The sequence below is a fragment of the Caldicellulosiruptoraceae bacterium PP1 genome (genome assembly GCA_041320695.1).
GTDB lineage: Bacteria > Bacillota > Thermoanaerobacteria > Caldicellulosiruptorales > Caldicellulosiruptoraceae > JBGGOQ01.
Genome location: JBGGOQ010000003.1, coordinates 1 through 230,686, shown reverse-complemented (window position 1 = coordinate 230,686; position 230,686 = coordinate 1). Strand labels below are relative to the sequence as shown.

Below are 230,686 nucleotides of genomic sequence, written 5' to 3'. Positions count from 1 at the left end.
TTGAGGACGCAAGATACATTTTACCAAATGCGTGTGAAACAAAGATTGTAATGACAATGAACGCAAGGGAATTACTTCATTTTTTTGAGGAAAGATGTTGCAATAGGGCACAGTGGGAGATTAGAGATGTAGCTGATAAGATATTAAAAGAAGTTAGAAAAATAGCACCAACAGTTTTTAAGACAGCAGGGCCAAAATGTATAAGGCTTGGATACTGCCCAGAAGGAAAGTTTACATGTGGGAAATTCAAAGAAGTTCAAGAAAAATACAAATAAAGGGGAGATAAACAAAGTGAGATATATTGAAGGGAAAAATCCAGTCAAAGAGGCTATATTAAGTAGACAAAATATATCTGATATATATATTGCAAACAACCAAAAGGATAAGCAGACACTTGAGATAATAAACCTTTGTAAAGAAAGAGGAATAGTTTATAAATTTGTTGATAGAACAAAGATAGAAAAAATGCAAAAAACCAAGAATTCTCAAGGGATTATTGCAATAAGCCAGGATTTTGAATATGTAGAGGTTGAAGATATAATTAATGAAGCAAAAAAGAAAAATGAATCTCCATTTATTGTTTTACTTGATGGTATAACAGATCCGCAAAATTATGGAGCAATCATTCGTTCGGCATATTTGACAGGAGCCCATGGGATAGTTATTGAAAAGAGAAATTCCTGTCCTATTACTCCTATTGTTGAAAAATCTTCAGCAGGTGCTCTTGAATATGTAAAAATTGCAAGAGTTACAAACTTAAGAAGAACTATTGATGAATTGAAACAAAAAAATATCTGGATTTATGCTTCTGATATTAATGCTAAAAATACTATATACAAAACTGATTTTAAAGGCTCTGTTGGGATAATAATTGGTAGTGAAGGTAAGGGCATTTCAAGGCTTATAAAAGAAGGGGCAGATTTTTTAATTAAAATACCACAAAAAGGTACCTTGAATTCTTTTAATGCTTCTGTAGCTGCAGGGATAATCTTTTCTGAAATTCTAAGGCAAAGAAGTTTGTAGAGGGGTATAAAATTGCATCTTATTATTGATGGATATAACATATTAAATGCATGGGAAGATTTAAAAGAAATTGCTTTAGAGGACCTTGACAGTGCCCGTAAAAAGCTTATTGATATATTGGCTGATTATCAAGGCTTTAAAAAATATAAAATAACTGTTGTGTTTGATGCTCACCAAGTTAAAGGTGCTTTATTAAAATCTGAAATGATAAATGGAGTAGAGGTAATTTTTACAAAAGAAGGAGAAACAGCAGATAGCTTTATCGAAAGATATGTATATGAAAATGCAAAGAATGAGAATATTGTTGTTGTCACGTCAGACTACTTAGAACAGCTTATAATACTTGGAAGTGGTGCAACAAGAATGCCTGCAAGACAGTTTAAATTAGAGGTTGAAAAAGCCAGAAAAGAACTAAAGAGAATACAGGAAATGAAGATTTATTCTAACAAGGTAGAAGACCAGCTTGACGAAAGAATATTAAAAATCTTAGATAAATTAAGAGGAAAAGTAGACTCTGATTGATTATGTTAAGCTAATATTGTATAATTAGCATAAAGCTATCAATATGACAATTATATCCTTATTACACTTAAGGGGGCATTTGCCTTGTCTACTCAAAACAGCACTCAAAATATTATTAAACTTTCTGATGAAGAATTAGTAAAACTATCAAAAGAAGGTTGTAAAGAGGCTACTGATGAACTTATCTCAAGATATCAAAACTTTGTAAAAGCAAAATGTAGAATGTATTTCTTAATTGGTGCTGACAAAGAAGATATTTATCAGGAAGGTATGATTGGTTTATTTAAAGCAATTAGAGATTTTGACATTGATAAATATCCGCATTTTAGGCTGTTTGCTGAGATATGCATAACACGGCAAGTAATAACTGCAATTAAAACGGCAAGTCGCCAAAAGCATATTCCCCTTAATACATATATTTCACTAAATAAGCCTGTTTATGATGATAATGAAGAACGAACTATTTTGGATACACTTTCAAGCAATGTTATAACAGATCCTGAGGAACTTATGATAAATAGAGAGAAGATAGATATGATGATGAATATTATTACTAGAAGTTTAAGCCCTCTAGAATATGAAGTATTAAGGCTTTATCTGGAAGGGAAATCATACCAAGAAATTGCAGATGAGATGAATAAAGATATAAAATCTATTGACAATGCTCTTCAGAGGGTTAAAAGAAAAATAGAAAAATACATATAAGCTGTGATGTTTTTTCACAGCTTTTTTCAGTAATTTGCATTTATATTTTATATAATGTATATTATAATATGGTAAATATAATATAATGAAAATATTGTAATAAAAAATGATATAAATAATATATATCATACAAAAAGATTTTTTGGAGGTTTAGAATTTAATGAATAAATTGAATATAGCAGTACTATTTGGTGGAGTTTCTACAGAACATGAAGTTTCAATAATTTCTGCAAAATCAGTTATTGAAAATCTTGACAAAGAAAAATATGAAATAATACCGGTTGGTATTACAAAAGAAGGCAAATGGCTATTATATACCGGTAAAATAGAAGACCTAAATGATAAATGGTTTAATATGGGAGTAGAATGCATAATTACTCCTGATAAAACAAAGAAAGCTCTTTTAAAAATAAAAGATTCAGATATTACCTATATTGATATTGATTGTGTTTTCCCTGTTCTTCACGGTGTGAATGGCGAAGATGGAACAATACAGGGGTTATTAGAACTTGCAGGAGTACCGTATGTTGGTTGTGGAGTTTTGTCATCTGCAGTTTGCATGGATAAGGCCTTTACAAAAAAATTAGCCTTAATTGAAGGTATTCCACAAGGGCATTTTATGGTTTTGAATAGCTTTGAATATGAAAAAGAACAAGAACTTTGGATAAGAAGAATAGAAAGTGAGTTTTCTTATCCATGCTTCATAAAACCCTCAAATGGTGGTTCTTCTGTAGGAATTACAAAAGCTCATAATAGAATAGAACTAATTGAAGGTATTGCAATGGCCTTCATGTATGACACAAAGATTGTAATAGAAGAATTTATTGACTGTCGAGAGGTTGAGTGTTCAGTATTGGGATTAAATGATCCAATTGCATCAACAATTGGCGAAATAATTCCTTCTAGGGAATTTTATGATTATGAAGCAAAATATATAGATAATAACTCAATACTAGTAATTCCTGCAAAGGTTTCAGAACATATTGTTGATGAAATTCAAAAATTAGCAGTAAAGTTATTTAAAATGCTTGATTGTAGCGGTATGGCAAGGGTTGACTTTTTTATAGAAAAAAACACTGAAAAAATATATTTTAATGAGATAAACACAATCCCTGGATTTACAAGTATATCAATGTACCCCAAGCTTTGGGAAAATGTAGGACTTTCATATAGTGAACTATTAGATAGACTAATTGAAATAGCAATTGAAAGACACAACCAAAAGCAAAGGTTAAAATATAGTAAAGAGGGATAAATAAATGGACTTAAGACCTATTGGAATATTTGACTCAGGGCTTGGAGGACTTACTGTTTTTAAAGAAGTTGTTAATATTATGCCAAATGAGGATATTATATATTTTGGAGATACAGCAAGAATACCTTATGGTAGCAAATCAAAAGAAACTGTTACAAAATTCTCAATACAAAATACAAGATTTTTGTTATCTAAAAATGTGAAGATAGTAATAATTGCTTGTAATACAGCATCAGCATTTACTTATGAAACGCTTAAAAACGAATTTGACATACCATTAATTGGCGTTATTGAACCTGGTGCAAAAGCAGCTGCTGAGGCTACTAAGTCAAAAAGGATTGGTGTTATCGGTACTGAAGGAACAATTTCAAGTGGTTCTTTTGAAAGGAAGATAAAGGAATTTGATAGTTCTATTACAGTTTATTCAAAAGCTTGCCCATTATTTGTTCCTTTAGTGGAAGAAGGTTGGATAGATAATGAGATAACATATTTAGTTGCTAAAGAATATCTTAAGGAATTTTTTGATACAGGTATTGATACTTTGGTGTTAGGATGCACTCATTATCCATTTCTACAGGAAGTAATAAAAAGGGTATTGCCAAATGTTACATTAATAAATCCAGCTTATGAAACTGCAAAAAAAGCTTTTAAGCTTTTATCAGAAAGAGATATGCTTTCAGATAAAAAAGAACCTTATTATCACTTCTTTGCAAGTGATAATTTAAAGAAGTTTGAGTCAGTTGCTTCCATATTTTTGAATGAGAAAATAAAATGTGAGGAAAAGATTGACATAGAGAAATATTGATTTTGAGGTGAACCAATGAAACAGGACGCGTTAATTAAGGTGACAGGTACGCAAGAGTATCCTTTAATGGACTATCAAAATAAGATTGAATTTTTTACAGAAGGTAAATATTATAAAAAAGGAAAGACATATTATATAACGTATAAAGAAAGTGAACTTACAGGACTTAATGGCACAACAACAACATTTAAAATTCAAAATGATTTTGTTACATTGATAAGATTTGGAGATATTAGTTCAACACTTGTTTTTGAACCAGGTAAAAGACATGTTTCAATGTATTCAACCGATGAAGGTGTAATTACAGTAGGTGTTTATACAAAGAAGATGCAAGTTGATTTAAATGATAATGGTGGCATTGTTTTTGTCGAATACTCTATTGACTTTGATGCTAGTCAAATGTCAAATAATGATTTTTATCTTGAGATAAAGAAAGTAGGTGCAAAGAATTGAATTTATACAAATTAGCAAAGGATGAGATAATAAATAAAATAGAGGAATCTCTGAAAAAATGTATTGACAGTGGTGTATTTAATCTTGAAAATATACCTGAAATAATGATTGAAAAACCAAAAGAAAAATCTCATGGTGATTTTGCAACAAATATTGCAATGGAACTTACACGAATCTTAAAAAGAAATCCAAGAGAAATTGCAACAGAGATTGTAAATAATATAGATAAATCTAACTCATTGATTGAAACAATTGAAATTGCTGGGCCTGGTTTCATCAATTTCAAAATGAAGAAAGACTGGGCTTATAAAGTGATAAATGCTATTTTAGATAACCCAACAAACTATGGAAAGATTGATTATGGCAACAATAAAAGGGTTATGGTTGAATTTATATCAGCAAACCCAACAGGTCCTATGCATATGGGTAATGCTCGTGGTGGTGCTTTAGGGGATTGCCTTGCTAACTTACTAAAGTATGCAGGGTATGATGTTACTAAGGAATTTTATGTAAATGATGCAGGAAACCAAATAGAAAAGTTTGGTCTTTCTTTAGAATGTAGATATTTACAGCTTATTGGACAAGATATAGAGATGCCGGAAGATTCGTACCATGGTGAAGACATTATTGAAAGAGTAAAAGAATATCTTGATATATATGGCGATGATTTAAAAGACTTATCATCAGATCAAAGAAGACAGAAATTAGTTGATTATGCACTTAACAAAAATATTAGTATAATGAAAGAACATTTAAGAAGATATGGAATAGAGTATGATGTATGGTTCTATGAAAGTAGCCTGCATAGTAGCAACCAAGTTAAAGAAACAATTGACCTACTTTCAAAGAATGGTTACACATATGAAAAAGAAGGTGCTGTTTGGTTTGCAGCCTCAAAATTAGATCCACAGCTTAAAGATGAGGTATTAATTAGAAACAATGGTATACCAACATACTTTGCTGCAGATATTGCTTATCATAGGAATAAATTTGTTGAAAGAAACTTTGATATTGTCATAGATATCTGGGGTGCTGACCATCATGGACATATACCAAGAATGAAAGCAGCTATGAAGGCATTAGGAATTGACCCGGATAGGCTAATTATACTTATTATGCAGCTAGTTCGATTGGTTAGAGGGAAAGAAGTTGTTAGAATGTCAAAAAGAACTGGTAAGGCAATAACTTTAATTGATTTGATTGATGAGATAGGTAAAGATGCTGCAAGGTTTATGTTCAATACAAAGTCAGCAGATACCCATGTTGAAATAGATCTTGATTTGGTTGTGAAACAAACAACAGACAATCCCGTATTCTATGTTCAGTATGCTCATGCAAGGACAAATGGTATACTAAGAGCATTAAAAGAAGAGGGAATAGAGTTTAATAAAGACAAGATAAATCCACAGCTATTAACACAAGAAGAGGAGATTGATTTACTTAAAAAACTTATAGAACTTCCTGAAGAGGTTTTAATTGCTGCAAAAAATCTTGAGGTAAGTAGAATTACAAGATATCTTCTTGATTTAGCTTCTAACTTTCATTCATTCTATAATGCATGTAAAGTAAAGGTTGAAGATGAAGCACTTATGCAAACAAGGCTTTCACTTGTGGAGTGTGTGCGAATTGTAACAAAAAATCTACTTGACCTTCTTGGTGTTGAAGCTCCTGAGAGGATGTAAAAAGTATAAAAAAAGCTGCTCTAAAAAGGGGCAGCTTTTTTTATTGTAAAAATTATGATATAATTTATAAAGGGGGAGTATAATTTAAGGGGTGGTAAAATGGATTTAATAGCATTTGCGATAAGAAATCTTGTATTTCCATATATGGAAATTGTAAAAGGAAATACAATCCGAAAGAAAATGAAATTTTTAAAATCAATGGAAAAGAAAGATTATCAATTTATTAAGAAAAAACAGGAGGAAGAATTAAAAAAGCTACTGTTACATTGTATTGAGAATGTGCGTGCATATGAGCATTTAAAGTATCTTAAAGACAACATAGAAAAAAATCCTTATGAAGCCTTATCAAAGTTTCCAATTCTAACCAAAAAAGAATTCAACAAGAATAAAAATTTGTATATGGCAAAAAATATTGACCCAAAAAATGCAATTCCTAATAAAACAGGCGGTTCAACAGGAGAACCAGTAAATTTCTATATGGATAGAGAAACTGTTGAATGGTATGAAGCAGCAAGATGGCAAGGTCTAAGTCGTTTTGGTATAAAAATAGGCGATAGAAGTGTTATGATATGGGCATCACAAAATGATGTTAAAAATACACTAAACAACAAAAAAAAATTTTATAAGGAATTACTTCTTAAAAATAGAATTATTATACCTGCATGGGATATAAATAAAGAAACATTTAATATGTATTTTGAAAAGATTAATAGATTTAAGCCATTATATATCTATGGTTATCCTTCTTACATATATCAGTTTGCCAAACTAATGCTTGAAAATAATAAAAGATTTAGCTTCAAATTAAAAGGTGTTGTTACAACAGCTGAAAACCTTTATGGCCATCAAAGAGAGTTAATCGAAAAGGCATTTGATTGTCCAGTTATAAATGAATATGGAGCAAGAGATGCTGGTATTTTAGCTTTTCAGTGCAAAAATAATAAAATGCATCTTAATATCTTAAATGCTTTTTATGAAATAATTGATAAAGATACAAAAAAAGAAAAAAAAGATTTGGAACAAGGTTTAATTGTTGTTACAGATTTGCATAACTACATAATGCCTAGATTAAGATATGTATTAGGCGATGTTGTTACATTTTCAAACAGTAAATGCTCCTGCGGTATTGAAACCCCAATATTGAAAGAGATAGATGGTAGAGATGATGAATTCTTTTTGACTAAGACAGGTGAGCAGTTTGATAGCCATTTCTTTAATATTTATGCAAGAGAGATGAAAGGGGTTTATCAATATCAGATAATTCAACATTCACCAGAAAGTATGACATTAAAAATTGTGAAGGCGGAGAATTTTGATGAAAAAGAAGTAGAAGATTATGTTTCAATAATAAAGGAAAGATTTAAAGATATTGATATAAAAATAGAATATGTAGAAAATATACCTGTAACAAATTCTGGTAAAGTTAGGTATACTATAAGAGAGTATAGTTATGATATTTAAATTTTACAAAAATATCATTGAATTCTTATTAAATTTATTAAAGGTAAATAGTTATTTAGATAGAATTATTTAATTAATTTAAATTAGTTAAATAATTCAGGAGGTAAATAAAATGAATTTAAGGTGTCCAAATGCAAATGAGGCAACTGGAACTTTTAATAGGTCAAAGGACGTTGTTCCAATGTCAGGAATTTGTACAAGATGTGTTGATGGATGTCAAGGGAACTGTGAAATCTTCTTATCATCATTTAGAGGGCGTGAGGTTCTTTATCCAGGACCTTTTGGTGATGTAACGGCTGGTGCTGATAAGAACTATCCTGTTGACTATTCTCATCTAAACATTCAGGGATATGCAGTAGGAGCTAAAGGGTTTCCAGAAAGTGTTGAAGTAAATTCAGATAATGCAATATTCCCCAATGTAAATACAGAAACAGAATATGGTTGGGATAAAAAGGTAAAGATGAGAGTCCCAATTTTTACAGGTGCACTTGGTTCAACTGAAATTGCACGTAAAAATTGGGAACACTTTGCTGTTGGTGCTGCTATATCTGGTATTACTCTTGTATGCGGTGAAAATGTATGCGGTGTTGACCCAGAGCTTGAGCTTGATTCAAATGGAAAAGTCAAGAATTCTCCTGAAATGGATAGGAGAATAACAACATATAAGAGATATCATGAAGGATATGGCGAAATATTAGTTCAGATGAACGTTGAGGATACAAGGCTTGGAGTTGCTGAATATGTTCTTGAAAAGCATGGCCTTGATACAATAGAACTAAAATGGGGTCAAGGTGCTAAATGTATAGGTGGAGAGATAAAGGTAAAAAGTCTTGAAAGAGCACTTGAACTTAAGAAAAGAGGCTATATTGTATCACCAGACCCAACATTACCAGAGATTCAGGCTGCATTCAAAAGTGGTGCGATAAAGGAATTTGAAAGGCATTCAAGACTTGGTTTTGTTACAAAAGAAGGCTTTTTAAAAGAGATAGAAAGGCTAAGAAGCCTTGGATTTAAGAGAATAACATTAAAAACTGGAGCATATTCATCTGTTGAGCTTGCTATGGCACTAAGATATGGTGCTGAAGCTAAGCTTGATTTAATAACCATTGATGGAGCTCCAGGTGGTACTGGTATGAGTCCATGGCCAATGATGAATGAATGGGGTATACCTACATTTTATCTACAATCTCTTGCATATCAGTTCTGCCATAAATTATCAAAGCGTGGTATAAGAGTTCCTGATATAGCCATTGCAGGAGGATTTTCTACAGAGGATGGAGTATTTAAAGCAATTGCAATGGGTTCACCGTACGTAAAAGCAGTTTGTATGGGCAGAGCACTTATGATACCAGGCATGGTAGGTAAAAACATTGATAAATGGATAAAAGAAGGTAACTTGCCAAAGACAGTTTCAAAATATGGAACAACTGTTGAAGAAATATTTGTTAGCTATGAAGAATTAAAGGCTAAATTTGGAGATGAAATAAAGAACATTCCACTCGGAGCAGTTGGTATTTACACATATACACAAAAATTCAAAGTAGGTCTTCAACAGCTTTTGGCTGGGAGCAGAAACTTTAGCTTAAAAACAATATCAAGAAATGATTTAATTGCACTTACAAAAGAAGCAGCTAAAATTTCAGGAATTCCTTATGTTATGGAAAACTACTTAGAAGAAGCTGAGAAAATTCTTGATGAGTAAATAAGAACAACAAGAGGGTGTATTAAAAAAATTGAACACCCTCTTATATTTTAAAAATTATAAGAATTTAATGTTATGAAATTCTTATAGTATTGTAGTTAAAATACCTTTAGAATCATCATATTGCACTTATTCCCTTTATTAAGTTAATAGCTTGGTTTAAGTCTTGAGCTACCTGGAAGGAGGATATAGGCAATCCCATTTCAATTCTTCTTTTAGTTCAGAAGCTGCTATGTCGTCAAGCTCATTTTGTATTTAAATAACATATATATTAGCAATATCAAGAATTGGAATTGCCAACTTTAATTACCTCCATCCCAAGTATTGATAAAGCCAAATCAAAACCACTTTTCAATGATGCCATTGTTTTTATTGCACCAAAATCAACACCTAAATGAACAAGCGTCTGAGCTATTTTTGGTGAAATACCTGTGATTATCACCTTTGAACCCATTAGTTCTGCGGCTTTTGCTGTTTTAATAAGATGATTTGCAGTTTCGGTATCAACAACAGATACACCAGTAATATCGATAATAATCACTTTAGCATGAACTCTCATTATTTCTTCTAATAGATTCTCCATCATATTCTTAACTCTATATGAATCAAGTACGCCAATAATCGGAAGTGCAAGTATTCTATCCCACAGTTCAACAACAGGGGTTGAGAGTTCTTCAATAGCTATTTCTTGATTTTTTATCATTTCTGATAAGATGCTTGAATATTGCTTATAAAAATTAGTAAGCAAATTCTTAAAGTATCCATCAAAATCATCAATAAGGATATTAAGTTCAGAAAAAATCTTTTTAGCAGTGAAAACAATATCTATAAAGTATTCAACAGCTATGTCATCTGAAAGAAAAATATCTACTAATTTTGATACTTTATCTTCTGTTGGATTTTCAAGCATATCAAACAAAAAATATGAGTCAACAACTGAGATTTCTTTTGATAGAAGGTCAATAATTTTATCCTTATGGTGTTGTAAATCAAACATAATAATCCCTCCAAATTTTTATTTAAAAATTACTTTATTTTTACCTGATTTTTTTGCTTCATATAAAGCTAAATCAGCAGTTCTCATTAAATCATCTAATGTTATTAGTTCATAATGTTTTGTCATATTGAACTAAACAGACGATTTACAAAATCTATGATTGGATAAAATTTCTCATTGTGCTTTCTCACAATTAAAAACATAAAATTGATAACCAAAATTCATGTTGAATTAAGTTAGATATGCATAATATATACTTAAAAAAATTATACCAAACTATTGAAATTATTTTCAAAATATTTTATAATAAGTTTAACGAGGACAAAGGCGTTCTCTTATTATATAGGATGCCTTTGTCCTTTTTTTATTATTAAAAAGGAGGAGTATATTTATGAGGAGTTACACAAACGAGGATATTATTAGAATTTGTAAAGAACAAGATGTTAAGTTTATTAGGCTTCAATTTGTTGATATTTTTGGAACGCTAAAAAATGTTGCTATAACAGTTGACCAATTAGAGGCAGCTTTAAATAACGAGCTTATGTTTGATGGTTCATCAATTGAAGGATTTGTTAGAATTGAAGAATCAGATATGTATTTAAGACCAGATCCAAACACATTCACAATCTTCCCATGGAGACCATCCCCAAATAAAGTTGCAAGACTTATATGTGATGTATATACACCAGAAGGAAAACCTTTTGATGGTTGTCCAAGAGGTATATTAAAAAATACACTTAAGAAAGCAGAAGAAATGGGCTTTAAATTCTTTGTTGGACCTGAACTTGAATTTTTCTTATTCTTAACAGATGAAAATGGAAATCCAACATTAAAAACACATGATAATGCAGGTTATTTTGATTTAGGTCCAGTTGATTTAGGAGAAGATGCAAGAAGAGATATGGTTTTAACCCTTGAAGACATGGGATTCCAAATTGAAGCATCCCATCATGAAGTTGCACCAGGACAGCATGAAATTGACTTTAAGTATGATGATGCACTTTATACAGCAGATAATGTTGTAACATTTAAACTTGTTGTAAAAACAATCGCTCAAAGACATGGACTTCATGCAACATTTATGCCAAAGCCTGTATTTGGTATCAATGGTTCTGGTATGCATACAAATATGTCACTTGCAAATGCTAATGATGGGAAAAATGCATTCTTAGATCCAAATGGTAAATTACAACTTTCTGAAGTTGCGTATTACTTTATAGGTGGTCTTATGAAGCATGCAAGAGAATTTGCTCTTGTAACAAACCCAATAGTAAACTCATATAAAAGACTTGTACCTGGTTATGAAGCACCAGTTTATATAGCTTGGTCAGCAAGAAATAGAAGTCCACTTATAAGAATTCCTGCAAAAAGAGGTCAAGCAACAAGAGTTGAATTAAGATGTCCAGATCCATCATCAAATCCATATTTAGCATTTGCAGCAGTTTTAGCAGCTGGGCTTGATGGAATAAAGAACAAGATTACACCACCAGATTCAGTTGATAAGAACATATTTGAGATGAATGATGAAGAAAGACTAAAAGAAGGCATCAATTCACTACCAGGAAGCCTTGAAGAAGCTATAAAGGAATTTGAAGCAAGTGAACTTATGAGAGAAACATTTGGTGAACATATTTTCACAAAATATCTTGAAGCAAAGAAACTTGAATGGGATGAATACAGAACAAAAATTCATCAATGGGAGATTAATGAGTATCTTACAAAATATTAATAAAAAGTTTATTGACTAACTTTTTGAAAACTTATATAATTTATATTGTAAAGACTAATTAATAGGCGATGGAGTTCGCCTTAAAAATGCCATATTAATATTTGGCTGATAACTCCTGCCCAACAATAAATTAGGGCAGGAGTTTTTTGCTTTTTAATAGCTCTATTTAGCTGTGAAAGGGTGATGTGATTGGACATTTTGTACTATGAAATTGTTGAAAGTTTTGTACCTGATAAATGCATAATATGTATGCTAAAAAATAAGGCTATGAACAAATTCTTTGATGATTTCCTTTATGAGTCAGTAAATGATTATAAACTAAGAGACCGAATAAGAAAAGATTGGATATGTTCAAAACATGCAAAAGAATTAGAAAGTTTTTCTGATGTTCTTGCTCATGCAATTATTTATTCAGATTTATTGAAGAATTTTAATGATAAACAGTTAACTGATTATTATTATATAAAAAAGAAAAAAGAAAATAAAAGAGAAGAAAAAGGAAAATGTATATTTTGCGAACAGGAAGAAAAGTTTAAAGATACATATTCTAAAGCATTTGCAGAATATTTTCATGAAAGTTCAGAGTTTAGAAAAAGTTTTGCTGAAAGTGGATTTTTATGTATAAAACATTTTAGACAAATAATTAAAAACACCAACAGTTCTTCTTCACAAAAAGAACTCATATCAATATTGAAATTAAAAATTGAACAAATTGTAAAGCATCTTGAAAGTATAAAAGAAAAGAATGATTACAGAAATATTCACCTTAATTATACACCTGATGAGACAAAAGCATGGCATATGGCAGTTGAATTTGTTGCAGGTGAGTAAAGGCCACATCGTTAGAAACCAATAATTTTTAATATATTATAAAATTAAGGCACCCCAATATTTTAGGTGCCTTAAAATTTAGATTTTATCCTTAAGATAACTTCCAAGCTGTTTGTCAACATAGAGGATATGTGTTTTTAGCCAATCAACAACCAATCTATTAACCCTTGTTGTAATAAGCAATCCTGTTCCTTTTGTATCAATTTCCTCTCTTAAACTTTTAAATGTAGCAACAAAATTATCATGCTCTTTTTTATGAGTTAAATAAGCAGGATAATAATACTTTTTCATGAGGTTTTCTTCTGTTGAAAAGTGTTCAACAACATAGTTTTGTAAAAAGTCGAGAACCTCAGGCAAAACCTTTTTGCCCTCACCTTGAGAACAAGCATCAAGTAGCTTATTCACTCTATCAATAAGTTCTTTATGCTGTTCATCAATTGTTTCAATCCCTGTTTGAAAATTGCTAGCCCAAATAAGTGCCATTTTCTTACCTCCAAACAAAAATCTATCTGAATATTTATACCCCATGAAAAAGTAAAATAAACATATTATAATTCTGAAATATATCTATCAATTGATTGAGCTGCCTTTTTACCCATACCCATAGCTAATATTACTGTAGCAGCACCTGTAACTATATCACCACCTGCAAATATTCCATCTATATTTGTCATAAGGTTTTCATCAACCTTAACTATGCCATTTCTTGATATCTCAAGATTGGGTAGTGCTGATTTTATAAGAGGATTTGGGCTTGTTCCAATGGCTACAATAAAATTATCTGCTTCAAAAACAAACTCGGAATTTTCTATTTCTTTAACTTTTCTTCTTCCATTTTCATCAGAATCTAAAAGCTGCATTCTTGTAAGTTCAAGAGATACAACATTCCCATTTTGGTCTCCTATAAATCTTTTTGGGCTACAAAGCTCAATTATTTCAATACCTTCTTCTAAAGCATGATGTATTTCTTCTTTTCTTGCAGGCATATCATCAATAGTCCTTCGATAGAGAATAAATACATCACATCCAAGCCTCCTTGCAACCCTTGCCGCATCCATTGCAACATTACCACCACCAATAACGCCTACTTTTTTACCAAGTTTAATAGGTGTATCATACTGTGGAAAGCTGTTTGCCTTCATAAGATTTATTCTTGTTAAGAATTCATTTGCCGAATATATGCCATTTAAAAGCTCACCTTCTATATTCAAAAAGTTTGGAAGTCCAGCCCCTGAACTAATAAATAAGGCTTTGTAAGCATCTTTTTTAAGGTCTTCCCAATCGAATGATTTACCAAAAATCATATTTGTTTTAAATTCAACACCAAGTTTTTTTAGGTTCTCAATTTCCCATTTAACAATTTCTTTAGGCAGTCTAAATTCTGGTATTCCATAAAATAGAACACCTCCAAGTTCATGAAATGCCTCAAAAATAGTAACCTTATAACCCATTAGTGCAAGTTCAGAGGCACATGAAAGACCAGCAGGTCCTGAACCGATAACAGCTATTTTTATATCTTTTTTTGTTTTTGGATTTAATTCAAGTTTAGAATTATTTCTAAACCAATCAGCAGCAAATCGCTCAAGTTTACCAATTGCAATAGGTTCTCCTTTTATACCTAATACACAGTTTTTCTCGCATTGGCTTTCTTGTGGACACACCCTACCACAAATTGCTGGTAGTAAATTTGTTTCAAGTATTTTGTAATAAGCATCACTATATTTATTTTCTTTTATTAGTTTAATAAATTCAGGGATTTTAACCTCAACTGGACAGCCACTAACACAAGGTTTTGTTTTACACTGAAGGCATCTATGAGCTTCATTAAGTGCCTCATTTTCATCATATCCTAAACAAACCTCACTGAAGTTATTTATTCTTTCTTTGGGTTCTTGTTCTTTAATTGGAGTTCTTTTGCGTCTATCCACCTTTTTATTCCCCCAATCCAATCTTACATTTATGCTCTTCAAGTACTTTTTTTTCTTGATCTATATAATAAGAGTTTCTTTTCATAAGAAGATCAAAATCAACCAAAAAGCCATCAAAGATTGGTCCATCAACACAGGCAAACTTTATCTCATTTCCTATTTTCACTCTACATCCACCACACATGCCTGTACCATCAACCATAATAGGATTTAGACTAACGAGGGTTTTTATATTATACTCTCTTGTTAGATCAACAACAGCCTTCATCATTGGAATAGGACCTACTGCAAAAATTTCATCATACCTTTGTCCATTTTCTAGAATAGGTTTTAAGGCATCTGTTACAAATCCTTTTTGGCCATATGATCCATCATTTGTTGTTATATATAAATTATTTGATAAATTTCTTAGTTCTTCTTCAAAGAATATATTTTCTTTGGCCCTACCACCAATTATAATATCAATATATTTACCTTTTTCGTGAAGCAATTTTATTTTAGAATAAATGGCAGGGATTCCGAGACCGCCAGCAATAAACATGTAGTTTTTGTTGTTTGGATTATATTCATAAGGCATTCCTAGTGGTCCAATAAAATCAAGAATACTATCACCAACATTTAATGAAGATAAAGCCAAAGTAGTTTTTCCTACAACTTGGAATATTATTGTAACAGTTTCTTTACTTCTATCAAAATCAGCAATTGTAAGAGGTATTCTTTCACCATATTGGTCAATCCTTAAGAGAATAAACTGCCCAGGATTACACTTTTTTGATACAATAGGTGAATATATATCCATTAATATAACATTGGGTGCCAAAATTACTTTTTTCATTATTTCGTTCATATTTATTTCACCTTATTCTATTGGATTTTTTATTATAGTAGCAAAAAATATTTTTAAATTCAAATTAAATTGTGTTAAATTGTTGACAATTGAAATTAGTTTTTCTGACTTGTATACATACAAGTATTTAGTTAAAGGTTATTTTTTTGAATCTTTAACATATGCTATAATATAATTAAACTTGTATGCACAACTTTTTTATGAGGTGATATTATGGGAAAGAAGTATAGTATTGGTATTGATTATGGAACACAGTCTGGAAGAGCTGTTTTGGTTGATGTTAAAACAGGTGAGGAAATTGCAACAAGTGTTAAGGAATATACTCATGGGGTTATGGATGAGTATCTTCCTGATGGGACAAAACTTGGTTCAGATTGGGCTTTACAGCATCCATATGACTACATAGAGGTATTATTAGAAACTATTCCTAATGTTTTAAAAGAATCAGGTGTTTCAAAAGATGATGTTATAGGTATCGGAATTGATTTTACAGCTTGTACAATGCTTCCAATAAAGAAAGACGGAACTCCTCTTTGTTATTTGGATAGGTTTAAATCAAATCCTAATGCTTATGTTAAACTATGGAAACATCATGCAGCTCAAAAATATGCAAATAGATTAAATCAAATAGCTAGCGAAAGAAATGAAGGATTCTTAGAAAGATATGGTGGGAAGATTTCTTCTGAATGGTTATTTCCAAAGATTATGCAGATTCTCGAAGAAGCCCCTGAGGTGTATGATGAAGCAGACAGATTCATTGAGGCTGCTGACTGGGTTGTTATGATGCTGACAGGTATTGAAAAAAGGAATAACTGTACAGCAGGATATAAAGCAATTTGGAGCAAAAAAGATGGATACCCTTCAGATGAATTCTTTGCAGCATTAAATCCAAAGCTAAAAAATGTTATTGATGAGAAACTTTCAAGAGATATATATTATATTGGTCAAAAAGCTGGTAATTTAGACCCCAAAATGGCTGAAAAGCTAGGTCTTAATCCAGATACTGCTGTTGCAATAGCAAATGTTGATGCTCACGTTTCTGTTCCAGCAGTAGGTATAACTGATATTGGTAAGATGCTAATGATTATCGGAACATCAACGTGCCATATGCTCCTTTGGAATGAAGAAAAACTTGTTCCTGGCATATGTGGATATGTTGAAGATGGTATATTACCAGGATTTTATGGATATGAAGCAGGACAATCATGTGTTGGGGACCATTTTGAATGGTTAGTAGAAAACTGTGTTCCACAGAGCTACTATGATGAGGCAAAGCAGAAAGGGATTAATATATATAAGCTTTTAAAGGAAAAGGCTAAAGCTTTAAAACCAGGCTCAAGCGGTTTAGTTGCTTTAGATTGGTGGAATGGCAACAGGTCAATTCTTGTAGACGCTGATTTAACAGGACTTATGCTCGGTATGACTCTCACAACAAAGCCAGAAGAAATGTATAGAGCTTTGATTGAAGCAACTGCCTATGGAACAAAGATGATTATTGATAACTACAAACAACATGGTATAGATGTTAATGAGCTTTATGCATGTGGTGGTATTGCAGAGAAGGATGAACTTTTGATGCAAATTTATGCTGATGTTACAAACCTTGAGATTAAAATATCAGCATCAAGTCAAACTCCAGCACTTGGTTCTGCAATGTTTGGTGCGGTTGCAGCAGGAAAAGAAAATGGCGGATATGATAGCATTTTTGAGGCTTCAAAAAATATGGCAAGGTTAAAAGATAATTCATATAAACCCAATCCAGAAAATGTTGAGATTTATAAAAAGCTTTATAACGAATATAAAATATTGCATGACTATTTCGGAAGAGGTTCAAATGATGTAATGAAAAGACTTAAAGAAATTAAGAGGTTATCAAGATAAAACCCGCAACTTTTGCGGGTTTTTTGCTATAATATGTATAAAAAAAGGAGAAAAGCTTATGACAAACCAAAATATCGAAAGATTAAATAGTATTAAATGTTTTATTCTTGATATGGATGGAACAATTTATCTTGGTAATAGGTTGATTGATGGAGCTAAAGATTTTTTAGAGTTTTTGAAAATGAAAGGAATAAAATATCTATTTTTTACTAATAATTCTTCAAAGAATAAGAAAGACTATCTTAATAAGCTTAGAAATTTTGGAATATCTGTTACTGAAAATGATATTATATCATCTTCTGATGTAACAATAGATTTTATTAAAAAGAATTATCAAAACAATTCTATATATTTAGTAGGAACACCTTCACTTATAAATGAATTTGAAGAAAACAATCTTATGCTCTGCGATAAAAATCCGGACATAGTTATGGTTGGCTTTGATACTACACTAAATTATGAAAAACTAAGATTAGCATGTTCATTTATAAGGAATGGAAGCATTTTTATTGCTACAAATGAGGATGTTAATTGTCCAACAGAAGATGGCTTTATTCCAGATTGCGGCTCAATATGTGAATTAATAAAAAAATCAACTGGAAAAGAGCCTAGATTTATTGGAAAACCAAATAAAACAACGCATGAATTTATTTTAAGTTATACAGGATTTTCGCATAATGAAATAGCCTATGTTGGCGATAGGCTATATACCGATATTGCAATAGGAAATATAAATAATTCAATAAGCATACTTGTACTTTCTGGTGAAACAAAAAAAGAAGATTTGATAAATTCAAAATATAAGCCTGATTATATTTTTAATAATGTTGGAGATATTATTAACTTTTTATAATTTTGACTTCCTTTTTAGAAACTTCTTACTCCTATAAGCATATAATCCTACTAAGGATATGCTATTTAGGAGGAAAAGTTTTTGTGAAAGGTGATATCGAAAAGAGGGTTTTAGAGGCTGCTTTATATATTATTGATGAAAAGTCAACAGTAAGAGATGTTGCCAAAAAACTTGGTGTATCAAAATCCACTGTTCATAATGATCTTACCTATAGGCTTCACAAGATGAACAAAAAGCTATATACAGAGGTAAGACAAATCCTTGATAAAAATAAAGCAGAAAGACATTTAAGAGGTGGAGAAGCAACAAGAAAGAAATATATGCAAAAGAGTCTTTTAAATTAAAATATTAAAAATTATAATAATATTAATAAAAAACCAAAAACTAAAAGGAGAAGGGTCTTAAGTGCAAAAAAATAACTTTGAAGATTTAATAAACATAATGAAGATTCTTAGAAAAGAATGTCCTTGGGATAAGGTTCAAACACACCAAACACTTAAAAGATACCTTATCGAAGAAACATATGAAGTTTTGGAAGCGTTGGACCTTAATGATGATGATAAAATTAAAGAAGAATTAGGTGACCTGCTATTACAGATTGTTTTTCATTCTGAAATTGCCTCAGAAGAAAATAGATTTGATGTATATGATGTTATTACAACTGTGTGTGACAAGATGAAAAAAAGGCACACACATGTATTTGGAGAAGATGACCTAAATACACCACAAGAGGTCCTTAATAATTGGGATAAGATAAAGATGGAAGAGAAATCAGAAAAGACAGTTACTGATTCACTAAAAGGTATACCTAAAGAATTACCTGCATTACTAAGAAGCTATAAGGTACAGGAAAAAGCGGCACGTGTAGGATTTGATTGGGACAATGTCGAAGATTGTATTAAAAAGGTATATGAAGAGCTTAATGAATTTGAAGAAGCTCGAAAAATAGAAGATAACCAAAAAATTTCTGAAGAACTTGGTGACTTATTGTTTGCAGTAGTAAATGTATCCAGGTTTTATAATATAAATCCTGAAGAAGCGTTGACAAAAACAATAAACAAATTCATTACCAGATTTTCATATATAGAAGAAGAAACAACTAAAAATGGTAACAATTTGACTGATTTGACCTTAAAAGAGATGGACTTTTTATGGGAAAAAGCAAAAAAAATATAAAAAACCCTTGCAAAAAGAAGGATTTTTGATATAAATATAGAATAGAAATATTTAGAAAACTAATGTTTAAGGAGGATTCACATGAATAAGAATGAACTTATATCAGCAATGGCAGAAAAGAGTGGTTTAACAAAGAAAGATGCAGAAAAAGCATTAAATGCATTTGTTGACGCAGTTACAGAAGCACTTCAAAATAATGATAAGGTTCAATTAGTTGGATTTGGTTCATTTGAAGTTAGAGAAAGAGCAGAAAGAGTTGGTAGAAATCCACAAACTCAAGAAGAGATTAAAATACCTGCAACAAAAGTTCCAGTTTTCAAGGCTGGAAAAGTTCTTAAAGACGCAGTTGCAAAATAAATCTTGTGCATTATGGCTGCAGAGGCATCTGCAGCCATAATATTTTTACACGTGGGGTGAATTTTATGAGAATTGATAAGTATCTAAAGGTTTCAAGGATAATAAAAAGAAGAACAGTTGCCCAAGAAGCTTGTGATGCAGGAAGGGTGTCTATAAATGGAAAAGTTGCAAAGCCATCATCTGAGGTAAATGTAGGAGATATAATAGAAGTTAGGTTTTCAGAAAAGGTTTTTAAATGTAGGGTAACATCAATAAATGAAGCTGCAACAAAAAGTCAAGCAGGAGGTCTTTATGAAATAATAGAATAAATGCATAAATTATAGAATAATTAAATATAAATTAAATGAGAATATGTAAAGAGTTGAAATATTTATGGATGACAAAAAGAATATAAATAAAAAGGTTCATAGTCTTATCCTTGAAAATAGATATAAATTAACTGTTAATGGGATTGATGATGTAGAAAGTTTTGATGAAAATAATATTGTACTCATTGTTGACCAAGATATTTTAATAATTAAAGGCTCAAATCTTAAGATCAACAAAATAAATACTGACACTGGTGATGCTTTTATAGAGGGAGATATCTATTCACTTGAGTATGGCCAATTTCAAAAGAAGGGGCTATTTTCAAGATTTTTTAGGTAAGGGGAAAACAATATGTCCCAAATGCAAGAACAGCTTAATAATTTTATATTATCCTTTTTTTGTGCCTTTCCAGTAGGCATTTTATACGATATATTCTTCTTTAGGAAGATACACAAAATGATTATAAGAGATTTATACTTTTTTATTTTTTTAAGTAGTGGCAGTATAGTACTTTTTTATTTATTTTATAAAATTGATTATTTTAATATTACTTGGTATATGGTATTAGCATTGATTATTGGTTTTTATGTTTATTTTACTCTTTTTTCACATCATTTTAGAAATATTCTACTTAAAATTTTCAGATTTAATACTTTTAATAGAAAGTAAATTGTGTTAAAATAAAAATACATTTTGGGGTCCTTAAGAAAGAAGGTCGCCATATGAAAAAGTTGAGATTTTTTAAAAGACTTATTACAATAATTTGTATTTTATTAATTTTAGGCTATTTTTCAACTGCAATTGTTAAACAAAGGATTTTGCTAAATTCAATAAAAACACAGCAGGTTGAAGTTTTAAAACAGATTAATCAAGTAAAAAAAGAAAACGAAAGATTAAAAAGACTTGCTGAATATGTAAAAAGCGGTGATTACATACAAAAACTTGCAAGAGAAAAATTAAATCTTGCAAAAAAGAATGATGTTATTTTTATTGATAAAGAACGTAAAAGAAAAGATTAGGAGGATAATAGTGTCAATTCAAAAAGGAAGCATTGTTGAAGGTAAAGTTAGGAATATTACAAAATATGGAGCATTTGTTGAACTACCTGATGGGAATACTGGTCTTGTACACATTTCGGAGATCTCAGAAGATTATGTAGAAGATGTTAGAGAATTTTTAAAAGAAGATCAAATTGTTAAAGTTAAAATTTTGAGTGTTTCTGACCAAGGTGGTAGAATTAGCTTATCAATTAAAAAGGCCAAGGAAAGAAAAGAACCATTTAAGCAAAACAAAAATAAAGAACTTGATTTTGAAGATAAACTCATGAAGTTTTTAAAAGAGAGCGATGAGAAATTAAATGATTTTAAAAAAAGATATGATAGCAAAAGAAGATCATAAGAGGCCTGTTATTACAGGTCTTTAAAAAAAGCTTATATTGTCAAAAAAATATCAACCAAGCCCAACAAAAGATGGGAGGGAATTAATTTGGATAAAAAGAAAATTGTATCATCTGCTGTTATTAGAAGACTTCCAAGGTATTTAAGACACATTGAAGATTTAATTACTCATGATATTATGAAAATTTCCTCTACAGAACTTAGTGAACGCATGGGATATACGGCATCTCAAATACGACAAGATTTTAACAATTTCGGTGGATTTGGTCAACAAGGATATGGATACAATACAATGGTTTTGAAAGATAATCTTTACAAGATTTTAGGTCTTGATAGAAATTTTAAAATGGTTATTGCAGGGGCCGGGAATTTAGGACATGCTATTGCAAACTACAAAAATTTCTCAGCAAAAGGATTTCAGATTATTGGTATTTTTGACTCTGATATAGAAAAGGTTGGTAAAAAAATTGGTAGCGTAGAGGTTTTTCATATAGATATAATGAAAGACTTCATTAAAAATAACAATGTAGATATTGGTATACTTACTGTTCCAAGTGCGGCAGCACAAAAAGTAGCTGATATTATGATTGAAGGCGGAATAAAAGGGATATGGAATTTTACTGAAAAAGAGATAGATGTAAAAAATAATATAATTGTTGAGAATGTTCATCTTATTGATAGTCTTATGGTTCTGTCATATAAACTTAATGAAGAGTATGAGAAATAATTAAAGGCTATCCAAAATTCATTTGGGTAGCCTTTAATTTTTAAAACATCTTTGACAAATTATTATAACTTACAGCAATACTTTCGATTGGTGGGAGCGTGAAGCAAATATCCTGTTCAACAACAAATATTTCAACCTTGTCTTTCATGTAATCTACAATTGATTTATAATCTACAATTCCTGTTCCAACTTCAGTAAATTTCCTTGTTTCAGCATTCATATCTTTAACATGAATTATGCTTGTCCTATCTTGATATTTTTTAATAAATTCAAGTGCATCTTGTCCAGAATAAGTTACCCAGAAAAGATCAAATTCAAAATTAAGGTATTCTTTATCAGTGTTATTATAAAGAACTTCAAAAAATGTGGTATCTTCAACTTTCTTAAATTCAAAATCATGATTGTGATACAATAATTTTAAGCCATCATTTTTTAGCTTTTTACCTAATTCATTAATTCTTTGTGCAGATTTCAAACAAGCTTCTTTTGTACTTCTTTCTTCTTCAGCATAATATGGAATAATTATATTTTCAAAACCAACTGTTTTAGCAAAGTTTATAATATTATTGTATTCGTTCTCTATTTGGTCAATCGCTATATGAGCACCTGTTACAGTAAGGCCTACCAAATCTAAAAAGCTTTTAAAAGTTTGTGCATCAGTAGGAAAACCAGCAAGTTCAATCCCTTTGTAGCCAATTTCAGCTACCTTCTTTAATGTAGATTGCCAATCATTTGACATTAAGTCTCTTAAAGTGTATAATTGCAAACTAATAATGTTACTCATTATTTTTTCCTCCTTTTTGCTGTGAAAAATTGTATATTACTATTTTAACATAAAATGAGACATTTATATATCTTTTAATGTCTTTTTTTAGATTAAGAATAATTGTATAATATTTATATTTATAAATAGATTTAAGGAGAGAGTAAGCATGCTTTATGAAAGCACAAGAGGTATTAAAGGAATTACAAGTAAACAAGCTATACAAAACGGTATTGCAAGCGATGGAGGTTTATTTATACCTGAAAAATTTATAAATATTGATTTAAACAATATTATTCAATTTAACAATTATAAAGAATTTGCATATTATATTTTGAAGGATTATTTAGATGACTTTTCTGATACAGAACTTAATGAGTGTATAAACAATGCCTATAATGATAATAAGTTTGATAAAGATGTTGTTGAGTTGGTTAAATTAGATAATAATAAATTTGCTTTGGAGCTTTGGCATGGACCAACGTATGCGTTTAAGGATGTTGCACTTCAGATATTACCTCATTTACTAATAAAATCAATTGATAAGTTGGAAACAAAAAAAGCCTTAATTTTAGTTGCAACCTCTGGTGATACAGGTAAAGCAGCTTTAGAAGGTTTTAAAGATGTAGTAAACACAAAGATAATTGTATTCTATCCATCAGAAGGTGTTTCAGAGGTTCAAAAAAGGCAGATGACTACACAAGAGGGCAAAAACACATTTGTTGCTGGTATAAAAGGCAATTTTGATGATGCACAAAATGGCGTAAAAGAAATATTCACATCAGATGAGAACTGTAAAAGAATTAAGGATGAAGGATATTTCTTTACATCAGCTAATTCAATAAATTGGGGAAGATTAATACCACAGATAGTATATTATGCTTATTCATATATTAAACTTGTAAAAACAAATGAAATAGAATTAGGGCAAAAGGTTAATTTTGTTGTACCAACAGGCAACTTTGGTAATGTTTTGGCTGGGTATTTAGCCAAAGAAATGGGCTTACCTATAAATAAGCTTATTGTTGCATCAAATAAGAACAATGTATTGACTGATTTTATTAATAAAGGCGTTTATGATAGAAGACGCCAATTTTATAAAACAATTTCTCCCTCAATGGATATTTTAATTGCAAGCAATCTTGAAAGATTACTTTATCTTGTTTCAAATAGGGACTCAGAAAAAATCAAAATTCTTATGGATAAATTGAAAAGGGATGGATATTATAATATAGAAGAAGATTTGCTAAATAAGATAAAAGATAGTTTTTATGCTGATTATTCCACTGATGCAGAAACAAAGCAGGAAATAAAGAAGGTTTACAAAATTCATGATTATCTTATCGATACACATTCAGCTGTTGCGTTTAATGTTTACAATAAATATTTCGATAAAACAGGAGATTTAACCAAAACTATAATTCTCCAAACAGCAAATCCTTATAAATTTGCATATGATGTTTTAAATGCCTTAGAAGACAATAAATATATTGATATAAATCATTTTGATGCAATTGATATGTTAAATAAAATAACAAAAAAAGAAATACCACAAGGAATTAAAACAATAAGAGAAAAAAATATTTTACATCCAAATATTATTGAAAAGAATGAAATGATGATGTATATATTAGAGAAAATAAAAGAAAAATAAAGATATTATATAAAATATAATGAAAAACACGAAAAAAATGAATTTTACGCTTGAAAAATGTTATTTTTGTGCTAAAATAGTAGTTGAAAATTAACATAATTTCACACTCGGTAGGCGAGGTTCCTACAAGGATATAGGCTGCTGCCGCGAAAGGTTGGAGACAATCTTAGCTGGTCAGCAGGTTTTGCCGAATACAAGGCATAACCTAATGCAGCTTTTTAGGCCATGTAGTGCCAAAGCTTGAACGGGGTGAGAGAAGATGGGTACAATGCTTTCACCTCGCTTTGTTTTGGTGAAGGCATTTATTTTTTTGTCATTTTATTGGTTCTTATTAAAAATAAAGGAGATGAGATCTTAATGGATTCTGGCCCTGTGAGTAAATGTCTTAATAAAAGAATGCATCTGGAGAGGTGCTTATTTCTATAGATTAACAAGCACCTCTCTAAATAAAAAATTTTTTAGGAGGGGTGCGTAATGGTAAGAGTAACAAGCTTTTATTTAAGTAGGATATTGGGGAACAAAATACAAAATCCAAGTGGTGCTAATGCATCTTTACTTGATTTAATAGTTGATGTTTCAACAATTAGACCTAAGGTAATTGCAGCAAAAATTAAGCAAAGTAAGGACATAAAGATTGTTGATTTTTCTTTATTTGAAATATATAAAGAAAAAGGTCAGTATGTTTTGGAATGTTCAGAATTTAAAGAGATTGATATCTTAAATCAGGATGTTATCTATTTAGTAAAGCACATAATGGATAAGCAAATAGTTGATATGAATGGCCGTAAGGTTGTAAGGGTCAATGATGTAAGATTAGCACTTCTTTCAACAGGGGTTTTTGTAATTGCTGTTGATATTGGCATGGAAGGGCTATTAAGAAGGTTAGGCCTTGCAAAACCTATAAAAAATATATTAAAGCCATTTAAGAAAAGTATTCAAAGCAAGTTAATTTTATGGGACGATGTTGAACCTATATCATCGCCAAGGACTGATATAAAGCTTTCTACCTCTTATGTTAAGCTTTCGACATTACATCCATCTGATTTAGCAGACATTATTGAAGAACTTGATAAAAAGACACAGGCTCAGGTTTTTGCGTCATTAGATGATGAAAAAGCAGCAGATGTTTTAGAGGAACTTGAAGTAACTGCACAAATAAATGTCCTAGAAAGTTTACCAATAGAAAAGGCAGCAGATGTATTAGAGAGAATGCCAGCAGACGAGGTTGCAGACATTTTAGATGATTTGAAAGAAGAAAAGGCAGAAGAGCTTCTTAATGAGATGGAGAAAGAGGCATCTGATGAAATTAAAGAACTTATGGAATATCCTGAAAACGCAGTTGGAAGTATAATGGTTACTGATTTTATATCATTCAAAACACACTTTACAGTAGAACAGACAATATATGAGCTAAGAAAATTAAAACCTGAACCAGATGTTATATATTACTTATATGTAACAGATAATGATGATAAACTATCAGGTGTTGTCTCATTAAGGGATCTTGTTATTTCAGAGCCTGAGACACCACTTTATGAGATTATGAATAGAGAAGTAATTAGTGTAATGGATACTGATAATATAAATTCACTTGTTGATATTATCTCAAAATATAGCCTCTTAGCTGTTCCAGTTATTGACAACGATGAAAAATTAGTCGGAGTAGTTATAATTAATGATATTGTATACGAACTACTTAAAGCAAGGAAAAAGATTGTATAAGAGGTGTTTAATATGACAAAAGTAAAGAAAAGTAATTTTTTAACACAGTTAATGCTGATATTAGGCATTATTGGTCCTGGACTTGTTACAGCAAATGCCGATAATGATGCTGCAGGGATTGCAACATATGCTTCTGTTGGAGCTATGTTTGGATATAGAATGCTTTGGGGGCTTTTTATAATTACAATTTCACTTGCAGTAATTCAAGAGATGGCAGCAAGAATGGGGGTTGTTACAGGTAAAGGCTTATCAGACTTGATTAGGGAAAACTTTGGTGTCAAGATGACACTCTTTGCTATGGTAACATTGTTAATTGCTAATCTTACTACTACAATTGCTGAATTTGCTGGCATTGCAGCAAGCCTTGAAATTTTTGGTATACCTAAATATATATCTGTTCCTTTATTTGCTTTTATTGTGTGGATGGTAATAACAAAGGGTTCATATAAAAAAGCAGAAAAGTTTTTTCTCATAATATCACTTGTATATCTTACTTATATATTTTCAGGTTTTATGGCAAAACCAAATTGGAACGAGGTTTTTAAAAATACATTTGTTCCTTCTTTTAGTTTAAAATCTGACTTTGTTTTGATTTTTATTGCTATGATCGGGACAACAATAACTCCTTGGATGCAGTTTTACTTACAGTCATCGGTTGTTGATAAAGGCCTTGATACAAAACATCTTAAGTATGAAAGAATAGATGTTTTTTTAGGGGCATTTGTTACCGATTTTGTTGCCTTTTTCATAATTGTAACAACAGCAGCTACACTTCATAAACATGGTATATTGATTGATACTGCTGGTGATGCTGCAAGAGCATTAGAGCCTTTAGCTGGGAAATATGCTGCATATCTTTTTGCAATAGGGTTATTTGGTGCTTCACTTTTGGGAGCCCATATACTTCCTTTATCAACATCTTATGCAATAACTGAGGCATTTGGCTTTGAAAATGGACTTAACAAGAAATTTAAGGATGCACCTATTTTTTATGGAATTATCTTATTTTTTATTGTTATTGGTGCTGGTATAATTTTACTTCCCAATGTTCCACTTATAAAAATTATGCTTATCGCACAAGAAATTAATGGTATATTGGTGCCTATAATACTTATATACATGTTGAAACTTACAAACAGCAAAGAAGTTATGGGTGAATACACCAATAGTAAAACATTCAATATAATAGCATGGGCAACAGTAATATTTATTATTATTTTAACTTTAATATTATTAGTAATGCCTTTTGTGTTATAACAAATATTGGTAGTAAGAGGGTATTTAACATTTTTATACCCTCTTATTTATTTTTTTATGTAAAATATTATATAATTAAATTAATTAATTAATTTATGAGGGTGGAGGAAATGAATAGAAAGCCTAATTTTGACAATTTATTAAAGATTCTTAATAAGCAAAAACCGGAAAGACCAACTCTTTTTGAATTTTTTCTGAATGATAAGCTATATGATTATTTAGTACCTGAAATTAAATCAATTGATACAATTTCATATTATAAAAAGGTGATGATAGCTTATCAGCGTGCAGGTTATGACTATTTTACTATTCATGGCTCAGATTTTCATTTTCCCAAAAATAATCAACATGTAGAAAGCACAATATCTCTTAATGAAGGTTTTGTAATTACTGATTATGAAAGCTTTGAAAAATATGAATGGCCTGAGCCTGAAGATTTTGATTATTCTATATTGATTGCTTTAGGAAAAGAATTACCAGAAGGCATGAAAATGATAGCTTATGGGCCAAGTGGTATTCTTGAGAATACAATTGCATTAGTAGGTTACGATAATTTGTGCTATATGCTTTTTGAAGAACCTGAACTTGCAGAAAGCATTTTTAAAAACATTGGAGAAAGATTAATCAAATACTACAGAATTTGTATGGAGTTTGACGGAGTTGGTGCTATTATTGCTAATGATGATTGGGGATTTAATACTCAAACAATGATAAGCCCAAGCCATTTACGTAAGTATGTCTTTCCATATTATAAAAAGATAATTGAAATTGCTCATCAAAAAGGTCTGCCAGTAATATTACATTCATGTGGAAATTTAAAAGAGGTAATGGATGATATTATTTATGACATGAAATTTGATGCAAAACATTCATACGAAGATAAAATAATGCCTGTTGAACAAGCATACGATACATATTTCCCCAAAATATCAATATTAGGTGGTATTGATGTTGATTTTGTATGTAGATCAAGCAAAGAAGAAATAACAAAGCGTTGTATAAATATGATAGAAAAAACACTTGATAAAGGTGGTTATGCACTTGGGACAGGAAATAGTGTACCTTATTATGTTCCAGTGGAAAATTATTTTGCTATGATAGATGTTATTAATCTTTTCTGAAATTTCCTATTAAATGAATTTTAATCACTAAAAACTATTTTATTAATGATTTTTTCGTATTACTAACTTTACTTGACACGAATAAAAATACATGCTAAAATATTTCAAAATTTAAGTAAAATCGTATGATGGTAAGACTTCTATGTCCGACCTGAAATTTATATCAGGCGGACATTTCATTATATTGAGGGTGAGGAATATGGGGAAGATTACGGTAGCACAGGCAATGGTAAAAGCATTACAAGAAGAAGGCGTTGAATATATATTTGGTATACCCGGAGCAGCTATTTATCCTTTCTATGATGCTCTTTACAACTCTGATATAAAACATATTCTTGTTCGAAATGAACAAGCAGCTGTTCATGAAGCAAGTGGTTATGCACGTTCTAAAGATAAAGTAGGTGTTTGTGTTGCAACATCAGGGCCAGGGGCAACAAATCTTATTACAGGCATTGCAACTGCATATATGGATTCTGTCCCAATTGTTGCAATAACAGGTCAGGTAATGTCAAGCCTTATTGGAAGAGATGTATTTCAAGAGGTTGATATTACTGGAGCGACAGCACCTTTTTGCAAACATAATTTTTTAGTTAAAGACCCTAAAAAAATAGTTGAAATAATAAAAAAGGCTTTTTATATTGCTTCAACTGGTAGAAAAGGGCCTGTGCTTATTGATATACCTTTTGACATTCAACAACAAGAGATTGAGTACCCTCAAAGTATATCAATTGACATAAAAGGTTATAAACCAACAATAAAAGGGCATCCTTTACAAATCAAAAAAGCAATTGATCTTATTGAAACTGCAAAAAAGCCATTAATCTGTGCTGGTGGTGGCGTTATTTCATCAAATGCTTCTGATAATCTAAAAAAACTAATAGAGAAACATAAAATACCATTGATATCTACATTAATGGGAATTGGCTCAATTCCTACAGACCATCCATTTTATTTAGGAATGATTGGTTCTCATGGACAAAAAAAGGCTAATATAGCGTTAAGAGAAGCTGAACTTTTAATTGTTGTTGGAGCGAGGCTTGGCGACAGGGCTTTAGGTGACACAAAAATCACAGAAAAAATGAAGATAATTCACATTGATATAGATCCAGCCGAAATTGGCAAAAATGTTGGAACAGATGTACCAATTGTTGGTGATGCAAAATATATTCTTGGAGAGATTTTAAATAGAATAACAGAAAAAGACTTATGCTGGGCACAAGAAATAATTGATGAAAATACAAATAAGAGTGTATCTAACATTGATTACTTAAGGCCATTTGAGGTATTAAAAGAAATATCAAATATTTACAAAGGTGAATATATAATAACAACTGATGTAGGACAGCATCAGATATGGGCTGCACACAATACACTTATTAAAAAACCAAGAACTTTTATTTCATCTGGAGGACTCGGTACTATGGGATATGGGGTTCCTGCAGCAATTGGTGCAAAGTTTGCAAATCCAGATGAAGAGGTTATAGTTATAACAGGCGATGGTAGCTTTCAAATGCTAATGCAAGAGTTAGCAACAATAAAACGTGAGATGATACCAATAAAAATTGTTCTTTTTAATAATTCAAGGCTTGGAATGGTTTATGAGATACAAAAGAAAAGATGTTCATCAAGATTTATTGCAACATGCCTTGATGGAAATCCAGATTTTGAACTTTTAGCAAAGGCTTATAGTCTTGAATATCTAAAGCTTGATAATAAAGATAAACTGTCTGAAGCTATATCAATAATGAAAAACTCTAAAAAGCCATTTTTGTTAGAAGTTGTAACAAAACCAGATGAGCCTACAATAACATGATTATTATAGAAAGGTTGGTGATTTTGTTGTGAAATACACTTTATCGGTATTAGTAGAAAATCATCCTGGTGTACTTTCAAGAGTAGCAGGGCTTTTTTCAAGAAGAGGATTTAATATTGATAGCCTTGCGGTAGGCGTTACTGATGACCCTAATATATCCCGTATGACCATTGTTGTAAATGGTGATGATTATATTGTTGAGCAGGTAACAAAGCAACTTAATAAGCTTATAGATGTAATTAAGATTAAAAAATTAAATCCAAAAGAAGCTGTTGAAAGAGAGTTAGCCTTAATTAAAGTTAGTGCTAATTCACAAACCCGTTCAGAGATAATCCAGATTACCGAAATTTTTAGAGCAAACATTGTTGATGTCTCAAAAGAAACGCTTACTATTGAGATATCAGGCGATGAAGATAAAATAAGTGCTTTTATGGAGCTTGTAAGGCAGTATGGTATAAAAGAGGTTGTTCAAACTGGCATAATTGCCATTGAAAGAGGAAATAAAGTAATAACAAAAAATAGTAAAATAGAGGAGGACGAATAATATGGCAAAGATTTTTTATGATTCTGATTGTAATCTTGATTTATTAAAGGATAAGACAGTTGCGGTAATTGGTTTTGGAAGCCAGGGACATGCACATGCACTAAACTTAAAGGATTCTGGTGTAAATGTTGTTGTAGGTTTGTATGAAGGTAGTAAATCATGGGCAAAAGCAGAAGCTCATGGCCTTAAGGTTACAACAGCAGCAGAAGCAGTTAAAATGGCAGATATAATTATGATACTTGTAAATGATGAAAAGCAACCAAAACTATATAAAGAAAGTATAGAGCCAAATCTCACAGAAGGTAAGGCACTTGCTTTTGCACATGGTTTTAATATTCATTTTGGACAGATTGTTCCACCACCATTTGTTGATGTAATAATGATTGCACCAAAAGGGCCAGGACACACAGTTAGAAGTCAATATGAAGAAGGAAAAGGTGTTCCTGCAATTGTTGCAGTTCACCAAGACTATTCAGGTAAAGCTTTAGATAAGGCATTAGCATATGCTAAAGGAATTGGTGCTTCAAGAGGTGGAGTAATACTTACTACATTTAAAGAAGAAACAGAAACAGACCTATTTGGTGAACAAGCAGTTCTTTGCGGTGGTGTTACAGAGCTTATTAAAGCAGGTTTTGAAACACTTGTTGCAGCTGGATATCAACCAGAGATTGCATATTTTGAATGTTTACATGAGATGAAGCTAATTGTTGATTTAATTTGGCAAGGTGGATTATCCTTAATGAGATATTCAATTTCAGATACTGCTGAATATGGCGACTACATGACAGGAAAGAGAATTATTACTGAAGAAACAAGAAAAGAGATGAAAAAGGTACTTGAAGAGATTCAAAATGGCACATTTGCTAAAAAATGGATACTTGAAAATATGGCTGGAAGACCGGAATTTAATGCAATAAGAAAGAGAGAGCAAAACCTTTTAATAGAGCAGGTTGGTAAAGAATTAAGAAAGATGATGCCTTGGATAAAACCTATTAAAGAGTAAGGTGGTTAAATATGAGTCAAAAAAGAATTAAGATATTTGATACAACCCTTCGTGATGGTGAGCAAACACCTGGTGTAAGCCTTAATGTTAACGAAAAGATTCAAATAGCAAAACAGCTTGAGAAACTTAAGGTTGATGTTATTGAAGCTGGGTTTGCAATTGCTTCACCTGGGGATTTTGAGGCTGTTAAAACAATATCAGAAAATATTAAGGATTGTACTGTTGCATCACTTGCACGAGCTATTGAAAAGGATATTGACAGAGCCTATGAGGCTTTGAAAAATGCCCAAAGTCCAAGAATTCATACCTTCATTGCAACAAGCGATATCCACATGAAGTATAAGCTTAAAATGACAGAAGATGAGGTTTTAGAAAGAGCTGTTGCAATGGTAAAGTATGCTAAGAAGTATGTAAATGACATTGAGTTTTCATGCGAAGATGCAACAAGAACAAGAATTGATTTTATGATAAAGGTAATTGATGCAGTTATTAAAGCTGGTGCAACAGTTATAAATATCCCAGATACAGTAGGATATACAACACCTTCAGAAATGAAAAAGATAATTAGAGCTATCAAGCAAGGTGTACCTGATATTGATAAGGTAGAGCTATCTGTTCACTGCCATAACGATTTGGGGCTTGCTGTTGCAAATACCCTTGCTGCTGCAGAAGAGGGTGTAATCCAGCTTGAATGCACTATAAATGGACTTGGTGAAAGAGCTGGAAATGCAGCTATGGAAGAGATTGTTATGGGGCTTTTAACTCGAAAAGATTACTATAATCTTGATGTTGGTATAGATACAACACAGATATATAGAGCAAGTAAACTTGTAAGTAACCTAACAGGTGTATTTGTGCAACCTAATAAAGCAATTGTTGGCTCTAATGCCTTTGCTCATGAGTCGGGTATTCATCAGCATGGAGTACTATCCGAAAGAACAACATATGAGATAATTGATCCTGTAATGATAGGACTACCAAAGAATAAAATGGTTCTTGGTAAACATTCTGGAAGACATGCTTTTGAAGAAAGACTTAAAGAACTCGGATTTACAGAGCTTTCAAGAGAAGAAATTGATGCTGCTTTTGAAAAGTTTAAAGTTTTAGCCGACAAAAAGAAGGTTGTTTTGGATAGAGATATTGAAGCACTTTTAGAGCAAAAATCACTTGAAATCAAAGAGGCTTATGAGCTTATAAAATTCCAGATAATAAGTGGAAATAGCTTAATTTCAACTGCAAGTGTGAAAATAAAATCAGGTGATGAAGAATTTGAAGAAGCTTCAACTGGAGATGGCCCTGTTGATGCAATTTTCAAAGCAATTGATAGAATAACAAATATTCAGGTAGAACTTGACGACTACAGCATTAAGGCAGTAACACAAGGAAAAGATGCACTTGGTGAGGTTACAGTAAGAATACGAAAAGATGGCAAAGCCTTTTTGGGCAGAGGCGTTTCAACTGATATTTTAGAAGCAAGTGCAAAGGCATATGTAAATGCGATAAACAAGATGCTTTATAAGATATCTGAAGAATAAAAAGGGACAATCAATATGTAAAATATAAGAGGGTGTTTGATTTTTTGAAACACCCTCTTTGTTTTCTATAGTTTCTTATGCTAAGCTTAGCCTTTATGGCTTTTTAAAAAAAACATAGAAAAATTAATTGCTTAATTTGAATTACACAAAATTGTATACATACCCAATTTCAAATCTTATTTTTGAAATAATACAGTTTACATTTTTATTGTAACTCAGGGTCTTTTACTTCAATTCTGGTACTTGATTTGATATTTTTCTTAAGACTATCTACAAATTGGTTTATTTCATCGTTTGTTGCGTTCGGATGTGATTTAATATATTCATCAGTTTTTGCTTTAAAATATTTACTTATTGTCAGTATTTCTTGATATGCACCTATAATCTTTTCTTTAAATTCATCCTCAGAAAGATTTGATTTATATAAATCTAATAATTCTTTGGCTTTTTTAGCATCTTCTACATTTCCTTTTATTTTCCCATTTAAAATATCATTTATGGTATTTTGAATATTGTTATAGTAATTTTCAGCTTCTTTTTTTGTTACTATATATCCTTCTTTTTTAGCTACTTCCATTATTGCTTTTCTTTCTATAAGTTCATCCAAAAGTTCTTTTCTTGTTTTTTGTCGAGCAGGGGATATTTTCACTTCACTATTGAGTTCAATGAATTTATTTTGATTTTCAACTCTTGTCTTATCAAACAATTCTGCTATTTCAAGGTCTTTTTTGTATATTGGCTGTCCTTCAACAGTCGAAACAACATCATTGCTGCTATTCTTATCAATATTTAATGTTTTATTTATCAAATTACTCATTGAATCTTCAGCCGAAAGAATATTTTTCTTAAATAAAATTCCACCTGTTATAACTATTATTATAATTAAAATTAAAATTCCATAATAAACTTTTCTTTTCATATTGCTCACCTTCTTTCTTAATAATAAATACTAAATCTCTGCCAACTGTTTATAGCTGCGTCAAAATAAAGAATAGTTTCTCCTCTTACATTCCAACTGTCAACAAGAGGGTTATAAAGATAGTTACAACTCCTATAGCCATATCGAACTAGGTCAGAAGGTGAATCGATTATTGTTGGATATGTTAGTTGATAGCCTGAAAAGCTATTTATAAGACTTCCATTGCGATAACAACTCAAATTTAGCAATTCAGCCCTTTCAGAAAACCCGGTTCCAAGATATAGACCTCTTGCCTCATAAGCAGTAATACAAAGATCTAATTTTGTTACATAACGCTCTGTCGAAGATATCTGATTGAACCAAAAGCCCACTCTGTTATCCACTGATTGTGTAACTGGAGCTGCTATATTACCAGCTCTTACAAGCCATACTACAGCAGTAGTTTCGTTTTTAGATGAATATATATCTGCTTTTACAGGAATAGTAGGAAATAAAAGAACTATTCCTAAAATAAGAATAATAACAAAGAAATATGCTTTTTTCATCAGATATTCCCTCCAAAACTATTTATTATTTTTTATGGTAATAAATTATAAAAAAAGCATCAAGTATAAAATTAAAATAAATATATATTCTAAATTGCAATTTTAAATTGAAATAATAAATGCTTAAAATTGAGAAAATAAAAAAAAGAAAAGCAGAGAAAAAAGTATAAATAAGCAGTTAAAAAAATATTGAGGGGAAAATACCCCTCAATTATAAACTGTGGTTTTTAATACCAAGTTGAGCCTTTATGGCTTGTTGTAATAACTGAGAAAAGTTTATATTAGCCTCTTCTGCAGCTTTGTTTAACCACCTTGGGAGGGTAACTGTTTTATTGACACTTTTGTTAGCCATTTCTTCCCTTATTGGTGGCATATATACAACGATTGGCACAATAAAAGAACCTTTCGGAACATTGATTTTTTCAGGAGGTGTAGGAGAAGGAATTTCCTCTTCATCTTCTTCTAAACCATATATATGAAGTTCCAAAGCATCTTTAGCCATATATAAAGCTTCTTCAAGCGTTTTACCTTCTGTAATACAGCCAGGTAAGTCAGGAAAAGTGATAAAGTAACCACCATTTTCTCCAGGTTCAAAAATTGCTGGGAAAATATATTTATCTTGCATAATAAGCCCTCCTCTCATTGATAATATAAAATTTATATAAATTACTTAAGCAACAAGTCATTTTTTTAACCCTGCCTGTTTAAGAATACTATTTAGTGTCTTTGGGTCAAGATCTTTATTATGGAAAGGGACAGTTACTGTACCTTTTTTATTTATATGTTTAAATTGTTTATGAGAACCTTTTTGTCTTACTTCAAACCAACCATCTTTTTCAAGTTCTTTTATTAGATCTTTAGGTTTCACCTCAACCCTCCCCTTACATTAATATTATATCATGTGTAAATAACACGTGTAAATATTTTATTATATAACTGATAATGTGAAAGAAATCAAAATAAAAAATAGGAATAAAATCCCCCTTATATAGAAATAAATATATTAATACTTCCAACTAAGAAGGCCTTTATTCCTATTTATAAAAAATTCTCTTATTGCCATTTAAAAGAGTTTAATCCTCAATGCATGGTAGTTGCTTTAATGAGTTATCAATTAGTTTATCATCTATTTCAATGTCCTCAAGTCTTCCATTTAAAAAATCATCATATGCAGCTAAATCAAAATGACCATGTCCACTTAAAGCAAATAGAATTGTCTTTTCTTTTCCTTCTTCTCTTGCAAGTATTGCCTCATCAATTGCCGCCTTGATAGCATGTGAAGACTCTGGAGCTGGGATAATACCTTCAGATTTTGCAAACATAACTGCAGCACTGAATACCTCATTTTGTGTATAAGCCTTTGCTTCGATTATGCCATCATTATATAATTTACTTACAAGTGGAGAATCACCATGGTATCTAAGACCACCTGCATGTATACTTGGAGGAACAAACTTATTTCCAACTGTATACATCATCATAAGTGGTGTAAAACCAGCAACATCTCCAAAATCATAGGTAAATTTACCCTTTGTAAGTGTTGGGCAAGCAGTTGGTTCTACCGCAATTGCTCTTATATTTTTGCCTTGAGTTAACTTATCTCTTAAGAATGGGAAGCTAATACCTGCAAAGTTACTTCCACCACCACAACAACCAATAACGATATCTGGATATTCGTCAATCTTTTCCATTTGAAGTTTAGCCTCTTCACCAATAACTGTTTGATGTAAAATTACATGATTTAAAACACTACCAAGTGTATAGTTTGTATCGTCATGAGTTGCAGCATCTTCAACAGCTTCACTTATTGCAATACCTAAACTTCCAGGCGAATTTGGTTCTTTTTCAAGTATACTTCTTCCTGACTGTGTTAAATTACTTGGGCTTGGTATGACTTTAGCACCAAATGTCTCCATAAGTATCTTTCTATAAGGCTTTTGATTATAACTTACTTTTACCATATATACAGTACATTCAAGTCCAAAGAAGTTACAAGCAATTGATAATGCAGACCCCCATTGTCCTGCACCAGTTTCGGTTGCAAGTCTTTTGATACCTTGTTTTTTGTTGTAGTACGCTTGTGGGATAGCAGTATTTAGCTTATGGCTTCCAGATGGTGTTGCACCCTCATATTTATAATAAATTCTTGCAGGAGTATTTAATAACTTCTCAAGATTATATGCTCGAATAAGTGGGGTTGAACGGTATTGCTTATAAAATTCAAAAACCTCATCTGGGATTTCAATAAATCTTTCTTGAGAAATTTCTTGCTTGATAAGTTCATCAGCAAATATTGCTTTTAGGTTATCTGGATTTAAAGGCTTTTTTGTTTGAGGGTCTAAAGGTGGCATAAGAGGGGAACTCAAATCGGCCGAAATATTATACCAATACCTTGGAAGCTCATCTTCGCTAAGAAATGTCTTAAAAGGAACTTTCTTTCTTGTGCTCATCTTTCTAATCTCTCCTAATCTTATTTTTTATTTAAAATTCTAAAGTATTAATAGAAATATGTCAAATTAATTTTTAAAATGGGTATATACAAAAAAAAGACGGTTATATACCGGCATGGTTAAGATAGTTTATTTTCCATATTTAATAACATTTATATCAGCAGTTATCATAAGCCCTTCATTTAACATAGCTTTTATATGTGGAATTACAGCATCAATTTTATCTGCATTATCAATAGCTTCGATTACAACAGGAAGTGACAGTGAGGCATCAACAATCCTTGCTGTATGAAGTCTTTTATCTTGTCCAAAACCTTCAATACCTCTAATTACAGTAGCACCTGCTATACCTAATTCTCTAAGCTTTAGAATAATTGCATGATATAGGCTATGTCCTTTATATTTTGAGTCTTCACTTACGTATATTTTTAGAATCTTACAATTCTTTTCTAAATCCATATAAATGCCTCCCAAAAAACTTTATCTAATAAATTTACCTAAAATATAACCTACTACAAAACCAATTATACCAAAAAATATTGTTCCTAATATATACCTAAAAGCAGGCATCTTTTCATCCTCTTCTAAAAGAAATATACCCTCATACATAAAAGTTGAAAATGTCGTATAAGCTCCCAAAAAACCATCTGCTAAAAGAAGATATAATTTATCTTTTACACCTATCCCATTTACAAGGCCTAATAAAAAAGCTCCTGATATATTAATTAATAGAGTTGCAATAGGAAAATCAGAACTATTTTTCTCTGAGATAAACTTACCAAGAGCAAACCTTGTTATACTTCCTACAATTCCACCTAAGCCAACAAGAAGATAGTGCATTTTAATCAACCTCGCTGTTATAATTTAAATCAGTTATATTTTCTGTGTCATCATTATTGTTGTTATTTGAACCAACCCTTTTTGCTATTACCTCTCGAGCAACAACAATGCCATAATATGACAAAATAAGACCTAAAACTGTTGATATTGTTAAATAGTTTAGTGCAGAGAAGTAATCACCTACTTCTAATAACTTAAATGTTTCTTTACACAAAGTTGAAAATGTTGTATAAGAACCAATAAAACCTGTTGTTATGCCTATTCTTATATCAGCATCAATAGCCCAAATCTCTAATGCAATAGTAAGAATAAGTGATAATAGAAAACTACCAGTTAAATTTATAAGAAGTGTATTTAGAGGGATATTTTCTTTATAATTATATATATGAATACTCTCTAAAAAGGCTCTTGTAATTGAGCCCGATGCCCCGCCTATTCCAATAAATATATATTTTCTCATAATCAAATCCTCCTGTATAAATCTATTTTATTCCTAAATGCCCTACAAAAAGTTTTACAGCTGTTATCCAAGCTACTTTTTCATCTAAAGATAAAGGCTCATTAGAAAATCTGTAATCTGATTTTCTTTTTATTTCTTTCAGGTTTTTTTGAATATTAGTGATCTTTTGTATTTGTATATCATAAACAGTTTTTAGCAAATTATAGACATTTATAGAATGTATTAGAAATTAATTCAAAATAAATAATACTTTTATTAATAATAACACCCTCTATATAAGCAAAAAACTCCTACAAATAACATCATTGTTATTTGTAGGAGTCATTAGCATTAAAGCAATTAAAGGTGAACTCCATCACCTATCTATATATTTTTAATTTTATCACAACTTACAAAAAAATCAATGATAATTATTTTGAAAAAAACATCTTTATTGAAACAAATGCAAGTAGTAGTGCAAAGCCTTTTTTGAGAATAGATACAGGTATATTATTTGCAATCCTTGCACCAAAAATAGAACCAATAACTAAGAATATAATTATAAATATAGATGCCTTCAAATTTACATTTCCATGTTTATAGTATTCATAAAATGCAAATATACCAACAGGAGGGAGAAGTATTGCAAGCGATGTTCCTTGTGCTTTAATTTGTGTAAAACCACAAAGGTAAACAAGGGCAGGGATGATAATAATACCTCCACCAATTCCGAACATACCACTAAGAATTCCTGCAGCAAGACCTATAACAATGAAAAGTAGGATCTCTGTCATAAAATTACCTCCAAGTCCTAAATATGTCTTTTGCAATAATTCTATCTTTGATATCAAATAAAGTCAATTTAAATATATACATTAAAAACTTGTGAAATCCTTATAAAATTAACAATTATATTATATAAATAATAGATAAAAAAAATCTTAAATAACTAATTATGATATACAAGCTATATAAATATACTATAGGTTATTTTTAATCCTATATTGAAAATAAACAAAATAGTTGTATAATTATATTTTATCATATGAAAAGTATAATACTTAGGAAGGTGAAAGCTTGTTACAAAAATTAAAAAGAATATTAATTGGTAAACCTTTAGAGAATGAAAGATTGCATGAGGAGAAGTTTGGTGTTTTTTGGGGACTACCTATTCTATCAAGCGATGCAATTTCGTCTGTTGCTTATGCGGGGCAAGAGGTATTACTTGTTTTACTTCCATTAGTTGGGTTAATAGCCTATAGAGAGGTTATGGTTGTTTCATTTGCAATTATTGTTTTACTGTTTATTTTGATGCTTTCTTATAGGCAAACAATAGACTGTTATCCAAATGGTGGAGGTGCTTATGTAGTTGCAAAGGACAACATTGGAATTTGGGCAGGCATTACTGCAGGAGCTGCACTTTCTGTTGATTATATATTAACAGTTGCTGTTTCAGTGTCCTCAGGTGTTGAACAGATTACATCAGCTTTTCCACACCTTAAAGCATTTAAAGTTTCATTAAGTGTTCTAATTGTTCTTATAATAATGTTAGGTAATCTAAGAGGAATTAGAGAATCATCTAAATATTTTGGAATACCTGCATATGCTTTTATGTTTGCAATAATCTCAATGATAATTGCAGGATTTGTGAAGTTAAAATCAGGGTATATTCCACCAGAACCTAAAATACAACCTGCACTTGAGCCAATAACATTGTTTTTACTACTGAAGGCTTTTTCAAGCGGTTGTACTGCACTAACTGGTATTGAGGCTGTGAGTAATGCTGTTCCGAATTTTAAAGAGCCTGCTACAAAACATGCTAAGACTGTTTTACTTCTACTATCGCTTATTATTTTTGTCCTTTTTGGTGGAACCTCAATATTAGCCAACTTTTATCATGTAATACCAACCGAAAAAGCTATGCTTGTAATAATGGCTCAAGAGATATTTGGGAAAAGCTTTATGTTTTATTTTGTTACTGCAACAACTTTTATAATACTTGTTCTTGCTGCAAATACTGCTTTTTCTGGATTTCCTATGCTAATAGCTGTTATGGCAAAAGAGGAATATGTACCTAGACAGCTAAGTATGAGAGGCGATAAATTAAGTTATTCTAATGGGATTATTGTTTTATCACTTGCAGCTATATTATTGATTGTAGCTTTTAAGGCAAAGGTAACAGCTTTAATTGGTTTATACGCAGTAGGTGTTTTTATATCATTTACTCTTTCACAGTTCGGAATGTTTAAAAGATGGTTAAAGATTAAAGGAAATAATTGGCAAATAAAAGCATTTATTAACGGTTTTGGTGCTTTAACAACAGCAATTGTTGTTGTTATAATTTCAGTTACAAAATTCCATGAGGGTGCATGGGTTGTTGTTCTTGTAATACCAATACTCATCTATGCAATGAGCAAAGTAAAAAAACACTATCTTGCAGTTGGTATGCAGCTAAAAATAAAACCTGAGGAATATCCTAATATTGATATAGAACATGCAATATATAGAAATAGGGTAATAGTACCAATCGAAAGTGTAAATAAGGCAAGTATCAGAGCATTAAGATATGCAAAAACAATTTCAAATAATGTAATTGCTTTTAATGTTTCAATTGATGAAGAAATGGCTAAGAAAGTTAAAGAAAGATATGAAGCTTTGAATTGTGGGATACCATTGGTTATAAAATATTCACCTTATAGGAAGATTGTTGATCCACTTTTAGAATATATTAAATCAGAAGAATATAATTATCAAAAAGGCGATATGATTACTGTAATATTGCCTAAATTTGGTGTTACAAGATGGTGGCATAGGCTTTTACACAATCACACATGGTTATTTATTGAAAAGGAATTGCTGAAACACAAACACATAGTAGTATCTGTCATGCCATTACAACTAAAAGATGATGATTTTTATTTAAATCAAATTAAACTCAATAATATTAATAGAGGCTGAAAATTAATTTAGACAGCCTCTTTAATTTTTTTAACCTAAATTTTTCTTGTGAATTTACGATATAAATAGTAAAGGCATATAAGATTTTGGAGGCATATTTATGGGTATTAACAATATAGGTTCTGTAGATACAATTTCAAATATAAATCCAAATATAGTAAATAGAAATGAAGCTGTTGAAAAAACTGATTTTAAAAAGAATGACCCTTCATTTGAGCAAGAGGATAAAAACAATAAACTGAACAAAAAAAGTAATATTGACGAGGATGCATTACTTGAGGTTATACAGCATGCAAACAAGGCATTTGAAGCAAAATATACAAGGCTTGAGTTTTCTATCCACAAAGAAACACATGAGATTGTTGTGAAGGTTTTTGATAAAGAAACAAACAAGTTAATACGTGAAATACCTCCAGAAAAGATTCTTGATATGGTAGCAAAACTTTGGGAGCTTGCAGGGGTATTTGTTGACGAAAGAAGATAAAAAATGGAGGTGAGAATAAAATGAATATAAACTCCACAAGTAGTAGCAGCGGTGCTTCTTATAATCCTTATAATGCATATAAAAATGTAACTCGAATAGGTGGTTTAGCTTCAGGATTAGATACAGACACTATTATACAAGGCCTTATGAGTATGGAAAAGGTCAAAGTAAATAAGCTTTACCAGCAACAACAATTAATAAAGTGGCAGCAGGAAGATTATTTAAGTATTTATAGTGATTTATCTGACTTCAAAAACTATATCTTTGACATGAAGCTAACATCAAACTTTGCAAAAATAAGTGCGTCTGGTGATGCTATAACAAATGGAACTGTAAGTGTTTCAGCATCAGCTACTGCATTAGAAGGGACTTATCAGGTAAAGGTAAATTCACTTGCAGAAACAGCAAAAGTTATGTTGAATAGTGTAAGTTCTAAGTATGTAGCTAATGGTAACTATCAATTTAGTGTGGGTGGGCAAGATTTTAGTATAACCCTTGATTCATCTATTACATCAAGTAATTTTGGAAGCTATATTGCAAGCCAAATAAATGCGAATCAAACACTTACAAATGCAGGGATATCTGCATATTACGATAGTACACTCGATAGAATGATTATTTCAACAAAAACAACTGGTTCTAATACAAGTTTGGCTATTAAAGGTATTGATAACATTGGAAGTATATATAATTTGAATTCATTAACATTGATAGGATTAGATTCAAAGTTTGTTGCAAATACTAACTATAATTTTTCATTCAATGGATCAACTTATACTATTAATAGCGGTAATTCAGTTGATGATTTTGGTAATGCTATTATTGGAGTAATAAATGGCATATCTGGTTTTAATGCAACTTATGATTCGATAAATAAAAAAATAACTATAAATGGAAACATCCAAAGTTTTGATTTTACAAATGTTGCTACAAGCCAAAACGTAAATGGTAAGGATTTATCAATTACAGTAAAAGATCCATATAATATTGAAAATAATCTTACAAGTGCAACTAACTCTATATCTTTGTTTGGAACTACAATCACAGCAAAAAATACTAATTCAAGTTATCAAAGCTTTACTGTGAGTAAAGATATTGATTCTATTGTAAATAAAGTTAAAGAGTTTGTTTCAAAATATAATGACCTTATTAGCAAGCTAAATAGTAAAGTTACAGAGAAAAGAAATAGAGACTATCAACCATTAACCGAAGATCAAAAAGCCCAAATGACCCAAGACCAGATAACAAAATGGGAAGAAGTAGCAAAAAAAGGTTTACTTAATGGAGATTCAATTATTAATGGCTTTTTGAGTAATGCCCGAAAAAATATCTATGAAAATGTATCTGGATTAAGTTCTGATTTATCTCAGCTATCACAGGTAGGTATTACTACATTATCTTATCAAGAAAATGGTAAACTTTATGTTGATGAAACTAAACTAAGAAATGCAATAGCAAATGACTTTAGTAATTTTGTTAAGATATTTACAAATGGAACAACTTCTACATCATATGAACAAAAGGGCATTCTAAACAGACTATATGATACAGTAAATAATACGTTAAATTCATTAGCTCAAAAGGCAGGAAAGCCTACAACATATTCAATTTATGATACAAGTGAATTGGGGAAATCATTAAAGAATATAAATAAAATGATAAGTGATGAAGAGGATAGACTACAAAGGGTTCAAGATAGGTATTATAAACAGTTTGCGACATTAGAAGATATGATTTCAAAAATGAATAACCAAAGTAGCTGGCTTTCACAACAGTTTTCTAAATAATTAGAATAAATATAAACATTTTAAATTTGGGAGGAAAAATATTTATGGATGCTGTACTAAAATATCAGCAAGATAGAATAATGACAACACCACCTGAAGAATTAACATTAATGCTTTATGATGGTTGTATAAGATTTATTAAATTAGCTATTGCAGCAATTGAAGAAAATAAGTTTGATAAGGCTAACGAAAATATCATAAAAGCTGAAAACATAATAACTGAACTTATGTCAACATTAGATATGAACTACGAGGTTTCTAATAACCTATATAGCCTATATGATTTTATATTTAGGTGGCTTGTGCAAGGAAATATCAAAAAGGATAAATCATTTTTAGAAGATGCTTTAAGTATTGTTCAAGACCTTCGTGATACATGGGCAGAGGCAATAAAGATAGCAAGAAATAAAAAATAAAGGATGTCGATTTTATGGTAAATCCAAATGAGATTGAGGGGTTAAAAAAATTACTTGAAGCAAAGAATATATTATTAGATGAGTTTTTAAATCTTACAATGTTGCAACAAGAAGCAATTTTAAATGAAAACTATGAATTCTTAGCCGAAATAACCGAGAAAAAGGCTCAAATAATTGATAAAGTTAATAATGTAGATGATAAATTTATTGAACTATTTGAAAAAATAAAAAGAGATGAAAATATAAACTCATTTGATGAACTTAAAAATGTTGATAAAGAACAAATAATCAAGATAAAGAATTTTACTTCTTCAATTATGGAAAAGCTTAAGACAATCAAAGAGATTGATGAAAAAAATGCTATGCTTATTAACTCAAAATATGAAGAACTAAAAAGAAATATAAAAAAACTTAAGTCAAATCAAGAAGCAATACGTGATTACTCAGGATATAAAGCTATGAAAAATCAAAGTATTTTCGATAAAAAAGAGTAAAGGTTTTGAGCCTTTACTCTTTAAATCCCAAGCTAAAGTTTTATTTAAAACAGTGCATCTATTATAATAAAAATCTTTATCAATAAGTCTTTTAAATTCCCCTTTGCCAATTAAAGATGAAACATCAAATAATTTAATTTTACCATCAAAATAAACATAAACTTTGTAATTGTCAGTAGGAATAACTTGAATAACCTCTGGGAAATATTCAAGTGGCATAAAAATCACCTCAATCTAAATTATATCATACTGGTGTAATTTTTCTAACAAACATTAAGTTAATAAATGCTAACAGAGCAGCCAATAAAAATACATAGGAATATCCAAATATAGACCAAATAAGTCCACCAAGTATAGGAAGACTCATAGATACAGCATGATCCATACTTGTCCCTGTAGCTAATGTTGGGGTTAGATCATCTTCATTTTTTATTCTCTTTTTTATGTATACAGATCTTGCCATTGAAGCAGCCATAAGAAGATTATCAATCATATAACAACTATAAGCTAAAATCAAAGCAATATTTTTATGGCCAATAAAACCAGTAAAGAAATAGCCAAAACAAATAACAATTATTGATATTGCTTCGAACATTAATATTTTCTTTTCTCCAAGTTTATCAATCAGATGTCCGAGAAGACTTCTAAAACCAACACCTAAAATTGAACAAATAATTCCTGCAATTGCAAAATTAGAAACAGGTTGTTTAAATATCTTTATAAGAACCCATGGTGCAAAGGTAATAAATATTTGTTTTCGTGCACCAAAAAATATACTCAAAACATAGTAAAGCCAGTATTCTTTTTTTATAACAAACTTAAAGCCTTTTGCATTTGCTTTATAATCAATTGGGAATAGGAAAATTACAGCTATAAAATAAAAGATTGATGCCATTAAAAATGATAACGAATATGTAAAACCAAAAAATCTAAAACCTAAAAATATAATTAGATAACCAATAATTGTTGCAGCTGTTGATATTGATCCTATTTTACCTAAAATTTTACCAAAGCTATTATCTTTTGAAAGATTCATACCAATACTTGATGTAAGTATCATATTAAGGTGTGTTCCAGTATTGTAAAGTACAAGCCATATAACAACAAAGAAATACGATGGGGCAAAAAAACCAATTCCTATCATACTAATACTACAAAGTAATGTAGCTAAAATACTTATTTTAAGGTCACCTAAGAAAAAAAGAAGGCCTGTTATAAAAATAAGCAAGAAACCAGGCATTTCTCTTGGAAATTCAAGAGAACCTCTCATGAAAGCAGATATTTTGTATGTATGATCTAAAAAATTGTTAAATGAAGAATCATTTATTCCTCCTGCAATTCCCATTAATGCATTTGCAATAATAAAAAATAGTAAATTGAATTGCTCATTGATTTTAAGATTATTGATATTTTTTCCTTTAAGCATATTCTTTCTCCTTTCGTTACTCTAAACTAATTGTAAAAATAGGTGTATATATTCTCTTTTTGTTCACCTCTTTACTATCAAATAGAATAATTTTATCTATCTCAATTTGTTCAAAAAACTTATTTTCAATAAAATTTCTAAACAATTGGAAGTCATCTTTTAAAACAACATCTTGAGCAATTGTTATATGTGGAGTGTATGGTCTTTTTTCTTTTTCAAAACCTAATTCATACATAGCATTTTCTATTTTATTGTATAAATCAAAAAGTTTATCTAAGTTCTTACTTGGCTTTAGATATACAACTCGAAGATTTCCATTACCTTTAAAATATGCACATGAGTCAATCTGAAGTGTAAAACCTTTTGTGTTTAAAAGTATTTCAGAAAGTATATTATGAATTTTATTTATACTTTCAATTTCAATTTCGCCTAAAAACTTTAGCGTAAGATGGAAATTATCAATATACTTCCATCTTCCTTTAATACTTATTGATTTTAAGCAATTTTGTGCTTCAATAATTTGCTCTTTTAGACTTTTTGGAAAATCAACACCTATAAATGACCTCATAAATTTTCACATCCTTTATAATAAAATGTTTAAATATTAGTCTTTATCTGGTAAAATTAAAATAGGTATTTTTTTAGGAGGTATTTCAAATGGACAATGCTTTTTACAAAGTGAATCTATTATACCCTACAGAAAAACCGCTTGAACCAGGAATTATATTAGTAACTATAGAAAAACCACATAAAAATAAACTTCCAATCGAGGTAAAAAGCCTCGATGAAAAAGATATACTAAAATATATACCACAAATTGCTAAGGAGATCCAAGACCAGATTTTGGATAGAATAAATATTAATATTTTAGTTGATGTAGATTTCATTGTTGAGTATCAACAGAAAAAATATCATGTTTATTTTAACAAATCTGTTGATGAATTTAAATTAGAATAAGTCGGAGGAGTACTTAATGCGAGATTTTAAAGATATACAAAGGATTGTTGTAAAAGTTGGAACATCAACTGTTACCTATCAGACAGGCAAACTTAATCTTACTAAGATAGATAAACTTGCGAGAATATTAACTGATATTAAAAATGAAGGTAAAGAGGTTGTCTTAGTCACATCTGGTGCTGTTGCCTCAGGTCTTGCTAGACTTGGACTTATTAAAAATCACAAGTCAACTGGTGAAAAACAGGCTCTTGCAGCTATAGGGCAAGGAATTCTAATGCAAATATATGAGAAATTTTTTGGTGAATATGGATCGGTTGTTGCTCAAGTATTACTTACAAAAGATGTTGTTGATGAAGAAAAGAAGAAAGAAAATGTTAAATCAACTTTTGAAAACTTATTTAAATTAGGAGCAATACCAATTGTAAATGAGAATGATGCTGTTGCCATAGAAGAGCTTGAATTTGGTGACAATGATACACTTTCGGCTTATGTTTCACAGTTAATAAGTGCTGATTTATTAATTCTTCTTTCAGATATAGAAGGGCTTTATTCAGAGGACCCACGAAAAAATCCCGATGCAAAACTTATTGAAGAAGTTAATGAAATTACAACATATATTGAAGAGATTGCTGGCGGTGCAGGCACTATTAATTCAACTGGCGGTATGCAAACAAAGATTGAAGCAGCAAAGATTGTTATGTCAAGTAATATACCAATGGTAATCGCTAATGGCGAAGATCCATTTATTATTAGGAGTATTTTAGATGGTAACAATATAGGAACACTATTTATCTCAAAATGAGGGGTGAAAAAATGAGTGATTTAGTTTTAAAAGCACAAAATGTAAACAAGGCTAGCAAAATATTGATAAATGTTTCAGAAAATGAGAAAAATGAAGCTTTAAAGTTAATTAAACAATCATTAATTGATAATATTGATTATATTTTAGAAGAAAATCAAAAGGATATGAAAAATGCTGAAAATAAAGGTGTAAAAGGGGCTTTACTTGATAGGTTAAAACTTACTAAAGAAAGAATTTTAGGAATATGTAATGGTATTGATGATGTAATTGCACTAAAAGACCCAGTTGGAGAGATTATTTCTATGTGGAAAAGGCCAAATGGGCTAATAATTGGACAAAAAAGAGTTCCTATTGGAGCAATTGGAATTATTTATGAAGCAAGACCAAATGTTACTGTTGATGCGGCAGTTCTTTGCTTGAAAGCAGGTAATGCTGTTTTACTAAGAGGTGGAAGTGAGGCCATAAATTCAAATATAGCTTTAGTCAATGTTATGAAAAAAGGCTTAAGTCAAAGTAATATTCCAGAAAGTGCTATTGAAATTGTTGAAGATACTTCTCGTGAGACTGCTGTTGAAATGATGAAACTAAATCAATATTTAGACCTTCTTATACCAAGAGGTGGTGCCAATCTTATAAAAACAGTTGTTCAAAATTCAACTGTTCCTGTAATTGAAACAGGTGTTGGCAATTGCCATGTTTATGTTGATAAAACTGCTGATTTTAAGATGGCAAAAGATATTGTAATTAATGCAAAAACGCAAAGACCAGGTGTTTGCAATGCAGCAGAAAAATTAATTGTCCATGAAGAAATAGCTCATAAATTTTTGCCTGAAATAGCAAAATTACTAATTGAAAAAGGTGTTGAAATAAGAGGCTGTTCTAAAACATTTGATATTTTGAAAAATAATAATATTGAAATAAAAGAGGCAAAAGATGAGGACTGGGGAACAGAATATCTTGATTTAATTATTGGTATAAAAGTTGTATCTTCAGTTGATGAGGCAATAGAACATATAAATAGATATGGCACAAAACACTCAGAAGCTATTGTAACATCTGATTATTTCAATGCACAGAAATTTTTAGATTTAATTGACGCTGCGGCAGTATATGTTAATGCTTCAACAAGATTTACAGATGGATTTGAATTTGGTTTTGGTGCAGAAATAGGTATTTCAACGCAAAAGCTTCATGCACGGGGGCCTATGGGGTTAAAAGAGCTTACAACAATAAAATATATAATATATGGAAATGGACAAATAAGAGGATAAAACAAAAAGAGGCTGCGATTAAAAAACCAGCCTCTTTATTTTTAATAGTTTTCAGCTCTTAGTTCAAAGAATGATTGAGGATGTTTGCATGTTGGGCAAATCTTTGGAGCTTCATTGCCATAGTGGATATAGCCGCAGTTTCTACATTTCCAAGCCACTTTTTCATCTTTTGAGAATACCTTATTGTTTTGGACATTTGATATTAATTTATTGTATCTTTCCTCATGTTTTTCTTCTACCTTTGCCACAAATTCAAAGGCTATTGCAATTTCTTCAAAACCTTCTTCGCGAGCTACTTTAGCAAATTCTTTATACATCTCGCTCCATTCATAATGTTCACCTTCGGCAGCAGCTTTTAAGTTTTCTTCTGTATTTTTAATGCCATTTAAGAATTTAAAAAATAGCTTAGCATGTTCCTTTTCATTGTCAGCTGTTTCTTCAAAAAGTGCAGCTATTTGTTCGTATCCTTCTTTTCTTGCTTGGCTTGCAAAATATGTGTATTTATTTCTTGCTTGTGATTCACCAGCAAAGGCGGCAAGTAGATTAGCCTCTGTTTTAGTTCCTTTCAAATCCTTCATCAAATGTACCTCCTAAATTTTAAACTTAACTATTATATTTTTACCCAAAGTGAATAAAAAATAACAAGTAATAGATAAAAATTGTATGTTATAATAATTATTGTGCAAAAAAATAAAAGAGGGGAATTTTTTTGAACCAGAAAACGTTTAAGATACTTGAATTTGATAGAATAATTGCTATTTTAAAAGAATACGCAAATTCAGAACCTGCAAAAGATTATATATCAAATATTTGCCCTTATACAGAAATTGATATAATTCGAAAAGAGTTGGAGAAGGTTGATGAAGCTTTAGTTTACATTCAAAAATATGGCTATCCTCCTAATATGGAATTTACTTTTATTGATATGTTCATAAAGAAGGTAGAGATTGGCTCAACTCTATCTCCTTATGAGATAATTCAGATAAATAGGGTTTTAAGAGCAGGCTATAATTTAAAGGGATATTTCAATAAAGATGAAAATTTTGCTTATTTAAAGTCAATGAAAGAAAGGTTAATTATTCCTGCTGATCTAATGAAGAAAATTGATAAAACTTTTTTAAGTCCCGATGAAATTGCTGATGATGCATCTGAAATGCTTTATCAAATAAGAACAAAAATTAGAAGACTTCAAGCAAAAATCAGGGACGAATTAAATGAGTTAATAAGAAATCCAAGGTATTCAAAATATCTTCAAGAAGCAATTGTTACAATTCGTGGGGATAGATTTGTGATACCAGTTAAGGCTGAATATAGGTCCGAAATAAAGGGCATTATTCATGATCAATCAGCAACAGGTTCTACTTTATTTATTGAGCCAATGGCATCTGTTGAGTTAAATAATCAAATAAGGGTTCTCCTGTCGGAAGAAAGAGAAGAGATTGAAAGGATACTTGAAGAATTATCAAAGCAGATTTCACTTTATAGTAACGATATTAAAGTAACATACAATGCATTGATAGAGTTAGATGTAAACTTTGCTAAAGCGAAATATGCATTAAATATTAAAGCAACAAAACCACAATTAAATGAAAATGGCCAAATTATATTAAAAAAAGCAAGGCATCCACTTATTCCATTAGATAAGGTTGTATCAAACGATATTGAGCTTGGAATAAGATTTGATGCACTTATTATCACAGGCCCAAACACTGGTGGTAAAACTGTAACACTAAAAACAGTGGGGCTATTGACTATTATGGCACAGTGTGCCCTTTTTGTTCCTTGCCAAGAAGGGTCATTGGTTTCTGTATTTGAAAATATCTTTGCTGATATTGGAGACGAACAAAGCATATCACAAAGCCTAAGCACTTTTTCATCACACATGAAAAATATAATTGATATTACAAATAATTGTAATGATAAAACACTTGTTTTGATTGATGAAATTGGTGCTGGGACAGATCCAGAAGAAGGTTCAAGCTTAGGGAAGGCTATTTTAGAATATCTATATAATAATGGTGCAAAGATTATTGCTACAACCCATTATGGAGAACTAAAAATTTTTGCTCAAGAGATGTATGGATTCGAAAATGCCTCATGCGAATTTGATGTTCAAACACTTAAACCAACATATAGGCTTATGATAGGAGTTCCAGGTAGATCAAATGCAATAACAATTGCATCAAACCTTGGGCTAAACGATGAAATAGTAAGTAAGGCTAAGTCATATATGTCAGTTCAAACAATGGAACTTGAAAGTATTATTAATGATATGGAACAAAAAAGACAAATTGCAGAACAAAGGATGCAGGAGGTTGAGAGCCTTAAAAACGAGATTAATTTGTATAAACAACTATTAGAACAGGAGAAAGAGAAAATTGAAAAAGAAAAGGAGAGAGTAAGGAAGAAGGCACATGAAGATGCCAAAGAGTATGTAAATAAAGTAAAGTATGAAATTGATGAGCTTTTAAAGGCACTAAAGAAAAAAGCTGAGGTTTTAAAGGAAAAGGAATCAATAAAAGAACTTGAAGAACACAGTAAAAAATTTCAAATGATTACACAGCAATTTGAAGATAGCTTCATGTTGCCAAAGGTTGAACTAAAAAAACTTAGCAATGTTAAATTAGGACAAGAAGTTTATGTTAGAACTTTAGATACTAATGCTATTGTTGAATCATTGCCAGATTCAAAAGGTAATCTTTTAGTTAGAGCAGGTATTTTGAAGGTTACAGTAAATATAGAGGATATTGGAGAGATTTTTGAAGAAGAAAAAGTTCCGAAAGCAATTCAAACAAGGAAAAAAACAGAAATAAATAAAAAGGCTGTTCCAATGCAGCTTGATATACGAGGTTTTACAAGCGATGATGCAATATTAACAGTAGATAAATATTTAGATGATGCATATATAGGAGGTCTAAGAGAAGTTACAATTATCCATGGCAAAGGAACAGGTGCACTACGTACAGCAATAAGAAGCTATCTCAAAAGACATTCACTTGTAAAAAGCTTTAGGGATGGCACATATGGCGAAGGTGAACAAGGAGTAACAGTAGTCACCCTTAAAGATTAGTGAACCAATGGGGACGGTTCTTCCTGGCACAAAATATGCCAATGGGGACGGTTCTTCCTGTCCCACATTTTTCTCATCCTACAAAGTATATTTTATTGACTTATATATTTTTTTTCATTAAACTATTATTTAAGTTATTTTGGCAATTTGACTATTTGTAAATTAACAGAAAGAAGTGTGAACATATTGGACAATAAGATTTCATTAAATTCAAAAAAAATAATTAAAGAAGTTTTAGATTGGGTAGCTTGGATCGGAGGAGCACTTATCATTGCACTTATCTTAAGAACTTATGTTTTTTCTTTAGTAATTGTTCCTACTGGTTCAATGTTAAATACAATACAACTAAATGATAGATTATTTGTTTATAAATTAAGTTATGCATTACATCTTGAGGAAATTAAAAGAGGAGATATTGTAGTTTTTAAATATCCAGATGATAGGTCTGTTTTATATGTAAAAAGAGTAATAGGACTTCCTGGAGATAAGATAGAAATAAAAGATGGTGTTGTGTATATTAATGATAAAGAATATAAAGAAAATTATTTAAAGGAGCCTATGATTGGTTCATTTGGCCCATTTTATGTTCCACTTGGACATTATTTTATGATGGGGGATAACAGAAACGATTCACATGATAGTAGATTCTGGGATCATAAATATGTTCCAAGGCAAGATATTTTAGGTAAAGTTTTATATAGAATATATCCTTTTAATCATATAGGTAGAATAAAATAAGGAGTTGATTAGGCATGAATGATGTTTTTCATGAACAAATAGTAATAAAGAAAAAATCAACAAACGATAAGCTAAAACAGATTGGGCTTATATTTTTAGGAGTAATTGTAGGACTTATTACTTATTTCATACCGGTTATTAATACAATGTTTCTATTGTTTTTTATATTAGCTATCTGGGGAGCCGTTTACCTATCAAGGAATTTTAACATTGAATACGAATATGCCGTAACTAATTATTATTTAGATATTGATAAGATTGTTGCACAAAGAAAAAGAACAAGGCTTGTGTCACTTGATATAAGGAAAATTGACTATTTTATTCCATTTAGTGACTCTATGTATAAGTCTCAAGAAAATGATAAAAGCATTATTCAAACAATAGATTGCACATCAAATTCTAACAACAAAGAAAATGTTCATGCAATTATTGCAAATATTGATGGCAAAAAATCAAGAGTACTAATTGAGCCAAATAAAGAAATTTCTGATGCAATTAATAAATTTATTCAAAAGAAATCATATCAAGTATATAGATAAAAGGAGATTGATATTATGGGTTTTAATGAAAAATTAATTAAAGAAGCCTTAACTTTTGATGATGTGTTATTAGTTCCTCAAAAGTCTGATGTTCTTCCCAAAGATGTTGATGTTTCAACATACTTAACAAAAAATATAAAGTTAAATATTCCCCTAATGTCAGCTGGCATGGACACAGTTACTGAGGCAAGGATGGCAATTGCTATTGCACGTGAGGGTGGTATTGGTGTTATTCATAAGAATATGACAATTGAGGCACAAGCAAGTGAAGTAGATAAAGTAAAAAGATCTGAGCATGGTGTTATTGTCGATCCTTTCTCGCTATCGCCTGAAAATAAAATATACGAAGCAATGGAACTTATGTCTAAATACAGAATATCAGGAGTGCCAATAACATTAGATGGAAAACTTGTTGGAATTATTACTAATAGAGATATTAGATTTGAAACAGATTATTCACGTCCAATTAAAGATGTTATGACATCAACAAATCTCATTACAGCTAAGGAAGGCACTACTCTTGAACAAGCAAAAGAGATACTCAAAAAACACAAAGTTGAAAAATTACCTATTACAGATGAATATGGTAATCTAAAAGGCTTAATTACTATAAAGGATATAGAAAAAGCAGTAAAATATCCAAATGCTGCAAAGGATAAAAACGGAAGACTTCTTTGTGCTGCAGCTGTAGGTGTTTCAAAAGATACAGATGAAAGAGTAGAAGCTTTGGTTAATGCAAAAGTAGATGTTATTGTTGTTGATACGGCTCATGGCCATTCGAGAGGCGTTATTGAAACTGTTAGAAAGATTAAAGAAAAATATCCGCATATTCAAGTTATTGCTGGTAATATTGCCACAAAAGAAGCAGCTCTCGATTTAATAAATGCTGGTGCTGATTGTTTAAAAGTAGGTATTGGGCCTGGTTCAATTTGTACAACAAGAGTGGTTGCAGGCATTGGTGTTCCGCAGATTACAGCAATAATGGAATGTAGTGAAGTTGCAAGAGAATATGGAATTCCTGTAATTGCTGATGGTGGAATTAGATATTCTGGCGATATCACAAAAGCATTAGCAGCAGGTGCTGATGTAATTATGATAGGCAGTCTTTTTGCTGGTTGTGAAGAAAGTCCAGGGGAAAGTGAAATTTATCAAGGAAGAAGATTTAAGGTATATAGAGGAATGGGATCTATTGCAGCAATGAAGGCTGGAAGCAAAGATAGATACTTCCAAGAAGATGCTGCTAAGCTTGTACCAGAAGGAGTAGAAGGTAGAGTGCCATACAAAGGACCTGTTGAAGATACAGTTTTCCAATTAATTGGTGGATTAAAAGCTGGTATGGGTTACTGTGGCTCAAAAACTATAAAAGAGTTACAAGAAAAAGCTCAATTTGTAAAGGTAACTCAGGCAGGTGTAAAAGAATCACATCCACATGATATTTATATTACAAAGGAAGCACCAAACTACTCATTACATGCTGACTAAATAAGGGAGGTTTATCCTTTGAATTTCTTATCAATTAGAAATGAAAACAATATTGAAATATATAATGTAAAAAGTAAAGAAGGTAAATCATTTTTCGAAGTAGCAAAAGATAGAGGTGCCATTGTTACAAAAATTAATTTGATGGGTAAAGATATCTTGTATCTTAATCAAGAAACATTATTTGATTTTAGTAAAAACATTAGGGGAGGGATACCCATCCTTTTCCCTGTATGTGGAAGAGTGATTGATAATAAAATAAGTTTTAAAAACAACACCTATATTATGAAAAATCATGGGTTTGCAAGAGATTTACAATGGAGATATGAAGGTTTGTATGAATCAATTGAAGAAACAGGCATTATTTTTAGTTTAAACAGTAATCAAAAGACTCTTGAAATGTATCCTTATGAGTTTAAAATTGTTATTGTTTATAAAATAAAGGAAGATGCCTTTAGTATTCATTTTAATATAGAAAATAGATCTGAGGAGCCACTTCCATTTTATGCAGGATTTCATCCATATTTTTTATGCAACAAGGATCAATTTGAAATTCAGTTTGACTGTGAAAGAGGATTTGATGACCTCCTAAAAAGAGAAATCTCAGAAGATGATTATAGATATCTTGATTTTTCTAAAGATGAAATTAATCTTGATTTTTATAATGTAAAGAGTCCTGTTTTGTTTAGCCTATCAAATGATGTAAAACTGGAAATGGATTTTGATTCAAGTTATAAGAATTTAGTAATATGGAGTTTAAAAGGCTTCCCATATGTGTGTATTGAACCTTGGATGGGTGAGCATGAAGGATATCTTAAGGATGATTTTATATATTTAGAAAAAGGAGAAATTCATTCTACTTATGTTGATTTAAAACTTAAATAAGGGGTTTAAAAATTATGATAAATGAAAAGTTAGCATTTGAGAAAATTGAAAAATTAAAAGAAATTATAAAAAATTATAAAAGCGTGTTAATTGCCTTTTCTGGTGGTGTTGATAGCACCTTTTTATTAAAAGTAGCCCATGATGTTCTTCAAGATAAATGCATTGGTGTTTTAGCAAAATCAAAATTGATTCCACAATTTGAAGCTCAAGATGCTATTAATTTATCCAATGATATGGGAGTTAAACTTTTAATTGTTGAAAGAGATATTTACAGCAATAAAGACTTTCTAAAAAATGATAAAGATAGATGCTATTACTGTAAAAAAACATTGCTAACAAAATTAAAAGAGTTAGCAGCTAAATATAATTTAAATGTCATAGCAGAAGGTTCAAATGTTGATGACACAAAGGACTATAGACCTGGTATGAGAGCTTTATCAGAAGAAGGAATAAAAAGTCCTTTGATGGAGGCAGGTCTTACAAAAGAGGAGATACGATTTCTATCTAAATATCTTAACCTTCCTACGTATAATAAACCTTCTTATGCCTGCCTTGTTACACGAATACCATATGGTGAAGAAATAAATGACACAAAGTTAGAAATGATTGATAAAGCTGAAGAGGTTCTAAGAAGATATGGGTTAAAACAGTTAAGATTAAGACATCATGGTGAAATAGCAAGAATAGAAGTAGCTCCAAGTGAGAGAAGAATATTTTTTGATGAAAATTTAATGGATGAGATTTCAGATGAGATAAAATCTTTAGGCTTTAAATTTGTAGCATTAGAGCTTTCGGGGTATAAAACTGGTAGTATGAATTAATTGAAAGGTGAGTTAAAAATGGATTTAGAAAAACTACTTTTTGATGTAAAAAACAACAATATTTCAATTGATGAGGCTATTAAGAAATTAAAGAATCTACCTTATGAGGATTTAGGTTATGCGAAAATAGATCATCATAGAAAGTTAAGACAGGGCATCTCTGAGGTTATCTACTGTGAAGGTAAAACTCATGAACAAGTTTTAGGTATTATCAATAAAATGCTTGAAAAGGGAAGTTACAATATAATTGGTACAAGGGTAAGTAATGAGCTTTATAATTTTTTATATGATAAAGTTGAAAAACTTGAATATTATAAGGATGCTAGAATAATTTGTGTTAACAAAAAAGAGATAAATATGAATAACGGTTTTATTTCTGTGGTTGCAGCAGGAACTTCTGATATGAAGGTTTCAGAAGAAGCAGCAGTTACAGCTGAGCTTTTAGGTAATAATGTAAAAAGGGTATATGATGTTGGAGTTGCTGGGATACATAGGTTATTTGCCCACTTAGATGATATTCAAAACGCAAATGTAGTTATTGCAGTTGCCGGGATGGAAGGAGCATTAGCATCTGTTGTTGCTGGGCTTGTATCAAAGCCAGTTATTGCTGTTCCTACATCAGTTGGATATGGAGCTAATTTTCATGGACTTTCTGCCCTTCTTACAATGCTAAACTCTTGTGCAAGTGGTGTTTCTGTTGTAAATATTGACAATGGTTTTGGTGCAGGGGTATTAGCACATATGATAAATAGCCTTGCTTCAAAATGAAAATAGGGAGTGTTTTTAAATGAAGGTTTTATACTTTGATTGTATTTCTGGTGCAGCGGGGGATATGCTTGTTGCATCACTATTAGATAGTGGTGTAGATTTTGAAAAAATAAAAGAGGATATTAATAAGTTAAATTTAAATGTAGAGCTAAAATTAGAAGAAAAAGAGGTTAATGGTATAAAAGCTAAAAGGTTTATTGTTATTGAAAATGAACATCACCATGAGCATGACCATGACAATGAGCACTCTCATGAACATGAAAATGGGCATCATCACCATAGAACATTTAAAGATATAAGGCAAATGATAGAAGAGAGCAGTTTAAATGATTTTATAAAAAATCTTAGTATAAAAATATTTGAAAAGATTGCTAGTGCAGAGGCAAAAGTTCATGGTAAAAGTATTGAAGATGTAGCATTCCATGAGGTTGGAGCAGTTGATTCTATTGTTGACATTGTTTCTTTTGCAAGCTGTATAGATTTTATAAAACCAGACCAGATTTTATTTTCAAATCTATATGATGGAAAAGGACTTACAAAATCAATGCATGGAATAATTCCAATTCCTGCTCCAGCAGTTTTAGAGATTGCTAAGCAAAATAACCTACCGATAGGTATAAGAAATATAGAGATGGAACTCATTACCCCTACAGGAATTGGTATAGCAGCAGCTGTAGCTGAAGGTTTTTGTGATATGCCACTAATGGTAATTGAAAAGATAGGATATGGTGCAGGAAGTAGAGAATTAAAGACCCCAAATGTTATTAGGGTAGTTTTCGGGGAAAAAAAAACTCAATAAATTGTGATAGTAAAGTTGTTGAACTTTTTGCTAACATAGATGATATGACAGGTGAAGAGTTATCTATTGCAATGGAAAAGATATTCGAAGCAGGGGCTTTGGATGTCTACTTTACCCCAATATTTATGAAGAAGAATAGACCAGCAGTTAAATTAGGTGTAATTGCAAAAAAATCAAATTTAGATGATGTCATATATAGCATATTAAAATGGACTTCAACAATAGGTATTAGAATGGTTGATCTTAATAGGGTAGAGATGGAAAGAAAAAAAGATGATGTCGAGGTTGATGGTAAAAAAATTAATATTAAGATAAGCTCATATAAGGATATTAGAAGGATTAAAGCAGAGGCAGAGGACATAAAGAAATATATATCATAATCTACCTTTTCTAAAGCAATGTCCTCTACCTTTACCTTTTAAACAAGAAATATCATTTGAATTACATTCCGGGCATAGATTACCTTTGTCAGATTCAAATATTTTATGACAATTATGACAAATATATTGGCAGTCTCCAAAAACATAATTGCCTCCATAAACCCTAATATCTTTTCCATTTATTAGGGCGTCTGCAATCTTTTTTCTTGCTTCTTCCAATATTAATTGAAAGGTTTGACGAGATACTAACATTTTTTTAGCACAGTCTTCATGCATTAATCCTTCTAAATCTTTTAACCTAATTGCTTCTAATTCTTCTACTTTTATAATAACCTCTTGGCCAGTTCCTTGTTCTGGAGAAAAGTGGCTAAATTTAGGCATATGTTCTACACGGCGACATCTTGTTGGTCTTGGCATTTTTAACCCCCACTTTTAAATTTATTTATCATATTAAAAAGTTTACATCTGAGATAATATAATAGTCAAGGAAAAAGCTTGCCTTCACAAAAAATATTAAATTGTGAAAGCAAGCTTTTATTTGTAAAAATAATAGATTTTTTAATGTTTATGTTCATGATGGTGATGATGCTCATGATCATGATGATGACTTCCTTCTTCATGAGCATGTATTTTATTTGCTAATTCTAAATCTGGCTTAAGAGCTCCATTAATATAATCTTGAACTACATCATCAGCTTTTCCCAAAACACCTATTATATATTTTATCCCTACACTATCAAATATATATTTAGCATTTTCCCCCATGCTACCAGCAATTACAACCTCAGCACCAGCTTGTTTGATTGTTTTTGGGAAAAGTCCTGGCTTATGTTCAGGCATGTCATAATATTCCTTATTTACAACCTTTCCATCTTCAATGGTGTAAATACAAAACCTTGCACTTCCACCAAAGTGTGGGCTAACAGAATCTTTTTCTAACATAACAGCAATTTTCATAATTTAACACTCCTCATTGAGTAATTATGTTCTATGATAACTTTTATTATTGGTTTTATGAAAGAAGGAAGGAACTATCCTTCCCCAAAAATTACTTATCTTGATTTTTATTGTCATTTAAAAGAAATTCAATAACTTTAAGCCTTTGCTCTAAATTCTTTTTTTGCAATAACAAAAATTCTTTGTTACTTGGTTCATCAGAGATAGATAATGAATTAAAGCACAAACCTAAACCTCTACCAAAGCCTCTTTGCTGATAATTACCTCTACTATGTCTACCTAAGCCATTAGCATGACAATATCCATAAGGCATGATACACACCTCCAATACAATAATAATTATTAGCATATGCTAATAATTATTATAACTCATTATTGGCATATGTCAATAATAAATATTTTTTTATTGACTTATTTTATAATATATATTTCCCAGTGTATAAAAAAAGACTGCCCATATATTGAACTAAACTGCCCTATATTAAGTATGATAAGAAGCAGTTTATCAAAAAGAACAGTCCTTTATTTGAACAATTATTATTTAATTGGATAAATCAAAAGCTATAATAGGACTTGCAAGAGTATGAGTAGGGGAAGAGTGAGCCAGGGAGAACCGTCCCCATTGGCTCGTTGGCTCAAATGTCATACGTTGAATCTGAATATTACTACATCACCGTCTTGCATAACATAGTCTTTTCCTTCTGAGCGGACAAGGCCTTTTTCTTTGGCTTCATTGAAACCGCCACATTCGACAAGTGTTTCGAATTTAACCACTTCGGCTCTTATAAATCCTTTTTCAAAATCGGTGTGTATCTTACCAGCTGCTTGAGGTGCTTTTGTTCCTCTTTTAATAGTCCAAGCACGTACCTCTTGTGGTCCAGCTGTTAAGTATGATATTAAGCCAAGTAGCGAGTAACTTGATTGAATTAGTTTATCAAGTCCAGATTTTTCAATTCCAAGCTCTTTTAAGAACTCCTCTTTTTCATCATCAGAAAGTGCTGCAATCTCTTCTTCAATCTTTGCACATATTACAACTACCTCAGAACCTTCTTTTGAAGCATACTCTCTTACTTGTGCTACATACTTGTTTTCGCTATTTATCTCATCTTCAGATATATTTGCAGCATATATTGTAGGCTTTGTTGTAAGAAGATTTAATGATTGAACAAATTTTATATCCTCTTCATCTTCAAACTTGAGACTTCTTGCCATTTTTCCAGATTCAAGGGTCTTTTGAATCTCCTCGAGAATTTCCAACTCTCTTTGAGCTCTTTTATCATTTTTTGATAGCTTTCTTGCTTTATCTAATCTTCTTTCTAAGCTTTCCATATCTGCAAATATAAGCTCAAGATTTATTGTTTCTATATCTCTAATTGGATCTATTGAGCCTTCAACATGTACAATATCAGTATCTTCAAAACATCTAACAACATGTACAATAGCATCAACTTCTCTTATATGAGACAAAAACTTATTTCCAAGCCCTTCACCTTTACTAGCACCTCTAACAAGTCCTGCTATATCGACAAATTCAATAAAAGCAGGGGTTATTTTTTCTGGATTATATATCTTAGCTAATACATCTAATCTTTCATCAGGAACTGGAACAACACCAACATTTGGTTCAATTGTGCAAAAAGGATAATTAGCTGCCTCAGCACCTGCTTTTGTTATTGCATTAAATAATGTACTTTTCCCTACATTAGGTAAACCAACTATACCAAGTTTCATTTATATGAAATCCTCCTAAAAATAAATTACAAAAATATCATAATTGATAGTATAAGGCATAGATATTATAAAATCAACAAAAAAAGTCCCATTTAAGGGACTTTAAGAAACATTATCTATTCGATAGTTTTTTACCAACAAGCATTCCAATTAATAAGCCTTTCATTAGCCCAGTGCAATATAAACCTAACATTGGCCAAACATGATTATGATGCCTACATTTTTGCTGTTTATTGGGATTATAGTATTTTCTATTTCCAATCATGGCTTTTAACCTCCCTTTATACTTAGTATGAATATTACCAAGGAAGGCTATTCATCAAATTGGCTATACTTTTCGGCAATGCTTAGAACCCTATTTATATAGTTTATTGTTTCTTGAAAAGGTGGAACTCCATTATATTTATATACATTATTAGGACCTGCATTATAAGCAGCTAAAGCTAAGTTTATGTTTCCACCAAATTGTTCAAGCTTTTCTTTTAGATATCTAATACCACCATCAATATTTTCATAAGGATTATATGGATTAACATTTAAAGCCTGGGCTGTTTGTGGCATAAGCTGCATAAGACCTATTGCACCTGCACTTGATATTGAATCTTGGGAAAAATTAGATTCTGCCTCAATAACTGCAAGAGCAAGGCTTGGTTTTATACCATATTCTTTTGCTTTTGTAATAGCCAAATTGACAATATCTCTTTTTGAAATTCTATTAGTATTTTGATTATTAAAATTGGTACTATTTAGTGTTTGCTTTAATATACTTTGATTTCTAAAATAACTTATTAGTTGATCTATGTTAGAGTTTTCAGCAGAAGTCAAATTATCAGAAGATAAATTATTATTAGTTGGCTCTGATGATGAAGAATCTAAAAGAGCACTTTCCATTTGTTTTTCAAAACTAACATCAAATTTTACTGGTACTCTTGAGTTAATTTCTTCAATTTTCTGTCTAAAAATAGAATTTATATTTGGGATATCCATTTTATCATTCCTTAATATAATTTTAGCAATTTAATTTCATATACTGAACCTTAACATGATCTAAGGTTAATATATCATTTTTCATTTGTTCTACTTCATCCTCTTTACCAGATAAATGAAGAATTATAAGTCCTTGATTTGAACAAGATTCTCCAGCCTCATGTAATCCAAGTCTGGTTTTTATAAGGCAACCATGTTTTGTAAGTATCTCTTGCAGCTTTGGAGCATCATGAAGTCTATTGTCAACCAAAATAGCCATTACAAAACTATCACACATAAGAAGAACCTCCTTTAATATTATAATCGGTATTTATTAAGCTCTTCTTTAAACACATTTGAAAGACTTTCAAGGTCAGTTACCTTTGTAAGAAGATCTTTAATGCTAACAGCATACTCAGAAACCATAGCTTGCATCTCTTGCGATGAAGCAGAGTTTTCTTGAGAAATTGCAGATAGAGAATTGATACTTTTAAACACATCAGAAATTCTTTTTGCTTCATTTCTTAATGTCTCAATCAAAGAAACAATATTCTCTGTTATATTTGATATTCTTTCAATGTTATTACTATTTTTATTCGCAACTTCATTTAATGTAGCTTCATTTTGGGATAATTTTTCAAATTGCTCATTTAGTATTGTTGATAACCCTTCAACTTCTTCAACAAAAATTTTTAAATTATTGTTAATAGTTTTTGCAAAATTTCTTGTGGAATCAGCTAATTTTCTAATTTCATCAGCAACAACAGCAAATCCAACCCCAAAAGAACCTGCTCTTGCAGCCTCAATTGATGCATTTAAAGCAAGCATATTAATCTGATTTGCAATTTCGGCAACTGTTGATGTAATCTTCATAACATCTTGAGCATCATTTGAAAGTTTTTGGCCTCTTTGTACAACAAGAGAAAAATCATTGCTTATATTATTCATTATATTTGAAACGTTTAGTAATTCATTACCAGAATTTTGTAGTTCATTATTAATAGAAATAAGTCCATCTTTACTTTTGCTTTGTTCATCTACGACAGTGTTTAATTTATAAATATTATCATTAAGGACAATAACAGCTTTTTCAATCTCTTCTGCTTGATGAATAGCACCGCTAGCAACATCACTAACAATTGAGGATATTGTATCTGATAGTTTTTTCATATTCTCAGCTATAGCAGCAATATTTTTTGAAAAATTATTTATTTCATCGCTTCCACCTTTTAATAGAAGAAGATCCTTTTTAACAGAAAACTTAGTAGAAGCAACCGATTCAGCAAGCTTTTCAATACTGTCAAGTGTTTTAAGTGAAACAGAACCAGAAAAATCAAGCTTTTTTAAAGAATCCAACTCTTCTTTAATAAACCTTAAAGGTTTTAATATTAAATATGAAGCAAGAAATGTAGCAACAAAAGTTGTAGTAAATATTGTTAAATGCAAAGTAATAGCATGATGATCATTATTGATTACTAAAGATGTTAGAAAAGCTACAATTGAAGACAATATTGATATCTTAAATTCAAGATTTCTAAAAATAAAAAGACTTGTAATTATATTAAAATATGCCTTCTTAAATTTTTTATTTGTTTTAGTAAATTTAATATGTATCTTTAAATGATAAAAACCTTGATCATCTTTAAATCTTTCTAATTCGGAAAAATCTAATTTCTCGTTAAAGAATTCAGCACTGCCTTCAAGTAAACCTAAAAAATAATCATAAAATCCTCTTTTGGAGACATAAGTAATTATTGCCTCATTGCTTGAGATCTCTTCAAAAAATATTCTTGGAGGTTTTGCCCCTTTAATGAAACGAGTAAGTTGTGTATGAACATCATCCATAAACTCCAAAAAACCTTTTAGAGATAATCTTTCAAAATATGAAGGAAACCATTTACTAAATGTTTTAATGTTATTTTTACCTATTGTTCTAAACATTTCAGAAGGTTCAATATTAGCCATATCAGCTGAAACTTGAATCATTTTTAATACATCTTCATCAGATATATCATCAGTTGGAGAAATAATTGTAGATTCATCCAAACCCATAGCTTTTTGGCCAGCTTTTTTAACATCTTCTCCCCAAATGTTCCCAATAGTTTCAAGCCAAGTTAAAACAACAGTTCCTTTCAAAGAATATACCCCCTACTATTACACTATTAATATAAATAATACCACAATAATAAACAAAAAAACAGGCTGTTTTACACCAGCCATCAATTTATTCTTTTTTTTGCCTCATTTTCAATTAGCTTGTCTAAAAAAATAGACTTTTCGAAAACTTCTTTTCTTGTTATTATACCTTTATCAACTAAAACCTCAATTAATGACGTTATCATTAATGTATTTTTGTAATCAACCTCTTTAAGATTTGTAATAAGAGACGATGTTTCATTAAATGCTTGTTTCAATTAAATCTCTCCTAAATATTTTAATAATTTATTATAATTATTACCAAAATATTAATAATAAAACAATTTGATTGACAATAAATTAACTTTTGCATACTGTATACAAAGAATTTTTACTATGTTATAATTTATTTGTCTAAAAATTTTTATTAACGAAAGGGGCATTTGTTAGGCAATGGGGTTAAGTTTACTTCTACTAATATTCTTTCCAATTATTATGGCAGCAATATTTTTACTATTTGATAACAGCAATATTAGAAAAGCGGCTGTTTTTTTTATGTCCCTTGTTCTAATAGCTTTAATGGCATATGTTCTTCTTGGAGGAAGTAGAGAAGTTACATTAAATGAAGGGACAAAGATAGCATTAGAATATTTGATTACTTTTGCTGATTATTTCTTAATGGCAGTTATGTTTTTAATTGGACTTAAGTACAACAACAAAATTATTATGGCACTTGTCGTTCTTCAGTTTGTTCCTTTAACAATTTTTGAATTTACAAGTGGGAAAATTGAAATTCAAGATGTTTTTTATGTTGACCATCTAACAATGATAATGCTTATGTTAATTAATGTCGTAGGACCATTAATTGCTATATTTGCTTTACAATATATGAAAGAACATGAGCATCATCTTCACTTAAAAAAATCTAAACAGAATGTATTTTTTGCAACAATTGCATTATTTTTAGGTGCAATGAATGGTATAGTTCTGTCAAATAGTATAGCATGGATTTATTTCTTCTGGGAAATAACTACATTATGTTCGTTTTTATTAATATCTCACGATAAAACAAAGGAATCCATAAACAATGCCCAAAGAGCACTATTATTAAATTCCATAGGTGGAGTAGCTTTTGTAATAGGGATTATTTTAACATATAAATATGCAAATACACTTGAGATAACACAGCTTCTAAAATCTGGCGATGCAAGTTTATTAATTGTTCCTATTGCTTTTTTGGTATTAGCTGGTTCAACAAAATCTGCTCAGCTTCCTTTCCAAAGCTGGCTTTTAGGAGCAATGGTGGCACCAACACCTGTGTCAGCGCTTTTACACTCAAGCACAATGGTAAAGGCTGGTGTTTATCTTATTTTAAGACTTGCACCACTATACATTGATAATTGGTTAGGTCAGATTGTTGCCGTTTTTGGTGGATTTACGTTTGCAGTTGCTGCACTTTTAGCTATAACTCAAACAAATGCAAAGAGGATATTGGCATACTCTACAATTTCAAATTTAGGGCTTATTATTTTGTTATCTTCTATTCCAAGTATTTTTGCAATTTATGGTGCAGCTCTTTTAATTGTTCTTCATGGTGTATCAAAAGCATTATTATTCCTTTGTGTAGGAACAATTGAACAGGGTATAGGCTCAAGAGACATAGAGGATATGGATGGAATTAGGACAAGAATGCCTTTGACTGCAAACATGACCATATTGGGTGCTGTTTCAATGCTCTTACCACCCTTTGGTGTACTAATTACAAAATGGATAGCAATTGAAGCTGCAACAAGCAATCCAATTGCATTAGCTTTAGTAATTTTCGGCAGTGCATTTACTGTTGTATTCTGGTCTAAATTTATTGGAAAGATTATTTCAACAGATAAAAATTATGTAAGAATAGAAAAATTTGAGGCGTTAAGACATACACCTTTATATATCATAACTTTATTGGTAACATTAGTAAGTATATTTATGATTCAATTTTCAAATACTTTTATAGCTCCTTTTATTAAAGAGGCTTACTCAAGATTTAGTAACATAGACCAAGCAGCATTAGAGAATCTAAAGATTAAAGACTTTATGGGCTTTAATCCAGTAGTATTTTTTGGGATTTTACTTTTGAGCATATTTTTAGGTTATGTTATTTATGTTATGTTTAAACCTAAAAGATATGTAAATTCATATGTTTCTGCCGAAGATACTGTTGATGGTAAGTTTTTAAGTATTAAAGATGAAAATGTGGAATTAACTTTTAAGAATTATTATCTTTCAGATATATTATCAGAGAAAAAGGTGACATTTGCTGCTAACATTGTTTCTATTGCTCTTATTGTTATAATGTTTGGGGTGATTATAAAGTGAGAAATTTACTTATAGTTTTAGCAACAATAGTTATTTCACCAATTATTGGAGGTTTAATTGCTGGTATTGATAGAAAAATTACAGCAAGGATGCAAAATAGATTTGGTCCTCCAATACTTCAGCCTTTTTATGATGTAGTTAAATTATTCAGTAAAGAATCAATAGCTGTATCAAATTCACAGTTTTTATATGTCATATTGTTTTTTATTTTTAATATTGTTGCTTTAATTCTATTTGTACTAAAAATGGATTTGTTACTAATTCTTTTTATACTTGCATTTGCAATAACAGCACTCATATTAGGTGCTATGTCCACAAAATCACCTTTTTCAAGGATTGGTGCACACAGAGAGCTTATTTCTATGCTTGCTTATGAACCTATACTTATTGCCGTTGTTGTAGGTATATACTTTGTTGTTGGAAGCTTTAATATAGATAAAGTGCTTGAAACAAAGAAAATGCTATTTGTTGAATTGCCATTAGTATTTTTTGCATTTTCATATGTTCTTACAATAAAGTTTAGAAAGTCTCCATTTGATTTATCAACTTCACACCATGGGCATCAAGAACTTGTAAAAGGCATAACAACAGATTTTAGTGGACCTATGCTTGGTCTTATAGAAATTGCACATTGGTATGAAACAGTTTTATTGCTTTTATTTGTTTATCTATTCTTTGCGAATAATTTATTTATAGCTATCATTGCAATAGTTGCATGCTATTTTGCTGAGATACTTATTGATAATATTTCAGCAAGATTAACATGGAAAATAATGCTTAAACTTACTTGGTCAATTGCATTATCAGCAGCGTTAGTTAATTTAATTTGGGTATACTTAAAATATAGGGCTTAATTAAGAGGTGAAAATAATGGGTATATTTAAGAAAGCAATAAAAAAATCACCATGGATAGTTCATTATGATTGCAATAGCTGTAATGGCTGTGATATAGAAATTTTATCTTGTCTTACACCTGTATATGATGTAGAAAGATTTGGTATTGTAAATGTTGGCAATCCAAAACATGCTGATATTTTAGTTGTTTCTGGTTCAGTTAATAATAGAAATGCAAGAGTATTAAAGAATATTTACGATCAAATGCCAAGCCCAAAAGCTGTCGTGGCAATTGGTGCTTGTGCTTGCTCTGGAGGAATATTTAAAGAATGTTATAATACCTTAGGTGGTGCTGACACAACAGTTCCTGTTGATGTTTATGTACCTGGATGTGCACCAAGGCCAGAAGCGATTATGGAAGGAATTTTAAAGGCAGCTAATATATTAGAAGAAAAAAAGGCATCAAAAAGGAAGGAAGTTGATTTAGGTGTTAAGTAATACTCGTGAGATAAGAATAGAAGATTTGCGAAAAGAAGTTGCTGAATATAAATTTAAAGGTTATAGGTATGTTACTTCTTCTTGCTCTGATTTGGGTGAAGGCAAATTTGATATAATTTATCATTTTGATAAAGACTACAACTTAGAAAATCTAAGAATTACTGTTGAAGAAAATCAAGTTGTTCCATCAATATCAGATATTTATTTTGCAGCAGTTCTTGTTGAAAATGAAATAAAGGACCTTTATGGGATAAACTTTGAAGGGCTTCTTGTTGATTATGAAGGAAAATTCTTAATTACAGAAGATGTAGAAGAAGCACCTATGAGAAAAAAACCAGTTGTAAAACTTAAGAAAGGGGATAATCAGGTTGGGTAAAAGAACTATAATGCCATTTGGGCCTCAACATCCTGTTTTACCCGAGCCTATTCAATTGAAGCTTGTTTTGGAAGACGAAAAGGTTGTAGAGGCTATACCAGCAATTGGATATGTCCATAGAGGACTTGAAAAATTGGCAGAAGAGAAAGACCTTAATCAGAATATATATGTTGTTGAAAGAGTTTGCGGGATATGTAGTTTTATGCATGCTTTGACATATTGTCAAGGTATTGAGGAACTAATGGGAGTGGAAGTACCAGATAGAGCTAGATACCTAAGAGTTGTTTGGGGTGAACTTCATAGACTTCATAGCCACCACTTATGGTTAGGTCTTCTTGCAGACGCATTTGGATATGAAAGCTTATTTATGCAGTGTTGGAGAAATAGAGAACTTGTAATGGATCTTATGGAAGCAACTGCTGGTAGCAGAGTTATTATATCAACTAATATTATTGGTGGTGTCAGAAGAGATATTGATTCAGAACAACAAAAATATATATTGACTAATCTTGATAAATTAGAAGAAGAACTTAAGAAGATAGAAAGTGCATTTTTAGATGATTATACAGTTAAAAAAAGATTAGTAGATGTTGGAGTCCTTTCAAAAAAAGAAGCAGAAGAAGTTAGCTGTGTTGGACCAATGGCAAGAGCGAGTGGGATAAATACTGATCTTAGGATGACAGGCTATGCTGCTTATAACGAACTTGATTTTGAGCCAATAGTAGAAACTGATGGTGACTCTTATGCAAGAATGAAGGTAAGATTAAGAGAATGCTATCAATCAATTGACTTATTAAGACAGGTATTCTCAAAAATACCAGAGGGGCCAATATCAGTTCCTGTTAAAGGCTTTCCAAATGGTGAGATTGTTTCGCGTGTTGAACAACCAAGAGGTGAGGTTTTATATTATATAAAAGCAAATGGAACAAAAAATCTTGATAGGCTAAGAATTAGGACACCAACCTTCTCAAATATTCCTGCACTTATGAAGATATTACAGGGTGCTGATTTAGCTGAGGTTCCACTGCTTATATTAACAATAGATCCTTGCATTAGTTGCACTGAGAGATAAGAAAGGGGAACTTTTATGTTTGGTATGGTAAAAAATGTTTTAAAAAATTTAACATCAAAACCTGCAACAAGGCTCTACCCATTTGAAAAAAGAGCATTTTTTAAAAACACAAGAGGAAGTATTGATATAGAGATTGATAAATGCATATTTTGTGGTATTTGTCAAAGGAAGTGCCCATCAAATGCAATTGTTGTTAATAAAGCTGACAAGACATGGACACTTAATCAGTACAAATGCGTTATTTGTAATGTTTGTGTAGAATCATGTCCTAAGAAATGTATTTTATCAAATGAACAGTTTAATACTCCAGAAGGAAACAAGGAGATTATTATAAGACAGCAGGAAATTGTCCAACAAGCTGAAAAACCAAAAATAGAGGCTGTAAATTCTTAAAAATGAGGTTTTCAAAATGCACGAATATTATGTAACTCAGCAGATGATTGAGATAGCAACAGATGAAGCAAAAAAAGCTAATGCAAAAAAAATAAATAAAATTTCTGTAGTTGTTGGCGAACTTACTGGTATTATAGATGAATCATTAAAGTTTTATTTTGATTTATTAGTAAAAGGAACAATACTTGAAGGTTCTGAACTTGAAATAATAAATAAAAAGGCAAAACTAAGATGTCAGCAATGCAATCTTTTATTTGAAAGAACAAATACATTTTTATGCCCGAAATGCAACTCAAAAAGTAAATTAACAGAACATGGAAAGGAATTTTATATAGAATCAATCGAGGTTGATGTTTGAAATGGAAATTAAGATTTTAAAAGATATTTTGCAAAGAAATGAAGATAGAGCTAATCAGATAAGATCTTTCTTGAATGAAAAAAAATCTGTATTGTTCAATGTAATGGGTTCACCAGGAGCTGGTAAGACATCATTTATTACGTCATTGATAAATAGGATTGATAAAAATATATATGTAATAGAAGGAGATGTTGCTTCAAGTATTGATGCACAAAAAATAGCATCATTAGGAGTAAAAACAATACAGATAAATACAGGTGGTGCATGCCATTTAGTTTCTGAAACTATTTTTGATGCCTTAAATGAACTCAAAATTGATGAAGGTTCGATAATATTTGTAGAAAACATAGGAAATCTTATTTGTCCTGCATCATTTGATATAGGTGAGAATTACAGGATTGTTATTTCAAGTGCTGCAGAAGGTGATGATAAACCTTATAAATACCCTGATATGTTTGAAAAAGCTGATCTTGTTGTTTTATCAAAAATGGATGTTGCAGATATTATTGGGTTTGATAAACAGAATTATTTAAATGGTCTTAATATGATAAAAGATAATATTAACTTAGTTGAAGTATCATTTAAAACAGGATATGGATTAGATAATCTAATCCAAACTATAAATAAGATGGTGGAGAGCAAATCTTGATTAAGAGAAAAAGATATACATTTAAAGGTTTAGTTCAAGGGGTCGGGTTTCGACCCTTTATTTTTAAAATAGCAAAAGAATTAAATCTTGTAGGTTTTGTTAAAAATATTGGTATTGGTGTTATAGCAGAATTTCAAGGTGATGAGAAACAATTTATTGAATTAAATGAAAAGATTCACAAATTAAAACCAGAAAATGCAATAATAGAAAGCATTCAGATTGAAGATATTGAAACAATTGAAAATGAGAAGGAATTTAAGATTGAGGCAAGCTCACACGATCAAATAGATACAATTATTCCTCATGATATGGCCATATGTTCTGACTGCATTAATGAATTTTTCGATAATAAAAATAGACATTATCAAAATTTTTTCATTTCATGTACTAATTGTGGGCCAAGATATACTATGATAAAGAAGTTACCTTATGATAGAGAAAATACAACAATGGACAAATTTAAGTTTTGTAAAGAATGTGAAGATGAATATTTTTCACCTACAGATAGAAGGTTTAATGCTCAATCAACTACATGTGAAAAATGTGGTCCAAGATATTATGGATTTTCTTTTGAAGAGAATAATGAAATTAAGTTTAGTAGAAATATAGAGTATATTGATTTTCTCTCAAAAAAGATTTTAGAAGGTAAAATTGTTGCATTAAAAGGAATTGGAGGTTTTCACCTTATAGCAAATCCTTATGATGATAATGTAGTAGAAAGACTTATGACATCTAAGAAAAGAGAAAGCAAACCTATGGCCTTAATTTGCAAAGATATTGAGGATGTAAAAGAAATATGTTATGTTTCAAAGTATGAAGAAAATCTTTTTAATTCTAATATTAGCCCCATAATATTATTTAGTAAAAAGAAAGATATATTTAATAACGTATCTGATAACCTAAATACCTTAGGAATAATGAGAGCATATACTGCTACCTATTATTATTTACTTAGAAAAACTAATTTAAAGTTTCTAATTGCTACATCAGCTAATATAAGTAAAGTTCCCATGATTATTGACCAAAATGAAGCGTTAGAAAAACTAAAAGGGATTTCAGATATTCTTATTTGGCATGATAGAGAAATTTATAGAAGATGTGATGATAGCGTTGTTAGTTTTGTAAATGACAAAAACATTATAATTAGATCTGGTAGAGGATATGCACCAACTTACAAAAGGTTAGAAAAAGCTGATAAGATAATTGCTTTTGGTGCTCAAGAAAAGAATAGCATTAGTATTGCTCATAAAAATAATATAATCTCTTCGCAATTTATTGGAGATTTAGATTCAAAAGAAAATATAGAATATTACGAAAAAACAATAAATGATTATATTAACCTATTTTCATTTGAGCCAGAGATTTCAATATCAGATAAACATCCGCAATATTATTCAACTCAATATGCTAAGGATTTTGCAAAAACATATAATACAAAAATCTATTACCTTCAACATCACGTAGCACACATTTATTCTGTTATGCTCGAAAAAAATATCGAAAAATGTATTGGTTTTGCATTCGATGGAACTGGCTATGGAGATGATGGTAACATATGGGGTTCAGAAGGGTTTATTATAGATAAAATTAACTATAAAAGAGTATTTCATATTGATTATTATAATCTAATAGGCGGAGAAAAAGCCATTAAAGAACCGATAAGACTTGCATACTATTATGCAAGCAAAATTGATCCATTGTTTACACAAAGATATTTTGCAAATTCAAAATACAGCAATATTTTAGAATTTATAATAAAAGGAGCAAATATTGTAGATTACCCACTTACATCAAGTATGGGTAGACTTTTTGATATAGTAGGAACTCTACTTAACATAGGTGAAACTAATAAATATGAAGCAATGATACCAATGCATTTAGAAAGCATTGCTGAAAAAAGTGAAAAAGGATATTATGAAACAATCATAAAATTTTCACATACATCGATACTTGATGTTATGCAAATTATACAAAATATAATCGATGATATTAAAAATGGAATTGATAAAAGTATAATTTCAGCTAAATTTCACAATACAATTACAAAAATTGTGGTTGATATAACTAAATATTTGAAGCAAAATTATAATATTAGTACTGTTGTTTTGTCAGGAGGAGTATTTCAAAATAGGTTTTTATTAGAAAGAACATTAAATGAACTTAATAATCATGAATTTAATGTATATATTAATGAAGTATATCCTATAAATGATGGTGGGATTTCAGCTGGACAAGTCTATTATGGATACTTATTTAAAAAATATAGTGAGGAATGAGAAAAATGTGTTTAGGTGTGCCAACAAAGGTTATTCAGATTGAAGGGAACAAAGCAATAGTAGATTATATGGGTGTTCAAAAAAAGATAGATATATCACTTCTTAAAAATGTAAGTGTTGGTAATTATATTTTGGTACATGCTGGAGTAGCAATAGATAAAATGGATACTGAAGAATATAATGAGTTTAATAATCTATTTGAGGAATTGAAAGATGCTGTCAGTGAAGATTAATGAACTTGTTGATGAAGTAAAAAGCAATATCGAAAAGATAGGGAAAAAGCTAAAAATAGCTGAGGTGTGTGGAACACATACAGTATCAATTTACAAAAATGGCTTTCATGTATTGTTTAAAGATTACATTGATTTTATTTCAGGACCGGGTTGTCCTGTTTGTGTTACGGGTGAAGAATATATTGATATGTTAATAGAGATAGCAGATAAAAAAGCTATATATGTTTTTGGGGATCTTATGAGAGTACCTTCATCAACCATTAGCTTATCTCAAGCAAAAGCAAATGGAAGAGATGTAAGAATAATGTATTCGCCAGTTGAAATTGTTGAAAATATTGATGATGAAAAAGAATATGTTATTGCTGCGATAGGATTTGAAACAACAATACCAATATTTGCGTTAGCAATACAAAGAGTTATTGAAAGAAAACTTACTAATGTTAAATTTGCAGTTCAATTAAAATTAATTGATAATCCACTTAAGATTTTATTAAATGATGGATTAGATGTAGATGGAATTATTCTTCCAGGGCATGTTGCAGCTATTACTGGAACAAGATATTTTGAATTTTTGGAAAGTTACAAAATACCTTCTGTTGTTTCAGGCTTTGAAGCGTTAGATATTTTAAAGACAATAAAGATTATTTCTGATAAATTATTAACCAAAGATTATTCTATTGGAAATGAATATAGCAGATTGGTTAAAACAAATGGAAATGAAAGGGCATATGAACTTATAGAAAAATATTTTGAAAAGAGTGATGCATATTTTAGAGGAATTGGCGTTTTAAAAGATTCCGGATTAACCTTAAAAAAGGAATATAAATATTTAGAAGAAGAAATTTCTTATTCAAATAATCAAAAAATATCAGCTTGTAGATGTAGTGATGTTTTAACTGGTAAAATAAAACCATATGAATGTAGTCTTTTTGAAAAGGTATGCACACCAATAAACCCAAAAGGTGCATGCATGGTATCAAGTGAAGGTTCATGTGCTGCATATTATAAATATGGGAAGTGTTATTAAAAAATGGACACGATAATAAAAAAAGAGCATGGTAATGGTGGTAAACAGACTTTTGAACTGATTAATGAAGTGTTTAAGAAGGCATTTGAAAATAAGTTTCTTGAAAAGGCTGATGATGCAACAAGTCTTTTTGTTAATTCAAATGATATTGCTGTTTCAACAGATAGCTTTGTAGTAAAACCCATATTTTTTGAAGGTGGAGATATTGGAAAGCTTTCTGTTTGTGGAACTTCTAATGATTTAGCAGTAAGTGGTTACAGAATAAGGTATCTAACTACCTCTTTTATAATTGAAGAGGGATTTAAATTTGATGATTTAATTAGAATTGCTGAATCAATTGGTGAATATACAAGAAAGATGGATGCTTTTGTAGTTGCAGGGGATACAAAAGTGGTTGAAAAGGGGGCATGCGATGGTATTTTTATAAATACAACAGGAATTGGTGAAAAAATAGAAAAGTTTCAAAGCTTTATTCAAGTAAAAGATGGACAGTCAATTATTGCAAGTGGCGATATTGGAAGACATGGTGCATGTATTTATTCACATAATCAGGAACTTGGACTTGAAAAACCAATAACTAGTGATTGTGATTTATTATATAAACCGATAAGTGAAATTCTAGGCATGTATCCAAATTCAGTTTCTTATATAAAAGATCTTACAAGAGGTGGACTTGCTACGGCACTTAATGAGATTTCAATTAAAAGTGGTATTTCAATTGAAATAAATGAAGAAAAATTACCTATTTCAAACGAAGTATTAGGCATTTCTGATATTTTAGGATTAGATCCACTTTATTTAGCTTGTGAAGGAAGATTTGTAATCATTGTTGAGGATATAATAAAAAAAGATGTAATTGAAATATTAAAAAAATATAATTTGAATGCTTGTGAGATTGGAAAAACAATAGATGATAAAAAACAAAAGGTTTATTTAAAAACGCTTTTTGGTGGGACAAGGATAGTTGATATGCTATATTTCGAAATGCTTCCAAGAATATGCTAATAAAAGGGTGAGTGTATTTTCATGTGTATGACAGTTCCATTAAGTTTTTTGAATAAGAAAGTAAATATCCTTTCAGGAACAGCTGGTAGCGGCAAAAGTGAGCTTGCATTGAACATTGCATTTGATATTGGGGATTTCTTAAATATCAACCTAATTGATGCAGATGTTATAAATTACTATTTTAACTTAAGAAATGTAAAAGATTTAATAAATAAGAAGAACATAAAATTTATTACAACCCATTTTGAGAATGCAGCAATTGATTTGCCAATAATGTCTGGTGAAATAATAAATGCCATTCAGAATGACGAAACAGTTAATATTATTGATGTAGGTGGAGATGCTTTAGGTATATCTGTTTTAGCACAATATAAAGAGATTTTTGAACAAAAAGGATATAATCTCTTTTATGTATTGAACGTTTTTAGACCTGAAAATTCTACAACTGAAAAGATTATAGAAAACATGAATGATATTGAGAGTATATTAAATCTTAATATTAACGGAATAATTAATTGTTCACATTTACTTGATAAAACAACCATAGGTGATGTAATATCAAGTCTTGAAATTGCTCAAAAAATAAGTGAAATTAAAAATGTCCCATATACATTAACTGTAATTAATGAAAAACTTTTTGAACAGGAATTAATTGAAGAAATCAAAAAATACTCTTTAGTATATGCTATAAAAAAGTATATAATAAGAGAATGAATTACCTTTTGGAGGTATTTAGATGGGTTTAAAAATTAATGAGGATAAGTGTAAAGGGTGTGGGCTTTGTATTGAATTTTGTCCTTCAAAAGTATTGAATCTAAACAAGGATAAAATTAATAAAAAAGGTTATAATCCTGTTAAGATGGAAACGCCTGATAAGTGTCGACTTTGTGGCATTTGTTACAAAGTGTGTCCAGATGTTGTTTTTGAGGTAGGTGAGTAGAAATGAAGATGTTAGTTAAAGGAAATGAGGCTATAGCTGAGGCAGCAATAAGAGCAGGATGTGATTGTTTTTTTGGTTATCCTATAACACCACAGACAGAGTTACTTCAATATATGGCAAAAAAGCTACTTAGATCAAATAAAGTTTTTGTTCAAGCTGAAAGTGAAGTTGGAGCAATTAATATGGCTTATGGTGCTTCAAGTTGTGGTAAGAGGGTAATGACCTCTTCTTCAGGTCCAGGTATTAGTTTAAAACAAGAAGGCATATCTTATTTGGCTGGTGCCGAGCTTCCCTGTGTTATTGTTAATGTAATGAGGGGTGGCCCAGGTCTTGGGAACATTAATGTTGCCCAGTCAGATTATTTTCAAGCTGTAAAAGGTGGTGGACATGGAGACTATAAAGTAATTACTTTAGCTCCAAATTCTGTTCAAGAAGCAGTTCATTTAACTTATCTTGCTTTTGATTTAGCAGACAAATATCGTAATCCTACGATGATATTGCTAGATGGTATGTTAGGGCAAATGATGGAGGCAGTTGAATTTGAAGATATTTCATATAAAGAATACAATAAGGATTTTGCAGTTACTGGCGATAGAAATAAGGAAAAACGAATTACAAATTCTCTATATATAATTCCAGAGGAATTAGAGAATCATAATATAAAACTTAATAAAAAATATGAAATCATAAAAGAAAATGAAGTACTTTTCGAAGAATATCAAATAAATGATGCTGAAATAATTTTTGTAGCATTTGGAACATGTGCAAGAATTGTTAAAAGTGCAGTAAAAAAATTAAGATTAAATGGAATAAAAGTAGGCTTATTTAGACCAATCACATTATGGCCATTTCCAGAAAAACAACTTGAAGAGTATTCACTAAATGATAAAGTCAAAATGTTTATTGATGTTGAATTTAATATGGGTCAAATGTTAGAAGATGTTAAAATAGCAATTGGAAAAAGAAAAAATATTTATTTTATAGGGAGAACAGGTGGAATGATACCCTCTGTTGATGATATTGTTGAAAAGGTTGGAGAACTAGTTGAGAAAGGGGTTGAGAATATTGTTTAGTAAACCTAAAGCTCTTTCAAGTATTTCAACCCATTATTGTCCTGGCTGTGGGCATGGAATTATTCACAGAATTATTGCAGAAGTAATTGATGAACTACCACAAGACCAAAAGATAATCGGTGTTGCTCCTGTTGGCTGTTCTGTGTTTATATATGATTATTTTAACTTTGATTTTGTTGCCGCAGCACATGGAAGAGCACCAGCAGTTGCAACAGGTGTGAAAAGAAGCATTAGAGATGCTCTAGTTTTTTCATATCAAGGAGATGGAGACATTGCAGCCATTGGTACATCAGAGATAATTCATGCTGCTGCAAGAGGTGAAAGTTTTACTGCTATTTTTGTTAATAATGGAGTATATGCAATGACAGGAGGACAGATGGCTCCAACTTCTATTCCAGGTCAAATTACAGTTTCATCTCCATATGGTAGAGATCCTAAAATTCAAGGCTATCATATTAAGCTATGTGAAATGTTAGAACCACTTGATGGTGTTGCTTTTATAGCAAGAACATCAATACATAATATAAAAAATATAGAAATGACAAAAAAAATAATTAGAAAAGCTTTTGATATACAAATAAATGAATTAGGTTTTTCAATTATTGAAATTCTTTCAAACTGTCCAACAAACTGGGGGATGACGCCTATTAAAAGCATGAAAAGGATTGAGGAAGAGGTAATAAAATATTATCCACTAGGCATTTTTAAAGACAAAGGTGGGGATATAAAATGACAGAAGAGATAATTATAGCTGGCTTTGGTGGTCAAGGTGTGCTTTTTTTAGGTGAAACTATTGCTAGAATTGGTATGATTTTAGGCAAAAATGTTTCATGGCTTCCTTCTTATGGGCCAGAGATGCGTGGCGGGACTGCAAATTGTTCTGTTATCATTTCAGATGATGAAATAGCATCACCAGTTGTTTTTAAACCATCAACTTTTTTTGCATTAAATAGGCCTTCATTTGAGAAATTTGAGAATTTTGTTGAAAAAAATGGTATAATTTTAATGAATACTTCGCTTATCGATTTACAAGGGAAAAGAGATGATGTAATATATATTAGTGTTGATGCAACTAATATTGCTTCAAGCTTAGGTAATATTAAGGCTACAAATATGGTCATGCTTGGTGCATATATAAAATATAAAAAGCTATTCGATTTATATCAAGTATTAGATTTTATATCTAAAAATTCAAAAAGCAAGGAATTTTTTGAAATAAATAAAAGGGCAGTGGAATATGGATATAATAGTATTTAATATTGGAGGCTTATAATTTGAAGAAAAAGGTATTATTGATTTCATTTCTCATATTATTAATTTTTACAACAAGTATTTCAGGATATTTTTTGTATAATACTATTACTTCTTTGTTAAATACTAATAAGATATATAAAGGTATTTACATTGAAGATGTTTATGTTAGTGGTCTTACAAAGTCTCAAGCATATGAAATTATAAAAGCAAAATACCTTGATACAATAGGAAATAAGTCAATAATAATTAATATTCAAAATGATAGATTTACTTATAGCTTAAAATATTTTGATGTAAATCTGAACATTAAAGAAGCAATAGATGAAGCTTTTTCCATAGGTAGAAATGGAAACTTTTTAGAACGATTAAGAGAAATTAAAAAAATTTATGACAATCCTGTAAAAATAAGTTTAAGTTATTCATATAATAATTCTAAAATTAAAAGAATTTCAGAAAAATTAGCATTGAGATATTATAAAAAATCAATAAATGCAAGCATAAAAAGAATAAATAATAAATTTGTGATTACTAATAGTTCTTATGGAACTAGTTTAGATTATAAAAAATTAGCAGAAGAAATGAAGAAATTATTAGATAATAAAAAAGGTGGAGAAATAAATTGTAAGCTTAACTTAATTAGGCCTACAATAACTGAAGAAGATTTAAGAAAGATTACTGATGTTATTGGTGAATTTACAACAAAGTTTAATGCATCTAATATTCCAAGAAGTATTAATATTGAGGTTGCTGCAAACAAAATTAATGGTAATATTGTTTTACCAGGAGAAACATATTCACTTTCAAATGTTCTGAGTCCTGTTACAGTAGAAAATGGTTATAAAATTGCGAAAGTAATAGTTGGGAATGAATTTGTAGATGGTGTTGGAGGAGGACTTTGCCAGATTGCTACTACACTCTATAATGCTGTTTTACAAGCACAATTAAAGGTTGTTGAGAGACTTCCACATTCTGCATTAGTATCCTATGTTCCACCAGGTAGAGATGCCACAGTTGCAAGTGGATCAATTGATTTTAAATTTAAAAATAACTCTGATACAATAATTTATATTGAAAGCTTTAGGAACAAAGATACAGTTACTGTAAGGCTTTATGGTAAGAATAGCCATATTGGAGAAGTTGTGAAATTTGAAAATGAAATTGTAGAAAAAATACCATACAAGGTTGTATACAAAAATGATCCCACACTTCCAAAAGGAGTTAAAAAAAGGAAAGGTATACCACAAGGAGGTTTGAAAGTTAAAACATATATGTCCATTTATAAAGATGGAATACTTATTTCTAAAAAATTATTATCTTATGATTACTACAAGCCAGTCGATGATGTTTATCTTGTAGGAACTAAAGAAGTTTTAACTAATAAAGACAAAATTAATGACGATAGGTAATAGTGTTGGCGAAATTAGGGAGGCAACTTTCGATGGATTTGTATGAAAAAAACTGGAACTGTCCAGTTTGCAATAATAATTTTAAAGCACCAGCTGTTAAAAGTAGTGCTATTAAATTAGATAAAAAGGATACCGATTTTTGTTTATACTATAAAGGCATTAATCCTCTATTTTATGATGTTATTGTTTGTCCTAATTGTGGATATAGTGCACTTTCGAAGAACTTTAATAAAATTACAAATAAAGATATAGAAAGCATTAAAGAAAAGGTATGCTCCAAATGGTTGAAAAGAAATATTCCATTTGAAAGAACTGAACTTGATGCAATTTCACTTTATAAGTTAGCTCTAATATCTGCTATATCTAAATTTAAAATAAATAAATTTGAGGTTGCAGGGATACTTCTTCGAATTGCTTGGTTATATAGATATCTTAATGATACCAAAAATGAACTTGAATATTTAAGCCTTGCTTTAAATAATTATCTTGAGGTATATGAAGATAATTCAACTGTTTCTGATGAGTTAGATAGTGCAACAATAATGTATCTAATAGCTGAGCTATATAGAAGAATAGGTAATTTCGAACAATCAAAAAGGTGGTTTTCAATGCTTATCTCAAGTAAGGAGGCTAGACAAAATCCTAATATTTTAGATCTTGCACGAGAACAGATTCAAGTAATTAAAGATATACAAGTATAGATGGGTGAGAAAAATGAGATTGAGTAAAAAAACAATTCAGATTATTTCATTAATTGTTGCAATATTATTTATTGCAATGATAATTCTTTCACTTATTTTAAGATGATATAAAATATATTGGGAGCTACCTAAAATTAATTTAGATAGCTCCCTTAAATTATGGTCTTATAAACATCTGAGTCCAATAAAATGTTCCATTACTCTTTTTTGCGACACCAACCCCTATTTCAGTATATGAAGAGCTTAAAATATTTGCTCTGTGCCCAGGTGAATTCATCCAGCTATTTACAACTTCTTGTGGGCTTCTTTGGCCAAATGCAATATTTTCACCTGCTGAAGAGAACTTCAGACCAAAGTTTTCCATCATATTAAATGGGGATCCATAAGTAGGCGATTGGTGTGAAAAATAGTTTTTATTTACCATATCTTGCGACTTATATCTTGCAACCCTTGATAGTTGCCAATTTGCTTTAAGTGGTATAAGACCTCTTTTTGTTCTTTCAATATTAGTTATTCTAATTACTTCATTTTCAAGAGATTTTATATCATCAATACTTGGTATATTTATCTTTTGACCAGGATAAATAAGGTTTGGATTTTTAAGCTGCGGATTTGCAGCAATTAACTCACTTATACCAATTTGATATTTTACAGCAATTGCCCAAAGCGTATCTCCACTTTGAACTAAATGTGTGCCTGATTGAGCAAACGCAAAAGAAAATGAAATAAAAATTAATATTAAAATTAAAACAATAAATTTCTTCAAAAATATCACCCCCATAAAAATAGTTTTAAAATAATTTATTATTTTTATGAGGGAAAATTATTAATATTTTCAAATAAAATTTATTTAAAAAATTAAAATTATTGATATTCTTTACATAATAATGCTCTTAAATATCCTTTTTCCTTTGAAACCTCTTCAATGTAAAATCCTCTTGCATAATAAAATCTTACCAAATCTTTTACTTTAGAAGCTGTATGAAGATAGACCCTTTTTACTCCTAATTCAATTAGTCTTTCATCAACAACTTTCATCAAAGCCTTACCTACACCATTATTTTGGAATGATAATTTTACTCCAAATCTACTAATATAGGCAGTTTTATCAGGAAATATTTCAACTCTTATTGAGCCTACTAGTTCACCATCAATAAATGCAACATATACTTCTTTGTTGTTAATATCATTTATAATTTCATCAATTGTTTCATTAACTGCAGCATTATTTGTAGGATCTATGTCTGCAAGTTCGCAATATTTTATAAACGCTTCATGCGTAACTGCCTTTATTGATATGGCATCTTCTATTTTAGCTTTTCTTACAACAAATTCCATACTCATCCCTCCATATGAATAATTATAAATCAAAACGAATAAAAATACAAGACATATTTTGTATATACAAAATCTATAATTTATAATAAAATAATAAATAATGGAATTAAGTAATGGAGGTATATTAAATGGAAAATAATAATTTTAGTCAAACAGAACAGAATAATCCTTCAAATGTTGAGAAACCCAATAACGCTGCAATGATGCAAATATTATCCTCCTCAATTAAGTGGAGCAATTTTGTTGGAGTTATGTGGATTATTTCAGGAGCAATAACCTGTATAACTATTATTGGAATTATACTTGGTATCCCAATGATAATTATGGGTGTGAAACTTCTTAATTTATCAGAATCCTTAAAGGTATTGCAATTTGATTTTTCAAATGAGGGAACACAAAAAAGCTTTGATGCATTAAACAGATATCTAAAAGTTCATGGTATCTATTTTATTCTATACATTATTTGTGCTTTAATACCAATAATAATTTTTATTATAATATTGCTTTTGCTTCCCACCTCATTTATGCATGATTTCTCTAATTCTATTATGGACGGTATATATTAAAAAATTTTTAAAAAGCCTATTGACAAAAAATCATTTATAAGTATAATTAATAATGTCGACGGCGGGAAAGTCAAAGACAAAAGTAAAGTAAGAAGTTCCTCGGTAGCTCAGCGGTGGAGCATCCGGCTGTTAACCGGAGGGTCGTAGGTTCGAATCCTACCCGGGGAGCCAATTTTTTGGGCCTTTAGCTCAGTTGGTAGAGCGACCGGCTCATAACCGGTTGGTCTGGGGTTCGAGTCCCTAAGGGCCCACCAATTATGAAAATAATTAAGGCAAGTTTATCAAACTTGCCTTTTATTTTTTTTCTTCTATCTTTTTTTGTTGACTTTCTTCAAGTTTTTCACATGTTGTTAATACCCTTTTTATCAGTGTTTCTTCTGATAAATTAATAAAATTATTAAACATCTCAAAATCATTTTCTTTATCTTTTATTCTTTTCATGCTATCACCACATAACTTTGATTTGATATTATTATTAACAAAATTTATAATGTTTATAGATTCATTTAAAGGGCGTGTTATTGTGCTGTCAAAAAGACTTAGTGCTATTTTTGAATTAATTGATAATTGTTACTGTTTAGGCGATATTGGAACAGACCACGGCTATATACCAGTTCAAGCAATACTAACTAAGAAGGCTCAAAAAGCAATTGCAACAGACTTAAATATAAAACCGCTAAATAAAGCAAGAGAATATGCAATCAAAAAAGGTGTTGCTGATAAAATAGAATTTAGGCTTGGAAATGGAATTGAAATAATTGAAAAGGATGAATGCCAAAACATGGTAATTGCAGGAATGGGAGGTTCATTGATTAAAGATATCTTAAAAGATAGTATAAATAAGATTGTAAATACTAAACTTATATTACAACCAATGAAAGATATAAAAGAATTAAGAGAATGGCTGTACAAAAATGGCTTTTCAATAGATTATGAGGTGGTTATAGAGGATTCAAATAAATTCTATATTATTATAATTGCTAACTTTAAAAATGCTTTTATAAATTATTCTCAAAAGGATATCGACATTGGAACATTTTACAAATATAAATTTGGTGATATAGAAAAGGAATATCTAAAATACTTATATAAAATAAACTTAAATATAATGAATAACAAAAAATTAAATAATATAGATTATAAAGAACAGGAAAATGTGATTATGTATATAAAGGAGGTAATTAATATATGATAAGCATTCAAGAGATTATTTCATATCTGGAGAAATATTTCCCAAAAAATAATTCGTATGATTGGGATAATGTAGGAATCAATGTTGGAGGATTTGATAAAAAGATTGAGAATATTTTAATTTCTGTTGATATAAATAATGACATAGTTGACGAAGCAATCAAAAAACAATGTCAAGTGATAATATCTCATCATCCATTGATATTTCAAGGGATAAAATCAATAAGAAGTGATTTACCTGATGGGGAGCTTATATATAAACTAATAAAAAATGATATAGTACATTATTGCATGCACACAAATGCTGATATATCTGAATATGGGAATAACTATTATATTTCAAAGTTATTAAAACTTGAAGATGTTAAAGGATTAAGCTTTTTCTCTAAGGATGAATATTATAAAATAGTTGTGTATGTTCCTAAAAGCCATGCAGATAAAGTTCGAGACATAATGGCCAAAGAGGGAGCAGGACATATAGGTAATTATAGCCATTGTTTCTTCAAAGTAGAAGGTATTGGAAGTTTTAAACCACTTGAAGGATCCAATCCCTTTATTGGGAATATAGGAGAGGTTGAAACAGTCGATGAGATAAGGATTGAAACAATTGTAAACAAAAAGGATTTAAAAAAAGTAATAAGAGCAATGGAAAAAGGTCATCCTTATGAAGAGGTAGCTTATGATATTTATAAACTTGAAAATGAAATAAAAACAAATTCATTAGGTATTATTGGGAAAAGAAAAATGAGTGCCAATGAATTAATAAATGAAATTAAAAACATTTTTGGTTGCAGATTTGTAAAAGCTATGATTTTGAAAGAAAGTTTTGAAAAAATTGCCGTATGTTCAGGTTCCGGTAAAGACCTTATTAAAGATGCAAGTTTTGCAGGTGCAGATATCTTTATTACAGCAGATATTACTCACCATTCTATGCTTCAAGCAAGAGATTTAGGACTTAGCATAATAGATATCGGACATTTTTATTCTGAAAGAGTATTTATTGACAGTATATATAAAATATTAAGTAAACATGAAAAGAAAAATATGTTTAACATATTTAAATCAGAGATAATAACAGATTATTTAGAAGTATACTAATTTGGAGTGGTTAAAATGCAAAATAAAGATGTTTTGAAAAGAATTAAAGAATTGGTGGAACTGATTAATTATCATAACCATAAATATTATGTTGAAGATGATCCTCAAATTAGCGATTATGAATATGATATGCTTTTAAGAGAACTGATATGGTTAGAAGATAAATATCCAGAATTAGTTCAGCCTGATTCTCCCACCAAAAGGGTTGGTGGAGAAGCAAAGAAAGGGTTTAGCCAAGTAACTCACAGAATCCCTTTATTATCACTCTCTAATGTTTTTAATGAAGGAGAGCTTTATGATTTTGATAGGCGGCTAAAAGAATTAATTGGTGAAGATTTTGATTATATTGTTGAATATAAAATTGATGGATTATCTGTTTCGTTGGAATATCAAAATGGTCTTTTCATAAAAGGTGCAACTCGTGGTGATGGGTTTGTTGGGGAGGATGTAACAGAAAATTTAAAAACAATAAAAACAATACCATTAAGACTTAAAGAGAATGTTGATATTGTTGTTCGTGGAGAAGTTTTTATGTCTAAGGAAGAGTTTTTAAGGATAAATCAGGAGCGTGAAGAAAATGAAGAAAGCCTTTTTGCAAATCCAAGGAATGCTGCTGCAGGTTCATTAAGACAGCTGGATCCGAAAATAACAGCAAAAAGAAAATTAGATATATTTATATTTAATATTCAAGAATGTTCAAAAAATTTTACAACCCATGAAGAATCATTAAGATATCTCAAAGATATTGGATTTAAGGTGTCTCCTGACTTTAAATTATGCTCAAATATAAAAGATGTTTATAAACGCATTTTAGAAATAAATGAAATTAAGGATAGCTTACCATTTGAAATTGATGGTGCTGTTGTGAAACTAAATCAATTAAATCTTAGAGAAATTGCAGGTACAACATCAAAAGCACCAAGATGGGCTACTGCATATAAATTTCCACCTGAAAAAAAGGAAACAAAGTTAATTGATATAACTATCAATGTAGGTAGGACTGGCATTCTTACTCCTAATGCAGTATTAGAACCGGTTAGGATATCAGGTTCTCAGGTATCTCGAGCAACACTTCATAATATTGATTATATTAAGCAGAAAGATATACGAATAGGTGATACAGTAGTTATACAGAAAGCAGCTGAAATAATACCTGAGGTTGTTGAAGTTGTTTTTTCAAAAAGGACAGGTAATGAAAAGGAATTTAATATGCCATCAAAATGTCCTGTATGTGGTGCTGATGTTGTTAGATTTGAAGACGAAGTAGCTTATAGATGTACAGGGATTGAGTGTCCTGCAAAAAGTTATAGGGAGATATTGCATTTTGTTTCACGAGACGCAATGGATATTGAAGGAATGGGAGAAATGATTGTAAAGACACTTTTTGAAAAAGGGCTTATTAAAAATCCTGCAGACATATATTATTTGAAATTTGAAGATTTAATTAAATTGGAACGTTTTGGCGAAAAGTCTGTAAATAATCTACTTCAAGCTATTGAGAAATCCAAAAAACAGTCAATTGATAGGTTGATTTTTGCATTAGGGATAAGGCATATTGGGCAAAAAGCTTCAAAAACATTAGCATCAAATATTTCCTCAATATATGAACTATTTGATATTACAAAAGATAGACTACTCCAGTTAGAAGATTTTGGTGAAAAGATGGCTGATAGTATAATAACATTTTTTAAGCAAGATCAAACAAGACACTTTATCGATAGGCTTAAAAGTGTAGGTGTTAATTTAGTTTCTGAAAACAAGCTTAAAAGTGATTTATTATCAGGATTTACATTTGTTTTGACAGGTACCTTAGCAAGATATACAAGAAATGAAGCAAAAGAAAAACTTGAAAACTTAGGAGCTAAGACGAGTGAAAGTGTATCAAAAAAAACTACTGCTGTGATAGCTGGAGAGGATGCAGGAAGTAAACTTAAGAAGGCTAATTCATTAGGAATTAAGGTATTAAATGAAGAGCAATTAGAAAGTATTTTAAATGCAAAATCTCGTGATGAAGTTCTGAGGATTATTAATATATAATAAAATTCATCTTAATAGGGTATATTATTATTAAATACTATTAAAAGGTGGAATAGCATGAGAGATGAATTGGAGAAGATTTTAAGCATTGGCCTCGGATTTATATCTTACTCTAAAGAGAAAATAGAAAAAGTAATAAATGAACTTGTTGAAAAAGGTGAAGTTACAAAAAGCGAAGCAGCAGAAATTATAGAAAAATTAACCAAGAAAGGAGAAGAACAGAAGAAAGATATTAACGATTATATAGCAAATCAAGTAGAAAAAATTATTTCTAAATTAAATCTTGCATACAAAAGTGATATTGTTACTGAAGAAAGGATAAGAGAAATAGTAAAAGAGGAGATAGACAAATTTAAAAATAATTACTAGTTTCTTAATTAATTTTTTTTTGACAATGTAGGACATAAGTAGTATAATAAAATTAATTCCGAGTATTTCGATATAATATGGGGGTATTTAAATGATATACAATAATATTTTAGAATTGATAGGTAAGACACCTTTGGTAAGGCTAAATAAACTATCTCAACAAGTTGATGCAGAAATAATTGCAAAAGTAGAATCTTTTAATCCTGGTGGGAGTGTAAAAGACAGAATTGGACTAAATATGATTGTACAAGCTGAAAAAGAAGGCAAGATAAACAAAGACACAACAATTATTGAACCTACTAGTGGCAATACTGGAATAGCACTTGCGTATATAAGTGCTGTGAAGGGATATAAACTAATACTTACAATGCCTGAAACAATGAGTATAGAAAGAAGGAAGCTTCTAGCTGCATATGGTGCAGAAATTGTTCTAACACCAGGTGAAAAAGGTATGAAAGGTGCCATAGAAAAAGCACTCGAGCTTATGAATCAAATTCCAAACTCCTTCATGCCACAGCAGTTTGAAAACTTAGCAAATCCAGATATCCACAGAAAAACTACTGCCTTGGAAATATGGAATGACACAGATGGAAAAGTAGATATCTTTGTAGGTGGTGTTGGTACTGGTGGCACTGTTACAGGAGTAGGAGAGGTATTAAAATCGAAAAAACCATCAATACAAGTATTTGCTGTCGAGCCTTTTGATTCACCTGTTTTAAGTGGTGGAACTCCAAGACCACACAAAATTCAAGGAATCGGAGCAGGATTTGTTCCTAAGGTTTTAAACACTAATATTTATAATGAGGTTATTAAAGTAAAAACAGAAGAGGCTTATGAAATGGCAAGGTATTTAGCTAAAGATGAAGGAATTCTTTGCGGTATTTCATCTGGAGCTGCATTGTTTGGAGCTTATCTTGTCGCAAAAAGACCAGAGAACAAGAAAAAGATGATTGTCGTATTGTTACCAGATACTGGTGAAAGATATCTATCTACTGAGTTATTTTCATATAACGGATAAAAAAGGATAGCAAAATTATTTTTGATTTGATATAATATTAACAAACATATTCTGAATGGTTAGTTTTTTCTGGTCATTCGGATAAGTAATTTAATCTGAGGGGTTAGAGTATTTCTTACCCTGAGGCAAGAATTACGGCTTATTATGCCCTTTTCCTGCTTTGGGGAAAGGGCATTATTTTTTAAGAAAGGTAGATGGATAAAAATGAAGTATCTTCAAATTAATGATGCCGAAATTATTAATGAAAGGTTAATTGAGGAGTTAATAGAAAAAACTAAAAGTTTTGACAGGATAAGATTTAATGAAATCATTGAAAAAGCAAAGAAAGCAAAAGGATTAGAATTAGAAGAGGTTGCATTTTTAATAAATATTGAAGATCCTGAAGCATTAGAAGAATTATTTGAAGTTGCAAGAGAAGTAAAATTGAGCATTTATGGTAAGAGAGTAGTATTTTTTGTTCCACTTTATACAAGTAACGAATGTACAAATAATTGTCTTTATTGTGGATATAGGCATGACAACAAAATACTTCATAGAAAGACATTAACAACAGAGGATATTATTAAAGAAGCTAAGGCAATTGAATCTCAGGGACATAAAAGAATACTTTTAGTATGTGGTGAAGATCCAAATAAGACAAGTATTGGCCATATAACTTCAGCAGTAGAGGCTATATATAAAAACTGTGATATACGAAGAATAAATGTAAACGCTGCTCCAATGTCTATTGATGAATTTAAAATGTTAAAAGAAAGTGGAATTGGAACCTATCAGATATTCCAAGAAACATATCATAGAGAAACTTATAAAAAAATGCATCCACAGGGACAAAAAGCAAATTATAATAAAAGAATTACAGCAATATATAATGCTTATCAAGGTGGAATAGACGATGTTGGTATAGGCCCTCTACTTGGGTTATATGATTACAGGTTTGATGTTTTAGCAACTTTAATGCATATTAGACATTTTGATAATTTTACTGGTGGAGTGGGGCCACATACAATCTCCGTTCCAAGACTCAAATATGCTGAAGGATGGGCTTTAGATGGGATTCCTTATCCTATCAGTGATTTAGATTTTATGAAGATTGTTGCGGTATTTAGGCTTGCAGTTCCTTATACAGGTATTATATTATCAACTAGAGAAGCTCCAGATTTAAGAGATAAATTACTTGACCTTGGTGTTTCTCAGATTAGTGCTGGTTCTTCTACAAGCCCAGGTGGATATAAAGAAAAAGAGGAGCATGCAAATCAATTTGAACTTGCCGACCATAGAAATCTTATTCAAATGATGAATGTAATCTGTGAAAAAGGTTACATTCCAAGTTTTTGCACAGCATGTTATAGGAGAGAAAGAACTGGACACAAATTTATGGAGTTTGCAAAAGAAGGAGAGATACATGAATTTTGTCAACCCAATGCAATACTTACATTTAAAGAAGTATTGTTAGATTATGGAACAGATGAATTAAAGAAAAAAGGTGAAGAAATAATAAAAAAAGCATTAGATGAGATTGATAATATAAAATTAAAAGAAGAAACAATAAAGAGAATAAAGGAATTAGAACAAGGAAAAAGAGATTTATATTTTTAAAATTAATATATGGTGTCAAATAAAAAACTTAAAAAATTAAAAAAAAATCAAGAGGCTGAAATTTTTCTTTCTTAGACAGCCTCTTTCTTTATGCTTTCTTTTCACAAAATTGTTTGACATGTAAAAATTTTCGGATTAATATATAAATATAATTAATAATGTGAACAAAATTGTGCAACATATATTTTAGTGGGGGTTAAAAATGGAGTTTAACAACATAAAAGCTGGATTGACAAGTTCAATGCAAATAGTGGTATCAAATAAAGATACTGCAATATTTTATGGGAGTGGAACATTAGAAGTATTTGCTACACCTGCAATGATTTCATATATGGAACATGCTGCCATGATTTGTGTTGATGCACATTTACCAAATGAATATACAACTGTTGGGACAAAGATTGATGTAAAGCATTTAGCTGCTACACCTGTTGGGATGAGTGTATTCATTGAGGCAAAATTGTTAGAAGTTGATAGAAAAAGACTTTTGTTTAAGGTTGAAGCATATGATCAAAAAGAAAAGATTGGCGAAGGGTTTCATGAACGTTTCATTATAGAGAAGGAAAAGTTTTTGAATAAAACATATTCTAAATTGGCAGGTGATTAAATGAAATCAGATGTAGAAATTGCAAAGGAAGTTAAACTTAAATATATAGAACAAATTGCAGAAGAAATTGGGCTTAATCAAGATGAGATAGAGACTTATGGAAAATATAAAGCAAAGATATCATTAGATGCTTATGAAAGGCTAAAAAATAAAAAAAAGAACAACATCATTTTAATTACATCTATAAATCCAACCCCTATGGGTGAAGGAAAAACAACAACAGCTATAGGCCTTTCAATGGCAATTAACAAATTGGGTTTCTCATCTATTGTTACATTACGAGAGCCTTCATTGGGGCCATGTATGGGATTAAAGGGTGGAGCAACTGGCGGTGGCTATTCTCAAGTTCTTCCTATGGAAGATATAAACCTACATTTTACTGGTGACATTCATGCTGTTACAACAGCAAATAATCTTTTATGTGCTGCGTTAGACAATCATATTCATCAAGGCAATAAGTTAAATATTGACCCAAAAAGAATTTTAATTAAAAGAGCTATAGACATGAATGATAGGACACTAAGAAATATTGTAATAGGTCTTGGTGAAAAACAAAATGGTGTAATGCGTGAAGATGGTTTTATAATATCTGTTGCATCTGAGGTAATGGCAATACTGTGCTTATCTGAAAATATCTCTGATCTTAAAAGAAGACTTGGAAATATTTTAATTGCTTTTAATCAACAAGGTGAACCTATTTATGCTAAAGACTTAAAAATACATGGAGCTATGGCAGCATTACTAAAAGATGCTATAAAACCTAACTTGGTTCAAACTATTGAAAATACACCTGCAATTATTCATGGGGGACCTTTTGCTAATATAGCACACGGGACAAATTCTATATTAGCATTGGATATTTCAACAAGGCTTTGCGACTATACTGTTGTTGAAGCTGGTTTTGGTGCTGATTTAGGTGCTGAAAAATATTTTGATATTGTTTGTAGAAAAGCTGATGTATATCCTAATGCTGTTGTAATTGTTGTGACAATTAAGGCATTAAAGTATCATGGTGGTCAACAATTAGATAAGATTAATGAACCTAATCTGAAAACATTAGAAAAAGGGCTTGAAAACCTCAAAAAACATATTCAAAATATAAAAGCTTTTAATACAGGTGTTGTTGTTGCATTAAATAAATTTCCAAGCGATACAGATGAGGAAATAGACCTTATTAAAAAGCTTTGTGAGAAAGAAAATGTTGAATTTGCAATTTCTAGTGTATTTTCAAAGGGTTCAGAAGGCGGTATTGAACTTGCCGAAAAGGTTTTAAAAGTTTCAAATAATGTAACAAAGAAAAACTTCACATATCCATTAAATATGTCAATTGAAGAAAAAATAAAACAAATTGCAAAAAGAATCTATGGTGCTAATGATGTTGAGTTTTCAACAAAAGCACTAAAAGATTTAGAAACAATAAAGAAATTAGAGATATCACATTATCCTGTATGTATTGCTAAAACTCAATATTCATTATCTGATAATCCCAAGCTTTTAGGTAGGCCATACAATTTTACAATAAATATTAGAGAACTGAAAATTAGCAACGGTGCTGAGTTTATTGTCGCAATAGCTGGCGATATTATGACAATGCCTGGACTTCCAAGAATACCTTCAGCAGAAAATATTGATATTGATGAAAAAGGGAATATATATGGAATTTCATAAAAATTATAAGGAGGTTGTTTTTGATGATTGATACAACAAAATTTAGTTTAGCAGATTTTGTTAAAAGTGATGAAAAAAATATAATGGATTTAGCAAAAGAATTTTATGAATACAAAGAAGATTATGTTAAAAGAAGGCATTACCAGTATAGGAGAGTTTCATTAAGTGGTTCTGGTCCAACAATGACAGTTGTAGACCAATATACTGGTGAAATAAGAGAAATGATATATATGGCTTCGAACGATTACTTAAATTTAACTAAACATCCAAGAACCATTAAGGCAGGTATTGAGGCAACAAAAAAGTATGGTTCTGGTGCAGGTTCGGTTCCTCTTCTCGGCGGAACACTTGATATACATGTCGAGCTTGAGAAAAAACTTGCAGAGTTTAAAGGCTGCGAAGATGCATTAGTATACACAAGTGGATACGGTTCAAATCTCGGAACAATAGCAGCAATGTTACATGAAAAAGATGTTGCTATACTTGATATGTATGTTCATGCAAGTATAATTGATGGTTGTAGAAATACTAATATAGAATTTTTCAGACATAATAACATGGATTCATTAGAAAAGACACTTAAAAAGGTAAAGGATAAATACAATACAAAGCTTGTTATTGTTGATGGTGTATACTCTATGGATGGCGATATTGCACCATTAGATCAAATTGTTGAGATAGCACATGCTTATGGAGCTTTTGTAATGGTTGATGAAGCTCATGCAACAGGTGTTATAGGAAAGAATGGTAAAGGAACACCAGAACATTGTAATGTTGAAGGTAAAGTTGATATAGTAGCTGGTACATTATCAAAGGCTTTAGGAGCAGTTGGTGGATTTATTGCAACAAATAAAGAATTAGTTAATTACTTACATTTTTATTCACGAGCTTATATGTTTTCAACAGCACCTACACCACAAGCTACTGCTTCATTAATTGAAGCATTAAATGTTATTGAAGAGGAACCAGAGTTAAGGGAAAATCTCTGGAATAATATTAATTATTTCAGAGAAAATCTCTTAAAATTAGGTTTTGATTTAGGCAATCAACAAACAGCAATATTCCCAATAATTATTGGGGATGATTTGAAAGTTAAAGAAATATGTAGAGAAATGCATGAAATGAATATATATGTTAATCCTGTGTTTTATCCAGCTGTTCCAAGAAGGTTATCAAGAATTAGAATTTCATTGACAGCTGGGCATACAAGGGAACATCTTGATAGAACGCTTGAAGTGTTAGAGCATCTTGGCAAAAAATATGGCATAATATAATTAAATATTAAAGGATGTCCTTATGGTTAGTATTTTAAATCTAAACTACAATTATTAGTAGTTTTATAAATATTTTCTTATTAAAAGGACATCCTTATTTTTTAATAAAGGAGAGGAGTAAAATGAAAGCAATAGTTTTTGACGCAAATATAACTAAATATGTAAGAACGTTAGCATTAGGTAAACTATCAAAAAAGAATTTTTATGGACCTTTTTCATGCATTTCCTTAAAAGAAATTGAAAAACCAAAACTTCCATCTGATGATTATGTTCTAATAAAAACGAAATTTGCTGGAATATGCGGGAGCGACTTAAATCTAATATTTTTACATGATTCTCCTTCTACTTCACCTTTTGCATCTTTTCCGTTTGTTATAGGACATGAAAACCTTGGTGTGATAGTTGAAAAGGGTAAGAATGTAATGGATTTTAATGTTGGAGATAGAGTTATAGCTGATCCAGTTTTAGATTGCTATGCGAGAGAGATTGATGATATATGTGAGTCTTGTAAAGAGCATGAGTATTCAACCTGCCTTAATATAACTGAAGGCAAGCTTTCACCTGGAACTATAATGGGTGCATGCAATTCAACCTCAGGGTCATGGGGAGAATATTATATAGCTCATAAATCGCAACTCCTTAAAGTGCCAAATGAGGTAAAAGATGAAGAAGCTATACTTACAGATGCTTTAGCATCTGCAGTACATCCTGTTATGAGGAATTTCCCTAAGGATAATCAAAAAGTTTTGGTTTATGGAGCAGGAATAATTGGACTTCTTATTATATGGACACTTAGGAAGTTAGGAAGTAAAGCAAATATATCTTGTGTAGCAAAGTATAAATTTCAGCAAGATCTTGCGAAGGAATTTGGTGCAGATAATATTATATATCCATCTGAAAATTATTTTGAAGATGTTGCAAAGATTACAAATGCAAAGATTTTTAAACCGATGATTGGTGATAATGTTATGCTTGGTGGTTTTGATATTATTTATGATTGTGTCGCTTCAAATAAAACAATAAGAGATTCTTTGTGGATGACAAAACAAAGAGGAACCTATGTCTTAGTCGGATTAGCTAGTTTTCCTAAAGGAATTGATTTTACACCTGTATGGTTTAAAGAACTTAAAATAACAGGTGCATATTGTTATAGCACAGAGATATTGGATGGAAAAGAAATTTCAACATATGAACTTGCACTAAAGCTAATTCAGGAAAATAAAATACCTTATAATAAGCTAATTACACATATATTTAGCATAGATGAATACAAAAAAGCAATAGAGACAGCATCATCAAAAAATAGAGAAAAAAGTATAAAAGTGGTATTTAAATTTTAGATAAGAGTATATAATTTATATAAATGTTAGGGGAAGACTAATGTTATGTTGAAGAAAATTTTAATTGTAGATGAAAATCAATATATAAGAGATATATTAAAAAATAGGTTTTTAAATACTACTGATATAGATTTTTTATATGATGTTTATGATGCTGAAGATGGCGAAAAAGCATATGATATAATAAAAACTGAAAATATAAACGTTATCATAACTGACATTAATTTACCTAAAATTAGTGGATTTGAATTAGTTAGACAAATAAAGACTGATAATAATACAAGACATATTCCAATAATATTTTTAACACAAAATTTTCATAAAGAGATTAGAACAAAAGCTTATGAATATGGAGTTGTCGGAATTATTCAAAAACCATTTTCAACTAATGAGGTATACTATTTTGTGAAAACTATTTTAAAAATGCAAGAAGAATATATTTCTTTAAAGGAAATCAATGACATATTAAGCTTTTTGAAGAATATTATGTTAGTTTCAGAGCAAAATGTTATTGAAGAGTCTTATAACTTTATGAAAAAATACTTTAATAATTTTAGAATGCTTGGTATAAAAAGATATAATAAGGAATTCAATGTAGTTATAAATAATAATTTTCCTAAAAGTGAAGAAATAAATATTATAGAGAATATAGCTGAGTATAAATTTGATAATTTAAAACAATATATAATAATTGATGCTGGAGAAAAAAACTTAGAAATTTATCTTATACTTGATAAATATAATGATAATTTGAAATTTAGCTTGCTTCATGAAATACTTCACCTTTGGAGTGAATTAAATGGTAAAGATAATAAGTAAAAATGTTATAATATTTATTTTATTTTTAATTTTAATATTACTAATTATTACTATTATTTTATTTATATATAAAATAATTATAAGTATTAATCAAAAAAGAATTAAATTAATAAAGAATCAATTAAGGGAAAAAATTTATTCTATTATAAAAAATGGAAAGAAAGACCATTTTGATAAGAAACATTATATTTTTATTATGGATATCATAGTTAATGATTTTTATTGGGTTGAAGACATTGAAAAGCAAAGGCTTTATGAACATTTTAAAAGAGACGGCTTTATAAATTATCTAATTAAAAATTTAGACAGTATAAGTAAAAGGAAAAGGATAAAGAGTGCTAAAACTTTGAGTATTATTGGGAGCGAAGAAGAACTTGATGCTATTATTAAATCAATTTTTAAAAGGAAAATTGATGAAATTGGTATAATTGCTGAGCCTATGTTTATAATAATGAGCAAAATGGAGAATATTGAAAAATATTACCCATTTATAAAAACTATTATAGAAAATGCTTATAAACTTTCTTATTCTAATCAAAGGAAAATACAATACTTTGCTATATTATTGGGAAATAAACTTTCTAAACCTATTATTGAGATATTAAGAAATACAAATATTGTTAATAATATCTTATTCTGCATTATAATTCTTTCAGAAATTGCAACAATTGATGAAATTAAAATAATTGAGAAATTTTTAGATTATCCAAATGCAGAAATAAGAGCCAAAGCTTGCAGGGTTATAGAAAAATTAGGTTATATATCAGATGTAAAAAAACTTTGTTCTATAGCTATTAATGATAAACATTTTTATGTGAGATTAAGAGCAATATATGCACTTGGTAGACTAAATAATCCAACATGCTTAAATGTATTATTAGATTGTTTAGAAGATAAATTTTTCTACGTCAGAGATGCAAGCCTTAATGCATTAAAAAATTATGGCTATAAAATATTTAGTAATCTTATTGAATACTATAACAAATCTCAAGATAAATTTGCAAAAGATAAGATTATTGAAATATTTTATTATAATGATAATTTTAATATTTTAATTAATTCTTATTTAGGCAAAGTTCCTGATATATCAAAGGATTTATCATTAGAAATATTTAAAAAATTAAGTGATAATAACAAAAGTATTTTTACTTTAAAAACTTTAGAAAATAATTTTTATTATATTCTGAAAGAAAATTATCCAGAATTGGTGATATAAATGATAAGATTTTTTAATTACTTCTCATTATTTGTTACATGGTATATTTTAATTTTAAACACTATATATGTAGTCCTTTTATTAATCTCTCTGATTGGTATTATAGTATATATCAGAAATAAAATTGCTGGAAGAATTGTTGAAGTAATTGCCTCTGATTTAGCTCCTCCAGTAAGTTTACTAGTTCCTGCATATAATGAACAAGAAACAATAGTAAAAGCTGTAAAATCCTTTTTACAAATTGAATACCCTGAATTTGAGGTAGTTGTTATAAATGATGGTTCAAAAGATGATACTCTTGAGAAATTAAAAAATGAATTTAATTTATATATTGTTGATCGAAAATTTAGAAAATTAATTGATTCTAAAGATGTAATTGGTATATACTATTCAAAAAGGTATGATAATTTAATTGTTGTTGATAAAATTAATGGTGGGAAAGCTGATGCATTAAACTGCGGTATTAACGTATGCTCTTATCCATACATATGTACATTAGATGCTGACTCAATACTTGAAAGGGATTCCATTGCAAAAGTAATGCAGCCTTTTTTTGATGAACCAGATAAGGTTGTTGCAGTATCAGGTATTGTAAGAATAGTAAATGGTTCAATGTTAGACAACTTTGGTAAAGTTCAAGAGCTTCATGTTCCAAAGTCAAATATAGCAAGATTTCAAATTATAGAGTATTTTAGAGCATTCTTGGCTGCAAGAAAAGGGCTTTCGATGATTGGTTCTCTACTTATAGCATCGGGTGCTTTTGCAGGATTTAAGAAAGAAGATATTATAATGGCAGACGGGTTTAATACAAAAACTGTAGGCGAGGATATGGAGATAGTTGTTAGACTTAAGAAAATTGCTTATGAAAAAAAGAAAAAATCAAAGGTAATATTTGTCCCAGATCCTATCGTATGGACACAATGCCCTGAGAAGTTAGGCGATTTAGCTAAGCAAAGGAAGAGATGGCAAAGAGGACTAGCACAAGTTGTTTTTCAACATAGAAGTTTGTTTTTTAATCCAAGATATGGCATGTTAGGATTATTTGGATATCCATACCAAGTTATATTTGAACTACTAGGACCTGTAATTGAATTGATTGGATATATTATTGTCCCCATTTCTTATATATTTGGAATTATTAATATAAATGTTGCTTTGTTTTTTTTAGCTGTTGAAGTTTTATATGGAATAGCAATTTCCATTTTATCTGTATTATTCTCAGAGCTTTCAGAAAAGAAATATAATGGCTGGAAGGATTTTATTATACTTGTTATAATAGCTGTGGTAGAAAATTTAGGCTATAGACAACTAACTGTTTTGTGGAGAGTTATGGGTATTTATGAAGCAGTAGTTAGAAAACAAGGCTGGGCAAAAGCTGAAAGAAAAAAATTATAGTTTTTGGTGATTTGAAATGAAAAAATTAATAATTAAAGATGTATTAAAATTCACTTTGCTAAGTAATTCAATAATTGCATTAATTCTTTTCTTCGTATTTTCTAAACTTACTATAGAAAATATATTTTTATTATTTTTGTGTTTATTTTTTAGTGTAGTTTTAAATATGAGCATTTTTGTTATTTTTTTGTTACCCAAAGTATTAAGATATTTTAACAATATTGAGGTTATAAATAATTTTTTCAAAGATGTATTTGATAAAGAGTATAAAGATATATTTTGCTTTGATTACTTTGAGATGAAAGCTTTTTTGGATTGGCTTAGAGATAAAATTAAGTCACATGAAGATTGTGAAAAATCAAAAGAATTATCCAACCAAAGCAAAGAGATATTTTATAGTTTAGCTAATACAATAAAAAATATGGCTGATGAAAATAATGAAAAAGATATTAGTAAAATGGCAAACTCTCTTGTTAGTTTACTTGAGCTTAATGCTGATGCTCCAAGAATATTTAATAAAGTTACATATGAAACCTCAATATTTGAAAGTATACTTATTTCATATAAAGTAACACTGAAAGATCTAGTTGACATTATTGTTTTAGTTGATGATGATGTAAAAGATGCAATGGTTTTGCATGGAATATTTTATCCTATAGCCAGATTTTTTGCTGATAATATAAATAACAAGCATCCAATTAAGAAGATTATTAAGATATCAGCATCTAAGTTTAAAGATACATTAAATATAATTGTTTATTCAAATATTAATCTTCAAAAATTAAATGCTAATAATTTTATATTAGATAATCTAAACAATAGAATAAAATTATATACTAGTGTTAATTATGGATTGAAATATGAATACTATAATAATAGTTGTAAAATTGAAATAAATTTTCCGTTAATATATGATAAATACTAGTAAAGGAAGGATACTAATGGTTACAATAAAAGATATAGCACGTGAAGCCAATGTTTCTCCTTCTACAGTTTCAAGGGTTTTATCAGGAAATGCAAAGATAAGTAAAGAAACAATAGATAAAGTAATGGAAGTTGTTGAAAGATTAGGATATATTCCGAATGCAAGTGCAAAAAGTTTAGTCAAAAAAAAGGCTTTTGCGATTGGTATATTTATGCCTAGAAAAGTTGAGCAAGTTCTTACTGGTACTTTCTTTGATCAGGTTGTTTCAGGGATATGTAGTGTAATCAATGAGACTGAATATGATTTGGTATTAAATATATCACCACCTGAGAATGAGAAAAAAAGTTTAGAAAATCTAATAAAAAGTAGAAAAGTAGATGGGATTATACTATTATCTTCTAGAGTAAATGATTACTCTATTGAATATTTAAAGAAACTTAAATTTCCATTTATTGTTATTGGCACTCCTTATAAAAATAAAGAAAGCATAAATTGGGTTGACAACGACAACAAAAAAGCTTCGTTTGATGCAACAAATTATCTAATAAACTTAGGACATACTCAAATAGGTTTTCTTGGTGGCTTTGAAAATTTAGTTGTAACGCAAGATAGATTAGAAGGTTATAAGCAGGCACTAACTAAGAATAATATTGAATTCGACTCTGATATGGTAAAATTTACAGAATTAGAAGAAAAAAGTTCTTATGAAAAAGCTCGTGAATTACTCATGTTAAAAAATAGACCAACAGCTATTGTTTGTATGGATGATACAATATCATTTGCAACTATTGGAGCTGCTCGTGAATTAGGCTTAAAAATTGGATATGACATTTCTATTATTGGTTTTAACAACTCAATTTTTACCACGTTATCATATCCAAAACTAACCACAATTGACATTAATGTCTTTTACCTTGGTAAATATGCTGCAGAATTACTTTTAAAAGAACTTGTTGAGCCTCATAAAACTTACAAAAGACTCTTAGTAGAGCATAAATTAATTGAAGGGGATACTTGCAGAGCAATTTAAATAAATTTGTAGGAGGGAATTTTGATGCAAAAGCATATTGAACTTACAAACAAAGAGGGAAAAGTTTTAAGAGGATATCTACATATTCCAGACAACTTTGAAGGGACTATTCCTGCTGTTGCTATTTTTCATGGTTTTACTGGCAATAGAATGGAACCGCACTTTATTTTTGTAAAGCTATCACGAGAACTAGAAAAACAAGGAATAGCAAGTATAAGGTTTGATTTTGCTGGATCTGGCGAAAGCGATGGAGATTTTTTTGATATGACTGTTTCAAAAGAAATTGAAGATGCTAAAATTATTGTTGATTATTTATTTTCTTTACCATTTGTTGATAAAAGTAAGGTATCAATAGTAGGGCTATCACTTGGCGGTGCTATTTCTTCATATTTAGCTGGATATTATCAAGAAAAGTTGAATAAGGTTGTATTATGGGCACCGGCAGGGAATATGTTGGAGATTGCAAAAAATATAGTTGAAAACAACCAACAGGTTAAAACAATAGGATATTTAGATTTAGGTGGTTTAATTTTATCAAAAGAATTTTATTTGGATTTACAAAACTATGACTTTTTTGATATGATATCAAAATACCCAAATCAAGTATTAATTTTACATGGCACCAATGATACTGCAGTACCTATAACAGTTGGAGAAAAATATAAAGAGATTTTAGGGGAAAAAGCTACATTTATAAAAATTGATGGTGCAGATCATACCTTTAACAAATATGAATGGGAAAAAAGTGTAATAAACTTTACTGTAGAATTTTTAAGTAAATAAAAGATGCTGGAATATTAATTATTCCAGCTTTCTATTTTTGTTAATAAATAGCATATAGACTAAAACCATTATATAAATACCAGGTAATATTAATAATGTATTATTATCTGATTTAAAAATCTCTTTACTTATCTCTTCCAAAATATCTTTAAATATTCCGGCAGATACAATTATTAAAATTATATTTATTATCTTAAATAACCAATTAAAATTTATTTTAATAGAAAATTTAAATATAACAAATGCAAGAAATAAAGAAAAGGTTATTCCTAAAATTACTCCCCAAAAAATATTCATATCTCTATTGGTTATAAAGCTAGTCAATAGAAATACACTTAGCTCAATACCTTCACGCAAAACGTTGAAAAAAGAAACTAGTGAAATACCCAACGATAATGTTTTATGTTTTGAGATATTATCTGTAATTTGTTTTGATATATCTGATCTAACAATTTTAATAGAATATACAATAAATGATGTGATAAGTATAAATAAGATGCCTTTTGTTATAATTTCGAAAGCTTCAGATACTTCTTTAAATGCTTCATTTAGATTAAATGCAATAATACCAAATATAAAACTTACAAGGATACCAAGTGTTGTACCAATAATAAGACTCTTTTTAAGATTTTGTGTTTTTGTTGAGTTTATGAAACCAAGTATTAAGACAACAATAAGTATTATTTCAAAAACCTCACGAAAAGAAATTATAAATCCATTAAGCATTTTAATACCTCCGTTAATTAAATGAAATTGAAAATCATTATCAATTATAATAAATATATTTATCATTGTCAACTATTCCGATTAGAATTATATATAATAAAAATAATCACAAATTAAAAATATTATGAATATAATAAACTAAGCCTTAATATAAAATTATTAGATGAGCAAAAAAAATTATTTTAGAAAAAGATTCATTGGTTTTGTTTTAATATTGATAGGCATTGGATTACTAATAGCAATTATTATGCCACCATGGATATTAGTACTGATATTGGCTTTAGCATTAATTGGGTGTGGATGTTTTTTATTTTTTAAAGATGGAGGATTCAAGATATGAGAATAATGGTTTTAAAAATGCCCAAAATTTTCAGCAAACTAATAAAAAAACTATTTAAGATAAGTGATCAAAATTAAAGAGTTCAAGATAATATTATCTTGAACTCTTTTCTTATGCTCTTTCAACTTTACCTGCTTTTATGCAGCTTGTACAAACATACATTCTTTTGCTATGACCATTTATTAAAACTTTGATTTTCTTAACGTTTGGTCTCCATGTTCTACGAGTTTTTCTATTTGAGTGGCTAACTTGATTACCAAAAACAACTTTTTTATTGCAAATTTCGCACATTGCCATTTTCTTATCCCTCCTTCGCAAAACTTAAAACAGAGCATATCTATTGTAACATAACAACAGTATTCAAATCAACTATTTAGAAAATATAATTTAAACTCTTTACAAATCTTTTAAATCTGTGTAAAATAATAAAAATAAATTCTTCCAAAGGGGTGCAAATTATGATAATAATACGAATATGCAAAAGTATAATCTTAAAAATATCAGTGATTAAATTTATCAACAATATAATATATAAATGCACCCAATTGGGCCTGTGAATAAATTTTAATAATTATATATAAATATAACCCAGCTTTACACAGGCTGGGTTTTTTTATATTTTAAGGAGGGATATTTTTGGATAGCAAAAGAATTGTTATTTATGATTCTACATTAAGAGATGGTGCTCAAGCAGGTGGTATTTCATATTCTTTAGAAGATAAACTTAAAATTGTTGAAAAGTTAGATAAGTTTGGCATTTCTTTTATTGAAGCTGGTAATCCTGGGTCAAATGTCAAAGATCAAGAATTTTTTTCAAGAGTAAAGAAAATGCAATTGAAGAATGCAAAATTAATAGCATTTGGTAGCACTAGAAGGGTTGGCATTAAACCAGAAGATGATGCTAACCTAAAGTCACTTATATCCGCAGAGACTGATGCAGTAGCGATATTTGGTAAATCATGGGACTTTCATGTTAAAGAGGTTCTAAAAACAAGTGAAGATGAAAATCTATCAATGATTTATGAAACAATTTATTATTTGAAAAAATTGGGCAAATATGTGGTATTTGATGCTGAACATTTTTTTGATGGATACAAAAACAATAAAGAATATGCAATAAAAACACTAAAATCAGCTTTTGATGCTGGAGCTGACTCGCTAGATCTTTGCGATACAAATGGTGGAACATTTCCAATGGAGATTTATCAGATTACAAAAGAAGTAACCGAAATGTTTCCAAAGGTTCAAATAGGTATACATTGCCATAATGATACAGGTATGGCCGTTGCAAACTCAATTATGGCTGTTTTAGCAGGAGCTAGACAAGTTCAAGGCACTTTTAATGGATATGGTGAAAGATGTGGAAATGCTGACCTTACAACTTTAATTCCAAATTTACAATTAAAATTAGGATATCAATGTATTCCTTTAGAAAACATTAAAAATCTCACAAGCGTTTCAAGATACATTTCTGAAATTGCAAATATGGTTCCTTATGAACGTGCACCTTATGTTGGTGCTTTTGCTTTTACGCATAAAGCAGGTATGCACATAGATGCAGTTAAGAAAAACCCAATTTCATTTGAACATGTCAATCCAGAAATAGTAGGTAATAAAAGAAGAATTGTATTATCAGAAGTAGCTGGTAGAAGCACTGTTGTTGATAAAATAAAAGAAATTGATCCTACTATAACAAAGGATTCACCGCAAACATTTGAGATTATTGAAGAATTAAAACGATTGGAGAATGAAGGATATCAGTTTGAGTCTGCAGAAGCTTCTTTTGAGATGTTAATAAGAAAAAAACTTGGGCTTTATGAACCATTCTTTAAACTAAAGGAATTCAAAGTTCTTATTGACGAACCTGCAAGAGAAAAATATTCATCCTCAGCTATTGTAAAAATTGCAGTTGATGGAGTAAATGCTATAACAGCAGCAGAAGGAGACGGCCCAGTTCATGCATTGGATGGAGCATTAAGGAAAGCTTTAGAAAGATTTTACCCAGAATTGAAAGAGGTACATTTGATAGATTATAAGGTGAGGGTTCTTAATGCAGAGACAGCAACAGCGGCAAAGGTAAGGGTTCTTATTGAATCATCTGATGGCAAAGACACATGGACAACTGTTGGAGTTTCAAGCGACATTGTTGAAGCAAGCTGGATTGCATTGGTTGATTCGCTTGAATATAAGCTTTGTAAAGAAAAAAATAACTAATATTTATTTGTGAAAGATTATTTAATATTTATATTAATTGATAAAAATAAAATGATGTGCTAAAATAATTTTAGTGCAAGACTAAGAAAAATAAGCACTTAGACTTTGCACAAAGAACAATCCTTATGGGATAAATTGTAAGGATTAGTTCAATAAATTTTAAAAAGGAGGCATTACTATGGCATATTTTATAACTGATGACTGTATTTCATGTGGTGCTTGCGAAAGCGAATGCCCAGTTCAATGTATATCAGCAGGCGAAGGCAAGTATGTTATAAATGAAGAAGAATGCATTTCATGCGGTGCTTGTGCAAATGTATGTCCTGTTGATGCACCAAAACCAAGAGAATAGTTTATAAAAAAGCCGGGTAAGATTAACCCGGTTTTTTTATAGAATTTTATATATTGGAGGATAACAATGAAGAAAATAATTTTACCAGATGATATTAATTCAATAGGAAATTTATCAGTTGGGGAAGAAATATTACTTACAGGCAAAATATTTGTTGCAAGGGATGCAGCTCATAAAAGATTATATGAAATGATACTTAATAATCAAAAATTGCCTATTGAATTAATAAATAGTGCAATATATTATATGGGGCCTTGCCCAGCAACTCCAGATGAAATAATTGGTCCTTGCGGTCCGACAACAGCTGGACGTATGGACAAATATACGCCACTTCTTCTTGAAAAAGGTCTTAAAATAATGATTGGGAAAGGCAAGAGAAATGGTAAAATAAAAGAAAGCATAGTTAAAAACAATGCAATCTTTTTAGCAACTTATGGAGGTGCAGCACTAGTTATTCAGGAAAAAATAAAATTTGACAAGATAATTGCTTTTGAGGATTTAGGTGCAGAAGCAATAAGAGAAATAATTGTAGAAAATCTACCTTGCATTGTGGCTATTGACTCGAAAGGAAGAGATATCTATGAAATTGGACCCGAAAGATATAGAGAAAATATTAAGTAATTGCAAAATATATAAAAAACTTTTAAATTATAACTTTGATAGACTTCATATGCCAGGACATAAGGGATTAATCAAGATTTTTCCAGATTCACTTAGTGGAGTTTATCCTTTTTTTGATGTTACAGAAACAGATGAGTTTGATAATTTACTTGACCCTAAAGGAGCTATTTTAGAGTTTTTGTATGATATAAAAAGTTATTTTAACTCATATTTTTCCTTTGTTTCTTTGCAAGGTTCTACACATTTGCTCCAATCAATTATTTTTGGTTTATCAAAACCATTTGATACAATAGTTATTGCTCGAGATTCGCATAAAAGTATATATGAAGCTGCGAAATTAATGAATTTAAGAGTTGAATATATCTATCCAGATTATGATAATCAAACTGGTATAACTACATATTATAATATTGAGAACTTTGAAAAAACTATTAAAAATTCAAATGCAAAATATATATTCATAACATCACCGTCATATTTTGGAATTATACAAAATATTGATTATTTATCTACTATTGCCCATAAATATAAAAAATCTCTGATTGTCGATGAAGCACATGGTGCACATTTAAAGTTTTTAGATGGAACTTCTTCATTTGACTTGGGAGCTGATATAACAGTCCAAAGTATGCATAAAACATTGCCATGTCCAACTCAATCAGCTATGATACATATAAAAAAAATAGACGAATTAGAAAAGCTTAAAAAAACTTTAATTTCCTTACATACAACAAGCCCTTCTTATATTCTTTTGTTACTTACAGAATATGGTTTTCAGTTTGCCAAGAAGTATGCAAAAGAACTTTTTTCAGAACTCTATTGCAAATTATATGATATATTTAATCCAATTTATCAAAATACAAATTGGAAATATCAAAAAATTGATTGGACTAAAGTTGTACTTTTTTTAAATTCAAAGACATCTGAAAGTGAAGTTCTTATAAAAAATTTAAAAGATAATGGATATATAACTGAACTTTACGATAAAACAAAAGTTTTATTTTATTTTACGATGGTTGATGCATTAAAAGATTTTTCAGCCCTAAAGAAAGTAATTTATGATATAATAAAAAATGATAATAAAGATTTTAATTATTATTATTTACCAGTGCCTAAAAAGTATATTGAAATGTATGAAGTTGATAATTTCAAAAAAAGAACTGTTAAATTTATAGAGTGTAAAAATACTGTATTAGCACAAAAAATAACCCCATACCCTCCAGGGATACCTGTAGTTGTTGAAGGTGAAGAAGTTACTGAAGATATTTTTGAATATCTAATGTATTTGAAGGAAAATAGAATAATAAATATTGAAGAGGTTGAGATATTGGATGAATGGTAGATTTATTGTTTTTGAGGGGAATGATGGTGCTGGGAAATCAACCCAAATTGCCATGGCTGAGAAATACCTAAAAAATAAAGGTATTCGGGTTTTAACAACACGTGAACCAGGTGGGACTGAAGTAGGATATAGAATTCGCAAACTTTTGCTTGATCCAGAATATAAAATGGATGGTCTTACCGAAGCGTTTTTGCTCGCTGCAGACAGAAATGAACATGTCAGAAATGTTATTATTCCAGCATTAAAAGAAGGGTATGTTGTTTTATCAGATAGATATATCTTAAGTAGTATTGTATATCAAGGTATGGTTCGAGGTGTAGGTATAGATAAGATTTTAAAGCTTAATATGGTATTCGAAGAGATGATAAAACCAGATTTGTATATAGTTCTTACTTTACATCCCAAATATTCTTTAGAACGCTTGACTAAAGGGAACAAAAAGGACAGATTAGATTCTGAAAACTTAGATTTTCACTTAAGTGTCTATAAATCCTTTAAGGAAGCCTCACAAAACAAGCCTAACATTGTAAACATTGAAGCACTTGGAACAGAAGAACAGGTTTTTGAGAAGGTAAAAACCCATTTGGATTCTTGCTTAGATTTAAGATAAGAATTGATTTGAGAGGAGATATAGAAATGAAGCTTATTTTTGCAATTGTGCAAAATGAAGATGTTGGTAAACTTATGGAAGCATTACAGAAAGAAGGTATTATGGCAACAAAATTTGCAACCTCAGGAGGTTTTTTGCGATCAGGGAATACTACATTACTTATAGGTGTAGAGGAGGACATGGTGAATAAAGTTCTAGATATTATCTCTTCAAAATGTAAAATAAGAAAGCAAGTTTTATCTTCACCTATGCCAAATACTCCTTCAACAGGAGCATATATACCATATCCAATAGAAATAACAATTGGTGGAGCTACTGTGTTTGTGATGGATATTGAAAGATTTGAAAAATTATAAAGAGAGTGTAAAAGATGCGTATTGAGGATATCAAGAGTAGCAATATCCAAAAAGAGAGAATATTTTTAGAACTCAAAAAGGTTGAAAACAAAAAAGATGATTTTTCACAAAATCTTAAAAATATTGAAAGAGATAAAATAGTTGAAAGTATAAAGAATTTGGTTCAAAAAGTTAATGATTTGAGTAAAGAGCTATCACAAAAGATGGACATAGGGACATTGAGGGAATATAAAAAGACTATAAAAGAGTTGCTATCTTTTACTGTTTATTCTTCACATGAATTTTTTAAAGAATTTTTTTTAGATAAACGAGGCAGGCATAAGGTTTTCGGAATGATAAGAAAGATTGATCAAAAGATGGATCAACTTACGCAAGAAATACTAAAAAGTGAAAAGGATTCATTAAAAATTCTATCATATATTGATGATATTCGTGGCTTAATTATTGATTTATTTTTATAGGATAAATGGTGAAAGCAATGAGTTTTGAAAATTTTATTGGTCAAAATTCTATCAAGGCCTTTTTAGAAAAGTCGATAAAAACTCCTTTTCATTCGTATATTTTTTCTGGAGAAAAAGGTCTTGGGAAAAATACATTAGCACTAATATTTGCAAAACATTTAATTTGTGAAACTGGTACTTCATGTGGAAAATGTAAAAGCTGCAGACTTTTTGAGAATAGTAATCATCCAGATATTAAAGTTATTGAAAAAGAAGAAGGTAAAAAAGAGATATCAATTGAAAATATTAGAGACATAATTGAAAATATTTATCTTGGACCTTTAATTTCGAAAAAGAAGGTAATAATAATTAAAAACTCAGAAGATTTATCTATAAGTGCACAAAATGCTTTATTAAAAACACTTGAAGAGCCACCTGAATATGTTATCTTTATTTTAACAACAAATAACATTGAGAAAATTTTACCAACAGTTATATCAAGGTCTATTATACTGAAATTTAAAAAATATTCTTATGATGAAATTGAAAAAATAATAAAACAAAAAGGGTATGATCCTAAGGATTATATTATTAAAGTGTCAAATGGAAACATAGGGAATGCAATAAATTATTACAATAATCAAACAAATCAATTAAGAGATAATGTATTTGATATGATAAATAAGTATGACAAAAAGCCTTTTGATTTTATAAAAGAGTTTGAAACTGATTTTTCAAAATTTGAAGGTAATTTAAAAGCCTTTTTTGAATATATCATCTTTTTTTATCGAGATGTTATAATATATAAATTAACAGAGAATATTAACCAGATTATTAATACGGATAAGATAGATTATATTAATTATTTTGCGAATAGACATACTATTCATAAATTGTATAAATATATTGAAGATTTTATTGAAATTGAAAAATATATTGATTCAAACGTTAATCATGAAAATATAGCTGATAGTATTTTTTTAAAATTAACAGGAGGTTAATATGGCTACAGTTGTTGGCGTTAGATTTAAAAAAGCTGGGAAGATATATTGGTTTGATCCAAATGAGATAGAACTTAATGCAGGTGATGATGTAATAGTAGAAACAGTTAGAGGAATTGAAATGGGGAAGGTAATGCTAGGTATTAGAGATATTCCTGAGGAGGATATAGTCCAGCCATTAAAAAAGGTAATACGAAAGGCAACAGAGGAGGACTATGAAATTGCTCAATTAAATTTAGAAAAAGCAAAGCAAGCTGTTGAGATATGTAAAGAAAAGATTACAAAACATGGACTTCCTATGAAACTTTTGCATGCTGAATATACTTTTGATAATAATAAGTTGATTTTCTACTTTACTGCAGATGGTCGTGTTGATTTTAGAGATCTAGTAAAAGACTTAGCAGCAGTGTTTAAGACTAGAATAGAATTAAGACAAATTGGTGTAAGAGATGATACAAAATATCGTGGAGGTATTGGCAATTGTGGAAGAGAATTATGTTGTGCAACTCATCTTTGTGAATTTCAACCTGTCTCAATAAAGATGGCTAAACAACAAGGGCTTGTTTTAAACCCAGCTAAAATTTCTGGGCTTTGTGGAAGGCTTATGTGCTGTCTATGTTATGAACATGAATTTTATGATGAAGCATTAAAGAAATTGCCGGGTATAGGGTCAATTGTAAAAACAACTGATGGTGAAGGTGAGGTTATATCAGTCAACGTATTGAAAGAAAAGGTCTCAGTAAAATTTACCAAACAAAATGATGACGTTGAGGTAAAAGAATATACTGTTGGTGAATTTGAAGTTATAAAAGAAAGTAAAAAAGCCATCCAACCATCCTTTGCTTTAGATGATGAAGAACTTAAAGAGCTACTTAATTTGGAGGAATAAGGGGGATTTTTATTCCCTCTTTTTCTGTTTTTTATTCTTTATTGTTTGTTTTGACAAGGTAAGTTCTATATTATTTTTTGATATCTCTTTTATAACCTCTTCATAACTAAGATTTTTTGATAGTTCTATGATTTTTTTTTCCAATGAATCAGTTATTCTCTGATATTTATCTATACCAAGCATTTGATCAACTAAATAGCAATACTCTTTTGTATTTTTATTTCTGTAATATCTTCTTACATATTCAATTTCACAATATGGCGTTAAGAGTTTTCTATAATCCTTGCGAACAACCTTCCATTCTTGCCTTATTATAGGGGAGTCTTTAATTTCCTCATCTAATCTTTCAATAAATAACTTTAAACATACCTTCAAAAGTTTTAAGAAATAGTTATTAATAACTTCTTGAACAATCTTATCAATGTTTTCCTTAGAACTAAAGAGATTATCAATCTGTATTAAAATATTTTGAACTTCATTTATAATATTTGTTTTCAATTTTGAATTTAATAGCATAAAATAAGCCCCCATATAGGTATAATATTTTCTAATTTATTATATGAATTAGGTGATTAATAAGTAACATTATGTAATCCAAAATGTTTTTATTGTGATATTTTTGGTGTAAAATTTTTATAATACTATCTTTAGGAGGTTATAAAATGTCAGAAATAATAGGTTTTTTGCTTGTAATAAACATATTAATTTCTTTAGTTATACTTATTAAGATTTTCAGCAAGAAAGAGATAGGTATACAAAAGGACTTAGAGTTAATAGAAAAAAGCATACAAAAAGGGAATGAACTTACTTTAAATGAACTTAGATCTAATAGGGTTGAGATGAAAAATGCCTTGGATTCAGCAAATAACATATTAACCTCAAAGGTTATTGAAATGACAAATCTTCAGGCATCATATTTTGATAATTTTTATAAACAAATAAATACATTGACAAAAACAAATGAAGAAAAGGTTGATAAATTAAGAGAAACTGTTGAAGAAAGACTTGCTAAAATTCAAGAAGACAATAATAAAAAATTAGAAGAGATGAGAAAAACTGTTGATGACAAGCTTCATGTTACGTTAGAACAGAGACTTGGGGATTCATTTAAACTTGTTAGTGAACGATTGGAGCAGGTGCATAAAGGTTTAGGTGAAATGCAGGCATTAGCATCAAACGTTGGTGATTTAAAAAAGATTCTTGGAAATGTGAAAACAAGAGGAACATTAGGAGAAATACAACTTGGAAGTATTATTGAACAAATATTAATTCCAGAGCAATATGAGAAGAATTTTTTAATTAATAAAACTGAAAGTAGGGATATTGTTGAATATGCAATAAAAATACCAACTAGAAGCGTAGATGGAGATAAATATATATATTTACCAATTGATGCAAAATTCCCAGTAGAAAGTTATGAAAGATTAATAAGTGCATATGAACAAGGAAACAGTGATGAAATTCTTATTTATTCAAAAGAATTGGAAAAAACTATTAAAGAAAATGCAAAAAAAATTAAAGAAAAATATATTATACCACCAATTACAACAGACTTTGCCATATTATTTTTACCTACTGAAGGATTATATGCAGAGATAATAAAAAAGCCTGGCTTATTTGAAAGTATTCAGAGAGATTATAGAGTAATTATTGCTGGTCCAACAACAATTAGTGCAATACTTAATTCATTACAAATTGGCTTTAGAACCTTTGCCATTGAAAAGAGAACAACAGAGGTTTTTGAAGCTTTAATTAGCATTAGAAAAGAATTTCAAAAGTTTGGTGAGACATTAGACAAAGTAAAAACTAAGTTAAATGATGCTCAAAAAACTATTGATGAAGCTACAAAAAGAAAGGATAGAGTCGAAAGAGAATTAAACAAGGTAGAAAGACTACCTTCTAATTATGATTATATGCCAAATCCTGAAACCAATGAATAATATATGTTAACCATATTACATGTTGAAAAATGTCATATTATATCCTGCAAAATAGGTTTGACATTTTTATATTTTAGCAATGAAATAATAAAAAATTGCAATTTGCTATTGCAAAAAATTCATAATTTGAATATAATAATAGCAATAAATAAATTGTATACATATATACAATGTTAGGGGGCTATGATATGGCAAAGGTTGAGTTTAACAAAAAGACAAATTTAATTGAACAATCTGCATATAAATACAGCTTACAAGATATACAAGAGCCCAATCTTTATAGAGATATCTTTCCATATACCGATATACCTAAGATAGCATTTAATCATAGGCATGTACCAATGTTTGTGCCAGATGAGATATGGATTACAGATACTACATTTAGAGATGGACAACAATCACGTTCACCATATACAGTAGAACAAATTGTTAGACTATATGATTATTTACATGAACTTGATAATGAATCAGGTATAATAAGACAAACAGAGTTTTTCTTATATTCCAAGAAGGATAGAGAAGCAGTAGTTAAATGTATGGAAAAAGGATACAAATTTCCAGAAATAACCTCATGGATTAGAGCAAAAAAAGAGGACTTTCAGTTAGTTAAAGAATTAGGCATAAAGGAAACAGGTATACTTGTTTCTTGTTCAGACTATCATATATTTAAAAAGCTAAATATGACAAGAAAGCAAGCTATGGAGATGTATTTATCAATAGTATCAGCAGCACTTGAAAATGGTATTATACCACGTTGTCATTTTGAAGATATTACAAGGGCTGATTTTTATGGATTTGTTGTTCCATTTGCAAATGAACTTATGAAACTTGCAAAACAGGCTAATATGCCTGTTAAAATTAGAGCTTGTGATACATTAGGACTTGGTGTTTCATATCCAGGTGTTGCACTACCTCGAAGTGTTCAAGGAATTATTTATGGCCTTAGACACTACTCAGAAGTTCCATCAGAATGGCTTGAGTGGCATGGTCATAATGATTTCTATAAAGTTGTTACTAATTCTACAACAGCTTGGCTTTATGGAGCTTCTTCAGTTAATACCTCACTACTTGGCATAGGTGAAAGGACAGGGAATTGTCCATTAGAAGCTATGGTTGTAGAATATGGACAGATTAGAGGTACTACAAAAAATATGAAACTTGAGGTTATAACTGAAATTGCTGATTATTTTGAAAAAGAGCTTGATTATGAAATTCCACCAAGAACACCTTTTGTCGGAAGAGCATTCAATGCAACAAGAGCTGGCATACACGCTGATGGTATTCTAAAAGATGAAGAGATTTACAACATTTTTGATACCAAGAAGATATTAAATAGGCCTGTTGTAATAGCAGTTGATGCACATTCAGGATTAGCTGGGATTGCAGCTTGGATTAATACCTACTTCAGGCTCGAAGGTGAACAAAAGGTTGATAAAAAAGACCCAAGAGTTTTACAGATTAAAGAATGGGTTGATAAAGAATATGAAAATGGCAGAACAACAGTAATTGGTGATGATGAACTTGAGATGATTGTAAAAGACATCATGCCAGAGCTATTCAAGATGCACGAAAGCAGGGTAAAATAAAAAAGTAGGGGAAGTGTTCCCCTACTTTTTTCATGTCAATAGCATTTATTTTTTACTTTTTTGCTTTTCAAACAAAATAATAATTAGATAACCAACTACTAATATTGGATAAGCTATTACAAGAGAGTACTGTTTATTTTTAAATGCTAATATGGTAAATACTATAAGCATAAATACTGAATCGATAATGTAAAATATTTTAAAAACTTTTATGAATTTAGGGAAAAAGTTATTCTTTTTTTGATACATATTAAAGGAAAAAATACCAAATAAGAAAAATATAAAAAAGGCAAATGTGCCTTCGAATAGATATATAATATCTAAATTAATAATTGAAAGTATTACACACAATGTAAAAGAAAGCAATCCAAAAAAAATAAAAAACCATTGTATAAATTTACTATATTTTTGCTTTATATTCATAATCTACGCCTCCACTAGTATTTACCATTTTATATCAATAAAACCTCCTAATCCTACTCCATCAGTTTTGCTAAGACCAATTTTTAATCTATTGGCACTAACTTGCAATTCAGCTTTAGCACCAATAGCACCTATATAAGCTTTTCCACCAATTTCAATTTCAATCTTTCCAATTTTAAAACTAAAACTTAATTCTTTTTCAAATGCAGGAATTATAGCACCACACCAAATTCTACCCCTTTTTTACTTATTGAGGCATTACCGCCGACTTCAGCTTTACCAATTGAAGTTGATGAATTTATTGTAAAATTACCAATTTTACCATTAGCATTAAGTTCAATCCTTTAAGATAACAACACTACCAATAGGTAACCAGTTGTTCACTATAACTATATCAACCTCCCACATAAAAGATATTAAATAACTTATTTGGATAATAATAAATTTTTATGAAAAAAGACAATATAAAAAATGCATAAAAATAATCTTGTTTAAATAGATAAAATTAACAATAATTTTAATATCTATAATATAAATAATTAAAAATAAAAATTACTTATTCATATTGTATACAAGTATACTAAATGATATAATCTATAATGTATATACATAAATTGAAAGGAGAATGTATATTGGGTTTGAATGTTGCTCAAAAGATAATAAAAGCTCACCTTGTTAAAGGTGAAATGATTCCTGGAAAAGAGATAGCACTTAGGATAGATCAAACACTTACGCAAGACTCAACTGGTACAATGGCATATCTTCAGTTTGAAGCTATGGGCATTGATAGGGTAAAAACAAAACGTTCTGTTGCATATATAGACCATAATACAATTCAAGCAGGGCCTGAAAATGCAGATGACCATCTTTACATCCAAACTGTTGCCAAAAAACATGGGATATATTTTTCAAAACCCGGAAACGGTATTTGTCATCAAGTTCATTTAGAAAGATTTGCAATTCCAGGACAAACGTTACTCGGTTCTGATAGCCACACACCAACAGCAGGTGGTATTGGTATGCTTGCAATTGGTGCAGGTGGACTTGATGTTGCAGTTGCTATGGGTGGTGGCGAATATTATATTACTATGCCAAAGATAGTAAAGGTAAATCTTACTGGTAAATTAAGTCCTTGGGTTAGTGCAAAGGATATTATTTTGGAGTTATTAAGAAGGCTAACAGTAAAAGGCGGAGTAGGCAAGATATTTGAATATACTGGAGAAGGTGTCAAAACATTATCAATACCAGAAAGAGCTACAATTACAAATATGGGGGCAGAGCTTGGTGCTACAACTTCTATATTCCCTAGTGATGAGGTAACATATAAGTTTATGAAGGCTCAAGGGAGAGAAAATGATTTTGTTGAGATAGTTGCTGATAGCGATGCTCAATATGATGAAGTGGTAGAGATTGATTTATCAACTCTTGTTCCACTTGCTGCATGCCCACATAGCCCTGATAATGTTGTTCCAGTAAGTGAATTAAGAAATATAAAAGTTGACCAAGTAGCAATAGGAAGCTGTACAAACTCTTCTTATGCTGATATGATGAAAGTTGCAAAGATTCTTGAAGGCAAAACAATTGCTGAGACAGTTTCATTGGTAATATCACCTGGCTCAAAACAAGTTTTAAATATGCTTGCTAAAAATGGTGCATTGTCCTCTTTGGTATCAGCAGGTGCAAGAATTTTAGAATGTGCATGTGGGCCATGTATTGGAATGGGTCAAGCACCAAAAACAGATGCAGTTTCACTTAGAACTTTTAATAGAAACTTTGAAGGAAGAAGTGGAACACCATCAGCTAAGGTTTACTTAGTAAGCCCTGAGGTTGCAGCAGCTTCTGCAATAACTGGTTATATCACTGATCCAAGAACATTAGGTGATGATATAAAAATAGAACTTCCTGAAAAGTTTGAAATAAATGATAATCTTATTATTCCACCAAGCCAAAATGGAGAAAATGTTGAAGTTATAAGAGGGCCTAACATAAAGCCATTCCCTCAAGGAAAGCCTTTAGCAGATGTAGTATCTGGTAAAGCTTTAACAAAAGTAGGGGACAACATAACAACAGATCATATTATGCCATCAAATGCAAAACTACTACCTTTTAGGTCCAATATACCTTATTTATCAGATTACTGTTTGACCCCATGCGACAAAGATTTTCCTAAAAAAGCAAGAGAAAATAATGGTGGATTTATAATTGGTGGGCAAAACTATGGGCAAGGCTCAAGTAGAGAACATGCTGCTTTAGTTCCACTATATTTAGGTATTAAGGCTGTTATAGCTAAATCATTTGCAAGAATTCATATGGCAAATCTAATTAATAACGGCATTATGCCTTTAGTTTTTGAAAACCCTGAAGATTATGAGTTAATCGATGAAATGGATTCTCTTAGCATTGAAAATGCAATCGAACAGGTTAAAAATGGAGTTGTAGTTGTAAAAAATATAACAAAAGGCAAAGAAATTAAAACAATTTTAAATATAACTGATAGACAAAAAGAAATGATTTTACATGGTGGACTTTTAAACTTAACAAAATCAAAAGGTATATAATATATGGAGGGTTGTAATATGAGAAAAATTACTTTAATACCAGGTGATGGAATAGGACCAGAAGTTACAGAAGCAGCAAGAATGGTTTTGGATGCAAGTGGTGTTAAATTTGATTGGGAAGTTGTTGAAGCAGGTGAAAAATGTATTGAAAAGTATGGAACACCACTACCTGACCATGTTATTGAAAGCGTTAAGAAGAATAAAGTTGCATTAAAAGGGCCTATCACAACACCAGTTGGTACTGGTTTTAGAAGCGTTAATGTTGCACTAAGACAAGCATTACAATTATATGCAAATGTTAGACCTGTTAAGACTTATGAAGGGATACCATCAAGATACACAGGAATTGATCTTGTAATTGTAAGAGAAAATACAGAAGACCTTTATGCAGGAATTGAACATATGGTAGGAGAAGATGCTGCAGAAAGTATAAAGATTATAACAAGAAAAGCAAGTGAAAGAATTGTAAGGTATGCTTTTGAACTTGCAAAAAGGGAAGGAAGAAAAAAGGTAACAGCAGTTCATAAAGCAAATATTATGAAGTATTCAGATGGACTTTTCTTAGAATCAGCAAGAAAGGTAGCAAGTGAATATCCAGATATACAATTTGAAGATATGATTGTTGATGCTATGAGCATGAAATTAGTTCAAACACCTGAAAACTATGATGTTTTAGTTATGCCAAATCTTTATGGGGATATTCTTTCTGATCTAGCTGCTGGGCTTGTAGGAGGCTTAGGAGTTGCACCAGGAGCTAACATTGGAGAAGATGGAGCAGTATTTGAGCCAATACATGGATCAGCTCCAAAAAGAGCAGGACAAAATTTAGCTAACCCAACAGCTACTATACTTTCTGGTGTAATGATGTTAAAATATTTAGGTGAGATGGAAGCAGCAAAGAGGGTTGAAGATGCAGTTGCAAAAGTCTTAAAAGAAGGAAAAGAAGTAACTTATGATTTAGGTGGTTCCACAGGAACTATTGAATTTGCAAAGGCTGTTATTGGGGCAATGAGCTAAGAAGGTGATTTTATGAAATTTGAAAAATTAAACCTTGATGATAGGTATTCACCACTACATGAAAAGGTATTCGATGTGGTAAAAGAAAAGATACTTATGGGGCTTTTGAAACCAGGCGATTCACTTATTGAAACAAAATTATCAGAAGAATTAGGTGTGTCAAGAACACCAATTAGGGAAGCAATAAGACAGCTTGAACTTGAAGGCCTGGTTTATACAATTCCTCATAAAGGTGCTATTGTTGCAGGGGTTACAGCACAAGATATTGAGGATATATATACAATCAGAATGCTTCTCGATGGGCTTGCTGCTAGATGGGCTGCTATAAAGATTACAAAAGATGAGGAAGATGAGTTAGCTGAAATATTTACTTTAATGGAGCTTTATACGCAAAGAAAGGATATAGCTAAGGTTATGAAAACTGATTCAAGGTTTCATGAACTTATTTATAAAGCGTCAAAAAGCAAGGTTTTAGAGCATGTTCTTTCAACCTTTCATGGATATATTTTAAGAGCAAGAACAACTTCTTTTGAAACTCCAGGAAGGTTAGAAACAGCATTAGAGGAACACAGACAGATTTATAACGCTATCATTGAAAGAAATCCTGATAATGCTGAATTATTTATGAGACAACATGTCCAAAAAGCTGCTGAAAACCTTATTGCTCAAAAGAAAAAAGAACAAACAAAATAATATTTTGAAATTAAAAGGGGGAAGTAGAAAACTTTCCCTATTTTTTTTATTTATATGTATTTATATGCTTATAAAGGCAATAATACTTATATAGAAATTGAACAATAATCAGGTGGGAGACAATGGAGATAATTGATATGAAAATTTTTTCAGCACCCAATATATATAGCAACAAAAAAATAGCATATATACTTGCTAAATGTAACTTACATGAAGCAACAACTTTTGCTAATAAAGCAATAGAACTTCAAAAAGCTATTGGTTATAATCTTGTTGAATTTTCTTCTATTCAAGAAGTTGATAATCTTTTCGAGATAATGATTGAACATGACAACAAAAGAATTATTAAAGAGGTAATATTGCAGTGCTTAAATTATATAAATAAAAAGAATTTTGACTTAAATCAAACTATTACCCCATTGAAAAGACTGACAATTGAAACTGAAATGTCACCAAATATGAGACTATTAAAAAATGCCTGCCAAAAGCGAGGAATAAGATTTCAGAGGATAGGTGAAAGTGATATATGCATATTAGGAGAAGGTAAATATTCTAAAGTATTTTATGGCTTTAATTCAGATGTAGATATATCAAGGTATATGATTTGTAGCAATAGAGAAACACAAAAAGAAATGCTAAAAGCATTTAATTTTCCTACACCACCATGGAGAGTTGTTTATACATCAGAACAATTTGAAGAAGCTATTAAAGAATTAGGTTTTCCCTTAGCAATTAAAAGTACTTCACATAAGCCATTAATTTATTTAAATATTAGAACATTAAATCAAGCGATTGAATATTATAACCAAATTAAGAAAGAGGATAATAAGGTATTAGTTGAAAGATTCATAAATGGCAGTGCATACAAGATTCTTGTTATGAATAATAAGGTTGTATCAGCAATTAAGATATCACCACCACATATTATTGGAAATGGTAAATACAAGATAATAGATTTATTAGAAGATAAGGATAAGGAGGATAAATTAGTTCAAAAAACAATATTAAAACAAGGGTTTACATTAGACAGTGTTTTACCAAAAGATTTTAAAGTTTATTTAAGAGAAGTAAATAATATAAAGAATGGTTTGTTTATGATAGAAGATGTTACCGATAAGGTACATCCACAAAATCAGCATCTTTTCTGTGATGTTGTTGATAAGATGGGATTAAATATTGCTGTAATTGATTATATATCTGAGGACATTTCAATAAATGCAAAAATAATAGGAAGTTATATTATAAATGTAGAATTAGATACCGACTTAAGATTATTTCAACAAAATTGTAATGTTGATGTTTTTGGGAATATTCTTGACATATATTTCGAAAAAATGCCAAATCCATCAATACCAATAATTACTGCAACAGGACAATATGGAAAGAGCACAACGTTAAGTATAATAAATTATATACTAAAAAGAGTTGGATTAAATGTATCAATTACAAGTGATATTCAGAGTTTATATACAAAGCTTTTAAATGATAATAGTGATATAAAATTACTTGAGATTAAGCCCAATAAAGAAATTAACGAAATTGACTTTTTATCAAATATTGTTATTTTAACTAATACAAAAATAAATGATGATGAAGCATTAAAAGTACAGAAGTTAATAATAAAAAGTGTTAAAGAAAATGGATATGTCATTCTATCAGCCGATGATATATATAAAAATTATTATATTGCAAATGACAATAATGCAACCTTTGTATTAACTTCAAGAGATAAAAATCATCCTGATATAAAGGCATGGATTGGAAATAAAAGACCATGTGTTTTTATTGATAATGATGAGATAATTATATATGAAAATGAAAATAGATATAATTTATGTCAAATAGAACAAATTCCATATTCATATAACGGGAGAATAAATTTTGCAGTTGATAATATATTACAAGCTGTAGCAGCATTATATTTTTATGGTGTTGATATTGAGATTATTTCAAAATATATAAAGGAATATAGAAATGATTCACATCAGAATCCAGGTAAATTCAATATTTTTGATATAAATGGTATTAAAGTATGTATTGATTCAATTTTAGATAATAATGTTATACAATATATTATAAATGCACTAACAAATATTGGGATACAAAATATAATCTGCGTTTGCGATGAAAGGGACAAATTAATTGTTGATAATAGTATCCATGTTATATCAAAGAAGATTAATAATTTTAATGATATTTTAATATTAATGGGACAAGCAATGAAGTTATTAAAAAAAGGTGATGCAATGCTTTTATTACTAAAAGAGCCTTATAATATTGATATTACTCATGAGATAAGAGAAAGGCTTATTAACAAAAGGAAGGTAATAAACTAAAATACTTGCAATTTATTATAATATACTGTAATATATCTTTTATGGTATATCAGGTTTTTAGGAGTGATAATAATGAAATTACCTGAAACATTAAAATATAAAGGGCGAGAAATAACTAAAAGAAATAACTTTATTCATTATGGAAGACCTACTGATAAATTTATTACTGTATTTAAAATAATAGGTACAGAGGAATATAAAGGTATAAAGGTTTCTTCACCATTAGTAGTTGAGCTACAGCATAATAATCCTAACCTAACTATAAAAGAAAGAATTGTTAAAAAAGCTGAAGCTGAAAATCTTTATAAAGCTTTGGAGCTTGCTGATATTTGGCTAACAACAGCAAATGGCAAGTAAAAAAATACATTGAATTTAAGTCTTTTTGAGTGTATAATAAAACTTGCTTCAAAAAGAATAAAGTTTGGCTGTGCTATGATGGGGAGGTAGCGGTGCCCTGTAACCCGCAATCCGCTATAGCGGGATCGAAGAGCCATTTTGAGGTTTAGTCTTGTCGGCTTTGAAGGCAAGCCTTTGATGATGAGAGTTGTGTCCTGTGCAACATGAAGCTGTGAACCCCGCCAGGTCCGGAAGGAAGCAACGGTAAGCAGTAAATCATGTGTGCCACAGGGTAGCATGGCTTGAGTTGAAGACTTGTTAATATCACCGGTAAGGCTAAATCGAAATTGGTTGCACAGCCATTAATTTTTTGATGTTAATTGAACATACTGTAAAATTATTATAATTATATTGACTATTGTAAAAAATAATAATATAATTTATTTAAATTAAATTATACATTTTTGTATATTGTGGAGGTTGAGGAGTTTATGACAATTAATATAGATCATAAGTCCTCGACGATAGATTTGACTTCATTCTTAAAGCCTTACGTATCTCAGTCACATCTCATATCAAGCATACTTTATTTTATTCAGATTTTTGAACTTACTGAAATTTCCATATTTTCAAGTAAGGAGGTGGTAGAAAAAATAAAAATAATTAATAATTTTAAAACAAACGTTTTTTATAAAAATATTGATTGTAATATATTAGCAATTGATATAAGTTATTTAAAAAATGATTTTGTTAGCATAGATTATTTAAAAAATTGGCTAAACACTTTAAAAGGGAAAAAGATACTGTTTTATGATCTTTTTAAAGAGAGTTTTGATGTTTTTGAGTTATCAGAATACATATTACTGCAAGATGAAAAAATCCCAGTAAAGGATTTATTAAATACTAATATTGTAAATATAAAATAATATACAATAATACAAAAAAGAGAGAGTATTGATATACAACTTTCTCTTTTTTTTATTTATAATTTAATTTATATAAATAAACAAGAAAAGGGAATATAAATAGTATAGAATATTGCATGAAATGGAGAGCACAAATGAAAAATAATATAAAAAAAATATGGATATTAATGGTTTTGTTAATTTTAATAGAAATACTAATATGTTTTAATTTTATTAATAAGAATCTTGATACAAATTTATATTTAAGAATATTCGAAACTATAAATTTAATATCATTTTCTGGTATCTTTATTTTAACTTTATTGTTAGAACGAAATGCAAGAAATATAATTATAGAATTTTATGGATTATCCTTCTTATCAATTGCTATATTACAATTTATTTATTTATTAATGATAGATAATAAAAATATATATTTATCTATTTATTTTATTGAAAATTATATAAACTTTATGACAGTATTTTTATTACTTTTTCCTCTACTTTATTTTAAAAAAGATCAAACTGAAAGAAGAGTAAAAGTTAATAATATATTACTTATCAATATATTATTGCTTTGTTTTGGAATAATAGGGATAATTAGTACAAATGGAATTAGTAAAACAAATAAAATTGATAATATTATAATTAATCAATCTGTATTTATTTATATGAAATTTTCAGTTTTGCTAATGATTATACTATTATTTGTACTTTTAAGTAGGAATTTATACATTAGATTTAGCTTTAAAAGAAATATCTATATTTTTATTATATTATTCAGTATTTCATTAATATTTTACCAACTATCTTTTGAGAAACTTGATATATTATTTATTAATTCTAAAATTTTAAAAACTATATCATATATTTATATTTTTTATACTATATATATTAATTTTGCAGTTGAGCATTATAAAAATTTAAAGAAGTTAGCTGTGTTTTCAGAGGAAATTTTAAGTGAAAAATTAAACTTTCAAAAGAGTTTTTCAATTTTAACAGAGTTTATTTATGATAATCTTTCATATATATTTGATAATATTGCATTTTATTATAATATTAATGAGAATTTATATGAATTAATAGCATATAAAAGCATTGATGAAAATGATATTCCTTTAGAAAAGGTGTTAGAAATTGATTTAGATAAAATAAGTAAATACAAAGAGATTGAGGTAATACAATCTTATGAATTACCTATTATAATTCAAAATAACAATACTAATCAAAATGCATTGAAAATTTACAGCGATAAGTACTTGATAGCCAAGATTGAAAAAGATGATGAATTATTAGGTTTATTATTATGCAAGACAAACATAAAAAAATTAAAACTTTCAAAAGATATAATTGAAAATATTACTATTTTCAAGAACTTTTCAAAGGCATTAATAATGCAAATAGAAAGAATTGAAAAAATAAAAAATTTAAGCTCTGTTGACCCACTTACTGGTTTATATAATAGAAGATACTTCTTAAAAGAATTAGTTCAAGAATCATTAAATTATGAGAGAACTGCTCTTAAGTTTTGTATTGCTTATTTTGATATGGATAATTTAAAGCCATTAAATGATATTTATGGACATGCTATTGGTGATAAAGCAATAAAAATAATTGCAAATGTTTTAAAAAGGAGTATAAGAAAGGTTGATATTCCTGCACGTTTTGGTGGAGATGAATTTGCAATACTTTTTAAAAGCTGCTCTTATGAAGGAATAAAAAATAGGATAGAAAAAATAATAGATGAAATCGAGGAAATTTCTTCACGGGAGTTACCAGAAAAAATATATGTAAGTTGTGGTATTGCTATTTATCCTGATGATAGTAATAATCTTGATGAACTTATGAAGATAGCAGATAATAGAATGTATGAAGAGAAACTAAAACATAAAATTGAAAGAGGTGAAGAAAACAATGATAAAAAATGATAAAGAGCAAGTAAAAGTGGAATTTCAAGATTTAAATGTTATAAAGTATTTTTCAAAGGGAACATCAGTTTTAGATAACTTAAGAGAGATTTCTCCTCAATTTAAATACCCCATTATTGCAATAAAGGTTGATAACCAAATTAAGGAATTAAAATATATTTTAAACAGAGACTGTAAAATAAAATTTATTGATTTATCTACTGAAGAAGGAATGAGGATATATAGAAGGAGCTTAATATTTGTATTAATCGTGGCTGTTAGATTTTATTTTAATCAGCCACTTATTGTCCAGCATAGTCTCTCAAAAGGGCTTTACTGTGAAGTCGAGAATACAAAACTTACAAAGGATGATATTGAAAAAATTAAAGCAAAAATGTCAGAATTGATTGAAAAGGACTTAGATTTTAGAAGAATAAAAGTAAAAAAAGATGAAGCGATTAAAATTTTTGAGATGAATGGTCATTTTGATAAACTAAGAACGCTAATTTTTAGTGATAAAGATGAAGTTTATTTATATTACTGTAATAACTATGTTGACTATTTTTATGGGCATCTTGCCCCATCTACCGGATATCTTAAGGTATTTGACCTAATTGAATATGAAGGTGGATTAGTTTTATTATATCCAGACAAAACACATCCATATGAATTACAACAATTTACAGAAAACAAAAAGATTTTTAATATATTTCATGAGTATAAAAACTGGGGCAAAATTTTAAATGTAAGCAATATTGGTGAGTTAAATCAAATTATTTATGACGGTAAAATAAGGGAATTTATTAGAATATCGGAGGCTCTGCATGAAAAAAAGATAGCATACATTGCTGATGAGATTACAAAAAATGATTCATTAAAAATTATATTAATATCCGGACCATCTTCATCAGGAAAAACAACATTTGCTCATAGACTATCTATTCAACTTAAAGTGAATGGAAAAAATCCTATTTATATAGGTTTAGATGACTATTACTATGAAGATAAAACGCCTCTTGACGAAGAAGGAAAACCTGATTACGAATCAATTGAAGCAATAGATGTTTCTCTTTTTAATGAACATCTTGATAAGCTTATAAATGGTTATGATGTTACATTACCTAAATTTGATTTTAAAAATAGGAAAAGGACATTTGATAGGAATGTTAGATTAACGCAAAACGATATATTAATTATTGAAGGTATACATGGCCTCAATAATAAATTAACCTCCATGATTGATGAAGAAAAGAAATATAAGATATATATAAGTGCTTTAACCCACTTAAATCTTGATAAACACAATAGAATTCCTACAACAGATTATAGAATAATCAGAAGGATTGTCCGTGACGCAAGAACAAGAGGAGCAGATGCTAAAAGAACCATTTCAATGTGGTCATCAGTAAGAAAAGGAGAGGAGAAAAATATATTTCCTTATCAAGAAAACGCACATACTATGTTTAATTCTGCTTTAATATATGAGCTTTCTGTTTTAAAAAAGTATGCTACACCTTTACTTGAAAAAATAACACGGGAAGATGAGGAATTTTCAGAAGCACAAAGACTTCTTGAATTTTTAAGCTTCATTTTATCAATAGATGATGAAAGGGAAATTCCACCTCAATCAATAATAAGAGAATTTATTGGTGGTTCATGCTTTTACGATTTTTAAATAAAAAACCGAGACGAAAGCCTCGGTTTTTTATTTAAAATTGATTTGTAGTGCTTGATGTCGAATTTGTGTTATTTTTCATGTTAAAATCAAAATGTCCTCTCATATGTCCTTTAAAAAATCTATTATTAAAATTTTGGGGAGGTATTTTTGTAGGATCAAAATTATTTATAAAATTTTGGAATTTTTGTTTTAATGTATCTGCTTGAGCTTTTGTAATCTTTCCATTAGTTAATAAATTATCTACTTCTTTATTATATGCTGATAAAACTTTATTTTTAAAAGTATCCAAACTTATATTTTTTTCCTTAAGTAAATCATTAAGTGTTTTCCCATTCTTGAGAGTTTGGAATAAATTGTCTTTTGTAATGCCTAAAGCATTTGCAAAAATGGTATTAACATCAATTTGCACTGAAATGCCAAATGGTCCTTCATGCATCTTATAAACATTTCCATTAACTGTATCTCTATTAAAGTCTTTTATTATAATATCCTTTTGTTTTAATGTTTGTGCTTGTTCTTTTGTTAATTTACCTTCAGAAACCAATTTATCAATTGCAGCATCTCTTAACTTCTTAAGATTTGATTTAAATGTGTCTTCAGAAATATTTTTTTCTTTTAGTAAATCACTAATTGTTTTACCACTTTGTCTTGCTTTTAAAAATTCTTCTTTTGTCATGTTCAATGCTTGAGCAGTGATATTTAGCATATCTAACTTATCTCTTAAGTCAATCTTCAATTTTAGGTTATCATTGTTTTTATAAACATGCTTAGAAACTATATTAAAATCTTTGAAACCAAACTTTCCTATTTTACCAAAGCCAAAAGACCCCTTTGCAAATGCAGATGTTACACCAACTAATAATAAGATAGCAACAATTAAAGAAATTAATTTAACTGATTTTTTCATTTTTTGCCTCCTCTCTTATAATTTTTAATTTACAATTATATAATATCCAAAAATTATTAATTAAATATGAACATTATGTTAAAAAAAATTAAAAGTAATAATAACTTTGGGTATATTTATATATGTAAAGCTTTTTTAGAAAGGAGTTAATAAGTTGAAGTATGTAATAATTGGTGCTGTTGCAGGTGGAACAACAGCAGCAATGAAAATTAGAAGGAATGATGATAAAGCTGAAATTGTTGTCTATGAAAAAGACACTGATATATCATATTCTGGGTGTAGTCTTGCATATTATATTTCTGGTGTAATTAAGGATAGAAAGAGTATTGTTCCAAGGGATACAGAGTACTTTAAGAAATACAATGTTGACATTTTAACATTACATGAAGTAATAAAAATTTCACCACAGGAAAATAAAGTATATGTAAAAAATTTAACAACTAATGATGTTTTTGAAGATTATTATGACAAATTGATAATCGCTACAGGTGCTTCGCCTATTATACCTGATATAAAAGGTATAAATAAAGAAGGAATATTCAAGTTAAGAAATGTTCAAGATGCTGATAAAATAAAAAGTTTTATAGCTTCGGAAAAGCCATTACATGCTCTAATTGTAGGTGGTGGCTATATTGGACTTGAAATGGCAGAATCTTTTAAAACATTAGGAATGAGTGTAACTATAATTGAAAAGCAAGACTATATTGCTCCATCTCTTGATGATGATATGTCAAGACTTGTAGAAGAGTATCTCGAATCTTGTGGTATAAAAATATACAAAAAAGCTGAAATACTTGAATTTGAAGGTGAAAATGATAAAGTAAGATTTGCAGTTATAAATAATAATGAAAAGATTAGATCGGACATTGTTCTTATTTCAACAGGCATCAAACCTAACACAAAGCTTGCCAAGGAAGCTTCTATCAAAACGGGTATTAATGATGCTATTGAAGTAGATCAATATATGAGAACAAACATAGAGAATATTTATGCTGCAGGTGATTGTGCTGAAACATATTTTAAATTAAATGGTCAAAGTATATATATTCCACTAGGTTCCACAGCTAACAAAATGGGAAGGATTGCAGGTGAGAATGCTACTGGTGGAAATTTAAAATTTAATGGAATATTGGCTACTTCAATATTTAAGGTTTTTGATATGTCAGTAGCACAAACAGGTTATACTGAAAAAAAGGCAAAGCAAGAAGGGCTTGATATAGAAGTAGGACATATTTCAAAACATAACATAACACAAGCATATCCTGGTGCTGAAAGAATGACAATTAAGGCAATTGTAGAAAAAAACTCAAGAAAGATCATTGGTGCTCAAATAGTTGGTAAATTTGGTGTTGATAAGAGAATAGATGTATTAGCTACTGCAATTTATTCAGGTCTTACTGTTGATGATTTGTTCCAACTTGATTTAGCGTATGCTCCACCATTTTCATCGGCAAAGGACCCTATCCATTATGTAGGAATGGTGATGACAAACTTTATTGATCAAAAAAAGATTAACTGCACTCAAGAGAAGCTTTTACAAAGGATAAAAAATGGTGACAAGTTGTTTATTTTAGATGTAAGAACAAAAGAACAGTTTGATAAGAAGCATATAATAAATGCTATTAATATTCCTCTTGAAGAAATATATGAAAAATTAAATGATATTCCTAAAGATACAGACATTATTGTTTATTGCAATACTGGTGTTAGCTCTAATATTGTTCAAAATATATTACAAAATAATGGATTTAGAAAGGTAATAAACCTTTCTGGTGGGATATCCAATATTACTTTACCAGAATTGCTTCAGGAAGGGTAAGATTATACCCTTCTTTTCTTTTTTAATACAATTTTTATTAATACAAGCCAAAGTATAATTATAATACATAACAGTATTAATATAGCAACTACAAATAATTGTAGATTTTTATCATATAAGTATTTTCCAAATTTATATCCGTACATAAAAAAGTATATATAAAAGGTTGACCAGATAAGATTTCCAATTAATGCTGAAGTTATATAAGTAAGAAAGCTCATTTTTGTGACACCAGCTAAAAAGATGACTAATGTTCTAGGAATACCAATAATCCTTGCTACTGAGATTGTAAAAAAACCATATTTTGAAAAGAATTTTGATATATCAAATAGATATTCTTTTTTTATTTTAAATAGCCTTTCAAAAAAATTAATAATATTTTTGCTTCCAAAACCGAGTAGAAAATATATAATTATATTTCCTATTAGATTTGAAAGAGTAATTACCAAGATGAAAAACAATATAGAATATCTATTTGAGATAATAAACCCAACCGCACCTATAAATCCTACTTGTGTAGGAAATGGTGTCCCTAATCCTTCTATACAAAATATTAATGATATTGCCCAGATTCCATAATTAATAACAAGATTTTTTAGACAGTTAACCATATAAATCACTTTACTATTATTAATATAGAATCTATTATATTACATCTACTTAATTATTATAAGAAGTAAATATCTAATTCTAACAAAAAATAATTATATTTTTGTATCAATTGTAAAAGGAAATACTTTTATTAAAAAAGAAGTATTAAATAACTGTAAAATTAGGGGGCAAAACTTATGAAGAGATTAAGAATTTTTGCCTGTTCTACATCATATGATTTTTCTTTAGAAATCTGTAATGAACTTGGAACAGATTTAGGCAAAATGGAGATAATTAAATTTGATAATGATAATAAATTTATTAGAATACTTGAAACAGTTCGAGAAGATGATTGCTTTGTTATTCAAACATCTATGCCACCTGTTGATGAAAATCTGATGGAGCTTTTAATAGCAATTGATGCACTGAAACGTGCTTCTGCTGCAAGAGTAACAGCAGTTGTGCCTTATTATCCATATGTCCGTTCAGACAAAAAAGATCAACCAAGAGTACCAATAACAGCAAGATTGGTGGCTGATTTACTTACTGCAGCTGGTGCTGATAGAATTCTTACATGTGATTTACATTCGGCTCAAATACAAGGATTCTTCAAAATTCCTGTTGATCATCTTACAGCTATAAATTTATTGTGCGAATATCTCACACATAAAAAGATACCTAATTTAGTTGTAGTTGCTACTGATGCTGGTAGTTCAAAAAAGGCTTATAGATATGCAAAAATGCTTCATGCACCAATTGCTATGTTAGACAAAAGAAGATTAGGAAATGATCAAGAGGTAGAGATAGAGCATGTAATTGGAGATGTTGAAGGTAAAAATATAGTTATTTTTGACGATGAGATAGATAGAGCAAGTTCTGTGAAACAAGCTATTGAGATACTAATAAAATATAATATAAAGGATATATATGTTGGATGCACTCATCCTGTTTTATCTGGTCCTGCAATTGAAAGGCTTAGAAATCTCCCAATAAAAGAAATAATTACCACTAATACAATACCTCTAAAAAATGAAAAAAAGCTTGACAATATGACAATCCTATCAATTGCTCCTCTTTTTGCTCAAGCTATTAAAAGAATACACACAGGACAATCAATAGGTAAACTATTAGGCGAAACTTAATAAAATTATGTATAATTTTTGTCTAATATGTATAGAATTTTATATGTAAAAATAATAATACTCAAATTTACTGAAAAATCTGCTGATTTGACAAAATAAATTTTTTTTAATAAAATACCTAAGAAGATAAAAAAATATTACCAAAATATAGGAGGTTGAATATGGAAAGATTTCGGAGCTTCCTCATAACCTCTGTGCTCGTTTTGATTGTATCAATATTGCTTGGCTCGGTTACTGCTAAGGCTATTGTCAAAGAAGTTAGTCTTACATTAGATGGAAAAACATACTTTTATTCAACAATAAAGAGTGACGTTAAAGGTTTTTTGGAAGAGAAAAATATCAGTTTATCAAATGATGACTATATAAATGTTTCATTAAATGACCCAATAAAAGAAAATATGTCTATATTAATCAAAAGAGCATTTGATGTAAAGGTTATTGATAATCAAAATAGCCAGATAATAAAAATGACAAGTGGTGTAGTAGAGGATGCCCTTAAAAAAGCAGGTATAAAACTTGAAACTAACGACAAAGTAAATTTACCTTTGTCAGAAACATTAAAGCCTAATTTAATTATTAAGATTACTCGTATTAATCAAAAAATTATTTCTGAAGAATCCAAAATACCGTTTAGTGTTGAGAAAAGATTAAATTACAGAATGGAATTTGGTAAAGAAATGGTTGTTCAAGAAGGAAAAGAAGGTGTATTGAAAAAAACTTATCAAATAACTTATGAGAATAATAAAGAAGTTTCAAAGAAATTTTTGAAAAGTGAGATTGTAAAAAAGCCTATTTCCAAGATAGTGGAAGTAGGAACAATTAGGTGGTTTAAAACTTCAAGAGGTGAAGTTGTCAGATACAGAAAGGTTTACAGTATGATTGCGACAGCATATGAGTTATCACCTAATGATACAGGTAAAAGCCCGAGCCATCCAGATTACGCAAAAACAGCGACAGGGCACAGAGTTCAAAGAGGTGTTGTCGCAGTAGACCCAAGGGTTATTCCTCTTGGAACAAGACTTTATGTAGAAGGATATGGATTTGCAAGAGCATTAGATACCGGCTCTGCAATAAAAGGAAATAGAATTGATGTTTTTGTTGAAAAAAATGCAGAACAGTATGGAAGACGACGTGTAAATGTATATATTCTTGCTGACTAAAAAAGTCCCAGATTATTCTGGGACTTTTTTTAATGTGTGCTTATTATTAATTTTTTTCGATGCTTTCTCCACAGGTTCTTCAAATTTATTTGTTAATATAAAAATATGATTTCGAGCTGCCTATTTTTTGAGAAATTGAAGAATTCCGCAATGAAAGGAGAATTGGAAGTGATCAAAGCTAAAAATCTAGAGAGTAAAATTACAATATTACTTTGTAAGAAAATCCAGTGATAAATATGATTTGATATTTTTATCCCTTGTTATGATAAATACTTCTCAGGGGATGGCCTATTGTTGGACCAAATACAAAAGCCTTCAAGCTGGTGTTTAAGAATATTGGTGGTGTCAATGAGAGAGAAAATGTATATGAAATAGATAGACTAAAATAGTGAGGGGGAGAAATATATGAACTATAATGAAAAAAATAATCAAGAACAATGTAAACATGAAGAATTGCACAAAGGTCATGGCAGGCATATGTTGTTGATGGTATTGTGTTGTGCCATACCCATTGTATTGCTTTTGCTACTACCTATCTTGCGAGTTAACAGTCCTGCAATAAAAAACATTCTATCATTTGGAGTATTGTTGCTTTGCCCGCTGATGCATTTTCTAATGATGTTTATAATGCATCGCAATGATAAAGGAAGAAACCAACAAGGACTCAATTCATACAAAAATCAGGATGAAAATAATTTGTTTGTTGGCCAGCTTGAGGATGGAAATGAGGAGAATTAATTGGGACAATATTAATAGCTATATTAATATTTTATTTTATCAGATAATGAAGTGGATTTTTTAGATTGTAAAGTATAGCCCAGAAAAGAAGGGATGCATTTATATGGCTACATCTATTTTTATTATGGCTTTTTTTGCTGGATTGATTTCTTTTTTATCACCCTGCATTATACCGATGATTACAGTGTATTTCAGTCTGATTACTGGTATGTCTGTGGATGAACTAAAAAAAGTCAATAAAAACAATGCTATAAGATTAAAGATAATCATTAATACACTATTATTTATTGCTGCATTTACCATTGTATTTTCGGCTGCAGGTGCTGCTTCGGGTAAGATTTTGGGTTTTATAAAAGAAAATACTGTCATATTCAATACTGTTGGTGGAATCACTGTGATTTTTCTAGCACTTAAATTATTTGGTCTGTTTAAAGCAATTTCCTTCAGAATAAAATTATTGGAAGATCTATTTGACAAGTTTAAAGTGAATGCTTCAGCTAGTTACATCACCACCTTTGTGGTTGGATTGTTTTTTGCAATTGCTTGTTCACATTGCATAGGTCCTTTATTGTATTCTATGCTGATATTCGCAGGAAACATGGGTACTTCATACGCAGGAATGGTAGTAATGTTCTTTTTTTCAATGGGGCTTGCAATACCATATCTTTTGATTGGAATAGCATATGGAAAATCAATTGGCGTGATAAAGAAAATTTTGAAATACCATATGGTTATATCATATATAGTAGGGGCGATACTTTTGTTGTTTGGAATTTTACTGCTTTTTAACAGGATTACTTTAGTAACTGAGTTATTTTATAAATTCATTCCTTTCAAGAGTACTATAGGAATGTAGAGAAGGACAAGCAATGAAAGTTTTACTTTGTATTTGAGTTTTAAAATCATTTATGTTATATACTAAAACTGCTGAATTCTTGATAAATCAAGAAGCGGGGGATTAAATTTTTTGAGGTGAAGCCTTTATGGCGGGGTATTATCTCTTTTATCCTAACCTGTCAACTAACCTCGTAAGCATTAAAAGAGAGGAGAGTCATTTTGTTGCGGAGGGAAAAACTGTATGCAAAATTATTATTATTTTTGTTTATAATATTATACATACAAATCAGTTATGTCTACGCAAAAGGCATGGTTTTGAAAAAGGGGATGGAAAGTAAGGAAGTCAAGATGTTACAACTTAAGCTAAAGAGTTTAGGATATTTTAAGTATACACCTACTGGATATTTTGGTAGTAGTACAGAATCTGCAGTGAAGAATTTTCAAAAGCTCAACAATTTAGTTGCAGATGGTGTTGCAGGAAGCCAGACACTTTGGAAAATAAATGAATTGATAAAAAGAACTTTAACTGTTTCTAGGGGAGGAGTTTCCCGTGGGGGTATGCAGCGAAAAAATGATATTGTTCTTTTACCGTGGTTTGAAAAGGTAAGTAAAATCTTTAGAATAGGTGACATTGCTAAAGTAATCGATTTGGATACAGGCATGAGTGTAATGGTGAGAAGGACTTTCGGTACAAACCATGCTGATGTTGAAACAGTAACGGCTGAAGATACTGCTATATTAAAGAAAATTGCAGGTGGGGAATGGAACTGGAAGAGAAGAGCTGTAATTGTAGAGATTGATGGATATAAACTAGCAGCGTCCATAACAGCCATGCCACATGCCGGAAGGGATGATAAGCCTGCAGGTATAATTGTTGAAAACCGTAGCGGAGGTTATGGGAAAGGCGAAAATCTGGATGCAATAAAAGGTAATAAAATGGATGGACATTTTGATATTCATTTTTTAAACAGCAGAACTCATGGCACCAATAGAGTAGATGAGGAGCATCAGCAAATGGTGAAAAAGGCCTATCAATCCGATAAACAATAATTTTTAAATTCCTGACTTATGGTAATTGGTGTTGCTTATTATAGTTATTATTCCTAAATTCAATTTGATTTATGGAATGTGAACAAAGAGGAAGCATTATTATGAATCTCAAGGTAAGATATCCTTTATAAAGGGTATAAATATATTACACTGATATTATAAAATAATTTCTATTGTTGTATATAGTTTATGAAACAAAAAGGGGAAACAAAGTATGAATGAGAAAATACTGGTTGTTGATGATGAAATTAATATTCTGCAAGTAGTAAAGGATTACCTTGTCCTTGAATCCTATGAGGTTTATACTGCAGATCGTGGTAATAAAGCCATTGAACTCTTTCATGAGGTGCAACCCGATTTTGTTATTTTAGATTTAATGCTTCCGGATATATCTGGTGAAGAAATATGCAAACTGATCAGAAAGGAATCAGATGTGCCTATTTTGATGCTTACTGCAAAGAGCAGTGAAGAGGATAAGGTTACTGGGTTATACATCGGGGCAGATGATTATCTGACAAAACCCTTTAGTCCGAGGGAGCTTGTAGGTAGAGTGAGAGCTATTCTAAGAAGAACTAAAGGTAATTCGATGATATCCGATGTTTTAGAGTTCAATGATGGTGATTTGTATATAGATATTCCTAGCCATACTGTCAAAAAAGCAGGGAAAATTATCAATTTGACACCTAATGAGTTTAAGATACTATTGACTCTTGCACAAAATCCGCAAAAGGTGTTTACAAGAAGTCAGCTTATAAGTCTTGCTCTAGGTTACGATTTTGAAGGTTATGACCGTACTGTTGATACACATATTAAAAATCTGCGGCAAAAAATTGAGGATGATATCAAGGAACCTAAATATATTGTAACAGTATACGGTATCGGGTATAAGTTTGAGGGTGTATAGGATGATTAAAATAAGTAGACAATTATGTAAATATTTCGTTTTTGTAACTATGATATCTATTGCATTTGTAACAATTATTTCAAATATCAGCATAAATCTCTTCTTTTCCCAATATATCAAAGAAACCAGAAGTAAAGACGATTTGAAGGTTGTTCAATATGTCGAACAGGTATATAGTGATAACAATCGACTAGATTCACAGTCACTTATGAACATTATGCATTATGCATTTAGCGAATCTGTTACAATACGGTTAAAAGATATGCAGAATAATATCATTTGGAGTAGTAATACCTCTAATAATATGTATGGTATGATGATGGGTAATGATGTCAATGCTAATAATCTTACTTTCAGAAGCTACCCTTTCAGATATAAAGGTAGTCAGATTGGAACCATTGATATTGGACGACCTAAAAGCATTATTTCATCCCTTGAGGATAAGCAGTTTTTGAGTACAATCAATACTGTTTTTGCTGTGGCTTTTCTTTTTTCTGTAATAATTGCTATTTTATCAAGTACACATATTTCAAGAAAATTTCTGCAGCCTATTTACCTAATAAAAGAAAATGCTAAATTGATTGAGTATGGAGAATATAAAAAACTAAATGAAGTTAGAACGAATACTTTTGAATTGCACGACTTATCAGTGTCGATAAAAGAACTTGCTGAAAAGCTGGAATACCAGGATTCATTAAGAAAAAGGCTGACTTCAGATATTGCTCATGAATTGAGAACCCCACTTGCTACCATTCAGAGTCATATCGAAGCTTTTATGGATGGTGTATGGGAACCAAATCCTGAAAAGCTTTCTATTATCCATGATGAGATAACCAGGTTAACTAAACTGATTAAAGACCTTTCTGACCTTTCCATTATGGAAAGTGATGAAATCAAACTCAATAAAAAAGAGGTTAACCTGTCTATACTGCTTAACAGCGTTGTGGAAAGTTTCGAGCCGCTGTTTATAAGCAAAAACATTCATCTTCAAAAAGATATTCAGAATGATATAAAACTATCAGGCGATGCAGACCGCTTAAATCAAGTTTTTGTCAATATATTATCCAACGCATATAAATACACAAATGAAAATGGGAAAATATTAGTTAGCTTGAAACAAATGAAAGATGTAATAAAGGTTATTGTTGAGGATACCGGAATTGGCATTCCTAAGGAAGATATTAAGCACGTATTTGAAAGATTTTACAGAAGTGACCTATCAAGAAACCGTGGAACAGGAGGAACAGGAATTGGACTTACCATTGCTAGAGCACTTGTTGAAGCACATGGTGGAAGAATAAGGATTGAAAGTGAAGAGGGAAAGGGAACAAAAGTAATTATTGAATTTATGAGTCTTTCGTAAATTTGCCATTATAATGGAAAATTAATTGAGTTAATAATAAAATCTTTTGTGTTAAAACTTACATTTTTCTTCAAAAATAATTTCTAAAATCTCCATAACTTCTTCATATTTTCTCCATTAGTTCTCCTTTTTTATTTATTAAAATGAAATTAAGAAATAATTAATGGAGGTTTTTATTATGAAGAGAAAAATCATGATTATCCTAGCAGTAGCGATAGCGATTACTTCAATAAGTGCATTTGTTGTATTTGCAAAAGATAACCGGGAACAAGGAGATAAAAGTGCTATAAGGTCCATGTTTGATGCCATGAGAAGTTGGATCCAACAGGCACAGGATAATGGTAAAATTACAAAGGAAGAGACTAATGAATGGAATAAACATTTAAATGATATGGAAAAATATCATGAAAAGAATGGTTTTGAAGGACATTGTGGTGGTACAAACAATAGAGAAGGAGAAAATCAGAGTTACATGCCTGGATATGGCAGTGATATGATGGCAAACTTTTCAGGTAACAGCTTTTAGGAATACAACCATGAAAACGAATTGGGCACAGATAATCAGAAAAATTATATGAAAGAAGGTGATGAAATGAAAAGAAACAGGTTGTTATGGACTATTGTTCTTATAGTTTCTGTAATTATGCTTATAGGTTATTCTATCTGGATTACAGAGGTAATAAAGACTGGAAGCAACAGTTTTGGGTATTATGGTGCAAGAATGATGAATGGATGGTTTAATGGATATGTACAGAGAATCGAAGGGAAAGATAAGCTTTCAGTAAATCAAATTACTGAAAATGTTAATAGGTACTTGCAAAATAATTATGGAAGCAATATGAAGATTTCAGATATTTTTTTATATAAAGACAGTGATTACTACGTATCAGTTGTTGAGAGCGACACAGGAAAAGGGGCTATTGAGCTGCTTGTTAATCCATATACAGGGTATATTTATCCGGAATATGGCCCAAATATGATGTGGAATGAGAAATATGGAATGCATGGTAATGGACGGTTCGGCATGATGGGAATGATGCGGTCGATATACAAGGGAAGTTATTACAATAGGAATGATACCAAAGATATAAGCCGCAACCAGGCGTTAGAGATTGCCGATAATTATGTGAAGAAGACATTTGGCAATGATTATTCAGTACCAGGAGAGGTACATGAATTTTACGGTTATTATACCATTCATATAAATAAAGGAAATAAACCTGCAGGCATGCTAAGCGTTAATTACCATACAGGTGATATTTGGTATCATACCTGGCATGGTCAGCTTGAAAAAGTTATATCTTTTGATGAAAAGAAAGGAGAATGATTATAATGATGGGATATGGATATGGAATGATGGCTTTTGGATGGATTTTGATGTTAATACCGCTTGCACTCATCGGTTTAATTATCTATGCAGCTATAAGATTGGCAAACAGTGGAATCAGAAAAAATGAAGAAAAATATGGAGAAACAAACCGTGCTTTGGAATTACTGAATCAGAAGTTTGCAAATGGTGAAATAAGTGAGGAAGAGTATAAGAGGAAGAAGGACTTGCTAAGACAATAAAAATATCAGTTTTATAAACATTGTGATATACAAGTTGAAAATAATCTTATGATAAATTTTATTGATTTTATATTTGTTCAAAATGAATGGTTGATGTATATTGCTTTTACAAAAAGAACACCTAATGGTATATGTTTACTTTTAGGTGTTCTTTTTATATGTCTAACATGGGCATATACATTTGTTATTGTCAATATAAGTTCATTAAAATCATTTATATTACTTTGATTTAACCCTATTGCTATTGCAAGATAAGTTTTCTCTGTCGCTAATGGTCCTATGAAGGTCAAATTTTTATTCATACAAATAAAATTCACAGGGTTGAAAAGTTTTATATAAATCTTTTATTTATTAATGGCTGATAGTAGTGAAAGAAGGTAAATAAAAAAATTATTCAACTTCTACTAGATTGGTAGAAATTAAATTATAAATTTTATAAAATATATGTGAGTAATAAATTTGGGGGATTGGTTAATGAAAGCAGCAGTTTTTTATGGGAAGAAGGAAATTAGAATTGAAGATGTTTCTGTTAGAGACTTAAATGATGGAGAAGTTCTTATAAAGGTAATGAGTTGTGGAATATGTGGAACTGATGTGCATATATACAATGGTGAAAAAGGTTCAGCAGAAGTAACTCCACCAATTATATTAGGACATGAGTATGCTGGTGTAGTTGTTAAATCAAAAAGCAGTTATTTTAAAGAAGGGGATAAGGTTGCAATAGACCCTAATATTAATTGTGGTGTTTGTAAATTTTGTCAAAAAGGACAGATTCATCTTTGTGAAAATTTAAAAGCATTAGGTGTGAACCTAAATGGTGGCTTTGCTGAATACTGTATTGTTCCAGAAAAACAGGCTTATAAATTCGAAAATATCTCATTTGAAGAAGCAGCTTTAGTTGAACCTTTAGCATGTTCATTACATGGCATTGAAAAAATAGAACCCAAGCCATATGAAAAGGCTTTAATAATAGGCCTTGGACCTATTGGTCTTATTATGCTTGAACTTCTAAAATCATTTGGGTTTAAAAGTATTAGTGGAGTAGAGGTTGATAATTTTAGGTTTGATGTTGCAACAAAGCAAGGGGCTAAAGTTTATAAGCCTGAGGAACTAAATAAAGAAGAAACTTATGATATAGTTATCGAATGTGCAGGCAATAAAAAGAGTATAGAATTAGCTTTTGATAAGGTTGAAAGAGGAGGAAAAGTATTACTATTTAGTGTAGCACCACCAAATCTTTTTGTTGAGGTAAATCCATTTGAATTGTTCAAAAAAGATGTTAACATATATACTTCCTTTGTAAATCCGTTTACACACTCAAAGGCATTAAGCCTATTAGAAAGTGGCAGCTTAAATTTAAGCTATATTGTATCACATAAAATCGGATTAGAAGAGCTAAAATGGTATTTAGAAAACAAAGCTCAAAATCAGCTCAAGTGCATTGTAAGTTTCCAATAATCTTAATATATTTACTATTTACAAAGTTTCTGCTATTATATTATTTGTGATTTTATTGGAGAGATGGCCGAGAGGTTTAAGGCACACGACTCGAAATCGTGCGTACCCCCAAAAGGGGTACCGTGGGTTCAAATCCCACTCTCTCCGCCAATTTTATTAAATTTAAGTAACATGATTTTTACTATTGAAATAACAAATCATTCAATGCTTTTGCAATGAAAATAGACAGAGAGGATTGGCATGAACCACACCCCATCACATACAAATCAAAATACGTCAACCAGCAAACAGTAATCATAAACTTATAGAACATAGACCATTACTTTATATAATTACCTCAAACATGTTCACATCCAAACCCTAAAAAACTCTTCTCATACTATTTTATTAATTTTTTTGATATATATTGATAACAATCATTAAATAGCATATAATAAAGGTAAGTAAGTACTCACTTAATATATGGAGGTGGGATTGTAATTGAGAAAAAGCGAGGCTACTCGAGAAAAAATATATAATGCTGCTATTAAACTTATTTCAACCAATGGATATTACTCAACAACTACACTAATGATTGCAAATGAAGCAGGAGTTTCTGAGGCAACTATTTTTAAATACTTCAAGAATAAGGAAGATCTTTTAAAAGAGGTTTTTCGGAAATCAATTAAGGAGCTTTTACAAAATGTAGCTATTAAGCCTATAATAGAAAACTTTGAAAAAAGTAAAGAATTACCTTTAGAGCAATTTATAAAATCTGTGATTTTTGAAAGGCTTGAAATGGCAGAAAAAAATAGTGAGATTCTTAAAATGTTGATGATCGAGGTCCAATACAACAAAGAGCTTTTGAAAATGTTACAGTCTGAACTTTTACCAATGCTTTGCAACCTTATATATAATATTGAAAAAACTTTGATATTGAAGTGCAATATTTCAAAACAAAAAGCTAAAGGGATTACAAGAATAATTATAGGGTTTTTAGTATCAATTGTTATCCAAAAATACCTCTTGCAACTTGATATACCAGAAGAAAATATACAAAAAGAATTTGAATATGTATATGAGATTATCAATTCATCATTATCATCTAAATGATTTTTGGAGGGATTTATTATGAAAGCTGAAAGGTTATTTTTATTTTCATCAATATTAATTTTACTTTTTTCATTATCAGCATGTAGTAAACAAGAGAAAAAACAAGTATATTCATCAACTGTTGAAATGAAAAGTATTGATATAAATTCTGAGGTAGCAGGTAGAATAGTTGAGTTTATACCAGAAGAAGGAAGTAAAATAAAAAAAGGGGATATAATAGCACGTATTGACCCATCAGTTTATGAGATTCAAAAAGAGATTGCTCAAATAAACTATAATAATGCAAAGATTTTACTAAATATTGCCAAAGTAAATGTTGATATATCCAATCTTAAATATAAAAGTGTAACAAGAAGCCCAGAACAAGAGCAGCTCAATCAGATTGAAGAAAATATCTCTCAATTGGAGGCTGTAAAAGAAGGAATCAAAGAAAATATTTCTATTCTTGAAGATAAGGTAAAACAGCTCAATAATCTATCAAAACAATCCCCAGATTATCAGCAAAAGCTTGACGAGGCAAAAATACAACTTAATTCCTTAAAGGCTCAATATCAATCAACCATTCATCAAATAAATTCGTTAAATCAAAACTTGCAGTTAATTAAAAAAGGGATAAAAAGCGAAGAAAAATCAATATCAAATCTTTCAACAAAAATTGCTGAGTACAATTTAAATCAAGCAGAGCAAGGATTGAAATTAGCTGAAGAGAATCTTAAAATGTCAAATTTAAACTTAGAAAAGACATTTATTAGGTCCCCATTTGATGGATATCTTCTTGTAAAAGGTGTTGAAGTAGGACAGTTTGTTGGGGTTGGAACATATATATCAACAATTGGTACAGATGAGTACTATGCAAAGGTATATCTTCCATCTAGTGAGCTTAGCAAAGTGAAGATTGGGAAAGAAGTAGAAATAAGCTCTGATACCGTTAATGAGAAGATTTTAGGAAAGGTAACATATATTGCAAATATTGGCGAATTTACACCACGTAATATAGAGACAAAGGAAGATAAACAAAAGGTTGTTTTTATGGTAAAGATAAAGATTATAAAAAATCAGCAATATGTTAAGCCTGGAATGATAGTTGACGTTACCATCTATTAGGAGGTTTAAACTATGGAGGAAGCTATAAAGGTTAAAGGGCTTATAAAGAAATTTGGCAATTTTACAGCAGTTAATAATATCACATTCTCTGTTCCTAAAGGTTCTATTTTTGCTCTTTTAGGACCAAACGGTTCAGGTAAAACTACAACTATAAAGATACTATGCGGAGTTTTATCACCAACTTCTGGAGAGGTTGAGGTGCTTGGGATAGATGTTTTAAAAAAAGCTGAAGAAGTAAAGAAAAATATTGGCTATGTATCACAAAAGTTTAGTTTGTATGAGGATTTAACAGTTGATGAAAATCTCGATTTTTATGGTTCAGTCTATGGATTAAAAAATAATGAACTAAAAGAAAAAAAGAAAGAGCTAATTAAATTTTCTAACCTTGAAGGCAGAGAAAAATCACTTGTCTCAACATTATCTGGTGGTATGAAACAACGTCTTGCATTTGCTTGTGCTGTTATGCATAAACCAAAACTACTTATATTAGATGAACCTACTGCTGGTGTTGATCCAATTTCAAGAAAGATTTATTGGGATATTATAAAGGAGTTTGCGTCTTTAGGTGTTACAATTTTAGTTACTACTCACTATATGGATGAAGCTGAGAAATGCGATTTAGTAGCCTTTATTTTTAACGGGGTTTTGAAAGTTATTGACACACCGGAGGAGCTTAAAAAAGAATATCAGTCAAGTAACTTAGAAGAGGTTTTTGTAAAGGTATTTTCGGCATGAAAAATATAGGTGGTGAATATTTTATGAGTTTATTTTCATTTAATAGATTTAAAGCAATTGTAAAAAAGGAGTTCATTCAAATAAAGAGAGACAAAGCAAGCTTTGGATTAGCCTTTGTAGCTCCAATATTAATGCTTTTACTCTTTGGATATGCTGTGAAAACTGAAGTGGATAACGTAAAGATTGGCATTTTAGATTTAGATAAGACTATTGAAAGCAGGGAATTAATAAAAAAGTTAGAAAACACCAAATACTTCTATCCATCAAAATATGCACAAAACTTCAAAGAATTAGATAATTGGATTGATAAAGGTGATATTAAAGCACAGCTAATAATACCTTCTGGATTTTCTAAAAAAATAAAATCTAATAAAAAGCCGCAGATTTTTTTTGTAGTTGATGGAACTGATCCAACAGTTGCAAGAACAATGTTTTCAGGAGGAATACTAACCCTTCAAAGCTATACACAAAAGTTATCACCTGAAAAAATGCTGCCTGTTGATGTAAGGACAAAAGTTATGTACAATCCATCAATGAAGAGTGAGCTTTTTACCATACCTGGACTTATTGGACTAATTATGCAGAATATTACAATCATTTTAACAGCATTTGCAATAGTTCGAGAAAGAGAAAAAGGAACTATTGAGCAGCTTGTTGTTACACCGATAACATCTGTGGAATTAATACTTGGCAAATTAGTTCCTTATACAATACTTGGAATAGGAGATTTTCTAATTGCACTTATATTCGGTACCATGTGGTTCAATGTCAAGATAAAAGGTAGCTTAGTATTATTGCTGTTAATGGGTATTGGTTTTGTTATATGTGCATTATCCATTGGAATTCTAATTTCATCAATTTCAAAAAACCAACTTCAAGCAATGCAGCTATCGTTATTATTTATTTTACCAAGTGTATTGTTATCAGGCTTCATGTTTCCAAGAGAAGCAATGCCTTTCATAATACAATTTATTGGTAATTTTATTCCTCTAACTTATTTACTTGTCATTTTGCGTGGTATAATTTTAAAAGGTGTTGGGATATATTTTTTGTGGGATGAAATGTTAGCCTTGTTTATTTTGGGGGCAATATTATTAATTGCCTCAATGAAAAGATTTAATAAGAAATTAGACTAAGTGTATCGATACACTTAGTCTTTTTTATATTTATTTCTTCAAGCAGTTTTTATAAAATAATATAAAAAATATTTTTACGGGGGATATTTATATGCAGAATAATAAAACTAGGTTTTTAGTTTTTTCAGCATTATTTATTGCATTAACCTTTGTTGTAACTTACACAATTAAGATACCTTTACTTTCAGGTTATTTTAATTTAGGTGATGTTATTATAATGTTAGGAGCAATTATTTTTGGAAAAAATTTAGGTTTTATAGCAGGCTCGTTTGGTTCTGCCTTAGCTGATATACTCTCTGGTTATACAGTTTATGCTCCACTTACTTTCATAATTAAAGGCCTTGAAGGTTATCTATGTGGCTATATTGCAAATTATAAACAAGAAAAATTCGATAATAAAAAGATAATAATAGGAACTTTTGCTGCTGGTATATTAATGGCATTAGGTTATTTTTTAGCAGAGGCATTTATTTTAAAATCATTGTCTTCAGCACTAAATGTCAATAGAGATATACAGTTTGGTATAAAAGTGGCAACAGTAAATCTCCCATTTAATTTACTTCAGGGTTTACTTTCTGGTTTAGTTTCAAGTATAATAGGTATAGCACTAAAGAATAATCCAGCCATAAAGAAGGTTAAAATATGAACTTTGTTAAGTTTCCGCATTCACCTAGTAGCAAAGTCAAGTATGTTTTGATTGATGAAAGAGCTTATAATAAAACATTTTATGTATTAGAAGAGAATAATATAACACCAATTATAGTAAATAAATCTCAGGATGTGCATGAATCTATCTCGTCACATCCTGATATTTTTTATTTTCCATTCCAAGATGATATAATAATAACAGCACCGAATGCCCCAAAAAAAACAACACAAAAACTAATTGATATTGGAGTTAATATTATATTTGGAAACAAGGCTTTACAAAGTAAATATCCTAACGATTGTGCATATAATATAGCAAGAATTAATGATTATATAATCCATAATTTAGAAATTACTGATAAAATTGTTTTGGAATATATTAAAAAGGTTAATCTTAAAACAATTAGTGTAAATCAAGGGTATACAAAATGTTCTATATTAATAATCGAAAAAAATGCTATAATAACTTCTGATAAAGGAATTGCCAAAAAAACTTTAAATAATGGAATAGATACACTTTTAATAAAACCTGGATTTATTGAATTATTTAACTTGAATTATGGATTTATTGGCGGATGTGCAGGCTTTATTGATAAGGACTTACTTTTATTTAATGGTGATATATCAAAACATCCAGATTTTCAAGAAATAAAAATGTTTTTAAAAAAATACAAGAAAGATTTGGTATATACGCCAAATTATAAATTGCAGGATATAGGTTCAATAATACCTGTCATACAGGACTAGAAAAAAACACATGCTTAAAAAATTTTTTTTAGGGTAAATTTATATTAACCCACACTCAAAAAAGGAAGTGGGGAATTATGTTAGTATTAAGTTTTGGGGTTGAAGAGCAACCACAATATATTTATGATAAATTAAATAGATATCTAAATGAACAAAAGCGTAAGGTTGGCAATGTAGTTATTAATCTTCAAGAACAGGGTGATATCACATTTTTCAGTATCAATATTGATGATTCAACTGTGTTAAACAATCTTGACAAATTTTCTTATGAAAAGATTAAGTACTGCATTGCTTCTGCTATATGCAGCCTTATAGTTGACTGGACTAAAGAAAGGTTCATTCAAAAAACAATAGAAGAAAACTACTATTTCCTTGATGATATTGAAAAACAGAAAATTAAAGAGCTAAGCATAAGCAAATTTAATCAACTAATAGATAACCAGAGCTTTTCAAAGATAAAATATACAATTATTAAAAAGATTTTAGAATTCCTGGATAATAACTATCAGCTTAATTTTGAAGGATTTATAACCTTTAGACTGAAAGAGTATACAAAAGAGGTAATAAATCTCATTGATTACTCAGCAAATAATTATTTTTTAGAAAGAGAGTATTATGAGTTTATAAACCTTTTAAAGTATTTTCTAAATATCCAAGATTCAAAAGAGGATTTAGTGCATATTGTTCCCTTAAATAATCGTTATGCTATTTTAAATCAACAGTATAATGAGGTGCAAGATGAGGTTTATAATCTACTTCAGAAAAACTTTAAGCTAAATCTTACTACTGAAGATATTCTGATTAGTAGAATAATTTCAATATCACCGAAAAAAGTAATTTTTCATTCAATAGATAATAACCCTAAACACACAGAAATAATCAACTTGGTTAAACTGATTTTTGAAGAAAGGCTTTCAGTATGTTACGGCTGCGAAATATGCAAAAACATGGAAAAGCAAAATGAGGGGAAGATCTAATCTTCCCCTTAATATTGCTTATATTTACTTCAATTAATTATATTGATATAATTTTAAATAAAAGAAGTAATATAAGGTGGAAAGATTTAACATGAACTCAAAATTAAAAAACGAGATGTGTGACCATTTATTCGAAGCTATTTTAAACCTTAAAACAATAGAAGAATGCTATAACTTTTTTGAAGACCTATGCACAATTAAAGAGATACAAGAGATGTCCCAAAGATTTGAAGTAGCAAGGATGCTTTATGAGAATGCTAAATATAATGATATAACTAAAAAAACTGGAGCATCTCCAGCAACTATTAGTAGAGTTAATAGAGCACTAAATTATGGTGCTGATGGCTATAAAGTTATTTTATCAAGAATGTTAAATAAATGATAGGATTAAAATATAAATATAAAAATATAAATGGATGTGTTATAAATGATTAAAATTGCTGTTACAAGTTCTTTTGGTATAGAGTCAATAGTCTCAGAAGAGCTTAAAAACTTAGGATACCAAAATCTAAAAATTGATAACGGAAGGGTTTTATTTGAAGGGGATTACTTTGATGTTTGTAGAGCAAATATACATCTTAGAACAGCTGATAGAGTGTTAATAATAATAAAACAGTTTAAAGCAACAACATTTGACCAGCTTTTTGATGGTGTTTATGAAATTGAATGGCAAGATATACTACCTCAAGATGCTAATATATATGTAACAGGCAGGTCAGTAAAATCAACTCTATTTAGCATTAGAGACTGTCAAGCTATTACTAAAAAAGCTATAATTGAAAAACTCAAAAAAAGATACAATAAGAATTGGTTTGAAGAATCAGGTGCTAAATACCCAATTGAAATAGCTTTGAATAATGATATAGCAACAATTACATTGGATACCTCAGGTAGCTCACTTCATAAACGTGGGTATAGAAAGTATATAGGTGATGCACCAATAAAAGAAACATTGGCCTCTGCTATGGTTTTATTAAGTAGATGGAGGACAAGTTCTGAAACACTATGGGATCCATTTTGTGGCTCAGGCACAATAGCTATTGAAGCAGCTTTATATGCAAAAAATATTGCTCCAGGGCTTAACAAGAATTTTATTTCAGAAAATTGGGGATTGATTGATGAGAAGCTATGGAAAGAAGCAAGAATTAAGGCTTTGCAAATGGTAAAGCCAAATGAAAAATTTGAGATACTTGCAAGCGACATAGATAGCGAGGTTTTAAAAGCAGCACATAACAATGCTAAATTAGCAGGTGTAGATAAGGATATAAGGATATTTAAAGAAGATGCAACAAAGATAAAGAAATCAAGTGAAAAGGGAATAATAGTATGCAATCCACCATACGGTGAAAGAATTAGCCAAAGTGATTTATTTCAGCTTTATAAGGCATTCGGTAAGAATCTCAAAGAATTCATTAACTGGCGATTTTTTATATTGAGTGCATTTGAAGACTTTGAAAAAGCCTTTGGAAGAAAAGCTGATAGAAATAGAAAGCTTTTTAATGGTAACATAAAGTCTTATTTGTATTTTTATTTTTAATAATTTATTTGAGAGTTTACAAATAATTGAAACTCTCTTTTTTATTTTACAAATATCTGCTGCATTTCTTATGTTTTATTTGATAACAAAAATTTAAAACATTGAGAAAACAAAAGAAAAACAGAGCAAATTAAAGATAAAATAATAATTATATAGGAAGGTCTAAAAAAATGAAAAAAAAAGAAAAATAAGAATTGACACAAAAAAAATGATTTAATAGAATTAACCTGATAAATGGAAATAAAGTAATATATATTATTTAAAAGATATATTTAATAAATCAATATTTATAATACACTTATAAGACTATATAGGTTATGCTCTAAAAGGAAGAGGAATATTTACTATACCCAAATTATAATAGCGTTAGCCTAATCTCCATATAGGATACAACAGAATAGTAAGTATATCATGTTTCGATCTAATTAAAAGATGCATAAATTAATAATGTTATATTTTTCATAAATATAATTTCTATATGATAATAGTTTAGATGTGATAGTGTTTGATATAAGAGGGTTGATGTTTCATGAAAAATATAGATAACTTTATAAAACCGCTATTAAAAGATGTCCCAAAATCATTATCAAATAATTTTTATTTGCTTAAAATTGTATGGGGTTTTAGCAAATCATATTTTATACTATATTCTGTTCTTACAATTACAGATGGATTATTTCCATTAATCGGATTATATTTCCCTAAAATAGTATTAGATTCAATACAAAAAGGGAAGAATTTCAATACTATTTGTTATTTAGTTTTTGCTTATTTTTTAATAACTATTAGTTATAATACATTTTCTTATATTCTAAGAGGTAACTTTTTACAAATAAAATCTGATATGCTTTTTAATTACTTTTCATTAATGATAAAAAAGAAAGTTGCTAATTTGGATTTACAATATTTAGAAGATCCTAAAATATGGGATAGTTTAGAAAAAGCAACTAAAATATCACAAGGTGGGGCAACAAAAATTGTAAATGCAATTTTCAACTCTGTATCTCAAGCAATTACTATTGCATCAATTATTATAATTTTATCACGATTAAATTTTTTTATAGTTTTATTAGCAATAATTGTTGTAATTTTAAATGCATTATTAAATAATAGAAGTAAGCGTATTGAAATAAAAACGTATGAGAACTTAGCACCATTAAGAAGAAAATTAAGCTATTATATGAATTTATTTCAAGATTCAAAATATGCAAAAGAGTTAAGGTTGTTCAACATTTCTTCATGGATAGAAAATAAAATAAATATAATTTTTAAAAAGTTAGAAAAAGAAAACAAATCGTTTTATCTAAATATGCATATAAATTATTTAATATCAAATATTGCTTCCTTAATTCAAGATATAATATGTTATCTATTATTAGGCTATCAAGTCATTATTAAGAAAATTACTTTTGGAGATTTTGTTTTATTTTTCAATGCCATAAGTCGTTTTACAGAATCATTAAATGGAATTGCATGGAATTATATTGAGGTTAAGTCAACTGGAGAATATGTTCAATACTTTAGAGATTTTCTTTCAATTGAAAATAAGATTCAAAAAGAAGATAAAAAGATGCTATCGAAGAAAATTGAAGGTATTAACAATTTTGTTATTAAATTTATAAATGTAACATTTGCATATCCTGGAGCTGAAAGAATTCTTTTTAAGAATCTTAATATTGAAATAGAATCAAATAAAAAGTATGTGATAGTTGGTCCAAATGGAGCAGGTAAAACCACTTTTGTTAAGTTATTAACTAGATTATACGATCCACAAAGCGGAATAATTGCATATAATGGAATCGATATAAAAGACATAAATTATACTGATTATAGGAAATTATTTAGTGTAGTATTTCAAGATTATCAAAGCTATGCTGCTAGTATAAAGGAAAATGTAACTTTATCAGAAGACAATATAAATGATGATGCTGTATTAAAAATATTAGCTAATGTTGGTTTAGGAGAGAAAATAAAAACATTAGAAAAAGGAATATATACACAGCTTTATAAGATATTTGATGAAAAAGGGATTGAGTTATCAGGCGGAGAATTACAAAAATTAGCAATAGCTCGAGCTTTTTTTAAAGATACCCCAATAATAATATTAGATGAGCCATCAAGTGCATTAGATCCATATGCAGAATATGAACTATTTAGACAATTTTCAAAACTTACTGAAGGTAAGACAGCAGTATTTATTTCTCATAGATTATCAAGTGTAAAATTTGCTGACTACGTAATATTTATTAAAGAGGGAGAGATTGTAGCCTTTGGTACACATGAGCAGTTAATGGAAGAATGTAATGAATATAATGAAATGTATTCTTTGCAAGCACAGTATTATAGGTGATGAAAATGTTTATATATAAAATATTTGATACATATTTTAAAAGTAATATAGCTTTGCCATTAAACCCTGTAACGAATGTATTTGAACATAAAGATGAGGTAAATATTATATTTAGAAAGTATTATGTGAACGATAATAATAATATAATTATAAATTACGATAATAATAAAGCAGATATATTGTTGGCAAACCTTGCTATATATAATATTAATTTAGAATATGAAGAAATTCGAGGGTGTCTCAAAAGATAATTGAACACCCTCTTTTGTTTTACATATTTTCAGTATTTAGTATTTATCTACTATATAAAGCACGAAATATAAAAGAATAATATGTTTTGGGTTAGCCTCTTTAAGTTAACTTAAAAATCTTATTTATCCTTCTTTTGGTAATTTGATATATTATCTTTTACCCATTTGATATTTACCTTTGACAAATCTACAATGTTCTCAATATTAATACTCTTAAATGCCTTATCAAATTCGCTTTCTAATGAATTGGTCCAATACATAACTGGTGCATTTAGATCTATTGTATAGAAGTATTTGCCTGTACCTATAAAATATTGAGTTCTATTGAATAATGCATTAAAGTCAAAATCTCTTTGCATATTTTCTGAAGCTACCTCTTGAACCTTTTTAATATTATATCTTGTGGATACTTTGTACATATTTAATCCTCTTGTTGAGAATTTTTCAACTGTTATATCAATCAATTTATTTTTATAGTTATTATCTTCAGTCAATGGTTGTAAATAATTTTTGATTCTATTTTCAAATGAATCCATACTTAAAAAGCAGCTTATATTAAGTGTTGTATTGTTTACATTATATAATGTTAAATTTTCAAAATCTGATACAGAGTAATCTACAAATTGTTTAAATTCATAATAATACCCCATACCACCATAATAATATTGATTTGTTCTCCAATCCTTAGAAAGCTGCATTTCAAATGGGTATTTTTTGAATTTTATCTTTTGTGTTGTATTTTTAATACTTAAATCTCCAGGCCATATAATTGTTCCTAAATATTTACTTTTTTGATTTATTGGTTTAAATGAGGATAAAATCCTTTCATATTGTGCTTTATTTTTATCATATTTTGATTTGAGTACATAAAGCCTTACAAGGTATTTTGTATTATTTGATTCAACTAATAACCTTTTTTCTACAAATTTCTTATTTGCACTTTGCTGAATTGTGGCTTCTATAAGCTTACTTGTTGAATTTGCAATATTAAAATCACTTATCTTTTCAACTTTATATAGTAATGAATTATATTTTTTATAACTTTCTTTTTCACTTTCAAGCCATGAATCAAAATTACCTTTATTTGTTGAAATAACTGATACAGTAAGGTATTCATCCAAAACATTCATTATTTGTTGTGGTTGAATAGCAACTGAATCCTTTGCTTCGTTATTTATTGAAGTATCAGTCTTACCCATTTCTTCATCGCTATATAATGGAGCAAATGATTGTGTAGATGAATTATATTCAAAATTATACATATCAGTAGTTCGCCAATAAGGTGGAAGGTCAATCTGCCAACCATAACTTGTATTCTTCTGAACTCTCCAATTTGTAACATTATCAGCTAAATCTTTGATATTTGGATTTTTAGAATCAAAATTCATTTCAAAAGAATCTGCGATTTTATAAAGAAGATTTGGATGTTCTCTATAGAATTTTAAATCCATATTAATCATAACCCTATATATATAGTTATACTTTTTATTAGTACTTAAATATATTCTTGTTAAAGTAAATTGTCCTGTGCTTTCTTCTTCATCAACATATACATAAAAAGAATCTGTATATACATTAGTTGTCTCAATATACTGTTGATTTAATTTATCCTTTCCTTTAATAAGTGAATATAGTTTATTTGAACCATAGTACCCACTTAATAAATCTTTGCCATAGAGAATTATTTCATCTAATGAAGAATAATTAAATGTATTTAATATTGAATCAATTGAAATGTTAGCTTTATAACTATTGCTGCTCATAGAAAAATATGTGCCTTTTGGATCTTTATTTATATAAGCATCTTGAGGCATGTATATTGACCAGTTATATACACTGTTACCAACCTTATTTTTATTTACATCATCTTTTGAAAATACAGAGTAAAAATCAATTACACCGTCATCATCCTGTGCAAATGATGCTGCAAAGGAAAATAAAACAACAAATATTATAAATAATGATAATACTCTTTTTTTCATATATCTCATCTCCTTACCATATTATTTGCTTTCTTGATATTCTTTAAGTGTTACTGTTTTTTCTAATATCTTATCTTGTATTTTATCTTGTGTCTTATCTTGCCTTTTGATTTTTACCAAAACCTTATCACCAGGTAAAAACTTCTTTAATGTTTCATTATATTCTGCAACTGAATTTATTGAGATATTATTTATAGATATTAAGATATCATTTTCTTGTACAAATCCTTTTAATGGGCTATCAGATTTCACATCAACAATTTTTAATCCAAGAGTGGAAGGAAGTCCGACATAAGATAGCCAACTATCTTCAAATTCTAAACCCAAATAGCATCTTTTTAGTTTGCCATATTTCTTAAAATGATCAATAAAGTACAAAACATTTTCAGCTGGGATTGCAAAATTAATACCTTGCCAATAGGCAATACCAAGTGTATTTATACCAACCAGTTTTCCTTGCATATTAACAAGTGGTCCCCCACTATTTCCAGGGTTTATACTTGCATCTGTTTGGATATAGGTATATGTCTCATCAACCGGCCTATTAAGCCCACTTATAATACCTTTTGATACGCTATTTCTCCAAGCAATAGATAAAGGAGTCCCAATTGCAAGAACATCATCACCAACATCTATATTTTTTGGGTCTTCAATTTCAATAGGTGTTAAGTTTGATCTATTAACCTTTACAATAGCGAGGTCGATGTCTTTATTCCTATAAAGGACTGTTCCTTTATATGCTTTTGCATCATAAAAGATTACATATGGCTCTTTCATATCCTCAACAACATGGTTATTTGTAAGAATAAGTCCATTTTTATCAATTACAACACCAGAGCCATGCATAAGACCTGCTGGAATTTTACTATAATAGAAATCATCAGCTTTAATCTTTTTACTATCACCAATTATAGCTACTACAGATTTATTAACCTTATCAATTATCTCTTTTACAGAAAGTGTTTTTGAGGAAACCACAATACCATTTTCATTTTTTGTGTAATTAAATTCAAGAATTTGACTTAAGTTATTAATCTCAACATAGGTTTTACCCTCAATCTCCTTGGTATCAGTAATAAGTTGTGATTGAGCAAATGAAATTGAAGATAAGCAAAATGCTAAAATTAATACAATTGATATAACTTTAAAAAACCTCTTCATTAATTTTTACCTCCTAACAAATGAATATTTTCACATCTAATTATAACGAATATTTACTAAAAATGTTATGTTAGTATTATTTTTTTATTATAAAAACTTGTGAATAATTATGGTATTGAAAAGATGTAAGTTGTTCTGTATAATATTAAATAGGCTTTGATTAAAAAACTTAAAATAGTTTTTCATTTATGTTAAAAGGGAGTAGCACCAAATGACTTGTCCTCAACATTCGCGAGAAAGATATTTTTAAAATCTTTCTCTGGGGATAAGGTCCTCCTAAATAGGGTGTGCAAGACTTTTAACATGTGGTATATAATCACATGTTAAAAGTCTTTTTTATTTGACTTTAAAAATATTTAGTAACCTTATAATAGTATCTGAAATATTGAATTTTTTAAAATAATACCTTAGTCGTTTGCAAAAGGAGTGAAGTGAATAGAAATAAGATGGGATAATGGGAATTAGATACAATAAAATTTTATAAATAATAGGAAATAGATGAATGAAAAATGTAATATAAGTAGAAGATAGGAAAAGAAGATTGATACAAAATAGTATCCAATAAAGGTACAGAAGCTATTTTAGGTAAAGAAGAATAGACAATGGAATAAATTTTATCGGAATTCATGTTAGGATTATTTTTGGATGCATTTTTCAAGAGAGATTGAATGAATTTAGAGTTATTTTTATAAACATTTTGAGCGTTTTTGCAAAAGGCTAAAAATAATACTTAAAAAGGAGGAATTAAAAGTTGAAACAAAATATTAATAATTTTCATTCAAAAAATGTAGAGAATGTTTTAGAAGATTTAAAAACCAGTTTTTATGGACTTTCCTTAGAAGAAGCAGAAGAAAGAATCAAGGTAAATGGAAAAAATATAATTGAACAAGGAAGAAAGAAATCCTTATTAGTACTTTTTGGCGAACAATTTAAAAATGTTATGGTACTTGTACTATTGGTTGCTGCCATAATCTCAATTCTTCTCAGAGAAGTAGCAGATGCTGCAATCATCTTAGCAGTTTTAATCATCAACGCAATTTTTGGAGTAGCCCAAGAGATAAAAGCTGAAAAAGCCATTGCTGCATTAAAAAAACTTAATATGCCATATGCAAAAGTTTATAGAGATGGACGCATATTACATGTTAAAACAGATGAAATAGTAGTTGGTGATATAATCGAGATTGAAGCAGGCGATATTGTTCCGGCAGACTTGAGACTAATTGAAAGCTTCAACCTTAAAATTGATGAGTCGGCTCTAACTGGAGAATCAGTTCCTGTTGAAAAAGATACAAATAATAAGCTTGAGGAATTAATCCCTCTTGCAGAAAGAACAAATATGGCTTTCATGGGAACAATTGTAACATATGGCCGAGCAAAAGGTGTAGTTGTTTCAACAGGCATGAAAACAGAGATAGGAAAAATAGCAAACTTTGTTAACCTTCAATCTGCAATTACTACCAAAACTCCTCTTCACGAAAAATTGGAAGAAATAGGTAAATATCTTACTATTGGGATTCTGGCAATTGCATTTATTGTGTTTGTAACAGGGCTTTTTTACCGTCGAGATGTATTTGAGATGTTTTTGACTGCTGTTTCATTGTCTGTTGCTGTAATCCCAGAGGGACTTCCTGCAGTTGTTACGATTGTTTTAGCAATTGGTGTTCAAAGAATGGCAAAACGAAACGCCATAATAAGAAGACTATCTTCGATAGAAACAATAGGAAGAGTTGAAATTATTTGTTCAGATAAAACTGGGACACTTACTCAAAACAAGATGAATGTTGTAAAAGTTTATTGTAACGCTAATTTAAACAATACTCTTAAAAATGAAGATAATTCATCAAAAACTTTACTTCAGATAATGGCACTTTGTAATGACGTTAAATTAAATTTAGTTAACAAAAATCCTCAGTTTATAGGTGATCCTACAGAAATTGCCTTGGCAAAATTTGCATACGAGAAAGGATTTAATAAGAACGTAATTGAAAAGGTTTATAAGAGAATAGATGAAGTACCTTTTGATTCTGTCAGGAAAATGATGACAACAGTGCATACAAACAAAAATGGCCAAAAATTTCAGGTTTTTTCAAAAGGTGCTTTGGACGTGATAATCAATAAATGCAAGTTTATAATGATAAACGATGATATCCTTCCTCTTGATGAAAATATGGTTGAAAAAATTCTCCAAGCAAACAAAGAAATGTCTTCCAATGCACTTAGAGTTTTAGCTTTTGCCTATAAAGAAATTGATAAAAACCAATTAGACAATAAAAATGCTATTGAAGACAGCCTCATCTTTATAGGACTTATTGGAATGATTGACCCTCCAAGAAAAGAAGCTTATAAAGCTGTTGATGTTTGTTACCAAGCAGGGATAACACCTGTGATGATAACAGGAGACCATAAAGACACAGCAATCGCAATTGCTAAGGAATTAAAAATAATTGATACCAACAAAGATGAACTTTCGCAAGTTATGACAGGTACCGAAATTGACAAATTAGAAGACCAGCAACTAAAGGAAAAAGTAAAAGAAGTAAGGGTATATGCAAGAGTCTCTCCTGAGCACAAATTAAGAATTGTAGACGCTTGGAGAAGTCACAACAAAATAGTTGCTATGACAGGTGATGGAGTTAATGATGCACCTGCTCTGAAAGCTGCCGACATTGGAATTGGTATGGGCATAACCGGAACCGATGTGACAAAAAATGTATCTGATGTTATTTTAGCAGATGATAACTTTGCTACAATTATTGCAGCTGTTGAGGAAGGAAGAAAGATTTATGATAATATTCGAAAAACTATACAGTTTTTGCTTTCTTCAAACATTGGAGAAGTTGTAACATTATTCATTGCGACACTTTTAAACTGGATAGTATTGTATCCAATTCATATACTGTGGGTAAATCTTGTGACAGACACTTTTCCTGCTTTGGCACTTGGCATGGAAAAAGCAGAAATCGATGTAATGAAGAGAAAGTCTGAAAAATCTTCTGAAAATATTTTTGCTGGAGGTCTTGGCTTTTCGATTATCTATCAGGGCATTTTAAAAGGATTGATAACATTGCTGGTATTCTTTATTGGACAAAAACTATATAACCATAAAATTGCAATTACCATGACTTTCATGACACTAAGCTTAATACAGCTTACACATGCATACAATGCACGTTCAAACAATAACTCGTTATTCAAAATGGGTGTATTTTCAAACAAATATTTAAATCTTGCTTTTATAGCTTCGATATTGCTTCAGGTTGCAGTACTATTAATTCCTGCGTTAAGGGAGCTATTTAAGCTGGAATACCTTAATATTTCACAGTGGACAATTATAATTTTGGCTTCAATTTCAATAATACCTATTGTGGAAGTTGTAAAGTTTTTTACACGTCACTTTTACAACAAGTAATTCAAAAAGTAATGTCAATCAAAAAGTCACTCGCAGCCTTCTGCTTAACACTTTTTATCCTAAAGTAGCATTCTTAATAGGGCATTAACCTAACTTTTGCAGCAAAAAGAATAAAAAAAGCCTGCAACCCATTAAAATAAAGGGGTGTGGGCTTTTACAATTTTATCAAATAATTATAGTAAAAATTAGCTTTATTTTCCGCTAAATTTCTTTTAATTTTACCAAGTTTTATAAATTTTTAATAAAATAAATATTTAATTCTCTACATAGTGACATTATTTTTGTGAGCCAAAGTCTATCCTCCTATGTATGTTTTTGTCTTTTTAACTAATATAATACACAGTTGATGGCTATTGCTTCAATATTTTCTCTTTCTGTTGCGGTTAATTTACACAAACATCATAATTTTTTATTTAAAAAAATATTGAAAATTTTAAAAGAAACGAATATAATATTATATGGATACACCCCATAGGTATGGGGATAATTTAACGGGAGGTTGAAAATGAGAAAGGCAAAACTTGATAAAAACGTTTGTGATTCATCACCATTTTGCCCTGCTGCAAGATCATGTAAGTTTGGTGCTTTTAAAATTGAAAGGCAAGGATTTTTTAATGTAAAGATTGACATTGATGAATCAAAATGTACAGGCTGTGGTGTTTGTACAGCATATTGTCCTCATGGTGCAGTTTCTATGAAAGAGGAGAAGTAATATGCTTCATAATAATCAAAAAGAAGATGTGATTATGAGGCTTAAAACAATAAAAGGGCATGTTGAAGGAATATTAAAAATGGTAGAAGATGATGTAGATTGTGAGAAAGTTATGCTTCAGATTTCAGCAATAAAAAAATCAATAGAAAAGGTTGGGTTTTTATTAATTGATAGCCATGCATCAACATGCTTTGAAAAAGAGAATATCTCAAAAGAGGAGATAAATAAAATAATAAATACATTGATTAAATTTTTAACATAAATTTACTGCAAAAGCCATAACTTTTGCAGTAAGGCTTTTTTTGCTATGAATTGATAAATAATTAACAATCACAAATTGGTTTTTAATTATTTAACAGGGGTATTTTTTTAATGTAATAGTTTTGGACAAAATAAATTTATTATATTTGGAGGTGTTTTTAAAATGGCTGAATATTTTATTGATGCTAAATATTTACAATGCCCAGGTCCAATAACACAACTTTTTAAACAAATGAAAGAGGCACAAAGTGGAGATGTAGTTGTAATTGAAGTAACTGATATGGCTTTTAAAAGAGATGTTGAGAGCTGGTGCAAAAAAACAAAAAATGAATTAATATCTCTTGAAGAAGTAAATGGAATAATAAAAGCAAAAATAAAAAAGGTTTAAGAATTATAGTGCAGAGAGGAGGTGTTATATATGAGAGAGGATAAAAAAACCATTATTGTTTTTAGCAATGATTTAGACAAGGTAATGGCATCTTTAGTTATAGCAACTGGTGCAGCAGCTATGGGTGACGAAGTAACTATGTTTTTTACATTTTGGGGATTAAATGTTTTAAGAGATGCCAAGAAAAAAGCAGGTGGAAAATCATTCTTGGAAAAGATGTTTGGAATGATGATGCCAAAAGGTGTTGACAAACTACCTTTATCAAAACTTAACTTTTTAGGTATTGGCCCAAGATTAATGAAATATATGATGAAGAAAAAGAATGTAAATTCATTACCTCAGATGCTTAAAGAGGCTCAAGAATTAGGTGTTAAGTTTATTGCATGCTCAATGTCAATGGATGTAATGGGTATTAAAAAAGAAGAACTTATTGATGGTGTTGAAATTGGTGGAGTTGCAACATACTTAGGAGAGGCCAGTGAAGCAGGGGTTAATTTGTTTATATGATGATTTTCATATAAATTATAGAATTTAAAGACTACTAAAAGGTTACTACCTTTTTGGTAGTCTTTTTTATTTAATACAAAAATTAATTAAAGAATATCTTGAAATATATTAATAAATTTAGTTTAATATTAATATAATCTAAAAAAGAAGGTGTAATTGATGGAAATATTTGCATCACAAGAGAATATAGCTTTTTTCGAGGCATTAGCTTCTGATGTTCGTTTAAAGATTATAGAATTTCTTTCGGATAGATCCATGAATATAAAAGAGATTGCTGAAAATCTTGGCTTATCTTCGGCAATAGTTACGATGCATATAAATAAATTGGAGAAAGCATGAATAATAAAATCAGAATCACAGCCAGGTATTAGAGGAGCTCAAAAGCTATGTTCTTTAAATATGGATTATGCAACTGTAATAATTAAAAAACCAAAAGAAATTCATAACTACTATAACTTTTCTATTCCGGTAGGGCAGTATATTGATTTTGATGTAAAACCTACCTGTGGTTTGGCATCGACCGAAAAATTAATCGGAATGTATGATGAGCCAAGATATTTTGCGGATCCAGAACATATTCATGCATCTATACTATGGTTTACAACAGGATATGTTAAATATTCAATACCAAATTATTTATTAGCAAGTCAAGAACCTGATATGTTAGAAATTATGCTTGAACTTGGATCAGAAGCACCTGGAAGCTTAATTGAATGGCCTTCTGATATTACATTTTATGTAAATGATATAAACATTGGTACTTTTACAAGCCCGGGTGATTTTAATGATAAAAAAGGTTTTTATACACCTGAATGGTGGCCAGAGAATATATCTCAGTATGGACTTTTGAAAAGGATTCTAGTTGAAGACAATGGAACATTTATAGATGGGAGAAAGGTATCAAATGTTAACATTTCAGATTTAAATATAAAAGAAAATAGATATATAACATTTACAATAACTGTTCATGAAGATTCTTTACATCCTGGTGGTGTTACTATATTTGGTAAAGGTTTTGGGAATTATGATACAAATATTGAAGTAAAATTATATTATAAACAGATAAATAAATAAGCAAAATACTTAATTAATAAATAATAAATTAATAAAAAGAATAAAACATTATGCAAATATAATAAAAAAGTAATAAAATTTTTAAATCACCTACTGCAAATAGGTGATTATTTTTTTATAATATTAATATAATAATTAATATATTAATATAAATACTACATAATGATTAGTTTATTACTTGGCTAAAACCATAAATGGTTTTAGATAAAATTAAAACTTTAGGAGGTATAAAGATGAAAAGTTCTAAAAGAATGATTGCCTTATTTTTAGTGGTTGTGTTTGCTTTTACATTTGCTTTTGCGTTTCATACCAATTCAGCAAAAGCAGCAGGACCTATTCAGCTTGAATTTTGGAATGGTTTTACAGGGCCAGATGGTAAAGGTATTGCAAAGTTAGTAGATATCTTTAATCAAAAGTATCAAGGTAAAATACAAGTTAAGATGCAAGTTATGCAATGGGGAGCCTATTATGATAAAATTGTTACAGCAGTTGTTAGTGGAAAGGCTCCTGATATAGGAATAATGCACCTTGATTCAATAGCTAAATACGCAAACAAAGGTATATTGTTGCCTTTAGATGAATTTGCATCAAAACTAAAATTATCAGAGAATGACTTTATACCAGTTGTATGGAAAGCAGGAATAATTAATGGAAAAAGATATGGAATTCCACTTGATGTTCATCCTTTAGCATTATACTATAACGTCGATTTGTTAAAACAAGCTGGTTATGATCATCCTCCAGCAAATAGAGAAGAATTTCTTGATTTAGCTAAGAAATGCACAAAGGATACTGATGGTGATGGTAAAATAGATCAATGGGGATTTGCAATGCCTCCAGGATGGCCATCAAGCCAAATCTATTGGGCATATCTACATCAATTTGGTGGCAAAGCTTTTGATGATTATCTTAAAATTACAAAGCCATTGTTTAATAGTAAAGAAGGTATAGAAGCATTACAATTCTTAGTAGATACTATATTTAAATATAAGATATCTCCAGCAAATATCCAACAAGACGGTGAAGTTACCTTATTTAAACAAGGTAAATTAGCAATGCAACTAAATGGTATATGGATGATTCAAGGATACAAAGAACAAAAAGGTCTTAATTTTATGACAGCACCTGTACCACAAATTGGTCCTAAAAAAGCTACATGGGCAGGTTCACACAACTTTGTTGTATTTAAGAAAAAAGACTTTAATTCTAAAAAGGATGCTATATTTAAGTTTATAGACTTTATATCAAGAAACAGCTTTGAATGGGCAAAAGCAGGTCAAGTTCCAGCAAGAAATTCAGTTAGATTTAGTAAAGCATTTGCTACATTGAAAGAACAATATGAAATAGCTAAACAAGCTGATTATATTGTATTTCCACCAATGTCACCAATTTCTGGCGATGTTATGGGTCCGCTTGGTGAAGCAGTAAATCTTGCGGTATTAGGTAAAAAGACACCAAAACAAGCGTTAGATGAAGCTGCTGTAAAGGTTGAAAAAATAATAAAACAAAATAGGTAGACAGATAAGGAAAAGGCAGGTATTTTGCCTGCCTTTTAATTCATATTAAAAGGGGTGTTTAAATGAAAAAGATTTTATCAAAATTGACTCCTGTTTTATTTATAGGCCCTCATTTTATATTATTTTTAATATTCCTGATTTACCCTACTTTTTATGGCCTTTATATTAGTTTTTTTAAATGGGATTTTATGACTGAACCCAAATTTGTTGGGTTCAAAAACTATATGGATTTATTCAATAAAGAAACAATTGATTATTCAGAATTTTGGAGTTCATTATGGCATACAATTGAATTTGTAATATTTAGTGTCCCACTCTTAATAGCAGTAGCCTTTATATTAGCTTTGTTATTAAATGAAAAGATACCATTTAAAAATTTTTTCAGAACAATTTTTTATATGCCTGTTGCACTTTCAGTATCAACCATATGCTTGATATGGATGTGGGTATTTGATTCAAATGCAGGTATATTAAATTATTATTTTGGTATCAAAACCCCTTGGCTTTCAGATTTGCCATATGCATGGATAGCATTAGTTATTATGACTATTTGGTGGACTATTGGTAATAATATGGTTATTTTCCTTGCTGGTCTTCAAGATGTTCCCGAAGAATATTACGAAGCTTCAAGAATTGATGGTGCTAATTGGTTTCAACAGTTATTTCATATAACATTGCCTTCTCTAAAACCAACATTTTTATTTATAACAATAACTTCAACAATTGCTTCATTCAATCTTTTTGGTCAACCATATATTGCAACAAGGGGTGGTCCTGGGACAGCTACAAGAACTGCTGTAATGTACATAAGAGATGTAGGGTTTAGTCAATATAGAATGGGTTCAGCCGCGGCAATGGCAATTTTAATGGGCTTAATAATGATTGTAATATCAATCTTTCAATATAGAATAATGGACAGAGAATAAGGTGGTGATTATATAAATGTCAAGATCAGATTTGATAAAAAAGATTATTATTACTGCAATTATTAGTATTTTGTGCATAATATGGATTGTTCCGTTAATTTGGATGTTATCAACATCTTTAAAACCTGAGTATACGGTTGTAAAGGTCCCACCTGAATGGATTCCACACCCGTTTTCACTCGAAAACTATATTTATATATTTAAGGATACTTATGATGCACCAATAATTAGATGGTTTTTAAATAGTTTGTTTGTAGCATCAGTTTATACATTATTGGTTGTAATAGTAGATTCTTTGGCAGCATATGGTTATGCAAGACTTAATTTCAAAGGGAGGGAACTTTTATTTTGGCTTCTTATGGCTACCTATATGATACCACCAGTTATGAATTTAATTCCTTCTTATATAGTTGTTTATAAATTTAACTGGATTGATACCTATTATCCAATGATTATACCAGGTCTTGCAGGCGTTTTTGGAGTTTTCTTACTCAGACAATTTTTTAAAACAATACCAAAAGAATATGATGAATCAGCATATATTGATGGAGCATCAAATTTTGTAATTTATAAGAATATTATTTTACCTTTATCAAAACCAGCACTAGTTACACTTGCAGTATTTTCGTTTATGGGGAATTGGAATGATTTCTTGTGGCCCTTAATTGTTACAAATGATACATTTATGAGAACTCTACCAGTTGGTTTATCACTTTTCCAAGGAAAATATGTTATAGAATTTGGAAAAATGATGGCAGGTGCAACTGTTTCAGCATTACCAGCAATAATTCTTTTCTTATTTACTCAAAGGTTTTTTGTAAGAGGTATTACAATGAGTGGATTAAAAGGATAAAATAAAAAGGGGAGTTTTATGTGAAGAAAAGTCTTTTTACTTTTTTAGTTTTAATCATTACTCTCTTTAATTTTTATTTAGGAGAAATTGCAATGAGTAGTGAACAAATAAAATATAAAAATCCTCTAACTGTTTATAAAGTAGCCGATCCATTTATTTTAAAATACAATAATAAATATTATTTATATGCCACATCAGAAAGAGGAGCTGGTATGTCAGGAGGATTTGAGGTTTGGGAATCGCCTGATTTAGTGAACTTCGAGTATAAGGGATTTGCATATAAATCAAATGAAAAATCTTGGGGTTTTGATTCTTTTTGGGCTCCAGAGGTTCTATACTATAATGGCAAGTTTTATTTGTTTTATAGTGCTGCTGGAATGATTGATGGTAATAAAACACTTAGAATTTGCCTTGCTGAATCTAATTCTCCATTAGGGCCATTTGTAGATATAAAAGCTCCACTTTTTGATTTTGGATATGCAGCTATTGATGCACATCCATTTGTTGATAATGGTCAAGTTTATTTATATTATTCAAGGGATTGTTCAGAAAATCCAACTAGTGATATTTATGTTGTTAAGTTATCAAAAGACTTAAAAAACACAATAGGAGAAGCTAAATTTTTACTTACACCTTCTCAAAGTTGGGAAATTGGTGCAAAATGGAACGAAGGTCCATTTGTCGTAAAACATAATAATAAATACTATCTATTTTATTCAGCAAATTTTTATGCCTCTCCTGACTATTCGGTTGGATATGCGGTTTCTAATAACCCATTAGGACCTTTTATAAAAGCTAAAGAAAATCCAATTTTAAAAAAGAATTCTTTTGTAACTGGCCCTGGCCATAATTCTGTTGTAAAAAGCCCAGATGATAGAGAATATTTTATAGTTTATCACACACAAATGATAAAAGAGGGGACATATTTAAGACAGTTAGCTATTGATAGACTGCTATTTACCAAGGATGGAAAAGTAAAGGTTATTGGACCAACTTATACACCTCAACCACTACCATCTGGTTCTAAAGTGCCTAAATTAGCATCAAGTGATAATTTTAATAGTACGAAACTTGATAGATCGAAATGGTTTATTATTGGACAAAATAATATTTCATTAACAGCAAAAAAAGGCAATTTGAGAATAAAGACATATCAAACTAATTTACAAAATATAAAAAATGATAATCTTGATGTATCGAATATTATCATACAATACACTAATGACCTTAATTTTTCAATAGAAACTTCGTTAAGCCCTTTGCAAAAAAGTTATGGTGATAGAGCAGGACTTATTATATTTCAAGACTATGATAACTATATAGAACTTGTTAGGATAGATGGTGATAAAAAAACATATATTGAATTCTATTATTGTTTAAAAGGTACAATATTTTCGAAGAAAATAGAAATATCTAACAGTTCAAAGAATATTGCCTTAAAAATTGAAAAGAAAGCTAATAAATACACATCAATGTATAAAAGTGATAATAATAAAAAGTGGACTAATATAGCAGAATATTCAGGAAGCAATTTTGACATTACTCGAGTTGGAATTACAGCATATTCTCCTATGTCAACAGATTCAATATATGACTTTGATTATTTCAATTATACTCGAATTGTAAAATAGTTTTATAATTTTTATAAATATTTTTGAAAGGAGCAGAAAAGTAAATGACACAGATACCACGACAAGAATATCCACGACCAAATTTTAAAAGAGAACAATGGATGAATTTAAATGGAGAATGGGAATTTGAGTTTGATGACAATAATTTAGGTGAAAAAGAGAGATGGTTTAAAGGTAAAAGTTTTTCAAAAAGAATAATAGTTCCATTTACCTATGAAACAAAGTTAAGTGGCATAAATATACAAGAAGGGCACAATTATGTTTGGTACAAAAGAACATTTAGCATACCAAAAGATTGGGAAGGGAAAAACATAATACTTAATTTTGGGGCAGTAGATTATAAAGCTAAGATATGGGTAAATGAACAATACTTAGGAAGTCATGTAGGAGGGTACACTCCATTTAGTTTTGATATAACAAATTATATAGACCATAATAGAGAAAATACTGTTTATGTAAAAGCAGAAGATGAATGGGAAAACAAAGAACAAGCAAGAGGTAAACAGTCATGGATTGAATCTACTTTTGCATGTTGGTATACAAGAACTACCGGAATATGGCAGACAGTATGGCTTGAACCAGTAGATGAGAGATGTATTGCAAATGTAAAAATGAAATCGGTTGTAAATAAAGGAATGATAGATATTGAGGCTAACCTTAATTTTGTTGATGAAGAAATTAGTCTTCAAACTGATATTTATTACAAAGGAGAATTTATAACATCAACAGTTGTAAGGTGTACAAGTCAAAAGCTTAGATTTTCGATAAATGTATATAGTAAAAAAGTATCAGAATGGGGCCTTATGTTATGGCATCCAGATCATCCTAACCTATATGATATTGAATTTAAGATAATTGATAACAATGGTAAGGTTTATGATGATGTAAAGAGCTATTTTGGTATGCGAGAGATAAGAGTTATTGATGGGAAGGTATTGTTAAATGGTGAACCAATCTATCAAAGATTAATTCTTGATCAAGGATATTGGCCAGATTCAAATATAACACCACCAGATGAAGAAAGTATTATATATGATATAAAGATGACAAAGGAATTTGGATTTAACGGTGTTAGGAAACATCAAAAGGCAGAAGACCCACTTTTTCTTTATTGGGCAGATAGATTAGGCTTATTAGTTTGGGGTGAAATGGCATCATTCTATGAATTTAGCGATACAGCAATGAAAGCATATATGCAAGAATGGCAAGAGGTAATTGAAAGAGATTATAATCATCCTTGTATTATAACGTGGACACCATTTAATGAATCATGGGGGATACCTAATGTTGTAATTAATAAAGATGAACAAGATTATACTGTTGCAGTTGTTAATATGATTCGAGCCTTAGATACCACAAGACCAGTTGTATCAAATGATGGATGGGAGCATACAGATACAGATTTGTTAACAATACATGATTATGAACAAGATGCTAAAGTAATAGAAAAGAAGTATTCTTCAAAAGAAGATGTTATCTCAAGAAGCCCTATATGGAAAAGATTATTTGCCCAAGGTTACACATATAAAGGCCAGCCAATATTATTAACCGAATATGGTGGAATAGCATATGCAACATCAAATGGATGGGGTTATGGGAAATCAGCAGAATCAGAAGAGGAGTTTATAGAAAGATTTAAAGCTCTGCATGATAAAATAAAGTCATTAGACTATATTTGTGGATACTGTTATACACAGCTTACAGATGTTCAACAAGAGATAAATGGACTTATGACCTATGATAGAAAACCAAAAGTAGACACTCAAAAGATTAGAAATATTTTAAAACCATAAAGCCTCTCTTTAAATTAAATACTTGATAGCCGAGTTTATTAATACTCGGCTATTTGCTCAATAATTGAAAATAATCAAAAATCCTATTATAATATCAATACAAATGCACCTGTTTTTAGGAGTTGTTAACCTTGATACTTTTTGTTGCAATAAATTCAAGCTATGTTCATACTAATCTTGCAGTAAGGTATTTATATCATATATGTAATGAAAATTATAATTGTAGATTTGTAGAGTACAACATAAACCAAGATGTTAAAAGTGTTCTTTATAATATCCTTTCATATAAGCCTGATATTGTTGCTATATCAACATATATATGGAATCGAAACTATGTATTAAAGTTAGCAGAAGGAATAAAAAAGGTTGATAAGAATATATATATTGTTTTAGGTGGTCCAGAGGTTTATTTTGATGATATTTCAAAATTACAATATATTGATGAAATTATAAGAGGTGAAGGAGAATATAGAATATTAGAATTTTTAGACAATTACCAAGAAAATAATAATATGTATAATAAAAAAGATTATCCATTATTTGATTTGTCACATTTACCTTTTGCATATAAAGATGAAATACTTGATATAAACAAAATATATTACTACGAAAGCAGTAGAGGTTGTCCTTTTAGATGTTCATATTGCCTTTCATCATTAGATAAAAGTGTTAGGTTTGCTCCAATTGAAAAGGTTTTTGAAGAACTTAAATTTCTATTTGAAAAAGAAGTAAAACTTATAAAATTTGTCGATAGAACTTTTAATATTGATATTGAAAGGAGCATAAAAATTATTGAATTTTGCAAAACTCATTCAAAAACAACACAAGTGCATTTTGAAATATCACCAGATTTACTTAATGATGATATTATAAAAAGCCTAAATAACTCAAAAAAAGGTCTTTTTAGGCTTGAAATAGGGCTTCAGAGTTTTAATGAACAAACATTAAAAGAGATAAATAGAACATATAGCCTTGAAAAAGTAGATAATAACCTTAAAAAATTATTACAAGATACAACATGTATTACTCATTTAGATTTAATTGCAGGATTACCACATGAAGATTATCAATCATTCAAAGAGTCATTTAATAAAACTTATTTTTATTTTCCTGATGAAATTCAGCTTGGATTTTTGAAGGTATTAAAAGGAACCAAAATAGATTCACAGGTAGAAAAGTTTAACATAAAATATTGGGATACCCCACCCTATGAGGTTATATCTACAAAGTCGATAAGTTTCAATGAACTTTATAGATTAAAGCAGATTGAAGAGTTTGTTGATAGATTATATAATAGAAGGCTTCTTTTATATACAATAAAAGCAATATCTAAAAGGGAAAAACCTTCTGATTTTTTTGAAAAGATAACAATTGCAGTTGATATAAATAAGAATAATAAAGTTTTTATTAGTCAGTTGTATAATTTTATAAAATCAAATAATTACTTTGATAACCAAATAGAACTAAAGAACATATTTCGATATGACATACTAAGAAATTTACCAGAAGAATATCTTCCAGATGAGCTTGTATTCAATGAAACCGAGAAAAATGAAATAAAAAATAGAGTATATCAAATAAAGGATATAGAAAATTTCGAAGTAAATAATATAAAACAGATTCAAAGAAAGTATAGAGTGGGTGTGTTTGACTTTAATATTGAAAATTATGTAAAAGATGATATTATAAAATTTGAAAAAGCTTTTTATGTATTTTTAAATGATAAAATAATAAAAATTTAAGGGGGTTTTCTTTTTGGAGTGTGTTGTTAATAAAAATCTAAATATTTGCACATGCACATATTCATCTTGTTCACGTAGGGGAAAATGTTGTGAGTGTTTACATTATCACAGAAAAAATGGTGAACTTCCTGCATGCTACTTTTCAAAAGAGGCAGAGAAAACATATGATAGATCTATCGAAAACTTTATAAAGGATTATAAAAATAGATAGCTCCCAAATAAGAAGGGAGCTAAATTAGTATTCACAAGATGCTATCTAAAAGTAGATAAATATTTAATCCGATAACTATAAAAGCAACAATAACAAGGAGTATATTATCAACTTTTGAATTTTTAAATTTACCCATAACTTTTTTTGAGGATGTTAAATATATTTGAAGCAATATTGTTATAGGTAATTGAATACTTAGTAGCATTTGAGAAATAATTAATCCATTAAATGGATTATTAATAAAGAGTATTATTAGTCCAGCAGGGACTAAAGTTAATAAAACACCTATTTTTGAATGAATGTCCTTGATATCATACGGTTCTTTAAAAATACCAGAGAATATTGAACCACCACTAATACCTGCAGTTATACATGACGCAATACCTGCTAAGAGTAGTGATATGGCAAAAATTAATGAAGATAAATTTCCTGCATAAGGTTTTAATAGCAATTGAGCTTGTTCTAAATTTGAAACAACAATATGATTTTTATAAAAAACAGATGCTGAAATTATTATCATACTACTGTTTATTGCCCAGCCGATTAACATTGAAAAAAGAGTATCGTAAAACTCGTATTTTAATTGATGCTTTATTACTATTTCATCTTCTTTATTCCATTGACGGCTCTGTATAACTTCAGAGTGTAAAAATAAATTGTGGGGCATTACAACACTTCCCAAAATACTCATAATAATTACTAAAGAACCATTTGGGATGTTAGGGATAAACACACCTTTAAAAGTTTGATTCAATGAAATATCTACAAGAAATAGTTCAAACACAAATGAGAGTCCAATAAGTGAAACAAAAGCAATAATCCATCTTTCTAATTTTTTATATGAATTTGTAAGTAACATAATAAGAATAAGAGGGACTATTAAAAAAATACCTATCTTTATTGGTATATTAAAAAGCATTTTTAATGCAATGCACGCACCAAGTATTTCTGCCATAGCTGTAGATATAGCAGAAAGAATAGCTGTTGATAAAATAAAATTGGAAAGATATTTATTGAGATAAATTGTAGAGGCTTCAGCTAAACAATAACCAGAAGCTATACCAAGATGTGCCGCATTGTGTTGTAATATGATTAACATTATAGTAGAAAGAGTAACAACCCATAATAGTTTATATCCATAAGATGCTCCTGCTGATACATTAGCAGCCCAATTTCCTGGGTCAATAAAACCGACTGTTACTAAAAGTCCTGGTCCAATATATTTAATAAAATCAAGTGCAGTATGTTTTGGTGTATGTAATTTTCTTTTCTTCATTGTTATCTCCTTACTAATTGATATATTATTATTTTATTATATAAAGTTTTCTTGTGCCAAAAAAATTGAAAGAAAAATATCAAAAAAGTTAGTGCAGTTAAATAAAAAAATATGTTAATATAATAAATGCTTAATTAAGTATTAGGGAGGAAAGTTATATGAGTCAAACTGAAGGTCAAAAACTCTTTGAGGAACTTAGCCTAAAAAATAAAAATGCTTGGGACACAATTGATGAAGAGCAAAAAGAAAAGCTTTATAAAATTGCTAATGATTATAAGACATTTTTAAATGAATGTAAAACAGAAAGAGAAACAGTTGATTATATTGTTAAATTAGCTAAGCAGCACGGTTTTAAAGACTATCATTCATATGATAAGATGTGTGAAGGAGATAAGGTTTATTTTGTTAACAAAGGTAAAAATATTATTCTTGCTGTCATTGGAAAAGAGCCGCTTAATCAAGGTATTAATTTAATTGGTGCACATATTGATTCACCAAGACTTGATTTGAAGCCAAAGCCAGTTTATGAGTCTAATGATTTAGCTTTTTTAAAAACCCATTACTATGGTGGAATAAAAAAATTTCATTGGGTAAATGTTCCTTTAGCTATTCATGGCGTTGTTGTAAAATCTGATGGAACCACTGTTAATATAAAGATTGGCGAAGATGAAAATGATCCTATATTTTATATAACCGACTTATTAATTCATTTATCATCTGAACAAATGCAAAAGAAGGCATCAGAAGTTATTCCGGCTGAAAATTTAAATATTTTAATAGGCTCAATTCCTTATCCAGATAAAGAGGTTAAGGAAAGAGTAAAGCTTAACATACTAAAAATACTATCAGATTATTATGGTATTTGTGAAGAGGATCTTATTTCAGCAGAAATTGAAATAGTTCCTGCAGCAAAAGCAAGGGATGTTGGATTTGATAGAGGCCTTGTTGGTGCATATGGGCAGGATGATAGAGTCTGTGCATATTTAGCAATGAAAGCTCTTTTTGATTTAGAAGATGTTCCACAAAAGACATCAGTTGTATTTCTTGTTGACAAAGAAGAGATAGGTAGTGTTGGTATCACAAGTGCAGAAGCCAATTTCTTAGATAATTCAATTGTCAGAATATTAAAGCTAACAGGAAGATATACTGATTTATTTGATTTATATGAATGCTACGAAAATTCAAACGCACTTTCAGCAGATGTAGCAGGAGCTGTTGATCCTAACCATGAAGGCGTTTTTGATAAACTTAATGCGTCTTTTGTAGGTAAGGGTGTTACAATAGAAAAATATACAGGCGTTAGAGGCAAATATAGTGGCTCAGATGCTAATGCAGAATATGTAGGCAAAGTTAGAAACTTTTTAAACAAACACAATATATGTTGGCAGACAGGTCTTCTTGGTAAGGTTGACCAAGGTGGCGGTGGAACAATAGCACTCTTTATAGCAAGAAAAATGATAAATGTAATTGATTCTGGTGTTCCAGTTTTATCAATGCATTCAACATTTGAAATTACAAGTAAGGTAGATATATATATGGCTTATAGATTTTATAAAGAATTTTTAAGGGAGTTTTAATTTTTATTAGCAAGCTATTTTTTACGTAGCTTGCTAAACTTTTATTTTTAGTAAAGAGGTGGATTGAAGTGTCAAAAAATATTGAAAAAGCTAAAAGATTAGATTCTGATGAAAGGAAAAAGATATTAAATCCAGATCAAATTCTACCATTATTTAATATTTCTAGAGGTAAGATACTAGCTGATATAGGATGTGGAACGGGATATTTTTCAATTCCTATAGCAAAAATGATAGGGGAAGAAGGAAAAGTTTTTGCTATTGATGTAGATAATGATATGTTATTGGTGTTATCAGAAAAAGTAGCTAAAGAAGGTATAAATAACATAGAATTTATTCTTTCTAAAGAGTATAATTTTATTATAGAAGATGATATAGCTGATTATGCACTAATTGCTAATGTTTTGCATGAAATCGAAGATAAAAGAAGATTTTTAGATGAAGCAAAAAGAATTCTCAAAAGTAATGGAGTATTGTTTATTATAGAATGGCAGAAAAAAGAAACAACATTTGGACCACGTTTTGAAGAAAGAATTGATATTGATGAATGTATTAATTTATTAAAAACATGTGGTTTTTCAGATTGTAATTTTTATGTTATCAATGATTATTTTTATTTGGTTAAATGCTTTAAATAGATTATTTTTGGATAATTCACTTAATTTAGGAGTGAAAAAATGTATAAACATATTATATATATAGTTGATGATGAAAAGGAAATTCTTAATTTTGTAAGCACTTTTTTATCTCAAAGAGGCTATATAGTTAAATGCTTTGAAAATGCATCCTCATTTTTAATTACTTTTTATAAAGAACAGCCAGATTTAGTGATTCTTGATATTATGCTACCTGATGTTGATGGATATGAGGTCTTAAGAGAACTTAGGAAAACAAGCCAAGTCCCAGTTATTATGCTTTCAGCAAAAAGTGAGGAATTTGATAAAGTTTTGGGGCTTGAATTAGGAAGTGACGATTATATGTCAAAGCCATTCTCCTTAGCAGAATTAGAAGCACGTATTAGAAAAACATTGAGAAGAACAAGTGGTGATATTAAAAAGCCAAATGATGAAAGCATAGAAATAAAAGGTTTGGAGATTGATCAAAAAAAGAAAGTAGTTAATTACATAGGTGAGGAACTAAATTTTACTCCAAAAGAATATGAAGTGTTTTATTTATTATATTCTGAAAGGGATAAGGTTCTCAAAAGAAGCTTTATATTAGAGAACGTCTGGGGAGATCCATCGCTTTATGATGAAAGAATGGTTGATGATGTTATCAAAAGAATAAGGAAAAAATTAAATGCTCAGAATGTTCCTATAGAAATAAAGACAATGTGGGGACTAGGGTATAGACTTGAGGAGAAAAAAGATGAAGATACAAATTAGAATATTCCTTTCAATGATTATTCTAATATTATTTATATTTTTATTTTTCGGCTTTTTATTTTATTCTAATTACAAAGAACAACTGATACAACAGATTATCGATGAAAATATAACAATATCTAAAATGATTGAATTAGTATATGAAAAAAACACAAAGGAAGTTTTTTCTATATCACAAGTGAGGAGTTTTTTTTCAAAGCATGGATTTAAGTGGATGGATGATTATATAGTTATTATAAGTCATGATAGAAGTATTGAGTTCTCCAATAAGCAACTAACTAATGAAGGAAGATTAAAAATAATAAATTTATACAACAAATATCTTGACCAATTTGGATACTTTAATTTAGTTGATTATCTTAATGAAGATAAAAAATTATTTACACTTTACAAAAATGATAAAATAGATTCTTTTGATGTTTTGATAATAAGTGATCTATCAGTAATTACAAACTTTGAAAAGAAGTTTTTATATATTCTTATTCAATCAATTATTATTTCATTAATTATGTCAATTGTTATTGCAGCTTTGATGTCAAGAAATCTTATAAAAAATATTATAAAATTAAGAAACGCAATAATTGAAGCAAAAAATCTGAATTTTGAAAAAAAGGTTGACGTAAAATCAAAGGATGAGATAGGTATTATTGCAGAGGAATATAACAAATTAATTGATAAGATAAATTTATATAATGAGTCCCAAAAAAGATTTTTACAAAATGTTTCACATGAGTTAAAAACCCCTCTTACTTCAATAAGAGGGTATGCTGAAATGATAAAAACAGAAACAGATAATTCAGTTCATATAGATGGTCTAAATGTTATTATAAGGCAAGTAGATAAATTAAAAAATATTATTAATCAAATAATTAATCTTTCAAAAATTGAATCGCTTAAAGAAGTTTTTAGGTTTGAACAAGTTGATTTGAATGACCTAATTTTTGATGTATTAATAAATATTGAAGGTATAATTTTCTTGAAAGATATTGAAGTAACATTTAACCCGAAGGATAAAATTTTTATCTATGCTGACAAAGAAAAGTTTTCAGAAGCAATAATAAATATTCTTAGTAATTGTATAAGGTATGCAAAATCAAGGATTGATATTGATGTACAGGTAATTAATGGTAAATTTAATTTAAAAATTATTGATGATGGTCCTGGTTTTTTAGATAAAGATGTTGATAAGATATTCGAAAGGTTTTATAAAGGTTCAAGAGGTGAAAGTGGATTAGGTTTATCAATATCAAAAACAATTATTGAAAAGCACAATATGGAAATAAAAGCTGAAAACAATAAAAATGGTGGAGCATTATTCGTAATAATAGGTAAAGTTATAGCGGTAAGTAATTAGCTTACCGCTTTTTTCAATAGTTCGAATTCCTCACTATAAAATTTATTATTTTTTACCATATCATGTATTATTTCAAATGCTTTGCTTTGAGGCATCCCCTTTCTATAAGGTCTATCCTCTGTTAAGGCTTGGTACACATCAGAAATTCCAATAATTCTGTCTAAAAGGCTAAGACTTTTACCATCAAGCCTTTCAGGATATCCACTTCCATCAACCTTTTCGTGATGATTTGCCGCCCATTCAGCTATTTCACCATTAAACGGTGGAATCTGATTAAGAATTATTTTTGTATAATAAGAATGCGACTTGATAATATTAAATTCCTCTTTTGTTAGGTTACCCGGTTTGTCTAAAATCTCATTTGGAACAACTAATTTACCGATATCATGTAAATATGCTGCAATTTTTACTTTTTCACATGTTTCATAATCAAAACCATAATCCTTAACAATTTTATATGCAATACTTTGTAAATTTATTGAATGCTCATTTGTAAATGAACTTTTTTTATCAATAATTATTGACATAGCTTGAGCAAATTGAGACATTTTCTCTAAATCAAAATATAACTCACCTTTGGGTGCAATGTCATTTATTATATATCTTAAATTGGAATTTTCAAAGTCAAGCCAAAACTTATCTGTAGACGAAATTTCCAAAAAAGCATCTACAATATCAGGATTAAATATAACTCCTCTATTCTTCACAATCCATTCTTCAATCTCATTAACCTGTAAGTAATATGGAATACTTTTATCATAATATATTTCTAATTGATCAGCTAAAGTTATAATCTGAGAACCAAATGGTATATCACCATTAGATAAACCAAATGGTCCTTGTCCATTAAAGGCTTCGTGGTGATATCTAACTAACTCTGAGATATCTTCGTCAAGAGGTAATTTTTTAACAACCTCATATCCAATTTCACTATGACTTTTAGCTAAGCTAAAATCAACATGAGCTTTATAAAATTGAGACGTAGATAAACTAATACCAATATCATGTAGAAAAGAAGCATAATAGATCTTTTTTTTGAACGATTCATCAATATTCAATTTTTGAGAAATTCTAAGTGCTGTATATGCAGTTTTTGTTGCATGTTGAATTCTTCCTTCAGCAATATCCAAAACTATTGATATTGCTGAAAGGAGGTTTCCTACTTCAATTTTCATTAACAAATATGCTCCTTAATTGGTCTTTTTAAGTTAATTATAAAAGCATGATATGTGTTAAACAATATATAAAATATATAAAATTATTAATTTTTTTATGAACATATTAACTGTTTAGATATAGTAGCAAAATCTCTTATCAAAAATATAATGTATTAAAGTCATTTATAATGAGTGGAGGGAAATAGATTTATGGATATGTCAAAATTTGCATATGATGCACCATATCCAGAACCCAAAGTAGAAGAGCCTAATAGACATTATGCAGAACTTTTGCTTGATGATTATGCGGGATATGGAAGTGAGCTTACTGCAATATGCTTATATTCTTACCAACATTTTATTACTGATATTAAAAGTAAAGAATTTGCTGAATTAATAATTGGAATAGCACAAGTTGAAATGAAGCATTTGGACTTATTAGGTGTAACTATTTATCTACTTGGTGCAACCCCAAAATTTAGAGGTTCGTACACAACATATGGACAATACTGGAATGGCTATTTTGTAAATTACGATAGAGATCTAAAAGATATGATAAAACTTGATATTCAATCAGAAAAGGATGCAATAAGAAATTATAAGAAACATATAGAAATGATAGATGATAAATATATTAAAAAAATGCTTGAAAGAATAATATTAGATGAAGAAAAACATATAAAATTACTAAAAGATTTTTATGATAAAAAGTTTTAAAAAGTGGGTATAAAATTATTACAAAAGAATTTAGGAGGAAATATTTATGGATGAAAGATATGTGTGTGGAATTTGTGGTTTCGAAATTACCGATTTAAAATCACCATGTCCATATTGTGGTGCAGAACCAAACCATTTTGTAAAAGCAAGTGAAGTAGATGCAGAACTTTTGAAAAAAATATATGAAGAGGGCGGGGCAACTTATTAAATTTCTCTTGCAAACCGCCCCTTTTTATTGTAAAATTATTAAGTCATTGTGTGGGAAAAAATAAAATTGATGCGATGATGCAAAAGGTTGCTGCTATAAAAGCAGGTAATTTTTGCGGAGTATGTCTGGTCCTTATGAGACGGGCGACACGGGGAAAGGTATGAGATTTCATGCCCGGTGTTTTATGCCCGAGAGCTAAAACCCGGGTATTTTTATATAAGAAGTTTAGACACACACGGATAAGTTGCAAAGTCCCCCTGTCGCAAAAGTAAAAATTATATTATTTTAAAGGAGGGGAACAAATGTCAAACAATCAAAAAATGAGAATTAGATTAAAATCATTCGATTACAAACTATTAGAACAATCAGCTAAGAAAATTGTTGAAACAGCAAAAAACACAGGTGCTGATGTTTCGGGTCCAGTACCACTTCCAACAGAGAAGGAAATAATAACAATAATAAGAGCACCACATAAATATAAAGATTCAAGAGAACAATTTGAACTTAAGACTCACAAGAGATTAATTGATATCATTAAGCCCACACAAAAAACAGTTGATGCACTTATGAGACTTGAATTACCAGCAGGCGTTGATATTGAGATCAAAGTATAAGGAGGTGTAAGTTGGAATGAATAAAGCAATATTAGGAAAAAAAATAGGCATGACTCAAATATTTGATGAAACAGGAAATGCAATTCCTGTAACAGTAATTGAGGCAGGTCCATGTGTTGTTATCCAAAAGAAGACTATTGAAAATGATGGATATTCTGCTATTCAAGTGGGTTTTGTTAATATTGAAGAAAAGAAATTAAATAAACCATTAAAAGGACATTTTGAAAAACATGGTATAAAGCCAAAGAGATATATAAAAGAATTAAGATTAAAAGACTCAGATAAATATGAAGTTGGGCAAGAAATAAGAGTAGATATATTTACACCAGGTGAAAAGGTTGATGTTGTTGGGACATCAAAAGGTAAAGGATTTCAAGGTGTTATCAAAAGATATGGTGCTAAAAGAGGTCCAATGAGCCATGGTTCAATGTATCATAGAAGAGTAGGTTCAATGGGTCCAAACACAAATCCAGGTAGAACATTCCCAGGCAAAAAAATGCCAGGAAGAACTGGTGGAGAAAGAGTTACAATCCAAAATCTAAAAGTTGTTAAGGTTGATAGCGATAGAAACTTAATTCTCTTAAAAGGCAATGTACCAGGTGTTAAAGGGTCTTTGGTTTTAATTAAGGACTCAGTTAAAAGTAAATAACCAAGAAAGAATGAAGGGAGGAAGATAAATGCCTAAGGTACCAGTTTATAATATAGAAGGACATCAAGTAGGTGAATATGAGTTAAGTGATTTAGTTTTTGGTATTGAAGTAAATGAGCATGTTCTTCATCAAGCTGTTGTAGCACACTTAGCTAACAGAAGGCAAGGCACATTTGCAGCAAAAACAAGATCAGAGGTTAGAGGCGGTGGAAGAAAGCCTTGGAGACAAAAAGGAACAGGTAGAGCAAGACAAGGTTCAATAACAGCTCCTACATGGAGAAAAGGTGGCGTTGTTTTTGCAAAGAAACCAAGAGATTTCTCCATTGATTTACCGAAGAAAGTTAAGAGATTGGCACTCAAAAGTGCACTCTCATTAAAGGTTAAAGAAAGTAATGTTATTGTTATTGACAAATGGGATATGAATGAATACAAAACAAAGGAAGTTATAAAAGTTCTTAAGAATTTAGGGCTTGACGATAAAAAAGCATTGATTGTAATACCAGAAAAGAATGAGTTTTTACAAAAATCAACTATGAATATTCCAACAGTTAAAACATTGCAAGTAGGAAACCTAAACGTTTTTGATATTTTGAAATATGAAAAATTTATAATCCTCCAAGATGCTGCTAAAAAAGTAGAGGAGGTGTACGCTTAATGCAATACGAAGATATCATAAAAAGACCAATAGTTACAGAAAAAAGTATGAGTATGTTACAAGACAAAAAATATACCTTCGAAGTTGATAAAAAAGCTAATAAGGTAGAAATCAAAAAAGCAGTCGAAAAGATATTTGGCGTTGAAGTGGATAAGGTTTGGACAATGAATGTAAAACCAAAGAAAAAAAGACTTGGAAGATTTGAAGGGCAAACTCGTGCTTGGAAAAAAGCTATAGTAAAACTAACAGATAAGAGCAAAACAATTGAATTCTTTGATGGTTTAATCTAAGGAATAAGGAGGGGAAAAAAGGTGGGCGTAATAATATATAAACCTACAACACCAGGAAGAAGACAGTCATCAGTATTACACTATAAAGAAGTTATTACAAAAACAAAACCAGAAAAATCTTTGATATTTTCAGAGAAAAAATTTGCTGGAAGAAACAATTTAGGGAGAATAACTGTTAGACATAAAGGTGGCGGCCACAAAAAGAAGATAAGAATTATTGACTTTAAAAGAGATAAAGATGGTATTCCAGCAAAAGTTGCTGCAATCGAATATGATCCAAATAGATCAGCATTTATCGCATTGCTTCACTATGTAGATGGTGAAAAGAGATATATATTGGCTCCAGAAGGTTTAAAAGTTGGCGAGACATTGATGTCAGGTCCAAATGCGGATATAAAGGTTGGTAATGCATTACCATTAAAGAATATTCCAGTTGGTACTATGGTACACAATGTTGAATTAAAGCCAGGTAGAGGTGGCCAAATTGTCAAAGCTGCTGGTGCGGTAGCTCAGCTTATGGCAAAAGAAGGCAAATATGCACTTCTAAGATTACCATCAGGTGAACTTAGATATGTAAGCCAAGATTGCAAAGCTACAGTGGGACAAGTTGGTAACCTTGATCATGAAAATGTAAAGATAGGTAAAGCAGGTAGAAAGAGATGGATGGGTATAAGACCAACAGTTAGAGGTTCTGTTATGAATCCGGTTGATCATCCACACGGTGGCGGTGAAGGTAAATCACCAATAGGACATCCAAGTCCATTAACACCATGGGGTAAACCAGCACTTGGTTACAAAACAAGGAAGAAAAATAAACCATCTGATAAGCTGATAGTAAAGAGAAGAAAATAATAGTTTAAGGAGGGATAAACTTTGGGAAGATCACTTAAAAAAGGACCATATTGTGATCCAAAGCTTCTTGCAAAGATAGAAAAGATGAATCAAACTAATGAGAAAAAGGTTATTAAAACATGGTCAAGAAGGTCAACAATATTCCCACAGATGGTTGGACATACTATTGCAGTATATGATGGAAGAAAACACATTCCAGTTTATATTACTGAAGAAATGGTTGGACATAAATTGGGAGAATTTGCACCAACAAGAACATTTAAAGGACATGGACACCATACAGAAAAATCTACTGCGTTGAAATAAAATTAACTTTTTTCGAAAGGAGGAAGAAAGGTGGAAAAAGCAGTTAACGCAACAAATGAGGTAAAGGTAGCAAAGGCTTCCTTGAGAAATGCAATAATTGCACCTCGTAAAGTGAAAATAGTAATAGATCTTATTAGGAATAAACCAGTTAAAGAAGCTTTGAGTATTTTAAGATTTACACCAAAGAGATCTGCAAGAATGGTTGAAAAACTTATAAAGTCAGCTATGGCTAATGCTGAAAATAATCATAATATGAATGTTGATAAATTATATATTGCTGAAGTTTATGCAAATGGTGGACCAGTGATGAAGAGAATAAGACCAAGAGCCCAAGGAAGAGCGTTTATTATTAGAAAAAGAACAAGTCATATTACAGTAGTTCTTAAAGAGAGATAGAAAATTGTAAGGAGGGAAATAAATGGGTCAGAAGGTTCATCCAAAAGGATTTAGACTTGGAATAGTAAGAGATTGGGATTCCAGATGGTTTGCTAATGATAAAGATTTCGAAAAGAATCTTCTTGAAGATTTCAAGATTAGAAAACATATAAAAGAAAAACTATATTCTGCAGGTATTTCAAGGGTTGAAATTGAGAGAGCTGCAAAGAGAATAAAAGTTATTGTATATACAGCAAAACCAGGTATTGTTATTGGTAAAGCTGGTGCAGGTGTTGAAAACTTAAGAAAAGACCTTGAAAAATTAACTGGCGGGAAATCTGTTTCATTAGATATTAAAGAAGTTAAGGTTCCAGAATTAGATGCTCAACTTGTTGCGGAAAACATTGCCGCTCAACTAGAAAAGAGAATTTCATTCAGAAAAGCTATGAAACAAGCAATGGCTCGAGCAATGAAGCTTGGTGCAAAAGGAATAAAGACAATGGTTGCAGGAAGACTTGGTGGTACTGATATAGCAAGAACTGAATGGTATAAGGAAGGAAGAATTCCACTTCAAACACTCAGAGCTGATATAGATTATGGCTTTGCAGAGGCACATACAACATATGGTAGAATTGGCGTTAAAGCATGGATTTACAAAGGTGAAATTCTACCAAAGAAGGCATTGGTTCCACAAGAGGGAGGCGATAAATAATGTTGATGCCAAAGAGAGTTAAGCATAGAAAACAACAAAGAGGTAGAATGAAAGGAAAAGCAACAAGAGGTAATTTTGTTTCTTATGGTGAATTTGGAATTATGGCTATGGAGCCAGGTTGGATTACAAGCAATCAAATTGAAGCTGCCAGAGTTGCAATATCAAGACATATTAAAAGAGGCGGTAAGGTTTGGATAAAGATATTCCCAGATAAGCCAGTAACAAAGAAACCTGCAGAAACTCGTATGGGTTCAGGAAAAGGTATGCCAGAGTACTGGGTAGCTGTTGTTAAACCAGGAAGAGTTATGTTTGAAGTTGCTGGAGTAGCAGAGGAGGTAGCAAAAGAGGCACTTAGACTCGCTATCCATAAATTACCAATTAAATGTAAAATAGTATCAAGGCAAGATGAAGAAATGGGTGGTGAAGAATAATGAAGGCATCCAAAATTCGCGATATGACAAATAATGAATTACAAAATGAATTAAAGAAGTTAAAAAGTGAATTATTTAATCTTAGATTTCAGCTTGCTACAAACCAATTAGAAAATCCTATGAGGATTAGAGAGGTTAAAAAGACAATAGCAAGAATAAAGACAATAATTAGAGAAAGAGAGCTTTCTGAAGGAAAGGTTAATAAGAATGCATAAGGAGGGGTAGATTGTGGAGAATAAAAGGGCATTAAGAAAAACAAGAGTAGGCGTTGTTGTAAGCGATAAAATGGATAAGACAGTTGTTGTAGCTGTTGAAACATTTGTACAACATCCTCTTTATAAAAAGACTCTCAAAAGAACAACAAAATTTAAGGCACATGACGAAGAAAATACTTGCAAAGTTGGCGATAAAGTTTTAATAATGGAAACAAGACCACTTAGCAAAGATAAAAGATGGAGAGTTGTTGAAATATTAGAAAGAGCAAAATAAATTTAATGTAGTTGGGAGGGAACAAAGACCATGATACAGCCTCAAACAAGGCTCAGAGTAGCAGATAACACAGGTGCTAAAGAATTAATGTGTATTAGGGTTCTAGGCGGTTCAAATAGAAAGTTTGCTAATATTGGTGATATTATTATATGTTCTGTTAAAGATGCAACACCAGGTGGCGTTGTTAAAAAAGGTGACGTTGTTAAGGCAGTTATAGTTAGAACAAGAAAGGGTCTTAAAAGAAATGATGGAACATATATAAGATTTGATGATAATGCAGCAGTTATAATAAGAGAAGATAAAACACCGAGAGGAACACGTATATTTGGACCTGTTGCAAGAGAATTAAGAGATAAAGAATTTATGAAGATTATTTCACTTGCACCTGAAGTATTATAATCAAGGAGGTGTTTGAATTGCCAAATAGAGTTCATGTTAAAAAAGGTGACACAGTTGTTGTTTTATCTGGTAAATACAAAGGAAAGCAAGGAAAGGTTTTAACAGTTTTACCAACAGATAATAAAGTTGTTGTTGAAGGCGTTAATATAATAACAAAGCATGTCAGACCAAATCAAAAGATGAGACAAGGTGGAATAATAACTCAAGAAGCTCCAATATATTCATGCAAGGTTATGCTTGTTTGTCCAAAATGCAACCAACCAACAAGGGTAGGACACAAGTTTATACATGAAGGAGATAAAGAAGTTAAAGTAAGATCATGCAAAAAATGTGGTGAACTTATTGATTAGTCAAAAAGCGAGAGGAGGTAAAATAAATGACGCCAAGACTTAAAGAGAAGTATCAAAAAGAGGTAATTCCTGCGTTAATGCAAAAGTTCGGATATAAAAATGTTATGGAAGTACCAAGACTTGGTAAAGTAGTTGTAAATATCGGTCTTGGAGAAGCAAGAGAAAATCCAAAAGCAATTGATGTTGCTGTAAATGAGTTAACAACAATAACAGGACAAAAGCCTGTTGTTACAAGAGCGAAAAAATCAATTGCTAACTTCAAACTAAGAAAGGGTATGCCAATAGGTGTAATGGTAACATTAAGAGGAAATAGAATGTATGAATTTTTGGATAAAGTAATTAATCTTGCACTTCCAAGGGTTAGAGACTTTAAAGGTGTTTCAGATAAAGCGTTTGATGGAAGAGGAAATTACTCATTAGGATTCAAAGAACAACTTGTATTTCCAGAAATTGAATACGACAAAGTTGAAAAAATCAGAGGTGTTGAGATTACAATTGTAACTTCAGCAAAGACCGACGAAGAAGCAAGAGAACTTTTAAGATTACTTGGTATGCCATTTGCAAGCTAAAAAAGATTGAGGAGGGTAATAAATGGCTAAAAAGTCTATGATAGCAAAGCAAAAAAGACCTCAAAAGTTTTCAACAAGAAAATATAATAGATGCAAAATATGTGGAAGACCACACGCATATCTTAGAAAATTTGGTATATGTAGGCTTTGCTTTAGGAAACTTGCTCATAATGGAGAGATACCTGGCCTTAAGAAAGCTAGCTGGTAAAATATATGTTCGGAGGGAGGTAAAAAGATGTTTGTGACAGACCCAATAGCAGATATGCTAACAAGAATTAGAAATGCAAATAATTCAAGACATGAAATAGTAGATATACCTGCATCGAGAATGAAAAAAGAAATAGCTCAGATACTACTTGATGAAGGTTTTATAAAGGAATATGAAGTTATAGATGATGGCAAAATAGGTATCATTAGAATAAAATTAAAATATGGTGCTAATAAAGAAAAAGCAATTACAGGATTAAGAAGAATCAGCAAGCCTGGAAGAAGAGTATATGTAAATAAAGATGAATTACCAAGGGTACTTGGAGGACTTGGAATTGCAATTGTATCAACATCAAAAGGTGTTATGACTGATAAAAAAGCAAGAAAAGAAGGAGTTGGCGGAGAAGTACTCTGCTACGTTTGGTAAATAGCTATTTTTAAGGAGGTGTCAAAATGTCAAGAATTGGTAGAAAACCTATACAAATTCCTAACGGTGTTGATGTAAAGGTTGAAGGAAATGTTATAACTGTTAAGGGACCAAAAGGACAATTAACTAGAGAACTGCATCCAGATATGATAGTTGAAATAGAGAATGGACAAATACTTGTAAAAAGACCAACAGACAATAGAAACCACAAGGCTTTACATGGTCTTACTAGGACACTTATCGCTAACATGGTTGAAGGTGTTACAAAAGGCTATGAGAAATCACTTGAAATTGTAGGTGTTGGTTACAGAGCAGCAAAACAAGGTAAAAAACTTGTTCTCACAATAGGCTACTCACACCCTGTTGAAATTGAAGAACCTAACGGAATTACAATAGAGGTTCCGGATCAAAATAAAATTGTTATCAAAGGCATAGATAAACAACAGGTTGGTAATTTTGCAGCTAATATAAGAGGCATTAGAGAGCCTGATCCATACCTTGGCAAAGGTATTAAATATGCAAACGAGGTTCTAAAGCTTAAAGAAGGAAAAGCCGGTAAAGGCGGTAAGAAATAGAGGGGAGTGAATTAGCTTGTTTAAGAAGATAAACAGAAATGACGAACGTCAAATAAGACATAAAAGAGTAAGAAAAAAGGTATTTGGAACAAATGAAAAGCCAAGACTTAATGTATATAAATCTTTAAAATTCATATATGCTCAAATAATTGATGACCAAAAGGGAGTAACATTAGTATCAGCTTCATCATTAGAACCAGAAATAAAAACAAGAATTGAATCAACAAAGTCAATAGAAGCTGCAAAATTAGTTGGTCAAATTGTTGCCGAAAGAGCAAAACAAAAAGGAATTGAGAAGGTTGTTTTTGATAGAGGCGGATATCCATATCATGGGAAAATCAAGGCACTTGCTGATGCAGCAAGAGAAGCTGGTCTTCAATTTTAATGTTATAAGGAGGGAAACAATTTGCCAGAGGTTAGAATTGACCCAAAAGGACTTGATTTAAAAGAAAGAGTTGTAAATATAAATAGGGTTGCTAAGGTTGTAAAAGGTGGAAAAAGGCTTAAGTTTTCTGCAATAGTAGTTGTTGGTGATGGCAAAGGTCATGTTGGAGCAGGACATGGCAAAGCTGCAGAAATACCAGATGCTATTAGAAAAGCAATTGAAGATGCTAAAAAACATCTAATAGAAGTTCCAATGAAAAATACAACAATTCCACACGAGTCAATTGGCGACTTTGGTGCAGGAACTGTTCTTGTAAAGCCAGCTCCAGAAGGTACAGGTGTTATAGCTGGAGGTCCAGTTCGTGCTGTGTGCGAGCTTGCAGGAATAAAGGATATAAGAACAAAGAGTTTAGGTTCTAATAACCCAGCAAATATGATATATGCAACAATTGAAGCATTCAAAAAGCTTAAAAAACCTGAAGAGGTAGCTAAACTTAGAGGAAAAACTATCGAAGAGATACTCAAATAAGGAGGGTTTACCAATATGAAATTAGGCGAGTTAAAGCCAGCTCCAGGATCAAGAAAAAATCCAAAAAGAGTTGGTAGAGGCGAAAGCTCAGGACATGGTAAAACATCAACAAGAGGACACAAAGGCCAATGGGCAAGATCTGGTGGCGGAGTAAGACCAGGTTTTGAAGGAGGACAAATGCCTCTTTCAAGAAGATTGCCAAAGAGAGGCTTTAAAAACCTCAATAAAAAGGTGTATAATGAAGTTAATGTAGGAAAATTAGAAATATTTGATAATGATACAATTGTTACACCAGAATTATTGTTAGAAAAAGGTATTATTAAAAATATTGAAAAAGATGGTGTAAAAATTTTAGGAAATGGTGAACTTACAAAGAGATTAACTATCAAAGTTCAAAAGGTAAGCGAAGGGGCACGAAAGAAAATTGAGGAAGTTGGAGGAAAGGTAGAGGTGATGTAAGGTGTTTGAAACAATTAAAAATGCCTGGAGATTACCTGATCTAAGAAAGAGGATAATATTCACCCTTGCAATGTTTTTGGTATTTAGGCTTGGTGCCTTTATCCCTGTCCCTTACATAGACAGGGATGCATTAGGCAAGGTAATTCAAGATTTGGCTATGCTTGGATTTTTTGATGTTGTCGCAGGCGGAACTTTCAAAAATATGAGTATTTTTGCAATGAGCGTAACACCTTACATCAATTCATCTATTATAATGACTCTACTAACTATTGCTATACCAGCACTTGAAGAATTATCAAAACAAGGTGAAGAGGGTAAAAAGAAAATAGCAGAATGGACAAGATATGGGACAGCAATACTTGCATTCATTCAAGCAGCAGGTATTTGGTTTGGTCTTAAAAATGCAAGTGGTCTCACTAATGGGGTTCCAGTTATCACAGCTGAGGGACAAGGGTTTATGGGCTTTATAACCATAACTTTTGCTTTAACAGCTGGTACTGTATTTTTAATGTGGCTTGGTGAACAGATAACAGAAAATGGTGTTGGTAACGGAATATCATTATTGATATTTGCAGGTATTATTTCAAGAATACCAAACGGTGCAGCAAGCTTATGGAACTATGTAGCAAAGATAAATGAATTTTCTCTAATGAGTATTTTTGGTGTTGTATTATTCTTGATAATGGCTTTAGCTATTATAGTATTTATAATCATTATTCAAGAAGGCGAAAGAAGAATTCCAGTACAGTATGCTAAAAGAGTTGTTGGGAGAAGAGTATATGGTGGACAAAGCACACATCTACCAATAAAAGTAAATATAGCGGGTGTTATACCAATAATTTTTGCTATATCACTTGTTATGCTACCAACAACAATTGCTCAGTTTTTCCCAAATACTGGATTTTATAGATTTATAAAAGCTAATTTTTCTTCTGGCTCCTTCTGGTATTCATTGTTTTATGCTTTATTTATAATTGGGTTTACTTACTTTTATACAGCTATAGTATTTAACCCAGTTGAAATATCAAATAATTTAAAACAAAATGGTGGATTTATACCAGGTATAAGACCAGGAAGACCAACTGTTGAATTTATTACAAAAGTTCTTGGAAGAATAACATTAGCAGGTGCACTCTTCTTAGCATTTATAGCAATACTACCAACATTTATAGGTTTAATTTTCAAGGGACAAATAAATGTTTACTTTGGAGGAACAAGTTTATTAATTGTTGTTGGTGTTGCATTAGAGACAGTTAGACAGATTGAAGCTCAGATGCTAATGAGACACTATAAAGGGTTTTTAAGCTAATTTAAACATAGAATAATATTATAAGAATTATTAGTGGAGGTTAGCAAAATGAATTTGATTATTTTAGGTGCACCTGGTGCTGGAAAGGGTACACAAGCTGAGTTTCTTTCTTCAAAATTAAATATTCCTCACATATCAACTGGAGATATATTAAGAGAAAATGTTAAAAACCAAACAGAGTTAGGACTTAAGGCTAAAGAATATATGGATAAAGGACTGTTAGTTCCTGATCAATTAGTAATAGATTTAATTAAAGATAGACTTTCAAAAGATGACTGCAAAAATGGATTTCTTCTTGATGGATTTCCAAGAACTATTAAACAAGCAGAGGCTTTAGAAGAAGTTCTAAATGAACTTGGAATGAAAATAGATAAAGTTTTGAATATTCACGTGCCGGACGAGAAAATAATAACTAGAATGTCAGGTAGGAGAATATGCAAAAATTGTGGAGCTTCGTTCCATACTGTTTATAGACCACCTAAAACAGAAGGTATATGTGATGTTTGTGGTGGAGAACTTTATCAGAGAGATGATGATAAAGAAGAAACAGTTTTAAAACGTTTAGAAGTATATCACAATCAAACAACACCACTTATTGATTTTTATACTCGAAAAGGTCTACTTGTTACAGCTGTAGGCCAAGAAGAAATAGATGATACAAAAAAACAAGTACTAAAGGTTCTTTCTATTGAGGAGTAGTAGTAATGATAAATATAAAATCAGAAACTGAACTGCAAGCTATGCGATTTGCAGGTAAAATTGTAAAAGAAGTTTTAGAACTCATTGAAAAAAACATAACACCTAACATTACTACTAAGGAACTTGATGAAATTGCTGAAGAATATATAATTAAAAATGGTGGGATACCTTCCTTTAAAGGCCTTTATGGGTATCCCGCCACAATATGTGCATCCATCAATGACGAGGTAGTTCATGGCATACCTGGTTTAAGAAGGCTTAATTATGGAGATATTATCAGTATAGACGTTGGTGCTTGTGTTGATGGATTACATGCAGATGCAGCAAGAACCTTTGCAGTTGGTGAAATATCTGAAACTGCAAAGCTTCTAATAAAAACAACAGAAGAAAGTTTTTTTGAAGGTATTAAAAATGCGGTTGCTGGCAAAAGAATTGGTGACATTGGATATAGTATACAAACATATGTAGAAAGCCGTGGCTTTTCAGTAGTTAGAGATTTAGTTGGGCATGGAATTGGTCGAAAGTTTCACGAATCGCCTCAAGTGCCGAACTTTGGAAAGAAAGGTACCGGGATAAGGCTTATCAAAAACATGACTTTGGCTATTGAACCTATGGTTAATATGGGTAGATATGAAGTATACCAAGATAGTGATGGTTGGACGTTTAAGACAATAGACGGTAAACTTTCTGCCCACTATGAAAATACCATAATTATTGGTGAAGATAAGCCAGAGATAATTACACTATGAGGTGTTTTTAATGGATTTGCAAATAGGACAAATAGTCTTGTCCAAGATGGGGCGAGATAAAAATAGGTTTTTTATAATCTATGACATCACGCCTGATGGATATGTTTATCTTGTTGATGGTTTGCTAAGAAAAATAAAAAAACCTAAGAAGAAAAAGATAAAACATATTGCACCAACACTTTTTATTAATGAAGAAATTAAAGATAAAATATTAAAGAAAAAACTATCTGATAATGATGTTTATAAAGCTATAAATGATTTTGAAAATAGAAAGGAATAGGGGGATGATAAGCCTTGTCCAAAGAGGATGTTATTGAACTTGAAGGAACTGTTATAGAATCGTTACCTAATGCAATGTTTCAAGTTCAGCTTGATAATGGGCATAAGATATTAGCACATATTTCTGGGAAACTCAGAATGAATTTTATAAGGATACTACCAGGGGATAGAGTGGTAGTTCAAGTTTCACCATATGATTTAACTCGTGGTAGAATTGTATGGAGAGCTAAATAACCTTTTAAAAGGAGGATTAAGATGAAGGTCAGGCCATCTGTTAAACCAATATGTGAAAAATGTAAGATAATTAAGAGAAAAGGTAAAATAATGGTCATTTGTGAAAATCCAAAACATAAACAAAGACAAGGTTAACGGGAGGTGTAATATAAATGGCAAGAATTGCTGGTGTTGATTTACCAAGAGAGAAACGTGTTGAGATTGGACTCACTTATATATTTGGTATAGGCCTTACACGTTCAAGACAAATATTAAAAGAAACAGGAGTAGACCCTGATAAAAGAGTAAAAGATTTAAACGATGAAGAAATCTCAAAATTGAGAGACTATATTGATAAGAATTTCAAAGTTGAAGGTGAATTAAGAGCCGAAATTTCAAAAAATATAAAGAGATTAATTGATATAAGATGTTATAGAGGTCTTAGACATTTAAGAGGTTTACCAGTTAGAGGACAAAGAACAAGAACCAATGCTAGAACAAGAAAAGGTCCAAGAAGAACAGTTGGTGTCATGAGAAAGAAATAATAAGGGAGGAGTAAGGTAATGGCAAGAGCAAGACGTACAGTTAGACGTTCTGAAAGAAAAAATGTTGAAAGAGGAGTGGCTCATATCCATTCCACGTTTAATAATACAATAGTAACAATTTCAGATCCATCTGGAGCTGTTATTTCTTGGGCAAGTGCTGGTGGAGTTGGATTCTCAGGGACAAAAAAAGGAACTCCATTTGCCGCTCAACTTGCTGCAGAAAAAGCAGCTAAAGCTGCTATGGATCACGGTATGAGAACTGTTGAGGTTTTCGTAAAAGGCCCAGGTGCTGGGAGAGAAGCAGCAATAAGAGCACTTCAAGCTGCTGGCTTAGAAGTAAGCCTTATTAAGGATGTAACACCAATTCCACATAATGGTTGCAGACCACCAAAAAGAAGAAGAGTTTAATTACGTAGGAGGTGTTTTAATTTGTCTAAATATTTAGGACCTGATTGCAGACTTTGCAGAAGAGAAGGTGCAAAGCTATTTTTAAAAGGTGATAGATGTTATACAGAAAAATGTTCAATTGTTAGAAGAAACTATGCTCCAGGTATGCATGGTATGGAAAAGAAAAAATTATCAGAATATGGACTTCAGCTTAGAGAAAAACAAAAAGTTAAGAGAATATACGGCATTTTAGAAAAACAATTCAGAAGATATTTTGAAATGGCTGAAAGAATGAAAGGTATAGCAGGTGAAAACCTTCTTTCATTATTAGAAAGAAGGCTTGATAACGTAGTATTCAGACTTGGTTTTGCTGCTTCAAGAGGTGAAGCAAGGATGTTAGTATCACATGCTCATTTTACTGTAAATGGTAAAAAGGTTAATATACCATCTTATTTAGTAAAGCCAGGTGATGTAATTGAAGTAAAAGAAACAAGCAAATCAAGTCCAAGATTTGCTGAAATTAAAGAAAAACATGCAAAAAAAACATCACCAAAGTGGCTTGAAAAAGATTCTGAAAATTTAATAGGCAGGGTAATTGCATTACCAGTTAGAGATGATATAGATATGCCAATACAAGAACATCTAATTGTTGAGTTGTATTCTAAGTAATAACTGCCCTCGAAACAAAGTTTATATTTTTTAAGGAGGGTAATTAGAATTGATAGATATTCAAAAGCCAAATATAAGATGTGAGGAGTTAAGCTTAGATCAAAAATATGGTCGTTATGTAATTGAGCCCTTAGAAAGAGGTTATGGCACAACAATAGGTAATGCATTAAGAAGAACACTTCTTTCATCATTACCTGGTGCTGCTGTAACATCTGTAAAAATTGATGGAGTGTTACATGAATTTTCAACAATTCCTGGAGTATTAGAGGATGTTACTGAAATAATACTAAATCTTAAAGGATTAGCTATAAAAATGTCTTCTCCAGGGCCAAAAACAATCTATATAGAAGCACAGGGAGAATGTGAAGTAAAGGCAAAAGATATAAAAGCTGATGCTGATATAGAGATTTGTAATCCCGAACATCATATTGCAACTTTAAATTCTGATGCTAGATTATTTATGGAAATAACAATATGCCAAGGTAAAGGGTATGTACCAGCTGACAGAAACAAACAAGCAAATCAATCTATTGGTGTGATACCTATTGACTCTATATATACTCCAATAACAAAAGTTAATTATAGAGTTGAAAATACCCGTGTTGGTCAAGTAACTGATTATGACAAGCTTATAATTGAAATTTGGACAAATGGAACAATAAGACCTGATGAGGCTTTATCAAGTGGTTCAAAGATATTAATAGATTATCTTGCCTTGTTTACTGATTTATCAAATATTCCAACAGAAACAGAAGTTGTTGTAAAACAAGAACAACCAAAGAGGAACAAGCTATTAGATATGACAATAGAAGAATTAGAACTTTCAGTAAGATCATATAACTGTTTAAAAAGAGCAGGAATAAATACTGTTGAAGATTTGGTAAACAAAACAGAAGAAGAAATGATGAAGGTAAGAAATTTAGGCAAGAAATCACTTGAAGAAGTAATTCAAAAGCTTGAAAGTCTGGGTTTAGGTCTTAAAAAAGCTGAGGAGTAAGGAGGTAAGAAGATGGCAAAACAAAGAAAGTTCGGTAGAGATGTTGATCATAGAGAAGCTTTAATGAGAAACCTTGCAACAGCTCTCTTTAAACATGGTAGAATAATGACTACTGAAGCTAAAGCAAAGGACTTAAGAAAGGTTGCTGAAAAACTTATTACAACAGCAAAAAAAGGTGACTTAGCTTCTTATAGAAGAGTATTATCATACCTATATGAAGAAGATGTTGCATATGAACTTTTTGAAAAAACTGCAAAAAGATATAGTGATAGAAATGGTGGATATACAAGAATAATCAAAGCTGGCCCAAGAAAAGGCGATGGAGCTATGATGGCTTATATAGAACTTGTTTAAAAGGAAAAAGGCACTAAAGATTTGTGAATTTAGTGCCTTTTAATTTTTATGGCAAGAAATTAATGTTTATTTTATTTTTAGCATCTTCAAATAAGCTTTCAGCTGTTTGGTTTGGCTTATTTGGGTCAAACTGAATAAATCCATATTTAATTTCAGTTTGGTATAATCTTTTTTGGTTAATATATTCTATAACAACCTTTTTATATCTTCTTAATATTGTATCAATATTGTCTGATGTTGCATTATAAAATACAAGAGCAAAATATTTATCTTCTTTAATTATTATATCGTGTCTGCGAGTTTCTTTCTCAAATAATTTAGATATTTCTTCAATATGAATCATATCCAAAGATTGAAAATGCAGCATACACAAAACAAATGGTGTAAAGGTTACATATGACAACTGTATTTGTTTATCTAAAATATACAAGCCATCACATAAATTAAGAATCTTTGATGATGAAGGATATGAATATTCAATAAATTTCCCCTGAGTCATAATTATTGCTTCGCTAATTTTATTTACTGTAAATCTCATCCAATCAAACATACTTGAAAATAATTTTTGAAGACTTAATATACTATTTTGATAGTTCTTTTGAAGGTTGACTTTTTCTATAATCATTGCTACTAAGTTTGATAGTAATAACGATGCTTGAATATCAGTTTGATTATATTCACTTTGATTACTTAGTTTATTAACTAACTGAAAAACACCAATAATGTTGTTGTTTGAATCTTTCAAGGGAATTGCAATTGTGTTATTTGTTTTATAGTTAAGACTTTTATCAAAGAAAGAAAACTGTCTATATGGATGATTTTGAGGTATTTCATTTATATTGTTGATAATAATTGTTTCACCTGTTAACGCAGAAAAACCGGCAATACTAATTTTATTAATTGGAATAGTGTGGCCTACAAAGAACTCAAAATTTATTGATTTATTTTTTGTGAAGGTAATTACTAGTCGTTTTTCATTTGCTTGTTCTTCTATAAGGTAAATAGTACCACCATCAGAAAAAGTCAAATCAATAGCTAAATTTAATAAATTTTTTATTTTATCATTGTTATCAGAAATTGAAAATAAAATATTATTTATATTTTCCATAAAGTTTACCAATTCTTTACCATTGATGTCAGACATAAAAACCTCTCCTAATTTACTAATTCTCAAATTTATTATATATAAATTAATACCATCATAGCAAATATTAAAATTTAAAGTATTTGTTGTGATATTTTTCTTTATAAAATGGTATAATAATTTATATTATGCATAGTATTGTTTCAAATGAAACTTTGAACTTGAAAAATTTCATTTTTGGTAATATAATATTGTTAAAAAATAAACAATTTAATTTAAGAATTAATTTTTTAGGTGGGTGAAAATTATGCCAAAAGTATTAAGAGCTGACAATATAAATAAATGTTTAGGTTGCTTTACATGTATGCTTGTATGTGCATCTGTTAATCACGAAAGTCATAATCTTACAAAAAGTTCAATAAAGATAAAAACAAGAGGTGGGCTACAAAGTAAATTTGCAGCTACAATTTGTGTTGCTTGCAAAGAACCTGCATGTGCTGAGGCTTGTCCTACAAAAGCACTTGAAAAAAGACCAGGTGGTGGAGTAAAACTTATTAGAGAAAGATGCATTGCCTGTGAAAAGTGTGTGTCTGCGTGCATTGTTGGGTCAATTCATATGGATAATGACCAACATATACCAATTATTTGTAAACATTGTGGAGCTTGTGTTAGAATGTGTCCGCATGAATGTTTAAGTATGGAAGAGGTGAAGGAATAGATGTTGGGTAAAGATTTTGTAAGAGTTTTGTATATAGATTTATCAAAAAAAGAAGCAAGGATAGAAGAAAGTAAAGATTTATATAGATATTTAGGTGGAACAGGTATAGGAGTAAAACTACTTGAGGAGAATGCTAAATTTGATAAATCACCATTAGATCCTGAGCAACCACTTATATTATCAATTGGGCCATTATCTACAATCTTTCCTGTTGTTACAAAAGCAGTTGCAACATTTATTTCGCCTCATACTGGAGAATATGGAGAAAGCCATGCAGGTGGAAGGCTTGCTATGGCAATTAGAAATGCAGGATATGATGCCCTTGTTATTACAGGAAAAGCAGAAAAACCAACATACATTACATTAACAGATAAGAACATTGAATTTAAAGATGCAAGGGCAATGTGGGGTTTAACTGTTGAAGAAACAGGAAGAGTAATAAGAGAAAGAGAACCTGGTCCTGGCAAAAGAAGTATTATTAGGATAGGTAGAGCAGGCGAAAATTTAGTAAGTTATGCTTGTGTAAATGTTGATACTTATAGACATTTTGGAAGATTAGGGATAGGAACAGTTTTTGGCAGTAAAAATCTTAAAGCAGTTATGATTATGGGAGAAAAAGATATACCAGTTGGGAGCCTTAAGGATTATTTTAAGGTTTATCAAGAGATTTATAAAAAGGCAACTCAAACAGATGCAATGGCAAAATATCATGAACTTGGAACACCTATGAATATTAAGATATTAAATGCGATAAGTTCATTACCAACAAGAAACCTTTTACAATCAAAGTTTGAATATGCAGATGAGATTTCTGGTGAAAGATTTGCCGAAAAAAATCTTGTTAGAAAGGTTTCTTGTGTAGGTTGTCCAATTGGTTGTATTCATATTGGACAATTTAGAAGAGAGTTTGATAAAGGGTATGAATATGAATCAATAGCTGTTTCATATGACCATGAACTTATTTATGCACTTGGAAGTATGCTTGGCATACGAACAAGCGATGAGGTTTTGGAAATTATTGATGAGGTTGAAGAAATGGGTTTAGATGCTATGACAACAGGTGTTGTTTTAGCATGGGCAACAGAAGCTTACCAAAAAGGTCTTATAAAGAAAAATGACACGCTTTGTGAATTAGAATTTGGCAATACTAAGGAATATATAAAAGCAATAAACTACATTGCAGATAGAGTAAATGATTTTTATTATACCTTAGGAAATGGATTAAAAGAGGCTGTTAAAAAATATGGTGGAGAAGATTTTGCATTACTTCTTTCAAATAACGAAATGGCAGGATATCACACAGGTTATGCTTTCGCATTAGGCCAAACAGTTGGTTCAAGGCACTCACACCTTGATAACGCTGGATATTCATATGATCAATCAGCCAAAGAATTGGTTGATGATAAAATTATAGATTATATAATAGAAGAAGAAAAGGAAAGAGGTGTTTTAACTTCACTCTGTATTTGCCTTTTTGCCCGAAAAGTTTACGATCGAAAAACTATACTTGCTGCCTTGAATTCAGTTGGTATTAACTGGAATGATGAAGATTTAAATAGATTAGCAGATGATATTTTTTATACAAAAATAAAACTAAAAAAACAATTAGGTTTTTCTCTCAAAGATATTAAATTCCCAAAAAGAATTTTTCAAACAGATACATTATGGGGCAAAATGGATGAAGAAAGACTAAAGAAGCTTTTAAATATGTATATTGAAAGGGTGGAGAGAGAATATGAAGATTAGAGTAGAAATCAATAGTTTTTTCTCTCGCTTTAGCGTCAAAACTGGTAGCTATAATATTGAATTAGAATCACCTATAAAAGTTTCTGATTTTATAAATCAAATTGGTATACCAAAGGAAAGAATAGGATTTGTTATAGTAAATGGCAAAAGGGTTGATGAAGAGTATATACTAAATGATGGTGATAAATTAGAGGTTATCCCTTATGCAATGGGGGGATAGTCTTGCAAAATAGATATTTAAAAAATATAGGGACAATAAGTGAAGTAGCACAAGCCAAGATGGGGATTACAACAGTTGCTGTTGTAGGCTTAGGTGGGATAGGTGGATTTTTGATTGAAGGCTTATCCCGCCTTGGAGTTAAAAAAATTATTGGTGTAGACATGGATGCTTTTGAAGAAAGCAATTTGAATAGACAAATTTTATCTAATATTAATAATATTGGTAAATACAAGGTTTTTGAAGCAGAGAAAAGAGTTAAAGAAATAAATCATAATGTTTATTTTGAACCTATTAAAGAAAAAGCTTATGCTGAAAACCTCGATGCTTTTCTATATGAGGCACAATTTATTTTTGACGCAACAGATAATTATGATATTAGAAAGAGTCTTTCTAAATTTGCACAAAAAAATAATAAGATTTTAATTCATGGGGGATGTGCAGGGTGGTATGGACAAGTGACCATTATTACACCTGAAACACCACCTTTTGAAAAACTAATAAAAAGTCCTTCAGGAATTGAAAATGAAACCGGGAATCCTGTATTTTCACCAATGCTTATTGCTTCATTAGAACTTAGTGAATTTTGCAAGATTATATCTCAAAAGGGTGAGATATTAAAAGGATATTGTTTACTTATTGATCTACTTAATAATAATTTTAGGAAAATTGAATATTAACATCTTTCCGAGTCTTTATAACCTAAAAGAATTAATCTCATGGGATAAAGACCGATAGGGTAAAACTGGGAAACCATTTTGCCTCCCGCTTGGAAAGGAAAGATAGAAAATGCCTTTTTTTTAATAATGAAAGGGATACTTTCTTATTACCTTTATAGAGCGGGAAGAAAGTATCCTTTTTTATTTATTATAGATAAATATAAATATGGGGGTAAAAATATATGAAACGAGTAATAAGTTTATTAACTATTGTTGTGTTTATTAGCATTTTTATGACTTCTGTTTATGCCAAGACAAATGTAATAAAGCTTGCTACAACAACAAGTGTATATGATAGTGGTCTTTTGGATTATATAATACCAAAATACGAAAAAATAAGTAAAAATAAAGTTATGATAATGTCTGTTGGTAGTGGCCAAGCTAAAAAATTATTAGAGAATGGTGATGTTGATATTATTCTTATTCATGAAAAGGATTTTATGGAAGAATTAAAAGATAAGAGTATTATTAATGAGTATAAAGATATCTTTTATAACAAATTTATTCTTGTAGGGCCAAAAGGATATGAAAAATATTTTACAAAATCTAAAACAATAAATGATTGTTTTAAGGCAATTTATAAGAATAATATTAATTTCTTAACACGTGCTGATAATTCAGGAACATATATGAAGGAATTAGAAATATGGAATGAGATTAAAATTAATCCAAACTTTAAAAATTATATAAAAACAGGACAAGGTATGGGAATGACACTCCTTATGGCTGATGAGAAAAAAGCATTCACATTAACAGATAATGCAACATTTTATTCAATGTTAGATAAATTTAAGAATTTAAAAATATATTATGATAATTCAAATGATAAAATATTAAAGAATGTTTATTCTACAGCTTATAGAAAAGATGATATCAAAGCTAAAAGTTTATATAACTGGCTCACTTCAGATAAACTAAAGGTATATTTGAATTATTTCAACAAAAAAACTTACAAAAAAGAGGTTTTTATAAGTGTACTTAGCAAATGAAATAGTAAATATTATTATAAATACCTTAATTGTTTGCTTAGTTTCAACAATTATTTCTTTCATTTTAGGTGTTCCCATTGGTTATCAAATTAGACTAAGAAATTTTAAAGGGAAAAAGAATATTACTCGCTTACTTTGGACATTAAATGGCATGCCACCTGTGCTTGCGGGCTTATTTATATATTTACTATTTTCTAATAGAGGGCCTTTTGGGAGTTTAAACTTATTATTTACCAAAAGCATTATGATTATTGCCCAAATTGTTCTAATTTTACCTGTGTCAACAATGTATACTTACTCTTTATTAAAAAATCTAAACATTGTTGTAGACAATCTTGCTTATCTCGGGATAGATAAATTGCAAAAATATTTAAAATTAATAAGTGAATTTAGGAGAGAACTTACATATATTTTTATCTTTTCTTTTTCTGAGGCTATTTCTGAGGTAGGTGCTGTAATGATAGTAGGTGGCAATATACAAGGTGAAACAAGGGTTTTAACAACTGCAATTGTTTTTGAGGTGTCAAAAGGTGAGTTTTTAAATGCATTTATATTAGGAGTTATTTTATTGATTATTTCTTATATTATTAATTCCACTTTATTTTATTTACAAGGTGATGTTTTTGATTGATATAAAATTTTTAAAAAAAAGCTATAATAATATTTTTTTGTTTGATACAGAAAATATCAAGATAACAAAAGAAGGTCTTTATATAATAAGAGGAGAAAATGGCTGTGGGAAAAGCACTTTATTAAGGATTATATTTGGTAAGGATAAAGATTTTGAAGGTGATATTAAAGTTAGTTATAAAAAAAAGATACTTCTTCCCCAAAATCCGTATATCTTTAGAACATCAGTAATTTCAAATATTTTAATGGGTATTAAAGAAAAAGATATTATTGATTATGCATATAAATTGCTTGAAGAATTTAGATTGAATAAAGACAAAAAGGCATTAGATCTTTCAATGGGACAGAAACAGATTTTATCTTTTATAAGGGCTGTTATAAGAGATTCTGATTTGTTATTATTAGATGAACCCGATACTTATTTAGATGTCAATATAAAAGAAAAGGTATATCAAATAATATTAGAACAAAGTAAAATAAAACCTGTAATAATGGTAACACATAATAATGACTTATTTGAGAAAGAAAATGTTAATTATTTAATTTTTGAGGATAAAAGAATTATATACAGAGGTGGATAGATTTTGAAAACAATAAAAACTATAAATGAGGTTTTAACTATAATTAGAGAATCCTTCAACAGTTATTATTTAGATGTTGAAGAAGTTGATATAAAGGATGCATGCCAAAGGGTTATAGCTAATGATGTGATTTCAAGAGAAGATGTTCCTCATTTTGATAAATCTACTGTTGATGGTTATGCACTAATTTCATTTGATACACTTGGAGCAAGTGATGATAATCCTATAACACTTAAAATAATCGGAGAAATAGAAACAGGTGAAAAGCCTGCTTTAGAGATACAAAAAGGAACATGTGCAAGAATATTTACTGGAGGAGAAATTCCTGAAGGTGCCAATTCAGTAATAATGATTGAAAATTGCATTGAAAAAGATGGACTTTTATATGTATTTAAACCTGTTACAGCAAATGAGAATATTCTTAAAAAAGGTGAGGATATAAAAAATAAATCAATTGTTATAGAAAAAGGAACAACTGTTACGCCAGCATCAATAGGAGTTTTAGCTGCATTAGGTATTGAAAAAGTAAAGGTCTATAAAAAACCTAAAATAGGAATAATCTCTACAGGTAATGAGATTATTCCTATTAACCACGAAATTTATAATGCTAAGGTTAGAGACATAAATAGTTATACTTTATATTCAAGTATTCAAAAAGATGATTGTATTCCTATAATGTATGGAATTGTAAAGGATAGCAAGATAGAATTGGAAGTAGCAATAAAGAGTGTATTAGAAAAATGTGATATTGTGCTAATTTCTGGTGGTAGCTCAAAAGGTGCTTATGATAATACTTTAAATGTTTTAGAGGGTATAGAGAATAATTGTATACTTGTTGACGGAATTGCAGTAAAACCTGGTAAACCCACAATAATTGCAAAAATAAATAATAAAGCTGTTATTGGACTTCCAGGGCATCCAGCATCATGCTTGTTTATATACAATTATTTTGTAAGAAGATTAATTTCGCTTATAACAGGTAGAAAGTTTAATGAAAATAAAATTAATGCTATCTTAAAAACAAATTTCTCATTGAAATCAGGAAGGACTGAATTTGTATTTGTAAAATTATCATATTTAGAAAATGTTTATGCTGAGCCTTTGTATGGGAAATCAGGTTCAATAACATTATTATCTAATGCTGATGGCTACATTAGGCTTGATGCAACTAGAACAGGTATAAAGGAAGGAGATATTGTTGAGGTTACTTTATTTTAATAGAGGTGATAATGTGAAGAATTACTATTTTAGTTCATTCAATAAAGAAGATGCATTAAATATTATTAGAAATATTTTATTAGAATCAATAAATTTAAAGACTAAAAAAGTATCAGTTTATGATGCACTTGGATATTTTTCTGCAAAAGATTATGCTTCAGCTCAAACATCTCCACCTGCAAATGTTTCAGCAATGGATGGCTATGCCATATATTCTTCTGATACTTTGCAAGCTTTTGATTCAAACCCCGTTGAAATAAGTAGTTTCCTAAAAGTCCAAACAGGGGAAAATATAAAGCAATATAATGCAGTTGTTCCTTTTGAAGATGTTCAGGTAAAAGATAAAAAAATAATAATTAGGCAGGCATATAACCCATATCAAAATGTAAGAAAAAAGGGTGAAGATATTCTTATTGATACTGAAATTGTCTCAAAAGGAGAATATTTAAAAAAAGCTGATTTAGTTAAACTAAAAATAGGTGGATATAAACAACTTGAGGTTTATGAAATGCCAAAGGTCCTATTTATTCCTACTGGTAATGAGCTTACTGATCTAATTACAACCGAAAATCAATTGGTTGAATTTAATTCGATATTATTTATGAATACGCTAAAAGATTATAGATTTGATATTACAATAAATGAGATTTTACCTAACGATATTAAAGTAATTGAAAATGTTATAAATGATAATATAGATAACTATGATATTATTTTTGTAAATGCTGGATCATCAAAAGGTGATCATGATTATACAGCTAAGGCAATTTCAAATATAGGTGAGGTTTTAGTGCATGGAATTGCAATAAAACCTGGTAAACCCACAATTATAGGAAAGGTTAGAAATAAATTAGTAATGGGACTACCTGGATTTCCGGTTTCTATGTTTTTTTCTTTAATTGAGGTTTTCTTGCCAGCTTTTTTTGATACTTTTAAACTAAAAAAACATTACAATACGCTTCAATTAAGAATTGATAGAGGTATTTCATCCTCATTGGAAGCTGAAGAATATATTCGTGTGAAACTAACTCATTTAGAAAATGAAGTAAAGTGTAATATATTAAAAAGAGGGGCAAGCCTTATTGAAAGTATAAATGAGGCAACAGGCTATATAAAAATTCCTCAATATGTTGAGTATATAGAAGCGGGAAGTCAGGTTGAGATTATTCTTTTATAAAGGAGTTTATCCAAAATGTTAGATAATTTTGGAAGAGAACATAATTATCTTCGACTATCTGTCACAAATCAATGTAACTTTAATTGTAACTATTGTAAAATAGAACAAAATAAAAAGAATTTATTATCATTAAATGAAATAAATAATATTCTTATTGCTTTTTATAATCTTGGTTTTGTGAAACTCAGACTTACTGGCGGAGAACCTTTTGCAAGAAAAGATATTTTTGAGATTATTGATATAGCATATAAAATTGGCTATAGAAGCATAAATATAACAACTAATGGTTCATTTAATGATGAAATTTTAAAAAAAGTCATTGAAAGCCCAATTGATAGTATAAATATTTCTTTGGATAGTATTGAAAGAGATACTTTTATAAAGCTTACAAAAAGTGATAAATTAAGTTCAGTAATTAAGAATATAAAAATATTAAAGGAATACAAAAAAGTTAAGATAAATACAGTTTTACTAAAGGACTATAATCTTTTTCAAGTAGATAAGTTAATACATTTTGCTAAGGAGAATGATGTTTTAATTAGATTTATTGAACTTATGCCAATAGGGATGGCAAAGGAACTTTTTGAAAATCAATATGTTTCAAAAGATGATATTTTAAGTAAATATACTTATGTTAAGCTTATTAACAATGGCACAGTTTCTGATTACTATTTCTTAACTGAATATGCAACAATAATTGGTATAATTGATTCAGTATCTAATTGTTTTTGTCAAAGATGTAATAGATTAAGAGTATCATCAGAAGGCTATTTATATAACTGTCTATTTGATACAAATTATTTAGATTTAAATGGCTACTTACATTCTTCAGAGTTACTTCAGGAAAAGATAAAAAATTACATCTATTTAAAAAATGAAAGGCGAAAGAGTGACCTTTCAGAAAATTCAATGCAAATGATAGGAGGATAAAAAATGGAGTTTACTCATGTAGATAAAAACGGTCATACAAAAATGGTTGATGTATCTCATAAAGAAGATACATTAAGATACGCAAAGGCATATGGAAGAATATATTTACCAAGGCAAGTAATAGAAATGATTATTGAAAATAAAATAAAAAAAGGCGATGTTCTTACTGTTGCTAAAATTGCTGCTATTATGGCTTCGAAAAAAACAAGTGACTTAATTCCACTATGCCATAATATTAATCTTTCCTATTCAGATATTGAGTATACTATTGATTTAGAAAATAACTTTATTGAAGCAATATCAATTGTAAAAACAAAATCACCAACAGGTGTAGAGATGGAAGCCATTAATTCAATTATGATTTTTCTTGAAACAATATATGATATGTGTAAAGGTGTAACAAGAGATATAATAATATCAGATATTCAACTAATAGAAAAATATGGTGGCAAATCTGGTTATTTTCTAAATGAAAAGTTTGGTATTGTTTTATCAATTAATATAAGTAAGGAAAAAGGAACACCAAAACAGTCAATAGAAATGGCAAATGTGATTGAAAATTTTGGAATAGAAGGAGATGCACATGCAGGCTCATCACACAGACAGGTGAGCATGTTGGATCAATCAAGCATTGATAAAATGAAAGAATATAATATACCTGGACTTTGTTTTGGTAAGTTTGCAGAAAATATTACAACAAAAAATGTTGATTTTTCAAAATTAAAGATAGGGAGTACTTTAAAAATAGGTTCTGATGTTATATTAGAAATTTCGCAAATAGGCAAAAAATGCCATGGAAGTGGGTGCGAAATTGCAAGGACTGTGGGGGTTTGTATCATGCCAACTGAAGGCTTGTTCGCAAAGGTTATAAAGGGTGGTCAAATTAAGATGGGTGACATAATTAGAATCAAATGAGCCAATGGGGACGGTTTGAGGTGGCACACTTATCTCTCATTGCCAAAAAATCTTCCTACATTATCCACCCAATTTCCCATATTCTCACATATTTATTACTTAACTTTTGCCACTATAAATTATATAATATTATTTGTCCGAATTTTTTTTAGGAGGTTTCTTTATGAGAAATATAAAGATAATAACCGACTCTACAGCTGATCTATCAAAAGAACTATTAGATAAATACGATATATCTGTCATACCCCTTTATGTAAACATTGGAGGACAAAGCTATAAAGATATGGTGGATATTACACCATTAGAATTATACAAACTTGTTGATAAATATAATGAACTTCCAAAATCATCAGCACCACCTATTGCTAATTTTTTGGAGGTTTTTAGAAAGTATGTTAATGAAGGCTATGATATAATACATATAAGTATTTCATCAAATTTGTCATCCTCATATCAAAATGCTTTACTTGCGTCTAAAGAGTTTGAAGATGGAAGAGTTTATGTTGTTGATTCAAAAAACCTTTCAACAGGTATTGGACAATTGGTAATATTAGCAGCAGACCTCAAAGAAAAAGGATTAGATGCAAAGTTTATCTATGATGAGCTCATTAAAACAGTTCCTAAAGTAAGAAGCAGTTTTATTATTTCTACATTAAAGTATCTATATATGGGCGGAAGATGTTCTTCATTACAAATGATTGCAGGTAGCCTACTTAAGATACACCCCCAGATTATAGTTGAAAATGGAGGTATGATTGTAGGCAGTAAATATAGAGGTAAAGAAGAGAAGATTTTAAGGGACTTTTATAATGATCATGTAGGAGATGGAGCAAAATTAAGAAAAAAAAGGGTTTTTGTAACACATTCTGTTTATGATAATGGAGCAAAATATCTTAAAGAATTACTTGAACAAAATCTTGATATTGATGAAGTATTAGTTACGCATGCAAGCTGTGTTATTTCAACACACTGTGGCCCAGGAACAGTAGGGATACTTTATATTGAAGATTAAAAAGGCCATTCAACAAAAAATGTTTGAAAATTTAAATATACAATATATTGCAAAATATTAAATTAATATATATTATAAAAAATAAAGGAGCTGCCAATTTATAATATGGACAGCTCCTTTGTTATTGCTTACCGCATTCATTTTCATTTTCTAAAAGAATATTAAGACCATGTTCCAATATATTAAATATCGCTTCTAAGCATTCCTGTACTGCTTTTGGAGACCCTGGAAGGTTAATTATCAAAGAGTTTTTATGTATTCCAGCTACTCCACGAGAAAGATATGATTTTTCATTTATAAGACCAGTTTTATATCTTATTAGTTCAGGTATGCCAGGCACTAATTTTTCTATAACTTCTAACGTAGCCTCAGGTGTTACATCTCTTTTGTAAAAACCTGTTCCACCAGTTGTAATTATTAAATTTGCATTATTTTCTGAGGCTTCAATTAAGGCTGATTTTATCTCATCTTTTTCATCTGGAACTATTTTATAGTATATATTTTTGTAATTTTTATTTTCCAATATTTCAATAATTCTTTTACCACTAACGTCCTCTCTTTGATTATTAGATCCTTTATCTGAACATGTAATAACAGCAAAAGTAAACAATATTTTCACCTCTTTTATTTTTAATAATTTTATTATATCAACAAAAATGCAAAAAGTTTATAAATATATATTAATAATTTTTAAATACATACACATGTAATATTAAATCTGTTATAATTAAAGATGATGTATGATTTAGGAGGATGTAGTTTTGTTTTTAATAAGACTTGCTCAGAATAATGATAAAGAAAAAATACACAATTTTGCTAATATAAACAACATTAAATTATACCAAAAAAGTTTACATATAGTTGTTGAAATAGATAACAATATTATAGGTTTACTGCAATTTATAAAAAAAAATTGCTATTCAGAGATTCTTTCAGTATTTATTATTGAGGGTTTTAGGGGCCAATATTTTGGTGATGGGCTTGTTAAAACATTAATAAACTATTGTTATAACAATAATATTGAACTTATTAAAATTAATTTATCAGATTTTAATACCTTTTTTGAAAAGATTGGTTTTATTAATAAAGGGAATTATTTAGAATTAAATGTTTTTGATTATTTTAATAAACATACATGTAAATAATGTTTTTATGAAAGAAGGTATTTTATGATTATATATGATTATGAATGGTTTAAGAAAAAGATATTAGATTTTATTGGTATAAATCTAAATTATTATAAAGAAAAGCAAATGAAAAGAAGAATTGAATCATTAATTAAAAAAAACGGATATGAAGGATTCTATGATTACTATAATGCAATTACAAAGGACACAAAACTTTACACAGAATTTATTAATTATTTAACAATAAACGTTTCTGAGTTTTATAGAAATCCAAATCAATGGGAAATATTAGAAAAAGAAGTGATACCTTATTTATTGAAAAAAAACCCAAAACCAAAGATTTGGAGTGCTGCCTGCTCAACTGGTGAGGAACCATACTCATTAGCAATGCTATTATCAAAATTTTTTCCACTTAAAGATATAAAGATATTTGCAACAGATATAGACAATGATGCTATTTCAAAAGCAAAGCAAGGAATATATGTTAAAAAAAGTTTAGAATCCCTTCCACCAGAATTTATAAAAAGGTATTTTAAAGCAATTGGCGAATTATATTATATTAGTGATGAAATTAAGAATTGTGTAAATTTTTCTCATCATGATTTACTTAAAGATGAATATCCCAAAAATTTTGATTTAATAGTATGTAGAAATGTTTTAATATATTTTACTGAAGAAGCAAAGGACATGATATATAGAAAATTTAATCAGTCTCTTAGAATGAATGGTATTTTATTTGTTGGTAGCACTGAACAGATTATTGCTTCACAAAAATATGGATTTAAGGCGAATAAAACCTTCTTCTATGAGAAGGTGATGGAAGTATGAATGCAAAAAGACTATCATATTCAAGTTTACTAACTGCACTATGTGTTATATTTATTTTTCTTGCATCTATTCTTCCTAAAGGCAAAAGCATTTTTTATATATTATCTTCTATCTGTATTTTATTATCAATCTGGTTGTTTAATATAAAAACTGGTTTTTTAGTATATTTATCTTCAAGTATATTAAGCTTTTTTATAGTACCAAATAAATTTTCAGTAGTATTCTTTTTAATATTCTCTGGATTTTATCCAATTGTAAAAGCAATATTAGAAAAAGGATACAAACCTCTAATTGAAATTATTCTTAAATATTTGTATTTTAATATTGGATTAATCATTTTTTATTTTATGTCAAAACTAATTATAAAAGAAGTATTAAATTTTAGATATGGCATTATTCTAACAATAATAAGTTCTGAAATTATTTTTATACTATATGATTATCTTTTGACAGCATTTTTATTGAGGATCAAGAGCTTGAAGATATTGGAGGGAAAAACTAATGGTTAGTTTAATTATAAAAGATATAATAGCATTTTTAATAGCCTTTTTTACAGTAATATTAATAACACCATATATACAAAAAAAGTCAATTGAGATTGGCTTTGTTGATAAACCAAATCAAAGGAAAATACATTCATATCCAATACCTGTTACAGGAGGAATTGGGCTTTTTGTAGCCTTTTTTATTGCCCAATTTGTAATAAGGGGTATTAGTAGAGAATTCATTGGGTTTTTCTTTGCATCTTCATTAGTATTGCTAATAGGTGTTGTTGACGATTATTATAAATCAAAAGGAAAGGATTTTGGGGCACTACCAAAGTTTGCAATACAAATTCTTGCATGTTCTATAGTTTTTATTATGGGAATTCAAATAGAAGGTATTACAAACCCAATAACACATAAATTTATTCATTTTCCTGTTTGGTTTCAATATTTTGCAACTGTGATTTGGATTTTTGGTATTACGACAGTTATTAATTTTATGGATGGTATGGATGGACTTGCAGCTGGTATCACTACAATTTCTGGTGTAACGCTATATTTTGTTGCACTTATGAACTTAACTATAATTTCTTCTGCTGGTATTTCAACATATATGGCAGCAGCCTTAGTCGGAGTTTCAAGTGCTTTTTTGATATTTAATAGACATCCAGCAAAAATATTTATGGGTGATTCTGGTGCAACATTTTTAGGATTTGTGCTTGGCACAATTGCTGTAGAAGGAACATTTAAAGTTGCAACAGTAGTTTCGCTGATAGTTCCTATTCTATCACTTGGACTACCTATATTTGACAATTTATTTGTTGTATTTAAAAGGCTAAAAGATGGGAAATCAATATTTAAGGCTGATAAAAGCCAAGTTCATTTCAGGTTATTAGATGCAGGCTTGAACCAAAAGCAGGCAGTTTTGTTTTTATATCTTGTGAGTATTTGTTTTTCACTTACCTCATTAATTATTATGCTTTTATCAAAAAGATAAAAAAAAGTCCTCTTTTTCTGTTCTAAACCACCCAAAACAATAATAATTTTTATTATGGAAAATTTACATAAAAGGGTGGGTAAAAATGGGAAAAAGAGGACTAATTATTTTATTGATAATTCTTCAGATATTTCTTTATTCTTGTTCAATAGATAATAATATTCTTGGTAAGGTTAAAAATAATGAAAAAAATAAAATAGAGAAGAATATTGAATTTCAGTTGGTTGATCAGGACATATATAATAATCTCAATGATGGTAAAAAACAAGCCTATAAAAATCCATTTGACATTTTGACAGTTTTTGTTGATAAAGATGGTGACTTAGTCCCTGCAACAATAACACAAGAAAAAACCTTATTTGTTGCTACAAAAGGGATAGAACTTACCAAATTTAATATAAATTTAAGCTTTGCAATAAGAAAATATGGGCTTAATCAGATATTGCCTCAAGATATAGTATTAAGAGGTATTTCATATAAGGAACAATATGTAAAGGTTGACTTTAGTAATAATTTTTATAATAATATAAATACTAATTTATTTCTAAAAGCTGTTACATACCTTTTGACAAGCTATAATAATGTTCAAAAAGTAATTTTTTTAAGTGAAGACAAGGTTCTTAATCAGTTTTATAGGAAAAGTAATAACGAGATTATTATATATTATCCAAAATTAATAGATAATAGATTTTTTATAATTCCTAAATGGGTTAAAATAAAATATAATAATGATAATATAATAAAAAACATATTAGAGACATTTGTAAATAGTATTTCTATTAGTATACCATTACTAAAAGGCCTTAGAGTTAATAAATATAAAATTACAGATAAAAGTATTTTAATTGATTTTTCAAAGCAAATAAAAGATCTAAAAGGGGAAGATATGACAACTGCATTTTTGGAGTCATTGGTTTTTACAATAAAAGAGATCCCAAATATTCAATATATAAAGGTTTTATCTAATTCGCAGCCTTTTTATTTGGATCAGTATGATGTTTCAAAAATTGATATAAATACATTTAAAATAAATAAGATTACAATTGAATGAAAGGAAGATTATGATGAGGATAGATTCAAGAGAACATGATCAGCTTAGGCAAGTGAAAATAACAAGAAATTATATAAAATATGCTGAAGGTTCAGTACTCATTGAAATGGGAAATACAAAGGTTATTGTAACTGCTTCTATTGATGAAAAAGTACCTCCATTCAAAAAAGGAACAGGTGAAGGATGGGTTACAGCAGAATATTCAATGCTTCCGAGGTCTACTCAACAAAGAAATCCAAGGGATATAAATAAACTTAAGTTAAGTGGTAGAAGTCAAGAGATACAAAGACTGATAGGAAGAACACTAAGAGCAGGAATAAATCTTAAAGCACTTGGTGAGCGACTTATTACCATTGACTGTGATGTTATTCAAGCAGACGGTGGAACAAGAACTGCTTCAATAACAGGTGGATTTATTGCACTTTTTGATGCATGCAAAAAATTATATGATGAAAAAATAATAGAGAATTTTCCTATATGTAGCCATATTGCAGCAATTTCGGTTGGAATTTGTGACGGGGAAGAGCTTTTGGATCTTTGTTATGAAGAAGATTCAAAGGCTGAAGTAGATTTAAACCTTGTAATGAACGAAAAAGGACAATTTATTGAGATTCAGGGAACTGCAGAAGGAATAGCATTTTCTGAGGAACAGTTTCAAAAGCTATTAAATCTTGGGAAAATGGGTATTACAAATCTAATTAATTACCAGAAAGAATTACTTGGAGAAGACGCAAACTTAATCGGGAGTGTAGCAAAAGATGAAAAGAGTAATAGTAGCAACCAAGAATAAAGGCAAAAAAGAAGAGATAAGAGAATTATTTAAAGATTATTTTGATGAGTTTATTTCAATTGATGAACTTGACAAAGAAATAAACATAATAGAAAATGGCAATAGTTTTGAAGAAAACGCATTTATTAAAGCTAAAGTAATTTACGATTTATTTCATATGCCAACATTGGCTGATGACTCTGGTTTAATGGTGGATCTTTTAAATGGTGAACCAGGTATATATTCTGCAAGATATGCAGGGGAAGATTCAAATGATAAAAAGAACATGGAAAAACTTTTAGATAAATTAAGAGATACCCCTGAGAATAATAGAACAGCTAAGTTTGTGTGTGTTTTTGTTTTTATTGATGAAAATGGCAACATACTAAAATCTCGTGGTGAGTGTCATGGCAAAATAGCATTTGAGCCGAAAGGTAATAATGGATTTGGTTATGACCCTATTTTTATACCTTATGGTTTTGATAAAACATTTGCCGAACTAAGTGATAATGTTAAAAACTCAATTAGTCACAGATTTAATGCTGCTATTAAACTAAAGAAGCTTTTGGAGGAGCTTTATGAAGATTTTAGTAATCAGTGATACTCATGGATTTACTTCAAATGCTGAAAAATTAATAAAAAAATATAAAGATAAAATATCAATGGTTGTTCATTTGGGAGATTTAGTTTCTGATGCAAAAAGGCTTCAGGGTATTTTTTCTGATGTTAAATTTGAGATAGTAAAGGGCAATAATGATTTTACTAAAGATTATCCAAATGAAAAAATTATAGAATTAAATGGGAAAAGAATATTAATTACACATGGTCATATGTATAGGGTAAAGTATTCATATGATTACATTGTTTCACATGCAAAAGCTTTAAAGGTAGATGCAGTATTTTTTGGACATACACATGAACAAGAAGAATTTTATAAAGATAACTGTCTATTTCTAAATCCTGGTAGTCTTACTTATTCGCGTGATGGTTCAAGTTCATATGCTTTAGCTGATGTTACAGAGTATGGTGTTATAGCTTATCTTGAAAAGGTGTGAAAATATGATTATTGCAAAAGGAGAAAATATAAATATCAGAGAATTAACTTGGGGAGACTTAAAACTTCTTCAGAAATGGTATAATGACCCTGAAGTTGCATTTTGGGCATTAGGATTAACTGGAGAAAAGAGTACAATTAAAGATTTTGAAAGATGGTACAAAAATGCAAATTCAAATGTTCATAGATTTATTATTGAACTAAAAAATGGCTTTGCTATAGGTTCAATATCTTATAGAGATTATGATATTAATAATAAAAAAGTTACCTTAGGGATACATATAGGTGAAAAAAACTTTTGGGGTAAAGGCCTTGGGACTGAGGCTACTAAGCTTTTTATTAGGTATCTTTTTGATAATCTTGATATTAATAGAATTGAACTTGATACCTTTGATGAGAATGTAAGAGCAATTAAAGCATATCAAAAATGCGGTTTTAAGATTGAAGGGGTTTTAAGAGAGGCAAAGTGTATTGATGGTAAATTTCATGACAAGATTTTGATGGGGCTTTTAAAAAAAGATTTTGAAAATATGACAAATAATGAGAATATTAAAATTGATTAATTTAAAAGAGGCTATCCTTGTGATTTAGGATAGCCTCTGAAATTTATTTTCCATTGTTTAATTGTCCTAATTTGAACTTATCATGAATAGCTCTTACTGCTTTATCAGCATCTACACTATCTATTAGAACAGATATCTTTATTTCAGATGTTGAAATCATTTCGATATTAATACCTGCATCATATAAAGCTTCAAACATCATAGCTGCAACACCAGGATTATTTACCATACCTGCTCCTACTATAGAAACCTTAGCAACAGTATCAGAATAAGTAACATCTTTTGCACCAATAATATGAAGATTATTATTTAATACCTCAAGTGTATTTTTTAGGTTTCCTTTATTCACTGTAAATGATATATCCTTTGTTTTTTCTCTTCCAATTGATTGTAAAATTATATCAACATTTATATTCTCCTTAGCTAAAAGTGAAAATATTTGGAATGCTTTACCTGGAACATTTTCAACACCAACAACTGAAACTCTTGCTACTTCATTATCACAAGCAACACCAGAAACAAGTAATTTTTCCACGCTATTAACCTCCTTAACAATAGTTCCTTCATTATTATTAAATGATGACCTTACAACCAAAGGTATATTATATTTTTTTGCAAGTTCAACTGATCTATTGTGTAAAACCTTAGCACCTAAAGTTGCAAGTTCAAGCATTTCATCGTATGATATCTCTTTTAGCTTTGATGCATCTTTTACAACCCTTGGGTCAGCCGTATAAACACCATCAACATCGGTATATATCTCACATTTGTCTGCTTTTAGTGCTGCAGCCAAAGCAACAGCAGTTGTATCTGATCCACCTCTACCTAATGTAGTTATATCATCATATCTATTTATTCCTTGAAAACCAGCAACAACAACAATATTTTTCTTATCAAGCTCTATTTGTAACCTTTCAGTATCTATTTCACGTATTCTCGCTGAGGAATAATGTGAATCTGTTTTAATCCCTGCTTGCCACCCTGTAAGTGAAATTACAGGATAACCTAACTTTTCAATTGCCATAGCCATAAGTGCTATTGAAATCTGTTCACCAGTTGATAAAAGCATATCCATTTCTCTTTTTGAGGCATTTGGATTTATTTCATTTGCTTTTTCAATTAATTCATCTGTTGTATCTCCTTGGGCTGATACAACTACAACTACATTGTTTCCTTTTTCATACTCAGCAATAGCACGGGAAGCTGCTCTGAATATTCTTTCTTTATCAGCTACTGATGTTCCACCATACTTTTGAACTACTATTCCCAATTTTATGCCCTCCTTATCCTACAAATAATGATACATAATATTATATTATATTTTTTGAATGAATGACATTAATTTATAATACTCTGCTTTGAACAGAGAAAACATTAGCACCATTGTTATCTGCATCAAGTATAAGAAGTTTCCAATTATTAACTAACTTAGTAAGTTTTTTATTAACCTCAGTTTCAAATTCTTCATAGTTCTCATCAATTAGTGCAATTATGGATGGACCTGCCCCTGATAAAAATGATCCTTTTGCACCAAAATCCATTGAAATATTTATAATTTTATCAAAATCAGGAATCATTTTTTTTCGATATTGCTGGTGAAGCTTATCTTTTGTAGCTTCTTTTAAAAATTCATAATAGCCTGTCAAAATTGATGAAGCAAATAAGGTTGATCTTCCAATATTGTATACAGCATCTTTAAAGTCTATCCGCTTTGGTAATATATTTCTTGCAAACTCAGTTGATAATGGAAAATCAGGTATGAATACTGCAAACTTAAGCCTTTGTGGGACAACAAACTTTATATAATGAACCTTTTTTTCATCCATAACTGCTATTACAAATCCACCTATCATAGCAGGTGTCGAGTTATCAGGATGTCCTTCCATTTTAGCTGCAAGAAAAATCATTTCTTCTTCACTTAATTTTCCACCGCATAAAAGATTTGCAGCATAGATTCCACCAGAAATACACGCAGCTGATGAACCTAATCCTCTTGTTAGTGGTATTTCATTTATGAGGTTTATTTTTAGCCCTTTTGGATACCAACCAACTTCATCAAATACAGTTTTCATTGCTTTATACACAAGGTTTGATTCATCCTTTGCAATTGATTCATCATCAGGTGATGAAGTGATATGAAGACCACTTTCACATTCTTCTACTTCAATTATGTTATATAATTTTAAAGCAACCCCCATACAATCAAAACCGGCACCAAGATTAGCCGTAGATGCCGGCACCTTGACTGAAATCATTTTATTACCTCCAAAGTTTAATTATAAGTTTTCATCATATCTAATGATACTTAAAATATCATCAATAACTGGCAATTTTTTAAATTGTTCAATCTTATTATTAAATTCCTTTTCAGGCATCTCATAAGTAACAAAAGCAAACTCATTTTCACCTATTTTCTTATGTGTATTTACAATCATACAATCATTAAATAATAGTGATACAGCATCTTTTGCCTTTGAATAATCTTTATATTTAGCCCTCACAAAAAATCTACTTTCTACTTCATAAATACTCAATACTTTAATGTTTTGATTAATTCCCCATGTATATACAAAGGACTTATCTATATGTTTAACAATATCAATTACATCGCCTACAACAGCACTTGCAGTTGGAAGCTTTCCTGCCCCTTGTCCATAGAACATCACGTCACCTATAGCATCACCTTTAACTAAAATTGCATTAAAAACATCATCAACATTAGCAAGAGAGCTTTTTTGACTAATCATTAATGGAGTTACCTTTGCTAATATGGTATTGTTATTTAACCTTTTACTCATAGCAATAAGTTTAATAGTTGCATCTAACTCGTCAGCATACATCATATCTTCTTTTGAAAGTTTTGTGATACCCTCTGTATAGATATGTTCAAAATTAATATAATTTGCATATGCAATAGAGGATAAAATAGCTATCTTCCTACAAGCATCATGCCCTTCAACGTCGTTGGTTGGATTTCTTTCTGCATAGCCTTTTTCTTGAGCCTCTTTTAAAGCTACATCAAAAGACAGGTTATTCTTAGCCATACGAGTTAAGATATAGTTTGTTGTTCCATTTAATATACCAGCAATTTCTGTTATCTGATTTGCAGCAAGGCAATTTTGGAGAGGCCTTATTATTGGTATTCCACCACCAACAGATGCCTCAAAAAAGTAATTGACATTCATGGATTTTGCAAGCTTTAAAAGCTCTGGGCCATGTTTTGCAACAAGCTCTTTATTTGACGTCACTACATGTTTGCCCTTTTCGATTAGTGACTTTGTAAATTGAAAAGAAGGACTTAAACCACCTATTGTTTCAACGACAATGGATACCTCAGGGTCATTTAGTATTATATTAAAGTCTTTCACAAATAGTTTTTCTGCAGGGTGGTTTGGAAAATCTCTTATATCAAGAATATATTTTATTTCAATTTCTTCACCAGCTCTTTTTGCAATAGATGATGCATTTTTAGTTAATACCTCATATACACCAGATCCTACAACACCAAAACCCATTATTGCAATTTTAACCATAACTTTAACCTCCTTTTTTATTTATTCTCTTCCAAGAACGTCAATCTTATTTACACCTGATATTGTTTCAATTTCTGAAATTAATTCTTTAATTGATTTATTCATGTCATTTGTTTTTATTGATATTGTAACAGTAGCTATTCCACCTAATGGAATATTTTGATTTATTGTTAGTATACTTGCATTTGTTGATGAGATAATATTTAAAATCTTCGAGAGAATACCTGGTATATCCTTTAGAACAAAAGCTAATGTAATTATTTTACCTCTTGAACTTTCAAAAAAGGGGAATATACAATCTTTATATTTATAAAATGCACTTCTACTTAAATCTGCTATTTGAACAGCTTCATTAACCGATTTTACAACTCCGCTCGAAAGTAACTCTTTAGCCTTTATAACCTTTAGAAAAACCTCAGGAAGAACACTTTCTTCAACAATATAGTATACGGCATCTTTTTTTAACATATGTTCACCTATTAAAAACAAATGTATTTATGGAATGGATTTTAACATATCTGTATACAAAATGCAAGTATAAAAATGAAAAAAATGTTTAGATTAAAAGTAGATAATTTTAAATATTTTATAGAGAAATATGAACAAAGTTATAGATTTATTAAAAGATTATTCAAATGTTGTATTTATTCTTTCAGGTATTTTTATATTATTAGCCGATTGCGGTGAACTAAAGAAGAAAAAACTTCAAAAAGAATTAAAAGCAGCAACAATTTTAGGTATAACTTATATAGTTATTGGCTTGGTTATTTCTTTTATTTAAGGAGGTGATGTGTAACATGAACTTTTGGAACATAATTAAGAGAAAACGTGAGAGATTACAAGGGTGTAAAAAACAAGAAACAAAGGAATATGTTGTATCAGAAAAAAAGATTTATAATGAAATACAAAAAAATATAAATTATATAAAAAATTTACTCAAAGATAATGATGATATTATATATAGAGAATTTATTTGTCTTAACACTCATGTATCTATAATCTATATTGACGGACTTGTAAATAGAGAACTAATTGATAAGCAAATAGTTTATCCAATGATGATTGAGAGCAAGAAAATTGATTTAGGGCAAAATAATAAAAGTATATATGACATAATATTTTATGAACTACTTGCAACAGCAGATTTAAAAGAGGATTTGAATATGAAAGAAGCAGTTCTGGACCTTTTATCAGGTGAAACATTACTATTAGTAGATGGTTTCAATAAAATTATCAGAATTTCAACAAGAGGTTGGGCAAATAGAGGAATACAACAGCCCATATTAGAAAATGCTATAAGAGGACCAAGAGACAGTTTCAATGAAACAGTAAGATTTTCTACTATGCTTATTAGACGAAGGGTTAGAGATACAAGGCTTAGAATCAAAAATATAAAAATAGGTAGAAGGTCCCAAACAGATGTATATATAGTTTATATAGACGATATAGTTGATAGAGATGTTTTAGAGGAAGTCCAAAAGCGTTTGAACTCAATTGATACTGATACTATTTTGGACAGTGGTATGATTGAACAATTTATCGAGGATAACATTATTTGCCTTTTTCCAACTTTGCAGACAACTGAAAGACCAGACGAAGTTGTTGCAGCAATATATGAAGGGAGAATTGCACTTCTTACTGATAATAGTAATACAGGAGTAGTTCTTCCAGCAACTTTTATGATTTATTTGCAAAATGCAGAAGATTATTATGACAGATGGCATATTGCTACATTTATTAGATTGATAAGAGTATTTGCAGTGATTTTGACTGTTTCATTGCCATCACTTTATATTTCTATATCTTCTTTTAATCCTGCTCTCATACCTCCAGAATTAGGACTTTTTATTGCGGCAACTAGAGAAGGTGTTCCAATGCCTGTATTTCTTGAAGCACTGTTTTTGGAATTTATGTTGGAGCTATTAAGAGAGGCTGGTTTAAGGCTTCCTGGCCCAATTGGGCAAACAATTGGAATTGTTGGTGCTTTGATAATAGGACAAGCTGCGGTTCAGGCAGGACTTATCTCTCCTATAATGGTAATAATAGTAGCAGCAACAGCAATTGCATCGTTTGCTATACCTAACTATAATATGGCAATTGGTTTTAGATTAATTAAATTTTTATTTATTATTGCATCAGCTATCTTAGGTATATATGGATTTTTGATGGTATCTTTTATATTTATTTCAAATCTTGCAAAGATGAAAAGCTTTGGGGTTCCATATCTTTCACCTTTTGTATCATTTGAATTAGCTGATTATAAAGATTCAATTATAAAAATGCCTATAAGATTTTTATGGGCTAGACCGATATTCTCAAGTACCAGGCAGAAGATAAGAATGATTTATATCAGGAATCAACAAGAAAGCTAAGTAGGTGATATGTATTGATAATACATGATAATGATAAGATTTCTAGTTTTCAGGTGTTTATACTGAATCTATCTGTAATAATTGGTGTTGGAATATTAACAATGCCTGCTGCAATAACAAAATTTGCAAAAACAGATGCATGGCTATCACTAACCATTGGGGCTTTGCTTTCTGTTTTGCTTTTCTTATTTCTATTTAAGGTATCACAGTTGAACCCAGATGTAACCCTTGTCGAAATAATGAACAATGCCTTTGGAAAAGTTATCAGTATTATACTTTCATTTATTTACGTTATATATTTTCTTATCTTAATAGCTATTGAAGCAAGAGTTGTTGCTGATACAACAAAAGAGTTTATCTTTGAACTTACACCAGTAGAGGTTTTAATTATTATCTATTTATTTACCTGTTCGTATATTACAAGATATGGTATAGAAGCAGTTGCAAGGATTTGTGAAATTTTAATGCCACTTGTTATTATCATAATACCATTGTTAACAATATTTATATACAGTAAGCTGGATTTTACTCGCTTACTTCCAATACTTACTACAAAATGGACTGATATTGTAAAAGGTAGTTTTACAACAATATTCTCGTTTATTGGATATGAGATTATATTATTTCTATCTCCTTATATTAGGAGAAAAGAAAAAGTTGTTAAATATAGTTTAGCTAGTTTTCTAATTATTTTTTTTATATATGAACTTTTATTAGTTTTTAGCATAGCTGACTTTGGAGTAAAAGAGCTTCAAATTATGAGTTGGCCAACCATGAGCTTACTTCGTGATGTAACAGCACTTGAGGTTGTAATAGAAAGACCAGAGATATTTATAATAACATTTTGGCTTATTTCTGCTTATACAACAACAATAATTGCAATTATAATAAATGCAATTATTTTAGCTAGAATATTTAATACCAAAGAGCACAACTTCTTTGTTTTTGCTCAGATTCCATTAGTATATATAATAAATCTAATACCATCAAATTATAATGAAACTTTAAAATATCAGGATATATATTCAAGAACATTAGGGATAGCTGTTTTATTTGTTATACCTTTGATAACTTTTTTTACCTTTCTTATTAAAAACAAATTGAAAAAGAGGGGTGCTAAAAACTGATAAAAAAGATTTTAATTATATGTATAATTATTAATCTTATTTTATTAACCTCTTGTTGGGATAGGGTTGAGATAGAAGATAGAGGTTATGTTATTGCAATAGGAATAGATAAATATGACGTAAAAGATTTAAACAAGTATCAAACTACCAAATATATTGAGAAACAAGAAATGAATTATTCACCCGAACAAAAAAAGCCAGATATAAAAACAAATAAAGAAGGCATTGATAAAGATACCAATAGAAAGGTAAAACAACCGCTTTACTCATCAGATACTTATAATAGATATGCCATAACAATTGTATATCCAAATGTAAAGATGTTGGGTAAAAATACTGCAATTAGCCCAGAGGAACCTCCTCGGTTTGTTTTTACAGTCCCTACGTTAAACATTTATTCATCAAAGTTTATCTTACAAAGATTTATTGATAAAAGGCTATATTTTGGTTATGTAAAGGTAATTGTATTAGGTAAAGATATTGTTTATGATAAGAGGCTTTTCAGAGAAGCAATTGATGGTGTTATGAGGGATAACGATTTTAGACGCTCAAATCTAATCTTTTTATCAGAAACAACAGCAAGAGATACTTTAAACACAATTCCTTTAACAAATACAATAACAGGAATTTTTTTGTCACAGATAGGCAAAAATGCTAATATTTTTGGACGCTCATATAGTTCAACAGTTGGGGAAGTTACTAATACATTAATAAATGGAAATGTAGCAGTAATTTCAAGGGTAGAACCGGGAATACAATGGCTAAAATCAAGTGGTGTTGCTGTTATAAAAGATTATAAATTTGTTGGTTGGCTGGATGAAAATAAAACAATTATATATTCTATGATGATGAATAAGATTAAAAATGAGGTTATTAATGTTTTTTATAAAGGCTATTATATCCCATTTACACTGACCTATGTTTCAACAAGTAAAAGCATAGATGTTAAAAAGAAAATAAAAATAACTTATAAAATTAAGGTTGAAGGCGAAATAAGTGAATTCTTTTTAAATAATACCATTAAACTATTGGATAATAGCAATAGAATGCAAATTCAAAAAAACATAGCAAGCTGGATAAAAGGGCAAGGGTACGATTTAGTAAATATTTTACAAAATAAGTATAATGCAGATATTATAGGTGCTGGCGATTTATTATCAAAGTATAAGCCTAAAATATGGAAGAAATTAGAAAAGAATTGGGATAAAGAGTTTAAGAACATAGAAGTTGTTATAGAACCTCATGTGTATATTCGAAGAAGTGGTATAACACAATAATAATGTATACCTCATTATTTTTTGGGAAAAATCTATTATATAAACAAACAGTACTTTGGAGGATATAATGAAGTCACTGCGTAAAAAAACAGCAATGCTCATATCTATTATTATTTCCTTATTTATTTTTATATTAACTTACATTATATTAGATACTGCAAGTATTGATAATTTGCAAAAGGACCTATCAAAAAATTGTGTAAGATTGCATATTATTGCAAATAGTAATAAAGCAAGTGACCAAAAGATTAAACTATATGTTCGTGATAATCTAATTGATTACATTAATACAAATTTTGATTTAACGCAAGGGAAACAACAGATTCTTGATGAAATTATAAAACATAAAGAGGATATTGAAAGGTTTATTAAAAAGGTTCTTGAAAAAAAAGGTATTGCTATACCTGTAAAGTTATTAGTAACCAAAGCTGAGTTTCCAAATAGAATATATGATGGTTTTTTATTTCCAGCAGGTGCATATGATGCAGTTAAGATTGAATTAGGTGAAGCAAAAGGGAAAAATTGGTGGTGTGTCATTTTTCCGCCATTATGTTTTGTTGATGAAACAAAAGTGGAATTACCTGATAGTGCTAAAAATGAATTAAAAAAAGAGCTTTCAAAAAGTGAATACAAATTAGCAATATATTATGGCTCAATGGACAAGATGCCTGTTAAGTTAAAGATAAAGATTTATGAGGTTCTAAAAACAAGATTTTATAAAGAGGCATGGTTTAAAAAGATATTTAAGAATTTGTAACCCTCAGAATTTGAGGGTTTTTATTTTTTATGTGCAAAAAAAATATAATTTTGATATACTTATAACGTAATATTTTTATTTGCTAGGAGGAAGACATAAATGAATTTAAAGGATAAATTTAGACATGTTTTAAATTTTCCTAAAGAGGGTATTGATTTTATTGATATAACAACAGTTTTGCAAGATAAAGATAGCTTTAAATATGCAATAGATAAATTAATAGAACTTATATCAGATATTGATTTTGACTTGATTGTAGGGCCAGAGTCAAGAGGATTTATCTTTGGTGCACCAGTTGCTTATGCATCAAATAAAGGGTTAGTTTTGGTTAGAAAAAAAGGCAAACTTCCATATAAAACTGTATCAGTTGATTATCAACTTGAGTATGGTAAAGATACCTTAGAAATGCATGAAGATGCTATTAAACCTGGTCAAAAGGTTATTATAATTGATGACTTATTGGCAACGGGTGGGACAACATTATCAAATATAAAGCTTGTTGAATCACTTGGGGGTAAAGTGGCAGCAGTAGTTTACTTAGTTGAACTTACTTATCTAAATGGTAGAGAGAGCCTTAAAGGCTATGATGTAAGGTCTGTTGTCCAATTTGACAGCTCACTTATATAAAATAGAGGTGCTTATAAATTGCCTGATAGGTATAAAAAATTAAAAGAGATTGTCGAAAGGTATTCTACAAAAGAGGATTTAGATCTTCTTGATAAAGCTTTTGAATATGCAATAAAAAAGCATGATGGGCAAGAAAGGAATTCAGGGGAGCCATATATAATACATCCATTAGAAGTTTCATTGATTCTTGCTGACTTAGAGTTGGATATATCTACTATAATTGCGGGATTATTACATGATGTTGTAGAGGATACCGAAGCATCAATTGATGAAGTAAGTCAAATATTTGGTAGTGAAATTGCTCAACTTGTGGATGGTGTCACAAAGTTGAGCAAACTTACTTTTACAAGTAAATTAGAGGTTCAAGCAGAAAATTATCGCAAGATGTTAATTGCGATGGCAAAAGATATTAGGGTTATATTAATTAAACTTGCTGATAGATTACATAATATGAGAACATTAAAATATCTTCCACCTGAAAAACAAAAACAAAAAGCTCAGGAAACCATTGATATATATGCACCACTTGCTCATAGACTGGGTATATCCAAAATAAAATGGGAACTTGAAGACCTTTGTTTAAGATATTTAGATCCAGAAGGTTACTATGATCTTGTTGAAAAAATTGCTAAAAAAAGGGTTGAAAGGGAAGAATACATTAAAAACATAATCGATCTAATAATAAGAAAGCTTGAAGAGTCAAAGATAGAGATAGGACAAATAGATGGCAGACCTAAGCATTTTTATAGTATATACAAAAAAATGAAAGAACAAGGTAAAACACTTGAACAGATATATGACCTTTTTGCAATAAGGATTATTGTTAATTCAGTGAAAGATTGTTATGGTGTTTTAGGTATAATACATACACTTTTTAAACCAATGCCAGGAAGATTCAAAGACTATATAGCAATGCCAAAACCTAATATGTATCAATCACTTCATACAACTGTAATAGGACCTCAAGGAGAACCTTTCGAAGTTCAGATAAGAACATTTGATATGCACAAAACTGCTGAGTATGGTATTGCTGCACATTGGAAATATAAAGAAGGAAGAACTGATTCAAATGAGGATGATGAAAAGTTTGCATGGTTAAGGGAACTCCTTGAATGGCAAAAGGAACTTAAAGATGCTAAAGAATTTATGGAATCACTTAAAATAAATCTTTTCTCTGATGAAGTATTTGTATTCACACCAAAAGGTGATGTTATAAATCTTCCTACAGGCTCAACACCTATTGACTTTGCATACACAATTCATAGTGCAATAGGTAACAAAATGGCTGGAGCAAAAGTAAATGGGAAGATAGTTCCAATTGATTATGAACTCAAAAATGGAGATATAGTTGAGATTATTACATCACCTAATGTTCATGGACCAAGCAGAGATTGGCTCAAAATTGTAAAAAGCCCGCAAGCAAAGAATAAGATAAATGCTTGGTTCAAAAAAGAAAATAAAGAAGAAAATATTGAAAGAGGAAAAGATACATTAGAAAAAGAGTTAAAGAAGATTAATATTCCTTTGCAATATGCATTTAAAGAGGATGTTTTGCAAAATGTTGCTACAAGATATGGATTTAGAATGATAGAAGATTTACTTGCTGCTATTGGTTATGGTGGAATTTCAGTAGGAAAAGTTGTATTAAGAATCAAAGAAGAGATTAAAAAGTACTTAAAGCCAGAGGAACCAGAGATACAAGTTGAAAAACCGAAGCAAGTGAAAAATGCTACTAATAATGGCGTATTAGTAAAAGGGGTTTAAAATGTTCTTGTTAGATTTGCAAGATGCTGTAACCCAGTCCCAGGTGATAGTGTTATTGGCTTCATCACAAGAGGAAGAGGTGTTTCAATACATCGAAGGGACTGCCCCAATATTGAACAGTATATGAGCGAGCCAGAAAGACTTGTTGAAGCAGAATGGTTTGTAACAAAGGATGTAAAATTTGATGCTCAAATTCATGTATTGGCAAATGATAGGACAGGTATTTTGATGGACATAACAAACCTACTAGGCGAAAATAAAGTGCCTGTAAAAGCAATACAAGGAAGAACAAATAGAGATAGAATAGCTAATATTAATCTTACTGTTGAAGTAAGCTCTACTGAACAGCTTGAAAAAGTTATAAGGAAATTAAGAAAAGTTGATAGCGTCTTTGATGTTCAAAGGGTAAAAGGAGGCTAAATTTTTGAGAGCAGTAGTTCAGCGTGTTTCAAGTGCTTATGTTAAAGTTAACAATGAAATAGTTGGTTCAATAAATAGAGGTCTTTGTGTATTAATTGGTATAGGAATTGATGATGATATCGAAGATGCGAGATACCTTGTTGACAAAATAATAAATTTAAGAATTTTTGAAGATGAACAAGGTAAATTTAATCTTTCATTACTTGATATAAAAGGAGAAGTATTGGTTATTTCAAATTTTACAGTAATGGGTGATGCAAGAAAAGGCAAAAGACCAAACTTTATGAACGCAGCACCAAAAGATGTAGCAACTATGCTTTATGAAAATGTAATAGAACTATTTAAAAGTTATAATATAAATGTGCAAACTGGAATTTTTCAGGCTCATATGGATGTAAATATTCTAAACGATGGGCCTGTTACTATTATTTTAGATAGTAAGAAGGCTTTTTAAGCCTTTGTAGAGGGGGATATATATGTTTTTAGAAAAGGTTATTGTAGGAGAGCTTCTTACAAACTGCTACATTTTTGGGACAGATAAAGAGGTTATAGTGATTGATCCAGGTGATGAAGGAACAAAGATTGAAAACATAATTAATAGATTTAATCTAAAGGTTTCAGCTATTGTTTTGACTCATGGGCATTTTGATCATATAATGGCAGCACACTTTTTAAAAAATCGTTTTAAAACAAAAATAATTGCAAATATAAACGAAAAAGAACTGCTTAATAATCCAAGGCTCAATTTATCAAGACATATAGGTGATGAGATAAGTATTGAAGCAGATATATATCTTAATGATGGGGAATTTATTGATATTGATGACTTTAAGTTGAATGTAATTCATACACCTGGGCATACTTTTGGTAGTATGTGCCTTTTGTATGATAATAAAATCTTATTCTCAGGGGATACTATTTTTAAGGATACTTATGGAAGAACTGATCTACCTACAGGCAATGATGATTCAATTATTAACTCAATAAAAACCAAAATACTTACATTAAATAAAGATATTACAATATATCCAGGCCATGGATTTTCAACTACTATACGAGATGAAATAAGTAATTATATATAAAATGGAGTGCAAGAAATTGAATATATCATATAAGATAAATTCTCACAGATTCTCTTATGACCTTGAACATTTAATTAGGGCGTTTTTTCCAGATTGTAATGTAAAAAAAGATAAAGAACAATTTGATATACAAGTAGAAGCTATAATAGATGAACTAAAGTTTTCAATTAAAATTTATGACAAAGAAGGTTATCAAAATCAACTTGAAGGCACTTTTATTAACATTCAAAGTGAAGATAAAAAACTTTTTGGCAAGGCAGTATACAACATATTAAAAATATATACAAAAAGGGACTTACCATGGGGTATTTTAACAGGCATTAGGCCTACAAAAATAGTTTATGATTTGATAAAAAAAGAAATAGATATAAATGACATTCCTAATGTTTTAGAGAAGGATTATTTAATAAGTACTAAAAAAAGAGATATCTTGACTGAGGTTGCTATAAAAGAAATAGATATAATTAATTCGATACCGAATAATGCTGCAGCACTTTATGTAGGAATTCCAATTTGTCCAAGTATATGCCTTTATTGCTCGTTTTCTTGTATAGAATCTAATTTCTCTGAACTTATTAATAAATATACTGATGCATTAATAAAACATATTGAAGAAATTGCAAAACAGATTGAAAAGGATAAAAAGAAGATTGTTGCAATTTACTTTGGTGGTGGGACCCCAACTACAATAGGAATAAATAACATAGAAAGGATATTTAGAAGAATCTTTTCTATTTTAGATATGAAATATATTAATGAGATTACCTTTGAAGCAGGTAGACCTGATACAATTGATAAGAATATACTCGAAGTTTTGAAGGACAGGATTACAAGGATATGTATTAATCCTCAAAGTGCAAATAATGAAACACTAACAAAAATAGGAAGAAATCATTCCTTTGAGGACATAGTAAAAGCATTTGAACTATCAAGAGCATTTGGTATCAACAATATAAACAGCGACTTAATAATTGGTTTACCTGATGAAAACATAGAAGATTATTTAAACACATTAAACAAGGTAATAGAACTTAATCCCGCTTCAATTACTATTCATACATTATCTATAAAAAGATCAAGCAAATTAAAAATGGAAGTAGAAAATTATAATTTTATGTCTGCAGAAGATGCCAATTATTGCATTGATGAAAGCTTTAACAAATTAAAAAAACACCAATATTTTCCGTACTATCTATATAGACAGAAAAATATGATTGGCAATTTTGAAAATATTGGTTATTCAAAAAAAGGGTATGAAGGATTGTATAACTGTATGATAATGCAGGAAAAACATAATATTTATGCTTGTGGTGCTAAGTCTGTAAGTAAATATATATTTGAGAATGATAGAATTGAAAGAGTATTTAATCCTGCTGATATAAATTTGTATATTAAACGAATTTTGGGGTGACAAAATGCTTTCATCTAACCTCCTAAAAAACTGCAAATTATGTCCACGTGAATGTGGTGTAAATAGATTAGATGGTCAAATAGGATATTGTGGAATTGCAAATGGTATAAAGGTATCAAAGGCGTTCTTGCACTTTTGGGAAGAGCCTTGTATATCTGGTAATAAAGGGTCTGGGACTGTATTTTTTTCAGGGTGTAATATGGGTTGTGTATTTTGCCAAAATTATGAGATAAGTATAATGAGATATGGAGTTTTTATTGATACTGAAAAACTAAGTAAGATCTTTTTAAACCTTCAAAAACAAAATGCGGAAAATATCAATTTAGTTACTCCAACTATATATATACCTTATATTATTGATGCAATTGATTTAGCAAAAAGAAATGGACTTAATATTCCAATTGTATATAATACATCATCATATGAAAAACCAGAAGTGATAGAGATACTTAAAGGTTATGTTGATGTATTTTTACCTGATCTAAAGTATTATTCAGATAGTGTTGCTATAGAATATTCCAACGCTCCAAAGTATTTTGAATATGCAACAAAGTCAATACTAAAGATGTATGAGATGGTTGGAGATGTAAAAATAGAAAATGATATTATAAAAAAGGGAGTAATTATTAGGCACTTAGTCTTACCAATGCACACAAAAGACTCTATTAAGGTTTTAGAATGGATTTCAGATAATCTTAAAGATAAGGTAATGCTAAGTCTTATGTCGCAATATTATCCAGCTTATAAGGCAAAAGAGTTTAAAGAGATTTCGCGAGGACTTACCCAAAGAGAATATCAAAAGGTTGTAGATTATGCATATCAAAAGGGCCTTCATTTTGGATTTATCCAAGATTCATCATCTTCATCCAGTGAATATACACCTAAGTTTGACTTGGAAGGTATAAACACAAGAGAGGAGAATTAGAAATGATAAAAGTAATGACTGTATTTGGAACAAGACCAGAAGCAATTAAGATGGCACCACTTGTTAAAGAACTGGAAAGAAGTAAGGATATTAACTCAATTGTATGTGTGACAGCTCAGCATAGAGAGATGCTTGACCAAGTTTTAGACATTTTTGATATAGCCCCCCAATATGATTTGAATATTATGAAACATAATCAAAGCCTTTCATCAATTACTTCTGATGTTTTAATCAATTTTGAAAAGGTATTAGAAAAAGAAAAACCAGATATAGTTTTGGTTCATGGAGATACAACGACAACATTTGCAGCTTCTTTAGCTGCATATTATAAAAAAATAAAAATAGGGCATGTGGAAGCAGGGCTAAGAACATTTAATAAGTTTTCACCCTTTCCTGAAGAAATGAATAGAAAATTAACAGGATGTCTTACTGATTTACATTTTGCACCAACAAAAAGGGCAAAACTTAATCTATTAAAAGAGGGTGTTACAGAAGAATCTGTTTTTATTACAGGAAATACAGTAATTGATGCATTAAAAACAACAGTTTCAAAAGATTATGTTTTTAAAGAAAGTAAGCTAAATACTATTGATTTTTCAAAAAAAGTAATTTCAATGACAGCACATAGAAGAGAGAATTTTGGAAGGCCTCTTGAGAATATTTGTGATGCAGTATTAGAAATTGTAGAAAGGTATGAAGATGTTTTAGTTATTTATCCGGTTCATCTAAATCCTAACGTTCGCGATGTAGTTTACAAGAAACTATCAAATAATGAACGAATTTTGTTAATTGACCCCATAGATGTAGAAGATATGCATAACTTAATGGCTCGCTCATATTTAGTACTAACAGATTCAGGAGGGCTACAAGAAGAGGCACCATCACTTGGTAAGCCTGTTATTGTTTTAAGGGATACAACCGAACGACCTGAAGCAGTTTTAGCTAATACAGTTAAAGTAGCTGGTGTAGAAAAAGATTCTATTGTTTCAATAATTTCAACACTATATGAAAAAGAAGATGAATACTTAATGATGGCAAATGCGGTTAATCCATATGGTGATGGATTTGCCTCAAGACGAATAAAAGAGGCAATAGAGTACCATTTTGGTATTTCAAAAAAAGAACCTGATGAGTTTACTGGAAGTGATAAATACATATAAGGAAGTTTGCCGGGCTATTCCGGCTTATTTTTTACCATTAAGTGATGATAAAAAATATACCTAAAAATGCCGATAAAATATTTGATTCAAGTCTATTTAAGGTAGGTTGAAAAATATGAAAACAAAATTAACATTATTAATAATAATATTTTCAATGATATTTTTATTATCTTCAAAAGCATTAAGTGCTACTCAGGTAAAAATATCTGTTGTGAGGGACCAAAATGGAGTATTGAAGATTACTCAAAGCAGTATTGAAATTTCTTGGCAGTCTGTTTTAGGTGCTGCATTTTATGATGTATCAATAACTGATAATAATGGTTATTCATATATAGCACCTGATGTTATTCAAAATAGTTTTGTATTTACCAATTTAAAGTCATCAACAATGTATAAGATTGAAGTAAAAGCTAAGAACACCAACGGAGATGTTTTTGATTCAAATTACATATATGTTATTACTGAATTTTCAATGGTTGCTTCTCCGTTAGAAGATTTTCCAACACCAGTTGGTAGTGGTGGAGATAAACCAAAGATTGAAATAAGATGGACAGAGATAAAAAATAACTTTAATGATGATATTAATTTTAATGGTTATAACCTATTTGTTAGTAGAAAGCAAGATAGAAGTGATGCTAATCAATATATGATATCAAAAGATGACTTAAAGCTATATAAATATACAGTCTCAGGTTCAAATACAATACAAGTACCACTTGTTTTAGATTCTGTATATCAACAGGCTTACAATCAAAATGAACAAATTAGCTTTATACTTTATGATTCTTATGATGGTTTTACAACTAAAGAGCTTAATGCTGGTACAATGTATTATCTTTATATGGAACCCAATATTGTTAAAAGCAATAATGTAAATATTTATTATAAACCACTTACTAATGTTAATTGCCCTACACTTATGAAAATAAATGCTTCAAAAGTAGCAGAGATAACAAATACAAAAGGCGATTTGGGAGCATTAGTAAGGGTTCAATGGTCACCAGTTGATACTGGAAGTTATAAGGTTAATGAAATTCAATACAGAGCTTATTTTGCTACAAATGAGAATGATTTACCAATTGACAATTTACCACCACAAAACATATTTGCAATGACTACATATTATCAAAATGAAGCTTTTGTTCCTTGGCTTTCTATGAATGTTGATTATTATTACTTTAGAGTGGAAGCAATATTTGCAGATGGAGAGATGAGAATTCCATCACAAATTATTAAGGTATCAGTAAAGAGCCTTGCTGATGTTCCATCAGTTATTAATAAATTTAATGTAGCAACAATTAGTAGTACAAAATTGAGAATAAGTTTTGAAAAGCCGTTACAAGATGATTCTGATCTTGTTTATCAAATATGGTATTCTGATACTTATAAAGATTATTATGATACAAATGGAGATCCGACAGTATATAACCTTATTTATAATGATCCTGATTTGAGTGATAAGTCTTTTGGAGGATTAAATGGATTGGATTTTACCTTTGATGCTTCAACAAACATTTATTCTTATGATATAGATAATTTGAAACCTAATAGTGTTTATTATTTTAAAATAAGGGTTGTAAATGAAGAAACTAAAAGACGATCAGATTTTTCAGTTGTAGCCGTTGCTACAACAAAGTCAGAAAATAAAATAATAGTTCCTACAGTTGACTATGCTTATGTTTTTTCTGATGTTTACTCTATAACAGCCAATATTTTGCCTGTAAATAAAGAAAATTTTATTACTTCTGGAGTTAATGCAACAATATTTTATTCTGTCTATATTTCAGAAAATTCGGCAGATTTAAATAATTTCAAATTAGCTTTAACAGTTGATGAGGATACTTTAAATCAGAATAATTCAAACATTCTTTTAGATAATTCAAATATTTTAAATGGGTTAAATATAAAAAGTAATACTGTTTATTATATAAGATTTAAAGTAATAGCTAAAATTGATGATAAAGAATATATCTCTGAATTTAGTAAAGCATTCTTTATAGCTACAAAAATACCCAAAACAGGTGATGTTAATATTTCAAGGCCTAACATTCCTAATAATTTTATTATCGATGATGCAGATGGAGCAGTTACGCAAACATCTGTTGTATTAAGATGGGATATATTACCAAATCAAAAGTATACAATTTTAAGGACATTAAGGCCCATTGACGATAGTAAAAGAAGTATTTCTGAAACAATAGATTATATTGTGAATACGCTGAAAAAGAAAGTTGATATCTATACTCAAAATTCAAATGGCAACATTGTTTTTGTTGAAAGTAAAATACCACAAGGGATTACTAACCCAGAATTATTTGGAGTATTATTTAAAAATGTTACTCCTAAATTTGCTGATGCTAATCTTGCTCCGAATACTGTTTATTATTACTCAATTAAGGCAATTGAAGGTGAGGGTGAATCATTATGGGGGACTATTGCTGTTACTACTAGTCTTTCAGATAAACCAGAAAACTTAATAGTATATACAAGAGGAACTGACGGACATAGTATTACAATACAATGGCAAGGAAATCCTAATCTTGGATTTCAGATATTTGTAAAAAAAGAGGAACAAGATGATTTTAGCCTTATTTATCAAGGTAATTTACCCTCTTTAACAACAATTAGTACAAGTAAGGCTTTATTTAGTTATACAATACTTAACCTTAAATCAAATTCACTTTATTATATAAAGGTTAGAAGTTTCCACATTCCTACAGGAAAGGTATCAATACCAAGTGATGTTTTAGCAGCTAGAACCTTATTTAATCAATTAGATTTTGATAATGAACAGAAAGAGGCATTACAGAAAGAGCAAGATCAAAACAAGATAACTAAATTATTAAAACAAGTTTTAGTTGTTTGGGAAAATTCAACTCAAATATATAATTTATATGTAAATGATACCAATGCTCTTGATTATATAGAAAGATCAGGGAATGATGATTTTATAATTGATTTTACACAAGCAACATACAAAGTTCCAAAAGCTAAGGTTCAGTTTGGATTTAGGGTGGTTCAAAAATTAATTGAATATAAAAGAAATATTATAGTAAAGTTTTATGATTCAAATTTTATTATTCCTCCAAATGCATTGTGTACTGATGTTATTGAAAACAATGCAAATACAAATAAAATTGATAAAGGATATGTAAATATATACATTGAAGTAGGTTTTTCTGACTACAAAGTGCCTTTATCAGGCTACCAATTAGACTCAAAACCGGTTTATTTAAAAGTTTGGGCAAATTATTATTTATCTGGTGATAAAATATTTTCTGATTTTAAAAATCCAATAACAGTAATATTATATTATTCTACACCGGTTAGAGATTTAAAGCAGATAAGGGTACCTATCATTTTTAACAACTGGAAAAAGGTAGAAGTATATAAAAATATTCAAGGTTCCATGTATGTAAGTTTTGATGTTACAAAACCTGGAGATTTTGGTGTTATGAAATCTTCTACAAATGAAATTGACTTTAGCCCATATAAAGATGAAGTTATTCAGATTTGTAATAAATACAATATGCAAGATTATTTATCAAAGGTATATGCGTATACTGATTTCATTACATTGAAAGATGTAACAGATAGAGTTTTCAATTTCTCAACTGAGAAATATATAAATAATATTAACAACTTAACTGCTCAAGATATAATATTTATTTTGGCAAAGGTATTTGAAGAGAAAAAAGGCATTAAAAGTGATACTATGTCATTTAGCAAAATAATAAAAAATGAAAACCTAAATCCTAAGTATTATTTTGAAGTTAACGCTATGTTAAATATTGGTGTTATTGATGAAGGATTTGAACCTGATAAAAAGGTTTTGGTTGATAAATTTTTGCATTATATTTACACATTAGATATGCTTATTAATAAAT

General features: G+C 29.8%; 258 protein-coding genes, 3 tRNA genes, 1 other RNA gene, 1 pseudogene and 5 riboswitches (1 of these 268 cut by a window edge). Of the genes and pseudogenes, 215 read left to right on the top strand and 48 right to left on the bottom strand.

What is annotated here, in order from left to right:
- The 10 genes from thyX to ACAG39_06990 all read left to right on the top strand — a co-directional run.
- On the top strand, nt 1–275 hold the 3' portion of the coding sequence (gene thyX / locus ACAG39_07035) for an FAD-dependent thymidylate synthase (GenBank protein MEZ0536994.1). Its footprint begins 487 nt before the window's first position; 275 of the gene's 762 nt are visible here — the last part of the coding sequence; the start codon falls outside the window, past its left edge; the stop codon is at nt 273–275.
- 16 nt (nt 276–291) lie between these two features.
- Nucleotides 292–1,023, top strand: coding sequence for a 23S rRNA (guanosine(2251)-2'-O)-methyltransferase RlmB (gene rlmB, locus ACAG39_07030; GenBank protein ID MEZ0536993.1), 732 nt, complete (start codon nt 292–294; stop codon nt 1,021–1,023).
- 12 nt (nt 1,024–1,035) lie between these two features.
- Nucleotides 1,036–1,545: an NYN domain-containing protein gene (locus tag ACAG39_07025; protein ID MEZ0536992.1), complete on the top strand. Its 510-nt coding sequence runs from the start codon at nt 1,036–1,038 to the stop codon at nt 1,543–1,545.
- An 84-nt stretch (nt 1,546–1,629) separates the two neighbouring features.
- Complete coding sequence (locus ACAG39_07020; protein ID MEZ0536991.1) at nt 1,630–2,250, top strand: RNA polymerase factor sigma-70; 621 nt, start codon at nt 1,630–1,632, stop codon at nt 2,248–2,250.
- A 160-nt stretch (nt 2,251–2,410) separates the two neighbouring features.
- Nucleotides 2,411–3,505 (top strand): D-alanine--D-alanine ligase family protein, encoded by a 1,095-nt coding sequence (locus tag ACAG39_07015; GenBank protein MEZ0536990.1) that lies wholly within the window; start codon nt 2,411–2,413, stop codon nt 3,503–3,505.
- A 4-nt stretch (nt 3,506–3,509) separates the two neighbouring features.
- Nucleotides 3,510–4,310: a glutamate racemase gene (murI, locus tag ACAG39_07010; protein MEZ0536989.1), complete on the top strand. Its 801-nt coding sequence runs from the start codon at nt 3,510–3,512 to the stop codon at nt 4,308–4,310.
- 15 nt (nt 4,311–4,325) lie between these two features.
- Complete coding sequence (locus ACAG39_07005) at nt 4,326–4,763, top strand: DUF1934 domain-containing protein (GenBank protein MEZ0536988.1); 438 nt, start codon at nt 4,326–4,328, stop codon at nt 4,761–4,763.
- Nucleotides 4,760–6,445: an arginine--tRNA ligase gene (argS, locus tag ACAG39_07000; protein ID MEZ0536987.1), complete on the top strand. Its 1,686-nt coding sequence runs from the start codon at nt 4,760–4,762 to the stop codon at nt 6,443–6,445. The genes ACAG39_07005 and argS overlap by 4 nt, the downstream gene beginning before the upstream one ends.
- 99 nt (nt 6,446–6,544) lie before the next feature.
- Entirely contained in the window at nt 6,545–7,906 is a 1,362-nt protein-coding gene (locus ACAG39_06995) for a phenylacetate--CoA ligase family protein (protein MEZ0536986.1), read from the top strand.
- A gap of 112 nt (nt 7,907–8,018) precedes the next feature.
- Nucleotides 8,019–9,608, top strand: coding sequence for an FMN-binding glutamate synthase family protein (locus ACAG39_06990; protein ID MEZ0536985.1), 1,590 nt, complete (start codon nt 8,019–8,021; stop codon nt 9,606–9,608).
- 280 nt (nt 9,609–9,888) lie between these two features.
- Here the strand turns inward: ACAG39_06990 and ACAG39_06985 are convergent, their stop codons facing one another.
- Nucleotides 9,889–10,605: an STAS domain-containing protein gene (locus ACAG39_06985; GenBank protein ID MEZ0536984.1), complete on the bottom strand. Its 717-nt coding sequence runs from the start codon at nt 10,603–10,605 to the stop codon at nt 9,889–9,891.
- 391 nt (nt 10,606–10,996) lie between these two features.
- On the opposite strand from ACAG39_06985, the gene glnA reads away from it, so the two are divergent.
- The gene (gene glnA / locus ACAG39_06980; protein ID MEZ0536983.1) at nt 10,997–12,334 is read left to right on the top strand and encodes a type I glutamate--ammonia ligase; all 1,338 of its coding nucleotides are present in this window, start codon (nt 10,997–10,999) and stop codon (nt 12,332–12,334) included.
- A gap of 55 nt (nt 12,335–12,389) precedes the next feature.
- A riboswitch (Fluoride riboswitch) is annotated at nt 12,390–12,459 on the top strand.
- Nucleotides 12,460–12,523: 64 nt separating this feature from the next.
- On the top strand, nt 12,524–13,165 hold the full coding sequence (locus ACAG39_06975) for a DUF6062 family protein (GenBank protein MEZ0536982.1): 642 nt from the start codon (nt 12,524–12,526) through the stop codon (nt 13,163–13,165).
- Nucleotides 13,166–13,243: 78 nt separating this feature from the next.
- On the opposite strand, the gene ACAG39_06970 is transcribed toward ACAG39_06975, so the two are convergent.
- The 3 genes from ACAG39_06970 to ACAG39_06960 form a co-directional block, all read right to left on the bottom strand.
- The gene (locus tag ACAG39_06970) at nt 13,244–13,648 is read right to left on the bottom strand and encodes a bacteriohemerythrin (protein ID MEZ0536981.1); all 405 of its coding nucleotides are present in this window, start codon (nt 13,646–13,648) and stop codon (nt 13,244–13,246) included.
- A gap of 65 nt (nt 13,649–13,713) precedes the next feature.
- Nucleotides 13,714–15,093, bottom strand: coding sequence for an NADPH-dependent glutamate synthase (gene gltA, locus ACAG39_06965; GenBank protein ID MEZ0536980.1), 1,380 nt, complete (start codon nt 15,091–15,093; stop codon nt 13,714–13,716).
- A 4-nt stretch (nt 15,094–15,097) separates the two neighbouring features.
- Complete coding sequence (locus ACAG39_06960; protein ID MEZ0536979.1) at nt 15,098–15,940, bottom strand: sulfide/dihydroorotate dehydrogenase-like FAD/NAD-binding protein; 843 nt, start codon at nt 15,938–15,940, stop codon at nt 15,098–15,100.
- Nucleotides 15,941–16,153: 213 nt separating this feature from the next.
- On the opposite strand from ACAG39_06960, the gene ACAG39_06955 reads away from it, so the two are divergent.
- The 11 genes from ACAG39_06955 (at nt 16,154) to ACAG39_06905 (ending at nt 22,640) form a co-directional block, all read left to right on the top strand.
- On the top strand, nt 16,154–17,821 hold the full coding sequence (locus tag ACAG39_06955) for a ribulokinase (protein ID MEZ0536978.1): 1,668 nt from the start codon (nt 16,154–16,156) through the stop codon (nt 17,819–17,821).
- Nucleotides 17,822–17,879: 58 nt separating this feature from the next.
- Nucleotides 17,880–18,674: an HAD-IIA family hydrolase gene (locus ACAG39_06950; GenBank protein MEZ0536977.1), complete on the top strand. Its 795-nt coding sequence runs from the start codon at nt 17,880–17,882 to the stop codon at nt 18,672–18,674.
- Between the two features lie 83 nt (nt 18,675–18,757).
- Complete coding sequence (gene spoIIID, locus ACAG39_06945) at nt 18,758–19,018, top strand: sporulation transcriptional regulator SpoIIID (protein MEZ0536976.1); 261 nt, start codon at nt 18,758–18,760, stop codon at nt 19,016–19,018.
- A gap of 61 nt (nt 19,019–19,079) precedes the next feature.
- The gene (gene mazG, locus ACAG39_06940) at nt 19,080–19,850 is read left to right on the top strand and encodes a nucleoside triphosphate pyrophosphohydrolase (GenBank protein ID MEZ0536975.1); all 771 of its coding nucleotides are present in this window, start codon (nt 19,080–19,082) and stop codon (nt 19,848–19,850) included.
- An 81-nt stretch (nt 19,851–19,931) separates the two neighbouring features.
- Nucleotides 19,932–20,207: an HU family DNA-binding protein gene (locus ACAG39_06935; protein MEZ0536974.1), complete on the top strand. Its 276-nt coding sequence runs from the start codon at nt 19,932–19,934 to the stop codon at nt 20,205–20,207.
- A gap of 65 nt (nt 20,208–20,272) precedes the next feature.
- Nucleotides 20,273–20,515, top strand: coding sequence for an RNA-binding S4 domain-containing protein (locus tag ACAG39_06930; GenBank protein MEZ0536973.1), 243 nt, complete (start codon nt 20,273–20,275; stop codon nt 20,513–20,515).
- A 64-nt stretch (nt 20,516–20,579) separates the two neighbouring features.
- Nucleotides 20,580–20,855, top strand: coding sequence for a YabP/YqfC family sporulation protein (locus tag ACAG39_06925; GenBank protein ID MEZ0536972.1), 276 nt, complete (start codon nt 20,580–20,582; stop codon nt 20,853–20,855).
- A 12-nt stretch (nt 20,856–20,867) separates the two neighbouring features.
- Nucleotides 20,868–21,185 carry a spore cortex biosynthesis protein YabQ gene (gene yabQ, locus ACAG39_06920; protein MEZ0536971.1) on the top strand — a complete coding sequence of 106 codons (318 nt, stop codon included), beginning with the start codon at nt 20,868–20,870 and terminating at the stop codon, nt 21,183–21,185.
- A 53-nt stretch (nt 21,186–21,238) separates the two neighbouring features.
- Nucleotides 21,239–21,535 carry a septum formation initiator family protein gene (locus ACAG39_06915; GenBank protein MEZ0536970.1) on the top strand — a complete coding sequence of 99 codons (297 nt, stop codon included), beginning with the start codon at nt 21,239–21,241 and terminating at the stop codon, nt 21,533–21,535.
- A 10-nt stretch (nt 21,536–21,545) separates the two neighbouring features.
- The gene (locus ACAG39_06910; GenBank protein ID MEZ0536969.1) at nt 21,546–21,914 is read left to right on the top strand and encodes a S1 RNA-binding domain-containing protein; all 369 of its coding nucleotides are present in this window, start codon (nt 21,546–21,548) and stop codon (nt 21,912–21,914) included.
- A gap of 87 nt (nt 21,915–22,001) precedes the next feature.
- The gene (locus ACAG39_06905; GenBank protein MEZ0536968.1) at nt 22,002–22,640 is read left to right on the top strand and encodes a redox-sensing transcriptional repressor Rex; all 639 of its coding nucleotides are present in this window, start codon (nt 22,002–22,004) and stop codon (nt 22,638–22,640) included.
- Between the two features lie 40 nt (nt 22,641–22,680).
- On the opposite strand, the gene ACAG39_06900 is transcribed toward ACAG39_06905, so the two are convergent.
- A complete protein-coding gene (locus tag ACAG39_06900; GenBank protein ID MEZ0536967.1) occupies nt 22,681–23,424 on the bottom strand; it encodes a sugar phosphate isomerase/epimerase family protein in 744 nt (247 codons plus the stop codon).
- Between the two features lie 148 nt (nt 23,425–23,572).
- Here ACAG39_06900 and thrC point away from each other — a divergent pair, with 148 nt between their 5' ends.
- From thrC to ACAG39_06860, 8 genes are all read left to right on the top strand, one after another.
- A complete protein-coding gene (gene thrC / locus ACAG39_06895) occupies nt 23,573–25,057 on the top strand; it encodes a threonine synthase (protein ID MEZ0536966.1) in 1,485 nt (494 codons plus the stop codon).
- 99 nt (nt 25,058–25,156) lie between these two features.
- Nucleotides 25,157–25,314, top strand: a riboswitch (M-box (ykoK) riboswitch).
- Between the two features lie 217 nt (nt 25,315–25,531).
- Nucleotides 25,532–26,779: a magnesium transporter gene (locus ACAG39_06890; protein MEZ0536965.1), complete on the top strand. Its 1,248-nt coding sequence runs from the start codon at nt 25,532–25,534 to the stop codon at nt 26,777–26,779.
- A 12-nt stretch (nt 26,780–26,791) separates the two neighbouring features.
- Complete coding sequence (locus tag ACAG39_06885; GenBank protein MEZ0536964.1) at nt 26,792–28,036, top strand: Nramp family divalent metal transporter; 1,245 nt, start codon at nt 26,792–26,794, stop codon at nt 28,034–28,036.
- Nucleotides 28,037–28,146: 110 nt separating this feature from the next.
- Nucleotides 28,147–29,157, top strand: a complete 1,011-nt coding sequence (locus tag ACAG39_06880) for a uroporphyrinogen decarboxylase family protein (protein ID MEZ0536963.1) — start codon at nt 28,147–28,149, stop codon at nt 29,155–29,157.
- A gap of 199 nt (nt 29,158–29,356) precedes the next feature.
- Nucleotides 29,357–30,970 carry a biosynthetic-type acetolactate synthase large subunit gene (gene ilvB, locus ACAG39_06875; protein ID MEZ0536962.1) on the top strand — a complete coding sequence of 538 codons (1,614 nt, stop codon included), beginning with the start codon at nt 29,357–29,359 and terminating at the stop codon, nt 30,968–30,970.
- 28 nt (nt 30,971–30,998) lie between these two features.
- Complete coding sequence (ilvN, locus tag ACAG39_06870; GenBank protein ID MEZ0536961.1) at nt 30,999–31,514, top strand: acetolactate synthase small subunit; 516 nt, start codon at nt 30,999–31,001, stop codon at nt 31,512–31,514.
- 1 nt (nt 31,515) lies between these two features.
- Nucleotides 31,516–32,517, top strand: a complete 1,002-nt coding sequence (gene ilvC, locus ACAG39_06865) for a ketol-acid reductoisomerase (GenBank protein MEZ0536960.1) — start codon at nt 31,516–31,518, stop codon at nt 32,515–32,517.
- 11 nt (nt 32,518–32,528) lie between these two features.
- Nucleotides 32,529–34,052, top strand: a complete 1,524-nt coding sequence (locus ACAG39_06860) for a 2-isopropylmalate synthase (protein MEZ0536959.1) — start codon at nt 32,529–32,531, stop codon at nt 34,050–34,052.
- A gap of 205 nt (nt 34,053–34,257) precedes the next feature.
- On the opposite strand, the gene ACAG39_06855 is transcribed toward ACAG39_06860, so the two are convergent.
- From ACAG39_06855 to ACAG39_06810, 10 genes are all read right to left on the bottom strand, one after another.
- Complete coding sequence (locus ACAG39_06855) at nt 34,258–34,971, bottom strand: hypothetical protein (protein ID MEZ0536958.1); 714 nt, start codon at nt 34,969–34,971, stop codon at nt 34,258–34,260.
- 17 nt (nt 34,972–34,988) lie between these two features.
- On the bottom strand, nt 34,989–35,516 hold the full coding sequence (locus ACAG39_06850; GenBank protein MEZ0536957.1) for a hypothetical protein: 528 nt from the start codon (nt 35,514–35,516) through the stop codon (nt 34,989–34,991).
- Nucleotides 35,517–35,727: 211 nt separating this feature from the next.
- Nucleotides 35,728–36,141, bottom strand: a complete 414-nt coding sequence (locus tag ACAG39_06845) for a type II toxin-antitoxin system HicB family antitoxin (GenBank protein MEZ0536956.1) — start codon at nt 36,139–36,141, stop codon at nt 35,728–35,730.
- A gap of 57 nt (nt 36,142–36,198) precedes the next feature.
- Nucleotides 36,199–36,384 carry a type II toxin-antitoxin system HicA family toxin gene (locus ACAG39_06840; protein MEZ0536955.1) on the bottom strand — a complete coding sequence of 62 codons (186 nt, stop codon included), beginning with the start codon at nt 36,382–36,384 and terminating at the stop codon, nt 36,199–36,201.
- 205 nt (nt 36,385–36,589) lie between these two features.
- Nucleotides 36,590–37,966: a TrpB-like pyridoxal phosphate-dependent enzyme gene (locus tag ACAG39_06835; GenBank protein MEZ0536954.1), complete on the bottom strand. Its 1,377-nt coding sequence runs from the start codon at nt 37,964–37,966 to the stop codon at nt 36,590–36,592.
- 129 nt (nt 37,967–38,095) lie between these two features.
- The gene (locus ACAG39_06830; protein MEZ0536953.1) at nt 38,096–38,425 is read right to left on the bottom strand and encodes a DUF190 domain-containing protein; all 330 of its coding nucleotides are present in this window, start codon (nt 38,423–38,425) and stop codon (nt 38,096–38,098) included.
- A gap of 21 nt (nt 38,426–38,446) precedes the next feature.
- The gene (gene crcB / locus ACAG39_06825) at nt 38,447–38,806 is read right to left on the bottom strand and encodes a fluoride efflux transporter CrcB (protein ID MEZ0536952.1); all 360 of its coding nucleotides are present in this window, start codon (nt 38,804–38,806) and stop codon (nt 38,447–38,449) included.
- A gap of 1 nt (nt 38,807) precedes the next feature.
- Nucleotides 38,808–39,266: a fluoride efflux transporter CrcB gene (gene crcB / locus ACAG39_06820; GenBank protein MEZ0536951.1), complete on the bottom strand. Its 459-nt coding sequence runs from the start codon at nt 39,264–39,266 to the stop codon at nt 38,808–38,810.
- Between the two features lie 22 nt (nt 39,267–39,288).
- Nucleotides 39,289–39,465, bottom strand: a complete 177-nt coding sequence (locus tag ACAG39_06815; GenBank protein ID MEZ0536950.1) for a hypothetical protein — start codon at nt 39,463–39,465, stop codon at nt 39,289–39,291.
- A 109-nt stretch (nt 39,466–39,574) separates the two neighbouring features.
- Nucleotides 39,575–39,635, bottom strand: a riboswitch (Fluoride riboswitch).
- Between the two features lie 41 nt (nt 39,636–39,676).
- Entirely contained in the window at nt 39,677–40,039 is a 363-nt protein-coding gene (locus ACAG39_06810) for a sulfite exporter TauE/SafE family protein (GenBank protein ID MEZ0536949.1), read from the bottom strand.
- 283 nt (nt 40,040–40,322) lie between these two features.
- Between ACAG39_06810 and ACAG39_06805 the strand changes: the two genes are divergently transcribed.
- The 5 genes from ACAG39_06805 to ACAG39_06785 all read left to right on the top strand — a co-directional run bounded on the left by ACAG39_06805 (nt 40,323) and on the right by ACAG39_06785 (nt 45,384).
- Nucleotides 40,323–42,203 carry an APC family permease gene (locus ACAG39_06805; protein MEZ0536948.1) on the top strand — a complete coding sequence of 627 codons (1,881 nt, stop codon included), beginning with the start codon at nt 40,323–40,325 and terminating at the stop codon, nt 42,201–42,203.
- A 100-nt stretch (nt 42,204–42,303) separates the two neighbouring features.
- Nucleotides 42,304–42,687: a flagellar protein FlaG gene (locus tag ACAG39_06800; GenBank protein ID MEZ0536947.1), complete on the top strand. Its 384-nt coding sequence runs from the start codon at nt 42,304–42,306 to the stop codon at nt 42,685–42,687.
- Between the two features lie 20 nt (nt 42,688–42,707).
- The gene (fliD, locus tag ACAG39_06795; GenBank protein MEZ0536946.1) at nt 42,708–44,474 is read left to right on the top strand and encodes a flagellar filament capping protein FliD; all 1,767 of its coding nucleotides are present in this window, start codon (nt 42,708–42,710) and stop codon (nt 44,472–44,474) included.
- Nucleotides 44,475–44,518: 44 nt separating this feature from the next.
- Nucleotides 44,519–44,890: a flagellar export chaperone FliS gene (fliS, locus tag ACAG39_06790; protein ID MEZ0536945.1), complete on the top strand. Its 372-nt coding sequence runs from the start codon at nt 44,519–44,521 to the stop codon at nt 44,888–44,890.
- A 14-nt stretch (nt 44,891–44,904) separates the two neighbouring features.
- Nucleotides 44,905–45,384 carry a flagellar protein FlgN gene (locus ACAG39_06785; protein MEZ0536944.1) on the top strand — a complete coding sequence of 160 codons (480 nt, stop codon included), beginning with the start codon at nt 44,905–44,907 and terminating at the stop codon, nt 45,382–45,384.
- Here ACAG39_06785 and ACAG39_06780 read toward each other — a convergent pair.
- From ACAG39_06780 to thpR, 3 genes are read right to left on the bottom strand one after another with little or no spacing between them, the layout of a single operon-like run.
- Nucleotides 45,334–45,603 carry a DUF2442 domain-containing protein gene (locus ACAG39_06780; GenBank protein MEZ0536943.1) on the bottom strand — a complete coding sequence of 90 codons (270 nt, stop codon included), beginning with the start codon at nt 45,601–45,603 and terminating at the stop codon, nt 45,334–45,336. The two genes, ACAG39_06785 and ACAG39_06780, sit on opposite strands and share 51 nt — an antisense overlap.
- 25 nt (nt 45,604–45,628) lie before the next feature.
- Complete coding sequence (locus ACAG39_06775) at nt 45,629–46,810, bottom strand: MFS transporter (protein MEZ0536942.1); 1,182 nt, start codon at nt 46,808–46,810, stop codon at nt 45,629–45,631.
- 16 nt (nt 46,811–46,826) lie between these two features.
- A complete protein-coding gene (gene thpR, locus ACAG39_06770) occupies nt 46,827–47,378 on the bottom strand; it encodes an RNA 2',3'-cyclic phosphodiesterase (protein ID MEZ0536941.1) in 552 nt (183 codons plus the stop codon).
- Nucleotides 47,379–47,467: 89 nt separating this feature from the next.
- Here thpR and ACAG39_06765 point away from each other — a divergent pair, with 89 nt between their 5' ends.
- Genes ACAG39_06765 through ACAG39_06755 form a run of 3 tightly spaced genes read left to right on the top strand, consistent with a single transcriptional unit; the run spans nt 47,468 to nt 49,840 of the window.
- The gene (locus tag ACAG39_06765; protein ID MEZ0536940.1) at nt 47,468–47,767 is read left to right on the top strand and encodes a hypothetical protein; all 300 of its coding nucleotides are present in this window, start codon (nt 47,468–47,470) and stop codon (nt 47,765–47,767) included.
- A 16-nt stretch (nt 47,768–47,783) separates the two neighbouring features.
- Complete coding sequence (gene proB, locus ACAG39_06760; protein ID MEZ0536939.1) at nt 47,784–48,569, top strand: glutamate 5-kinase; 786 nt, start codon at nt 47,784–47,786, stop codon at nt 48,567–48,569.
- 11 nt (nt 48,570–48,580) lie between these two features.
- Complete coding sequence (locus ACAG39_06755) at nt 48,581–49,840, top strand: glutamate-5-semialdehyde dehydrogenase (GenBank protein ID MEZ0536938.1); 1,260 nt, start codon at nt 48,581–48,583, stop codon at nt 49,838–49,840.
- Between the two features lie 41 nt (nt 49,841–49,881).
- On the opposite strand, the gene rbr is transcribed toward ACAG39_06755, so the two are convergent.
- On the bottom strand, nt 49,882–50,418 hold the full coding sequence (rbr, locus tag ACAG39_06750) for a rubrerythrin (GenBank protein MEZ0536937.1): 537 nt from the start codon (nt 50,416–50,418) through the stop codon (nt 49,882–49,884).
- Between the two features lie 131 nt (nt 50,419–50,549).
- On the opposite strand from rbr, the gene ACAG39_06745 reads away from it, so the two are divergent.
- From ACAG39_06745 to larC, 9 genes are all read left to right on the top strand, one after another.
- Nucleotides 50,550–52,910, top strand: a complete 2,361-nt coding sequence (locus ACAG39_06745) for an endonuclease MutS2 (protein MEZ0536936.1) — start codon at nt 50,550–50,552, stop codon at nt 52,908–52,910.
- Between the two features lie 186 nt (nt 52,911–53,096).
- Nucleotides 53,097–53,648, top strand: a complete 552-nt coding sequence (gene lepB, locus ACAG39_06740; GenBank protein MEZ0536935.1) for a signal peptidase I — start codon at nt 53,097–53,099, stop codon at nt 53,646–53,648.
- Nucleotides 53,649–53,662: 14 nt separating this feature from the next.
- On the top strand, nt 53,663–54,187 hold the full coding sequence (locus ACAG39_06735) for a DUF6106 family protein (GenBank protein ID MEZ0536934.1): 525 nt from the start codon (nt 53,663–53,665) through the stop codon (nt 54,185–54,187).
- Nucleotides 54,188–54,202: 15 nt separating this feature from the next.
- Nucleotides 54,203–55,669 carry an IMP dehydrogenase gene (gene guaB, locus ACAG39_06730; protein MEZ0536933.1) on the top strand — a complete coding sequence of 489 codons (1,467 nt, stop codon included), beginning with the start codon at nt 54,203–54,205 and terminating at the stop codon, nt 55,667–55,669.
- Nucleotides 55,670–55,687: 18 nt separating this feature from the next.
- Nucleotides 55,688–56,551, top strand: coding sequence for an aldose epimerase (locus ACAG39_06725; protein MEZ0536932.1), 864 nt, complete (start codon nt 55,688–55,690; stop codon nt 56,549–56,551).
- Between the two features lie 14 nt (nt 56,552–56,565).
- A complete protein-coding gene (gene larE, locus ACAG39_06720) occupies nt 56,566–57,372 on the top strand; it encodes an ATP-dependent sacrificial sulfur transferase LarE (protein MEZ0536931.1) in 807 nt (268 codons plus the stop codon).
- Nucleotides 57,373–57,390: 18 nt separating this feature from the next.
- Entirely contained in the window at nt 57,391–58,140 is a 750-nt protein-coding gene (gene larB / locus ACAG39_06715) for a nickel pincer cofactor biosynthesis protein LarB (GenBank protein MEZ0536930.1), read from the top strand.
- A 19-nt stretch (nt 58,141–58,159) separates the two neighbouring features.
- The gene (locus ACAG39_06710; protein ID MEZ0536929.1) at nt 58,160–58,939 is read left to right on the top strand and encodes a LarC family nickel insertion protein; all 780 of its coding nucleotides are present in this window, start codon (nt 58,160–58,162) and stop codon (nt 58,937–58,939) included.
- Between the two features lie 44 nt (nt 58,940–58,983).
- Nucleotides 58,984–59,319 (top strand): nickel insertion protein, encoded by a 336-nt coding sequence (gene larC, locus ACAG39_06705; protein ID MEZ0536928.1) that lies wholly within the window; start codon nt 58,984–58,986, stop codon nt 59,317–59,319.
- Here the strand turns inward: larC and ACAG39_06700 are convergent.
- The 9 genes from ACAG39_06700 to ACAG39_06660 all read right to left on the bottom strand — a co-directional run bounded on the left by ACAG39_06700 (nt 59,314) and on the right by ACAG39_06660 (nt 65,387).
- Nucleotides 59,314–59,736 (bottom strand): DUF134 domain-containing protein, encoded by a 423-nt coding sequence (locus ACAG39_06700; GenBank protein MEZ0536927.1) that lies wholly within the window; start codon nt 59,734–59,736, stop codon nt 59,314–59,316. The two genes, larC and ACAG39_06700, sit on opposite strands and share 6 nt — an antisense overlap.
- Nucleotides 59,737–59,877: 141 nt before the next feature.
- Nucleotides 59,878–60,276, bottom strand: a complete 399-nt coding sequence (locus ACAG39_06695) for a NifB/NifX family molybdenum-iron cluster-binding protein (protein MEZ0536926.1) — start codon at nt 60,274–60,276, stop codon at nt 59,878–59,880.
- Between the two features lie 91 nt (nt 60,277–60,367).
- The gene (locus ACAG39_06690) at nt 60,368–60,589 is read right to left on the bottom strand and encodes a DUF5320 domain-containing protein (GenBank protein MEZ0536925.1); all 222 of its coding nucleotides are present in this window, start codon (nt 60,587–60,589) and stop codon (nt 60,368–60,370) included.
- A gap of 329 nt (nt 60,590–60,918) precedes the next feature.
- Nucleotides 60,919–62,007 (bottom strand): redox-regulated ATPase YchF, encoded by a 1,089-nt coding sequence (ychF, locus tag ACAG39_06685; protein MEZ0536924.1) that lies wholly within the window; start codon nt 62,005–62,007, stop codon nt 60,919–60,921.
- A gap of 112 nt (nt 62,008–62,119) precedes the next feature.
- Complete coding sequence (locus ACAG39_06680) at nt 62,120–62,272, bottom strand: hypothetical protein (GenBank protein MEZ0536923.1); 153 nt, start codon at nt 62,270–62,272, stop codon at nt 62,120–62,122.
- Nucleotides 62,273–62,319: 47 nt separating this feature from the next.
- Complete coding sequence (locus ACAG39_06675) at nt 62,320–62,994, bottom strand: lytic transglycosylase domain-containing protein (GenBank protein ID MEZ0536922.1); 675 nt, start codon at nt 62,992–62,994, stop codon at nt 62,320–62,322.
- A gap of 22 nt (nt 62,995–63,016) precedes the next feature.
- Nucleotides 63,017–63,271, bottom strand: coding sequence for a hypothetical protein (locus ACAG39_06670; protein ID MEZ0536921.1), 255 nt, complete (start codon nt 63,269–63,271; stop codon nt 63,017–63,019).
- 20 nt (nt 63,272–63,291) lie between these two features.
- Complete coding sequence (locus ACAG39_06665; GenBank protein ID MEZ0536920.1) at nt 63,292–65,109, bottom strand: heme NO-binding domain-containing protein; 1,818 nt, start codon at nt 65,107–65,109, stop codon at nt 63,292–63,294.
- Nucleotides 65,110–65,192: 83 nt separating this feature from the next.
- The gene (locus tag ACAG39_06660; GenBank protein ID MEZ0536919.1) at nt 65,193–65,387 is read right to left on the bottom strand and encodes a hypothetical protein; all 195 of its coding nucleotides are present in this window, start codon (nt 65,385–65,387) and stop codon (nt 65,193–65,195) included.
- 175 nt (nt 65,388–65,562) lie between these two features.
- On the opposite strand from ACAG39_06660, the gene ACAG39_06655 reads away from it, so the two are divergent.
- From ACAG39_06655 to ACAG39_06565, 19 genes are read left to right on the top strand one after another with little or no spacing between them, the layout of a single operon-like run.
- Entirely contained in the window at nt 65,563–67,473 is a 1,911-nt protein-coding gene (locus ACAG39_06655) for an NADH-quinone oxidoreductase subunit L (GenBank protein MEZ0536918.1), read from the top strand.
- The gene (locus ACAG39_06650; protein MEZ0536917.1) at nt 67,470–68,327 is read left to right on the top strand and encodes an NADH-quinone oxidoreductase subunit H; all 858 of its coding nucleotides are present in this window, start codon (nt 67,470–67,472) and stop codon (nt 68,325–68,327) included. The genes ACAG39_06655 and ACAG39_06650 overlap by 4 nt, the downstream gene beginning before the upstream one ends.
- A 16-nt stretch (nt 68,328–68,343) precedes the next feature.
- Complete coding sequence (locus ACAG39_06645; GenBank protein ID MEZ0536916.1) at nt 68,344–68,805, top strand: NADH-quinone oxidoreductase subunit B family protein; 462 nt, start codon at nt 68,344–68,346, stop codon at nt 68,803–68,805.
- Nucleotides 68,795–69,181 (top strand): NADH-quinone oxidoreductase subunit C, encoded by a 387-nt coding sequence (locus ACAG39_06640; protein MEZ0536915.1) that lies wholly within the window; start codon nt 68,795–68,797, stop codon nt 69,179–69,181. The genes ACAG39_06645 and ACAG39_06640 overlap by 11 nt, the downstream gene beginning before the upstream one ends.
- Complete coding sequence (locus ACAG39_06635; GenBank protein MEZ0536914.1) at nt 69,174–70,253, top strand: nickel-dependent hydrogenase large subunit; 1,080 nt, start codon at nt 69,174–69,176, stop codon at nt 70,251–70,253. The genes ACAG39_06640 and ACAG39_06635 overlap by 8 nt, the downstream gene beginning before the upstream one ends.
- Nucleotides 70,254–70,268: 15 nt before the next feature.
- Entirely contained in the window at nt 70,269–70,646 is a 378-nt protein-coding gene (locus ACAG39_06630) for a 4Fe-4S dicluster domain-containing protein (protein MEZ0536913.1), read from the top strand.
- A gap of 16 nt (nt 70,647–70,662) precedes the next feature.
- The gene (gene hypA, locus ACAG39_06625; GenBank protein MEZ0536912.1) at nt 70,663–71,004 is read left to right on the top strand and encodes a hydrogenase maturation nickel metallochaperone HypA; all 342 of its coding nucleotides are present in this window, start codon (nt 70,663–70,665) and stop codon (nt 71,002–71,004) included.
- Between the two features lies 1 nt (nt 71,005).
- Nucleotides 71,006–71,653 (top strand): hydrogenase nickel incorporation protein HypB, encoded by a 648-nt coding sequence (gene hypB, locus ACAG39_06620; GenBank protein MEZ0536911.1) that lies wholly within the window; start codon nt 71,006–71,008, stop codon nt 71,651–71,653.
- Complete coding sequence (hypF, locus tag ACAG39_06615; protein MEZ0536910.1) at nt 71,650–73,929, top strand: carbamoyltransferase HypF; 2,280 nt, start codon at nt 71,650–71,652, stop codon at nt 73,927–73,929. The genes hypB and hypF overlap by 4 nt, the downstream gene beginning before the upstream one ends.
- Nucleotides 73,926–74,162: a HypC/HybG/HupF family hydrogenase formation chaperone gene (locus ACAG39_06610; protein MEZ0536909.1), complete on the top strand. Its 237-nt coding sequence runs from the start codon at nt 73,926–73,928 to the stop codon at nt 74,160–74,162. The genes hypF and ACAG39_06610 overlap by 4 nt, the downstream gene beginning before the upstream one ends.
- Entirely contained in the window at nt 74,143–75,189 is a 1,047-nt protein-coding gene (gene hypD / locus ACAG39_06605; protein MEZ0536908.1) for a hydrogenase formation protein HypD, read from the top strand. The genes ACAG39_06610 and hypD overlap by 20 nt, the downstream gene beginning before the upstream one ends.
- Before the next feature lie 3 nt (nt 75,190–75,192).
- Nucleotides 75,193–76,194, top strand: coding sequence for a hydrogenase expression/formation protein HypE (gene hypE, locus ACAG39_06600; GenBank protein ID MEZ0536907.1), 1,002 nt, complete (start codon nt 75,193–75,195; stop codon nt 76,192–76,194).
- 21 nt (nt 76,195–76,215) lie between these two features.
- A complete protein-coding gene (locus ACAG39_06595; GenBank protein ID MEZ0536906.1) occupies nt 76,216–76,908 on the top strand; it encodes a hypothetical protein in 693 nt (230 codons plus the stop codon).
- 22 nt (nt 76,909–76,930) lie between these two features.
- Nucleotides 76,931–77,134, top strand: coding sequence for an indolepyruvate ferredoxin oxidoreductase subunit alpha (locus tag ACAG39_06590; protein ID MEZ0536905.1), 204 nt, complete (start codon nt 76,931–76,933; stop codon nt 77,132–77,134).
- Between the two features lie 2 nt (nt 77,135–77,136).
- A complete protein-coding gene (locus ACAG39_06585) occupies nt 77,137–78,207 on the top strand; it encodes a 3-methyl-2-oxobutanoate dehydrogenase subunit VorB (protein ID MEZ0536904.1) in 1,071 nt (356 codons plus the stop codon).
- Nucleotides 78,191–78,940 carry a thiamine pyrophosphate-dependent enzyme gene (locus ACAG39_06580; GenBank protein ID MEZ0536903.1) on the top strand — a complete coding sequence of 250 codons (750 nt, stop codon included), beginning with the start codon at nt 78,191–78,193 and terminating at the stop codon, nt 78,938–78,940. Before ACAG39_06585 ends, ACAG39_06580 begins: the two co-directional genes overlap by 17 nt.
- Entirely contained in the window at nt 78,937–79,464 is a 528-nt protein-coding gene (locus ACAG39_06575) for a 2-oxoacid:acceptor oxidoreductase family protein (protein ID MEZ0536902.1), read from the top strand. The genes ACAG39_06580 and ACAG39_06575 overlap by 4 nt, the downstream gene beginning before the upstream one ends.
- Nucleotides 79,465–79,481: 17 nt before the next feature.
- Entirely contained in the window at nt 79,482–80,867 is a 1,386-nt protein-coding gene (locus tag ACAG39_06570) for a VanW family protein (protein MEZ0536901.1), read from the top strand.
- A gap of 32 nt (nt 80,868–80,899) precedes the next feature.
- Nucleotides 80,900–81,568 (top strand): DUF2225 domain-containing protein, encoded by a 669-nt coding sequence (locus ACAG39_06565; protein ID MEZ0536900.1) that lies wholly within the window; start codon nt 80,900–80,902, stop codon nt 81,566–81,568.
- Between the two features lie 157 nt (nt 81,569–81,725).
- Here ACAG39_06565 and safA read toward each other — a convergent pair whose 3' ends face one another.
- On the bottom strand, nt 81,726–82,349 hold the full coding sequence (gene safA, locus ACAG39_06560) for a SafA/ExsA family spore coat assembly protein (protein MEZ0536899.1): 624 nt from the start codon (nt 82,347–82,349) through the stop codon (nt 81,726–81,728).
- An 83-nt stretch (nt 82,350–82,432) separates the two neighbouring features.
- On the bottom strand, nt 82,433–82,906 hold the full coding sequence (locus tag ACAG39_06555; protein ID MEZ0536898.1) for a GNAT family N-acetyltransferase: 474 nt from the start codon (nt 82,904–82,906) through the stop codon (nt 82,433–82,435).
- A gap of 128 nt (nt 82,907–83,034) precedes the next feature.
- Between ACAG39_06555 and ACAG39_06550 the strand changes: the two genes are divergently transcribed.
- The 3 genes from ACAG39_06550 to ACAG39_06540 all read left to right on the top strand — a co-directional run bounded on the left by ACAG39_06550 (nt 83,035) and on the right by ACAG39_06540 (nt 83,726).
- Nucleotides 83,035–83,472 (top strand): DUF5362 family protein, encoded by a 438-nt coding sequence (locus ACAG39_06550; GenBank protein MEZ0536897.1) that lies wholly within the window; start codon nt 83,035–83,037, stop codon nt 83,470–83,472.
- Nucleotides 83,473–83,568: 96 nt separating this feature from the next.
- A tRNA-Asn gene (locus tag ACAG39_06545) sits at nt 83,569–83,643 on the top strand.
- A 7-nt stretch (nt 83,644–83,650) separates the two neighbouring features.
- Nucleotides 83,651–83,726, top strand: a tRNA-Ile gene (locus ACAG39_06540).
- 40 nt (nt 83,727–83,766) lie between these two features.
- On the opposite strand, the gene ACAG39_06535 is transcribed toward ACAG39_06540, so the two are convergent.
- Nucleotides 83,767–83,913, bottom strand: a complete 147-nt coding sequence (locus ACAG39_06535) for a hypothetical protein (protein ID MEZ0536896.1) — start codon at nt 83,911–83,913, stop codon at nt 83,767–83,769.
- An 82-nt stretch (nt 83,914–83,995) separates the two neighbouring features.
- Between ACAG39_06535 and ACAG39_06530 the strand changes: the two genes are divergently transcribed.
- The 16 genes from ACAG39_06530 (at nt 83,996) to ACAG39_06455 (ending at nt 101,838) form a co-directional block, all read left to right on the top strand.
- On the top strand, nt 83,996–84,664 hold the full coding sequence (locus tag ACAG39_06530) for a tRNA (adenine(22)-N(1))-methyltransferase TrmK (protein ID MEZ0536895.1): 669 nt from the start codon (nt 83,996–83,998) through the stop codon (nt 84,662–84,664).
- Nucleotides 84,661–85,761, top strand: coding sequence for a Nif3-like dinuclear metal center hexameric protein (locus ACAG39_06525; protein MEZ0536894.1), 1,101 nt, complete (start codon nt 84,661–84,663; stop codon nt 85,759–85,761). Before ACAG39_06530 ends, ACAG39_06525 begins: the two co-directional genes overlap by 4 nt.
- 15 nt (nt 85,762–85,776) lie before the next feature.
- Nucleotides 85,777–87,798 (top strand): NAD-dependent DNA ligase LigA, encoded by a 2,022-nt coding sequence (ligA, locus tag ACAG39_06520; protein MEZ0536893.1) that lies wholly within the window; start codon nt 85,777–85,779, stop codon nt 87,796–87,798.
- A gap of 57 nt (nt 87,799–87,855) precedes the next feature.
- Complete coding sequence (locus tag ACAG39_06515; protein ID MEZ0536892.1) at nt 87,856–88,167, top strand: phasin family protein; 312 nt, start codon at nt 87,856–87,858, stop codon at nt 88,165–88,167.
- Between the two features lie 91 nt (nt 88,168–88,258).
- Entirely contained in the window at nt 88,259–89,185 is a 927-nt protein-coding gene (cysK, locus tag ACAG39_06510; protein MEZ0536891.1) for a cysteine synthase A, read from the top strand.
- A gap of 204 nt (nt 89,186–89,389) precedes the next feature.
- Nucleotides 89,390–90,781 (top strand): [FeFe] hydrogenase H-cluster radical SAM maturase HydG, encoded by a 1,392-nt coding sequence (hydG, locus tag ACAG39_06505; protein ID MEZ0536890.1) that lies wholly within the window; start codon nt 89,390–89,392, stop codon nt 90,779–90,781.
- A 202-nt stretch (nt 90,782–90,983) separates the two neighbouring features.
- A complete protein-coding gene (locus ACAG39_06500; protein ID MEZ0536889.1) occupies nt 90,984–91,388 on the top strand; it encodes a thioesterase family protein in 405 nt (134 codons plus the stop codon).
- Nucleotides 91,389–93,056 (top strand): formate--tetrahydrofolate ligase, encoded by a 1,668-nt coding sequence (locus tag ACAG39_06495; protein MEZ0536888.1) that lies wholly within the window; start codon nt 91,389–91,391, stop codon nt 93,054–93,056.
- A gap of 23 nt (nt 93,057–93,079) precedes the next feature.
- Nucleotides 93,080–94,330, top strand: coding sequence for an aminotransferase class I/II-fold pyridoxal phosphate-dependent enzyme (locus ACAG39_06490; protein MEZ0536887.1), 1,251 nt, complete (start codon nt 93,080–93,082; stop codon nt 94,328–94,330).
- A gap of 122 nt (nt 94,331–94,452) precedes the next feature.
- Nucleotides 94,453–95,670 carry a zinc-binding dehydrogenase gene (locus tag ACAG39_06485; GenBank protein MEZ0536886.1) on the top strand — a complete coding sequence of 406 codons (1,218 nt, stop codon included), beginning with the start codon at nt 94,453–94,455 and terminating at the stop codon, nt 95,668–95,670.
- A 45-nt stretch (nt 95,671–95,715) separates the two neighbouring features.
- Nucleotides 95,716–96,489, top strand: coding sequence for a PleD family two-component system response regulator (locus tag ACAG39_06480; GenBank protein MEZ0536885.1), 774 nt, complete (start codon nt 95,716–95,718; stop codon nt 96,487–96,489).
- Nucleotides 96,470–97,705, top strand: coding sequence for a HEAT repeat domain-containing protein (locus tag ACAG39_06475; protein ID MEZ0536884.1), 1,236 nt, complete (start codon nt 96,470–96,472; stop codon nt 97,703–97,705). The genes ACAG39_06480 and ACAG39_06475 overlap by 20 nt, the downstream gene beginning before the upstream one ends.
- A complete protein-coding gene (locus ACAG39_06470) occupies nt 97,706–99,100 on the top strand; it encodes a glycosyltransferase (GenBank protein MEZ0536883.1) in 1,395 nt (464 codons plus the stop codon).
- Nucleotides 99,101–99,116: 16 nt separating this feature from the next.
- Nucleotides 99,117–100,025 (top strand): hypothetical protein, encoded by a 909-nt coding sequence (locus tag ACAG39_06465; GenBank protein MEZ0536882.1) that lies wholly within the window; start codon nt 99,117–99,119, stop codon nt 100,023–100,025.
- 16 nt (nt 100,026–100,041) lie between these two features.
- Nucleotides 100,042–101,055, top strand: coding sequence for a LacI family DNA-binding transcriptional regulator (locus ACAG39_06460; GenBank protein ID MEZ0536881.1), 1,014 nt, complete (start codon nt 100,042–100,044; stop codon nt 101,053–101,055).
- Nucleotides 101,056–101,079: 24 nt separating this feature from the next.
- Complete coding sequence (locus ACAG39_06455) at nt 101,080–101,838, top strand: alpha/beta hydrolase (GenBank protein MEZ0536880.1); 759 nt, start codon at nt 101,080–101,082, stop codon at nt 101,836–101,838.
- 18 nt (nt 101,839–101,856) lie between these two features.
- Here ACAG39_06455 and ACAG39_06450 read toward each other — a convergent pair whose 3' ends face one another.
- Both ACAG39_06450 and rpmB read right to left on the bottom strand, forming a co-directional pair.
- Nucleotides 101,857–102,564, bottom strand: a complete 708-nt coding sequence (locus ACAG39_06450; GenBank protein ID MEZ0536879.1) for an FTR1 family protein — start codon at nt 102,562–102,564, stop codon at nt 101,857–101,859.
- A gap of 451 nt (nt 102,565–103,015) precedes the next feature.
- Nucleotides 103,016–103,201: a 50S ribosomal protein L28 gene (gene rpmB, locus ACAG39_06445; GenBank protein MEZ0536878.1), complete on the bottom strand. Its 186-nt coding sequence runs from the start codon at nt 103,199–103,201 to the stop codon at nt 103,016–103,018.
- Between the two features lie 339 nt (nt 103,202–103,540).
- Here rpmB and cimA point away from each other — a divergent pair, with 339 nt between their 5' ends.
- The 9 genes from cimA (at nt 103,541) to ACAG39_06400 (ending at nt 110,729) form a co-directional block, all read left to right on the top strand.
- Nucleotides 103,541–105,118 (top strand): citramalate synthase, encoded by a 1,578-nt coding sequence (gene cimA / locus ACAG39_06440; protein ID MEZ0536877.1) that lies wholly within the window; start codon nt 103,541–103,543, stop codon nt 105,116–105,118.
- A 178-nt stretch (nt 105,119–105,296) separates the two neighbouring features.
- Nucleotides 105,297–105,470, top strand: a complete 174-nt coding sequence (locus ACAG39_06435) for an indolepyruvate ferredoxin oxidoreductase subunit alpha (GenBank protein MEZ0536876.1) — start codon at nt 105,297–105,299, stop codon at nt 105,468–105,470.
- 66 nt (nt 105,471–105,536) lie between these two features.
- Nucleotides 105,537–106,091 carry a FumA C-terminus/TtdB family hydratase beta subunit gene (locus tag ACAG39_06430; protein ID MEZ0536875.1) on the top strand — a complete coding sequence of 185 codons (555 nt, stop codon included), beginning with the start codon at nt 105,537–105,539 and terminating at the stop codon, nt 106,089–106,091.
- Complete coding sequence (locus tag ACAG39_06425; protein ID MEZ0536874.1) at nt 106,051–107,433, top strand: aminotransferase class V-fold PLP-dependent enzyme; 1,383 nt, start codon at nt 106,051–106,053, stop codon at nt 107,431–107,433. Before ACAG39_06430 ends, ACAG39_06425 begins: the two co-directional genes overlap by 41 nt.
- A complete protein-coding gene (gene tmk / locus ACAG39_06420) occupies nt 107,423–108,043 on the top strand; it encodes a dTMP kinase (GenBank protein MEZ0536873.1) in 621 nt (206 codons plus the stop codon). The genes ACAG39_06425 and tmk overlap by 11 nt, the downstream gene beginning before the upstream one ends.
- A gap of 26 nt (nt 108,044–108,069) precedes the next feature.
- Entirely contained in the window at nt 108,070–108,399 is a 330-nt protein-coding gene (locus ACAG39_06415; protein ID MEZ0536872.1) for a cyclic-di-AMP receptor, read from the top strand.
- Nucleotides 108,400–108,413: 14 nt separating this feature from the next.
- Nucleotides 108,414–108,860: a YaaR family protein gene (locus tag ACAG39_06410; protein ID MEZ0536871.1), complete on the top strand. Its 447-nt coding sequence runs from the start codon at nt 108,414–108,416 to the stop codon at nt 108,858–108,860.
- Between the two features lie 17 nt (nt 108,861–108,877).
- Entirely contained in the window at nt 108,878–109,840 is a 963-nt protein-coding gene (locus tag ACAG39_06405; protein ID MEZ0536870.1) for an ATP-binding protein, read from the top strand.
- A gap of 1 nt (nt 109,841) precedes the next feature.
- Nucleotides 109,842–110,729: a stage 0 sporulation family protein gene (locus tag ACAG39_06400; protein ID MEZ0536869.1), complete on the top strand. Its 888-nt coding sequence runs from the start codon at nt 109,842–109,844 to the stop codon at nt 110,727–110,729.
- 9 nt (nt 110,730–110,738) lie between these two features.
- Here the strand turns inward: ACAG39_06400 and ACAG39_06395 are convergent, their stop codons facing one another.
- Nucleotides 110,739–111,245, bottom strand: coding sequence for a UPF0236 family transposase-like protein (locus tag ACAG39_06395; protein MEZ0536868.1), 507 nt, complete (start codon nt 111,243–111,245; stop codon nt 110,739–110,741).
- A gap of 146 nt (nt 111,246–111,391) precedes the next feature.
- Here ACAG39_06395 and rmuC point away from each other — a divergent pair, with 146 nt between their 5' ends.
- Both rmuC and ACAG39_06385 read left to right on the top strand, forming a co-directional pair.
- Nucleotides 111,392–112,669 (top strand): DNA recombination protein RmuC, encoded by a 1,278-nt coding sequence (gene rmuC, locus ACAG39_06390; protein MEZ0536867.1) that lies wholly within the window; start codon nt 111,392–111,394, stop codon nt 112,667–112,669.
- 188 nt (nt 112,670–112,857) lie between these two features.
- On the top strand, nt 112,858–114,255 hold the full coding sequence (locus tag ACAG39_06385; protein MEZ0536866.1) for a 2-isopropylmalate synthase: 1,398 nt from the start codon (nt 112,858–112,860) through the stop codon (nt 114,253–114,255).
- Nucleotides 114,256–114,300: 45 nt separating this feature from the next.
- On the opposite strand, the gene ACAG39_06380 is transcribed toward ACAG39_06385, so the two are convergent.
- Nucleotides 114,301–114,678 (bottom strand): hypothetical protein, encoded by a 378-nt coding sequence (locus tag ACAG39_06380; protein MEZ0536865.1) that lies wholly within the window; start codon nt 114,676–114,678, stop codon nt 114,301–114,303.
- Between the two features lie 632 nt (nt 114,679–115,310).
- Here ACAG39_06380 and ACAG39_06375 point away from each other — a divergent pair.
- The 9 genes from ACAG39_06375 to ACAG39_06335 all read left to right on the top strand — a co-directional run bounded on the left by ACAG39_06375 (nt 115,311) and on the right by ACAG39_06335 (nt 126,105).
- Nucleotides 115,311–117,236 (top strand): aconitate hydratase, encoded by a 1,926-nt coding sequence (locus tag ACAG39_06375; GenBank protein ID MEZ0536864.1) that lies wholly within the window; start codon nt 115,311–115,313, stop codon nt 117,234–117,236.
- An 18-nt stretch (nt 117,237–117,254) separates the two neighbouring features.
- Nucleotides 117,255–118,253 carry an isocitrate/isopropylmalate dehydrogenase family protein gene (locus ACAG39_06370; GenBank protein MEZ0536863.1) on the top strand — a complete coding sequence of 333 codons (999 nt, stop codon included), beginning with the start codon at nt 117,255–117,257 and terminating at the stop codon, nt 118,251–118,253.
- A 12-nt stretch (nt 118,254–118,265) separates the two neighbouring features.
- A complete protein-coding gene (locus tag ACAG39_06365; GenBank protein MEZ0536862.1) occupies nt 118,266–118,946 on the top strand; it encodes a GntR family transcriptional regulator in 681 nt (226 codons plus the stop codon).
- A 122-nt stretch (nt 118,947–119,068) separates the two neighbouring features.
- Nucleotides 119,069–121,282: a Mur ligase gene (locus ACAG39_06360; GenBank protein MEZ0536861.1), complete on the top strand. Its 2,214-nt coding sequence runs from the start codon at nt 119,069–119,071 to the stop codon at nt 121,280–121,282.
- Nucleotides 121,283–121,354: 72 nt separating this feature from the next.
- A complete protein-coding gene (locus ACAG39_06355) occupies nt 121,355–121,639 on the top strand; it encodes a hypothetical protein (protein MEZ0536860.1) in 285 nt (94 codons plus the stop codon).
- 68 nt (nt 121,640–121,707) lie between these two features.
- Nucleotides 121,708–121,977: signal recognition particle sRNA large type (gene ffs, locus ACAG39_06350), an RNA gene on the top strand.
- 132 nt (nt 121,978–122,109) lie between these two features.
- A complete protein-coding gene (locus ACAG39_06345) occupies nt 122,110–122,544 on the top strand; it encodes a hypothetical protein (GenBank protein MEZ0536859.1) in 435 nt (144 codons plus the stop codon).
- A gap of 134 nt (nt 122,545–122,678) precedes the next feature.
- Nucleotides 122,679–124,451, top strand: a complete 1,773-nt coding sequence (locus tag ACAG39_06340; protein ID MEZ0536858.1) for a GGDEF domain-containing protein — start codon at nt 122,679–122,681, stop codon at nt 124,449–124,451.
- A complete protein-coding gene (locus ACAG39_06335; protein ID MEZ0536857.1) occupies nt 124,438–126,105 on the top strand; it encodes a nucleoside kinase in 1,668 nt (555 codons plus the stop codon). The genes ACAG39_06340 and ACAG39_06335 overlap by 14 nt, the downstream gene beginning before the upstream one ends.
- A 34-nt stretch (nt 126,106–126,139) precedes the next feature.
- Here the strand turns inward: ACAG39_06335 and ACAG39_06330 are convergent, their stop codons facing one another.
- Entirely contained in the window at nt 126,140–127,015 is an 876-nt protein-coding gene (locus tag ACAG39_06330) for a hypothetical protein (protein ID MEZ0536856.1), read from the bottom strand.
- A 154-nt stretch (nt 127,016–127,169) separates the two neighbouring features.
- Between ACAG39_06330 and ACAG39_06325 the strand changes: the two genes are divergently transcribed.
- The gene (locus ACAG39_06325) at nt 127,170–128,834 is read left to right on the top strand and encodes an FAD-dependent oxidoreductase (GenBank protein ID MEZ0536855.1); all 1,665 of its coding nucleotides are present in this window, start codon (nt 127,170–127,172) and stop codon (nt 128,832–128,834) included.
- 2 nt (nt 128,835–128,836) lie between these two features.
- On the opposite strand, the gene ACAG39_06320 is transcribed toward ACAG39_06325, so the two are convergent.
- Nucleotides 128,837–129,445 carry a DedA family protein gene (locus tag ACAG39_06320; protein ID MEZ0536854.1) on the bottom strand — a complete coding sequence of 203 codons (609 nt, stop codon included), beginning with the start codon at nt 129,443–129,445 and terminating at the stop codon, nt 128,837–128,839.
- A 177-nt stretch (nt 129,446–129,622) separates the two neighbouring features.
- Between ACAG39_06320 and ACAG39_06315 the strand changes: the two genes are divergently transcribed.
- From ACAG39_06315 to ACAG39_06270, 10 genes are all read left to right on the top strand, one after another.
- On the top strand, nt 129,623–130,567 hold the full coding sequence (locus tag ACAG39_06315; protein MEZ0536853.1) for a ribose-phosphate diphosphokinase: 945 nt from the start codon (nt 129,623–129,625) through the stop codon (nt 130,565–130,567).
- 161 nt (nt 130,568–130,728) lie between these two features.
- Nucleotides 130,729–131,727 (top strand): G5 domain-containing protein, encoded by a 999-nt coding sequence (locus ACAG39_06310; GenBank protein MEZ0536852.1) that lies wholly within the window; start codon nt 130,729–130,731, stop codon nt 131,725–131,727.
- A gap of 405 nt (nt 131,728–132,132) precedes the next feature.
- The gene (locus ACAG39_06305; protein ID MEZ0536851.1) at nt 132,133–132,465 is read left to right on the top strand and encodes a hypothetical protein; all 333 of its coding nucleotides are present in this window, start codon (nt 132,133–132,135) and stop codon (nt 132,463–132,465) included.
- Nucleotides 132,466–132,568: 103 nt separating this feature from the next.
- Nucleotides 132,569–133,321: a cytochrome c biogenesis CcdA family protein gene (locus tag ACAG39_06300; protein MEZ0536850.1), complete on the top strand. Its 753-nt coding sequence runs from the start codon at nt 132,569–132,571 to the stop codon at nt 133,319–133,321.
- A gap of 59 nt (nt 133,322–133,380) precedes the next feature.
- A riboswitch (cyclic di-AMP (ydaO/yuaA leader) is annotated at nt 133,381–133,516 on the top strand.
- Nucleotides 133,517–133,524: 8 nt separating this feature from the next.
- On the top strand, nt 133,525–134,352 hold the full coding sequence (locus ACAG39_06295; protein ID MEZ0536849.1) for a peptidoglycan-binding protein: 828 nt from the start codon (nt 133,525–133,527) through the stop codon (nt 134,350–134,352).
- Between the two features lie 214 nt (nt 134,353–134,566).
- A complete protein-coding gene (locus tag ACAG39_06290; GenBank protein MEZ0536848.1) occupies nt 134,567–135,256 on the top strand; it encodes a response regulator in 690 nt (229 codons plus the stop codon).
- Nucleotide 135,257: 1 nt separating this feature from the next.
- Complete coding sequence (locus tag ACAG39_06285) at nt 135,258–136,619, top strand: sensor histidine kinase (protein ID MEZ0536847.1); 1,362 nt, start codon at nt 135,258–135,260, stop codon at nt 136,617–136,619.
- 178 nt (nt 136,620–136,797) lie between these two features.
- On the top strand, nt 136,798–137,145 hold the full coding sequence (locus ACAG39_06280; GenBank protein ID MEZ0536846.1) for a hypothetical protein: 348 nt from the start codon (nt 136,798–136,800) through the stop codon (nt 137,143–137,145).
- A 66-nt stretch (nt 137,146–137,211) separates the two neighbouring features.
- The gene (locus ACAG39_06275) at nt 137,212–137,946 is read left to right on the top strand and encodes a PepSY domain-containing protein (protein ID MEZ0536845.1); all 735 of its coding nucleotides are present in this window, start codon (nt 137,212–137,214) and stop codon (nt 137,944–137,946) included.
- A gap of 5 nt (nt 137,947–137,951) precedes the next feature.
- Nucleotides 137,952–138,188: an SHOCT domain-containing protein gene (locus ACAG39_06270; protein ID MEZ0536844.1), complete on the top strand. Its 237-nt coding sequence runs from the start codon at nt 137,952–137,954 to the stop codon at nt 138,186–138,188.
- A gap of 77 nt (nt 138,189–138,265) precedes the next feature.
- Here the strand turns inward: ACAG39_06270 and ACAG39_06265 are convergent, their stop codons facing one another.
- The gene (locus ACAG39_06265) at nt 138,266–138,490 is read right to left on the bottom strand and encodes a hypothetical protein (protein MEZ0536843.1); all 225 of its coding nucleotides are present in this window, start codon (nt 138,488–138,490) and stop codon (nt 138,266–138,268) included.
- Nucleotides 138,491–138,662: 172 nt separating this feature from the next.
- Here ACAG39_06265 and ACAG39_06260 point away from each other — a divergent pair, with 172 nt between their 5' ends.
- The 13 genes from ACAG39_06260 (at nt 138,663) to ACAG39_06200 (ending at nt 150,223) form a co-directional block, all read left to right on the top strand.
- Nucleotides 138,663–139,646 carry a zinc-dependent alcohol dehydrogenase family protein gene (locus ACAG39_06260; GenBank protein MEZ0536842.1) on the top strand — a complete coding sequence of 328 codons (984 nt, stop codon included), beginning with the start codon at nt 138,663–138,665 and terminating at the stop codon, nt 139,644–139,646.
- Nucleotides 139,647–139,703: 57 nt separating this feature from the next.
- Nucleotides 139,704–139,796 (top strand) — tRNA-Ser (locus ACAG39_06255).
- A 330-nt stretch (nt 139,797–140,126) separates the two neighbouring features.
- Nucleotides 140,127–140,738 carry a TetR/AcrR family transcriptional regulator gene (locus tag ACAG39_06250; GenBank protein MEZ0536841.1) on the top strand — a complete coding sequence of 204 codons (612 nt, stop codon included), beginning with the start codon at nt 140,127–140,129 and terminating at the stop codon, nt 140,736–140,738.
- A gap of 18 nt (nt 140,739–140,756) precedes the next feature.
- Entirely contained in the window at nt 140,757–141,842 is a 1,086-nt protein-coding gene (locus ACAG39_06245) for an HlyD family secretion protein (GenBank protein MEZ0536840.1), read from the top strand.
- A gap of 12 nt (nt 141,843–141,854) precedes the next feature.
- Nucleotides 141,855–142,577 (top strand): ABC transporter ATP-binding protein, encoded by a 723-nt coding sequence (locus ACAG39_06240; protein MEZ0536839.1) that lies wholly within the window; start codon nt 141,855–141,857, stop codon nt 142,575–142,577.
- Between the two features lie 23 nt (nt 142,578–142,600).
- Nucleotides 142,601–143,713, top strand: a complete 1,113-nt coding sequence (locus ACAG39_06235) for an ABC transporter permease (GenBank protein MEZ0536838.1) — start codon at nt 142,601–142,603, stop codon at nt 143,711–143,713.
- A 91-nt stretch (nt 143,714–143,804) separates the two neighbouring features.
- Nucleotides 143,805–144,359, top strand: a complete 555-nt coding sequence (locus tag ACAG39_06230; GenBank protein MEZ0536837.1) for an ECF transporter S component — start codon at nt 143,805–143,807, stop codon at nt 144,357–144,359.
- Nucleotides 144,356–145,108, top strand: a complete 753-nt coding sequence (locus ACAG39_06225) for a DUF6873 family GME fold protein (GenBank protein ID MEZ0536836.1) — start codon at nt 144,356–144,358, stop codon at nt 145,106–145,108. The genes ACAG39_06230 and ACAG39_06225 overlap by 4 nt, the downstream gene beginning before the upstream one ends.
- A gap of 77 nt (nt 145,109–145,185) precedes the next feature.
- On the top strand, nt 145,186–146,085 hold the full coding sequence (ytxC, locus tag ACAG39_06220) for a sporulation protein YtxC (protein MEZ0536835.1): 900 nt from the start codon (nt 145,186–145,188) through the stop codon (nt 146,083–146,085).
- A 91-nt stretch (nt 146,086–146,176) separates the two neighbouring features.
- A complete protein-coding gene (locus ACAG39_06215) occupies nt 146,177–146,467 on the top strand; it encodes a YerC/YecD family TrpR-related protein (GenBank protein ID MEZ0536834.1) in 291 nt (96 codons plus the stop codon).
- 45 nt (nt 146,468–146,512) lie between these two features.
- Complete coding sequence (locus ACAG39_06210) at nt 146,513–147,622, top strand: class I SAM-dependent RNA methyltransferase (protein ID MEZ0536833.1); 1,110 nt, start codon at nt 146,513–146,515, stop codon at nt 147,620–147,622.
- A gap of 529 nt (nt 147,623–148,151) precedes the next feature.
- Nucleotides 148,152–149,972, top strand: coding sequence for an ABC transporter ATP-binding protein (locus ACAG39_06205; GenBank protein ID MEZ0536832.1), 1,821 nt, complete (start codon nt 148,152–148,154; stop codon nt 149,970–149,972).
- 5 nt (nt 149,973–149,977) lie between these two features.
- The gene (locus ACAG39_06200; protein MEZ0536831.1) at nt 149,978–150,223 is read left to right on the top strand and encodes a hypothetical protein; all 246 of its coding nucleotides are present in this window, start codon (nt 149,978–149,980) and stop codon (nt 150,221–150,223) included.
- Between the two features lie 119 nt (nt 150,224–150,342).
- Here ACAG39_06200 and ACAG39_06195 read toward each other — a convergent pair whose 3' ends face one another.
- Nucleotides 150,343–152,205 carry a hypothetical protein gene (locus ACAG39_06195; GenBank protein ID MEZ0536830.1) on the bottom strand — a complete coding sequence of 621 codons (1,863 nt, stop codon included), beginning with the start codon at nt 152,203–152,205 and terminating at the stop codon, nt 150,343–150,345.
- A gap of 21 nt (nt 152,206–152,226) precedes the next feature.
- Nucleotides 152,227–153,366, bottom strand: coding sequence for a S1C family serine protease (locus ACAG39_06190; GenBank protein MEZ0536829.1), 1,140 nt, complete (start codon nt 153,364–153,366; stop codon nt 152,227–152,229).
- 751 nt (nt 153,367–154,117) lie between these two features.
- On the opposite strand from ACAG39_06190, the gene ACAG39_06185 reads away from it, so the two are divergent.
- The 14 genes from ACAG39_06185 to ACAG39_06120 all read left to right on the top strand — a co-directional run bounded on the left by ACAG39_06185 (nt 154,118) and on the right by ACAG39_06120 (nt 168,390).
- The gene (locus ACAG39_06185) at nt 154,118–156,775 is read left to right on the top strand and encodes a calcium-translocating P-type ATPase, SERCA-type (protein MEZ0536828.1); all 2,658 of its coding nucleotides are present in this window, start codon (nt 154,118–154,120) and stop codon (nt 156,773–156,775) included.
- Between the two features lie 505 nt (nt 156,776–157,280).
- Entirely contained in the window at nt 157,281–157,487 is a 207-nt protein-coding gene (locus ACAG39_06180; GenBank protein MEZ0536827.1) for a 4Fe-4S binding protein, read from the top strand.
- Nucleotide 157,488: 1 nt separating this feature from the next.
- Nucleotides 157,489–157,749 carry a metal-sensitive transcriptional regulator gene (locus ACAG39_06175; GenBank protein ID MEZ0536826.1) on the top strand — a complete coding sequence of 87 codons (261 nt, stop codon included), beginning with the start codon at nt 157,489–157,491 and terminating at the stop codon, nt 157,747–157,749.
- Nucleotides 157,750–157,911: 162 nt separating this feature from the next.
- The gene (locus ACAG39_06170; GenBank protein ID MEZ0536825.1) at nt 157,912–158,136 is read left to right on the top strand and encodes a sulfurtransferase TusA family protein; all 225 of its coding nucleotides are present in this window, start codon (nt 157,912–157,914) and stop codon (nt 158,134–158,136) included.
- Between the two features lie 30 nt (nt 158,137–158,166).
- Nucleotides 158,167–158,643: a DsrE/DsrF/DrsH-like family protein gene (locus tag ACAG39_06165; protein ID MEZ0536824.1), complete on the top strand. Its 477-nt coding sequence runs from the start codon at nt 158,167–158,169 to the stop codon at nt 158,641–158,643.
- A gap of 159 nt (nt 158,644–158,802) precedes the next feature.
- A complete protein-coding gene (locus ACAG39_06160; GenBank protein MEZ0536823.1) occupies nt 158,803–158,982 on the top strand; it encodes an ArsR/SmtB family transcription factor in 180 nt (59 codons plus the stop codon).
- Nucleotides 158,983–159,042: 60 nt separating this feature from the next.
- Nucleotides 159,043–159,717: a transcriptional regulator gene (locus ACAG39_06155; protein MEZ0536822.1), complete on the top strand. Its 675-nt coding sequence runs from the start codon at nt 159,043–159,045 to the stop codon at nt 159,715–159,717.
- 233 nt (nt 159,718–159,950) lie between these two features.
- On the top strand, nt 159,951–161,234 hold the full coding sequence (locus tag ACAG39_06150; protein MEZ0536821.1) for an ABC transporter substrate-binding protein: 1,284 nt from the start codon (nt 159,951–159,953) through the stop codon (nt 161,232–161,234).
- 62 nt (nt 161,235–161,296) lie between these two features.
- Nucleotides 161,297–162,160 carry a carbohydrate ABC transporter permease gene (locus ACAG39_06145; GenBank protein MEZ0536820.1) on the top strand — a complete coding sequence of 288 codons (864 nt, stop codon included), beginning with the start codon at nt 161,297–161,299 and terminating at the stop codon, nt 162,158–162,160.
- A 16-nt stretch (nt 162,161–162,176) separates the two neighbouring features.
- Entirely contained in the window at nt 162,177–163,013 is an 837-nt protein-coding gene (locus tag ACAG39_06140; protein MEZ0536819.1) for a carbohydrate ABC transporter permease, read from the top strand.
- 92 nt (nt 163,014–163,105) lie between these two features.
- Nucleotides 163,106–164,644, top strand: coding sequence for a family 43 glycosylhydrolase (locus ACAG39_06135; protein ID MEZ0536818.1), 1,539 nt, complete (start codon nt 163,106–163,108; stop codon nt 164,642–164,644).
- Between the two features lie 44 nt (nt 164,645–164,688).
- Nucleotides 164,689–166,437, top strand: coding sequence for a glycoside hydrolase family 2 protein (locus ACAG39_06130; protein ID MEZ0536817.1), 1,749 nt, complete (start codon nt 164,689–164,691; stop codon nt 166,435–166,437).
- Nucleotides 166,438–166,568: 131 nt separating this feature from the next.
- Nucleotides 166,569–168,179, top strand: coding sequence for a DUF4080 domain-containing protein (locus tag ACAG39_06125; protein MEZ0536816.1), 1,611 nt, complete (start codon nt 166,569–166,571; stop codon nt 168,177–168,179).
- 13 nt (nt 168,180–168,192) lie between these two features.
- The gene (locus ACAG39_06120; protein ID MEZ0536815.1) at nt 168,193–168,390 is read left to right on the top strand and encodes a DUF6485 family protein; all 198 of its coding nucleotides are present in this window, start codon (nt 168,193–168,195) and stop codon (nt 168,388–168,390) included.
- A 31-nt stretch (nt 168,391–168,421) separates the two neighbouring features.
- On the opposite strand, the gene ACAG39_06115 is transcribed toward ACAG39_06120, so the two are convergent.
- The gene (locus tag ACAG39_06115; protein MEZ0536814.1) at nt 168,422–169,666 is read right to left on the bottom strand and encodes an Nramp family divalent metal transporter; all 1,245 of its coding nucleotides are present in this window, start codon (nt 169,664–169,666) and stop codon (nt 168,422–168,424) included.
- A 140-nt stretch (nt 169,667–169,806) separates the two neighbouring features.
- Between ACAG39_06115 and ACAG39_06110 the strand changes: the two genes are divergently transcribed.
- From ACAG39_06110 to ACAG39_06095, 4 genes are all read left to right on the top strand, one after another.
- Entirely contained in the window at nt 169,807–171,243 is a 1,437-nt protein-coding gene (locus ACAG39_06110; protein MEZ0536813.1) for an aminopeptidase, read from the top strand.
- A gap of 68 nt (nt 171,244–171,311) precedes the next feature.
- A complete protein-coding gene (locus ACAG39_06105) occupies nt 171,312–171,878 on the top strand; it encodes a class I SAM-dependent methyltransferase (protein MEZ0536812.1) in 567 nt (188 codons plus the stop codon).
- 39 nt (nt 171,879–171,917) lie between these two features.
- Nucleotides 171,918–172,625 (top strand): response regulator transcription factor, encoded by a 708-nt coding sequence (locus ACAG39_06100; protein MEZ0536811.1) that lies wholly within the window; start codon nt 171,918–171,920, stop codon nt 172,623–172,625.
- Complete coding sequence (locus ACAG39_06095) at nt 172,609–173,979, top strand: ATP-binding protein (GenBank protein MEZ0536810.1); 1,371 nt, start codon at nt 172,609–172,611, stop codon at nt 173,977–173,979. Before ACAG39_06100 ends, ACAG39_06095 begins: the two co-directional genes overlap by 17 nt.
- Here the strand turns inward: ACAG39_06095 and ACAG39_06090 are convergent.
- Nucleotides 173,976–175,154, bottom strand: a complete 1,179-nt coding sequence (locus tag ACAG39_06090; GenBank protein MEZ0536809.1) for an HD-GYP domain-containing protein — start codon at nt 175,152–175,154, stop codon at nt 173,976–173,978. The two genes, ACAG39_06095 and ACAG39_06090, sit on opposite strands and share 4 nt — an antisense overlap.
- Nucleotides 175,155–175,346: 192 nt before the next feature.
- Between ACAG39_06090 and ACAG39_06085 the strand changes: the two genes are divergently transcribed.
- From ACAG39_06085 to rplQ, 33 genes are all read left to right on the top strand, one after another.
- Nucleotides 175,347–175,853 (top strand): manganese catalase family protein, encoded by a 507-nt coding sequence (locus ACAG39_06085; GenBank protein ID MEZ0536808.1) that lies wholly within the window; start codon nt 175,347–175,349, stop codon nt 175,851–175,853.
- A 46-nt stretch (nt 175,854–175,899) separates the two neighbouring features.
- On the top strand, nt 175,900–176,061 hold the full coding sequence (locus tag ACAG39_06080; protein ID MEZ0536807.1) for a hypothetical protein: 162 nt from the start codon (nt 175,900–175,902) through the stop codon (nt 176,059–176,061).
- 302 nt (nt 176,062–176,363) lie between these two features.
- Nucleotides 176,364–176,675 carry a 30S ribosomal protein S10 gene (gene rpsJ / locus ACAG39_06075; protein MEZ0536806.1) on the top strand — a complete coding sequence of 104 codons (312 nt, stop codon included), beginning with the start codon at nt 176,364–176,366 and terminating at the stop codon, nt 176,673–176,675.
- A 16-nt stretch (nt 176,676–176,691) separates the two neighbouring features.
- Entirely contained in the window at nt 176,692–177,324 is a 633-nt protein-coding gene (gene rplC, locus ACAG39_06070; GenBank protein MEZ0536805.1) for a 50S ribosomal protein L3, read from the top strand.
- Between the two features lie 28 nt (nt 177,325–177,352).
- On the top strand, nt 177,353–177,979 hold the full coding sequence (rplD, locus tag ACAG39_06065) for a 50S ribosomal protein L4 (GenBank protein ID MEZ0536804.1): 627 nt from the start codon (nt 177,353–177,355) through the stop codon (nt 177,977–177,979).
- Nucleotides 177,979–178,269: a 50S ribosomal protein L23 gene (gene rplW, locus ACAG39_06060; protein MEZ0536803.1), complete on the top strand. Its 291-nt coding sequence runs from the start codon at nt 177,979–177,981 to the stop codon at nt 178,267–178,269. The genes rplD and rplW overlap by 1 nt, the downstream gene beginning before the upstream one ends.
- Nucleotides 178,270–178,290: 21 nt before the next feature.
- Nucleotides 178,291–179,121 (top strand): 50S ribosomal protein L2, encoded by an 831-nt coding sequence (rplB, locus tag ACAG39_06055; protein MEZ0536802.1) that lies wholly within the window; start codon nt 178,291–178,293, stop codon nt 179,119–179,121.
- Nucleotides 179,122–179,142: 21 nt separating this feature from the next.
- Entirely contained in the window at nt 179,143–179,427 is a 285-nt protein-coding gene (gene rpsS / locus ACAG39_06050) for a 30S ribosomal protein S19 (protein ID MEZ0536801.1), read from the top strand.
- 30 nt (nt 179,428–179,457) lie between these two features.
- The gene (rplV, locus tag ACAG39_06045) at nt 179,458–179,823 is read left to right on the top strand and encodes a 50S ribosomal protein L22 (protein ID MEZ0536800.1); all 366 of its coding nucleotides are present in this window, start codon (nt 179,458–179,460) and stop codon (nt 179,821–179,823) included.
- A gap of 22 nt (nt 179,824–179,845) precedes the next feature.
- Nucleotides 179,846–180,514 (top strand): 30S ribosomal protein S3, encoded by a 669-nt coding sequence (rpsC, locus tag ACAG39_06040; GenBank protein MEZ0536799.1) that lies wholly within the window; start codon nt 179,846–179,848, stop codon nt 180,512–180,514.
- Nucleotides 180,514–180,945 carry a 50S ribosomal protein L16 gene (gene rplP, locus ACAG39_06035; GenBank protein MEZ0536798.1) on the top strand — a complete coding sequence of 144 codons (432 nt, stop codon included), beginning with the start codon at nt 180,514–180,516 and terminating at the stop codon, nt 180,943–180,945. Before rpsC ends, rplP begins: the two co-directional genes overlap by 1 nt.
- Complete coding sequence (gene rpmC / locus ACAG39_06030; protein MEZ0536797.1) at nt 180,945–181,160, top strand: 50S ribosomal protein L29; 216 nt, start codon at nt 180,945–180,947, stop codon at nt 181,158–181,160. Before rplP ends, rpmC begins: the two co-directional genes overlap by 1 nt.
- A gap of 13 nt (nt 181,161–181,173) precedes the next feature.
- Nucleotides 181,174–181,434, top strand: coding sequence for a 30S ribosomal protein S17 (gene rpsQ, locus ACAG39_06025; protein ID MEZ0536796.1), 261 nt, complete (start codon nt 181,174–181,176; stop codon nt 181,432–181,434).
- Nucleotides 181,435–181,464: 30 nt separating this feature from the next.
- On the top strand, nt 181,465–181,833 hold the full coding sequence (rplN, locus tag ACAG39_06020) for a 50S ribosomal protein L14 (protein ID MEZ0536795.1): 369 nt from the start codon (nt 181,465–181,467) through the stop codon (nt 181,831–181,833).
- Nucleotides 181,834–181,850: 17 nt separating this feature from the next.
- On the top strand, nt 181,851–182,183 hold the full coding sequence (gene rplX / locus ACAG39_06015) for a 50S ribosomal protein L24 (protein ID MEZ0536794.1): 333 nt from the start codon (nt 181,851–181,853) through the stop codon (nt 182,181–182,183).
- A 26-nt stretch (nt 182,184–182,209) separates the two neighbouring features.
- The gene (gene rplE / locus ACAG39_06010; protein ID MEZ0536793.1) at nt 182,210–182,752 is read left to right on the top strand and encodes a 50S ribosomal protein L5; all 543 of its coding nucleotides are present in this window, start codon (nt 182,210–182,212) and stop codon (nt 182,750–182,752) included.
- Nucleotides 182,753–182,774: 22 nt separating this feature from the next.
- On the top strand, nt 182,775–182,960 hold the full coding sequence (locus ACAG39_06005; GenBank protein ID MEZ0536792.1) for a type Z 30S ribosomal protein S14: 186 nt from the start codon (nt 182,775–182,777) through the stop codon (nt 182,958–182,960).
- 27 nt (nt 182,961–182,987) lie between these two features.
- Nucleotides 182,988–183,386: a 30S ribosomal protein S8 gene (rpsH, locus tag ACAG39_06000; protein ID MEZ0536791.1), complete on the top strand. Its 399-nt coding sequence runs from the start codon at nt 182,988–182,990 to the stop codon at nt 183,384–183,386.
- A 26-nt stretch (nt 183,387–183,412) separates the two neighbouring features.
- Nucleotides 183,413–183,961, top strand: a complete 549-nt coding sequence (gene rplF, locus ACAG39_05995) for a 50S ribosomal protein L6 (GenBank protein MEZ0536790.1) — start codon at nt 183,413–183,415, stop codon at nt 183,959–183,961.
- Nucleotides 183,962–183,977: 16 nt separating this feature from the next.
- A complete protein-coding gene (gene rplR / locus ACAG39_05990; GenBank protein ID MEZ0536789.1) occupies nt 183,978–184,346 on the top strand; it encodes a 50S ribosomal protein L18 in 369 nt (122 codons plus the stop codon).
- Between the two features lie 21 nt (nt 184,347–184,367).
- A complete protein-coding gene (gene rpsE, locus ACAG39_05985; protein ID MEZ0536788.1) occupies nt 184,368–184,874 on the top strand; it encodes a 30S ribosomal protein S5 in 507 nt (168 codons plus the stop codon).
- A gap of 15 nt (nt 184,875–184,889) precedes the next feature.
- Nucleotides 184,890–185,333, top strand: a complete 444-nt coding sequence (gene rplO / locus ACAG39_05980) for a 50S ribosomal protein L15 (GenBank protein ID MEZ0536787.1) — start codon at nt 184,890–184,892, stop codon at nt 185,331–185,333.
- A gap of 1 nt (nt 185,334) precedes the next feature.
- Complete coding sequence (gene secY / locus ACAG39_05975; GenBank protein MEZ0536786.1) at nt 185,335–186,642, top strand: preprotein translocase subunit SecY; 1,308 nt, start codon at nt 185,335–185,337, stop codon at nt 186,640–186,642.
- A gap of 48 nt (nt 186,643–186,690) precedes the next feature.
- Nucleotides 186,691–187,341: an adenylate kinase gene (locus ACAG39_05970; GenBank protein MEZ0536785.1), complete on the top strand. Its 651-nt coding sequence runs from the start codon at nt 186,691–186,693 to the stop codon at nt 187,339–187,341.
- A gap of 5 nt (nt 187,342–187,346) precedes the next feature.
- Entirely contained in the window at nt 187,347–188,090 is a 744-nt protein-coding gene (gene map / locus ACAG39_05965) for a type I methionyl aminopeptidase (protein MEZ0536784.1), read from the top strand.
- Nucleotides 188,091–188,100: 10 nt separating this feature from the next.
- Nucleotides 188,101–188,370, top strand: coding sequence for an RNA-binding protein (locus ACAG39_05960; protein MEZ0536783.1), 270 nt, complete (start codon nt 188,101–188,103; stop codon nt 188,368–188,370).
- 14 nt (nt 188,371–188,384) lie between these two features.
- Complete coding sequence (infA, locus tag ACAG39_05955) at nt 188,385–188,603, top strand: translation initiation factor IF-1 (GenBank protein MEZ0536782.1); 219 nt, start codon at nt 188,385–188,387, stop codon at nt 188,601–188,603.
- Between the two features lie 21 nt (nt 188,604–188,624).
- On the top strand, nt 188,625–188,738 hold the full coding sequence (rpmJ, locus tag ACAG39_05950) for a 50S ribosomal protein L36 (GenBank protein ID MEZ0536781.1): 114 nt from the start codon (nt 188,625–188,627) through the stop codon (nt 188,736–188,738).
- 17 nt (nt 188,739–188,755) lie between these two features.
- Complete coding sequence (gene rpsM, locus ACAG39_05945) at nt 188,756–189,127, top strand: 30S ribosomal protein S13 (protein ID MEZ0536780.1); 372 nt, start codon at nt 188,756–188,758, stop codon at nt 189,125–189,127.
- Between the two features lie 18 nt (nt 189,128–189,145).
- Entirely contained in the window at nt 189,146–189,535 is a 390-nt protein-coding gene (gene rpsK / locus ACAG39_05940; protein ID MEZ0536779.1) for a 30S ribosomal protein S11, read from the top strand.
- A 21-nt stretch (nt 189,536–189,556) separates the two neighbouring features.
- The gene (rpsD, locus tag ACAG39_05935) at nt 189,557–190,183 is read left to right on the top strand and encodes a 30S ribosomal protein S4 (protein MEZ0536778.1); all 627 of its coding nucleotides are present in this window, start codon (nt 189,557–189,559) and stop codon (nt 190,181–190,183) included.
- 49 nt (nt 190,184–190,232) lie between these two features.
- On the top strand, nt 190,233–191,180 hold the full coding sequence (locus tag ACAG39_05930; protein ID MEZ0536777.1) for a DNA-directed RNA polymerase subunit alpha: 948 nt from the start codon (nt 190,233–190,235) through the stop codon (nt 191,178–191,180).
- Nucleotides 191,181–191,192: 12 nt separating this feature from the next.
- Nucleotides 191,193–191,534: a 50S ribosomal protein L17 gene (rplQ, locus tag ACAG39_05925; protein MEZ0536776.1), complete on the top strand. Its 342-nt coding sequence runs from the start codon at nt 191,193–191,195 to the stop codon at nt 191,532–191,534.
- A 46-nt stretch (nt 191,535–191,580) separates the two neighbouring features.
- On the opposite strand, the gene ACAG39_05920 is transcribed toward rplQ, so the two are convergent.
- On the bottom strand, nt 191,581–192,678 hold the full coding sequence (locus ACAG39_05920; GenBank protein ID MEZ0536775.1) for a GAF domain-containing protein: 1,098 nt from the start codon (nt 192,676–192,678) through the stop codon (nt 191,581–191,583).
- 247 nt (nt 192,679–192,925) lie between these two features.
- On the opposite strand from ACAG39_05920, the gene ACAG39_05915 reads away from it, so the two are divergent.
- The 12 genes from ACAG39_05915 to ACAG39_05860 all read left to right on the top strand — a co-directional run bounded on the left by ACAG39_05915 (nt 192,926) and on the right by ACAG39_05860 (nt 203,470).
- Nucleotides 192,926–193,336 carry a 4Fe-4S binding protein gene (locus ACAG39_05915; GenBank protein MEZ0536774.1) on the top strand — a complete coding sequence of 137 codons (411 nt, stop codon included), beginning with the start codon at nt 192,926–192,928 and terminating at the stop codon, nt 193,334–193,336.
- Nucleotides 193,337–195,082 (top strand): aldehyde ferredoxin oxidoreductase N-terminal domain-containing protein, encoded by a 1,746-nt coding sequence (locus ACAG39_05910; protein ID MEZ0536773.1) that lies wholly within the window; start codon nt 193,337–193,339, stop codon nt 195,080–195,082.
- Entirely contained in the window at nt 195,072–195,302 is a 231-nt protein-coding gene (locus ACAG39_05905) for a MoaD/ThiS family protein (GenBank protein MEZ0536772.1), read from the top strand. The genes ACAG39_05910 and ACAG39_05905 overlap by 11 nt, the downstream gene beginning before the upstream one ends.
- Before the next feature lie 2 nt (nt 195,303–195,304).
- On the top strand, nt 195,305–195,979 hold the full coding sequence (locus ACAG39_05900) for a ThiF family adenylyltransferase (protein MEZ0536771.1): 675 nt from the start codon (nt 195,305–195,307) through the stop codon (nt 195,977–195,979).
- Nucleotides 195,973–196,095, top strand: a riboswitch (molybdenum cofactor riboswitch). (Overlaps the previous gene by 7 nt.)
- A 105-nt stretch (nt 196,096–196,200) precedes the next feature.
- Nucleotides 196,201–197,007, top strand: a complete 807-nt coding sequence (locus ACAG39_05895) for a substrate-binding domain-containing protein (protein ID MEZ0536770.1) — start codon at nt 196,201–196,203, stop codon at nt 197,005–197,007.
- Nucleotides 196,991–197,638 carry an ABC transporter permease gene (locus tag ACAG39_05890; protein MEZ0536769.1) on the top strand — a complete coding sequence of 216 codons (648 nt, stop codon included), beginning with the start codon at nt 196,991–196,993 and terminating at the stop codon, nt 197,636–197,638. Before ACAG39_05895 ends, ACAG39_05890 begins: the two co-directional genes overlap by 17 nt.
- On the top strand, nt 197,631–198,218 hold the full coding sequence (locus ACAG39_05885; GenBank protein MEZ0536768.1) for an ATP-binding cassette domain-containing protein: 588 nt from the start codon (nt 197,631–197,633) through the stop codon (nt 198,216–198,218). The genes ACAG39_05890 and ACAG39_05885 overlap by 8 nt, the downstream gene beginning before the upstream one ends.
- A gap of 3 nt (nt 198,219–198,221) precedes the next feature.
- On the top strand, nt 198,222–199,436 hold the full coding sequence (gene glp / locus ACAG39_05880) for a gephyrin-like molybdotransferase Glp (protein ID MEZ0536767.1): 1,215 nt from the start codon (nt 198,222–198,224) through the stop codon (nt 199,434–199,436).
- Between the two features lie 13 nt (nt 199,437–199,449).
- Entirely contained in the window at nt 199,450–200,613 is a 1,164-nt protein-coding gene (locus ACAG39_05875) for a molybdopterin molybdotransferase MoeA (GenBank protein MEZ0536766.1), read from the top strand.
- Between the two features lie 15 nt (nt 200,614–200,628).
- The gene (locus ACAG39_05870; protein ID MEZ0536765.1) at nt 200,629–201,543 is read left to right on the top strand and encodes a GTP 3',8-cyclase MoaA; all 915 of its coding nucleotides are present in this window, start codon (nt 200,629–200,631) and stop codon (nt 201,541–201,543) included.
- Nucleotides 201,544–201,546: 3 nt separating this feature from the next.
- Nucleotides 201,547–202,458 (top strand): cyclic pyranopterin monophosphate synthase MoaC/MOSC-domain-containing protein, encoded by a 912-nt coding sequence (locus ACAG39_05865; GenBank protein ID MEZ0536764.1) that lies wholly within the window; start codon nt 201,547–201,549, stop codon nt 202,456–202,458.
- 163 nt (nt 202,459–202,621) lie between these two features.
- Nucleotides 202,622–203,470, top strand: a complete 849-nt coding sequence (locus ACAG39_05860) for a DegV family protein (protein MEZ0536763.1) — start codon at nt 202,622–202,624, stop codon at nt 203,468–203,470.
- A gap of 121 nt (nt 203,471–203,591) precedes the next feature.
- On the opposite strand, the gene ACAG39_05855 is transcribed toward ACAG39_05860, so the two are convergent.
- Nucleotides 203,592–204,083 carry a MogA/MoaB family molybdenum cofactor biosynthesis protein gene (locus ACAG39_05855; GenBank protein ID MEZ0536762.1) on the bottom strand — a complete coding sequence of 164 codons (492 nt, stop codon included), beginning with the start codon at nt 204,081–204,083 and terminating at the stop codon, nt 203,592–203,594.
- A gap of 148 nt (nt 204,084–204,231) precedes the next feature.
- Between ACAG39_05855 and ACAG39_05850 the strand changes: the two genes are divergently transcribed.
- The 9 genes from ACAG39_05850 to ACAG39_05810 all read left to right on the top strand — a co-directional run bounded on the left by ACAG39_05850 (nt 204,232) and on the right by ACAG39_05810 (nt 210,344).
- The gene (locus ACAG39_05850; protein MEZ0536761.1) at nt 204,232–204,615 is read left to right on the top strand and encodes a GNAT family N-acetyltransferase; all 384 of its coding nucleotides are present in this window, start codon (nt 204,232–204,234) and stop codon (nt 204,613–204,615) included.
- A gap of 27 nt (nt 204,616–204,642) precedes the next feature.
- A complete protein-coding gene (locus ACAG39_05845; protein ID MEZ0536760.1) occupies nt 204,643–205,425 on the top strand; it encodes a protein-glutamate O-methyltransferase CheR in 783 nt (260 codons plus the stop codon).
- The gene (locus tag ACAG39_05840; protein MEZ0536759.1) at nt 205,422–205,934 is read left to right on the top strand and encodes a hypothetical protein; all 513 of its coding nucleotides are present in this window, start codon (nt 205,422–205,424) and stop codon (nt 205,932–205,934) included. Before ACAG39_05845 ends, ACAG39_05840 begins: the two co-directional genes overlap by 4 nt.
- Nucleotides 205,927–206,907 carry an MraY family glycosyltransferase gene (locus ACAG39_05835; GenBank protein ID MEZ0536758.1) on the top strand — a complete coding sequence of 327 codons (981 nt, stop codon included), beginning with the start codon at nt 205,927–205,929 and terminating at the stop codon, nt 206,905–206,907. Before ACAG39_05840 ends, ACAG39_05835 begins: the two co-directional genes overlap by 8 nt.
- 85 nt (nt 206,908–206,992) lie before the next feature.
- Entirely contained in the window at nt 206,993–207,958 is a 966-nt protein-coding gene (locus ACAG39_05830; GenBank protein ID MEZ0536757.1) for a GerMN domain-containing protein, read from the top strand.
- A gap of 10 nt (nt 207,959–207,968) precedes the next feature.
- On the top strand, nt 207,969–208,748 hold the full coding sequence (rph, locus tag ACAG39_05825) for a ribonuclease PH (GenBank protein MEZ0536756.1): 780 nt from the start codon (nt 207,969–207,971) through the stop codon (nt 208,746–208,748).
- On the top strand, nt 208,717–209,328 hold the full coding sequence (locus tag ACAG39_05820) for an XTP/dITP diphosphatase (GenBank protein MEZ0536755.1): 612 nt from the start codon (nt 208,717–208,719) through the stop codon (nt 209,326–209,328). Before rph ends, ACAG39_05820 begins: the two co-directional genes overlap by 32 nt.
- Nucleotides 209,306–209,782, top strand: coding sequence for a metallophosphoesterase (locus ACAG39_05815; protein MEZ0536754.1), 477 nt, complete (start codon nt 209,306–209,308; stop codon nt 209,780–209,782). Before ACAG39_05820 ends, ACAG39_05815 begins: the two co-directional genes overlap by 23 nt.
- A gap of 4 nt (nt 209,783–209,786) precedes the next feature.
- Nucleotides 209,787–210,344, top strand: coding sequence for a GNAT family N-acetyltransferase (locus tag ACAG39_05810; GenBank protein ID MEZ0536753.1), 558 nt, complete (start codon nt 209,787–209,789; stop codon nt 210,342–210,344).
- 43 nt (nt 210,345–210,387) lie between these two features.
- On the opposite strand, the gene ACAG39_05805 is transcribed toward ACAG39_05810, so the two are convergent.
- From ACAG39_05805 to ACAG39_05790, 4 genes are all read right to left on the bottom strand, one after another.
- Nucleotides 210,388–211,614, bottom strand: a complete 1,227-nt coding sequence (locus ACAG39_05805) for an aspartate kinase (protein ID MEZ0536752.1) — start codon at nt 211,612–211,614, stop codon at nt 210,388–210,390.
- A 73-nt stretch (nt 211,615–211,687) separates the two neighbouring features.
- A complete protein-coding gene (gene thrB, locus ACAG39_05800; protein MEZ0536751.1) occupies nt 211,688–212,599 on the bottom strand; it encodes a homoserine kinase in 912 nt (303 codons plus the stop codon).
- Nucleotides 212,600–212,620: 21 nt separating this feature from the next.
- On the bottom strand, nt 212,621–213,877 hold the full coding sequence (locus ACAG39_05795; protein ID MEZ0536750.1) for a homoserine dehydrogenase: 1,257 nt from the start codon (nt 213,875–213,877) through the stop codon (nt 212,621–212,623).
- Nucleotides 213,878–213,898: 21 nt separating this feature from the next.
- A complete protein-coding gene (locus ACAG39_05790; protein ID MEZ0536749.1) occupies nt 213,899–214,345 on the bottom strand; it encodes an ACT domain-containing protein in 447 nt (148 codons plus the stop codon).
- 130 nt (nt 214,346–214,475) lie between these two features.
- Here ACAG39_05790 and ACAG39_05785 point away from each other — a divergent pair, with 130 nt between their 5' ends.
- The 13 genes and pseudogenes from ACAG39_05785 to ACAG39_05725 all read left to right on the top strand — a co-directional run.
- Nucleotides 214,476–214,658 (top strand): CLC_0170 family protein, encoded by a 183-nt coding sequence (locus tag ACAG39_05785; GenBank protein MEZ0536748.1) that lies wholly within the window; start codon nt 214,476–214,478, stop codon nt 214,656–214,658.
- A 16-nt stretch (nt 214,659–214,674) separates the two neighbouring features.
- Nucleotides 214,675–216,249 (top strand): spore germination protein, encoded by a 1,575-nt coding sequence (locus tag ACAG39_05780; GenBank protein MEZ0536747.1) that lies wholly within the window; start codon nt 214,675–214,677, stop codon nt 216,247–216,249.
- A gap of 14 nt (nt 216,250–216,263) precedes the next feature.
- A complete protein-coding gene (locus ACAG39_05775; protein ID MEZ0536746.1) occupies nt 216,264–217,376 on the top strand; it encodes an endospore germination permease in 1,113 nt (370 codons plus the stop codon).
- Nucleotides 217,373–218,653, top strand: a complete 1,281-nt coding sequence (locus ACAG39_05770) for a Ger(x)C family spore germination protein (GenBank protein MEZ0536745.1) — start codon at nt 217,373–217,375, stop codon at nt 218,651–218,653. Before ACAG39_05775 ends, ACAG39_05770 begins: the two co-directional genes overlap by 4 nt.
- A gap of 67 nt (nt 218,654–218,720) precedes the next feature.
- The gene (locus ACAG39_05765; protein ID MEZ0536744.1) at nt 218,721–219,410 is read left to right on the top strand and encodes a stage II sporulation protein R; all 690 of its coding nucleotides are present in this window, start codon (nt 218,721–218,723) and stop codon (nt 219,408–219,410) included.
- A 99-nt stretch (nt 219,411–219,509) separates the two neighbouring features.
- On the top strand, nt 219,510–220,037 hold the full coding sequence (locus ACAG39_05760) for an adenine phosphoribosyltransferase (GenBank protein ID MEZ0536743.1): 528 nt from the start codon (nt 219,510–219,512) through the stop codon (nt 220,035–220,037).
- 18 nt (nt 220,038–220,055) lie between these two features.
- Nucleotides 220,056–222,221, top strand: a pseudogene (locus tag ACAG39_05755) (bifunctional (p)ppGpp synthetase/guanosine-3',5'-bis(diphosphate) 3'-pyrophosphohydrolase).
- A 4-nt stretch (nt 222,222–222,225) separates the two neighbouring features.
- Nucleotides 222,226–222,675, top strand: a complete 450-nt coding sequence (gene dtd / locus ACAG39_05750; GenBank protein MEZ0536742.1) for a D-aminoacyl-tRNA deacylase — start codon at nt 222,226–222,228, stop codon at nt 222,673–222,675.
- Between the two features lie 22 nt (nt 222,676–222,697).
- Nucleotides 222,698–223,303 carry an MBL fold metallo-hydrolase gene (locus ACAG39_05745; protein MEZ0536741.1) on the top strand — a complete coding sequence of 202 codons (606 nt, stop codon included), beginning with the start codon at nt 222,698–222,700 and terminating at the stop codon, nt 223,301–223,303.
- 16 nt (nt 223,304–223,319) lie between these two features.
- On the top strand, nt 223,320–224,714 hold the full coding sequence (hemZ, locus tag ACAG39_05740; protein MEZ0536740.1) for a coproporphyrinogen dehydrogenase HemZ: 1,395 nt from the start codon (nt 223,320–223,322) through the stop codon (nt 224,712–224,714).
- A 4-nt stretch (nt 224,715–224,718) separates the two neighbouring features.
- Nucleotides 224,719–225,639: a radical SAM protein gene (locus ACAG39_05735; GenBank protein ID MEZ0536739.1), complete on the top strand. Its 921-nt coding sequence runs from the start codon at nt 224,719–224,721 to the stop codon at nt 225,637–225,639.
- 2 nt (nt 225,640–225,641) lie between these two features.
- Nucleotides 225,642–226,799, top strand: a complete 1,158-nt coding sequence (gene wecB / locus ACAG39_05730; GenBank protein MEZ0536738.1) for a non-hydrolyzing UDP-N-acetylglucosamine 2-epimerase — start codon at nt 225,642–225,644, stop codon at nt 226,797–226,799.
- Between the two features lie 115 nt (nt 226,800–226,914).
- The coding region (locus ACAG39_05725) for a hypothetical protein (GenBank protein MEZ0536737.1) at nt 226,915–230,686 on the top strand (3,772 nt) is incomplete at its 3' end.

Bases quoted from the DNA above. Each gene is read 5' to 3' on its own strand.
- ACAG39_07015 (MEZ0536990.1), top strand. From the start codon at position 2,411: ATGAATAAATTGAATATAGCAGTACTATTTGGTGGAGTTTCTACAGAA.
- murI (MEZ0536989.1), top strand. From the start codon at position 3,510: ATGGACTTAAGACCTATTGGAATATTTGACTCAGGGCTTGGAGGACTT.
- ACAG39_07005 (MEZ0536988.1), top strand. From the start codon at position 4,326: ATGAAACAGGACGCGTTAATTAAGGTGACAGGTACGCAAGAGTATCCT.
- ACAG39_06995 (MEZ0536986.1), top strand. From the start codon at position 6,545: ATGGATTTAATAGCATTTGCGATAAGAAATCTTGTATTTCCATATATG.
- ACAG39_06990 (MEZ0536985.1), top strand. From the start codon at position 8,019: ATGAATTTAAGGTGTCCAAATGCAAATGAGGCAACTGGAACTTTTAAT.
- ACAG39_06985 (MEZ0536984.1), bottom strand. From the start codon at position 10,605: ATGTTTGATTTACAACACCATAAGGATAAAATTATTGACCTTCTATCA.
- glnA (MEZ0536983.1), top strand. From the start codon at position 10,997: ATGAGGAGTTACACAAACGAGGATATTATTAGAATTTGTAAAGAACAA.
- ACAG39_06970 (MEZ0536981.1), bottom strand. From the start codon at position 13,648: ATGGCACTTATTTGGGCTAGCAATTTTCAAACAGGGATTGAAACAATT.
- ACAG39_06960 (MEZ0536979.1), bottom strand. From the start codon at position 15,940: ATGAACGAAATAATGAAAAAAGTAATTTTGGCACCCAATGTTATATTA.
- ACAG39_06955 (MEZ0536978.1), top strand. From the start codon at position 16,154: ATGGGAAAGAAGTATAGTATTGGTATTGATTATGGAACACAGTCTGGA.
- ACAG39_06950 (MEZ0536977.1), top strand. From the start codon at position 17,880: ATGACAAACCAAAATATCGAAAGATTAAATAGTATTAAATGTTTTATT.
- ACAG39_06935 (MEZ0536974.1), top strand. From the start codon at position 19,932: ATGAATAAGAATGAACTTATATCAGCAATGGCAGAAAAGAGTGGTTTA.
- ACAG39_06930 (MEZ0536973.1), top strand. From the start codon at position 20,273: ATGAGAATTGATAAGTATCTAAAGGTTTCAAGGATAATAAAAAGAAGA.
- ACAG39_06925 (MEZ0536972.1), top strand. From the start codon at position 20,580: ATGGATGACAAAAAGAATATAAATAAAAAGGTTCATAGTCTTATCCTT.
- yabQ (MEZ0536971.1), top strand. From the start codon at position 20,868: ATGTCCCAAATGCAAGAACAGCTTAATAATTTTATATTATCCTTTTTT.
- ACAG39_06915 (MEZ0536970.1), top strand. From the start codon at position 21,239: ATGAAAAAGTTGAGATTTTTTAAAAGACTTATTACAATAATTTGTATT.
- ACAG39_06900 (MEZ0536967.1), bottom strand. From the start codon at position 23,424: ATGAGTAACATTATTAGTTTGCAATTATACACTTTAAGAGACTTAATG.
- thrC (MEZ0536966.1), top strand. From the start codon at position 23,573: ATGCTTTATGAAAGCACAAGAGGTATTAAAGGAATTACAAGTAAACAA.
- ACAG39_06890 (MEZ0536965.1), top strand. From the start codon at position 25,532: ATGGTAAGAGTAACAAGCTTTTATTTAAGTAGGATATTGGGGAACAAA.
- ACAG39_06885 (MEZ0536964.1), top strand. From the start codon at position 26,792: ATGACAAAAGTAAAGAAAAGTAATTTTTTAACACAGTTAATGCTGATA.
- ACAG39_06880 (MEZ0536963.1), top strand. From the start codon at position 28,147: ATGAATAGAAAGCCTAATTTTGACAATTTATTAAAGATTCTTAATAAG.
- ilvB (MEZ0536962.1), top strand. From the start codon at position 29,357: ATGGGGAAGATTACGGTAGCACAGGCAATGGTAAAAGCATTACAAGAA.
- ilvC (MEZ0536960.1), top strand. From the start codon at position 31,516: ATGGCAAAGATTTTTTATGATTCTGATTGTAATCTTGATTTATTAAAG.
- ACAG39_06860 (MEZ0536959.1), top strand. From the start codon at position 32,529: ATGAGTCAAAAAAGAATTAAGATATTTGATACAACCCTTCGTGATGGT.
- ACAG39_06855 (MEZ0536958.1), bottom strand. From the start codon at position 34,971: ATGAAAAGAAAAGTTTATTATGGAATTTTAATTTTAATTATAATAATA.
- ACAG39_06850 (MEZ0536957.1), bottom strand. From the start codon at position 35,516: ATGAAAAAAGCATATTTCTTTGTTATTATTCTTATTTTAGGAATAGTT.
- ACAG39_06845 (MEZ0536956.1), bottom strand. From the start codon at position 36,141: ATGCAAGATAAATATATTTTCCCAGCAATTTTTGAACCTGGAGAAAAT.
- ACAG39_06835 (MEZ0536954.1), bottom strand. From the start codon at position 37,966: ATGAGCACAAGAAAGAAAGTTCCTTTTAAGACATTTCTTAGCGAAGAT.
- ACAG39_06830 (MEZ0536953.1), bottom strand. From the start codon at position 38,425: ATGGATTTAGAAAAGAATTGTAAGATTCTAAAAATATACGTAAGTGAA.
- crcB (MEZ0536952.1), bottom strand. From the start codon at position 38,806: ATGCACTATCTTCTTGTTGGCTTAGGTGGAATTGTAGGAAGTATAACA.
- crcB (MEZ0536951.1), bottom strand. From the start codon at position 39,266: ATGAGAAAATATATATTTATTGGAATAGGCGGGGCATCGGGCTCAATT.
- ACAG39_06810 (MEZ0536949.1), bottom strand. From the start codon at position 40,039: ATGACAGAGATCCTACTTTTCATTGTTATAGGTCTTGCTGCAGGAATT.
- ACAG39_06800 (MEZ0536947.1), top strand. From the start codon at position 42,304: ATGGGTATTAACAATATAGGTTCTGTAGATACAATTTCAAATATAAAT.
- fliD (MEZ0536946.1), top strand. From the start codon at position 42,708: ATGAATATAAACTCCACAAGTAGTAGCAGCGGTGCTTCTTATAATCCT.
- fliS (MEZ0536945.1), top strand. From the start codon at position 44,519: ATGGATGCTGTACTAAAATATCAGCAAGATAGAATAATGACAACACCA.
- ACAG39_06785 (MEZ0536944.1), top strand. From the start codon at position 44,905: ATGGTAAATCCAAATGAGATTGAGGGGTTAAAAAAATTACTTGAAGCA.
- ACAG39_06780 (MEZ0536943.1), bottom strand. From the start codon at position 45,603: ATGCCACTTGAATATTTCCCAGAGGTTATTCAAGTTATTCCTACTGAC.
- ACAG39_06775 (MEZ0536942.1), bottom strand. From the start codon at position 46,810: ATGCTTAAAGGAAAAAATATCAATAATCTTAAAATCAATGAGCAATTC.
- thpR (MEZ0536941.1), bottom strand. From the start codon at position 47,378: ATGAGGTCATTTATAGGTGTTGATTTTCCAAAAAGTCTAAAAGAGCAA.
- ACAG39_06765 (MEZ0536940.1), top strand. From the start codon at position 47,468: ATGGACAATGCTTTTTACAAAGTGAATCTATTATACCCTACAGAAAAA.
- proB (MEZ0536939.1), top strand. From the start codon at position 47,784: ATGCGAGATTTTAAAGATATACAAAGGATTGTTGTAAAAGTTGGAACA.
- ACAG39_06755 (MEZ0536938.1), top strand. From the start codon at position 48,581: ATGAGTGATTTAGTTTTAAAAGCACAAAATGTAAACAAGGCTAGCAAA.
- rbr (MEZ0536937.1), bottom strand. From the start codon at position 50,418: ATGAAGGATTTGAAAGGAACTAAAACAGAGGCTAATCTACTTGCCGCC.
- ACAG39_06735 (MEZ0536934.1), top strand. From the start codon at position 53,663: ATGAATGATGTTTTTCATGAACAAATAGTAATAAAGAAAAAATCAACA.
- guaB (MEZ0536933.1), top strand. From the start codon at position 54,203: ATGGGTTTTAATGAAAAATTAATTAAAGAAGCCTTAACTTTTGATGAT.
- larE (MEZ0536931.1), top strand. From the start codon at position 56,566: ATGATAAATGAAAAGTTAGCATTTGAGAAAATTGAAAAATTAAAAGAA.
- larB (MEZ0536930.1), top strand. From the start codon at position 57,391: ATGGATTTAGAAAAACTACTTTTTGATGTAAAAAACAACAATATTTCA.
- ACAG39_06710 (MEZ0536929.1), top strand. From the start codon at position 58,160: ATGAAGGTTTTATACTTTGATTGTATTTCTGGTGCAGCGGGGGATATG.
- larC (MEZ0536928.1), top strand. From the start codon at position 58,984: ATGACAGGTGAAGAGTTATCTATTGCAATGGAAAAGATATTCGAAGCA.
- ACAG39_06700 (MEZ0536927.1), bottom strand. From the start codon at position 59,736: ATGCCAAGACCAACAAGATGTCGCCGTGTAGAACATATGCCTAAATTT.
- ACAG39_06695 (MEZ0536926.1), bottom strand. From the start codon at position 60,276: ATGAAAATTGCTGTTATGTTAGAAAAAGATTCTGTTAGCCCACACTTT.
- ACAG39_06690 (MEZ0536925.1), bottom strand. From the start codon at position 60,589: ATGCCTTATGGATATTGTCATGCTAATGGCTTAGGTAGACATAGTAGA.
- ychF (MEZ0536924.1), bottom strand. From the start codon at position 62,007: ATGAAACTTGGTATAGTTGGTTTACCTAATGTAGGGAAAAGTACATTA.
- ACAG39_06680 (MEZ0536923.1), bottom strand. From the start codon at position 62,272: ATGATTGGAAATAGAAAATACTATAATCCCAATAAACAGCAAAAATGT.
- ACAG39_06675 (MEZ0536922.1), bottom strand. From the start codon at position 62,994: ATGGATATCCCAAATATAAATTCTATTTTTAGACAGAAAATTGAAGAA.
- ACAG39_06670 (MEZ0536921.1), bottom strand. From the start codon at position 63,271: ATGTGTGATAGTTTTGTAATGGCTATTTTGGTTGACAATAGACTTCAT.
- ACAG39_06655 (MEZ0536918.1), top strand. From the start codon at position 65,563: ATGGGGTTAAGTTTACTTCTACTAATATTCTTTCCAATTATTATGGCA.
- ACAG39_06645 (MEZ0536916.1), top strand. From the start codon at position 68,344: ATGGGTATATTTAAGAAAGCAATAAAAAAATCACCATGGATAGTTCAT.
- ACAG39_06630 (MEZ0536913.1), top strand. From the start codon at position 70,269: ATGTTTGGTATGGTAAAAAATGTTTTAAAAAATTTAACATCAAAACCT.
- hypA (MEZ0536912.1), top strand. From the start codon at position 70,663: ATGCACGAATATTATGTAACTCAGCAGATGATTGAGATAGCAACAGAT.
- hypB (MEZ0536911.1), top strand. From the start codon at position 71,006: ATGGAAATTAAGATTTTAAAAGATATTTTGCAAAGAAATGAAGATAGA.
- ACAG39_06610 (MEZ0536909.1), top strand. From the start codon at position 73,926: ATGAGAAAAATGTGTTTAGGTGTGCCAACAAAGGTTATTCAGATTGAA.
- hypD (MEZ0536908.1), top strand. From the start codon at position 74,143: ATGCTGTCAGTGAAGATTAATGAACTTGTTGATGAAGTAAAAAGCAAT.
- hypE (MEZ0536907.1), top strand. From the start codon at position 75,193: ATGGACACGATAATAAAAAAAGAGCATGGTAATGGTGGTAAACAGACT.
- ACAG39_06595 (MEZ0536906.1), top strand. From the start codon at position 76,216: ATGTGTATGACAGTTCCATTAAGTTTTTTGAATAAGAAAGTAAATATC.
- ACAG39_06590 (MEZ0536905.1), top strand. From the start codon at position 76,931: ATGGGTTTAAAAATTAATGAGGATAAGTGTAAAGGGTGTGGGCTTTGT.
- ACAG39_06585 (MEZ0536904.1), top strand. From the start codon at position 77,137: ATGAAGATGTTAGTTAAAGGAAATGAGGCTATAGCTGAGGCAGCAATA.
- ACAG39_06575 (MEZ0536902.1), top strand. From the start codon at position 78,937: ATGACAGAAGAGATAATTATAGCTGGCTTTGGTGGTCAAGGTGTGCTT.
- ACAG39_06565 (MEZ0536900.1), top strand. From the start codon at position 80,900: ATGGATTTGTATGAAAAAAACTGGAACTGTCCAGTTTGCAATAATAAT.
- safA (MEZ0536899.1), bottom strand. From the start codon at position 82,349: ATGGGGGTGATATTTTTGAAGAAATTTATTGTTTTAATTTTAATATTA.
- ACAG39_06555 (MEZ0536898.1), bottom strand. From the start codon at position 82,906: ATGGAATTTGTTGTAAGAAAAGCTAAAATAGAAGATGCCATATCAATA.
- ACAG39_06550 (MEZ0536897.1), top strand. From the start codon at position 83,035: ATGGAAAATAATAATTTTAGTCAAACAGAACAGAATAATCCTTCAAAT.
- ACAG39_06535 (MEZ0536896.1), bottom strand. From the start codon at position 83,913: ATGAAAAGAATAAAAGATAAAGAAAATGATTTTGAGATGTTTAATAAT.
- ACAG39_06525 (MEZ0536894.1), top strand. From the start codon at position 84,661: ATGATAAGCATTCAAGAGATTATTTCATATCTGGAGAAATATTTCCCA.
- ligA (MEZ0536893.1), top strand. From the start codon at position 85,777: ATGCAAAATAAAGATGTTTTGAAAAGAATTAAAGAATTGGTGGAACTG.
- ACAG39_06515 (MEZ0536892.1), top strand. From the start codon at position 87,856: ATGAGAGATGAATTGGAGAAGATTTTAAGCATTGGCCTCGGATTTATA.
- cysK (MEZ0536891.1), top strand. From the start codon at position 88,259: ATGATATACAATAATATTTTAGAATTGATAGGTAAGACACCTTTGGTA.
- hydG (MEZ0536890.1), top strand. From the start codon at position 89,390: ATGAAGTATCTTCAAATTAATGATGCCGAAATTATTAATGAAAGGTTA.
- ACAG39_06500 (MEZ0536889.1), top strand. From the start codon at position 90,984: ATGGAGTTTAACAACATAAAAGCTGGATTGACAAGTTCAATGCAAATA.
- ACAG39_06495 (MEZ0536888.1), top strand. From the start codon at position 91,389: ATGAAATCAGATGTAGAAATTGCAAAGGAAGTTAAACTTAAATATATA.
- ACAG39_06490 (MEZ0536887.1), top strand. From the start codon at position 93,080: ATGATTGATACAACAAAATTTAGTTTAGCAGATTTTGTTAAAAGTGAT.
- ACAG39_06485 (MEZ0536886.1), top strand. From the start codon at position 94,453: ATGAAAGCAATAGTTTTTGACGCAAATATAACTAAATATGTAAGAACG.
- ACAG39_06480 (MEZ0536885.1), top strand. From the start codon at position 95,716: ATGTTGAAGAAAATTTTAATTGTAGATGAAAATCAATATATAAGAGAT.
- ACAG39_06475 (MEZ0536884.1), top strand. From the start codon at position 96,470: ATGGTAAAGATAATAAGTAAAAATGTTATAATATTTATTTTATTTTTA.
- ACAG39_06470 (MEZ0536883.1), top strand. From the start codon at position 97,706: ATGATAAGATTTTTTAATTACTTCTCATTATTTGTTACATGGTATATT.
- ACAG39_06465 (MEZ0536882.1), top strand. From the start codon at position 99,117: ATGAAAAAATTAATAATTAAAGATGTATTAAAATTCACTTTGCTAAGT.
- ACAG39_06460 (MEZ0536881.1), top strand. From the start codon at position 100,042: ATGGTTACAATAAAAGATATAGCACGTGAAGCCAATGTTTCTCCTTCT.
- ACAG39_06455 (MEZ0536880.1), top strand. From the start codon at position 101,080: ATGCAAAAGCATATTGAACTTACAAACAAAGAGGGAAAAGTTTTAAGA.
- ACAG39_06450 (MEZ0536879.1), bottom strand. From the start codon at position 102,564: ATGCTTAATGGATTTATAATTTCTTTTCGTGAGGTTTTTGAAATAATA.
- rpmB (MEZ0536878.1), bottom strand. From the start codon at position 103,201: ATGGCAATGTGCGAAATTTGCAATAAAAAAGTTGTTTTTGGTAATCAA.
- ACAG39_06435 (MEZ0536876.1), top strand. From the start codon at position 105,297: ATGGCATATTTTATAACTGATGACTGTATTTCATGTGGTGCTTGCGAA.
- ACAG39_06430 (MEZ0536875.1), top strand. From the start codon at position 105,537: ATGAAGAAAATAATTTTACCAGATGATATTAATTCAATAGGAAATTTA.
- ACAG39_06425 (MEZ0536874.1), top strand. From the start codon at position 106,051: ATGAAATTGGACCCGAAAGATATAGAGAAAATATTAAGTAATTGCAAA.
- tmk (MEZ0536873.1), top strand. From the start codon at position 107,423: ATGAATGGTAGATTTATTGTTTTTGAGGGGAATGATGGTGCTGGGAAA.
- ACAG39_06415 (MEZ0536872.1), top strand. From the start codon at position 108,070: ATGAAGCTTATTTTTGCAATTGTGCAAAATGAAGATGTTGGTAAACTT.
- ACAG39_06410 (MEZ0536871.1), top strand. From the start codon at position 108,414: ATGCGTATTGAGGATATCAAGAGTAGCAATATCCAAAAAGAGAGAATA.
- ACAG39_06405 (MEZ0536870.1), top strand. From the start codon at position 108,878: ATGAGTTTTGAAAATTTTATTGGTCAAAATTCTATCAAGGCCTTTTTA.
- ACAG39_06400 (MEZ0536869.1), top strand. From the start codon at position 109,842: ATGGCTACAGTTGTTGGCGTTAGATTTAAAAAAGCTGGGAAGATATAT.
- ACAG39_06395 (MEZ0536868.1), bottom strand. From the start codon at position 111,245: ATGCTATTAAATTCAAAATTGAAAACAAATATTATAAATGAAGTTCAA.
- rmuC (MEZ0536867.1), top strand. From the start codon at position 111,392: ATGTCAGAAATAATAGGTTTTTTGCTTGTAATAAACATATTAATTTCT.
- ACAG39_06385 (MEZ0536866.1), top strand. From the start codon at position 112,858: ATGGCAAAGGTTGAGTTTAACAAAAAGACAAATTTAATTGAACAATCT.
- ACAG39_06380 (MEZ0536865.1), bottom strand. From the start codon at position 114,678: ATGAATATAAAGCAAAAATATAGTAAATTTATACAATGGTTTTTTATT.
- ACAG39_06370 (MEZ0536863.1), top strand. From the start codon at position 117,255: ATGAGAAAAATTACTTTAATACCAGGTGATGGAATAGGACCAGAAGTT.
- ACAG39_06365 (MEZ0536862.1), top strand. From the start codon at position 118,266: ATGAAATTTGAAAAATTAAACCTTGATGATAGGTATTCACCACTACAT.
- ACAG39_06360 (MEZ0536861.1), top strand. From the start codon at position 119,069: ATGGAGATAATTGATATGAAAATTTTTTCAGCACCCAATATATATAGC.
- ACAG39_06355 (MEZ0536860.1), top strand. From the start codon at position 121,355: ATGAAATTACCTGAAACATTAAAATATAAAGGGCGAGAAATAACTAAA.
- ACAG39_06345 (MEZ0536859.1), top strand. From the start codon at position 122,110: ATGACAATTAATATAGATCATAAGTCCTCGACGATAGATTTGACTTCA.
- ACAG39_06340 (MEZ0536858.1), top strand. From the start codon at position 122,679: ATGAAAAATAATATAAAAAAAATATGGATATTAATGGTTTTGTTAATT.
- ACAG39_06335 (MEZ0536857.1), top strand. From the start codon at position 124,438: ATGATAAAAAATGATAAAGAGCAAGTAAAAGTGGAATTTCAAGATTTA.
- ACAG39_06330 (MEZ0536856.1), bottom strand. From the start codon at position 127,015: ATGAAAAAATCAGTTAAATTAATTTCTTTAATTGTTGCTATCTTATTA.
- ACAG39_06320 (MEZ0536854.1), bottom strand. From the start codon at position 129,445: ATGGTTAACTGTCTAAAAAATCTTGTTATTAATTATGGAATCTGGGCA.
- ACAG39_06315 (MEZ0536853.1), top strand. From the start codon at position 129,623: ATGAAGAGATTAAGAATTTTTGCCTGTTCTACATCATATGATTTTTCT.
- ACAG39_06310 (MEZ0536852.1), top strand. From the start codon at position 130,729: ATGGAAAGATTTCGGAGCTTCCTCATAACCTCTGTGCTCGTTTTGATT.
- ACAG39_06305 (MEZ0536851.1), top strand. From the start codon at position 132,133: ATGAACTATAATGAAAAAAATAATCAAGAACAATGTAAACATGAAGAA.
- ACAG39_06300 (MEZ0536850.1), top strand. From the start codon at position 132,569: ATGGCTACATCTATTTTTATTATGGCTTTTTTTGCTGGATTGATTTCT.
- ACAG39_06290 (MEZ0536848.1), top strand. From the start codon at position 134,567: ATGAATGAGAAAATACTGGTTGTTGATGATGAAATTAATATTCTGCAA.
- ACAG39_06285 (MEZ0536847.1), top strand. From the start codon at position 135,258: ATGATTAAAATAAGTAGACAATTATGTAAATATTTCGTTTTTGTAACT.
- ACAG39_06280 (MEZ0536846.1), top strand. From the start codon at position 136,798: ATGAAGAGAAAAATCATGATTATCCTAGCAGTAGCGATAGCGATTACT.
- ACAG39_06275 (MEZ0536845.1), top strand. From the start codon at position 137,212: ATGAAAAGAAACAGGTTGTTATGGACTATTGTTCTTATAGTTTCTGTA.
- ACAG39_06270 (MEZ0536844.1), top strand. From the start codon at position 137,952: ATGATGGGATATGGATATGGAATGATGGCTTTTGGATGGATTTTGATG.
- ACAG39_06265 (MEZ0536843.1), bottom strand. From the start codon at position 138,490: ATGAATAAAAATTTGACCTTCATAGGACCATTAGCGACAGAGAAAACT.
- ACAG39_06260 (MEZ0536842.1), top strand. From the start codon at position 138,663: ATGAAAGCAGCAGTTTTTTATGGGAAGAAGGAAATTAGAATTGAAGAT.
- ACAG39_06245 (MEZ0536840.1), top strand. From the start codon at position 140,757: ATGAAAGCTGAAAGGTTATTTTTATTTTCATCAATATTAATTTTACTT.
- ACAG39_06240 (MEZ0536839.1), top strand. From the start codon at position 141,855: ATGGAGGAAGCTATAAAGGTTAAAGGGCTTATAAAGAAATTTGGCAAT.
- ACAG39_06235 (MEZ0536838.1), top strand. From the start codon at position 142,601: ATGAGTTTATTTTCATTTAATAGATTTAAAGCAATTGTAAAAAAGGAG.
- ACAG39_06230 (MEZ0536837.1), top strand. From the start codon at position 143,805: ATGCAGAATAATAAAACTAGGTTTTTAGTTTTTTCAGCATTATTTATT.
- ACAG39_06225 (MEZ0536836.1), top strand. From the start codon at position 144,356: ATGAACTTTGTTAAGTTTCCGCATTCACCTAGTAGCAAAGTCAAGTAT.
- ytxC (MEZ0536835.1), top strand. From the start codon at position 145,186: ATGTTAGTATTAAGTTTTGGGGTTGAAGAGCAACCACAATATATTTAT.
- ACAG39_06215 (MEZ0536834.1), top strand. From the start codon at position 146,177: ATGAACTCAAAATTAAAAAACGAGATGTGTGACCATTTATTCGAAGCT.
- ACAG39_06210 (MEZ0536833.1), top strand. From the start codon at position 146,513: ATGATTAAAATTGCTGTTACAAGTTCTTTTGGTATAGAGTCAATAGTC.
- ACAG39_06205 (MEZ0536832.1), top strand. From the start codon at position 148,152: ATGAAAAATATAGATAACTTTATAAAACCGCTATTAAAAGATGTCCCA.
- ACAG39_06200 (MEZ0536831.1), top strand. From the start codon at position 149,978: ATGTTTATATATAAAATATTTGATACATATTTTAAAAGTAATATAGCT.
- ACAG39_06195 (MEZ0536830.1), bottom strand. From the start codon at position 152,205: ATGAAAAAAAGAGTATTATCATTATTTATAATATTTGTTGTTTTATTT.
- ACAG39_06190 (MEZ0536829.1), bottom strand. From the start codon at position 153,366: ATGAAGAGGTTTTTTAAAGTTATATCAATTGTATTAATTTTAGCATTT.
- ACAG39_06180 (MEZ0536827.1), top strand. From the start codon at position 157,281: ATGAGAAAGGCAAAACTTGATAAAAACGTTTGTGATTCATCACCATTT.
- ACAG39_06175 (MEZ0536826.1), top strand. From the start codon at position 157,489: ATGCTTCATAATAATCAAAAAGAAGATGTGATTATGAGGCTTAAAACA.
- ACAG39_06170 (MEZ0536825.1), top strand. From the start codon at position 157,912: ATGGCTGAATATTTTATTGATGCTAAATATTTACAATGCCCAGGTCCA.
- ACAG39_06165 (MEZ0536824.1), top strand. From the start codon at position 158,167: ATGAGAGAGGATAAAAAAACCATTATTGTTTTTAGCAATGATTTAGAC.
- ACAG39_06160 (MEZ0536823.1), top strand. From the start codon at position 158,803: ATGGAAATATTTGCATCACAAGAGAATATAGCTTTTTTCGAGGCATTA.
- ACAG39_06155 (MEZ0536822.1), top strand. From the start codon at position 159,043: ATGGATTATGCAACTGTAATAATTAAAAAACCAAAAGAAATTCATAAC.
- ACAG39_06150 (MEZ0536821.1), top strand. From the start codon at position 159,951: ATGAAAAGTTCTAAAAGAATGATTGCCTTATTTTTAGTGGTTGTGTTT.
- ACAG39_06145 (MEZ0536820.1), top strand. From the start codon at position 161,297: ATGAAAAAGATTTTATCAAAATTGACTCCTGTTTTATTTATAGGCCCT.
- ACAG39_06140 (MEZ0536819.1), top strand. From the start codon at position 162,177: ATGTCAAGATCAGATTTGATAAAAAAGATTATTATTACTGCAATTATT.
- ACAG39_06135 (MEZ0536818.1), top strand. From the start codon at position 163,106: ATGAGTAGTGAACAAATAAAATATAAAAATCCTCTAACTGTTTATAAA.
- ACAG39_06130 (MEZ0536817.1), top strand. From the start codon at position 164,689: ATGACACAGATACCACGACAAGAATATCCACGACCAAATTTTAAAAGA.
- ACAG39_06115 (MEZ0536814.1), bottom strand. From the start codon at position 169,666: ATGAAGAAAAGAAAATTACATACACCAAAACATACTGCACTTGATTTT.
- ACAG39_06100 (MEZ0536811.1), top strand. From the start codon at position 171,918: ATGTATAAACATATTATATATATAGTTGATGATGAAAAGGAAATTCTT.
- ACAG39_06095 (MEZ0536810.1), top strand. From the start codon at position 172,609: ATGAAGATACAAATTAGAATATTCCTTTCAATGATTATTCTAATATTA.
- ACAG39_06090 (MEZ0536809.1), bottom strand. From the start codon at position 175,154: ATGAAAATTGAAGTAGGAAACCTCCTTTCAGCAATATCAATAGTTTTG.
- ACAG39_06085 (MEZ0536808.1), top strand. From the start codon at position 175,347: ATGGATATGTCAAAATTTGCATATGATGCACCATATCCAGAACCCAAA.
- ACAG39_06080 (MEZ0536807.1), top strand. From the start codon at position 175,900: ATGGATGAAAGATATGTGTGTGGAATTTGTGGTTTCGAAATTACCGAT.
- rpsJ (MEZ0536806.1), top strand. From the start codon at position 176,364: ATGTCAAACAATCAAAAAATGAGAATTAGATTAAAATCATTCGATTAC.
- rplC (MEZ0536805.1), top strand. From the start codon at position 176,692: ATGAATAAAGCAATATTAGGAAAAAAAATAGGCATGACTCAAATATTT.
- rplD (MEZ0536804.1), top strand. From the start codon at position 177,353: ATGCCTAAGGTACCAGTTTATAATATAGAAGGACATCAAGTAGGTGAA.
- rplW (MEZ0536803.1), top strand. From the start codon at position 177,979: ATGCAATACGAAGATATCATAAAAAGACCAATAGTTACAGAAAAAAGT.
- rpsC (MEZ0536799.1), top strand. From the start codon at position 179,846: ATGGGTCAGAAGGTTCATCCAAAAGGATTTAGACTTGGAATAGTAAGA.
- rplP (MEZ0536798.1), top strand. From the start codon at position 180,514: ATGTTGATGCCAAAGAGAGTTAAGCATAGAAAACAACAAAGAGGTAGA.
- rpmC (MEZ0536797.1), top strand. From the start codon at position 180,945: ATGAAGGCATCCAAAATTCGCGATATGACAAATAATGAATTACAAAAT.
- rplN (MEZ0536795.1), top strand. From the start codon at position 181,465: ATGATACAGCCTCAAACAAGGCTCAGAGTAGCAGATAACACAGGTGCT.
- rplE (MEZ0536793.1), top strand. From the start codon at position 182,210: ATGACGCCAAGACTTAAAGAGAAGTATCAAAAAGAGGTAATTCCTGCG.
- ACAG39_06005 (MEZ0536792.1), top strand. From the start codon at position 182,775: ATGGCTAAAAAGTCTATGATAGCAAAGCAAAAAAGACCTCAAAAGTTT.
- rpsH (MEZ0536791.1), top strand. From the start codon at position 182,988: ATGTTTGTGACAGACCCAATAGCAGATATGCTAACAAGAATTAGAAAT.
- rplF (MEZ0536790.1), top strand. From the start codon at position 183,413: ATGTCAAGAATTGGTAGAAAACCTATACAAATTCCTAACGGTGTTGAT.
- rplO (MEZ0536787.1), top strand. From the start codon at position 184,890: ATGAAATTAGGCGAGTTAAAGCCAGCTCCAGGATCAAGAAAAAATCCA.
- ACAG39_05970 (MEZ0536785.1), top strand. From the start codon at position 186,691: ATGAATTTGATTATTTTAGGTGCACCTGGTGCTGGAAAGGGTACACAA.
- map (MEZ0536784.1), top strand. From the start codon at position 187,347: ATGATAAATATAAAATCAGAAACTGAACTGCAAGCTATGCGATTTGCA.
- ACAG39_05960 (MEZ0536783.1), top strand. From the start codon at position 188,101: ATGGATTTGCAAATAGGACAAATAGTCTTGTCCAAGATGGGGCGAGAT.
- rpmJ (MEZ0536781.1), top strand. From the start codon at position 188,625: ATGAAGGTCAGGCCATCTGTTAAACCAATATGTGAAAAATGTAAGATA.
- rpsM (MEZ0536780.1), top strand. From the start codon at position 188,756: ATGGCAAGAATTGCTGGTGTTGATTTACCAAGAGAGAAACGTGTTGAG.
- rpsK (MEZ0536779.1), top strand. From the start codon at position 189,146: ATGGCAAGAGCAAGACGTACAGTTAGACGTTCTGAAAGAAAAAATGTT.
- rplQ (MEZ0536776.1), top strand. From the start codon at position 191,193: ATGGCAAAACAAAGAAAGTTCGGTAGAGATGTTGATCATAGAGAAGCT.
- ACAG39_05920 (MEZ0536775.1), bottom strand. From the start codon at position 192,678: ATGTCTGACATCAATGGTAAAGAATTGGTAAACTTTATGGAAAATATA.
- ACAG39_05915 (MEZ0536774.1), top strand. From the start codon at position 192,926: ATGCCAAAAGTATTAAGAGCTGACAATATAAATAAATGTTTAGGTTGC.
- ACAG39_05910 (MEZ0536773.1), top strand. From the start codon at position 193,337: ATGTTGGGTAAAGATTTTGTAAGAGTTTTGTATATAGATTTATCAAAA.
- ACAG39_05905 (MEZ0536772.1), top strand. From the start codon at position 195,072: ATGAAGATTAGAGTAGAAATCAATAGTTTTTTCTCTCGCTTTAGCGTC.
- ACAG39_05895 (MEZ0536770.1), top strand. From the start codon at position 196,201: ATGAAACGAGTAATAAGTTTATTAACTATTGTTGTGTTTATTAGCATT.
- ACAG39_05870 (MEZ0536765.1), top strand. From the start codon at position 200,629: ATGTTAGATAATTTTGGAAGAGAACATAATTATCTTCGACTATCTGTC.
- ACAG39_05865 (MEZ0536764.1), top strand. From the start codon at position 201,547: ATGGAGTTTACTCATGTAGATAAAAACGGTCATACAAAAATGGTTGAT.
- ACAG39_05860 (MEZ0536763.1), top strand. From the start codon at position 202,622: ATGAGAAATATAAAGATAATAACCGACTCTACAGCTGATCTATCAAAA.
- ACAG39_05840 (MEZ0536759.1), top strand. From the start codon at position 205,422: ATGAATGCAAAAAGACTATCATATTCAAGTTTACTAACTGCACTATGT.
- ACAG39_05835 (MEZ0536758.1), top strand. From the start codon at position 205,927: ATGGTTAGTTTAATTATAAAAGATATAATAGCATTTTTAATAGCCTTT.
- ACAG39_05830 (MEZ0536757.1), top strand. From the start codon at position 206,993: ATGGGAAAAAGAGGACTAATTATTTTATTGATAATTCTTCAGATATTT.
- rph (MEZ0536756.1), top strand. From the start codon at position 207,969: ATGATGAGGATAGATTCAAGAGAACATGATCAGCTTAGGCAAGTGAAA.
- ACAG39_05820 (MEZ0536755.1), top strand. From the start codon at position 208,717: ATGAAAAGAGTAATAGTAGCAACCAAGAATAAAGGCAAAAAAGAAGAG.
- ACAG39_05815 (MEZ0536754.1), top strand. From the start codon at position 209,306: ATGAAGATTTTAGTAATCAGTGATACTCATGGATTTACTTCAAATGCT.
- ACAG39_05810 (MEZ0536753.1), top strand. From the start codon at position 209,787: ATGATTATTGCAAAAGGAGAAAATATAAATATCAGAGAATTAACTTGG.
- thrB (MEZ0536751.1), bottom strand. From the start codon at position 212,599: ATGATTTCAGTCAAGGTGCCGGCATCTACGGCTAATCTTGGTGCCGGT.
- ACAG39_05795 (MEZ0536750.1), bottom strand. From the start codon at position 213,877: ATGGTTAAAATTGCAATAATGGGTTTTGGTGTTGTAGGATCTGGTGTA.
- ACAG39_05790 (MEZ0536749.1), bottom strand. From the start codon at position 214,345: ATGTTAAAAAAAGATGCCGTATACTATATTGTTGAAGAAAGTGTTCTT.
- ACAG39_05785 (MEZ0536748.1), top strand. From the start codon at position 214,476: ATGAACAAAGTTATAGATTTATTAAAAGATTATTCAAATGTTGTATTT.
- ACAG39_05780 (MEZ0536747.1), top strand. From the start codon at position 214,675: ATGAACTTTTGGAACATAATTAAGAGAAAACGTGAGAGATTACAAGGG.
- ACAG39_05765 (MEZ0536744.1), top strand. From the start codon at position 218,721: ATGAAGTCACTGCGTAAAAAAACAGCAATGCTCATATCTATTATTATT.
- ACAG39_05760 (MEZ0536743.1), top strand. From the start codon at position 219,510: ATGAATTTAAAGGATAAATTTAGACATGTTTTAAATTTTCCTAAAGAG.
- ACAG39_05745 (MEZ0536741.1), top strand. From the start codon at position 222,698: ATGTTTTTAGAAAAGGTTATTGTAGGAGAGCTTCTTACAAACTGCTAC.
- ACAG39_05735 (MEZ0536739.1), top strand. From the start codon at position 224,719: ATGCTTTCATCTAACCTCCTAAAAAACTGCAAATTATGTCCACGTGAA.
- wecB (MEZ0536738.1), top strand. From the start codon at position 225,642: ATGATAAAAGTAATGACTGTATTTGGAACAAGACCAGAAGCAATTAAG.